Annotated in this window: 224 protein-coding genes, 1 tRNA gene, 1 other RNA gene, 2 pseudogenes and 3 riboswitches (2 of these 231 only partly in view); of the genes and pseudogenes, 177 read left to right on the top strand and 51 right to left on the bottom strand. The window is 43.2% G+C overall.

The window, feature by feature from the left end; translation table 11 throughout:
* The 17 genes from AB685_RS07915 to AB685_RS07830 form a co-directional block, all read left to right on the top strand.
* Nucleotides 1-798 carry the 3' portion of a flagellar hook-associated protein 2 gene (locus tag AB685_RS07915; protein ID WP_047970051.1) on the top strand. It extends 957 nt beyond the left edge of the window, so 798 of the gene's 1,755 nt are visible here — the last part of the coding sequence; its start codon lies beyond the left edge, outside the window; its stop codon occupies nt 796-798.
* A gap of 19 nt (nt 799-817) precedes the next feature.
* Nucleotides 818-1,219 (top strand): flagellar export chaperone FliS, encoded by a 402-nt coding sequence (gene fliS, locus AB685_RS07910; protein ID WP_047970050.1) that lies wholly within the window; start codon nt 818-820, stop codon nt 1,217-1,219.
* Nucleotides 1,219-1,572: a flagellar protein FliT gene (locus tag AB685_RS07905; protein WP_047970049.1), complete on the top strand. Its 354-nt coding sequence runs from the start codon at nt 1,219-1,221 to the stop codon at nt 1,570-1,572. Before fliS ends, AB685_RS07905 begins: the two co-directional genes overlap by 1 nt.
* A gap of 9 nt (nt 1,573-1,581) precedes the next feature.
* Nucleotides 1,582-1,968 (top strand): hypothetical protein, encoded by a 387-nt coding sequence (locus AB685_RS07900; protein WP_047970048.1) that lies wholly within the window; start codon nt 1,582-1,584, stop codon nt 1,966-1,968.
* 469 nt (nt 1,969-2,437) lie between these two features.
* Nucleotides 2,438-2,998: a ribosome-associated translation inhibitor RaiA gene (raiA, locus tag AB685_RS07895; protein ID WP_047970047.1), complete on the top strand. Its 561-nt coding sequence runs from the start codon at nt 2,438-2,440 to the stop codon at nt 2,996-2,998.
* Nucleotides 2,999-3,221: 223 nt separating this feature from the next.
* The gene (gene secA / locus AB685_RS07890) at nt 3,222-5,732 is read left to right on the top strand and encodes a preprotein translocase subunit SecA (protein WP_047970046.1); all 2,511 of its coding nucleotides are present in this window, start codon (nt 3,222-3,224) and stop codon (nt 5,730-5,732) included.
* Between the two features lie 504 nt (nt 5,733-6,236).
* Nucleotides 6,237-7,335 (top strand): peptide chain release factor 2 gene (gene prfB / locus AB685_RS07885; protein WP_241773262.1). Its coding sequence is split into 2 segments (ribosomal slippage): nt 6,237-6,299 and nt 6,301-7,335, totalling 1,098 coding nucleotides; the frame shifts between segments, so codons are not numbered across the junction.
* A 233-nt stretch (nt 7,336-7,568) separates the two neighbouring features.
* Nucleotides 7,569-8,438, top strand: a complete 870-nt coding sequence (locus tag AB685_RS07880) for a YitT family protein (RefSeq protein WP_047970044.1) — start codon at nt 7,569-7,571, stop codon at nt 8,436-8,438.
* Between the two features lie 60 nt (nt 8,439-8,498).
* Nucleotides 8,499-8,834, top strand: a complete 336-nt coding sequence (gene cccB / locus AB685_RS07875; protein ID WP_047970043.1) for a cytochrome c551 — start codon at nt 8,499-8,501, stop codon at nt 8,832-8,834.
* A 207-nt stretch (nt 8,835-9,041) separates the two neighbouring features.
* On the top strand, nt 9,042-11,483 hold the full coding sequence (locus AB685_RS07870; RefSeq protein WP_277814276.1) for a S8 family serine peptidase: 2,442 nt from the start codon (nt 9,042-9,044) through the stop codon (nt 11,481-11,483).
* Nucleotides 11,484-11,773: 290 nt separating this feature from the next.
* Entirely contained in the window at nt 11,774-14,176 is a 2,403-nt protein-coding gene (locus AB685_RS07865; RefSeq protein WP_128755836.1) for a S8 family serine peptidase, read from the top strand.
* Between the two features lie 372 nt (nt 14,177-14,548).
* Nucleotides 14,549-15,235, top strand: a complete 687-nt coding sequence (gene ftsE, locus AB685_RS07855; RefSeq protein ID WP_047970040.1) for a cell division ATP-binding protein FtsE — start codon at nt 14,549-14,551, stop codon at nt 15,233-15,235.
* Complete coding sequence (ftsX, locus tag AB685_RS07850) at nt 15,225-16,118, top strand: permease-like cell division protein FtsX (protein ID WP_047970039.1); 894 nt, start codon at nt 15,225-15,227, stop codon at nt 16,116-16,118. The genes ftsE and ftsX overlap by 11 nt, the downstream gene beginning before the upstream one ends.
* Nucleotides 16,119-16,223: 105 nt before the next feature.
* A complete protein-coding gene (locus AB685_RS07845) occupies nt 16,224-17,567 on the top strand; it encodes a peptidoglycan DD-metalloendopeptidase family protein (protein WP_047970038.1) in 1,344 nt (447 codons plus the stop codon).
* 481 nt (nt 17,568-18,048) lie between these two features.
* Entirely contained in the window at nt 18,049-19,527 is a 1,479-nt protein-coding gene (locus AB685_RS07840) for a S41 family peptidase (RefSeq protein ID WP_047970037.1), read from the top strand.
* Nucleotides 19,528-19,770: 243 nt separating this feature from the next.
* Complete coding sequence (locus AB685_RS07835) at nt 19,771-20,967, top strand: PDZ domain-containing protein (RefSeq protein WP_053073753.1); 1,197 nt, start codon at nt 19,771-19,773, stop codon at nt 20,965-20,967.
* A gap of 136 nt (nt 20,968-21,103) precedes the next feature.
* Nucleotides 21,104-22,114, top strand: coding sequence for a DUF1646 family protein (locus AB685_RS07830; RefSeq protein WP_047970035.1), 1,011 nt, complete (start codon nt 21,104-21,106; stop codon nt 22,112-22,114).
* Nucleotides 22,115-22,660: 546 nt separating this feature from the next.
* Here AB685_RS07830 and AB685_RS07825 read toward each other — a convergent pair.
* Nucleotides 22,661-23,518 carry a MurR/RpiR family transcriptional regulator gene (locus tag AB685_RS07825; RefSeq protein ID WP_047970034.1) on the bottom strand — a complete coding sequence of 286 codons (858 nt, stop codon included), beginning with the start codon at nt 23,516-23,518 and terminating at the stop codon, nt 22,661-22,663.
* 175 nt (nt 23,519-23,693) lie between these two features.
* On the opposite strand from AB685_RS07825, the gene gnd reads away from it, so the two are divergent.
* From gnd to gntK, 3 genes are all read left to right on the top strand, one after another.
* Nucleotides 23,694-24,590: a phosphogluconate dehydrogenase (NAD(+)-dependent, decarboxylating) gene (gene gnd / locus AB685_RS07820; protein WP_047970033.1), complete on the top strand. Its 897-nt coding sequence runs from the start codon at nt 23,694-23,696 to the stop codon at nt 24,588-24,590.
* Between the two features lie 231 nt (nt 24,591-24,821).
* Nucleotides 24,822-26,168, top strand: a complete 1,347-nt coding sequence (locus tag AB685_RS07815) for a gluconate:H+ symporter (protein WP_047970032.1) — start codon at nt 24,822-24,824, stop codon at nt 26,166-26,168.
* A 69-nt stretch (nt 26,169-26,237) separates the two neighbouring features.
* Complete coding sequence (gene gntK / locus AB685_RS07810) at nt 26,238-27,770, top strand: gluconokinase (RefSeq protein WP_047970031.1); 1,533 nt, start codon at nt 26,238-26,240, stop codon at nt 27,768-27,770.
* A gap of 117 nt (nt 27,771-27,887) precedes the next feature.
* Here gntK and AB685_RS07805 read toward each other — a convergent pair whose 3' ends face one another.
* Entirely contained in the window at nt 27,888-28,157 is a 270-nt protein-coding gene (locus tag AB685_RS07805; RefSeq protein ID WP_047970030.1) for a hypothetical protein, read from the bottom strand.
* Nucleotides 28,158-28,306: 149 nt separating this feature from the next.
* Between AB685_RS07805 and AB685_RS07800 the strand changes: the two genes are divergently transcribed.
* The 3 genes from AB685_RS07800 (at nt 28,307) to AB685_RS07790 (ending at nt 30,883) form a co-directional block, all read left to right on the top strand.
* Nucleotides 28,307-29,881: a peptide chain release factor 3 gene (locus AB685_RS07800; protein ID WP_047970029.1), complete on the top strand. Its 1,575-nt coding sequence runs from the start codon at nt 28,307-28,309 to the stop codon at nt 29,879-29,881.
* A 177-nt stretch (nt 29,882-30,058) separates the two neighbouring features.
* The gene (locus tag AB685_RS07795) at nt 30,059-30,481 is read left to right on the top strand and encodes a hypothetical protein (protein ID WP_047970028.1); all 423 of its coding nucleotides are present in this window, start codon (nt 30,059-30,061) and stop codon (nt 30,479-30,481) included.
* A 177-nt stretch (nt 30,482-30,658) separates the two neighbouring features.
* Complete coding sequence (locus tag AB685_RS07790) at nt 30,659-30,883, top strand: DUF2198 family protein (RefSeq protein ID WP_047970027.1); 225 nt, start codon at nt 30,659-30,661, stop codon at nt 30,881-30,883.
* Nucleotides 30,884-30,907: 24 nt separating this feature from the next.
* Here the strand turns inward: AB685_RS07790 and AB685_RS07785 are convergent, their stop codons facing one another.
* Nucleotides 30,908-31,438, bottom strand: a complete 531-nt coding sequence (locus tag AB685_RS07785; RefSeq protein WP_047970026.1) for a hypothetical protein — start codon at nt 31,436-31,438, stop codon at nt 30,908-30,910.
* 303 nt (nt 31,439-31,741) lie between these two features.
* On the opposite strand from AB685_RS07785, the gene uvrB reads away from it, so the two are divergent.
* Nucleotides 31,742-33,721 (top strand): excinuclease ABC subunit UvrB, encoded by a 1,980-nt coding sequence (gene uvrB / locus AB685_RS07775; protein ID WP_047970024.1) that lies wholly within the window; start codon nt 31,742-31,744, stop codon nt 33,719-33,721.
* A 7-nt stretch (nt 33,722-33,728) separates the two neighbouring features.
* A complete protein-coding gene (gene uvrA, locus AB685_RS07770) occupies nt 33,729-36,605 on the top strand; it encodes an excinuclease ABC subunit UvrA (RefSeq protein ID WP_047970023.1) in 2,877 nt (958 codons plus the stop codon).
* Between the two features lie 72 nt (nt 36,606-36,677).
* On the opposite strand, the gene AB685_RS07765 is transcribed toward uvrA, so the two are convergent.
* Nucleotides 36,678-37,085, bottom strand: a complete 408-nt coding sequence (locus AB685_RS07765) for a hypothetical protein (RefSeq protein WP_047970022.1) — start codon at nt 37,083-37,085, stop codon at nt 36,678-36,680.
* Nucleotides 37,086-37,388: 303 nt separating this feature from the next.
* On the opposite strand from AB685_RS07765, the gene AB685_RS07760 reads away from it, so the two are divergent.
* From AB685_RS07760 to AB685_RS07640, 23 genes are all read left to right on the top strand, one after another.
* Nucleotides 37,389-38,591 (top strand): DUF4097 domain-containing protein, encoded by a 1,203-nt coding sequence (locus AB685_RS07760; protein WP_047970021.1) that lies wholly within the window; start codon nt 37,389-37,391, stop codon nt 38,589-38,591.
* A gap of 2 nt (nt 38,592-38,593) precedes the next feature.
* On the top strand, nt 38,594-38,794 hold the full coding sequence (locus AB685_RS07755) for a PspC domain-containing protein (protein WP_047970020.1): 201 nt from the start codon (nt 38,594-38,596) through the stop codon (nt 38,792-38,794).
* Nucleotides 38,791-39,153: a phage holin family protein gene (locus AB685_RS07750; protein WP_047970019.1), complete on the top strand. Its 363-nt coding sequence runs from the start codon at nt 38,791-38,793 to the stop codon at nt 39,151-39,153. The genes AB685_RS07755 and AB685_RS07750 overlap by 4 nt, the downstream gene beginning before the upstream one ends.
* 346 nt (nt 39,154-39,499) lie before the next feature.
* Entirely contained in the window at nt 39,500-40,438 is a 939-nt protein-coding gene (gene hprK, locus AB685_RS07745; RefSeq protein ID WP_047970018.1) for an HPr(Ser) kinase/phosphatase, read from the top strand.
* A 25-nt stretch (nt 40,439-40,463) separates the two neighbouring features.
* On the top strand, nt 40,464-41,324 hold the full coding sequence (lgt, locus tag AB685_RS07740) for a prolipoprotein diacylglyceryl transferase (RefSeq protein WP_241773269.1): 861 nt from the start codon (nt 40,464-40,466) through the stop codon (nt 41,322-41,324).
* Between the two features lie 57 nt (nt 41,325-41,381).
* Nucleotides 41,382-42,326, top strand: coding sequence for a nucleoside recognition domain-containing protein (locus AB685_RS07735; protein ID WP_047970016.1), 945 nt, complete (start codon nt 41,382-41,384; stop codon nt 42,324-42,326).
* On the top strand, nt 42,316-42,966 hold the full coding sequence (gene ppaX, locus AB685_RS07730) for a pyrophosphatase PpaX (protein WP_047970015.1): 651 nt from the start codon (nt 42,316-42,318) through the stop codon (nt 42,964-42,966). Before AB685_RS07735 ends, ppaX begins: the two co-directional genes overlap by 11 nt.
* A complete protein-coding gene (locus tag AB685_RS07725; protein WP_047970014.1) occupies nt 42,959-43,471 on the top strand; it encodes an acyltransferase in 513 nt (170 codons plus the stop codon). The genes ppaX and AB685_RS07725 overlap by 8 nt, the downstream gene beginning before the upstream one ends.
* Before the next feature lie 399 nt (nt 43,472-43,870).
* Entirely contained in the window at nt 43,871-45,055 is a 1,185-nt protein-coding gene (locus AB685_RS07715) for an ATP phosphoribosyltransferase regulatory subunit (RefSeq protein WP_047970012.1), read from the top strand.
* Complete coding sequence (hisG, locus tag AB685_RS07710; RefSeq protein ID WP_128755835.1) at nt 45,049-45,681, top strand: ATP phosphoribosyltransferase; 633 nt, start codon at nt 45,049-45,051, stop codon at nt 45,679-45,681. Before AB685_RS07715 ends, hisG begins: the two co-directional genes overlap by 7 nt.
* 4 nt (nt 45,682-45,685) lie before the next feature.
* Nucleotides 45,686-46,963 carry a histidinol dehydrogenase gene (hisD, locus tag AB685_RS07705; protein ID WP_047970010.1) on the top strand — a complete coding sequence of 426 codons (1,278 nt, stop codon included), beginning with the start codon at nt 45,686-45,688 and terminating at the stop codon, nt 46,961-46,963.
* 192 nt (nt 46,964-47,155) lie between these two features.
* Nucleotides 47,156-47,743, top strand: coding sequence for an imidazoleglycerol-phosphate dehydratase HisB (gene hisB, locus AB685_RS07700; RefSeq protein ID WP_047970009.1), 588 nt, complete (start codon nt 47,156-47,158; stop codon nt 47,741-47,743).
* A gap of 3 nt (nt 47,744-47,746) precedes the next feature.
* Nucleotides 47,747-48,379 carry an imidazole glycerol phosphate synthase subunit HisH gene (gene hisH / locus AB685_RS07695; protein ID WP_047970008.1) on the top strand — a complete coding sequence of 211 codons (633 nt, stop codon included), beginning with the start codon at nt 47,747-47,749 and terminating at the stop codon, nt 48,377-48,379.
* Nucleotide 48,380: 1 nt separating this feature from the next.
* Nucleotides 48,381-49,112, top strand: coding sequence for a 1-(5-phosphoribosyl)-5-[(5-phosphoribosylamino)methylideneamino]imidazole-4-carboxamide isomerase (gene hisA, locus AB685_RS07690; protein ID WP_047970007.1), 732 nt, complete (start codon nt 48,381-48,383; stop codon nt 49,110-49,112).
* The gene (hisF, locus tag AB685_RS07685) at nt 49,113-49,871 is read left to right on the top strand and encodes an imidazole glycerol phosphate synthase subunit HisF (RefSeq protein WP_047970006.1); all 759 of its coding nucleotides are present in this window, start codon (nt 49,113-49,115) and stop codon (nt 49,869-49,871) included.
* Nucleotides 49,871-50,536, top strand: a complete 666-nt coding sequence (gene hisIE / locus AB685_RS07680) for a bifunctional phosphoribosyl-AMP cyclohydrolase/phosphoribosyl-ATP diphosphatase HisIE (protein WP_047970353.1) — start codon at nt 49,871-49,873, stop codon at nt 50,534-50,536. Before hisF ends, hisIE begins: the two co-directional genes overlap by 1 nt.
* A gap of 953 nt (nt 50,537-51,489) precedes the next feature.
* Nucleotides 51,490-52,926, top strand: coding sequence for a tetratricopeptide repeat protein (locus AB685_RS07675; RefSeq protein ID WP_047970005.1), 1,437 nt, complete (start codon nt 51,490-51,492; stop codon nt 52,924-52,926).
* Nucleotides 52,927-53,565: 639 nt separating this feature from the next.
* Nucleotides 53,566-54,522 carry a thioredoxin-disulfide reductase gene (gene trxB / locus AB685_RS07670; RefSeq protein WP_047970004.1) on the top strand — a complete coding sequence of 319 codons (957 nt, stop codon included), beginning with the start codon at nt 53,566-53,568 and terminating at the stop codon, nt 54,520-54,522.
* Between the two features lie 787 nt (nt 54,523-55,309).
* A complete protein-coding gene (locus AB685_RS07660) occupies nt 55,310-55,768 on the top strand; it encodes an 8-oxo-dGTP diphosphatase (RefSeq protein WP_047970002.1) in 459 nt (152 codons plus the stop codon).
* Between the two features lie 39 nt (nt 55,769-55,807).
* Nucleotides 55,808-56,698: an RNase adapter RapZ gene (rapZ, locus tag AB685_RS07655; RefSeq protein WP_047970001.1), complete on the top strand. Its 891-nt coding sequence runs from the start codon at nt 55,808-55,810 to the stop codon at nt 56,696-56,698.
* Nucleotides 56,698-57,663, top strand: coding sequence for a YvcK family protein (locus AB685_RS07650; protein ID WP_047970000.1), 966 nt, complete (start codon nt 56,698-56,700; stop codon nt 57,661-57,663). Before rapZ ends, AB685_RS07650 begins: the two co-directional genes overlap by 1 nt.
* Nucleotides 57,664-57,774: 111 nt before the next feature.
* Nucleotides 57,775-58,719 (top strand): DNA-binding protein WhiA, encoded by a 945-nt coding sequence (gene whiA, locus AB685_RS07645; protein ID WP_047969999.1) that lies wholly within the window; start codon nt 57,775-57,777, stop codon nt 58,717-58,719.
* A 72-nt stretch (nt 58,720-58,791) separates the two neighbouring features.
* Nucleotides 58,792-59,049, top strand: coding sequence for an HPr family phosphocarrier protein (locus tag AB685_RS07640; RefSeq protein WP_047969998.1), 258 nt, complete (start codon nt 58,792-58,794; stop codon nt 59,047-59,049).
* Between the two features lie 40 nt (nt 59,050-59,089).
* On the opposite strand, the gene clpP is transcribed toward AB685_RS07640, so the two are convergent.
* Complete coding sequence (clpP, locus tag AB685_RS07635; RefSeq protein ID WP_047969997.1) at nt 59,090-59,677, bottom strand: ATP-dependent Clp endopeptidase proteolytic subunit ClpP; 588 nt, start codon at nt 59,675-59,677, stop codon at nt 59,090-59,092.
* Nucleotides 59,678-60,024: 347 nt separating this feature from the next.
* Here clpP and AB685_RS07625 point away from each other — a divergent pair.
* From AB685_RS07625 to secG, 10 genes are all read left to right on the top strand, one after another.
* Nucleotides 60,025-60,102 (top strand) — tRNA-Arg (locus tag AB685_RS07625).
* Between the two features lie 803 nt (nt 60,103-60,905).
* Nucleotides 60,906-62,240 carry an RNA polymerase factor sigma-54 gene (gene rpoN, locus AB685_RS07620; RefSeq protein ID WP_047969995.1) on the top strand — a complete coding sequence of 445 codons (1,335 nt, stop codon included), beginning with the start codon at nt 60,906-60,908 and terminating at the stop codon, nt 62,238-62,240.
* A 15-nt stretch (nt 62,241-62,255) separates the two neighbouring features.
* A complete protein-coding gene (locus AB685_RS07615) occupies nt 62,256-62,498 on the top strand; it encodes a glutaredoxin family protein (RefSeq protein ID WP_047969994.1) in 243 nt (80 codons plus the stop codon).
* A gap of 161 nt (nt 62,499-62,659) precedes the next feature.
* Nucleotides 62,660-63,679 (top strand): sugar-binding transcriptional regulator, encoded by a 1,020-nt coding sequence (locus AB685_RS07610; RefSeq protein WP_047969993.1) that lies wholly within the window; start codon nt 62,660-62,662, stop codon nt 63,677-63,679.
* A gap of 231 nt (nt 63,680-63,910) precedes the next feature.
* The gene (gene gap / locus AB685_RS07605; protein WP_047969992.1) at nt 63,911-64,918 is read left to right on the top strand and encodes a type I glyceraldehyde-3-phosphate dehydrogenase; all 1,008 of its coding nucleotides are present in this window, start codon (nt 63,911-63,913) and stop codon (nt 64,916-64,918) included.
* 144 nt (nt 64,919-65,062) lie between these two features.
* A complete protein-coding gene (locus tag AB685_RS07600) occupies nt 65,063-66,247 on the top strand; it encodes a phosphoglycerate kinase (RefSeq protein ID WP_047969991.1) in 1,185 nt (394 codons plus the stop codon).
* A gap of 230 nt (nt 66,248-66,477) precedes the next feature.
* Nucleotides 66,478-67,239, top strand: a complete 762-nt coding sequence (gene tpiA / locus AB685_RS07595; RefSeq protein WP_047969990.1) for a triose-phosphate isomerase — start codon at nt 66,478-66,480, stop codon at nt 67,237-67,239.
* Nucleotides 67,232-68,767, top strand: a complete 1,536-nt coding sequence (gene gpmI, locus AB685_RS07590; RefSeq protein ID WP_047969989.1) for a 2,3-bisphosphoglycerate-independent phosphoglycerate mutase — start codon at nt 67,232-67,234, stop codon at nt 68,765-68,767. The genes tpiA and gpmI overlap by 8 nt, the downstream gene beginning before the upstream one ends.
* A 154-nt stretch (nt 68,768-68,921) precedes the next feature.
* Nucleotides 68,922-70,217: a phosphopyruvate hydratase gene (eno, locus tag AB685_RS07585; protein ID WP_047969988.1), complete on the top strand. Its 1,296-nt coding sequence runs from the start codon at nt 68,922-68,924 to the stop codon at nt 70,215-70,217.
* Between the two features lie 415 nt (nt 70,218-70,632).
* Entirely contained in the window at nt 70,633-70,863 is a 231-nt protein-coding gene (gene secG, locus AB685_RS07580; RefSeq protein ID WP_047969987.1) for a preprotein translocase subunit SecG, read from the top strand.
* 66 nt (nt 70,864-70,929) lie between these two features.
* Here the strand turns inward: secG and sinI are convergent, their stop codons facing one another.
* Both sinI and AB685_RS07575 read right to left on the bottom strand, forming a co-directional pair.
* Entirely contained in the window at nt 70,930-71,064 is a 135-nt protein-coding gene (sinI, locus tag AB685_RS30215) for a DNA-binding anti-repressor SinI (protein ID WP_082153551.1), read from the bottom strand.
* Entirely contained in the window at nt 71,061-71,435 is a 375-nt protein-coding gene (locus tag AB685_RS07575) for an XRE family transcriptional regulator (protein WP_047969986.1), read from the bottom strand. The genes sinI and AB685_RS07575 overlap by 4 nt, the downstream gene beginning before the upstream one ends.
* A gap of 241 nt (nt 71,436-71,676) precedes the next feature.
* On the opposite strand from AB685_RS07575, the gene AB685_RS07570 reads away from it, so the two are divergent.
* The 10 genes from AB685_RS07570 (at nt 71,677) to AB685_RS07525 (ending at nt 78,430) form a co-directional block, all read left to right on the top strand.
* On the top strand, nt 71,677-72,279 hold the full coding sequence (locus AB685_RS07570; RefSeq protein WP_047969985.1) for a TasA family protein: 603 nt from the start codon (nt 71,677-71,679) through the stop codon (nt 72,277-72,279).
* A 114-nt stretch (nt 72,280-72,393) separates the two neighbouring features.
* A complete protein-coding gene (gene tapA, locus AB685_RS07565; protein ID WP_047969984.1) occupies nt 72,394-73,269 on the top strand; it encodes an amyloid fiber anchoring/assembly protein TapA in 876 nt (291 codons plus the stop codon).
* A gap of 11 nt (nt 73,270-73,280) precedes the next feature.
* Nucleotides 73,281-73,859, top strand: coding sequence for a signal peptidase I (locus AB685_RS07560; RefSeq protein ID WP_047969983.1), 579 nt, complete (start codon nt 73,281-73,283; stop codon nt 73,857-73,859).
* Nucleotides 73,860-73,906: 47 nt separating this feature from the next.
* Nucleotides 73,907-74,533: an LPXTG cell wall anchor domain-containing protein gene (locus AB685_RS07555; RefSeq protein WP_047969982.1), complete on the top strand. Its 627-nt coding sequence runs from the start codon at nt 73,907-73,909 to the stop codon at nt 74,531-74,533.
* 248 nt (nt 74,534-74,781) lie between these two features.
* Nucleotides 74,782-75,498 carry an LPXTG cell wall anchor domain-containing protein gene (locus tag AB685_RS07550; protein ID WP_047969981.1) on the top strand — a complete coding sequence of 239 codons (717 nt, stop codon included), beginning with the start codon at nt 74,782-74,784 and terminating at the stop codon, nt 75,496-75,498.
* Nucleotides 75,488-75,934, top strand: a complete 447-nt coding sequence (locus AB685_RS07545; RefSeq protein WP_047969980.1) for a hypothetical protein — start codon at nt 75,488-75,490, stop codon at nt 75,932-75,934. Before AB685_RS07550 ends, AB685_RS07545 begins: the two co-directional genes overlap by 11 nt.
* Before the next feature lie 78 nt (nt 75,935-76,012).
* Nucleotides 76,013-76,558, top strand: coding sequence for a signal peptidase I (locus AB685_RS07540; protein WP_053073752.1), 546 nt, complete (start codon nt 76,013-76,015; stop codon nt 76,556-76,558).
* A gap of 69 nt (nt 76,559-76,627) precedes the next feature.
* Nucleotides 76,628-77,284 carry a hypothetical protein gene (locus tag AB685_RS07535; protein ID WP_047969979.1) on the top strand — a complete coding sequence of 219 codons (657 nt, stop codon included), beginning with the start codon at nt 76,628-76,630 and terminating at the stop codon, nt 77,282-77,284.
* Nucleotides 77,285-77,336: 52 nt separating this feature from the next.
* Nucleotides 77,337-78,155: a hypothetical protein gene (locus AB685_RS07530; protein ID WP_047969978.1), complete on the top strand. Its 819-nt coding sequence runs from the start codon at nt 77,337-77,339 to the stop codon at nt 78,153-78,155.
* Nucleotides 78,156-78,226: 71 nt separating this feature from the next.
* Nucleotides 78,227-78,430, top strand: coding sequence for a hypothetical protein (locus tag AB685_RS07525; protein WP_047969977.1), 204 nt, complete (start codon nt 78,227-78,229; stop codon nt 78,428-78,430).
* Nucleotides 78,431-78,465: 35 nt separating this feature from the next.
* Here the strand turns inward: AB685_RS07525 and AB685_RS07520 are convergent, their stop codons facing one another.
* Together AB685_RS07520 and AB685_RS30210 are read right to left on the bottom strand one after the other, a co-directional pair.
* A complete protein-coding gene (locus AB685_RS07520) occupies nt 78,466-78,801 on the bottom strand; it encodes a helix-turn-helix domain-containing protein (protein WP_047969976.1) in 336 nt (111 codons plus the stop codon).
* An 89-nt stretch (nt 78,802-78,890) separates the two neighbouring features.
* Nucleotides 78,891-79,040 (bottom strand): anti-repressor SinI family protein, encoded by a 150-nt coding sequence (locus AB685_RS30210; protein ID WP_082153550.1) that lies wholly within the window; start codon nt 79,038-79,040, stop codon nt 78,891-78,893.
* A 29-nt stretch (nt 79,041-79,069) separates the two neighbouring features.
* Nucleotides 79,070-79,178, bottom strand: a riboswitch (cyclic di-GMP riboswitch).
* 462 nt (nt 79,179-79,640) lie between these two features.
* Between AB685_RS30210 and AB685_RS07515 the strand changes: the two genes are divergently transcribed.
* From AB685_RS07515 to ssrA, 4 genes are all read left to right on the top strand, one after another.
* Nucleotides 79,641-80,381 (top strand): carboxylesterase, encoded by a 741-nt coding sequence (locus tag AB685_RS07515; RefSeq protein WP_047969975.1) that lies wholly within the window; start codon nt 79,641-79,643, stop codon nt 80,379-80,381.
* A 272-nt stretch (nt 80,382-80,653) separates the two neighbouring features.
* Nucleotides 80,654-83,017, top strand: coding sequence for a ribonuclease R (gene rnr / locus AB685_RS07510; RefSeq protein ID WP_047969974.1), 2,364 nt, complete (start codon nt 80,654-80,656; stop codon nt 83,015-83,017).
* Between the two features lie 511 nt (nt 83,018-83,528).
* Nucleotides 83,529-83,996, top strand: coding sequence for an SsrA-binding protein SmpB (smpB, locus tag AB685_RS07505; RefSeq protein ID WP_047969973.1), 468 nt, complete (start codon nt 83,529-83,531; stop codon nt 83,994-83,996).
* Between the two features lie 193 nt (nt 83,997-84,189).
* Nucleotides 84,190-84,531, top strand: a transfer-messenger RNA (tmRNA) gene (gene ssrA, locus AB685_RS30205).
* Between the two features lie 334 nt (nt 84,532-84,865).
* Here the strand turns inward: ssrA and AB685_RS07500 are convergent.
* The gene (locus tag AB685_RS07500; protein WP_047969972.1) at nt 84,866-85,273 is read right to left on the bottom strand and encodes an LAGLIDADG family homing endonuclease; all 408 of its coding nucleotides are present in this window, start codon (nt 85,271-85,273) and stop codon (nt 84,866-84,868) included.
* 106 nt (nt 85,274-85,379) lie between these two features.
* Between AB685_RS07500 and AB685_RS07495 the strand changes: the two genes are divergently transcribed.
* On the top strand, nt 85,380-86,114 hold the full coding sequence (locus AB685_RS07495) for a glucose 1-dehydrogenase (RefSeq protein WP_047969971.1): 735 nt from the start codon (nt 85,380-85,382) through the stop codon (nt 86,112-86,114).
* Between the two features lie 3 nt (nt 86,115-86,117).
* Complete coding sequence (locus AB685_RS07490) at nt 86,118-86,444, top strand: DUF962 domain-containing protein (RefSeq protein ID WP_047969970.1); 327 nt, start codon at nt 86,118-86,120, stop codon at nt 86,442-86,444.
* A gap of 271 nt (nt 86,445-86,715) precedes the next feature.
* Here AB685_RS07490 and AB685_RS07485 read toward each other — a convergent pair whose 3' ends face one another.
* Nucleotides 86,716-87,129 (bottom strand): VOC family protein, encoded by a 414-nt coding sequence (locus AB685_RS07485; protein ID WP_047969969.1) that lies wholly within the window; start codon nt 87,127-87,129, stop codon nt 86,716-86,718.
* A 374-nt stretch (nt 87,130-87,503) separates the two neighbouring features.
* Between AB685_RS07485 and AB685_RS07480 the strand changes: the two genes are divergently transcribed.
* The 16 genes from AB685_RS07480 (at nt 87,504) to AB685_RS07405 (ending at nt 112,566) form a co-directional block, all read left to right on the top strand.
* A complete protein-coding gene (locus tag AB685_RS07480; protein ID WP_047969968.1) occupies nt 87,504-88,265 on the top strand; it encodes an alpha/beta hydrolase family protein in 762 nt (253 codons plus the stop codon).
* Nucleotides 88,266-88,612: 347 nt separating this feature from the next.
* Nucleotides 88,613-89,983: an extracellular solute-binding protein gene (locus AB685_RS07475; protein ID WP_053073751.1), complete on the top strand. Its 1,371-nt coding sequence runs from the start codon at nt 88,613-88,615 to the stop codon at nt 89,981-89,983.
* A 254-nt stretch (nt 89,984-90,237) separates the two neighbouring features.
* Nucleotides 90,238-93,177: an extracellular solute-binding protein gene (locus AB685_RS07470; protein WP_241773261.1), complete on the top strand. Its 2,940-nt coding sequence runs from the start codon at nt 90,238-90,240 to the stop codon at nt 93,175-93,177.
* Nucleotides 93,167-94,060 (top strand): sugar ABC transporter permease, encoded by an 894-nt coding sequence (locus tag AB685_RS07465; RefSeq protein WP_047969967.1) that lies wholly within the window; start codon nt 93,167-93,169, stop codon nt 94,058-94,060. Before AB685_RS07470 ends, AB685_RS07465 begins: the two co-directional genes overlap by 11 nt.
* 43 nt (nt 94,061-94,103) lie before the next feature.
* Nucleotides 94,104-94,982, top strand: coding sequence for a carbohydrate ABC transporter permease (locus AB685_RS07460; RefSeq protein ID WP_047969966.1), 879 nt, complete (start codon nt 94,104-94,106; stop codon nt 94,980-94,982).
* 16 nt (nt 94,983-94,998) lie between these two features.
* The gene (locus AB685_RS07455; RefSeq protein ID WP_047969965.1) at nt 94,999-97,023 is read left to right on the top strand and encodes a YIP1 family protein; all 2,025 of its coding nucleotides are present in this window, start codon (nt 94,999-95,001) and stop codon (nt 97,021-97,023) included.
* Nucleotides 97,016-99,277: a DUF5696 domain-containing protein gene (locus tag AB685_RS07450; protein WP_047969964.1), complete on the top strand. Its 2,262-nt coding sequence runs from the start codon at nt 97,016-97,018 to the stop codon at nt 99,275-99,277. The genes AB685_RS07455 and AB685_RS07450 overlap by 8 nt, the downstream gene beginning before the upstream one ends.
* Before the next feature lie 2 nt (nt 99,278-99,279).
* The gene (locus AB685_RS07445) at nt 99,280-100,143 is read left to right on the top strand and encodes a sugar ABC transporter permease (protein ID WP_047969963.1); all 864 of its coding nucleotides are present in this window, start codon (nt 99,280-99,282) and stop codon (nt 100,141-100,143) included.
* Between the two features lie 14 nt (nt 100,144-100,157).
* Entirely contained in the window at nt 100,158-101,114 is a 957-nt protein-coding gene (locus AB685_RS07440) for a carbohydrate ABC transporter permease (protein WP_047969962.1), read from the top strand.
* Nucleotides 101,115-101,311: 197 nt separating this feature from the next.
* Complete coding sequence (gene bglX, locus AB685_RS07435; protein WP_047969961.1) at nt 101,312-103,471, top strand: beta-glucosidase BglX; 2,160 nt, start codon at nt 101,312-101,314, stop codon at nt 103,469-103,471.
* A gap of 184 nt (nt 103,472-103,655) precedes the next feature.
* Nucleotides 103,656-107,003 carry a cellobiose phosphorylase gene (locus AB685_RS07430; RefSeq protein WP_047969960.1) on the top strand — a complete coding sequence of 1,116 codons (3,348 nt, stop codon included), beginning with the start codon at nt 103,656-103,658 and terminating at the stop codon, nt 107,001-107,003.
* 294 nt (nt 107,004-107,297) lie between these two features.
* Nucleotides 107,298-108,284, top strand: a complete 987-nt coding sequence (locus AB685_RS07425) for a LacI family DNA-binding transcriptional regulator (protein ID WP_047969959.1) — start codon at nt 107,298-107,300, stop codon at nt 108,282-108,284.
* 505 nt (nt 108,285-108,789) lie between these two features.
* Complete coding sequence (locus tag AB685_RS07420; RefSeq protein ID WP_047969958.1) at nt 108,790-109,512, top strand: ThuA domain-containing protein; 723 nt, start codon at nt 108,790-108,792, stop codon at nt 109,510-109,512.
* 13 nt (nt 109,513-109,525) lie between these two features.
* Nucleotides 109,526-110,563, top strand: coding sequence for a Gfo/Idh/MocA family oxidoreductase (locus tag AB685_RS07415; RefSeq protein WP_047969957.1), 1,038 nt, complete (start codon nt 109,526-109,528; stop codon nt 110,561-110,563).
* 15 nt (nt 110,564-110,578) lie between these two features.
* On the top strand, nt 110,579-111,547 hold the full coding sequence (locus AB685_RS07410; RefSeq protein ID WP_047969956.1) for a sugar phosphate isomerase/epimerase: 969 nt from the start codon (nt 110,579-110,581) through the stop codon (nt 111,545-111,547).
* A gap of 260 nt (nt 111,548-111,807) precedes the next feature.
* Entirely contained in the window at nt 111,808-112,566 is a 759-nt protein-coding gene (locus tag AB685_RS07405; protein WP_047969955.1) for a sugar phosphate isomerase/epimerase, read from the top strand.
* Nucleotides 112,567-112,822: 256 nt separating this feature from the next.
* Here the strand turns inward: AB685_RS07405 and AB685_RS07400 are convergent, their stop codons facing one another.
* A complete protein-coding gene (locus AB685_RS07400; protein ID WP_047969954.1) occupies nt 112,823-115,234 on the bottom strand; it encodes a beta-galactosidase in 2,412 nt (803 codons plus the stop codon).
* A 797-nt stretch (nt 115,235-116,031) separates the two neighbouring features.
* Here AB685_RS07400 and AB685_RS07395 point away from each other — a divergent pair.
* The 11 genes from AB685_RS07395 to AB685_RS07345 all read left to right on the top strand — a co-directional run bounded on the left by AB685_RS07395 (nt 116,032) and on the right by AB685_RS07345 (nt 126,002).
* The gene (locus tag AB685_RS07395; protein WP_047969953.1) at nt 116,032-116,292 is read left to right on the top strand and encodes a metal-sensitive transcriptional regulator; all 261 of its coding nucleotides are present in this window, start codon (nt 116,032-116,034) and stop codon (nt 116,290-116,292) included.
* A 240-nt stretch (nt 116,293-116,532) separates the two neighbouring features.
* Complete coding sequence (locus AB685_RS07390; RefSeq protein ID WP_047969952.1) at nt 116,533-116,760, top strand: sulfurtransferase TusA family protein; 228 nt, start codon at nt 116,533-116,535, stop codon at nt 116,758-116,760.
* Nucleotides 116,761-116,774: 14 nt separating this feature from the next.
* Complete coding sequence (locus tag AB685_RS07385) at nt 116,775-117,257, top strand: DsrE/DsrF/DrsH-like family protein (protein ID WP_047969951.1); 483 nt, start codon at nt 116,775-116,777, stop codon at nt 117,255-117,257.
* Between the two features lie 15 nt (nt 117,258-117,272).
* Nucleotides 117,273-117,629, top strand: coding sequence for a rhodanese-like domain-containing protein (locus AB685_RS07380; protein WP_047969950.1), 357 nt, complete (start codon nt 117,273-117,275; stop codon nt 117,627-117,629).
* Between the two features lie 26 nt (nt 117,630-117,655).
* Nucleotides 117,656-117,952 carry a rhodanese-like domain-containing protein gene (locus AB685_RS07375; protein WP_047970349.1) on the top strand — a complete coding sequence of 99 codons (297 nt, stop codon included), beginning with the start codon at nt 117,656-117,658 and terminating at the stop codon, nt 117,950-117,952.
* 28 nt (nt 117,953-117,980) lie between these two features.
* Nucleotides 117,981-118,535 carry a sulfurtransferase TusA family protein gene (locus tag AB685_RS07370; RefSeq protein WP_047969949.1) on the top strand — a complete coding sequence of 185 codons (555 nt, stop codon included), beginning with the start codon at nt 117,981-117,983 and terminating at the stop codon, nt 118,533-118,535.
* 48 nt (nt 118,536-118,583) lie between these two features.
* Nucleotides 118,584-119,711: an MBL fold metallo-hydrolase gene (locus AB685_RS07365; RefSeq protein ID WP_047969948.1), complete on the top strand. Its 1,128-nt coding sequence runs from the start codon at nt 118,584-118,586 to the stop codon at nt 119,709-119,711.
* Between the two features lie 157 nt (nt 119,712-119,868).
* A complete protein-coding gene (locus AB685_RS07360; protein WP_047969947.1) occupies nt 119,869-120,651 on the top strand; it encodes a sulfite exporter TauE/SafE family protein in 783 nt (260 codons plus the stop codon).
* 156 nt (nt 120,652-120,807) lie between these two features.
* A complete protein-coding gene (locus tag AB685_RS07355; protein WP_047969946.1) occupies nt 120,808-121,275 on the top strand; it encodes a site-2 protease family protein in 468 nt (155 codons plus the stop codon).
* 3 nt (nt 121,276-121,278) lie between these two features.
* Entirely contained in the window at nt 121,279-122,037 is a 759-nt protein-coding gene (locus tag AB685_RS07350) for a (S)-benzoin forming benzil reductase (protein WP_047969945.1), read from the top strand.
* A gap of 368 nt (nt 122,038-122,405) precedes the next feature.
* Nucleotides 122,406-126,002, top strand: coding sequence for a DUF6359 domain-containing protein (locus tag AB685_RS07345; protein WP_047969944.1), 3,597 nt, complete (start codon nt 122,406-122,408; stop codon nt 126,000-126,002).
* Between the two features lie 528 nt (nt 126,003-126,530).
* Here AB685_RS07345 and AB685_RS07340 read toward each other — a convergent pair.
* The gene (locus AB685_RS07340) at nt 126,531-127,517 is read right to left on the bottom strand and encodes an iron-siderophore ABC transporter substrate-binding protein (RefSeq protein ID WP_047969943.1); all 987 of its coding nucleotides are present in this window, start codon (nt 127,515-127,517) and stop codon (nt 126,531-126,533) included.
* A gap of 178 nt (nt 127,518-127,695) precedes the next feature.
* Here AB685_RS07340 and AB685_RS07335 point away from each other — a divergent pair, with 178 nt between their 5' ends.
* The 5 genes from AB685_RS07335 to AB685_RS07315 are packed head-to-tail and all read left to right on the top strand — an operon-like array spanning nt 127,696 to nt 131,634.
* Nucleotides 127,696-128,700, top strand: a complete 1,005-nt coding sequence (locus AB685_RS07335) for an iron ABC transporter permease (RefSeq protein WP_047969942.1) — start codon at nt 127,696-127,698, stop codon at nt 128,698-128,700.
* Nucleotides 128,697-129,752: an iron ABC transporter permease gene (locus tag AB685_RS07330; protein WP_047969941.1), complete on the top strand. Its 1,056-nt coding sequence runs from the start codon at nt 128,697-128,699 to the stop codon at nt 129,750-129,752. The genes AB685_RS07335 and AB685_RS07330 overlap by 4 nt, the downstream gene beginning before the upstream one ends.
* Nucleotides 129,753-129,769: 17 nt before the next feature.
* Nucleotides 129,770-130,588 (top strand): ABC transporter ATP-binding protein, encoded by an 819-nt coding sequence (locus tag AB685_RS07325; protein ID WP_047969940.1) that lies wholly within the window; start codon nt 129,770-129,772, stop codon nt 130,586-130,588.
* Complete coding sequence (locus tag AB685_RS07320; protein ID WP_047969939.1) at nt 130,588-131,340, top strand: IucA/IucC family C-terminal-domain containing protein; 753 nt, start codon at nt 130,588-130,590, stop codon at nt 131,338-131,340. The genes AB685_RS07325 and AB685_RS07320 overlap by 1 nt, the downstream gene beginning before the upstream one ends.
* Before the next feature lie 42 nt (nt 131,341-131,382).
* Nucleotides 131,383-131,634, top strand: coding sequence for a YusU family protein (locus AB685_RS07315; RefSeq protein ID WP_047969938.1), 252 nt, complete (start codon nt 131,383-131,385; stop codon nt 131,632-131,634).
* A 55-nt stretch (nt 131,635-131,689) separates the two neighbouring features.
* On the opposite strand, the gene AB685_RS07310 is transcribed toward AB685_RS07315, so the two are convergent.
* From AB685_RS07310 to AB685_RS07300, 3 genes are all read right to left on the bottom strand, one after another.
* Entirely contained in the window at nt 131,690-132,334 is a 645-nt protein-coding gene (locus AB685_RS07310; protein WP_047969937.1) for a hypothetical protein, read from the bottom strand.
* Nucleotides 132,335-132,529: 195 nt separating this feature from the next.
* A complete protein-coding gene (locus tag AB685_RS07305; RefSeq protein WP_047969936.1) occupies nt 132,530-132,868 on the bottom strand; it encodes a spore coat protein in 339 nt (112 codons plus the stop codon).
* Nucleotides 132,869-132,886: 18 nt separating this feature from the next.
* Nucleotides 132,887-133,168 carry a hypothetical protein gene (locus AB685_RS07300; RefSeq protein ID WP_047969935.1) on the bottom strand — a complete coding sequence of 94 codons (282 nt, stop codon included), beginning with the start codon at nt 133,166-133,168 and terminating at the stop codon, nt 132,887-132,889.
* A 276-nt stretch (nt 133,169-133,444) separates the two neighbouring features.
* Here AB685_RS07300 and AB685_RS07295 point away from each other — a divergent pair, with 276 nt between their 5' ends.
* Nucleotides 133,445-134,362: a proline dehydrogenase gene (locus AB685_RS07295; RefSeq protein ID WP_047969934.1), complete on the top strand. Its 918-nt coding sequence runs from the start codon at nt 133,445-133,447 to the stop codon at nt 134,360-134,362.
* A 124-nt stretch (nt 134,363-134,486) separates the two neighbouring features.
* Here the strand turns inward: AB685_RS07295 and AB685_RS30200 are convergent, their stop codons facing one another.
* On the bottom strand, nt 134,487-134,633 hold the full coding sequence (locus AB685_RS30200) for a YuzL family protein (RefSeq protein WP_082153549.1): 147 nt from the start codon (nt 134,631-134,633) through the stop codon (nt 134,487-134,489).
* A 383-nt stretch (nt 134,634-135,016) separates the two neighbouring features.
* Here AB685_RS30200 and AB685_RS07290 point away from each other — a divergent pair, with 383 nt between their 5' ends.
* From AB685_RS07290 to AB685_RS07280, 3 genes are all read left to right on the top strand, one after another.
* A complete protein-coding gene (locus AB685_RS07290; protein WP_047969933.1) occupies nt 135,017-137,401 on the top strand; it encodes a 3-hydroxyacyl-CoA dehydrogenase/enoyl-CoA hydratase family protein in 2,385 nt (794 codons plus the stop codon).
* Nucleotides 137,402-137,612: 211 nt separating this feature from the next.
* Nucleotides 137,613-138,791, top strand: coding sequence for an acetyl-CoA C-acetyltransferase (locus tag AB685_RS07285; protein ID WP_047969932.1), 1,179 nt, complete (start codon nt 137,613-137,615; stop codon nt 138,789-138,791).
* Between the two features lie 280 nt (nt 138,792-139,071).
* On the top strand, nt 139,072-140,856 hold the full coding sequence (locus AB685_RS07280; RefSeq protein WP_047969931.1) for an acyl-CoA dehydrogenase family protein: 1,785 nt from the start codon (nt 139,072-139,074) through the stop codon (nt 140,854-140,856).
* A 76-nt stretch (nt 140,857-140,932) separates the two neighbouring features.
* Here the strand turns inward: AB685_RS07280 and AB685_RS07275 are convergent, their stop codons facing one another.
* Entirely contained in the window at nt 140,933-141,634 is a 702-nt protein-coding gene (locus tag AB685_RS07275; protein ID WP_047969930.1) for a Crp/Fnr family transcriptional regulator, read from the bottom strand.
* 402 nt (nt 141,635-142,036) lie between these two features.
* Here AB685_RS07275 and AB685_RS07270 point away from each other — a divergent pair, with 402 nt between their 5' ends.
* The 22 genes from AB685_RS07270 to AB685_RS32060 all read left to right on the top strand — a co-directional run bounded on the left by AB685_RS07270 (nt 142,037) and on the right by AB685_RS32060 (nt 160,235).
* On the top strand, nt 142,037-142,393 hold the full coding sequence (locus tag AB685_RS07270) for an arsenate reductase family protein (RefSeq protein ID WP_047969929.1): 357 nt from the start codon (nt 142,037-142,039) through the stop codon (nt 142,391-142,393).
* A gap of 78 nt (nt 142,394-142,471) precedes the next feature.
* Complete coding sequence (gcvH, locus tag AB685_RS07265) at nt 142,472-142,855, top strand: glycine cleavage system protein GcvH (RefSeq protein WP_047969928.1); 384 nt, start codon at nt 142,472-142,474, stop codon at nt 142,853-142,855.
* A 60-nt stretch (nt 142,856-142,915) separates the two neighbouring features.
* Entirely contained in the window at nt 142,916-143,161 is a 246-nt protein-coding gene (locus AB685_RS07260; RefSeq protein WP_047969927.1) for a YusG family protein, read from the top strand.
* A gap of 154 nt (nt 143,162-143,315) precedes the next feature.
* Nucleotides 143,316-143,663 (top strand): toprim domain-containing protein, encoded by a 348-nt coding sequence (locus tag AB685_RS07255; RefSeq protein ID WP_047969926.1) that lies wholly within the window; start codon nt 143,316-143,318, stop codon nt 143,661-143,663.
* Between the two features lie 25 nt (nt 143,664-143,688).
* Nucleotides 143,689-144,003 (top strand): thioredoxin family protein, encoded by a 315-nt coding sequence (locus AB685_RS07250; protein ID WP_047969925.1) that lies wholly within the window; start codon nt 143,689-143,691, stop codon nt 144,001-144,003.
* A gap of 327 nt (nt 144,004-144,330) precedes the next feature.
* On the top strand, nt 144,331-145,602 hold the full coding sequence (locus tag AB685_RS07245; RefSeq protein ID WP_047969924.1) for an MFS transporter: 1,272 nt from the start codon (nt 144,331-144,333) through the stop codon (nt 145,600-145,602).
* 121 nt (nt 145,603-145,723) lie between these two features.
* A complete protein-coding gene (locus AB685_RS07240) occupies nt 145,724-146,059 on the top strand; it encodes a hypothetical protein (protein ID WP_047969923.1) in 336 nt (111 codons plus the stop codon).
* 70 nt (nt 146,060-146,129) lie between these two features.
* A complete protein-coding gene (locus tag AB685_RS07235) occupies nt 146,130-147,014 on the top strand; it encodes a diacylglycerol kinase family protein (protein WP_047969922.1) in 885 nt (294 codons plus the stop codon).
* 107 nt (nt 147,015-147,121) lie between these two features.
* A riboswitch (SAM riboswitch) is annotated at nt 147,122-147,239 on the top strand.
* Between the two features lie 137 nt (nt 147,240-147,376).
* The gene (locus AB685_RS07225) at nt 147,377-148,402 is read left to right on the top strand and encodes a methionine ABC transporter ATP-binding protein (RefSeq protein WP_047969920.1); all 1,026 of its coding nucleotides are present in this window, start codon (nt 147,377-147,379) and stop codon (nt 148,400-148,402) included.
* Nucleotides 148,395-149,051 (top strand): methionine ABC transporter permease, encoded by a 657-nt coding sequence (locus AB685_RS07220; RefSeq protein WP_047969919.1) that lies wholly within the window; start codon nt 148,395-148,397, stop codon nt 149,049-149,051. The genes AB685_RS07225 and AB685_RS07220 overlap by 8 nt, the downstream gene beginning before the upstream one ends.
* A gap of 18 nt (nt 149,052-149,069) precedes the next feature.
* Complete coding sequence (locus AB685_RS07215) at nt 149,070-149,903, top strand: MetQ/NlpA family ABC transporter substrate-binding protein (RefSeq protein ID WP_047969918.1); 834 nt, start codon at nt 149,070-149,072, stop codon at nt 149,901-149,903.
* A 121-nt stretch (nt 149,904-150,024) separates the two neighbouring features.
* Nucleotides 150,025-150,396 (top strand): carboxymuconolactone decarboxylase family protein, encoded by a 372-nt coding sequence (locus tag AB685_RS07210; RefSeq protein WP_047969917.1) that lies wholly within the window; start codon nt 150,025-150,027, stop codon nt 150,394-150,396.
* A 334-nt stretch (nt 150,397-150,730) separates the two neighbouring features.
* On the top strand, nt 150,731-150,883 hold the full coding sequence (locus AB685_RS31215) for a hypothetical protein (RefSeq protein WP_157860703.1): 153 nt from the start codon (nt 150,731-150,733) through the stop codon (nt 150,881-150,883).
* A 500-nt stretch (nt 150,884-151,383) separates the two neighbouring features.
* Nucleotides 151,384-152,166, top strand: a complete 783-nt coding sequence (gene sufC / locus AB685_RS07205) for a Fe-S cluster assembly ATPase SufC (protein ID WP_047969916.1) — start codon at nt 151,384-151,386, stop codon at nt 152,164-152,166.
* A 15-nt stretch (nt 152,167-152,181) separates the two neighbouring features.
* Nucleotides 152,182-153,474, top strand: a complete 1,293-nt coding sequence (gene sufD, locus AB685_RS07200; protein WP_047969915.1) for a Fe-S cluster assembly protein SufD — start codon at nt 152,182-152,184, stop codon at nt 153,472-153,474.
* A complete protein-coding gene (locus AB685_RS07195) occupies nt 153,474-154,694 on the top strand; it encodes a cysteine desulfurase (protein ID WP_047969914.1) in 1,221 nt (406 codons plus the stop codon). Before sufD ends, AB685_RS07195 begins: the two co-directional genes overlap by 1 nt.
* Nucleotides 154,684-155,118, top strand: a complete 435-nt coding sequence (gene sufU / locus AB685_RS07190) for a Fe-S cluster assembly sulfur transfer protein SufU (protein WP_047969913.1) — start codon at nt 154,684-154,686, stop codon at nt 155,116-155,118. The genes AB685_RS07195 and sufU overlap by 11 nt, the downstream gene beginning before the upstream one ends.
* 75 nt (nt 155,119-155,193) lie before the next feature.
* Nucleotides 155,194-156,591, top strand: a complete 1,398-nt coding sequence (gene sufB / locus AB685_RS07185; protein WP_047969912.1) for a Fe-S cluster assembly protein SufB — start codon at nt 155,194-155,196, stop codon at nt 156,589-156,591.
* Between the two features lie 178 nt (nt 156,592-156,769).
* A complete protein-coding gene (locus tag AB685_RS07180) occupies nt 156,770-158,104 on the top strand; it encodes a spore germination protein (RefSeq protein WP_047969911.1) in 1,335 nt (444 codons plus the stop codon).
* Nucleotides 158,088-159,176, top strand: a complete 1,089-nt coding sequence (locus AB685_RS07175; RefSeq protein WP_053073750.1) for a GerAB/ArcD/ProY family transporter — start codon at nt 158,088-158,090, stop codon at nt 159,174-159,176. The genes AB685_RS07180 and AB685_RS07175 overlap by 17 nt, the downstream gene beginning before the upstream one ends.
* Nucleotides 159,166-159,660 (top strand): hypothetical protein, encoded by a 495-nt coding sequence (locus AB685_RS32065; protein ID WP_241773260.1) that lies wholly within the window; start codon nt 159,166-159,168, stop codon nt 159,658-159,660. The genes AB685_RS07175 and AB685_RS32065 overlap by 11 nt, the downstream gene beginning before the upstream one ends.
* 83 nt (nt 159,661-159,743) lie before the next feature.
* Nucleotides 159,744-160,235, top strand: coding sequence for a Ger(x)C family spore germination C-terminal domain-containing protein (locus tag AB685_RS32060; RefSeq protein ID WP_241773259.1), 492 nt, complete (start codon nt 159,744-159,746; stop codon nt 160,233-160,235).
* Between the two features lie 513 nt (nt 160,236-160,748).
* On the opposite strand, the gene AB685_RS07165 is transcribed toward AB685_RS32060, so the two are convergent.
* Entirely contained in the window at nt 160,749-161,447 is a 699-nt protein-coding gene (locus AB685_RS07165; protein ID WP_241773258.1) for a VC0807 family protein, read from the bottom strand.
* 82 nt (nt 161,448-161,529) lie between these two features.
* Between AB685_RS07165 and AB685_RS07160 the strand changes: the two genes are divergently transcribed.
* From AB685_RS07160 to AB685_RS30195, 7 genes are all read left to right on the top strand, one after another.
* Nucleotides 161,530-162,378, top strand: coding sequence for a DUF72 domain-containing protein (locus AB685_RS07160; RefSeq protein ID WP_047969909.1), 849 nt, complete (start codon nt 161,530-161,532; stop codon nt 162,376-162,378).
* Nucleotides 162,379-162,596: 218 nt separating this feature from the next.
* Nucleotides 162,597-163,967, top strand: a complete 1,371-nt coding sequence (locus AB685_RS07155; protein WP_047969908.1) for a bifunctional UDP-sugar hydrolase/5'-nucleotidase — start codon at nt 162,597-162,599, stop codon at nt 163,965-163,967.
* A 68-nt stretch (nt 163,968-164,035) separates the two neighbouring features.
* On the top strand, nt 164,036-164,338 hold the full coding sequence (locus tag AB685_RS07150) for a DUF1805 domain-containing protein (RefSeq protein WP_047969907.1): 303 nt from the start codon (nt 164,036-164,038) through the stop codon (nt 164,336-164,338).
* 259 nt (nt 164,339-164,597) lie between these two features.
* Nucleotides 164,598-165,704 (top strand): HD-GYP domain-containing protein, encoded by a 1,107-nt coding sequence (locus tag AB685_RS07145; protein WP_047969906.1) that lies wholly within the window; start codon nt 164,598-164,600, stop codon nt 165,702-165,704.
* Between the two features lie 98 nt (nt 165,705-165,802).
* Nucleotides 165,803-165,992, top strand: a riboswitch (Lysine riboswitch).
* 138 nt (nt 165,993-166,130) lie between these two features.
* Nucleotides 166,131-167,693, top strand: a complete 1,563-nt coding sequence (locus AB685_RS07140) for a Na+/H+ antiporter NhaC family protein (RefSeq protein WP_047969905.1) — start codon at nt 166,131-166,133, stop codon at nt 167,691-167,693.
* 355 nt (nt 167,694-168,048) lie between these two features.
* Nucleotides 168,049-169,584, top strand: coding sequence for a sodium-dependent transporter (locus AB685_RS07135; RefSeq protein WP_047969904.1), 1,536 nt, complete (start codon nt 168,049-168,051; stop codon nt 169,582-169,584).
* Entirely contained in the window at nt 169,584-169,688 is a 105-nt protein-coding gene (locus AB685_RS30195; RefSeq protein WP_082153548.1) for a methionine/alanine import family NSS transporter small subunit, read from the top strand. The genes AB685_RS07135 and AB685_RS30195 overlap by 1 nt, the downstream gene beginning before the upstream one ends.
* Before the next feature lie 556 nt (nt 169,689-170,244).
* Here the strand turns inward: AB685_RS30195 and AB685_RS07130 are convergent.
* Nucleotides 170,245-171,207 carry a M23 family metallopeptidase gene (locus AB685_RS07130; protein WP_082153576.1) on the bottom strand — a complete coding sequence of 321 codons (963 nt, stop codon included), beginning with the start codon at nt 171,205-171,207 and terminating at the stop codon, nt 170,245-170,247.
* A 269-nt stretch (nt 171,208-171,476) separates the two neighbouring features.
* On the opposite strand from AB685_RS07130, the gene lipA reads away from it, so the two are divergent.
* The gene (lipA, locus tag AB685_RS07125; protein ID WP_047970347.1) at nt 171,477-172,373 is read left to right on the top strand and encodes a lipoyl synthase; all 897 of its coding nucleotides are present in this window, start codon (nt 171,477-171,479) and stop codon (nt 172,371-172,373) included.
* Between the two features lie 60 nt (nt 172,374-172,433).
* On the opposite strand, the gene AB685_RS07120 is transcribed toward lipA, so the two are convergent.
* A complete protein-coding gene (locus tag AB685_RS07120) occupies nt 172,434-173,120 on the bottom strand; it encodes a YhcN/YlaJ family sporulation lipoprotein (RefSeq protein ID WP_053073749.1) in 687 nt (228 codons plus the stop codon).
* Nucleotides 173,121-173,229: 109 nt separating this feature from the next.
* Here AB685_RS07120 and AB685_RS07115 point away from each other — a divergent pair, with 109 nt between their 5' ends.
* A complete protein-coding gene (locus AB685_RS07115) occupies nt 173,230-173,523 on the top strand; it encodes a YutD family protein (RefSeq protein WP_047969902.1) in 294 nt (97 codons plus the stop codon).
* Nucleotides 173,524-173,607: 84 nt separating this feature from the next.
* Here the strand turns inward: AB685_RS07115 and AB685_RS07110 are convergent, their stop codons facing one another.
* Both AB685_RS07110 and AB685_RS07105 read right to left on the bottom strand, forming a co-directional pair.
* Complete coding sequence (locus tag AB685_RS07110; protein WP_047969901.1) at nt 173,608-173,901, bottom strand: hypothetical protein; 294 nt, start codon at nt 173,899-173,901, stop codon at nt 173,608-173,610.
* Between the two features lie 69 nt (nt 173,902-173,970).
* The gene (locus tag AB685_RS07105) at nt 173,971-174,237 is read right to left on the bottom strand and encodes a DUF3055 domain-containing protein (RefSeq protein ID WP_047969900.1); all 267 of its coding nucleotides are present in this window, start codon (nt 174,235-174,237) and stop codon (nt 173,971-173,973) included.
* A gap of 182 nt (nt 174,238-174,419) precedes the next feature.
* Between AB685_RS07105 and AB685_RS07100 the strand changes: the two genes are divergently transcribed.
* The 3 genes from AB685_RS07100 (at nt 174,420) to AB685_RS07090 (ending at nt 177,222) form a co-directional block, all read left to right on the top strand.
* Nucleotides 174,420-175,733 carry an EAL domain-containing protein gene (locus AB685_RS07100; RefSeq protein WP_047969899.1) on the top strand — a complete coding sequence of 438 codons (1,314 nt, stop codon included), beginning with the start codon at nt 174,420-174,422 and terminating at the stop codon, nt 175,731-175,733.
* 34 nt (nt 175,734-175,767) lie between these two features.
* Entirely contained in the window at nt 175,768-176,205 is a 438-nt protein-coding gene (locus AB685_RS07095; RefSeq protein WP_047969898.1) for a DUF86 domain-containing protein, read from the top strand.
* A 246-nt stretch (nt 176,206-176,451) separates the two neighbouring features.
* Nucleotides 176,452-177,222, top strand: coding sequence for a TIGR01457 family HAD-type hydrolase (locus AB685_RS07090; protein ID WP_047969897.1), 771 nt, complete (start codon nt 176,452-176,454; stop codon nt 177,220-177,222).
* A gap of 289 nt (nt 177,223-177,511) precedes the next feature.
* On the opposite strand, the gene AB685_RS07085 is transcribed toward AB685_RS07090, so the two are convergent.
* The gene (locus AB685_RS07085) at nt 177,512-178,012 is read right to left on the bottom strand and encodes a phosphatidylglycerophosphatase A (RefSeq protein ID WP_198530471.1); all 501 of its coding nucleotides are present in this window, start codon (nt 178,010-178,012) and stop codon (nt 177,512-177,514) included.
* A gap of 229 nt (nt 178,013-178,241) precedes the next feature.
* Between AB685_RS07085 and yutH the strand changes: the two genes are divergently transcribed.
* The 5 genes from yutH to thrB all read left to right on the top strand — a co-directional run bounded on the left by yutH (nt 178,242) and on the right by thrB (nt 183,892).
* Nucleotides 178,242-179,249 carry a spore coat putative kinase YutH gene (gene yutH, locus AB685_RS07080; protein ID WP_047969896.1) on the top strand — a complete coding sequence of 336 codons (1,008 nt, stop codon included), beginning with the start codon at nt 178,242-178,244 and terminating at the stop codon, nt 179,247-179,249.
* Between the two features lie 101 nt (nt 179,250-179,350).
* Nucleotides 179,351-180,313 (top strand): D-glycerate dehydrogenase, encoded by a 963-nt coding sequence (locus AB685_RS07075; protein ID WP_047969895.1) that lies wholly within the window; start codon nt 179,351-179,353, stop codon nt 180,311-180,313.
* A 308-nt stretch (nt 180,314-180,621) separates the two neighbouring features.
* Nucleotides 180,622-181,920 carry a homoserine dehydrogenase gene (locus AB685_RS07070; RefSeq protein WP_047969894.1) on the top strand — a complete coding sequence of 433 codons (1,299 nt, stop codon included), beginning with the start codon at nt 180,622-180,624 and terminating at the stop codon, nt 181,918-181,920.
* Complete coding sequence (gene thrC, locus AB685_RS07065) at nt 181,917-182,975, top strand: threonine synthase (RefSeq protein WP_047969893.1); 1,059 nt, start codon at nt 181,917-181,919, stop codon at nt 182,973-182,975. Before AB685_RS07070 ends, thrC begins: the two co-directional genes overlap by 4 nt.
* Complete coding sequence (gene thrB / locus AB685_RS07060; protein WP_047969892.1) at nt 182,972-183,892, top strand: homoserine kinase; 921 nt, start codon at nt 182,972-182,974, stop codon at nt 183,890-183,892. Before thrC ends, thrB begins: the two co-directional genes overlap by 4 nt.
* Nucleotides 183,893-183,978: 86 nt before the next feature.
* On the opposite strand, the gene AB685_RS07055 is transcribed toward thrB, so the two are convergent.
* Nucleotides 183,979-184,215: a NifU family protein gene (locus AB685_RS07055; RefSeq protein ID WP_047969891.1), complete on the bottom strand. Its 237-nt coding sequence runs from the start codon at nt 184,213-184,215 to the stop codon at nt 183,979-183,981.
* 356 nt (nt 184,216-184,571) lie between these two features.
* Here AB685_RS07055 and AB685_RS07050 point away from each other — a divergent pair, with 356 nt between their 5' ends.
* Complete coding sequence (locus tag AB685_RS07050; RefSeq protein WP_047969890.1) at nt 184,572-184,898, top strand: YuzD family protein; 327 nt, start codon at nt 184,572-184,574, stop codon at nt 184,896-184,898.
* 39 nt (nt 184,899-184,937) lie between these two features.
* Here the strand turns inward: AB685_RS07050 and AB685_RS07045 are convergent, their stop codons facing one another.
* Complete coding sequence (locus AB685_RS07045; protein WP_047969889.1) at nt 184,938-186,005, bottom strand: NAD(P)/FAD-dependent oxidoreductase; 1,068 nt, start codon at nt 186,003-186,005, stop codon at nt 184,938-184,940.
* Nucleotides 186,006-186,365: 360 nt separating this feature from the next.
* Here AB685_RS07045 and AB685_RS07040 point away from each other — a divergent pair, with 360 nt between their 5' ends.
* Nucleotides 186,366-186,602 (top strand): YuzB family protein, encoded by a 237-nt coding sequence (locus AB685_RS07040; protein WP_047969888.1) that lies wholly within the window; start codon nt 186,366-186,368, stop codon nt 186,600-186,602.
* A gap of 67 nt (nt 186,603-186,669) precedes the next feature.
* On the opposite strand, the gene AB685_RS07035 is transcribed toward AB685_RS07040, so the two are convergent.
* The gene (locus AB685_RS07035; protein ID WP_047969887.1) at nt 186,670-187,362 is read right to left on the bottom strand and encodes a DUF2225 domain-containing protein; all 693 of its coding nucleotides are present in this window, start codon (nt 187,360-187,362) and stop codon (nt 186,670-186,672) included.
* A 300-nt stretch (nt 187,363-187,662) separates the two neighbouring features.
* Here AB685_RS07035 and AB685_RS07030 point away from each other — a divergent pair, with 300 nt between their 5' ends.
* The 4 genes from AB685_RS07030 (at nt 187,663) to AB685_RS07015 (ending at nt 191,279) form a co-directional block, all read left to right on the top strand.
* Nucleotides 187,663-188,898, top strand: a complete 1,236-nt coding sequence (locus AB685_RS07030) for a NupC/NupG family nucleoside CNT transporter (protein WP_047969886.1) — start codon at nt 187,663-187,665, stop codon at nt 188,896-188,898.
* Between the two features lie 248 nt (nt 188,899-189,146).
* Nucleotides 189,147-190,001 (top strand): diaminopimelate epimerase, encoded by an 855-nt coding sequence (dapF, locus tag AB685_RS07025; protein ID WP_047969885.1) that lies wholly within the window; start codon nt 189,147-189,149, stop codon nt 189,999-190,001.
* Nucleotides 190,002-190,115: 114 nt separating this feature from the next.
* Complete coding sequence (locus tag AB685_RS07020; RefSeq protein ID WP_047969884.1) at nt 190,116-190,478, top strand: iron-sulfur cluster assembly accessory protein; 363 nt, start codon at nt 190,116-190,118, stop codon at nt 190,476-190,478.
* Nucleotides 190,479-190,604: 126 nt separating this feature from the next.
* Nucleotides 190,605-191,279, top strand: coding sequence for a hypothetical protein (locus tag AB685_RS07015; RefSeq protein ID WP_047969883.1), 675 nt, complete (start codon nt 190,605-190,607; stop codon nt 191,277-191,279).
* 61 nt (nt 191,280-191,340) lie between these two features.
* Here AB685_RS07015 and AB685_RS07010 read toward each other — a convergent pair whose 3' ends face one another.
* Both AB685_RS07010 and AB685_RS07005 read right to left on the bottom strand, forming a co-directional pair.
* The gene (locus AB685_RS07010) at nt 191,341-191,874 is read right to left on the bottom strand and encodes a hypothetical protein (RefSeq protein ID WP_053073748.1); all 534 of its coding nucleotides are present in this window, start codon (nt 191,872-191,874) and stop codon (nt 191,341-191,343) included.
* Nucleotides 191,875-192,244: 370 nt separating this feature from the next.
* Nucleotides 192,245-193,237: an NAD(P)/FAD-dependent oxidoreductase gene (locus AB685_RS07005; RefSeq protein WP_047969882.1), complete on the bottom strand. Its 993-nt coding sequence runs from the start codon at nt 193,235-193,237 to the stop codon at nt 192,245-192,247.
* Nucleotides 193,238-193,652: 415 nt separating this feature from the next.
* On the opposite strand from AB685_RS07005, the gene AB685_RS07000 reads away from it, so the two are divergent.
* The 5 genes from AB685_RS07000 to AB685_RS06985 all read left to right on the top strand — a co-directional run bounded on the left by AB685_RS07000 (nt 193,653) and on the right by AB685_RS06985 (nt 197,364).
* The gene (locus tag AB685_RS07000; protein WP_047969881.1) at nt 193,653-194,879 is read left to right on the top strand and encodes an NAD(P)/FAD-dependent oxidoreductase; all 1,227 of its coding nucleotides are present in this window, start codon (nt 193,653-193,655) and stop codon (nt 194,877-194,879) included.
* A gap of 351 nt (nt 194,880-195,230) precedes the next feature.
* Nucleotides 195,231-195,710 carry an NUDIX hydrolase gene (locus AB685_RS06995; RefSeq protein ID WP_047969880.1) on the top strand — a complete coding sequence of 160 codons (480 nt, stop codon included), beginning with the start codon at nt 195,231-195,233 and terminating at the stop codon, nt 195,708-195,710.
* A 174-nt stretch (nt 195,711-195,884) separates the two neighbouring features.
* Nucleotides 195,885-196,007 carry a YuiA family protein gene (locus tag AB685_RS31210; protein WP_157860702.1) on the top strand — a complete coding sequence of 41 codons (123 nt, stop codon included), beginning with the start codon at nt 195,885-195,887 and terminating at the stop codon, nt 196,005-196,007.
* A gap of 150 nt (nt 196,008-196,157) precedes the next feature.
* Nucleotides 196,158-196,487, top strand: coding sequence for a YuiB family protein (locus tag AB685_RS06990; protein WP_047969879.1), 330 nt, complete (start codon nt 196,158-196,160; stop codon nt 196,485-196,487).
* 172 nt (nt 196,488-196,659) lie between these two features.
* The gene (locus tag AB685_RS06985; protein ID WP_047970343.1) at nt 196,660-197,364 is read left to right on the top strand and encodes a 3D domain-containing protein; all 705 of its coding nucleotides are present in this window, start codon (nt 196,660-196,662) and stop codon (nt 197,362-197,364) included.
* Nucleotides 197,365-197,610: 246 nt separating this feature from the next.
* Here AB685_RS06985 and AB685_RS06980 read toward each other — a convergent pair whose 3' ends face one another.
* Nucleotides 197,611-198,420: a cobalamin-binding protein gene (locus tag AB685_RS06980; RefSeq protein WP_047969878.1), complete on the bottom strand. Its 810-nt coding sequence runs from the start codon at nt 198,418-198,420 to the stop codon at nt 197,611-197,613.
* A gap of 15 nt (nt 198,421-198,435) precedes the next feature.
* A complete protein-coding gene (locus tag AB685_RS06975; protein ID WP_047969877.1) occupies nt 198,436-198,918 on the bottom strand; it encodes a divergent PAP2 family protein in 483 nt (160 codons plus the stop codon).
* A 174-nt stretch (nt 198,919-199,092) separates the two neighbouring features.
* Between AB685_RS06975 and AB685_RS06970 the strand changes: the two genes are divergently transcribed.
* The 3 genes from AB685_RS06970 to AB685_RS06960 all read left to right on the top strand — a co-directional run bounded on the left by AB685_RS06970 (nt 199,093) and on the right by AB685_RS06960 (nt 202,740).
* Nucleotides 199,093-199,473, top strand: a complete 381-nt coding sequence (locus AB685_RS06970) for a DUF309 domain-containing protein (protein ID WP_047969876.1) — start codon at nt 199,093-199,095, stop codon at nt 199,471-199,473.
* Nucleotides 199,474-199,536: 63 nt separating this feature from the next.
* Nucleotides 199,537-201,045, top strand: coding sequence for a leucyl aminopeptidase (locus tag AB685_RS06965; protein WP_047969875.1), 1,509 nt, complete (start codon nt 199,537-199,539; stop codon nt 201,043-201,045).
* Nucleotides 201,046-201,408: 363 nt separating this feature from the next.
* On the top strand, nt 201,409-202,740 hold the full coding sequence (locus AB685_RS06960; protein WP_047969874.1) for a Na+/H+ antiporter family protein: 1,332 nt from the start codon (nt 201,409-201,411) through the stop codon (nt 202,738-202,740).
* Nucleotides 202,741-202,793: 53 nt separating this feature from the next.
* On the opposite strand, the gene AB685_RS06955 is transcribed toward AB685_RS06960, so the two are convergent.
* From AB685_RS06955 to AB685_RS06915, 9 genes are all read right to left on the bottom strand, one after another.
* Nucleotides 202,794-203,390, bottom strand: a complete 597-nt coding sequence (locus AB685_RS06955) for a biotin transporter BioY (protein ID WP_047969873.1) — start codon at nt 203,388-203,390, stop codon at nt 202,794-202,796.
* A 153-nt stretch (nt 203,391-203,543) separates the two neighbouring features.
* The gene (locus AB685_RS32485; RefSeq protein ID WP_047969872.1) at nt 203,544-203,801 is read right to left on the bottom strand and encodes a hypothetical protein; all 258 of its coding nucleotides are present in this window, start codon (nt 203,799-203,801) and stop codon (nt 203,544-203,546) included.
* A gap of 188 nt (nt 203,802-203,989) precedes the next feature.
* The gene (rodA, locus tag AB685_RS06945) at nt 203,990-205,156 is read right to left on the bottom strand and encodes a rod shape-determining protein RodA (RefSeq protein WP_047969871.1); all 1,167 of its coding nucleotides are present in this window, start codon (nt 205,154-205,156) and stop codon (nt 203,990-203,992) included.
* Complete coding sequence (gene ftsW, locus AB685_RS06940) at nt 205,132-206,280, bottom strand: putative lipid II flippase FtsW (protein WP_047969870.1); 1,149 nt, start codon at nt 206,278-206,280, stop codon at nt 205,132-205,134. The genes rodA and ftsW overlap by 25 nt, the downstream gene beginning before the upstream one ends.
* A 355-nt stretch (nt 206,281-206,635) precedes the next feature.
* On the bottom strand, nt 206,636-207,508 hold the full coding sequence (locus AB685_RS06935) for an ABC transporter ATP-binding protein (protein WP_047969869.1): 873 nt from the start codon (nt 207,506-207,508) through the stop codon (nt 206,636-206,638).
* 14 nt (nt 207,509-207,522) lie between these two features.
* On the bottom strand, nt 207,523-208,338 hold the full coding sequence (locus AB685_RS06930; RefSeq protein ID WP_047969868.1) for a hypothetical protein: 816 nt from the start codon (nt 208,336-208,338) through the stop codon (nt 207,523-207,525).
* On the bottom strand, nt 208,289-208,897 hold the full coding sequence (locus AB685_RS06925) for an RNA polymerase sigma factor (RefSeq protein WP_047969867.1): 609 nt from the start codon (nt 208,895-208,897) through the stop codon (nt 208,289-208,291). The genes AB685_RS06930 and AB685_RS06925 overlap by 50 nt, the downstream gene beginning before the upstream one ends.
* The gene (locus tag AB685_RS06920) at nt 208,894-211,182 is read right to left on the bottom strand and encodes an ABC transporter permease (RefSeq protein ID WP_047969866.1); all 2,289 of its coding nucleotides are present in this window, start codon (nt 211,180-211,182) and stop codon (nt 208,894-208,896) included. Before AB685_RS06920 ends, AB685_RS06925 begins: the two co-directional genes overlap by 4 nt.
* The gene (locus AB685_RS06915; protein ID WP_047969865.1) at nt 211,179-212,045 is read right to left on the bottom strand and encodes an ABC transporter ATP-binding protein; all 867 of its coding nucleotides are present in this window, start codon (nt 212,043-212,045) and stop codon (nt 211,179-211,181) included. Before AB685_RS06915 ends, AB685_RS06920 begins: the two co-directional genes overlap by 4 nt.
* Before the next feature lie 208 nt (nt 212,046-212,253).
* Between AB685_RS06915 and AB685_RS30190 the strand changes: the two are divergent.
* Nucleotides 212,254-212,334, top strand: a pseudogene (locus AB685_RS30190) (LacI family DNA-binding transcriptional regulator); the annotation flags it as partial.
* Between the two features lie 181 nt (nt 212,335-212,515).
* On the opposite strand, the gene AB685_RS06910 reads toward AB685_RS30190, so the two are convergent.
* Together AB685_RS06910 and AB685_RS06905 are read right to left on the bottom strand one after the other, a co-directional pair.
* Nucleotides 212,516-212,911, bottom strand: coding sequence for a hypothetical protein (locus AB685_RS06910; protein WP_053073747.1), 396 nt, complete (start codon nt 212,909-212,911; stop codon nt 212,516-212,518).
* 75 nt (nt 212,912-212,986) lie between these two features.
* On the bottom strand, nt 212,987-213,835 hold the full coding sequence (locus AB685_RS06905) for an SDR family oxidoreductase (RefSeq protein WP_047969864.1): 849 nt from the start codon (nt 213,833-213,835) through the stop codon (nt 212,987-212,989).
* A gap of 123 nt (nt 213,836-213,958) precedes the next feature.
* On the opposite strand from AB685_RS06905, the gene AB685_RS06900 reads away from it, so the two are divergent.
* Together AB685_RS06900 and AB685_RS32480 are read left to right on the top strand one after the other, a co-directional pair.
* Entirely contained in the window at nt 213,959-214,609 is a 651-nt protein-coding gene (locus AB685_RS06900; RefSeq protein ID WP_082153544.1) for a DedA family protein, read from the top strand.
* 51 nt (nt 214,610-214,660) lie between these two features.
* Nucleotides 214,661-215,292: pseudogene (locus AB685_RS32480) on the top strand (SIMPL domain-containing protein).
* 324 nt (nt 215,293-215,616) lie between these two features.
* Here AB685_RS32480 and AB685_RS06885 read toward each other — a convergent pair.
* Nucleotides 215,617-215,931 (bottom strand): winged helix-turn-helix domain-containing protein, encoded by a 315-nt coding sequence (locus AB685_RS06885; protein ID WP_082153541.1) that lies wholly within the window; start codon nt 215,929-215,931, stop codon nt 215,617-215,619.
* Nucleotides 215,932-216,138: 207 nt separating this feature from the next.
* Between AB685_RS06885 and AB685_RS06880 the strand changes: the two genes are divergently transcribed.
* Nucleotides 216,139-216,528, top strand: coding sequence for a hotdog fold thioesterase (locus AB685_RS06880; RefSeq protein ID WP_047969861.1), 390 nt, complete (start codon nt 216,139-216,141; stop codon nt 216,526-216,528).
* Nucleotides 216,529-216,666: 138 nt separating this feature from the next.
* Here AB685_RS06880 and AB685_RS06875 read toward each other — a convergent pair whose 3' ends face one another.
* Together AB685_RS06875 and AB685_RS06870 are read right to left on the bottom strand one after the other, a co-directional pair.
* Nucleotides 216,667-217,356, bottom strand: coding sequence for a DNA alkylation repair protein (locus tag AB685_RS06875; RefSeq protein ID WP_047969860.1), 690 nt, complete (start codon nt 217,354-217,356; stop codon nt 216,667-216,669).
* Between the two features lie 74 nt (nt 217,357-217,430).
* Nucleotides 217,431-218,618: an MFS transporter gene (locus AB685_RS06870; RefSeq protein ID WP_047969859.1), complete on the bottom strand. Its 1,188-nt coding sequence runs from the start codon at nt 218,616-218,618 to the stop codon at nt 217,431-217,433.
* Between the two features lie 226 nt (nt 218,619-218,844).
* Between AB685_RS06870 and kapD the strand changes: the two genes are divergently transcribed.
* On the top strand, nt 218,845-219,468 hold the full coding sequence (kapD, locus tag AB685_RS06865; RefSeq protein WP_047969858.1) for a 3'-5' exonuclease KapD: 624 nt from the start codon (nt 218,845-218,847) through the stop codon (nt 219,466-219,468).
* A gap of 265 nt (nt 219,469-219,733) precedes the next feature.
* Here kapD and AB685_RS06860 read toward each other — a convergent pair whose 3' ends face one another.
* The gene (locus AB685_RS06860) at nt 219,734-220,120 is read right to left on the bottom strand and encodes a kinase-associated lipoprotein B (protein WP_198530470.1); all 387 of its coding nucleotides are present in this window, start codon (nt 220,118-220,120) and stop codon (nt 219,734-219,736) included.
* 96 nt (nt 220,121-220,216) lie between these two features.
* Here AB685_RS06860 and AB685_RS06855 point away from each other — a divergent pair, with 96 nt between their 5' ends.
* The 4 genes from AB685_RS06855 to AB685_RS06840 all read left to right on the top strand — a co-directional run bounded on the left by AB685_RS06855 (nt 220,217) and on the right by AB685_RS06840 (nt 222,738).
* Nucleotides 220,217-220,963, top strand: a complete 747-nt coding sequence (locus AB685_RS06855; protein ID WP_082153575.1) for a peptidylprolyl isomerase — start codon at nt 220,217-220,219, stop codon at nt 220,961-220,963.
* A gap of 85 nt (nt 220,964-221,048) precedes the next feature.
* Nucleotides 221,049-221,252, top strand: a complete 204-nt coding sequence (locus tag AB685_RS06850; RefSeq protein WP_047969855.1) for a hypothetical protein — start codon at nt 221,049-221,051, stop codon at nt 221,250-221,252.
* A gap of 134 nt (nt 221,253-221,386) precedes the next feature.
* Nucleotides 221,387-221,968, top strand: a complete 582-nt coding sequence (locus tag AB685_RS06845; RefSeq protein WP_047969854.1) for a superoxide dismutase family protein — start codon at nt 221,387-221,389, stop codon at nt 221,966-221,968.
* Nucleotides 221,969-222,132: 164 nt separating this feature from the next.
* Nucleotides 222,133-222,738, top strand: a complete 606-nt coding sequence (locus tag AB685_RS06840) for a histidine phosphatase family protein (protein WP_047969853.1) — start codon at nt 222,133-222,135, stop codon at nt 222,736-222,738.
* A 65-nt stretch (nt 222,739-222,803) separates the two neighbouring features.
* On the opposite strand, the gene AB685_RS06835 is transcribed toward AB685_RS06840, so the two are convergent.
* Nucleotides 222,804-223,973 carry a MalY/PatB family protein gene (locus AB685_RS06835; protein WP_047969852.1) on the bottom strand — a complete coding sequence of 390 codons (1,170 nt, stop codon included), beginning with the start codon at nt 223,971-223,973 and terminating at the stop codon, nt 222,804-222,806.
* 103 nt (nt 223,974-224,076) lie between these two features.
* On the opposite strand from AB685_RS06835, the gene AB685_RS06830 reads away from it, so the two are divergent.
* Nucleotides 224,077-224,340, top strand: a complete 264-nt coding sequence (locus tag AB685_RS06830; RefSeq protein ID WP_047969851.1) for a DUF1871 family protein — start codon at nt 224,077-224,079, stop codon at nt 224,338-224,340.
* A gap of 80 nt (nt 224,341-224,420) precedes the next feature.
* Here AB685_RS06830 and AB685_RS06825 read toward each other — a convergent pair whose 3' ends face one another.
* Complete coding sequence (locus tag AB685_RS06825) at nt 224,421-225,260, bottom strand: alpha/beta hydrolase (protein WP_047969850.1); 840 nt, start codon at nt 225,258-225,260, stop codon at nt 224,421-224,423.
* A 164-nt stretch (nt 225,261-225,424) separates the two neighbouring features.
* On the opposite strand from AB685_RS06825, the gene AB685_RS06820 reads away from it, so the two are divergent.
* Entirely contained in the window at nt 225,425-225,925 is a 501-nt protein-coding gene (locus tag AB685_RS06820; RefSeq protein ID WP_047969849.1) for an Lrp/AsnC family transcriptional regulator, read from the top strand.
* Nucleotides 225,922-227,082 (top strand): aminotransferase, encoded by a 1,161-nt coding sequence (locus AB685_RS06815; protein ID WP_047969848.1) that lies wholly within the window; start codon nt 225,922-225,924, stop codon nt 227,080-227,082. The genes AB685_RS06820 and AB685_RS06815 overlap by 4 nt, the downstream gene beginning before the upstream one ends.
* Before the next feature lie 149 nt (nt 227,083-227,231).
* Here the strand turns inward: AB685_RS06815 and AB685_RS06810 are convergent, their stop codons facing one another.
* Complete coding sequence (locus AB685_RS06810; protein ID WP_047969847.1) at nt 227,232-227,585, bottom strand: helix-turn-helix transcriptional regulator; 354 nt, start codon at nt 227,583-227,585, stop codon at nt 227,232-227,234.
* A 354-nt stretch (nt 227,586-227,939) separates the two neighbouring features.
* Between AB685_RS06810 and yugI the strand changes: the two genes are divergently transcribed.
* The gene (gene yugI / locus AB685_RS06805) at nt 227,940-228,347 is read left to right on the top strand and encodes a S1 domain-containing post-transcriptional regulator GSP13 (protein WP_047969846.1); all 408 of its coding nucleotides are present in this window, start codon (nt 227,940-227,942) and stop codon (nt 228,345-228,347) included.
* A gap of 237 nt (nt 228,348-228,584) precedes the next feature.
* Here yugI and AB685_RS06800 read toward each other — a convergent pair whose 3' ends face one another.
* Complete coding sequence (locus AB685_RS06800) at nt 228,585-228,818, bottom strand: DUF378 domain-containing protein (RefSeq protein WP_010196416.1); 234 nt, start codon at nt 228,816-228,818, stop codon at nt 228,585-228,587.
* Nucleotides 228,819-228,995: 177 nt separating this feature from the next.
* Here AB685_RS06800 and AB685_RS06795 point away from each other — a divergent pair, with 177 nt between their 5' ends.
* Nucleotides 228,996-230,159 carry an iron-containing alcohol dehydrogenase gene (locus tag AB685_RS06795; protein WP_047969845.1) on the top strand — a complete coding sequence of 388 codons (1,164 nt, stop codon included), beginning with the start codon at nt 228,996-228,998 and terminating at the stop codon, nt 230,157-230,159.
* Between the two features lie 413 nt (nt 230,160-230,572).
* Here AB685_RS06795 and mnhG read toward each other — a convergent pair whose 3' ends face one another.
* Nucleotides 230,573-230,686, bottom strand: the 3' end of a protein-coding gene (mnhG, locus tag AB685_RS06790) for a monovalent cation/H(+) antiporter subunit G (RefSeq protein ID WP_047969844.1). It continues 258 nt past the right edge of the window; only the last 114 of its 372 coding nucleotides appear in the window; its start codon lies beyond the right edge, outside the window; it ends in the stop codon at nt 230,573-230,575.

Raw genomic sequence — 230,686 nt, 5'->3', positions numbered from 1 at the left:
GGTGTCACAACACAGCGTAACTCCAATATCTTTAACATCAATGGGGTTACATTCAACCTTAAAGAAAACATGGCTCCTGGTGAATCGGCTGCAATTAACGTTGCCAATGACACGGATCAAACGTTCAATGCGGTGAAGGATTACCTAACAAAATACAACGAATTAATTGAAAAAATTAACGCCAAGGTCGGAGAACCTCTTTACCGTGAGTATAAGCCACTTTCTGATGATGAACGGGAACCCCTATCTGAAAAGCAAATCGAGCAATGGGAAGAAAAGGCGAAAAGTGGATTGTTGAGGAATGATTCTATTCTTACAAATGGCCTAGGGAAAATGCGCTCATCCCTATATGAATCAATTCCGGGTCTATCTGGTGCATTTAGTCAACTCGGGCAGATTGGTATCACGTCAAGCACAAACTATCGGGACAAGGGCAAGCTTGTCATTGATGATGATAAACTACGCGCTGCCATTGCTGAGGACCCGAATTCTGTGATGCAACTTTTCACAGCCAACGGAAATGATGGTTCCGGTCTTGGAATTGCAAGAAAGCTTCGGGATACAGCACGCTCCACAATCAGCAGTATAGAAGCCCGTGCCGGAAACGCAGCTCGAACTGCTCAGCAGTTCACCATCGGCCGTGAACTTCTAAACGTCGACCAACGCATCTCCGCGTTCGAACGCCGGATGCAAACAGTGGAAGACCGCTACTGGCGCCAGTTTACCGCGATGGAAAAAGCTATCGGGCAGGCGAATAACCAATCTACACAACTGATGAGTCAATTTTTTAATGGCTGATAACAAGGAGTGAATATATATGGCAATGAAGAACCCCTACCAAGCCTACCAGCAGAATTCTGTTAACACCGCTACCCCTGGTGAGTTGACGTTAATGCTTTACAACGGAGCTATCAAATTTATGAAGCTTGCCAAAAAGGGAATGGAAGATAAGAATATCGAAATGAAAAACACGAACCTGATCAAGGCGCAGAAAATCATTCAGGAACTGATGGTAACTCTGGATACAAGCCAAGAGATAGGAAAATCCATGATGACTATGTATGATTATATGAATCGCCGCCTTATTGATGCGAACTTGAAGAACGACCCTGCCATCGTGGAGGAAGTGGAAGGACACATGTTAGATTTCCGTGATGCCTGGAAACAGGTCATCCAATCAAGCCGACAGCAGGCGTTTGCCAAGAGTGGACAGGCATAATGAACGTCATCGAGAACCTTGACAAAGTGACCACGCATCTTTTGACATTGCTGGAAGGGCCTTTGCCGACCGAGGAGGAGCGCGATTCCTTTTTGGAGCAAATCGATAAGGCTTTGGAGATAAGGGATTCCTTACTACAACGCCTATCACCACCTTTTTCAGAAGAGGAGATGGCACTCGGCAAAAAAGTGGCAACTACAAGCCAACAAATAACGCCGAAGCTTGAGACATTCCACAAGCAGTTGAAGCAGGAGTGGGCGCAGATCCAACAGTCCAAAAAGACGGCTAAGGCATATGGTCAGGCCTACACTTCCCCGACTGCGGATGGCATGTATTATGACAAAAGAAATTAGGAGTACAGTATGTCAGCATTAACAGAAGGCGAATTTTACTTGTTACGGAAATACAATGCCCTCCTTGAAACGGTGGAGGAGGCCTTTGAGTATTTGAGCGATGAAAATCGTCCCGCATCCTCTACTCTATCGCGCCAGCTCGTGCTAGACAGCTACGAGGCGATCGGGAAGATTGCGGAAGCCCACGTGAATCTAGTCATTCTTTTTGAAAAGAACGAAGAAGCTTTGCAGGTTATTGCCAACTTTGGCGGCCTCGTCGATGAACTCGAGCAAATCGGTCATTTCGAACAAAACTCAGTCCCAGAGAAAGAAGCATTAGAAACATATATCAGACCTGCTTACGAAAACTGGAAAAACAACATCCAAAAGCACGTCCTGCCCCATATCGCCCACTAACTCTCCGTTCATCTTGGAGGGTTTTCTTTTTCTCTTTATTAAAAGCTATAGGTGATTTATCATAGAGATCCCCCCTGTTGACTGAAGTGCAAGACGTGAGACTCCGGAGGGAGATAGCAGTAACTTGAGACCCCGCAACGAAGTGAGGAGGCTCAAGCACCGCCCCTCGGAAAGCGAACGTCTGGAACGAAAGGAAACTGGGACTTGAATGGAGATCTAAATTTCACGAAAGTTTTCCCGTCCCCCCGCATATACTTGTTTCACCCCACCCGAACAGGCATGACGCAGACATTCACAAATTCTTCACAAATCTTTTACGTTTACGCAGGAATTCTGTAGGGTATTGTAGAAATATGTTTACATAAGCTTAACCCAAGCTTAACCTTCCATTTTTTCCGGAAGGACCATGTAGACAGATTGTTTGGATCCTATAAAAATCCAAACAGGAACAAAAGGAGGAGTTCATTTTATGAAGTACAACGTACGCGGTGAAAACATTGAGGTAACTCCAGCAATCCGAGAATATGTAGAAACTAAGATCGGAAAGATTAATCGCTATTTTGATTCCACAGACAATGCAGAAAGCAAAGTGAATCTGAAAGTCTACAACAACCAACAGAAAATTGAAGTGACCATTCCTATGACAGGCCTAGTGTTACGTGCAGAAGAAAGTCACGATGATCTCTATGCAGCGATAGACCTTGTCGTAGATAAACTAGAGCGACAAATAAGAAAACATAAAACGAAGGTCAACCGTAAGCTTCGCGATACTGGTTCACCTAAATACTTATTCAACGAAGTGATTGATAACGGAGTACCAGCACACATTGCGGTAGAGGATGAAGAGGACGACGCGGACTTGGTTCGTACAAAGCGTTACAACCTCAAGCCAATGGACAGCGAGGAAGCGATCCTGCAGATGAACCTGCTTGGCCATAACTTCTTCGTATTCCTGAACGCGGCAACGAATGAAACAAATGTTGTCTATAAACGTAACGACGGGAAATACGGTTTAATTGAATCTTATTAATAATCAAGGGACCCTGGCGACAGGGTCTTTTTCAAATTCGTCGACCTTTTCCGCTAGCATCATTTCTCGGGAAATGTAAAATCATCAGTTATTCTGTCATTTCCTGATTATTTTCAGAAAAGACTGTCTGCAAATCCCCCTTTAAGTTGTACCAACCCCCAATAAGTGTTAAAATTTATATATTATTTAGGCTATAAGACTATAGTTACAGAGGAGCGTTTCTATGCTTGGTTTATTGAATAAAGTGTTTGATATGAATAAGCGTCAATTAAAGCGTTTGGAGAAGATGGCGGATCAGATAGATTCACTTAGTGGAGATGTGGCAAGGCTGACGGATGATCAGCTACGTGAGAAAACGGTTGAATTCCAAGGCCGTTATCAGAAGGGTGAAAAATTGGAGGATATGATGATGGAAGCATTTGCGGTCGTTCGCGAAGCTTCCAAGCGTGTACTCAGACTTTATCCTTATAAAGTGCAGCTAATGGGTGGTGTTTCCTTACACGAAGGGAACATTTCCGAGATGAAAACTGGTGAAGGTAAAACATTGACGGCAACAATGCCTGTTTACCTTAATGCTATCACTGGCAAAGGCGTACACGTTGTAACTGTCAATGAATACTTGGCAAGCCGTGACGCGACGGAAATGGGTCAGCTCTATGAGTTCCTTGGCCTTACTGTCGGTTTAAATCTAAACGGGCTGTCCCGTGATGAAAAAATTGAAGCGTATAAAGCGGACATTACTTATGGTACGAACAATGAATTCGGGTTCGATTATCTGCGTGATAACATGGTGCTCTACAAAGAGCAGATGGTGCAGCGTCCACTTCACTATGCTGTAATCGATGAGGTCGACTCCATTCTGATTGATGAAGCCCGTACACCATTGATTATTTCCGGTAGTGCCCAGAAGTCAGCAGCCTTGTACATCCAGGCGAATGCGTTCGCCCGTACATTGGTGAAAGATGTGGACTACACGTATGATGTGAAAACGAAAGGTGTGCAATTGACTGAGGACGGAATCACGAAGTCCGAGAAGGCTTTCGGAATCGAAAACCTGTTTGATATCGGCAATGTTACCTTGAATCACCACATCAACCAGGCGTTAAAAGCGCATGTGACGATGCATCATGATGTGGATTATGTTGTGCAGGAGGGCGAAGTTGTCATCGTTGACCAATTTACTGGTCGCCTGATGAAGGGCCGCCGCTATTCCGATGGACTTCACCAAGCCATTGAGGCAAAAGAGGGCTTGGATATTCAGAACGAAAGCATGACGCTTGCTACGGTAACATTCCAGAACTACTTCCGTATGTACGAAAAGCTTGCCGGGATGACCGGTACGGCGAAAACAGAGGAAGAGGAGTTCCGTAACATCTATAATATGAACGTTATTGCGATCCCGACAAATCAGGACATCGTGCGTGATGACCGTGCCGATCTTATTTTCAAAACGATCGAAGGCAAGTTCAACGCGGTGGCGGACGATATCGCAGAGCGTAACAAAAATGGACAGCCTGTGCTTGTTGGTACGGTTGCGATTGAAACATCCGAGGTTATCTCCAAACTTCTAACGAAGCGTGGCATTAAGCATGACGTCTTGAATGCGAAAAACCATGCTCGTGAAGCGGATATCATTTTAGGAGCAGGACAAAAGGGCTCCGTTACGATAGCGACAAACATGGCAGGCCGTGGTACAGACATCAAGCTTGGTGAAGGTGTGATAGAGGTCGGCGGTCTTGCTGTCATCGGTACAGAGCGTCATGAATCCCGCCGTATTGATAACCAGCTTCGTGGACGTTCCGGACGTCAGGGAGACCCTGGTGTGACGCAATTCTATCTTTCCATGGAAGATGAATTGATGCGCCGCTTCGGTTCCGATAACATGAAGACAATGATGGAGCGTTTAGGTATGGACGATACCCAACCGATCCAAAGCAAAATGGTTTCCCGTGCTGTAGAATCTGCCCAGAAACGTGTAGAGGGTAACAACTTCGATGCACGTAAGCAACTTTTGCAATATGACGATGTTCTTCGTCAGCAACGTGAGGTCATTTATAAGCAGCGTTTTGAAGTGCTGGATTCCGAGAACCTGCGTGAAGTGGTGGAAAGAATGCTTGTTTCCGCTATCGAGCGTCAAGTCGGTCTTTATACGCCGAAAGAGGAGGTTCCGGAGGATTGGAACCTGCAGGGAATCGTGGACTATGTGGATGCTAACTTGTTGGAAGAGGGAGCTGTAACTCTTAGCGACCTTCGCGGTAAAGAGCCTGAGGAAATGTCCGAGCTTATCGTGGAGAAAGTGAAAGCTCGCTATGATGAGAAGGAGCTTGAGCTTTCCGCCGAGCAGATGCGTGAGTTTGAAAAGGTTGTCGTGCTGCGTGCGGTAGACAGCAAGTGGATGGATCACATCGACGCGATGGACCAGCTTCGCCAAGGTATCCACCTTCGTGCATACGGTCAGATTGACCCGCTTCGTGAATACCAATTCGAAGGCTTTGCAATGTTTGAGACCATGATCGCCGCCATCGAGGAAGATGTAGCGAAATACGTCATGAAGGCCCAGATTCGCAGCAACCTTCAACGTGAAGAGGTTGCAAAAGGACAGGCGGTCGTTCCAAAAGAGAGCGGCGGAGAGCCTCCAAAGAAAAAACCTGTGAAAAAAGTAATGGACGTCGGCCGCAATGATGCTTGCATCTGCGGTAGCGGGAAAAAATATAAAAACTGCTGCGGGAAGTAAGGGCGGTTTGAGAGGTGGAAGTGGGGTCTGATCAGGCTCCACTTTTTACTTGTATGGAAGGGTACTTGACCTTTTGTGGAATAGCAATTTTAAAACAAACGTTTGAATAAGGCGAAGTGGAAAAGTAGGATTCCCAATGGATACAGCCGTTCAGTTTTGGATTAACTTTTGAGAATGCTATCGTAGGTAAGTGGTGGATTTTCAGTGTTTTAGGGGGCTTTTTCTTTGTTGAGATAGCAATTTTTAAACAAACGATTGATTAATCACAAATGGAAAATCAGTTCTCCCATGGGTTGCAGCGTTTCCATTTAGGATTAACTTTTCAAAAAGCTTTTTCAGGAAAGGTTTATTGCTGCCATTAAGGTATTTCTTCTTTACATTCGCTGATAGAGGGCTCAGGTACTTTTTTATTTTGATGAAATACGATATTATAGACTATTAGTTGCCCTGTTAGTTTGACGGGGGTTTAAAATCGGTTAGGGAAAATTTTATGAGGTGAAATAAATGGAATTAGTAGAGATTCGTCACGAGTTGGAAAAAATGGCTAAGCGATTAGTCGAGTTTAGGGGGTCTCTTTGACTTAGAGGCCAAAGAACGCCGTATTGCCGAGCTTGATAATGAAATGTCCAATCCGGAATTCTGGAACAACCAGAATGCTGCACAGGTGGTCATTAATGAAGCGAATGCGTTGAAAGAACCTGTTGGACAGTTTCATGAGTTGAGTGAGAACTATGAAAACCTGCAGTTGACGTATGAATTGGTAAAAGAGGAGCCGGATGCTGAGCTGCAGGCAGAGCTTGGCAGTGAAGTGAAAACGGTAGCCGAAGATTTCAACAAGTTTGAGCTTCAGCTATTGTTGAGCGGTGAGCATGATAAAAACAACGCTATTCTTGAGTTACATCCAGGTGCTGGCGGTACCGAGTCCCAAGACTGGGGTTCTCTGTTGCTACGTATGTACACGCGCTGGGCGGAACGCAAAGGTTTCAAGGTCGAGACGCTTGATTATCTGCCAGGAGACGAAGCGGGAATTAAGAGCGTCACGTTGCTGATCAAAGGTCACAATGCATATGGTTATTTGAAAGCGGAAAAAGGGGTGCACCGTCTTGTCCGTATTTCCCCGTTCGATTCTTCGGGTCGCCGCCACACGAGTTTCGTGTCTTGTGAGGTCATGCCGGAGTTTGATGATAGCATTGAGATCGACATCCGTACGGAAGACTTGAAGGTTGATACGTACCGTGCGAGTGGAGCGGGTGGACAGCATATCAATACGACCGATTCAGCGGTTCGTATTACGCATATCCCGACGAATGTGGTCGTAACATGTCAGACGGAACGTTCACAGATCAAGAACCGTGAGCGCGCAATGAAAATGTTGCAGGCAAAGCTTTATCAGAAGAAGTTGGATGAGCAGCAGGCGGAGCTGGACGAAATCCGCGGCGAGCAGAAGGACATCGGCTGGGGCTCCCAGATCCGTTCCTATGTGTTCCATCCATACTCGATGGTAAAGGATCACCGTACGAATACGGAGGTTGGAAATACGCAAGCGGTGATGGACGGGGATTTGGATCCTTTTATTGATGCTTATTTGAGATCGAAATTGTAAGAGATGATTTTTGGTACCTCTGGCCTTGGATGGCTGGGGGTGTTTTTTACGTGTTTATATCTTAAAGAGATTGGTGGTGGCGGTATAGTGTGATTCCTGAAGGACAATCTAAATATGAATATGTTTCCGTTAACGCTTTACCACGTTATACCAATGCCGTTTACACCCTTATCATCGCGTGCTATACTCTTGCTCGTTGTGTTTAATTTACAAAGATTTTGGAGGGCATAAAGTTGAGTCGTAAAAATAGAAATGGGTATCAAGTGAATCCCGTGTATCAGCGGGTGAAGGAATATACATATGTGGTGTTGGGGTCGGCGATTGTGGCGTTGGCGTTCAACTTGTTCTTGCTTCCGAATCAGGTGGCGTCAGGTGGAGTAAGTGGAATCAGTACCATACTAAATTCACTGCTTGATTGGGAGCCGGGGATTGTGCAGCTTTGTTTTAACATTCCGCTATTTTTGGCGGGAGTTTTCCTCTTAGGAAAGCAGTTCGGTCTGAAGACACTAGTGGGAACCATAACATTGCCGTTAATTGTACTCTGGACGAGCGATGTCGCGCCTGCAACAGATAATGCGTTGCTAGGATCATTGTTCGGAGGTATTGGTGTAGGACTTGGTTTGGGGCTTGTGTTCCGCGGTCGGGCATCCACTGGCGGAACGGATCTGGCTGCTCAGATCATTCATAAATATACTGGGTTGACGCTTGGAGCTTGTGTAGCAATGATTGACGGTCTTATCGTTATTTCTGCAGCGGTGGTTTTTGACCTGGAGCTTGGAATGTACGCTCTTATCGCTCTTTTTGTCACCAGTAAGACTATTGATTTTGTGCAGGTGGGGCTTGGCTACTCCAAGATGGCTATCATCATTACCAAGAAGGAAGACGAGGTTAAGGAGGCCATCCTCACGAAAATCGACCGTGGAGTGACAAAACTTGCTGCTTATGGCGGTTATACGGAAAGTGAGCTGCCGGTGCTGATGTGTGTGGTCGATCAGACCGAATTCACAAAATTGAAACAAGTGGTGCGGACCATTGATCCTTCTGCCTTTGTGGTAGTAACCAACGCATCCGAGGTGTTAGGTGAGGGTTTTAAAAGAGAGTAAATAGGATATAATAAAAGCGATCTTGGTAATTATTACAATACGAAATTGGGGGACCTACCTATGAAAAAGTACTTTATGGCATTTGTTTTAGGTTCATCACTTCTAACGCTTGCAGCTTGTGGTGGCGGCGGTGAAGAAGAGCAGGAAACATCTGGTGGTGGAGAATTCACCATGGTGGAAAATGAAGAGGCGCAACAATCCTACCAGAGCTGTATCGGCTGTCACGGAAAAAACATGGAAGGCGCGAGCGGCCCTAACCTGCAAAAAGTGGGAAGCAAATATAGTCAGGATGAAATTGAAAGTATTATTAACAATGGTAAAGGCAGTATGCCAGCAGGACTTGTTCCTGAAGAGGAAGCTACAGTTTTAGCAGAATGGTTGGCGCAACATAAATAAGTGTTACAGGAACTCTCTGAAAAGGAGAGTTCTTTTTTATGTATTTTTGTTCCTAATAAAGAAATAATTCGTTCTTAATATTGAAATTTAAAGAACTACAATCTATAATAAATAGTGTGTAGTGTGTGAATGGACAAGTTGCAGGGAGGGCGATACATAAAATTAACTGAAATTTCTTAAAATAAAACCAAGGGGAGAGATTTTATTTTGATAAGAAAATGGCGTTCGTTATGTATGGTATTCGCAGCAATAATATTGATACTGAGTACGTTTTCTTTTAGTGCACAAGCGACAGGAAATCAGTCTTCTAATGAAGTACAGCAATTCGCTAAATATTTTGGGGATATTCAAGAAATTAAATCGAGTAAGGTTACAACAGTCATTGTAGAGCTTGAAGAGCCTTCCATGATTGAAGCAAAGGAAAATGGAAAAAAGCAAACGAAAAATAAATTAAAGAAAGCCAGAAATGCCGTGAAAGCAGAGGTAGGGAAAAAAGCAAAATCAAGCAAGGTTAATCAAGAATATGATCATGTTTTCTCTGGCTTCTCCTTAGATGTTAAAGGTTCAGAGATTCCTAATATCTTGACGATCCCTGGAGTGAAAGCAGTATATCCAAATGTGGAATACACCGCAACAACTTTAGAAGAGATCGTCATTGAAAAAGATGCTTATACTCCTGACATGATGCATTCTGCACCGTTCATTGGTTCAGATGTAGCTTGGGATATGGGCTATACTGGTGAGGGTGTGACAGTGGCAGTCATTGATACTGGTGTTGACTACACTCACCCAGATCTTGCTCATGCATTTGGGGACTATAAAGGTTGGGATTTTGTCGATAACGATAATGATCCACAAGAAACTCCTGCTGGTGACCCGCGTGGTGAGTCCACGGCCCATGGTACACACGTAGCCGGTACAGTTGCAGCGAACGGTTTAATTAAGGGTGTTGCACCTGATGCGACATTGCTTGCTTATCGTGTATTAGGCCCTGGTGGAAGTGGTTCTACAGAGAATGTAGTTGCTGCAATAGAGCGTGCAGTTCTTGACGGAGCAGATGTAATGAACCTTTCATTAGGAAACTCTTTAAATAATGCTGACTGGGCAACTTCTATTGCATTGGATCATGCAATGGCAGATGGTGTAGTAGCGGTTACTTCTAACGGAAATGCAGGTCCAAATAACTGGACAGTAGGATCCCCTGGTACTTCTCGAGAAGCCATTTCCGTAGGGGCTAGCATGCTTCCTTACAATGTGTACACAGCGGAAACTACTTCTTCTGACGGTGTTTCCTACAGCTCTTCACAGGTTCAAGGTTTCCCTTCAGATGAAGCTTTATTAGCGTTAAATGGAAATGATTACGAAATAGTTAATGTCGGATTTGGTGCTCCGGCTGATTTTGCAGGAAAAGACTTGACAGGAAAAATTGCATTAATTAGCCGTGGAGCAGGGATTCCTTTCGTTGATAAAGCGACAGAAGCTGCTAAGGCTGGTGCAGAAGGTGCTATTCTCTACAATAACGTTGCAGGAGTGATGCCGCTGATTCCTGGCATGGCTGTTCCGACTATCATGCTTACGCAAGCGGATGGACAAGCGCTTTTGGCAAAAGTTGATAATGTGACTGTGAGCTTTAACATTGAGTTTGAAGGATTAGTAGGGGAAACGATTGCTGACTTCTCCTCACGCGGTCCAGTTGTCGATACTTGGATGATCAAACCTGATGTGTCTGCACCGGGTGTGAATATCACTAGTACCATCCCGACACATAATCCAGAAGACCCGCATGGATATGCAGCTTACCAAGGAACAAGTATGGCATCCCCTCACGTAGCTGGAGCAGCAGCAGTTTTATTGCAAGCTAATCCAGGCTGGGGTGTATATGATGTCAAAGCAGCATTGATGAACACTTCCGAAAAACTTATCGATCCTGCAACAGGTAAAGTGTACCCTCACAATACGCAGGGTGCTGGAAGCATTCGAGTGGTAGATGCATTAGAGGCAAAATCACTAGTTACGCCAGGTACCTATTCTTTCGGTTATTTTGAAAAGAAGGCTGGCCAACAAGTAGAACGCCAACAGTTCTCTATTAAAAATATTACGAAAAAAGCTCAGAAATACTCCGTGAAATTTGAGTTGAATAAAGAGGTATCAAGTGATCTTCGTGTAGTAACCAGTTCTAGTGTGAAAGTAAATCCTGGAGCTACTCAAGCAGTCAATGTTAGTGTAGCCATCAACACTCAAAATATGGCTGCAGGCTACTATGAAGGGAATTTGGTCATCACTTCAGATAGCGGAGAAGTTACAAATGTCCCTACTATCTTGTTTGTAGATGAGCCGGATTATCCTCCTATGACTGATTTGGGAGTTACGGCTTTGGGGAACAATCAATTTGAGGCATATGCTTACCTACCGGGTGGAGCTGACATATTTGCGGTTGAGATTTACGGATCCGATGCTAATGGAACGTTCTATCCTAATCGATATATGGGAGCACCGATCGTTGAGACTAATGTAACGGAAAAAGGTTATATTTACCGAAACTTTGATGGCAACCCCCTTCCAAAGGGATACTATCGTGTAGCAATAATCGCTTTAAAAGGAGATAGAACATCTGCGTATCTAGCCGCAGAGCTAATTGAAATCAAGTAAATAAGCCATTAGAATTAAGCCCACCTAACTCCTAGGAGTTTAGGTGGGTTTTTATATGGAAGAATATTGTAGAAATATAGCGCTAAATAACTGAATTGTCGAAATTGTGTATTTAATAAACTAAAGGATATTGAAAATTAAGATTCTTGAAAATATAATATAGATTGTAAGGATTTTGGACAAACGTAAGTAATTGGTACTTAAGTATATGTCTAGAATTTTTTACATAAGTCGTAAGATACAAAAAAGGGGAGTGGGATGATTTGAAACAGAAGTTAATCGCAGCATTCATGCCTTTGCTGGTTTTGGTACTTGTTTTTAGTACTTTTGCCACAAACGGTGTTTCAGCTAACACAGGAAAAGAAAACCTTGAGTTAGCAACATTACAAGGGGAATTTGATTTATCATCCTCCAAAGCAGTTAAGGTAATTGTCGAATTACAAGAGCAATCTATTGTTGAAGCGAAGCACAATGGGAAGAAGCAGTCCAAGCAGAATCTGAAAAGTGCTCGAGATAAAGTGAAAAAGGAAGTGGCAGAGCGCACTTCCAAAAGTAAAGTGGAGCGTGAATATGACTATGTATTCTCTGGTTTCTCTCTTGAAATTAAAGCAAACGAGATTCCTAGTCTACTAGCAACTCCAGGTATCAAAGCAGTTTATCCAAACGTGGAATATACGACTACTGAGGAGTTGGTACCTGCAGAAGCTTATAGTCCAGCCATGGCTGATTCTGCACCATTCATTGGTTCTAACGATGCTTGGGACCTTGGGTTCACAGGTAAGGGTGTAAAAGTAGCCATCATCGATACTGGTGTGGATTACACGCACCCTGATTTGGCACCAAACTTTGGTGAATACTTAGGTTGGGACTTTGTAGATAATGATGCAGATCCTCAAGAAACTCCAAAAGGTGACCCTCGTGGAGCCGAAACAACACACGGTTCACACGTTGCTGGTACAGTTGCAGCAAATGGACAAATTAAAGGGGTAGCTCCTGATGCTACATTACTTGCATACCGGGTACTTGGCCCAGGTGGCAGTGGATCTACTGAAAACGTAGTAGCAGCCATCGAACGTGCTGTTCAAGACGGCGCAGATGTAATGAACCTTTCATTAGGAAATTCTTTGAATGCACCGGACTGGGCAACTTCCATTGCGCTTGATCAAGCGATGGCTGAAGGCGTAGTAGCGGTAACATCAAACGGAAACTCCGGTCCTAATAACTGGACAGTAGGATCTCCGGGAACTTCCCGTGAAGCAATTTCTGTAGGGGCTACTCAGCTTCCTTACAATGTATATAACGCTTCCATTTTTACTAGTGAAGGAGTGGAATATCCTTCAGCGAAAGTGCAAGGTTTCCCTTCTGATGATGCTTTAACAAATTTAGACGGAAATGAATATGAGTTTGTTTATGTTGGATTGGGTTACCCTCAGGACTTCGAAGGAAAAGATCTAGAAGGTAAAATTGCATTGATTATTCGTGGAGAAATTCCATTTGTGGACAAAGCGACTGCGGCGAAAAATGCTGGTGCAGTAGGTGCTATTATCTACAACAATGTTGCGGGTGAAATGCCGGAAGTTCCAGGGATGGACGTTCCGACAATCATGTTGACCAATGCAGATGGACTGAAATTGCAAGAAGAATTGGCTTCAGGTAATAACACGGTAAGTTTTAATATAGACTTCAATCAAACGGTCGGCGAAACAATGGCAGGCTTCTCTTCCCGAGGTCCCGTAGTGGACACTTGGATGATCAAGCCGGACGTTTCAGCTCCTGGTGTAAACATTGTAAGTACAGTACCAACTTTCAACCCTGATGCGCCACACGGTTACGGTGCAAAACAAGGTACAAGTATGGCAGCTCCACACGTTGCTGGCGCTGCAGCGGTAATCCTCCAAGCTAACCCGGATTGGGACGTGTACGAAGTCAAATCCGCTTTAATGAATACAGCTGAAAAAATTATTGACCCAGCAACAGGTGAAGAATATGCACACAACTCCCAAGGTGCAGGAAGCATCCGAGTGGTTGATGCACTTCAAGCTGAAACACTTGTGAATCCTGGAAGCTACTCTTTCGGAATATTCGATAAGAAGAAAGGCAAGCAAGTGGAACGTCAGCAATTTGAAATCCAAAACTTGTCTAACAAAGCGAAAAAATATAACATGGAATTCTCTTTCAAAAATGAAGTAGGGAAGCATGTGAAGGTAACAACAAGTAAGAACCTCCGCGTAAATCCTGGTAAAACTCAAAAAGTGAATGTGAACGTACAAGTAGACGCATCCAAGCTTGAGCCAGGGTATTATGAAGGTCATTTAGTGGTTACAGAAGGTGACACAGAAATCCAAGTTCCTACTATTCTATTTGTAGGCGAGCCGGATTACCCTAGAGTTACTCACTTTGGTTTCACTCCACTGGGGGCCAACAATTTTGAATTTTACTCCTATCTTCCTGGTGGAGCGGAAGAATTGGAAGTTTGGGTTTATACTGCAACTGCTGCTGGAGGTCTAGGGACTTATGTGGGAGATGCGCTATATGACGCAGATCTTGGCAAAGGCTACAACTACCACGACTGGAACGGTAGTCTGGTAGATGGAAGTCATCTGCCAGCAGGAGACTACCGCATCGCAGTTTATGCGAAGAAAGGTAACCTTGACAGAGCAATCCTAGCTACAGATGTATTAAAAATTAACTAGTGTAACTTTATTAATTTCTATAAAACTTTCAAAACACCTTCGGGGGTCTGACCCCCGAAGGTGTTTTTTTTCTCTCCAAACCGACAATATATTTCGACATGTTTCAATATGCAGGAAATATATCCCTCCATTACCAACCTTCGCATGCAATTGAAAAGAAACTGTAATAATAAAAACTCTTATTTTGTCGAAATAGATGCTATAATAATAAAGTGATTTATGCGGAAATTTTAGATAAATATACATATTGCCTCTTGCAAGCAAGTGATTTATCCGTTACCGCGCATGTTAATATGAATACTCTCCTTCCTGTTTGTCGAAAAACCTAGGATTGCAATGAGATTCAAATCTTTGACCCAAATAGGTGATAAAATGATTGAAATGCAAGACGTCTATAAAAAATACCCAAACGGCGTACAGGCTGTGGACGGTATCAATATAAACATAAAAGCAGGCGAGTTTGTCTATGTAGTAGGACCTAGTGGTGCCGGTAAATCTACGTTCATCAAAATGATGTACCGTGAGGAAAAACCCACAAGCGGGAGTATTGTCATAGACGGAATAAACCTCTCTAAGCTGAAGGAAAACAAAGTACCGATGCTCCGAAGAAACATCGGAGTGGTATTCCAAGATTTCAAACTCCTGTCTCAGTTGACGGTTTATGAAAATGTAGCCTTTGCCCTTGAAGTTATTGAAGAAAGTCCTAAAGTGATAAAAAAACGTGTTATGGAAGTGCTTGATCTTGTAAAACTGAAGCATAAGGCGCGTCATCTCCCAAATGAGCTTTCCGGGGGAGAGCAACAACGTATTTCCATTGCCCGCTCGATTGTTAACAAACCGAAAGTGATGATTGCCGATGAGCCGACGGGTAACCTTGACCCTGATACATCTTGGGAAATCATGAACATTTTTGAAGAGATAAATGAAAAAGGTACAACGATAGTAATGGCCACGCATAACCGCGAGATTGTAAACACCATAAAAAAACGTGTAATTGCAATTGAAAATGGAAAGATCGCGCGTGACCAAGCAGAGGGGGACTACGGTTATGAAGCCTAGAACTCTGCTGCGACACTTTAAGGAAAGTTTCAAAAGCTTGGCACGTAACGGCTGGATGACCTTTGCATCAGTCAGTGCCGTAACGGTCACCCTCCTTTTAGTAGGGGTGTTTCTCGTACTAATGATGAACTTGAACAATGTTGCAACTGAAATTGAAAATGATGTCGAAATTCGAGTTCATGTTGATTTGACAGCAAATGAGGAACAACAGGAAGTATTGAGAGAACAGATACAGAACATATCGGAAGTGGAAACAGTCGACTATTCCTCAAAAGAAGATGAATTAAAAGGTTTAGTGGACAGCTTTGGAGAAGAAGGCGGAGCATTTGAGCTTTTTGAACAAAACAACCCGTTATATGATGTGTTTATCGTAAAGGCAGCGACACCTACTGACACGATTGCAGCAGCCGATAAAATTGACGAGCTGGAATTTACACATAAGGTCATCTATGGTGCAGAAACGGTGGAAAGATTGTTCAAAGTGTTTGAGATTGCTAGAAACGTCGGACTGGCCCTCATTTTGGGATTGGTCTTCACGGCAATGTTCTTAATTTCAAACACCATCAAAATCACCATTTTCGCCAGAAGAAAAGAAATCGAGATCATGAAATTGGTTGGAGCAACAAACGGGTTCATCCGTTGGCCATTTTTCTTAGAAGGATTGTGGTTGGGAATCCTCGGTTCATTTGTACCGATCGGGATTATTCTTACATCCTACTATTATTTGATAGATCTAGTGCAACCTCGAATTCAAGGCACATTTATACAATTACTTCCTTTCTACCCATTTGCCTTCCAGGTCATCGCTATTTTGGTGGCAATCGGAGCGTTTATCGGTATGTGGGGAAGCATGATGTCCGTCCGCAAGTTCCTAAGAGTTTAATAGAGTTCTATGGTAGAAATACCCGCTTTTTAAAAAAGAAAAACCTGGCAGGTTCAACCAAGTTGTTCCTGTCTGGGTACATAAGATTTTAGGGGGAAATAAGGGATGAGAAGAAAGATTGGTACAATCGCTATTGCCGCAGTCATTGGTTTTTCCGGATTTTTCTCTTCAGGGTTAACGGAAAAAGCGTTTGCGAATGAGATGCAGCAAAAGCTTAATGAAGTAAAAGATCAACAATCATCAAATGAATCTACAAGGTCTGAAAAACGAAATGAAGTAAACAAACTTCAAAATGAGCAGGCAACGATTAAAGAAGAAGTGAAGCGTCTGGATATGGCCGTTACGGAAACAAAAAATAAAATCAGTGCCAAAAAAGAAGAAATAGACGGCACACGTAAAGAAATTGAAAAGTTAAAAGAAGAAATTGAAGTATTAAAAGAACGTATTGCAAAAAGAAATGAGCTTCTAGAAGATCGCGCTCGTTCCTTCCAACAGGGTGGAGGATCAGTGAACTACTTAGATGTATTGTTAGGTGCACAAAGCTTTGGAGATTTTCTTGACCGCGTTGGCGCGGTAGCAACAATTGTTCAAGCCGATCGTGATATTCTACAAGCTCATAAAGAGGACATGCAGGCTCTGGAACAAAAAGAGCTGGAGATGCGTGAACAGCTTGCTTCATTGGAGCAGCAATTAATAGACCTAGAAAATATGGAAGTTCAATTGAAAAATCAGATTGCCGAGAAAGATAAGTTATTGGCACAACTGAAGAAAAAAGAACAAGAAACCATGCACGAAATTCATGAACTTGAAAACGAAGCAGAAGTACTTGCTTCACAAGAAAAAGCAATCCGTGCGGAAATCAAGGCTGCACAAGAGCGCGCTAAACGTGAAGCGGAAGAACGTGCAAGACAAGAGGCAGAAAGAAAACGCCTTGAAGAACAGCAACGTAAAGAGCAGGAAGCAGCAGCTGCGGCAGCAAAAGCTGTAGGTAAGCCTGCACCGAAGCCGACGCACGTCTCTTCTCCACCACCACCGGTTTCATCCGGATCTTGGACAAGACCGACAACTGGTAGCGTAACATCTGGCTTCGGTACTCGTTGGGGTTCTCATCATTACGGAATCGATGTTGGTAAAAACGGAAGAAGCGGCAATGTGCCTGTAGTGGCAGCAGGAAGTGGTACAGTATTCCAAGCTTACTACTCAAGCTCTTACGGTAATGTTGTATTCATCACACATTACATCGATGGACAAACTTGGACGACTGTATATGCTCACTTGGAAAGCTTGGGAGTTAGTGCAGGACAATCCGTATCCAAAGGCCAATTCATCGGCAACATGGGGAACACTGGATTCTCAACAGGCCCTCACTTGCACTTTGAGCTACACAAAGGCGGATGGAACGGTTCGAAGTCTAATGCAGTGAACCCAGCGTCTTATATTAATTTCTAATATTTAATCGACACAACCTGGCTGATAGGTTTAAGCGGTGGGGTTGTGTTTTTTTGTATCTTTCAAAAAAATAGAAGGAATGTCTCCATTGAACGTCAATGACGCCCGGAACAGCTGAAAAGTGTCAAAGGTAGTCCTCATAGAGCCTCAATGATTCCCGGACCAGCCAAAAAACACCCAAGTATGTCCTCATACAATAATTTCTATTTCAACCTAAAACATCATAAGCATTTCTACAGCTCCATACATATCTTGCCCACCAATCACATATACTTACACTATAAAAGGCATTACACTCCCTGTGTGATGCCTTTTGCTACAAGAACGGAAGAACTGGCAGGTGGGACAAGCAAACGAGGAACCGTCCCTCACTCCGTGGCCACATACATAAATTTTAATAATTTTCAACCAATGCCCGGCTATGGTACAATTGCGTCATATCTATCGTTCGGTACGGGGTATAGGATGAGGAGGAGCTTACATGAATCGCAAAATTGTCACAGTATTAATGATTGTATCAGTTCTAGTTGGAGCAGCAGGAATGTATGCAGGAATTCAGTGGTTTGGACATGGGCAGGCAGCTGCTGTACCATCCGTGCAGAACCCTCTGACTGACAACACAGAACAGGCGGCACCACAGGAAAAACCGAAAAACACGGAAGAGCAAATGGAGAAGATTCAACAGGCCTATGAGATTATTTTCTCCCGCTATGTCGAGGAAACCGATTCAGAAAAGCTGATTGAAGGCGCTATTCAAGGCATGGTAAATACACTCGAGGATCCATACTCCGTGTATATGGATAAAGATACAGCGGAACAATTTACCCAGTCTCTTGAATCTTCTTTTGAAGGAATTGGGGCTGAAGTAGGTATGCAGAACGGAAAGGTGACCATTGTATCCCCATTCCGTGGGTCACCGGCTGAAAAGGCAGGTCTGCAACCGAATGATCAAATTCTCAAAGTGGATGAAGAGGATATAGAAGGACTTGACTTGTATCAGGCCGTACTTAAGATTCGTGGTGAAAAAGGGACGGTCGTTACGTTGGAAATTCAGCGACCTGGCGTGCAGGAGTCGTTTAATGTAGAAGTGACACGTGACACGATTCCGATTGAAACGGTTTACTCCGAAACAATCGACCAAGATGGTAAAAAGGTTGGTTATATCGAGATTACCTCCTTCTCACAAAATACCGGAAAAGACTTCCAAGAACAATTGGCTGCTCTTGAAGAACAGAATATCGACGGTTTGATTGTCGATGTCCGCGGTAACCCTGGAGGACTTTTGGACCAGGTACAGATCATTGCCGCTGAACTAGTAACAAAAGAAAAACCATATGTGCAAATCGAACAACGTAACGGCGAAAAACAACGCTTCTTCTCCTCCATGACGGAGAAAAAAACGTATGGAATCGTCACACTTATTGATAAAGGAAGTGCCTCTGCATCAGAAATCCTGGCAGGAGCCCTGAAGGAAGCCGGAAACTATGAAGTGGTCGGTGATGCTTCATTCGGTAAAGGAACCGTCCAGCAGGCACTGGAGCTTGGAGATGGAAGCAACTTGAAGCTGACTCTCTACAAATGGTTGACACCTGATGGAAACTGGATCCACAATGACGGCGTTGAACCGACAATCCCAGTCAAACAGCCTGACTACTTCTATGCCAATCCAATCAACATGGAAGAGGACGAAGAGCTGGCACTGGATACGAACAGTGAAAAAGTGAAAAACGTGCAAGTGATGCTGAAAGGCCTTGGCTTCGATCCGGGACGTGAAGATGGTTACTTCAGCAAGGAAACGGAAGATGCCGTGAAATCCTTCCAGGCTGAAAACGATCTATCGACATCCGGAAAAGTTGACAGCCAGACAGCTGAACAGCTTCAGGCACAGCTGCTCGAATCAGTACGTGCGAAAGAGAACGACGTACAGTTGAAAGAAGCGATCAAGACCTTGTTCAAATAAAGGTTGTTCGTAATATTCCTTGCTATCGTGCTCTTTTCTTCGCTATACGGGATAGACTACATGCCTAATTTAGAGTCGATAAGCGGTGAAAAATCCAATGGCCGATTTTTTACTAGTGAATAGCAACAATCTTTGAGAAAAGAGCGTAAATAAATTACTCGAGTCAGCTTCCGTTATGGTGGGAGCTGACTTTTTTGTGGTAAAATAAAAGGAAAGTTTGTATGTTTAGGCGGTGATCGGGTGATGGAATCATGGTTTTGGGAATTGTTGATAGGAGTGGGTCGCCTTTTCATCCACCCTGTCCTTTATGTAACCTTAGCCGTTGCAGTAGTATTGGGATATTTTCGCGTCAAAAGAGAACGTTATGACTTTCATATAAGAGTGGAATACGGCCTCACGGAGTTCCAAAAAGCATGTAAAAGCCTTTTGGTAGGACTTGCTTTATCTGTTCTGACACTAGGGTTGGGATTTATTCTACCGTTCGGAACAATTGTGTTGCTCAGTTTATTTACCATCATTTTTACACTTTTCATAAAGCCGAGATGGCTTTCGACGGCTTACATATTCGGATTTTCACTATTGGGTGTCGTCCTGTTTCCGAAACTGGAAACCAGTGTCACCCTCATTCAGCGATTGTTTGATTCCCTGGAGGAGACACATCTTCCGACACTTGCACTATTGATGGGGATTCTAATGATTGCAGAAGGATTGTTTGTCCTGAAGCAGGCGCCGTTTCAAACCTCGCCTCAGCTTCAGAAAAGTAAACGGGGATTGCCGGTCGGCACACATGTTGTTCAGCGGGTATGGGTCCTTCCGCTATTTCTGTTTGTACCAGTAGGGTCTGGAGGCATTCAGACAAACTTCGAGTGGTGGCCGGTCCTGCAGATGGGGGAACACACCTTGTCCTTATGGCTTGTACCGTTCAGTATGGGCTATTATCAGCGCCTGAAATCTAGCCTGCCGGTTGACGTGATACCTGTCGTCGGTCGTCAGCTTCTTTTACTGGGAGTACTCGTGCTGGCAACAAGTATTGGCAGCTTCTGGTGGGAAAATTCAGCCATCCTTGCAGCGGTAATTGCCGTAGTAGGAAGGGAATGGCTTAACTACAGAGCCAGAATGCAGGACGAAAAGCACCAGCCGATTTTTGTCCAACGGGATAAAGGGCTTGTGATTCTTGGTGTCATCCCGGAAAGTCCTGCCGGAAAAATGAATCTTCAAGTAGGCGAAATAATTACAAAAGTAAACAATATACCGGTGAATTCCGTATCAAATTTCTATGAAGCACTTCAACAGAATCGTGCATTCTGCAAGCTACAGGTCGTGGATGCGAATGGAGAAGCGCGGTTTGCACAATGTGCCCTGTATGAGGGCGATCACCATGAATTGGGCCTGCTATTCGTACAGGTCGGGAAGAAGTGGAAGCAGACGGAAGCGGTTTGATTTGTTTAAAAAGGGAGGGTTCTTGCGTTGTATAAGCGCAAGAACCCTCCCTTCTTTTTTAGGCATGTTTGTCCAAAAACTGCATATACATGAACCGTTATCTTTAGAATTTCTTCAGAAAACGGGAGTGTGAAAAATGGATTTCGGATTGATATCGATTTTTCTTATCGTCTTGCTTGGACCTTTACTTGTGAAAAAAATAGAGGGGAATATGGAAGTATTCCTGTTGTGCATGGGGATTTTCGCTTGCATGGTGAGTGGCGTCTATAATGAGCGGCTATTTTTTATGGCGGCAACAGACCCAATCTACATTTCTATAGCCGTACTGGTTGCAGGTCTCGTTTTCAGGTGGTTACAGGGGCCACTTAGCCGCACACTGCTCCTTATGAAAAATAAGGTTCCATTCAGGCTATTCATATTTTTGATTATCATTTTTCTTGGGCTGATCTCAAGTGTCATAACGGCGATTATTGCTGCGCTTATTTTAGTATTTATAGTGGTTGGCCTCGATTTTGCAAGAAAAGAGCAGATCCGGCTTACCGTTTTAGCCTGCTTTTCGATAGGGCTCGGTGCTGCACTAACGCCGATCGGAGAACCGCTTTCCATTGTGACAATCAGCAAATTGAACGGTGATTTCTTTTATCTGTTCAGGCTGATTGGAGCGGATGTCTTATTGGCATTATTCCTGTTCGGTCTGCTTGCGGCCTTTTTAATAAAACATCCTGGCCTGAAAGATGCTGAGCGTAGTGGTAAGGATAAGGTTGAAAGCTATGAAGATATTTTTATCAGGGGCTTGAAGGTCTATTTCTTCGTCATGGGGCTGACTTTTCTTGGAGCGGGATTTGAGCCGTTCGTCTCCGCTTATTTCATGGGGCTTGATCCATCTGTACTTTATTGGTTAAATATGTCATCAGCGATTTTGGACAACGCAACACTAGCTGCAGCGGAAATCAGCGGTGAATTGGAACCGGCGGTCACGAGGGTCATTTTGCTTGGCCTGATGATCAGTGGAGGGATGCTTGTGCCAGGAAATATCCCGAACATCATTGCTGCGGGTAAACTTGGGATTACGAGTAAAGAGTGGGCAAGACATGGTGTCCCGGTCGGGCTTTGTGCGATGGTGGTTTATTATTTTATTGCGGTTTAAAACAAGTGAAATATGAGACTGGGGTGTTACAAAATAAGAGTATTGGGGGGAAAACGATTATTTGTGGGGGGAATATATTGTTTTCTGGTTTAATCTCTCTTTGGTATGGGGGGAATAATCTTTTCTGTGGGGGGATTATTATGTTAATGGGGGAATTACTGTGAAATGCGGAGGGATCTACCTCTGTTAACGGTTGGAATAAGTGACTATAGTGATGAGAAAAACGATTCGAGTGGGGGGATTGGAAAGGTAATTGATTGTAGGAGGAAATATGCGCTGGAATAGTATAAGTTTATTATCAAAAAGCGTGTCCTTACTCCTGACAGACTCCGTTACCTATCGCAAATACTGAATTTACACAAAAGAATGTATTTCTACTTGCATAGCAAAATGCTGTTCTTTTTGCATATGATAATAGCTCAGTAAAATACTGAACCATTCGTCCTAGGTTACTAAAATCATTAACAGAGCTTTGAGAAAAGACAACAAAAAACACAGAAGTCCAATCAAAACTTCTGTGTTTTTTTGAAATCTCACCAAACCTCTTTAAATTCGCTTCACCGATATCGCCGCACGTACCTTCTGCAACGCCTCTTTTCCTTTATCTTTCTTCGCCATCAATACATTCACATAAATGGCATCAATCATGGCAAGCTGAGCAATCCTAGAGGCCAACGCTTCCGATCTGTAGTCCGTCTCCTCTGACATTGTATACAGTGCAATGTCCACGCCCTGACTGAGCGGAGATTTGGCAAAGTTGGTGATGCCGATCGTCTTGACTCCGTTTTCTTTCACGACCTCAAGAATATGCATCATGTCCTTTGATGCCCCTGTATGTGAAATGATGATGGCCACGTCCTCGTCTGTCAGCTGGCTGGCTGACATGAGCTGCATGTGGGTGTCGGACTGAACGTTAACGGAAACTCCCGTACGGATAAGCTTATGATAGGCGTCCATGGCAATCACGTTGGATCCACCACTGCCGAATAATTCTACTTTTCGTGCTCCCAGAATTGCACTGATCACATTATGAAAAGCGTTATCGTCGAGAATTTTCAACGTATCTTCCAATGTTTTTATATTGGACCGGAAAACTTTTTCCGCAATTGTTTTTTCGCTGTCGTGTTCCATGATGTTCTCATGAATGTCTTGGATAGGTTCGACAATCTCTCTAGCAAGGGCAATTTTCATCGCCTGGTATCCTTTGAAACCGATTCGCTGGCAAAAACGGAACACAGTGGAGTCAGCTACACCGAGATCATCGGCAACCTGATTGATGGTGCTGTGGACAATTTTCTGTGGATTGGTGAGGATATAGTCCGCAATGACTTGCTCCTTCCCCCTGAACTGTGGATAGTGGGAACGTATGCGCATCATGCAGTATTGGGTTTCTTGGCTGTTCATGGTGCGACCCTCCAGAATAGTAATCTACTATCTATCATAAAGAGGTTTCAAAAAAAAAGAAACTATTTTTTGATAACGCTTGCATTTTGAGGAATTTTTTTTCATAATAGGGACATGTTAAAAAATATTTTTTCCTACAAAAGGATGCTTAGATAGAAAGGAGTTTCAAACATATATGAAACTGGCAATGATCGGCTTAGGCAAGATGGGGTACAACCTAACATTGAATTTGATAGATAACAAGCATGAGGTAGTCGCTTTTGATGTAGATAATGAAAACGTTGTCAAGAGCGAGCAAGCTGGAGCGATGGGAGCTTACTCAATTGAGGAGGCACTAGGCAAGCTGGAATCTCCGAAAGTGGTATGGATGATGGTACCGGCCGGTGAGATTACGGAAAGCGTGCTTTCAGAGATTACTAGACTTGTAACAGAGGGAGACATCATTATCGACGGTGGAAACTCCAATTACAAAGACACGTTGAAGCGTGCGGAAGAACTTGCTGCAAAAGGTGTCCACTACCTGGATGTCGGGACAAGCGGCGGAATGGAAGGGGCTCGAAATGGAGCTTGCACGATGGTCGGCGGAAATGAAGAAGCGTTCAAGCATGTAGAAAAGCTGTTCCAGGATATTTGCGTGGAGAACGGCTACTTGTATGCCGGGAAATCCGGAAGCGGACATTTCCTGAAAATGGTCCATAACGGTGTCGAATACGGCATGATGCAGGCAATTGCGGAAGGCTTCGACATTTTGGAAAAAAGTGATTTTGACTTTGACTATGAAAAGGTTGCAAGAGTCTGGAATAACGGCTCCGTTGTCCGTTCATGGCTGATGGAACTCACGGAAAATGCATTCAGTAAGGATGCCAGACTCGAAGGAATCAAAGGGGTTATGCATTCATCCGGTGAGGGTAAATGGACAGTAGAGACAGCACTTGAGCTTCAAGCAGCAGCACCAGTAATCGCCCTGTCCCTTATGATGAGATACCGCTCACTTGAGCCGGACACATTCTCCGGAAAAGTCGTTGCAGCACTACGAAACGAATTCGGCGGACATGCAGTCGAAAAGAATTGATTTAAGTAGATAACGAGAGACGTTAAATTAAATAAACATCCCCCTGATGACTGCAGTGCAAGATGTTCGACTCCGGCGGGAGGCAGCGGTAGCTTGAGACCCCGCAACGTAGTGAGGAGGCTCAAGCACACGCCCCGCGGAAAGCGAACATCTGGAACGGAAGTCATCAGGGAGTACACGTTAAAACATAAATTTTTAAAATAGAGCTATCCAAAAAGGAGGAAACAAAACATGTCAGGATCTATGTTAATCTTAATCGCAGCAGCTGCAATATTCCTGCTATTATTCCTAGTCATCCGTACAAAACTTCACGCATTCGTAGCCCTGCTTCTTGTCAGTTTACTAGTCGGTATTGCAGCAGGCATGCCGCTCAATGAAGTCATCGCGTCCGTCCAGAACGGAATGGGAGGTACCCTAGGCTTCGTCGCAGTCGTAGTCGGACTTGGTGCCATGTTCGGTAAAATGTTAGAGGTATCAGGTGGAGCAGAAAGACTTGCTCAAACTTTGATGAAGAAATTTGGAGAAGATAAATCGCAATGGGCACTTGGTATCACAGGTTTCCTTGTAGCAATTCCGGTTTTCTTCGATGTCGGATTTATCATCTTAGTACCTATCGTTTATGGCTTGGCGAGAAAAACAGGTAAATCCCTTTTACACTACGGTATTCCATTACTGGCTGGTCTTGCCGTTACACACAGTTTCATTCCACCGACTCCAGGACCGATTGCGGTTGCTGATCTAATCGGTGCGGACCTTGGCTGGGTTATCCTGTTTGGTGTAATCGCTGGTATTCCAGCTATGATTTTAGCTGGACCGGTCTTCGGTAAATATATCGGTAAGAAAATTCATGTAGTCGTTCCTAAATATATGGAAATTGATGAAGACAAAGAATACGACAAGGACCTTCCAGGATTCGGTCTGATTGCTTCTATCATTCTAGTACCTTTAGTACTAATTTTAGTGAATACGTTTTCAACGGTCATCTATGAAGAAGGCCATATCGTTCGAGAGATTACGACATTTGTCGGTCATCCATTCGTAGCACTGACAATTGCGACATTATTGACGTTCTACTTCTTGGGAACAAAGCGTGGATACACGAAACAAGAAGTGCAAGACATATCAACAAAGGCTTTAGAACCTGCTGGTATCATCATTCTTGTAACGGGTGCTGGTGGAGTATTCAAGCAAGTACTTATTGATTCTGGTGTTGGTGATGTGCTTGGTGAAATGATGGCAGGATCTGCACTACCACCGATTGTGCTTGCGTTCCTGATCGCGGCGGCAGTACGTGTTGCCCAAGGTTCCGCAACAGTATCCATGGTAACAGCAGCAGGACTTATCACACCTCTTATCGGTATCATGGGACTTGAAGGGCCTGTGCTTGGCCTGATCGTTATCTCGATCGCTTCCGGTGCAACCGTACTATCTCATGTGAACGACTCCGGTTTCTGGTTGGTGAACAGATATTTTGGACTGGATGTAAAAGATACATTGAAATCCTGGACTGTCATGGAAACCATCATCGGGTTGGTTGGTTTTGCGGTAGCTGTGATTCTTGGTATATTTATAGGGTAAAATATAATTGGGTCAAGGAAGCAGTTTTCCTTGGCCCGTTGTGATTTTGGAATCAAGGAGGAAGACACCATGACGAAATATATGCTAGGCGTTGATATAGGAACAACAAGCACAAAGGCGGTACTTTTTACAAAGGACGGAAAAGTACAGAGCCAGTATGCAGTAGAGTATCCCCTTTATACTCCCGAGATGGGAGCGGCTGAGCAGGATCCGGATGAGATTATGGAGGCTGTGGCCATTTCCATCAGGGAAGCGGTGCTACTTGGTGGCATTGCTACTGCCGAACTTTCACACGTCAGTTTTAGTGCGGCGATGCATAGCTTAATAGCTGTAGATGTGAATGGTACACCACTTACCAAAAGCATCACATGGGCAGACCAGCGCAGCGAGAAATGGGCGAAGAAAATCAAAAACGAATGGAATGGACATGAAATATACCGCAGAACGGGAACGCCGATTCACCCGATGTCACCTTTGGCCAAACTGGTCTGGTTGCGGAACGAACACCCTCAAACGTTTGAAAAAGCACATAAGTTCATTTCCATAAAAGAGTACGTATTCCATAAGCTGTTCGGAGAGTATGTTGTGGACCATTCAATTGCTTCGGCAACAGGAATGCTTAATTTGGAAAAGCTTGATTGGGACGCAGGTGCTCTGGGAGTCGCCGGTGTGACACCTGGCAAGCTGTCCAGACTTGTGCCAACAACAGAAATCATTACAGGCATAAAACCGGAGTGGGCAGTGAAGCTCGGTCTTCCTACCAATGTAAAGTTTGTCGTTGGGGCAAACGATGGCGTGCTTTCCAATCTTGGCGTCAATGCTGTGCAGCCAGGCGTGGTGGCTCTGACCATCGGAACAAGCGGCGCCATCCGCACAGTAGCGGACAAGCCGGTAACCGATCCAAAAGGCAGAACATTCTGCTATGCGCTGACAGAAAACCACTGGGTAATCGGCGGTCCGGTCAATAATGGTGGCATGATCATGCGCTGGCTACGCGATGAATTTTGTCAGGCGGAAGTCGAAGAAGCCAAAGCGCTTGGTGTTGATCCATATGATGTGATGACAGACAAAATCGCCCAGGTGAAACCGGGTGCGGAAGGGGTTCTTTTCCACCCTTATCTGACAGGTGAACGTGCACCGTTATGGAACGGAAACGCGCGCGGTTCATTCTACGGACTTGGCATCCATCATAAAAGAGAGCATATGATGCGTGCCGTGCTAGAAGGGATCAACCTGAATCTTTATACTGTGCTTCTTGCATTGGAGGAGATCATCGGCATTCCTGAAAAAATACATGCGACGGGCGGCTTTGCTCGTTCGGAAGTGTGGTGCCAGATGCTATCCAACATTTTCAACCAGGAAGTAAGTATCCCGGAAAGTGTGGAAAGTTCTTGCCTTGGAGCTGCGGTGCTTGGACTGTATGCGCTCGGTGAGATTGACTCGTTTGATGTGATGAATGAGATGATTGGGACGACGAAAGGGTATGTACCTGATCTGGCGGAAGTGGAAGTTTATAAAGAGTTGACTCCTTTATTCATCCGATTGAGCCGTTTGTATGAGCAGGAGTTTGATTCGGTGGTTGCATTTCAGCAGAGGAAATGACGGGCAATTTTAATCTATTGTAAGTACAGATACTATAGCTGTTGATTGGAGCAAAAGGCGCAGACTCCGGCGGGAGGTAGCGGTAGACTTGAGACCCCTGAAGCGTTGTGAGGAGGCTCAAGCACCGCCCCGCGGAAAGCGAAGCCTGTCGCGGAAATCAACAGCGGCGGTTATAAGGTAATAAAAATAAAGAACGACATTCTCTCGGTCACCACCATAGCGAGATTGTCGTTCTTTTTTGTACAGCTGATTTAATTTTTCTTTTTTACTCTTAGTCATCTTTGTGCCGAGGTTCGCCAGTGCATACGTGCCGCGGCCGTTTTCAGGGTTGCGTCTACCTTCGCGGACTTGCTTGTCGCGCAGTTTCTTCGCTTTACTTTTTGCCAAAATGATCACTCCTAACATATATTTACAAAGAGTATAACGGAATATAGGAATATTGGAAATAGGTTTTCAGCGGATTGCTATATTTTTCTCAAGCTGATTTCTGTTATAATATCACTATTGTGTAATTTTTGAGAGGTAGGTACGGAATTGTGAAAAATGAACTTTTAAATAAAGAGATAGAACGTCGCAGAACCTTTGCGATCATTTCCCACCCGGATGCCGGGAAAACGACGTTGACAGAGAAACTTCTATTATTCGGAAACGTCATTCGCTCAGCGGGTACGGTTAAGGGGAAAAAATCAGGAAAGTTTGCGACGTCCGACTGGATGGAAATCGAGAAAAAGCGTGGTATCTCGGTAACGTCAAGTGTCATGAGCTTCGAGTACATGGATAAACATATCAATATCCTTGATACTCCAGGACATGAAGACTTCAGTGAAGATACGTATCGTACATTGACAGCGGTAGATAGCGCCGTGATGATCATCGATTGCACGAAAGGGGTCGAGCCACAGACCATCAAGCTTTTCAAGGTGTGTCGTATGCGTGGTATTCCTATTTTCACTTTCATTAACAAATTGGACCGCGAAGGAAAAGAACCGCTTGCGTTATTGGAAGAGATTGAAGAGGTGCTTGGCATTGAGTCCTATGCAATGAACTGGCCTGTTGGTATGGGTAAACGCTTCTTGGGTGTTTATGACCGTTACAATGAAGTGTTCATACGCTATCAAGGTAAAGAAGAAGAGGACCGCATTCCTTTCAAGGAACTGGATGCAGTGGAGGAGATTGCTACACACCCTACGTTCATTCAGGCAAAAGAGGATTTTGAACTACTAGAAGAGGCAGGAAACGATTTTGACATCAATAAGGTGAAGAACGGACTCCAGACACCTGTATTCTTCGGAAGTGCTATTTCTAATTTTGGAGTGGAAATGTTTTTCCGTACGTTCCTGGATCTTGCAAGCGAGCCACAGCCGCGTCAGACACAGGAGGAGAAAATTGAGCCCCAATCTACCGAGTTCTCCGGCTTTATTTTCAAAATCCAAGCTAACATGAACCCTGCACACCGCGACCGCTTAGCGTTTTTACGTATCTGTTCCGGTGTGTTTGACCGCGGAATGACCGTAACGGTAAGTCGTACAGGTAAATCCATTAAGCTGGCACAATCTCAGCAGTTCTTGGCATCAGACCGTGAAACCGTCGATCTTGCCTACCCTGGTGATATCATCGGGATTTATGATCCTGGTGTATATCAAATTGGTGACTCCTTGTATGGTGGTAGCCATAAAGCCGAGTTCGACGAGATCCCGACGTTCGCACCTGAGCTTTTCGTAAAGGTGGAAGCGAAGAACGTGATGAAAGGAAAGCAGTTCGGAAAAGGAATCACCCAACTAGTACAGGAGGGTGCCATCCAACTGTTCCGTCAATATGGCACAGAGGCATACATTCTTGGAGCGGTTGGTCAGCTCCAATTGGACGTATTTGAGTACCGCATGAAAGGCGAGTATAACGTGGAAGTGGTCTACAACATGATTGGATCGAAAATTCCACGTTGGCTAGAGAGCCAGGATGTGGATACGTCATTGTTTGATTCCCGTAACATCCTAGTGAAAGACCGAAATGATCAGTATGTTGCACTGTTTGATAATGACTTCTCGTTACGATGGTTTAAAGATAAGAATCCGAAAATCGGCCTGATTGATATTATGGCGGAAGAGGATTAAGAATGAGTTGTAAATATAAAAATGCCCAAAATATCCGATGGATGTTTTGGGCATTTTTTTTTGAGTCACTGCAAAACTGGACAATATTAAAGGTTACTATCTGATTTTTCTAAAATAACGCTGAGTTTGGCCGATATAAAAAACAAAAACCATTGAACGGATGTAGGGGGCAGTCTTGTGACAAAGCAACAGAATAAATTGATGTGGTTAGGACTCTATCGAACAAGACATTTTGTAGTGGGCGGGATGTCCATTTTACAAGTGAGCGGTCGTGATGTGACAACAGGGAGTACAAAGGTGTTTGTAGAAGAGCTGAATATGGAAAAATTGCGTTTTATCAGTCGCGTGCAAATTCCGGAGGATAGTAATGTGCTATTAGGGCTGAAATTCATTGTTTCAAATCAGATGCTTGAATTTAGAGCCAACATTCTTGGAGTGCAGGCAAACGTGAAAAAAAGAAGATACACCTATTTGGTCGAGTTTGTGATAGAAAATGATGATGACAGACAATCCATCCTTACATTCGTGAACAAAATCCAGCTGGCAAATAAGCAGAAAAAATTGAGAAGTGTGACGGAGATTGCTGTGGAGGTTGAATAGGGAACAGAGTTGAAGCCAAAGAAGAAAATGGAAAAACGGTGATACGCAGAATCTTTGGAGATGATATTCAGGTTATTCCGGTTATTCCGGTTGATTAATTCTTTTTATATCAACGTTGAAAAACTGCTATACTAACAATAGAAGATTTTCGGATGAGATAGAAAAGAGGTTTTCAGATTGTTGGTAAAGCTGGTATTGGCGTTGATTATTCCTGCACTGCTTGTGGTCCTTTTTACGCGAGTGACATACAACCTATATGTTGGTACAGGTTTGGCGGTAGTCCTGATCCTGGTCTCCATTATGAAGGGGCACGGGAACGAATGGTACGTTATGTTGGTGGACATCGTCTCCATTGCAATCGGATTTTTATATGCGAAGCGAATGGTAGGGAAGTTAAAATAAAAAAGAGGGAGCAGCATTTCCGGGTTACGGAAGGTCTGCTCCCTCTTTTGTTTGTTGTGCCGCCTCTTTGAAGTTTATTAAGGCTTCCTGTTCCTCTTTGGTAGTGGTTTCAAGTTTGGCAGGCCTAACCACCCAGAGTGGGTCTTTTCCGAAAGTTTCTCCGTAGCCTGTCAGCACACCTGTGAAGGTAATAACGTCGCCCACTTGCGGGACAGGGTCCAGCTCGTCTGCGAAAGTGACGAGAATTGCTGGCAGAAGCGGCTCCTGAAGCTCAAAAGTTGAGTTGTTCTCCACACGGGTTACCGTAGCCGTCCATCTTACCGACTTGTCTTTATTAGCTTGGATATAATCATGGACATACTCTCCATCCACTTCACTATAGGTAAATTCCTTTTCAGGATTTTCCAACGCGCGCTCATCCAAATAAGGCAAACTCATTGTTTCTTGAGGTATATCATTGAACGAGCAGCCCACCAAGAGTATGGACAAAATACCAACGCAGACCGCAGAAGAACCTTTTAACTTCATTTTTCTTCTATTAAAAAACTTTTTCATCACAAATCTCCCCAAATACAGTTTCCAATCCTGAATAGATGATAATGATAAGAATATAGAAAACAACTATTAAACGCAACAGAGACGGGTATAAAGAAATATGGCGCTCCGGCAGAGGGGTTTCGACGTGGAGGGAGAAATTCCTGTGGGGGTCTGACCCCCCCACAGGAATTTAACCTCCCCGTAACCAAAATGTAATACTACAAAAAGCGAATATCAGTTCGTATTTTTGTTGTTTTGGGCTTCTGTTGTGGTAGAATATTGGTAGAGGTTAAGACGAACGGAAATGGAGGCTTTTTGTGGATGGAACAGTTTGAGTTAGTATCTGGATATAAGCCGGATGGAGATCAGCCGACCGCAATCGCGGAGATTGTGGAGGGCCTCAAAAGCGGGAAAAAACATCAGACGCTTCTTGGTGCAACAGGGACCGGGAAGACGTTTACCGTCTCCAATGTGATTCAGGCGGTAAACAAACCGACATTAATCATCGCTCACAACAAAACGTTGGCAGGGCAGTTATATAGTGAGTTCAAGGAATTTTTTCCGAACAATGCAGTCGAATATTTTGTTAGTTATTATGACTACTATCAACCGGAGGCATATGTACCTTCCACTGATACTTTCATTGAGAAGGATGCAAGCATCAATGATGAGATTGATAAGCTACGTCACTCAGCTACCGCATCCCTCTTTGAGCGAAACGATGTCATCATCATCGCCAGTGTATCCTGCATCTATGGCTTGGGTTCACCGGAAGAATACCGTGACCTCGTCGTGTCTTTGAGATCAGGCATGGAGAAGGAACGGAATGCACTACTTCGTGACCTGGTCGACATTCAGTACAGCAGGAACGACATCGACTTCAAGCGTGGAACGTTCCGTGTTCGTGGAGATGTAGTGGAGATATTCCCTGCCTCCCGTGATGAACATTGCATTCGTGTGGAGTTTTTCGGAGATGAGATCGACCGGATAAGGGAAGTGGACGCACTCACAGGTGAGATCCTAGGAGATCGTAACCATGTTTCCATTTTCCCGGCATCCCACTTCGTAACCCGCGAAGAGAAAATGAAAAAAGCGATCGTCAACATCCAGGCGGAATTGGAAGAGCGCCTTGAAGAGTTGCGCGAAGGAGGGAAACTCCTGGAAGCACAGCGTCTCGAGCAGCGTACACGCTATGACCTAGAAATGATGGCGGAAATGGGCTTTTGTTCAGGAATCGAGAACTACTCACGTCACCTGACACTTCGCCCGGCAGGTTCTACCCCATATACCCTGATGGACTTCTTCCCGGAGGATTTCCTGTTGGTGATCGACGAATCCCACGTTACCCTCCCGCAGGTCAGGGGAATGTTCAACGGGGACCAGGCGAGAAAGCAGGTCCTCGTGGATCACGGCTTCCGTCTGCCGTCCGCCAAAGATAACCGTCCACTGAGGTTCGAGGAATTCGAAAAGAAAACAGCGCAGCTTGTCTACGTTTCCGCAACACCGGGACCTTATGAAATAGAACATACACCGAAAATGATTGAGCAGATCATCCGTCCAACCGGACTTCTTGATCCGGTTATCGAAGTCCGTCCGATCAAAGGGCAGATTGACGATCTTATCGGTCAAATTCATCAACGTGTTGAAAAGAACGAAAGGGTTCTTGTCACCACATTGACGAAAAAAATGTCCGAGGATCTTACTGCCTACTTGAAGGAACTTGGTATCAAGGTTGCATATCTGCATTCGGAAATCAAGACCCTGGACCGAATCGAAATCATCCGGGAACTTAGGCTCGGTAAACATGACGTTCTAATCGGAATTAACCTCTTAAGGGAGGGGCTCGACATTCCGGAAGTGTCCCTTGTCACGATTCTCGATGCGGACAAGGAAGGCTTCCTTCGTTCCGAGCGTTCCTTGATCCAAACAATCGGTCGTGCAGCACGTAACTCGAACGGAAAAGTAATCATGTACGCCGATAAAATAACAAAATCCATGGACATTGCGATAAATGAAACGAAGCGTCGCCGTGAAGTCCAGGAAGCATATAATCTAGAACATGGAATAACGCCAAAAACGATTCAGAAGAAAGTTCCGGAGCTTATACGTGCCACATTTGTTGCCGAGGAAGATGGTAATTACGAAGGCGCGGCGCCAAGACTCAGACCGAAAAACAAGAAAGAAAGAGAAAAGCTCATAGAAAGCATGGAGCAGGAAATGAAAGATGCGGCAAAAGCGCTCGATTTCGAGCGTGCTGCCGAACTTCGTGACCTCATCTTGGAGCTCAAAGCGGAAGGATGACATAAGGATGGCAATGGATAAAATCGTAGTAAAAGGGGCTAGAGCCCACAACTTGAAAAATATAGATGTGACCATTCCCCGCGACAAGCTTGTAGTGTTGACGGGTCTTTCGGGATCGGGGAAATCCTCACTTGCATTTGACACCATTTATGCGGAAGGGCAACGCCGTTATGTGGAATCCCTATCAGCCTATGCCCGCCAGTTCCTTGGCCAGATGGACAAACCCGACGTGGATGCGATTGAGGGGCTTTCACCCGCCATCTCGATCGATCAGAAGACAACAAGTCGTAACCCGCGTTCCACGGTTGGGACGGTAACGGAAATTTACGACTATCTCCGTCTTCTTTTTGCACGTGTTGGACGCCCGACATGTCCCAAACATGGCATTGAAATATCCTCCCAGACCATTGAACAGATGGTGGACCGAATAATGGAGTACACAGAACGGACGAAACTTCAAATCCTCGCTCCTGTCATTCAAGGCCGTAAAGGGACGCACGTTAAAACGTTGGAAGACATTAAGAAGCAAGGATATGTCCGTGTCCGGGTGAACGGTGAAATGGTGGAAATAACCGACGATATTGAACTGGAGAAAAACAAGAAGCACTCCATCGAAGTGGTCATTGACCGGATTGTCGTGAAAGAGGGGGTGGAAACACGTCTTTCCGACTCCTTGGAAACGGCATTAAGACTTGGGGAAGGTAAAGTGATTGTAGATGTTATAGGGGAAGAGGAGCTACTTTTCAGTGAACATCATGCTTGTCCACAATGTGGATTCTCCATTGGAGAGCTGGAACCGAGAATGTTCTCCTTCAACAGTCCATATGGTGCCTGCCAGAAATGTGATGGTCTGGGGACAAAGCTCGAGGTGGACATCGACCTGGTGATGCCAAACAAGAATCTCAGCCTGAAAAAGCATGCACTGGCGCCATGGGAGCCAACAAGTTCACAATATTATCCACAGATGCTCCAAGCGGTCTGCAACCACTTCGGCATTGATATGGATATGCCGGTAAAAGATATCCCCAAAAATCTACTGGATAAAGTCCTCTATGGAAGCGGAAAAGAGGAAATCTACTTCCGCTACGAGAACGACTTCGGACAGGTGCGAGAAAGCTACATCATTTTTGAGGGAGTTATCCCCAATGTGGAAAGACGTTACAAGGAAACAAGCTCCGATTACATCCGTGAACAGATGGAAAAATACATGGCCCAGCAGCCTTGCCCGGCTTGTAAAGGAAACCGCCTGAAAATTGAGAGTCTCTCGGTTCTTATTAATGAAAAACATATCGGGAATGTCACTAAATTTTCCATCGTGGAGGCATTAGATTTCTTCGGTAAGCTTGATCTTACAGAAAAAGAGAGAAAGATTGCCCATATGATACTTCGGGAAATCGAGGAGCGTCTGGGATTCTTGAATAATGTAGGATTGGATTATCTGACATTAAGCCGTGCTGCCGGTACGCTATCAGGTGGAGAGGCGCAGCGTATCCGTCTTGCCACCCAGATAGGTTCACGATTGACAGGTGTTCTTTATATCTTGGATGAGCCGTCTATCGGGCTTCATCAACGTGACAATGACCGTCTTATCCAGACTCTGAAAAATATGCGTGATATCGGGAATACGTTGATAGTCGTGGAGCATGATGAAGACACGATGATGGCAGCCGATTATTTGCTGGATATTGGACCTGGCGCTGGCGTTCATGGCGGTCAGGTAATTTCAGCTGGAACACCGGAAGAAGTGATGAACGATGAGGGTTCTTTGACAGGGCAGTATCTATCTGGGAAAAAGTTCATCCCGCTTCCAACTGAACGGAAGATTGTAAAAGACCGTTTCCTTGAGGTGCTTGGTGCGAACGAAAACAACCTGAGCAATGTGAATGTGAAATTACCACTCGGATGCTTTGTGGCAGTAACAGGTGTGTCCGGATCAGGGAAAAGCACACTCATCAATGATATATTGCACAAAGCACTGGCTCAACGCTTACACAATGCCAAAACGAAGCCTGGTCAACATAAAGAAATAAAAGGGGTTGAGCACCTCGATAAGGTCATAGATATCGACCAGTCACCGATCGGGAGAACGCCGCGTTCCAACCCTGCTACCTATACAGGTGTATTTGACGACATTCGTGATGTGTTCGCTTCGACCAACGAAGCGAAAGTAAGAGGCTATAAAAAAGGTCGCTTCAGTTTCAATGTTAAAGGTGGACGCTGTGAGGCGTGCCGCGGGGATGGAATCATCAAGATAGAAATGCACTTTCTTCCTGATGTGTATGTCCCATGTGAAGTCTGCCATGGTAAACGGTACAATCGTGAAACACTTGAGGTTCAATACAAAGGGAAGAATATTGATGATATCTTAAAAATGACGGTAGAGGATGCTGTTAGTTTCTTCGAAAACATCCCTAAGATTAAGAGGAAGCTACAAACCATCTTTGATGTTGGACTAGGGTATATCACACTTGGTCAACCGGCTACCACCTTGTCCGGTGGAGAGGCGCAACGTGTCAAACTGGCATCGGAACTGCATCGCAGGTCTACAGGGCGTTCGCTTTACATCCTAGATGAGCCGACGACAGGGCTACATGTACACGATATTGCCAGACTGTTGAAGGTGCTTCAGCGTCTGGTGGAAAACGGTGATACAGTACTTGTGATCGAGCATAACCTTGATGTCATCAAAGCGGTGGATTACATGGTGGACCTTGGCCCTGAAGGCGGGGACAAGGGAGGGAGCGTCATTGCTACCGGTACACCGGAAGAGATCATTGAGGTGGAGGCCTCCTATACTGGGCAATATCTGCGACCTGTTTTATTGCGTGACCGCGATCGTATGGATCAGAAAGTAAGAGAAATGGAGACAGTTAGCAAGGGCTGAACTGGCTTTGAAAAATAGAAAAAGGATGATGGTAACGCCTAGTTGGCGACCATCATCCTTTTTATTTATGCTCTACTGGTTTGTCTCTTGTTCTTTAACTTTCTGTTCAATAATATCCTTTAGGAAACGAACATCCATCTCGTAGGTTTTCTCTCTGAAACGAATTTCCCCGGTATTTTCATTCAGTTTACCTTTCAAGTGAAAGGAAGCACTCTGAATGATATATTCCCTTGACTCTTCATCATAGTTGAAATCCGCTTTATCTATCTCATCCGTCACCACTGGACGAATCGTATTCTCGACATAATTGGAAGATGACTCTGTAAAATCAGGGCCAAGTACTCCGAAGAATATTAATCCTGCCAGCACAAGACCGACAATTATCAGTTTGGACAAAATACTTTTCAAGAATGGTATCACTACAAACAGAACGACCAGCACAATAATGATCGTTAACAAATGATCCATAATAAAATCCATTACAATCTACTCCTTTCACACAATCTATACCCAGAAACTAAGCCCATTATACCATGCCAGCCATTCCGACTCCAAAATATCGCTGCTTTGTGTTATCCTTGTCACTTTTGACTCTAAGACCTGAGGCGTACGACGGAAGTTCAAAAAATCCTGCCGGGGTCTGACCCCTTTTCGCAAGTTTTGTGCAACAATAAGAGTAGAAAGCAAGAAATGAAACTTTTAGGTTGGTTTGGTCGTATAGTTAGTATAGATGTTTGTTGATTGGAAGATTGAGTAGTTTATTTAAAGGGAGGATGTTGATGTATGGAAGAACGTAAGCGTATTTTGAAGTTGGTGGAGGAAGGAAAGTTGACGGCGGAAGAGGCTATCATTTTATTGGAGAGTTTGGAGAAGAATAGTGAAGAGAAGAATTTGAGACAGGATGAAATTGTTTCGGAACTTGCGAAGGATGCCAAGGGCTCCCAGGAAGCTGAAGAAAATATATTCCAAGCCTTGTCCACGAAAGTATTTTCAAACTCAAATTCGAATTCAAAAAACGGTTCAGGTTCCGGCACATATGACAAATCAAAATTTGATTCCTACAGCAAGCAGGCTTCCTCTTTTAAAAATAACATTTTGGATTTTGTCGGAAGTGCACTACAGAAAATCAAGGATTTGGATCTGGACTTCAACTTCGGTCCTTCGATTTCCATCCAACACATCTTCCAGCAATCCGATGTTCATTTGCAGCACATCGATCTGGATGTGGCGAATGGTTCGGTGAAAGTGGTTCCTTGGAAAGAGAACGATGTGAAAATCGAGTGTGAGGCGAAGGTGTACGAGGAAAGTTCCCAAGACGATGCCCGCAAAGCCTTCTTGAGCGAGGTGCTTTTTTCCATCGAAGCAGGGAAGCTGAGATTTTCCGTCCAGAAGAAGCATATTAAAGTGAATGCTACGGTCTATGTACCGGAAGAGAAATACGATAGCCTGAATATCCGCATGTTTAATGGACCGATTTCAGGGGAAGGTTTACATGTAAAGTCAATGAAGCTGAAATCGGCAAACGGCTCGATTGCTTGGGATAACCTGACGAGCGAGTATATTGAAGCAGAAACGGCAAATGGTCATATCAAGCTGATGGATTGCCATGCAAAAGAGATTGAAGCTGAAACCATTAACGGTATGTTAAGGGTACGAGGCGATATTGAAAAACTGGATGTTCAGAGCTTTAACGGAAGTGTTGTCGGAGAACTTACCGGTTCTGCTGCCCGCTCCATTATGGCCAAAACGAAAACAGGCAGTGTCGATCTGTTCATTCCAACTGTCAATGCAGTGGAAGCGGAGCTGAAAACCAATCTTGGAAGCTTCACTTGTGAAGTGCCAGGCATGGATATAGTGGAAGAAAAGAATGAAGTTGTGCAAAAGGCACTTCATTTTAAAGCAAAAAAGGAAGATGCACCACTTACTTACATCCTTGCAGAAACGACAACCGGCTCCATTTTAATCAAACCATTTGAGGTGAAGTAAAGATGAAAAGACTTATTCGTTCCAAAAATGACCGCAAGCTAGCAGGAGTGCTTGGAGGTCTTGCAAAATATCTTGGCGTGGATTCCAATTTATTGCGTGTCATCTTCGTCATCCTGTTGTTCCCGACAGGTATCATGCCGTTGATTCTTACGTATTTTGTCCTGACTTTTCTACTCCCGAACGAAGAGACTGAGATTAGCTGATGAGATGGGCGATTAGTATTCTCGTTAATGCACTAGTATTAATCGTGGTCGCCGGCTATTTTGACTCGTTCCAGCTGAGCGGTGTCGGGGCGGCCATCATCGCCAGTCTTATTCTGGCAGTCCTGAATACAATCGTAAGGCCGATCCTGGTGCTTCTTACCTTGCCGGTCACGTTGCTCAGCCTGGGGTTGTTCCTGTTCGTCATCAACGCCATCACGTTGATGCTGACAGCTTTCATGATGGGCGATGCCTTCAATATTGATGGCTTTGGAACAGCGATTCTCGCGGCGATTGTCATAGCATTGTTGAACCTGTTGATTCAGAAGGCGATTGTTGAGCCTTTGCAAAAAAAGAATTAGAATGAAGCGCGAGCCTGCGAAAAGGGTTCGCGCTTTTTTATAGGCTCTTATTAACGTCCATGTTGATTTCCGTAAAATGGCTTCGCTTTCCGCGGGGCGACAATCTTGAGCCTCCTCGGGCTATGCCCTGCGGGGTCTCAAGATTGTCGCTACTCTCCCGCTGGAGTCTACGCCATTTGCTCCAGTCAACAGCTATATGACCCTAAATCCCAATCAATTTCCCCTCCCCCAATCCTCCCACTTAATAAAAAAGTCAAATAGTGCTAAAATGAGGAAAGATTGATTTTACATATGAAGCAAAACTCATTTAACACACAGGGTTTCAATATTGAAGGAGGTTTTGGCCTTGCCAAAGGTTCGGACAAAGGATCTGATAGAGAAATTTAATTTTGAATTGGTTGGTGGGGAAGAGGGCGTGAACCGTCCGATTGCAACAAGCGATATTTCCCGACCTGGTATAGAGATGGCCGGGTATTTTACGTATTACCCCGCGGAGCGGATTCAGTTGCTCGGGAAAACGGAGCTCTCTTTTTTTGAAAGACTTACGCCAAAAGAAAAAAGGGAGCGGATGAGCCAATTGTGCACGGACATCACTCCGGGAATCATTGTTTCAAGGGATATGGAAGTGCCACCTGAACTCCTAGAAGCGGCGGAGTATGAAAATGTCCCACTTATGCGCTCGCCAATGAAAACGACGAGATTATCTTCTCATCTGACCAATTATCTTGAAGGAAAGCTTGCACCGACAACAGCGGTTCATGGTGTGCTTGTGGACATCTACGGGCTTGGCGTGCTTATCACAGGTAAAAGCGGTGTCGGTAAAAGTGAGACGGCGCTTGAGCTTGTAAAAAGAGGCCATCGTTTGGTGGCTGACGATTGCGTGGAAATCAGGCAGGAAGATACAGATACGCTCATCGGTAACTCACCGGAACTGATTGAACATCTGCTTGAAATCAGAGGTCTTGGAATTATCAACGTGATGACCCTTTTCGGAGCGGGAGCGGTACGGAGCTACAAACGTATCACGCTTGTCATCAATCTCGAGCTTTGGGATAAAAACAAGCAGTACGACCGTGTCGGATTGGATGAAGAGAGGATGAAGATTATCGATACGGAAGTGACAAGGCTGACGGTGCCGGTTCGTCCTGGGCGAAATCTGGCCGTTATCATTGAAGTGGCGGCGATGAATTTCCGCTTGAAGAGAATGGGCATGAACGCTGCCGAGCAGTTCTCCAACCGTTTGTCAGGTGTAATTAATAGTGAAAACGAGCATGAAGACATTTAATAGATAATGGAGTGTGGGGAACATGTTGTTAGGAAACATCGAGCCGTTGAATCCAGTCATGATAAGCTGGCCAATCACGGTGTACTGGTATGGGGCAATCATTGGTACTGGAGCATTGCTTGGTTTATGGATTGCCACAAGGGAATCCGAAAGACGAGGGCTTAATAAGGATGTATTTGTCGATCTTGTCCTGTTCGCCATTCCGATAGCCATTCTTTGTGCACGACTATATTATGTAGCCTTTCAGTGGGATCATTATTCAGAGAATCCGGGCGACATTTTGAAAATCTGGGAAGGTGGACTGGCGATCCATGGCGGTCTTATTGGCGCCATCACTACCGGGGTTATTTTTGCAAGAATCAGAGGCATTTCGTTCTGGAAGCTTGCTGATATAGGGGCACCAAGTATAATACTAGGTCAGGCAATTGGCCGCTGGGGCAACTTCATGAACCAAGAAGCCCATGGTGGTGAGGTAACGAGAGGATTCCTTGAAGGCCTATACTTGCCGGATTTCATCGTCAACCAGATGTATATCAATGGAGCGTACTATCATCCTACTTTCCTTTATGAATCGATTTGGAATTTTGTCGGATTCGGATTGCTTCTATTACTTAGAAAAGTGAACCTTAGACGCGGGGAGCTTTTCCTGAGTTATGTGATCTGGTACTCCATCGGCCGCTACTTTATCGAAGGGCTTCGTACGGACAGCCTTATGCTGACGGAATCCTTGAGAATCGCGCAGGTCATCTCGATCGGACTAGTCGTTCTAGCCATCGCACTCATCATTGTTCGTAGAGCACTTGGTATGGCTAACAAACGTTACTTGGATGCGGATAAAAAAGAACGCTACTTGGATTCAAAAAAATCACCGGACGCGACAAAATAAACGAAAGCCTCCAACACACAGATAAATGGACCGGCTACTTCAAAGGGGAGGGGCATCATGCTTCAAATATTTAAACGGGGGCTGAAGGTGGGGCTCCAGACAACATGGACATTAGGGAAAGTGATTTTTCCTGTCACACTTCTTGTCGGTATCCTGCAGCATACACCAGTTCTACAGTATTTAATAAATGCGATTGCACCGGTCATGGGAATTTTCGGTTTGTCTGGAGAGGCGGCCATTCCGCTTGTTATCGGTAATTTTCTTAATCTCTATGCAGGAATCGGGGCCATTCTCACCCTGGATCTCACGGTAAAAGAAGTCTTTATTTTGGCAGTAATGCTGTCGTTTTCCCATAATCTGTTGGTCGAATCGACGGTTGCTGCAAAAGTCGGCCTGAAAATATGGGTGATTCTCGTAGTCAGATTAGGCCTTGCCTTTTTCTCGGGAATCATCATCAACCTTGCTTGGAAGGGTGGCGGCGAGCTTGCCCAGTATGGAATGGTTGCGAAATCCGAAGAGGTCGTGACAGGCTTTTTCCCCATTATCCTTGATGCGACTCAACGTGGATTGATGGGAATACTGCAGTTGGCGATCATCGTCATACCGCTCATGATTCTTGTGCAGTATATGAAAGAGCTCGGTTGGCTGGCTGTGTTCTCCAAATGGATGGGGCCGTTCACAAGAGTGCTAGGCATGAAGGAAAACACATCCACCACAATGGCTGCCGGACTGTTAATCGGTCTTGCATATGGCGCCGGAGTTATGATTCAGGCGGTTAAAGAGGATAATGTAAGTAAGAAGGACCTTACGCTGGCATTCATCTTCCTTGTCTCCTGCCATGCCGTAGTGGAAGACACGCTGATCTTCATTCCGCTTGGAATTCCAGTTTGGCCGCTACTTCTCATCCGGATTGTTACTGCCGTCCTACTCACGATAGCGGTAGCCTTCATCTGGAAACGAATTGAACTTGAGAAAAGAAAGGAAGCATCTTATGACCATTAACACAGTGCTATTTGATTTAGATGGAACATTAATAGATACGAATAACCTTATTATCGAGTCGTTCCTCCATACGTTGGACCATTACTATCCTGAACAGTATGGCCGTGAAGAAGTACTGACCTTCCTCGGACCGCCTTTATATGACACATTCGTAAAAATGGATGAGACGAAAGTGGACGAAATGATCACCCACTACCGGGATTTCAATATGTCCAAACATGACGAGTTAGTAACTGAGTTTGAAGGGGTATATGAGACAGTAAAGCTTCTTCACGAAAAAGGTTTAAAGCTTGGAATTGTCACGACAAAAATGCGCCAAACGGTGGTAATGGGGCTTAAGTTGACAGGGCTCGACCAGTTCTTTGACGTGGTCGTTTGCCTTGATGATGTTACCAACGCCAAACCGGACCCGGAGCCGATCCACCTTGCCCTGCAGCAGCTTGGTTCCACACCGGACGAAGCCATCATGGTGGGAGACAACTATCATGACATTTTGGCAGGGAAAAATGCCGGTACGAAAACGGCGGCGGTAAGCTGGACGATTAAGGGCGTCGAATACCTACAGTCATTTGACCCGGATTATATGCTGACACATATGGAAGATCTGCTGCCATTGGTAGGAGTGACTAAGGGTGAGTAGACGGACGACACGCTACGCTGTGGAAGGCGCGAACTCACTCTGGCATGTCTATAAAACTGTTCCATTTTCAAAAGTGGTCAAGAATTTCGTTGTCATTCAGCTTGCCAGGTACACCCCATTCCTCGGAATGAAAAATTGGCTGTTCCGCACTTTTCTCCGCATGAAGGTGGGGGATCAGACCTCGTTCGCCTTAATGGTGATGCTCGATGTCATGTTTCCGGAAAAAATAAGTGTCGGACGCAACACAGTAATTGGCTACAACACGACCATTCTCGCCCATGAATACCTTGTGAAGGAATACCGCCTGGGAGATGTAGAAATCGGAAGTGAAGTCATGATCGGTGCCAACACGACCATCCTTCCTGGTGTCATCATCGGCGACGGCGCAATCGTCTCCGCTGGCACACTCGTACATAAAGACGTACCAGAAGGCGCCTTCGTCGGGGGTAATCCGATGCGCGTCATCTACACCAAAGAAGAAATGCAGGAGCGGTTGAAGTTTTAGAAAGGGTTGGCTGTCTTTGTTACTGAAACCCTAGCTACCTAAGTTAATTAGTTTTCCCCTGTTGATTGGAGTGCAAGGTTTAGAGACTCCAGCGGGAGGTAGCGGTAGACTTGAGACCCCACAGGCTTGCCGAGGAGGCTCAAGCACCGCCCCGCGGAAAGCGAGCAACTGGAATGCAAATCAACAGGGAGTTGACCCAACAATATATTTTTTTAATCTATGATAACTTTTCTAACAACAAGCACTTTGTCTCCAAGGATAAAGTGCCTTTTTTTACCCAAAATAAAGAAGTCTACAACTCACTCACAAACACTTGACCATAAAGCTTCATTTTGTTAGTATGTTACCATATTAGCGAACTAAAGGATTTCAGATTATTTTAAAAAGGTGGGTATCCACATGTCAAAACCATTCATGTTCGAAAAACCACTAGGAATGCGGGATACGCTTCCTTCCTTATATGAAGCAAAACAGAAAGTAAAAAGCACAATGACAGCGGAGATTAGCCAATGGGGCTATCAATTCATGGAAACACCGACACTCGAATACTACGAAACAGTGGGCGAGGCGTCCGCGATTCTCGATCAACAGCTGTTCAAACTTCTCGATCAACAGGGGCACACGCTTGTCCTCCGTCCTGACATGACGGCTCCAATTGCTAGGGTGGCGGCATCCAGACTCTTGAATGAAGGCTATCCGCAGCGACTAGCTTATTCCGCAAATGTGTTCCGGGCCCAACAGAATGAAGCGGGCCGTCCGGCGGAATTCGAGCAGATCGGTGTCGAGTGCATCGGCGACCGTTCCATCAGTGCCGATGCCGAAATGATCGCCTTGCTTGTCGCCCTTTTGAAAAAAGCCGGGCTATCGACGTTCACTGTCGCAATTGGGCATATCGGCTTCCTGCAGGAGATTTTCCTGGATGTAGTCGGAAACGAAGAGCGAGCGGCAACGTTAAGAAGATTCTTATATGAAAAAAATTACGTGGGATACCGCGAGCATGTAAAAAGCCTGCCGTTATCCTCCATCGATAAAAAGCGCCTCTTAAACTTGTTGACGTTAAGAGGGGATTCATCCAACATCGAGCTGGCAAAAGAAGTGCTCGATGGCGAGGCAGGCAAAATGGCCATCCAGGAGCTTGAGCAGCTTTGGACGATGCTCAAAGCCTATGGTGTCACCGGTTCGGTGAAGCTTGACCTGAACATTGTCAGTCATATGAGCTATTACACCGGGATAGTTTTTGAAGCCTATGCCGGGAATATCGGATTCCCTATCGGAAACGGTGGGCGTTACGATAAGCTTTTTGAAAAATTCAACCGGGAAAAATCGGCGACAGGGTTTGGCATTCATCTGGACCGACTCCTTGAAGCGAAAAATATCCAAAAGGTCGAAGCTGACATCCATGGCGTCCTGTTCAGTCAGGAGAGAAGAGCGGAAGCAATTGCATTTGCCAACGAGAAGAGACAGAACGGGGAAAAAGTTGTCCTGCAGGATATCTCGGGTGTGGAAAATGTGGATGCATGCACAGCGTCGTTTACCGATGTGACCTTTTTCCTTGGAAAAGCCAGAAGGGAGAGCGAATCATGAGCGTATTGACCATAGCGATGCCAAAAGGAAGAATTTTTGAAGAGGCGGCAGAACTGCTTGTCAAAGCGGGGTACCGGATTCCTCCTGATCTCGATGATTCAAGGAAGCTGATTATTGATGTACCCGATGAAAACATGCGCTTCATTCTAGCAAAGCCGATGGATGTGACCACCTATGTGGAGCATGGGGTGGCAGATGTCGGGATTGCCGGCAAGGACGTGATGCTTGAAGAGGAGCGGGACGTCTATGAAGTGCTCGATTTGAAAATAAGTGATTGCTATCTGGCGGTTGCCGGACTACCGGGAACGGAAATGAAGGACGTGGCCCCAAAGATTGCGACCAAATATCCTGGGATTGCATCAAGCTACTACCGAGAGCAGGGAGAACAGGTGGAAATCGTCAAACTGAACGGATCCATCGAACTTGCCCCATTGATCGGATTATCCGACCGGATTGTGGATATCGTATCCACAGGTAGGACCTTGAAGGAGAACGGATTGGTGGAATTTGAGCGGATTGTGGATATCACATCCCGTCTGATAGTAAACCCTGTGAGTTACCGGTTGAAAGATAAACAGATTGATGAACTTGTGGATAGATTAGCTGAGGTAGTCGGGGAGGTGTAATATCATGAGGATTAAAAAAGTAGAAGAGTCGGTGTCATTGCGGCGTTCAATTGATCAGGGAACGGAAGAACAACGCGAGGCCGTCCTTCAGATTATGCAGGCTGTCAAGGAACAGGGAGATCAAGCGCTATTCACCTATACGGAAAAATGGGATGGTGCGAAACTATCCACACTGAAGGTGACGAAAAAAGAGATAAAAGAAGCTTATCAACAGGTTTCTCCACAGGTTATCAACGTAATCCACAAAGCGGCGGAAAATATCCGTGATTTTCATCAAAAACAGATGAAACAGTCGTGGTTATCCACAAAGTCAGATGGAACCATACTCGGTCAGCAGGTAACGGCGCTTGAGGCGGTTGGTGTCTATGTACCAGGTGGGAAAGCGGCTTATCCATCCTCTGTATTGATGAATGTTATCCCGGCACAGGTCGCGGGAGTGGAGCGAATTGCGATGGTGAGTCCACCATCGCAGGATGGCACATTGCCTGCAGGAGTGCTAGTAGCAGCTGATATTCTAGGAGTCGAGGAAATTTATAAAGTGGGTGGAGCACAGGCGGTCGCTGCGCTTGCGTATGGTACGGAAACCATTCAGGCTGTGGATAAAATAGTCGGTCCGGGTAATATTTTTGTCGCTCTTGCCAAAAAAGAAGTGTATGGACTTGTGGATATCGACAGCATCGCCGGACCGAGTGAAATTGTGGTGCTGGCTGATGATACAGCACGGGCAAACGAGATCGCGGCCGACTTATTATCCCAGGCAGAGCATGATGAACGGGCATCAAGTGTTCTTGTTACCACTTCAGCAAGGCTTGCGGAACAGGTCGCTCAGGAAGTGGAACAGCAGCTATCAACCCTGCCACGCGAGGCAATTGCACGAGCTTCCATTGAGGCGTATGGCACCATATTTGTGACAGAGACGATGGAGGAGGCACTCCGTGTCGTCAATGAGCTGGCACCGGAACATCTGGAAGTGATGACAGCAGAAGCGATGAACCTTCTTCCGTTTATCAAGCATGCGGGTGCGATTTTCCTGGGAAGATATAGCTCGGAGCCTGTTGGGGATTATTTCGCCGGACCGAACCATGTGTTACCGACAAATGGGACAGCGCGCTTTTCCAGTGGATTATCTGTGGATGAATTTGTGAAAAAGTCGAGTGTGATTATGTATAGTGAGCAGGCATTGAGAGAGAATGTGGATAAGATTGCGACGTTCGCACGGCTAGAGGGTCTAGAAGCACATGCCCGGGCTGTGGAATGCCGGTTTACTAACAAATCTGATTAACACCGCTGTTGATTTCCGCACTGGGCTTCGCTTTCCGCGGGGCGCTTGTGGAGCCTCCTCAGGCCTCCTGCGGGGTCTCCACTAAGCACTACCTCCCGCTGGAGTCTTCGCCCTGTGCTCCAATCAACAGCTATAATATCTGGAATGTAACACTCTACTTTATATAACAAGAAAAAGTGAGGAGACTTTGTGATGACACGAACAGCCAGTTTAGAGAGGAATACGAAGGAAACGCAGATACAGCTTTCTTTTTCAATAGATGGGGAAGGGTCAGCGAAGCTTGAGACGCCTGTTCCTTTTATGACACATATGCTGGACCTTTTCACAAAACATGGGCAGTTTAACCTGGATCTGCTGGCAAGTGGGGATGTGGATATCGATGATCACCACACAACAGAGGATATCGGAATCTGTATTGGCCAGGCATTGAAGGACGCACTTGGGGATAAAGTGGGGATAAAAAGATACGGAAATGCTTTTGTGCCTATGGATGAGGCGCTTGCACAGGTGGTGGTCGATCTAAGCAACCGCCCGCATCTTGAAATGAGAGCGGAATTCCCTAGCCAGAAAGTGGGCACATTTGATACGGAGCTTGTGCACGAATTTTTATGGAAGCTTGCTTTAGAGGCGCGCATGAACCTTCATGTGATTGTCCACTATGGTTCGAACACCCACCACATCATCGAAGCGATTTTCAAGGCGCTTGGTCGTGCATTGGATGATGCGACAACGATCGACCCACGCGTTAAAGGAGTACCATCGACGAAGGGAATGTTGTAAAGGATGATTGGCATCATTGATTACGGAATGGGGAATTTATATAGCGTCAGCAAGGCGCTCGAGCGGATGAAAGTGGAGTATGTCATCTCCAATGACCGGGATGTGTTGTTTGAAACGGAGGGGCTCATTCTTCCTGGAGTCGGCTCGTTCCGTGACGCCATGTCCATTTTACAGGAAACAGGTCTTGATTCTTTTATAAAAGAAGAAGTGGCACGCGGAAAAAAGATGCTTGGGATCTGTCTTGGCATGCAGCTGTTGTTTGAGGAAAGTGAGGAGAACGGGGTGACAGAAGGTTTGTCCCTGTTAACGGGCAAGGTCGAACGCTTTCCAGGAGTAACAGCGGAAGGCAAGGCGTACAAGGTGCCTCATATGGGATGGAACAAGCTTGAATTTAAGCAAGCATCTCCGCTTCTTGACGGTGTACCGGAGGACTATGTCTATTTTGTCCATTCCTACTATGTGAAGGATTATGACGAATCGGAATTATTGGCTAGCAGTACTTATAATGTGCAGGTGCCTGCTGTGGTCGGGCGTGCGAACGTGTTCGGCACCCAGTTCCACCCGGAAAAGAGCAGCAATGTAGGCTTAGCAATCTTAGAGAACTTTGTAAACCTTGTGAAGGAAGAGGAGCGATAATATGAGTTTTACCATCTATCCGGCAATAGATATGCGCGGCGGAAAATGTGTGCGCCTCATGCAGGGCGACTATAGCAAGGAAACGGTCTACGGTGATTCCCCGTTTGATATGGCGGCAACGTTCGTGGGGCAGGGAGCGGAGTGGATTCATATGGTGGACCTGGACGGTGCGAAGGCAGGTTCTCCTGTTAATGACCGGTTTGTGCTGCAGGTGGCCAGCGAGTTGCCTGCAAAGGTGCAAATCGGTGGTGGCATCCGGACTGCAGCGGACGTGGAGCACTATTTGGTGAACGGAGTGGACCGGGTTATTTTAGGGAGTGCTGCTATTAATAATCCGGACTTTGTGCGGGAGATGCTTGCGAAGTATGGAGGTTCTAGGATTGCAATCGGACTGGATGCGAAGGACGGCTATGTGGCAACAGAAGGCTGGGTCGAGACGTCCACAGTGAAGGCGACCGTGCTTGGAAAAGAACTCGCGGACGCTGGTGCGGAGACATTCATTTTCACGGATATCGCAACGGATGGCATGCTTTCAGGGCCAAATGTGGAGGCGACGGTCGAGCTTGCCCGTGTGACTGGTGCTTCGGTTATTGCCTCAGGAGGCGTGAGTTCCGTTGAGGATCTGTTGGCATTAAGAAAGTTTGCGGACGCTGGCGTGTCAGGTTCGATTGTCGGGAAAGCGATCTATACGGACAAAATCAACCTCGCTCGTGCGTTGGAAGAGGTGAAATAGATGCTGACGAAACGAATCATTCCTTGTTTGGATGTAAAAGAGGGGCGTGTTGTGAAGGGTGTCCAGTTTGTGGAGCTTCGTGATGCGGGTGACCCGGTCGAGCTTGCGGCTTTTTATGATGAAGAAGGTGCGGATGAACTGGTATTTCTTGATATTTCCGCCTCCCACGAAGGCCGCGAAACGATGGTGGATGTGGTGGAGCAGGTGGCTGCGAAATTGGCCATTCCTTTTACAGTCGGAGGTGGCATCAATTCCATTGAAGACATGAAACGTCTGTTGCGTGCAGGTGCAGACAAGGTTTCCTTGAACACGGCAGCATTGTTGAATCCTTATCTGATCCAGGCAGGAGCGGACTATTTCGGCTCGCAATGCATAGTTGTCGCGATAGATGCAAAGTATGACGAGAGCCTCGGATCATGGAGAGTGTACACCCACGGAGGACGCCGCGAAACTGATCAAGAAGTGGTGCAATGGGCGCGTGAAGTCGTTCGTTTGGGTGCAGGAGAGATTTTACTGACGAGTATGGACAGCGACGGAGAAAAGAAAGGCTTTAATTTGGCGCTGACAAGAGCGGTGAGTGAAGCTGTTTCGGTTCCGGTCATCGCCTCTGGTGGTGCCGGGGAAGCGTCACATTTTCTTTCGGCGTTTGAGGAAGGTGCGGCAGATGCAGCATTGGCCGCCTCCATTTTCCACTATAAAGAAACGAGTGTAAAAGAAGTGAAGAGCTACTTGAAGGAGAAAGGGGTGCCGGTTCGATGATCAATCTGGAAGCAGTTAGGTTTGATGAGAAGGGGCTTGTCCCAGCAATTGTGCAGGACGCCTATAGTAAAGAAGTGTTGACGCTGGCGTATATGAACGGGGAATCGCTGGTGAAAACGGTGGAAACCCGGGAAACCTGGTTCTGGAGCCGTTCTCGTGCAGAGCTTTGGCATAAAGGGGCGACTTCCGGTAATACGCAGCGTGTGGTGGAGATGCGCTACGACTGCGATCAGGATGCGGTGCTGGTGTTAGTGGAGCCGAAAGGGCCAGCGTGTCATAAGGGGGAAGAGACTTGTTTTCATGAGGTGGTGCTGGCTCCGGATTCTGGAACAGGGACTGAAACTGGAGCAATCGGTGCCTCGTCCATCTTGACGCGCTTGGAGTCATTGATTGCATCGCGTGCTGTGGATAAACCGGAGGGCTCTTATACAACCTATCTTTTTGAAGAAGGTGTGGATAAGATTCTGAAAAAAGTTGGCGAGGAAGCTGCGGAAGTGATTATTGCAGCCAAAAACCGAGACCGCGGGGAGCTGACCTGGGAGGTTGCCGATCTGTTTTTCCATGTGATGGTGCTGTTACGCGAGCAGGATGTAAGTTTGGATGAGGTGCTGGCTGTGCTGGAGAAACGTCATGCTGGGAAGAAGCCTGATGGGACGGTTGAATAGATTTTTTGAATGGGAATTTTGACACTTCCTTGGTTGCTTGTTGGCAGCTGGGGAGGTGTTTTTTTGTATTGGGATGTTGGGGAAGGGAAGGGTTATGGGGGGAATAATCTCTTTTGTGGTGGGATTATGATATGAAGTGGTTGGAAAGACGCTTGATGTGGGGGGGATCTGGAGTTTAGTGGTGGGTTTAAAAAAGTAGTGGGGGAATTATTTCTTTATTTGGGGGGATTACACCTGGTTTATGGGGGGAATGGCTGCTATTAGTGGGGGAAAAGGGGATAAGTATGGTGGGATGAGAGAGGGATTGATCATACGTTCGGATTTTTTAACTAAATTGAGGTATCTTTTTAAGAAAAAACAGAGCCATTTTATCGTAAGGTAAGAATTTTTATACCCTTTTAAACTTCTACGCAAAACCTCCTAATAATGGCCTCACCAAAATTCCAAAATCCCTTAATCACAGGTTTATTAGGTAAATAGGGTTCAAAAACTAATGTCCCAAGGGCTTTTTCATTAAAATCACCGAATGATCTCTCATTTCCTACAATAGCATTTTTAAAACAAACGTTTGAATAATTGAAAAAGGGAAGTCAGTTGTACGAAGGGGTACAGCCGTTGGAATAGAGATTAACTTTTTAAAAAGCTAGTTTGAAATAATCTTGTTTTCCTCCATATACGGCCCAAAAATAAACCTTTCACTATTTGAGGATAGGTATTTTTAAACAAACGTTTGTTTTAGGGGGAAATAAGTTGTTTATTTTCAGTTGGTACAGCTGGTGAAGTAGGAATTAAATTTTGATATTGCTATGTTGAGATAGTTTTTTGAGGGGGTTGGTATTGAAGCATTTCTCCTAAGGAAAGAATTACGGCACACATCAAAATTTCCCACCTATTCTTTCAAAGGTTTGTTGTGTTATACTACGAACGGTAAGTAAGTTTGTATGGAGGCTATAATGGGAAAAAATCCGAATGTGAAACAAGTTGCGAAGATCATCCCATTTGCGCAGAATGGCGATTATTTTTTTCAAAAGGGAATCCGCGCTTATCGAAAGCGGGATTTATATAAGGCAAGAAAGTGGCTACAGCGTGCGGAGGCGATGAAGCCGAGTGATGCATCGATAATGTGTCAGCTGGCTATCGTATTGACCGAACTTGGTGACTATCAGCGTTCCAATGAACTTTTAGAAGATATAATAGAAGATTTGGCCCCGGATATGCATGACTGCCATTATTTTTTGGCGAACAATTATGCATATTTAGGTTTGTTCCAGGAAGCTAGAAAGCATGCCGAGGAATACTTGACGATGGAGCCGGACGGGGAGTTCGTAGAGGATACAGAAGACCTGATTGATCTTCTGGAAATCGAAACGGACGAAGCGGAGGATTATGTGGAAGGTCAGGATCATCTCATTGTTATGCAGGAGAATGCGAGAGGCTTGCTTGAAAAGGGTGAGTTGGATGAAGCGTTGGCATTGCTAGAGCAGATTATCGAGGAGTATCCGCAATTCTGGTCCGCCTACAATAACCTAGCGCTCGCTTATTTCTACAAAGGCAACCTGACAGAGGCGCGCGATGTGCTGGATGATGTGCTGGATAAGAACCCTGGCAACCTGCATGCACTCTGCAATCTGCTTGTTTTTTTCCATTACGAAAATAATGTGAAGGAAATGAACGTGCTTGCAACACGGCTTGAAAAAGTGACACCAATTTTGGTAGAGCACCGTTATAAGCTTGGCGCGACTTTCGGGTTGATCGGCAGATATGAATTATCCTTCAAGTGGTTACGCTCCTTGCAAAAAAACGGCTTTCAAGGTGATGGCACGTTTTATTTCTGGTTGGCGAATGCGGCTTACCAGACGGAAAGGTTTTCGGTTGCCGAGCAGGCTTGGACAAAAGTGCTTGAACTGAATCCTGAAAAGGCTGGGACGGAGCCATGGAATTATGTGGATGATAAAACGGTCGAGGAAGAAGAAGCGGAACAGCTCTACCGCATATTCCAATCGAGCATCTCGAGTAAGACAACGGTCAAAAATGTGCTTGAGCAATCCTTTGTCACATCATCTGTACGTGAATTTGCCATGTTTGCCTTATTAAATCGTAAGGATGTACCGGTAAATGTAGTAAATGGGTATGAAATTGCGACACTTTTAAAAAAGAAACAGGTCGATTCCATCGTAAAAGAGTGGTTTGATCTTTATGCACGCGCATCAAAAGAATCTATCACTTTCACGAATGCACCGGCATGGGCGGGAGCTTTTGCCTACGTCTGGAGCAAGGGGAACGGCTTTCCCGTGACACAGAAAGAGCTGGTGGAAACATATGAGGTTTCTGCAAGCACCTTAAGAAAATACATTAAAAGAGTAGAGGAATTAGTTTCTACTTTACCTTAAAACCGGGCTGAGGCTCGGTTTTTTTGTGTGCAGAATGAAGCCGGAGCCAGGGGAAAAGAAGAAACATAGTCCTCATAGGAGAGCAAAGAAGCCACAAGCAACTTCCTATGAGCAAATAGTTGGACGTAAAGCCCGCCTGTTATATAGGATAGTAACTGGGAATACTTTAAAAGTGTATTCCGTAAATATATATCTAAAATTGGATGAAAATAGGGTTATTATAATAGGCTGTTTTCGTAAACTTTGTTGCTATTTCGTATTTTTACAACGACCGTAATAATTGTTGCTGTCGTGCTCTTTTCCTGGTTATTCGGAGAGATTGCATGATATTTTGAAAGTAGATATACGGTAAAAAGTCCAATTCCCGACTTTTTACAAGCGAATAGCAACAATCTTTGAGAAAGGCTGTTTTCGTAAACTTTGTTGCTATTCCGTATTTTTATAACAACCGTAATAATTGTTGCTGTCGTGCTCTTTTCCTGGTTATTCGGAGAGACTGCATGATATTTTGAAAGTAGATACACGGTAAAAAGTCCAAATGCCGACTTTTTACTAGTAAATAGCAACAATCTTTTAGAAAAGAGCCTTGAGAAAAGAGCCTTATAATATGAAGTAAACGAGTTAAAAGGAGTGGGCAACATGACAGAGGAAAAAATTTATGATGTGATCATTATTGGAGCGGGACCTGCGGGAATGACTTCTGCAGTATATACTTCCCGTGCGAATTTGAGCACGTTGATGATCGAGCGCGGAATGCCAGGTGGGCAGATGGCGAACACGGAGGAAGTGGAAAACTATCCTGGGTTTGACCATATCCTCGGACCTGAGCTTTCCACTAAAATGTTCGAGCATGCGAAGAAGTTCGGTGCTGAGTATGCATATGGTGACGTAAAAGAAGTAATCGATGGAAAAGAATATAAAACAGTGAATGCTGGCAGCAAATCCTATAAAGGCCGTACAGTCATCATTTCAAGTGGTGCCGAGTACAAAAAAATCGGTGTTCCTGGTGAGAAAGAGCTTGGCGGACGCGGGGTTTCCTACTGTGCCGTGTGTGATGGCGCGTTCTTCAAAAATAAAGAATTGGTCGTTGTCGGTGGGGGGGACTCTGCTGTGGAAGAGGGCGTTTACCTGACGCGATTCGCATCCAAAGTGACGATTGTTCACCGCCGTGATGAGCTACGTGCGCAAAAGATCCTTCAGCAGCGTGCATTCGACAATGACAAAATTGACTTCATCTGGAGCAATACCGTCAAAGAAATCAACGAGAAAGACGGCAAGGTTGGCAGTGTGACGCTTGTAAGCACCAAGGATGGAGAAGAGCAGGAGTTCCAGGCGGACGGTGTGTTCATCTATGTGGGAATGCTCCCGTTGACAAAACCGTTCTTGAACCTTGGTATCACAAATGACATGGGCTATATCGAAACCAATGAGCGCATGGAAACGAAAGTCCCTGGAATCTTTGCAGCCGGAGACATCCGTGAAAAAACATTGCGCCAGATAGTAACAGCAACAGGCGACGGAAGTATTGCTGCGCAAAGTGCCCAACATTATATAGAAGAGCTTGTCGAGGAGTTAAAAGCTAACGCAACGAAATAATGGGTATAGGGATGTGTATGATAGGTATGTCGAACTATAAAAGAACCTGTCGAAACATCCCCTTAACCAAAACGTAACTGCGCCTTAACGCATCTGTAACAGCTTTGAAACAATAATCGGTTATTATATAAATAGTAATTGACCCCCTTTTATAAATATAGTGGATGACACGGGTTCCCTTTTTCCCGTGTCCTTTTTTTATAGAGGTATCTTTCACCCCGAACAAGCAATTCCTCACCTAATTGTATTCTTTTCTTGAGATTCGCACGCGCCTCCTACTCAGCGAAAATAATAAAACCCACAGATTTGTATGTAAGGTAATTTCAAAAGTTGTTTCATCCATCAAAGAACGCTATGATATACTTGGAAAATAAAGCGTTTTCAAATATAAAATCCGAAACTGGAATCGATACCTGTCAGGAATCCTTACACAGAGTTCGCTAATTTGTAGAACTTTATTGTGTCTTAATAGGTGCATTTGCTGTAAAATAAAAAATGATACACTTGGCTAGTTCTATTTTTCCTTCTTATATGTGCTAAAATCAATAGCTAAAATACATGAAAACGGAAAACTTATCTTGTTACTTCGTAATCCCCTGTAGATTGAAGTGCAAGGTGAGAGACTCCTGCGGGAGGTAGCGGTAGCTTGAGACCCCCGAGCGTTGGGAGGAGGCTCAAGCACACGCCCCGCGGAAAGCGAACAACTGGAACGGAAATCAACAGGAGTTATAAGGAAAGCTTTTACAGAGAGAAATTATAGACAGCTAAGATAAAAGGGGTTGTAACCATGCAAAGAGTAACAAACTGTGTGTTAGTGAAAGATGACCAAGTGCTACTGTTGCAAAAACCGCGTCGTGGTTGGTGGGTTGCACCTGGTGGCAAAATGGAGCACGGAGAATCTGTAAAAGATACGGTCGTGCGTGAATATCGTGAAGAAACAGGCATCTACTTAAAAAATCCTGCCCTTAAGGGTGTTTTTACATTTGTGATAAAAGAGGGAAAGGACATCGTTTCCGAGTGGATGATGTTCACATTCCTTGCAACGGAGTATGACGGACAGAATGTGAAGGAATCGGAAGAAGGGAAAATCGAGTGGCATAAGCAGGAGGAGATTGCAAAACTTCCGATGGCACCTGGCGATTTTCATATTCTCGATTACCTCATTAAAGGAACTGGCATGATATTTGGGACATTCACATATACGCCGGATTTCGAGTTGTTGTCCTACCGTCTGGATCCAAACTGATTGGCGTATTTCGAGCCAGAAAAAAGGAGTGAAACCATTATGAGTGCAGGTACGAACAGTGATGTGGAATTGGTAATTATCACTGGGATGAGCGGAGCTGGTAAAACAGTGGCCATCCAAAGTTTGGAGGATCTCGGATTTTTCTGTGTCGATAATCTACCTCCGACTTTGCTTCCGAAGTTTTTGGAGCTAATGGAAGAGTCAGGTAATAAAATGAATAAAGTGGCGTTGGTAATGGATTTGCGTGGTCGTGAATTTTTTGACAGCCTGTTTGAAGCGCTGGATGATATTTCGGAATTATCTTGGGTGACACCTCAGATTCTATTCCTTGATGCAAAGGACTCTGTTCTTGTGAGCCGTTATAAGGAGACAAGAAGGTCGCATCCGTTGGCGAAATCAGGATTACCGCTTGAAGGGATCGAGCATGAGCGCGAGCTGTTGGAAGAATTGAAGGGCCGTGCGCAACTGATCTTGGATACTTCCAACTTAAAGCCACGTGAACTTAGAGAGAAAATCCTCAAACAATTTGCCACACACTCCAAACAGACATTTAAGTTGAACGTTGTTTCCTTCGGGTTCAAGTACGGACTTCCAATTGATGCAGACCTTGTGTTTGATGTACGCTTCCTGCCAAATCCTCATTACATTGACCATATGAGACCGATGACAGGACTGGATGAAGAAGTGTCGTCCTATGTGTTGAAGTGGTCGGAAACACAAAAGTTCGTGGAAAAGCTTACCGACCTGTTGACCTTCATGCTTCCTTACTACAAGCGGGAAGGCAAGAGCCAGCTTGTGCTTGCGATAGGTTGTACAGGGGGGCAGCATCGTTCTGTGACCCTGGCAGAGTACTTTGCGAAGCATTTTAAGGATGAATATGATACACTCCTTACACATCGAGATATCGAAAAACGAAAGGGTAAACACTGATGAGACGTCAAAAGGCACCTAAGATTGTCATTATCGGAGGTGGAACAGGGCTTCCTGTTCTACTCCGGGGACTAAAACATTATGACGTTGATATAACTGCGGTGGTAACGGTAGCGGACGATGGCGGAAGCTCCGGCAGATTACGTGATGAGCTACACATTCCTCCGCCGGGGGATGTTCGTAATGTTCTTGCTGCGTTATCGGATGTGGAACCATTAATTGAGGATCTGTTTCAGCATCGCTTTGCCACGGGAAACGGGTTATCCGGGCATTCGCTCGGTAATTTGCTCCTTGCCGCAATGACCACGATCACAGGCGACTTTGTCCATGCCATTCGTGAAATGAGCAAAGTATTGAATGTACGGGGTAAAGTACTGCCGGCTGCCAATCAAAGTGTTGTTTTACATGCGGAGATGGGGGACGGTTCCATCGTTACCGGCGAATCGAAAATCCCCGCGCATGGGCAGAAAATTAAACGGGTGTTCCTTACGCCAGAGAACGTCGAGCCTTTACAGGAATCTGTCGATGAGATTGAGAGGGCGGATCTTATCATCGTTGGACCTGGAAGCCTTTACACCAGCATCCTGCCGAACCTTCTTGTTCCAAAGATTGGCGAGGCGGTTTGTAAAGCGAATGCGAAAAAGGTGTATATCTGTAATGTCATGACACAAGCTGGAGAGACATTGGAGTACACGGCAAGCGACCATGTTAAAGCGCTTTATGACCATCTCGGCTGTCGCTTCATGGATACGATTCTAGTAAATGAGGAAGATATTCCTGAGGAGATTGCCATTCGCTATAAAAAAGAATCTGCTACACCAGTTGTGTACGATATCGCGGCCTTGTCAAACCTGGGTCTGGAGATTGTGCATGATAAAATCATACGCTATGAAGACGGGGTTATTCGTCATGACACCCAAAAAGTGGCGGCACTTTTATATTCAATGATAAAAATGGACTCATAAATAGATGCAAACGGATGCATTGCTGGTGGCAGTGTTGAAGTGATGACTGGGCTGTGCAAGCTGTCATTGCCTCCCCGACACCTAGTAAACTCAAATTGGGGGTGATCAACGATGTCCTACGCTTCTGAAACGAAAAAAGAACTGACAACCATAGAAACCAAAGATTGTTGCGTGAAGTCGGAGCTTGCGGCACTAATCCGGATGAACGGGTCCCTGTCTTTTTCCAACAGGAAATTGATTTTGGATATACAAACCGAAAATGCCGCGATTGCTCGCAGAATCTATACTCTAACAAAAAGGATATACGATGTTCGTGTCGAATTGCTAGTACGTAAGAAAATGAGGTTAAAGAAAAACAACGTCTACATCGTCCGTTATGCGGAACAGGCCCATTACATCTTGGATGAATTGAAGATATTAAAAGACGGCTTCACCTTCGTACGTGACATTGCGGAGGAGCTGATCGCAAAAAAATGCTGCAAGCGTTCGTATTTGCGAGGTGCCTTTTTGGCAGGAGGTTCTGTCAATAATCCGGAAACATCATCCTATCATCTCGAGATCTTTTCGCTCTACAACGAACACAATGAATCTTTGTGCGAGCTCATGAATATGTTTCACTTAAACAGTAAAACGCTGGAGCGTAAGAAGGGCTTTATCACTTACCTGAAAGAGGCAGAAAAAATTGCCGAGTTTCTCAGTATCATCGGCGCCCATCAGGCGTTGTTGAAATTCGAAGACATCCGGATTGTACGCGACATGCGGAATTCGGTTAATCGACTGGTGAACTGTGAGACCGCCAATCTCAATAAAACAATTGGTGCCTCAATTAGACAGGTGGAAAATATCCGCTTCATCGACAGCACGGTCGGACTTGGGATTCTACCTAACAAGCTCCGTGAAATTGCAGAGCTGCGTGTCACCTACCAGGATGTGACTCTGAAGGAGCTTGGCGAAATGGTTTCCAGTGGGTCCATCAGCAAATCCGGCATCAACCACAGACTACGAAAAATAGATGAAATTGCCGATAAACTACGTGCAGGGGAATCTGTTAAATAAAACTGTGAGGGTCATCTCATTTTTGAGGCGGCTTCGACCAGCGAAAATATATTAGATAGAGGAGGAATACAAATGGTACAAAAACAAGTGGATGTTCGTTTAAAAACAGGCTTGCAAGCACGCCCGGCTGCCCTATTCGTACAGGAGGCCAACCGCTTCTCAAGTGAGGTTTTCCTAGAGAAGGACGGCAAAAAGGTAAATGCAAAAAGCATCATGGGCCTGATGAGCCTTGCAATCAGCTCCGGAACAACGATTACTCTGATCGCTGACGGTCACGACGAAGAAGATGCAATTACAGCATTGACGGAGTACGTTCAACAAGAGAACTAAAAAAACGGGTCTCCCCTTAATGGGAAGCCCGGTTTTTTTGTTATAGGTTGGTTTTTTTCATAACTTTATCAATCAATCCATATTCCAATGCACGGTCGGCTGTCATGAAGTTGTCGCGGTCTGTGTCGCGGGAGATCACTTCGATTGGTTGACCTGTTTGCTCAGATAAGATCGTGTTCAGTTTTTCGCGTAGGAACAAGATGCGTTTTGCAGCGATCTCGATTTCCGTTGCTTGACCTTGCGCTCCACCAAGTGGTTGGTGAATCATGACTTCACTGTTTGGAAGCGCGAAACGCTTGCCTTTTTCACCAGCTGCAAGTAGGAATGCTCCCATGGAAGCGGCCATACCCACACATATTGTGCTGACATTTGGTTTAATGAAGTTCATTGTATCGTAGATGGCCATACCAGCTGTGATGGATCCACCCGGGCTGTTGATGTAAAGGGAGATATCCTTATCAGGATCTTCCGCTGCCAAGAATAGGAGCTGAGACACAATGGAGTTTGCCACATTGTCATCAATCGCACTTCCTAGCATGATGATACGGTCTTTTAATAAGCGGGAGTAAATGTCATACGCGCGCTCCCCACGGCTTGTTTGTTCAATAACTGTAGGAATTAAGTTCATCTCACTTTTCCTCCTTGAAATTTAAGTTTTCTATCGACATAGGCTCCTATGTAAAAATGGGAAAACACTTTGGTGAACCTATACCAATTAGTAAGTATTACTAAATCTTTATGTACTTTCATCATACATACAAGGTCAAGAATGGTCAAATAAAAACCATCGCAAATACCCCCATTTTTCCCCATGTAATAATCATATCCAGTCTCGGGTGTAATTAAACTTTCAAACGGTGTTTAGTAAAAGCATTATATCGAGAATGGATTAATATAAAGTGGTAAGTTCCTATTGCTCGCCTCTCGACATCTGGTGTATAATTTGGTATATTAATAAAGTTCCTTTTCTAGCATGCGCTCGTAGCTCAGGGGATAGAGCGGTGGTTTCCGGTACCGCGTCATGCGGGGGTTCGATTCCCTCCGAGCGCGCCATTTGATTCTTATATTGGAAAAACTTACTTTTGAAATGCAATTGTGAAACATGCTATAGTATTACTTGTAACGGACAAGCGCCGTTATCTCATATGATCTATTCACCCAGTGTCGGCACACTGGGTTTTTATTTTGTCTAAAGGCTCCCCTTCACCTAATGAGGCCACTGAAAAAGTACTTAATTCTAGGCTTTGGTTAAACACCGCTGTTGCTTTCCGCAAATGACTTCGCTTTTCGCGGGGCGACCTTGAGCCTCCTCGGGCTTGCCCTGCGGGGTTTCAAGATTGTCGCTACTCCCCCGCTGGAGTCTACGCCATTTGCTCCAATCAACAGCTAGAAACCATCAATATCTATAAGTTTTTTAGTGGCCTCCAGCTAATAGGGAGGCCTTTTTTGCGTAGTTAAATTTCCCCTTAAGAAGAAGAGGAAGAGAAAATGATGAAAAAATTGATGGCATTGGTTATGGCATTCACTTTATTGGTACCGGCTTCGTGTAGATATTATGCCGAATTGAAGGTGATAGATAATTAGGCTAAGTTTATTTCCCTCTAATTAAGAAAATAAGTATGACAACGGGAAGACCACAATAAAATAGAGTACCAGCAACCATGGTGAAATGGCCCCCCTTCGACATAAGGAGCAAAATTCCTGCAGGGGTCTGACCCCTAAAGTGATTTAAAAATAATTTAAAAGTGATTTAAAAGCAATTAAAGGAATATTTTTAAAGCTTACAAGATCCCAAAAGTCATGTAGAATAGGGGTAGAGACCGGATCTGAGAGTGACCGGAGGAGGAATGGGCAGTATGAAGCAGTCAGTTGGGTTGTATCAGGAGCAGTCGTTGCGGCTTGCGATGACGCAGGAGTTGAAGCAGGCGATTACGTTATTGCAGTATTCGACGCTAGAGATGGTTGATTTCCTGAAAGAGCAGTCACTGGAGAATCCTTTAATGGATTTGAAAATGCCGACCACGCATAGGGAGCTTGCATCATCACGTGTGCAACGTTTAAAACCGAGAAAGATCGGGACGACCACAACACAAACCTTTTCCATTGAAAATTTCAGCAAACACGGAGAAACACTCCAACAATATATAGAGCAACAACTTGTCGACAGCCCCCTCTCAACCGAAGAGCGGCAGCTTGCAAAACTAGTCATCCAATACATGGATCCGAATGGCTATATACAAGAAGAGCCAACAACAATTGCCGAGCAACTAAAAACATCAACAAAAACAATAGAAGACTTGCTTAACAACATTAAACAGCTAGAACCGGCCGGGATAGGAGCTTGCAATCTCAAAGAATGCCTTTTGCTTCAGCTAAGACGTCAACCGAACCGAAACGAAGTGGCAGAAGCTATCCTGGAAAACGACTTTAACCTTTTTGCGGAAAAGGCATGGAAGACACTTGCCAAAGAGTACGCTATCAGTCTAAAGCAAATACAGGAAATACACGACGATATAGTAAAATTGAACCCTCGTCCAGGAAATAAATATGAAACGGTAGAAAAACCGAAATACATCATCCCGGATCTCATCGTCCAGAAGCATCAAAATCAGTTCATTGTATCTTTAAATGAAGAAATCATTCCACAAATCAATATAAACAAACAATATGAGGCGACTCTAAAAAGTAAAAATGAACTCGAATCATACCTGCAGGAAAAGATCCAGCAATGCCAGTGGATCGTCAAGAGCATGGAGCATCGCAAGTACACACTTGTGAAGGTGATGGAGGAAATCCTCCAAGCGCAGCAGTCCTTCTTTTTCAACGGACCGTCATTTTTGAAACCGCTAACATTGAAGGATATCGCCATCCGCCTGGACATCCATGAGTCCACGGTCAGTCGGGCGACAAAGGAAAAGTATGTACAGACACCATATGGACTGTTTGAACTAAAGTATTTTTTCGGCCAGAGTCTGACAGGCCGCTACGAAGAGGAAACATCAACGAAGCAGGTGCAGCAGCTAGTGGAAGAGCTCGTCAAAAAAGAAGACAAACAAAAGCCACTATCCGATCAGCAGCTGACAAACATCCTGCAAAAGCAGTATCATATAACTATCTCGCGAAGAACGGTGGCTAAGTACAGAGATCTTCTGAACATCCCGAGCTCCTCGATGAGAAAAAGGTATGATTAGAAAGGCAGATGCAAAATGAACCTCCAATTTTACACAAAAGTGGATTGTCCGCTCTGTGACAAAGCGAAAACTAAACTCAAAGAGCTGCAATCCGAACTGAATTTCACCATAGAAGAATTTGATATCTATAAAGACGACGCATTACTGGAAAAATATCAGCTGATGATTCCGGTGGTGGAGCATGAGGGTGAAATGCTTGCATATGGACAAGTGAACAAAGAAGAAGTAAGAAAGCGTTTACTTGAAAAAATCCGCTAAACCTTGGTTGCATAAGGGTTTAACCTTTGTTACAATCAACTTGTAGCAAGGGTGGATTTTTTTTACCGCTACTGGGACATAATATGTCATAGTGGGACGTTTTGGGTCCAGCTAATGTTTTGTCCATTAGGTAAAAGACACACTCTAAAGGGGAAGCTATAATGAAGCAGATTATTGAAGTACAAAAGAAATTGTTACCTGATCTTCTTTCCATTATGCAGAAACGATACGAGATCCTGAGATACATAAGGTTGATGCAGCCAATTGGAAGAAGAAGCTTGTCAGGTAGTCTTGGTTTGAGTGAGCGGGTGCTGAGGAGTGAGGTTGATTTTCTCAAAGCGCAGAACCTGATTCATATCAGTGTTGCCGGCATGACATTGACGAATGAAGGGGAATATCTCATCAAGGACCTAGAAGAGATCATGAAAGAGGTATCCGGTTTAAAGCTGTTGGAAGCGGGAATAGAAGAAAAATTAGGGATTACAAAAGTTGTCGTAGTTCCGGGTGACAGTGACCAATCCCCTTGGGTGAAGAAGGAACTCGGTCGAGCGTGCGTTACAACCATGCGAGAACGATTCCATAACGAAAATGTCATTGCTGTAGCTGGTGGAACGACTGTTTCCTCGGTAGCAGAAATGATGACACCGGACACGAAAAACCGTAATCTTCTATTTGTCCCAGCTAGAGGCGGACTTGGGGAAAAAGTGCAAAATCAGTCGAACACCATCTGTGCCACCATGGCAGAGAAGGCATCGGGCGACTACAGGCTCTTGCATATACCAGATTCACTGAGCCATGAATCCTATCAGTCGATGATTGAAGAACCTTCGATAAAAGAAGTGATTTCTCTCATCAAAAATTCTAGTATGGTTATTCATGGAATTGGGGACGCTAAAACAATGGCAGAGCGCCGTAAAACTGCACCGGAGAACATGCGTAAGATCGAACAGGCCAACGCCGTTGCAGAAGCTTTCGGGTACTATTTTAACGAAGCCGGAGAAGTGGTACACAAAGTTCAGACAGTTGGAATGCAACTCGCAGATTTGGAAAAGATAGAATGTGTGATTGCGGTCGCCGGCGGTGCATCAAAGGCAAAAGCGATACAAGCGTATTTAAAAAAAGCCCCACACACCATCCTCATAACGGATGAAGGAGCGGCAAAAAAGTTAATTAGGGAGTAACATCCCTTATATAAAAGCTGTGTTAAATAAGGAATGCTTTACGCATTCTCAGCATTTGATTGGAACAAAAGGCGTAGACTCCTGCGGGAGGAAGGGACAGGGGAGACCCCACAGGCGAAGCCGAGGAGGCTCCCGGACCGCCCGCGGAAAGCGGAGCCTTTTGTGGAAATCAAATGCGTGTTAACATAGCCAACAAAAAAATATTTTTGAAAAACTAAGGAGGAACTTAACATGGCAGTAAAAATGGGTATTAACGGATTTGGACGTATCGGACGTAACGTATTCCGCGCAGCACTAAACAACTCTGAGGTGGAAATCGTAGCAGTTAACGACTTAACAGACGCTAACATGCTTGCTCACCTTCTAAAATATGACAGCGTACACGGTAAACTAAACGCTGACGTGAAAGTAGACGGAGACAACCTAGTTGTTGACGGCAAAACAATCAAAGTAACAGCTGAGCGCGACCCAGCGAAATTATCTTGGGGTGAGCTTGGAGTAGAAGTAGTAGTAGAATCTACTGGTTTCTTCACAAAGCGTGCAGACGCTGCGAAACACTTAGAAGCTGGCGCTAAGAAAGTAATCATTTCCGCACCTGCATCTGATGAAGATATCACAATCGTAATGGGTGTTAACGAAGACAAGTACGATGCAGCTAACCACAACGTTATCTCTAACGCATCTTGTACTACTAACTGCTTGGCGCCATTCGCAAAAGTATTGAACGACAAGTTCGGTATCAAACGTGGAATGATGACAACTGTTCACTCTTACACAAATGACCAACAGATCTTAGACTTACCACACAAAGACTACCGTCGTGCTCGTGCTGCAGCTGAGAACATCATCCCAACAACTACTGGAGCTGCTAAAGCAGTATCTCTAGTATTACCTGAACTAAAAGGTAAATTGAACGGTGGAGCTATGCGTGTTCCAACTCCAAACGTTTCTCTAGTTGACCTTGTTGCAGAGCTTGACAAAGACGTAACAGCTGAAGAAGTAAACGCAGCGTTCAAAGCAGCATCTGAAGGCGAATTAAAAGGAATTCTTGGTTACTCTGAAGAGCCACTAGTATCTGGTGACTACAACGGAAACCCTGATTCTTCTACAATCGACGCATTATCCACAATGGTAATGGAAGGCAACATGGTTAAAGTAATCTCTTGGTACGATAACGAGAGTGGCTACTCCCACCGTGTAGTAGACCTAGCGAAATACATCGCTGCTAAAGGACTATAATTTTTATAGCAAGTAGATATTGCTTGGATAAACCTTATCAGCATTCTATAATAAGAATTGTGAAGTAGAGGGGGATTGGGGAACACACCCCTCCCTCTTTTCATGTTTTTAACACTAATTTCCTTTCAAGGGAGGCCGTTCAAGATGAACAAGAAAAGTATTCGTGACATCGACGTCAAAGGCAAACGCGTATTTTGCCGCGTGGACTTCAACGTACCGATGAAGGATGGACAAGTATCAGACGAAACCCGTATCCGTGCTGCATTGCCAACAATCAAGCACCTAGTGGATAACGGCGCAAAAGTCTTGCTTGCAAGCCACTTAGGTCGTCCAAAAGGGCAAGTAGTAGAAGAGCTTCGCTTAAACGCAGTAGCCTCTCGTCTACAAGAGCTTCTTGGAAAAGATGTAACAAAAGCGGATGAAGCTTACGGAGATTCCGTAAAAGCAATCGTAAACGAAATGAGCGAGGGAGACGTTCTTTTACTAGAAAACGTACGTTTCTACCCTGGAGAAGAGAAAAATGATCCAGAACTTGCGAAGGAGTTTGCGGAACTTGCAGATGTGTATGTAAATGACGCATTTGGCGCTGCTCACCGTGCACATGCTTCCACAGAAGGTATCGCCCAGCACTTACCGGCAGTAGCAGGCCTCTTAATGGAAAAAGAATTAGAAGTACTAGGAAAAGCCCTTTCCAACCCGGAACGCCCATTCACGGCAATCATCGGTGGAGCAAAGGTTAAAGATAAAATCGGTGTCATCGAAAATCTTCTGAACAAAGTGGACAACCTGATCATCGGTGGTGGACTTGCTTACACGTTCATCAAAGCGCAAGGCTACGATGTTGGAAAATCCTTATTGGAAGAAGATAAAGTCGATCTTGCTAAATCCTTCATGGAGCAGGCAAAAGAAAAAGGCGTTAACTTTTACATTCCTGTGGATGTAGTGGTTGCCGACGATTTCTCAAACGATGCAAACACAAAAATCGTTCCTATTGACCAAATCCCTAGCGACTGGGAAGGACTTGATTGCGGACCTAAATCCCGTGAAATCTACGCGGATGTCATCAAGAACTCCAAGCTTGTTATCTGGAATGGACCAATGGGAGTATTCGAACTAGAAGCATTTGCTGGCGGAACAAAAGCAGTAGGTGAAGCCTTAGCAGAAGCTACCGATACATACTCTGTCATCGGTGGAGGAGACTCTGCGGCTGCTGTTGAAAAATTCAACCTCGCAGACAAAATGAGCCATATCTCAACTGGTGGCGGCGCGTCCCTAGAATTCATGGAAGGCAAAGAACTTCCAGGAGTAGTGGCGCTGAACGATAAGTAATACAAGTATATTTCTTTTGTACTAAAATAGTTTCTAGCTGGTGATTGGAGCAAAAGGCGAAGACTCCAGCGGGAAGAAGGGACAGGGGAGACCCCGCTACGAAGTGAGGAGGCTCCCGGACCGCCCGCAGGAAAGCGAAGCCATTTGCGGAAATCAACAGCGGCGAATAACAGAAACTATATTTATTTTTAATCCCTATAGACAACCCCAACCCCGAAAGGATGGATACCATGCGTAAACCAATTATTGCTGGTAACTGGAAAATGCACAAAACACTCTCCGAAGCAACAAGCTTCGTGGAAGAGGTAAAAGGATTAGTACCTTCGACTGACAAAATCGATGCAGTAGTATGTGCACCAGCACTATTCCTAGAGCGACTTGTTTCAAATGTCGAAGGCCGCGACCTTCAAATCGGTGCCCAAAACATGCATTTTGAAGACAGCGGAGCATTCACAGGCGAAGTGAGCCCTGTTGCATTAAAAGATATCGGCGTATCCTACGTCGTGCTTGGTCACTCCGAGCGTCGTGAAATGTTCGCTGAAACAGACGAAACGGTCAACAAGAAGACTCTTGCTGCATTCAAACATGGTTTAACACCAATCGTATGTTGCGGTGAAACGCTTGAAGAGCGTGAGTCCGGTAAAACGAATGACATCGTTGGTAACCAAGTGAAGAAAGCTCTAACAGGCCTAACTTCTGATCAAGTGAAAACGACTGTTATTGCATATGAGCCAATCTGGGCAATCGGAACTGGCAAATCTTCCACAGCTGAAGATGCAAACGAAGTATGTGCGCACATCCGTAGCGTCATCGCTTCCGAGTTCGACCAGGCTGCAGCAGACGCGGTACGTATCCAGTACGGCGGTTCTGTAAAGCCGACGAACATTGCAGAATACATGGCTCAATCTGATATCGATGGAGCACTAGTTGGAGGCGCAAGCCTAGAGCACCAATCTTTCTTACAGCTTTTGGAGGCAGGTAAGAATGACTAAAAAACCAGTAGCATTAATCATCTTAGACGGTTTTGCGATACGCGGTGAAACAACCGGTAATGCGGTTGCGCAAGCAAACAAACCTAATTTTGATAAGTTATGGAGCACCTATCCGCATGCGCAGTTGATTGCAAGCGGGGAAGCGGTAGGACTGCCGGAAGGACAAATGGGCAACTCCGAAGTTGGCCATTTGAACATCGGCGCCGGTCGCGTTGTGTACCAAAGCTTGACACGTGTGAACGTGGCGATCCGTGAAGGGGACTTTTATGAAAATGAAACTTTCCTGAACGCGATCCACCATGCAAAAGAAAAAGGAACCAACCTGCACATTTTCGGTCTGCTTTCCAACGGAGGCGTGCACAGTCACATCCAGCATCTCTTCGCACTTCTAAAGCTTGCAAAAAGAGAAGGCATGGACCGCGTGTATATACATGGATTCCTTGATGGCCGTGACGTTGCACCAAAATCTGCTCCTGATTTCCTCGAACAGCTGAACGAGGAGCTTCTCGAACTAGGTATCGGAGAGATAGCAACCATTTCTGGTCGCTACTATTCCATGGACCGCGACAAGCGCTGGGATCGTGTAGAGAAATCCTATCGTGCCATGGTGTACGGCGAAGGCCCTAGCTACAACGATGCAATGGAGTGTATCAATGACTCCTATAACAATGGAATCTTCGATGAGTTCGTCATTCCGTCTGTTATGACAAAAGAAGATGGCAGTCCTGTAGCAACCATTCAGGACGAAGACGCCGTGATTTTCTATAACTTCCGTCCTGACCGTGCCATCCAAATCTCTAATACGTTCACGAACAAGGACTTCCGCGCCTTTGACCGTGGACTAAAGCATCCGAACAACCTTCAGTTTGTATGCTTTACACACTTTAGTGAGACAGTGGATGGTTACGTCGCCTTCAAACCGGTAGGAATGGACAACACATTGGGCGAAGTGTTATCCCAAAACGGCTTGAACCAGCTTCGTATCGCTGAGACGGAAAAATATCCGCACGTGACGTTCTTCATGAGTGGTGGACGTGAGGATGCCTATCCTGGAGAAGAAAGAGTCCTTATCGATTCTCCGAAAGTGGCAACCTATGACTTGAAACCAGAAATGAGTGCATACGAATTAACGGACGCACTTTTAGCAGAAATAGCCGCCGATAAACACGACGCAATCATCCTGAACTTCGCAAACCCTGATATGGTAGGGCATTCCGGAATGCTTGAACCAACCATCAAGGCAGTAGAAGTGACAGACGAGTGCCTTGGGAAGGTAGTCAACGCTATCCTTGCAAAAGACGGCGTGGCAATCATCACGGCAGACCACGGAAACGCTGACGAAGTCGTAACGACAGAAGGCAACCCAATGACTGCCCACACCACCAACCCAGTACCAGTGATCGTCACAAAGAACGGCGTACAACTCCGCGACGGCGGAATTCTTGGTGACCTGGCCCCAACTGTGCTAGACTTACTAGGGGTGGACAAACCATCTGAAATGACAGGAAGTTCTTTAATCAAAAAGTAACTTTCTTTAACTAATGTAATAGCGAATCCCTGTTGATTGTAGTGGAAGCCGCTTGACTCCCGGACCGCCCGCCGGAAAGCAAGCGGCTGAAGCGAAAATCAACCGTACAACGTTGTATAAAAATATATTAAAACCCAAAAGGAGAGTTACAAACATGCCAATTATCTCTGATGTTTACGCACGCGAAGTCTTAGACTCCCGTGGTAACCCAACAATCGAAGTAGAAGTTTACACAGAATCCGGAGCTTTCGGACGCGCACTAGTTCCAAGTGGAGCATCCACTGGTGAATACGAAGCAGTAGAACTACGTGACGGCGACAAGTCCCGCTACCTTGGAAAAGGTGTTCAACAAGCAGTAGAAAACGTAAACGAGATCATCGCTCCTGAACTAGTAGGTCTTTTCGACGTACTTGAGCAAGTAGCAATCGATGAAGCGCTAATCGACCTTGACGGTACAGAAAACAAAGGCAAATTAGGAGCTAACGCTATCCTTGGGGTTTCCATGGCAGCAGCTCGTGCAGCAGCTGACTTCCTTCAAATTCCTTTATACCAGCATCTTGGCGGATTCAACTCCAAAACGCTTCCAGTACCAATGATGAACATCATCAACGGTGGAGAGCACGCGGACAACAACGTGGACATCCAAGAATTCATGGTAATGCCTGTTGGAGCTGAAAACTTCAAAGAAGCACTACGTATGGGTGCAGAAATCTTCCACGCACTTAAATCAGTATTAAGCGCTAAAGGCTTAAACACAGCTGTAGGTGACGAAGGCGGATTCGCTCCAAACCTAGGATCTAACGAAGAAGCTCTTCAAACGATTATCGAAGCAATCGAAAAAGCTGGTTACAAACCAGGAGAGCAAGTAATGCTAGCTATGGACGCTGCAGCTTCTGAGTTCTTCAACAAAGAAGACGGCAAATACCACCTTAAGGGTGAAGGCGTTGTTTACACTTCTGCTGAAATGGTGGACTTCTACGAGAAGATGGCGGACAAATACCCAATCATCTCCATTGAAGACGGCTTAGACGAAAACGACTGGGAAGGTTTCAAACTATTAACAGAACGCATCGGAAACAAAGTTCAATTAGTAGGGGACGACCTATTCGTAACAAACACAAAAAAATTGGCTGAAGGTATCGAGCGCAAAATCGGTAACTCCATCCTAATCAAAGTGAACCAAATCGGTACACTTACTGAAACTTTCGAAGCAATCGAAATGGCTAAACGCGCAGGCTACACTGCAGTAATCTCTCACCGTTCTGGTGAAACAGAAGACAGCACAATCGCTGACATCGCAGTAGCAACAAACGCTGGCCAAATCAAAACAGGTGCACCATCCCGTACAGACCGCGTAGCAAAATACAACCAGCTTCTTCGCATCGAAGACCAGCTTGGTAGCACAGCTCGCTACGAAGGACTACGTTCTTTCTATAACTTGAAGAAGTAATTTCTTCTATCGAGGACCCGACTTAGGTTGGGTTCTTTTTAGTTTACGTTAATTCCTAGCTGTTGATTGGAGCACAAGACGAAGACTCCTAGGGGATGTAGCGGTAGGTTGAGTCCCTAAAGAGACATTTCTCCAATTACTTTCTTTAGCGACATTACAAAATATGGATTCTCGATAATTTGAAGAGTTTTTTTGAATAATCGTGAGCGTTTTTCGTATAATTGGAGCATTTTTTGTATACTTTAGCTCGTTTATTGGCTATTTCCTTCTGTGAGCTGAAATTTCATTTCGATCCTCGAGTAAGTAGCTTTGTTAAACGGACAACCATCCCTCTCATTTCCTCTTGTCCCCCTTGTCATAATGTGGTATATTTAATATAATCACAGATGTGCGTTCCGCAGGAGGTGTAGTTTACATGACGTTATTTCTAACTATTTTACTTATTATCGTAGCAATCTCTTTGATCACAGTAGTACTACTTCAATCAGGTAAAAGTGCAGGTCTTTCAGGAGCAATCTCCGGTGGAGCAGAAACACTTTTCGGCAAACAAAAAGCACGCGGCCTAGACCTTGTTCTACACCGTGCGACAGTCGTTCTTTCTGTATTATTCTTCGTCCTGACACTGTCCATTGCATACTTCGCATAATAAATAAAACCACTTTCCAACCTGGAAAGTGGTTTTTTGCTTCCTTACATAAAAGAAAAGCCCTGGTCACTTTACGACCAAGGCTTCTTTGTTCAGTTCACTTGTCTCCTGGAGGAAGGTTTTCACCTCTTCGATAGAAATCCCATAAGCTCTTGCCAGCGTCAATAGCTCCACCCATTCCATATCCATTTCTTCGCTCAAGCCTCTTCTTCCTCCTTTTTGCTAATAGTCTTCTTGGCACCCTGCCACTTCTGAAACTCCATGTACTCCTTGAAGTGAATAAAGTCCTCCTTGCTCATTCCCTCCGCAATTGCCCGCTGCACCAACCGTCTCCATTCCTCATCCAGCACCTGTACACCCGGTTTATCGGTCTCCGATTCCCCGTTCAATAAAAAATCCAAGTCTGTTTCAAGCGTAACGGCGATCTTATTCAAAAACTGGAGAGAAGGATTCGTCTGGATATTCCTCTCCAAATAACTCAAATAAGACTTCGACACACCAGCCAGTTCCGAGAGTTCACTCAATGAATAGCCCTTCCTCTTCCTCAACCTCTTCAAGCGCTCACCAAGCATACTCGTCCCCTTAACATCTTATGACGTATGTTCATTATATAGCACAATTAATTCTTTATAAAAAACGTAAAGTTAAGGAATTTTGAGATAATGGGAGGAAATTACATCAAACCGTTCTTTATTGAGAAAATTTGAACTAATTTGAGGTTTCCCAGTTGTGAACTAGGTGTTTTATACTACGTATTGTAAGGTTCGTTAATAAGAACGGACTAAAACATTAGGGGAACGGGGAGGAATTTAAATGAGTTTGAAAAAGAAACTTGGTCTAGGTGTCGCTTCAGCTGCATTAGGTCTTTCATTAATCGGTGGGGGTACATATGCATACTTTAGTGATACAGAAGTAAATCAAAGTACTTTTGCTGCAGGTACACTTGATATTAATGTTCAAGGTAATGATACAGCTAATGCTATTATCAATGTGTCAAACCTGAAACCTGGTGATTGGATGGAAAGAACGTTCAAATTAAATAACACTGGTACTTTGGACGTGTCAAAAGTACTTTTAACATCACAATATACAGTAGGTGATACCAACGGAAATAACAATGGTGCAGATTTAGGTGAACATATTCAAGTTCAATTCTTAGTTAATAATGATAAAAAAACAATAGTGGTTCATGAAACAACTTTAAAAGCACTCAGTGAATATGATGCAGTGGATAGAAACATCCTTGGGTGGGCCCTAGGTGGAGAGCCTGATGGATTAAAAGCAGGCACATCAGATACTCTAACAGTCATATTCAAATTTATTGATAATGGACAGGACCAAAACGTGTTCCAAGGAGATTCACTAACATTAAATTGGACATTTGATGCGAAACAAACTGCAGGAAGAGCTAGGTAGCTACTTATGGAAGGGTAAGTTATTCTTACCCTTCTGAATTTTATTTTTTATAGGAGCTTTGCTAAATTTAGAGCAAATTTCCTATAAAAAATAAAGATAAAGGGTGAAGATCAAATGAGAATAACCCGGAAGAGGAAATATAAAAAACTGTATAATGGCGTAACATCTGTGCAAATTTTTGTTATTCTATATGTATCATTAATTAATGCTTCAATAATTACTACCACTACTGAAGCGCAATTTAATAAATCAATTACTACACAAAATTTCATTCAAGCAGGCCACTGGTACGACGGCAGCATATTATCCTTTATCGATAAACCCACTCAAAACATAAAAGCCTGTGCCCCTATGGAAATTAATGTTCGTCTTAAAAACACCGGTTTTAGCATGCTCGATTCCACTACATACGAAGTTTATTACTCAAACAATGCAAACGGAAACCCTAAACAAACAGGTAGCAAAATAGCTGAGGGAGTTTTGAATCCGTTGTCCCAAAATGAGATTGGATCTCTAAATTTCACTGCTGAAAAAGATGGAGCGTATATGTTTAAGCTCTTCCAGCGGCCGGAATTTAAAGAATCAGGTAATGTAAATAGTATTGAATGGAGTGAAAAAGTAATAATTAATTGTATTGCCGCAAAAGAAGAAGAGGAGTTAGAAGAAAAATCTACTGAAGAAGTAGAAAGTGAACAATCTGACGATAAAGTAGATTCTAACATAAGCAAAGAAGCTGAAAATGAGAAAGATGATGAAAGTACTAAAGACGTTGAACAAAAAGAAATGAATAAAAGTCCAGATGTAAAAGATGAACAAAAAGATGGTAAAGAAGATGTGAAATCAACTGAAGAAGCGAAGAAAGAAGAAGATTCAGCAGAAGAGATTGAATCGGATACTAATACAGATGAGACAGAAAATAATCCAAAAGACTCCGAAGAGGTTCCTCCTAGTAACGAACCAGATACAGAAAACCAAGACCAATCTAACTAGAGGTGAAAAACATGAAATGGAAAACAGCAAAAAAGTGGATTAGTAACCTAGTAACCACTCTACTATTCATAACACTTATCTTCATGGTCTTCGTCGTCATCTCCACCAAAGCATCCGGAGGAGAACCGCAAATTATGGGTTATCAGCTTAAAACTGTGCTATCCGGTTCGATGGAACCAGGCATAAAAACAGGTTCGATAATTGCTGTTAAGCCAGGTGGAGATATGAAACGCTTCAAAGAGGGGGATGTCATCACCTTCAAACAAGATGAACACGTTCTGGTAACGCATAGAATTACTGAGGTTATCAATAGTGGTGAACATGTACTCTACAAAACGAAAGGAGACAACAACAATGCAGAGGATAGCAGTCCGGTTCTGTCCGAGAACGTTGTTGCGGTCTACACAGACTTTACTATTCCTTATGTAGGATATTTTATCGAATTCGCTAAATCCCAACTGGGTAGTGCGTTGTTAATGATCTTGCCTGGAGTATTGTTGTTCGGTTATTCCATCTTCTCAATCTGGCAGACTATTGCTCGAATTGAAAAGCAGCAAAAGCAGCTGGAGGATACAAAATCGGTTAGTTAATTGGAGTGGGATATTCTCACTCTGAATTTTTTAAATGGGGGAGTACAATGAAATACTTAAGGTGGTTAAGTATCGCTTCCATATATTATTTGTTGATGTTCATGGCGGTGTTAGTTCCTTTTGGGAGTACGGTTGCATCGGAGGATGTAATGGAAATTGATATAATCACGACTCCGGAGAAGGTTTTGTTCGATGTTCAGAATATGAAACCGGGGGATTGGGCGGAAAGAGTGCTCGAAATCAGCAATGGTGGAAAAGAGGACTTCAACTATATTATTTCTTCCAAGCTTAAATCAGGGGATAAGAAGCTTTACAATGAATTGAAACTAACTATAATGTCAGAAGATAACAAAGAGCTTTTTAATGGAACGCTTGGTCAATTCAATAAGCTAGATCCGCGTGAAATTAAAACAACAGATAAGGAGAAGCTTACCTTCCAGGTGAATTTTCCTGCAGAGCTAGGGAATGAATTCCAAGGGCTAACGTGTGAGGTGGAATTCAAGATTTATGCAGAGGGCACGTTTGGTGGACTTATCCCAGCTGAGAACGGGATTAAGTTGCCGAATACTGCTACGGACACTATGAACTTTGTGGTAATAGGTGGGGCGTTGTTAGTAATAGGTTTAATTGTATTACTCATGTACAGATTAAGAAGAGCAAATCTAGAAAAATAATAAAAATGGCGGCGAGTATCATGATCCCGCTGTTTTTTTATGGTTGATAAAACTGCAATATTGTTCTTTATATTGAAAAATAAATTTCTTTATACAAAACAAAAAACTGCGAATTCAAGAGATAAAGCGAGCTTTACGTAGAATAATGTTCTTAATTACGCAAAAAAGCAGTATTTTGAATATTTAAAAAGAACAGGTACTACTCTATACTCAAGGTGTAGTTCATTATAAAGAACCGAAAAGTTGGGATGGAAGTTGGTGAGGTGTCCTTGATCCAGAAGTGTTTGGTTGTTTTAGTATCGGCCTTTGTACTTATTTTTGCTACAACTCCTTTATCAACAAAGGCAGCCGATAAAGAAAAGCTCTACATAGAACAAGGGGAACAGGTTGCATTGTTTCATCCGATGAAATTAGCCCCTTCAAGAAAGATGAAAGAGAAAGTTATCACAATAACGAACAAAAATGAAAACTCGTTGGAAATAGCTTCAAGCTTTGAATTCTACTTGGAGAAGGAAGGTCTGGATCAACAAAGATTACAAGGGATGCTGGGATATTATGAAATGAGTGCGGAGATACGACATCTAGGAATAGTCCATATGATTGATTGGACAAGCCTTTCAGAAGTAGATGACAAAATACGGGCACTACAGTTGAAATCACTTCCATCTAAAGAATCTTTGGAGATTTTCTATTCCATCAGGCTTCTGGAAACAGCCCATAACGACTTTCAAGCTGTTACACTGCATGGGGAATTAATGATTGACTCTCTGACTGATAAAAGCCAGGTGGAAACAGTTGTGAAGGATAAGGAAGAGAAGAGTGAAAACTCGCTTCCCAAAACGGCTACAGAAACCTGGACTTATATGTACATTGGAATATTGTTGTCCATTGGAGGAGCGGCTCTATTGATCTACTATTCTATCAGAGGGGTTCAGAGGAAAAGAGGGAATGTCTATGGGGGATAAGCTCAGTAATACTAAGAAATTATATTTGTCACTGCTTGTTGTTTTCGCGACTATCTATGCTGCTAGCTTTCTCATTGCCGATACCTATTCGCACTTTACTACTGAGGTGAAGGTGGTAGGCGAACTCGTTACCGAAGAGGATTTTAATATTCCACTACCTCCTCAAGAGGAAGCGGTAGAAGAGCAAGTGGAGGAAGAAGTTGTAAAAGAAGAACAGAAAGAAAATAAAGAAAGCAGTGAAGAAGTAGCTGTAGAAGAAACTGAAATTGAAGAATCAACGGAACCTGTTACAGGAGAAAAGGTGGAGGAAGACTCCCAGCAAGAAGCAGGGGATGATTCAGAGGAAAAAGAAATTGAAGAGTCACCTGATGATTCCACAGAGGAAGATTCAACCGATGAAAGCTCTGAAGATGAAAAAAATGAGAATAAGAACTGATGCAAATCAGTTTTTATTTTCACTCTTATGTTCTTAATATAAAACGAATTGATTCTTAATAAAAAAGGAGTGGTAGTAGTGATCAAGCGAATAATGAAAGTCCTCTCCACCCTTATCCTAGTTTTTCTGGCAGTAGCGGCAGGGCTTGTCATCTTCTTTGTCTCCCAATCAAAAGGGGACATTGAAAAAGTACCAAGTGTTTTTGGGTATAAGCCACTCACGATTCTCTCCAACAGTATGCAGCCGGTTTTTGAAGCGGGGGATGTCATTTTGATAAAACCGGACCAGCAACCCGCCGTCAGGGATGTGATTACCTTCAAACACCCTGAGGGGATCTTGGTTACGCATAGAATCATTGATTCAACGATAGAAAATGGTAAGACATTCTACATTACACAAGGTGATAACAATAATATTGCTGATGATGTAAAGGTATCGCCTGAAAGTGTTTTGGGGGTTCAAACGAACATTATTCCAGGGGCTGGCCATGTTGCCAAATTCGTCTCTGGACCCATTGGCTTCATTTTACTGATTGGGATCCCAATCTTCTTGTATTTATTGATTGAGATCTTCCAGAGAACAGGGATTATCAGAACTGACAAAAAAGAAGAAGTTTCTAACTGAGGGATCAACAAATAGAGTTTTACTCTATTTGCCACTATATAACCAAATTAGCAAAGGGGATGTTTTTGAATGGCGAACATGAAGAATGTCAAAAAAGCGTTAATTGGGACAGCACTTGCTGGAACATTAGCAGTTGGGGCAGGGTTTGGTACATATTCTTGGTTTACTAGCCATGCAGCAGTTACAGGAGAGGTGCAGAACTCGCAGTTGAAGATTGAAGGAAGCGGATTCAGCGAATTCACATTTGAAAGAGAAGCATTCACTCGTCTTGCTCCTTCCCGTACAGTAATGACGGATTTCACCATCTCTAACGACCATGGTGGGGATATGACGTTTGAGGATGTGGTTCTTCGTGGACAGCTGAAGTTTGCTGTAAACAATAAGGGAGATCTTCTAACTTCCGATAATATGCACAGAGCTTTCCCACGAAATGGGACATATGAAGGGCTAGCTGCATACACCCTACAGGAAGCTTTAGAACAGTATCAGTTTACTTTCACTTGGGGAGACACAACTAAAACAATGTCCGGTTGGGACTGGTACAACAATGGTGAGGATTTCCTAGAGGAAATGACGCTTGCTAATGGAGAAGATCTGGAAGTAGATGTAGAGGTGAAGCTCCATGAGGATGCTAACAACAACCTTCAAGGTGCTACTCTGAGACCGGTTGTCATGGTAGATGCGAAACAAATTGACTTCGGAGCATTATACGAAGACGAAATGTAATCGGTAATTTTCACGGTGGAAAATATTAAATGGTCGGGGAGGAAATAAGGTAATGGCAAATATTAATAAAGTTAAAAAGGCTGTTATGGGAACAGCTTTAGCAGGAGTATTAGTAGCAGGTGCAGGTTTTGGAACCTATTCATGGTTTACAGACAGCACAGAAGCCCAAGGGCAAGTGAAAAATGCAATCGTGGAGATTGCTGGTGGAGGACAAACAACATTTGACTATTCTTCCGGCTACCTAGCTCCTAGTCGTTCTCTAATCGCAAAAGAGTGGAAAACTATAGAAAATAATAGTACAGATCGTCGAATCAGCTTGAATGCAAGCTTTACAGGGAAGCTGTATGGTGATTCTTCTGATATCGACTTCTCTCAATATAAATCTACTGCATTGTTTGTTTTTAACAAGGAAGCAGGCGGAGTTCAGGATGCAGAATTCATTCACTCTTCTTTAAAAGAATATTTAGAGGAAGATGATATGAGTAGCCTGGAGTTTGAGAAGATGATTCAAGAATTTTACGGAGCAAAAATGGAGATTGTTGTAATTGAAGGAGAACAGGATGTTGAGTTACTGGGAGAAACATTAGAAGGTACTGAAAAACCTGTAGCTGCAATCGTAAGTGCTGACTATATCGAAGCACAACTACAGAAAGCTAGTGTTCAATCCATTAGTGCAATGTCCCATGAACCAGTAAAAGTGATGGAAAAAGGAATTCTATTTGGTGAGATAATCAACCGTCAACATTATGTCCACGTTCTTTTCGGAACTAGCCTGAAAGCTACAGCTGGAAACGATTATCAAAATGCGAAGATGGATTTTTCTATTGACTTAGAGGCGAACCAATTAGACCGCGTGGCTGGGACCAACTAAATAAGTTAATGCTTTAAAAATTCGTTCATTTACCACTACACACACACTGAATGAACAGTAGGAGGGCTCTTATGTACACGAAAGTTTGTCCGACATGCAGTCAAAAGTCTTTTAGCAGCTGCTCGACGTTTAATTGGGAATGTCCTGTATGTGCGACAGATCTAACTCCGCAATATGCAGCAGTTGCTGGCGGCTCCGTGGTAAAAAGGGCCCTACCATTTACTAAGCAATTAACATTTGTTATCAAATCGTGGAAAATAAACCAACAAATCTAATGTAAATAAAAATAATCGCTGACACTGGTCAGCGATTATTTGTTTTCCTGATTTATTTTCCATTTATTAAACTCTAAGAATTCTCTGAATTGATCCTTGGTTACACCGGAGTCCATGGCCTCTTTAACGAGGGTGGCCCATTCTCGGTCAAGGTTTTCTTTTGATTGGGTTTCGTCTTCATCATGTAGAAGCGTGTTCATGGATACTCCTAATACAGAAGAGACTTTTTCCAGGAATTGAACGGAAGGATTGGATTGTAGATTCCGTTCGATGGAACTAAGGTATGATTTAGCCACGCCGGCGCGTTCGGCTAATTCTGACATAGACATTTTTCGTTGTTCTCTATATTTTTTAATTCGTTCACCAATCATGGCTTTCACCTTCCTATCATGCATATTATAGCATATAACGAAGGGATTGTTTGATATTTAGAACAAAAAATACGTAAATATTCACAAAATTAAAGCTTAAATGATGAATGATTGCGATAATTATGTAAGAAATCTCTAATTTCAGCAGAGGAAATACCCATCTCTAGTGCGTTTGTAATTAGATCTACCCACTCCTCGTCTAAATTTTCTGTCAAATTTACCGGTACGTTTTCCATCATCCTTTTCCCTCCTAAAATACTTTGGTATTTCAGGCAGCCCAGCCATCTTAATTCGTAAAAGTATTTATTCTCTTTTACACAATCTTAGATCTGTTGACTTTGCGTCCTTGCTTTTCAGCAAGTTTGCCTTTGACTGTTGTTTCGAACAATTCGATATACAACTTTGGTATTACTACCAATGACCTTCCTATACCCCAAATTTATTATAAAATAACTATTTATGGAATGTTGCAGATTGATGTCGAATGGCTCAAATTATTTTAATAAAATGCTTTCAGGAATAAAAGTTTAATAAATATGAATTTCGAGGTGGTATAGAGGGGATTTCGAATAGTAAAAAGGGCTATTTCAATCCTGGATTTTGTTGAAGGAAAACATTATTTTTGTCGATTGTCTCCTACAAAACATTCATTTTTGATGCATCTTCAAAACATACCCCCTTAAACGTTAACCTACCTACGAATAACCGTTGATCAAACCTCCCCCAAAGCTATTCCACCCCCTTTATGGTAAAATGTTCTTTTCGGACTAATCATATCTGATATTTGACTAAAAGTTGCATACTATAAATACATGAGTAAGAAAGGATGTTCTATCGTGATGAAAGTGAAGTTGCCACAGCCTTTTACGTTTGAAGGTGGGGATCGTGCGGTATTGATGCTGCATGGATTTACAGGAAATTCTGCGGACGTGCGTATGATGGGCCGTTTCTTGGAGAAGAGAGGGTATACTTGCCATGCGCCGCAGTATAAAGGGCATGGTGTGCCGCCGGAGGAATTGGTCCATACTGGTCCTGAGGATTGGTGGGAGGATGTAATGGAGGCCTATCAGTTTTTGAAGGATAAAGGCTTTGAAAGCATTGCGGTTGTCGGGCTTTCGCTTGGTGGTGTATTTTCCTTGAAACTGGGTTACACGGTTCCGGTGAAGGGTATTGTGCCTATGTGTGCGCCGATGTATATCAAGAGTGAGGAAATTATGCACCAGGGCGTGTTGGAATATGCGCGCGAGTTCAAGCGCCGTGAAGGAAAAAGCGTGGAACAAATCGAACAGGAAATGAAAGAATTTGAGCAAACACCGATGGGGACGCTGAAATCGTTGCAGGAATTGATTGCGGACGTACGGAATAATGTAGATATGATCTACACGCCGACGTTTGTGGTACAAGCCCGTCACGATAACATGATTAACACGGACAGTGCCAACATCATTTACAAAGAGGTCGAATCGGACGATAAGAAAATTAAATGGTACGAAGAATCCGGTCATGTCATCACCCTAGATAAAGAGCGCGAGCAATTGCATGAAGATGTATACGAGTTTTTAGAATCGCTGGATTGGTAATACTAATAATATGAAGCTTTTGGGCCTATCTCTTTTAGTGATTTAAAATTACACGATGTTCAATTGCAGTAACCTAGCTGTTGATTGAAGCGATAGGCGTAGACTCCTGTGGGAGGAAGGGACAGGGGAGATCCCGCAACGAAGTGAGGAGGCTCCCGGACCGCCCACTGGAAAGCGAAGCCTAGTGCGTAAATCAACAGCGGTGAATAACGAGCTCTCACGAAAAGTACTTAGTTAATAGGAAGAAACCCGAAAAAGGGGAGGAATATTTTATGGAAGAAATCATTCAACAACACGTAGACAAACTTCTTTCCTACATGAAAGAAGAAGCCTACAAACCACTAACCACAAAAGAATTGGAACAGGCCTTTGGCATAAAAGACTCAGAGGAATTCAAAGATTTCGTAAAAGCTTTAGTGTACATGGAAGACCAGGGGCTCGTAGTACGCACACGCAGCAACACCTATGGCCTACCCGAAAAGATGAATCTGATCAAAGGAAAAGTAATTGGCCACTCCAAAGGCTTTGCATTTGTCATGCCGGAAGAGGCAGATATGGATGATGTGTTCATACCACCGAATGAGCTTAATAACGCGATGCACGGAGATATCGTGCTTGTGCGTGTAAGCAGGAAAGCTGCCGGAGACTCACGACAGGAAGGTACAGTCATCCGTATTGTCGAGCGTGGGGTCAAGGAGATTGTTGGTACATATACCGAAAGTAAGAGCTTTGGCTTTGTCATTGCAGACGACAAGAAAATTGCCAATGATATTTTCATCCCGAAAAGTGCTAGTAATGGCGCGGTGGAAGGACATAAGGTCGTTGTAAAATTGGTCACGTATCCTGAAGGACGCCTCAGTGCGGAGGGAGAAGTTATCCGTATCCTTGGACATAAGAATGACCCTGGTGTGGATATTTTGTCAGTCATCCATAAACACGGCCTGCCACAGGAGTTCCCAAAAGAGGTGCTTGACCAAGCGAATGCAACACCAGATGAGATTGATGAAAAGGATCTGGGGGACCGACGTGACCTTCGCGACCAGGTGATCGTGACGATTGACGGAGCGGATGCAAAAGACCTGGATGATGCGGTAACGGTAACGAAGCTAGATAACGGCAACTACAAGCTTGGCGTCCATATCGCGGATGTAACGCATTACGTGACGGAAGGTTCACCGCTTGATTTGGAAGCACAGGAACGCGGGACAAGTATTTACCTGGTGGACCGAGTAATCCCGATGATTCCTCATCGCCTGTCCAACGGTATCTGCTCGTTGAATCCGAAAGTGAACCGCCTCACCATTTCTTGTGAGATGGAGATAAATGATGCCGGTGAAGTCGTGAAACACGAGATTTTTCACAGTGTAATCAAGACAACGGAACGTATGACTTATACAGATGTCAAAAAAATTCTAGTTGATAAGGACGAGGAAGTAACGGCTCGTTATGAAACCTTGGTGCCAATGTTCCACCTAATGGAAGAATTGGCTGCTGTCCTTCGCAAAAAACGGATGAACCGTGGCGCAATCGACTTTGACTTCAAAGAGTCCAAAGTAATAGTGGATGAAGAGGGTGCACCAACGGATGTGGTCCTTCGTGAACGTTCTGTTGCCGAGCGCCTGATCGAAGAATTCATGCTTGTAGCGAACGAAACGGTTGCCGAACATTTCCACTGGATGAATGTACCGTTCATTTATCGTGTCCATGAGGATCCGAAAGAGGAGAAGCTGCAACGGTTCTTCGAATTTATCACCAACTTCGGTTATGTGGTAAAAGGGAAAGGCAATGAGATTCACCCGCGTGCGCTTCAGGAAGTGATTGAGGCAGTTCAAGGAAAACCGGAGGAAATGGTCGTTTCCACCGTCATGCTTCGTTCCATGAAACAAGCGAAATATGATGAGGAAAGCCTGGGACACTTTGGTCTATCCACGGAGTTCTATACCCATTTCACATCACCGATCCGCCGTTACCCTGACTTGATCGTGCATCGTCTGATTCGCACCTATCTGATTCAAAAGAAACTGGATGCGAAGACCCAGGAAAAGTGGAGCGACAAGTTACCGGAAATCGCCGAGCATTCCTCCAACATGGAGCGCCGTGCGGTAGATGCTGAGCGTGAAACCGATGAACTGAAGAAGTCCGAGTACATGCTTGATAAAATTGGCGAAGAGTACGATGGCATCATCAGCTCTGTTACCAATTTCGGAATGTTCGTCGAACTGCCAAATACCATTGAAGGTCTTGTCCATGTAAGCTATCTGACGGATGACTATTACCGCTACGATGAGCGTCATTATGCGATGATTGGGGAACGTACGGGTAAAGTGTACCGCATTGGGGATGAAATCACCGTTCGTGTCATCAACGTCAATAAGGATGAGCGTTCCATTGATTTTGAAGTGGTTGGTATGAAGGGGACTCGTCGCCCTGACAATAAGAGTGCACCAAGAGTTATTCAAAGCGAACGCAAAAAACCTGCCAAAGGTCGCAGCCAGAAGCGTAAAGACGAAAGCAATATCGATGATTACACGTTTGAAATTGGCTGGACGACACAAGGGCCGAATAATAAAAAGAAAAAGAAGAATAAAAAATTCTTTGAAAATGCGCCGAAACAGAAGCGTAAAAAGAAGAAGTGATAGGATTTCAGAATGTGGAGAGCCTTTTTCCAAGAGAAGGCTCTTCTTTCTTGTAGTGGGGTGATGGATTTGGTAGAATATCACTACCGCTAGTAAAGAAATCTACATTGCCGTTGGCAGCGAATGAAGCCCCAAAAAGGTACAAGTAAAGAAATCCGGGAGTCATAGAGCGTGTATGAAACCCGAAAAGAGGTATAGAGAAGAGTTCCGGGAGTCATAGAGCGTGTATGAAACCCGAAAAGAGGTACAGAGAAGAGTTTCGGGAGTCATAGAGCTTGTATGAAACCCGAAAAAAGGTGCAGAGAAGAGTTTCGGGAGTCATAGAGCGTGTATGAAGACCGAAAAAAGGCACAGAGAAGAGTTCCGGGAGTCATACAGCGTGTATGAAACCCGAAAAGAGGTACAGAGAAGAAATCCGGGAGTCATAGAGCGTGTATGAAGACCGAAAAAAGGCACAAAGCAGAAATTCGGGAGTCATACAGTAACATTAGATTGAAAGGGGGAATCATCCATGCCAAAAGGTGCAGGCAAGGTCATAAGTACCAACAAGAAAGCCAATCACGACTTTTTCATCGAACAGACTTATGAAACAGGAATGGTGCTGCAAGGAACGGAAATCAAATCGATGCGCGCCGGTCGTGTAAACTTGAAGGATTCCTTTGCACGCGTGCAGAACGGCGAAGTATTTTTGCACAACCTTCACATCAGTCCGTACGAACAAGGAAACCGTTACAACCATGATCCGCTTCGTACACGCAAGCTGCTTCTTCACCGCAAACAGATTAATCAGCTGATTGGTCTTACAAAAGAAGAAGGGTATGCCTTGGTACCTTTGAAAATTTATCTGAAAAATGGCTATGCCAAGCTGTTGATCGGACTGGGTAAAGGGAAAAAGAAATACGACAAGCGTGATGATCTGAAAAAGAAAGAAGCGAAACGCGATATTGAGAGAGCGTTCCGTGAACGTCAAAAGGAATAGTGCAGTGGATTTTACAGTAACTTACAATTGCAAAGTTATGTGAATGTGCTATAATAAGGATGTCGCTAAGATAATAGCGGCGCTTTGATAATTGAATAGCCAACTGATTGGCTTGATTATCTTCCCGTAGAACCTCGTTGTTTGCTCTTTGTTGATTTAAACTTCAACAGGGACATTTTAATCGAGGGGACGTTACGGATTCGACAGGGATAGTTCGAGCTTGGGTTGCGAGTCGGGGGGATCGTCCTCGTCATCAACGTCAACGCCAATATAACTGGCAAAGAAAACAACAACTTCGCTTTAGCTGCTTAATAACAGACTATAGCGGTTCCTCCCTCCATCGCCCATGTGGTAGGATCAGGGACTCACTCTAAGTGGGCTACGCCGGAGATCGCCGTCTGAGGTCAAAGGAAGAGAACAACCAGACTAGCTGCCAGGATGCCAGTCAATAGGCGGAACGGTCAGCGAAATACTAATATATTGACTACACTCGTAGATGCTTAAGTGGCGATGTTTCTGGACGTGGGTTCGATTAATTATTAGTCGCCTTGTATGGCAACATACAAGTGAAAATCTGGCTTTATCGGTGAAACCTAAGTCGTTTTTAGAGCGATAAGGCAATGCCGAGCGGTATGTGGAGTAATCCAACAGCCGTGTATCGACTCATAGGTTGCCACATACGTGGTAATACTAGGATGCGAAATCTCTGGTTGCAGTAGCAACTAAAAAACACGATTCGCATAATACGCCAGAGGACCTCAGTACCGAGGTTCAAGATATAGTCAGTGCCATGACGAAAGCATGGAACAGCATGTCCCACCGTCTCCATTTTAATGATAAAAGACCGCACAGAGTGTGGTCTTTTTTATTTAGAGTTTGAAAAAATTATCTTCAAAAGAAAGTTTCAGCTTTAAGTCTTTAGCATTATATTTTCCATTCCTTTTTGTAACCTTATTATAGTTATTTAAAATAAATTCAGCCCTTTCTCTTTTTACATTAACCCTTAAAAACGGGTAAATATTTTCTAACAATAAGAATACTTCACTCTTAATTTTCACATTTAGAGTAAAAGATTCTTTATGTTTTTCTGGATTATAATTCTTTTTATTTATTATTGTGCCGCCTGCTAAAGATCTTATATATTCTAGTAGTTCGTAATCAGTGGAAGATATGGTAATACAAGGCCTTCTGTGTTCTCTTATATGCATCCTTGATAAAGTAATGCTTCCTTCCCCATCAATAATTCCGGCAATATATGTAGCTTCCCAATCTTGCATTACATCTCCTCCTAAATTTAATTAGGCGCAATATAATTTCTTTGTCATTTCCATCCATAACCGCTATACTACTTCCAAACAGAGTACATAAAGGAGGCCCACCCAAATGAACTTCCAAAACAAAACTGTTATCGTTACCGGTGCAGCGAACGGCATCGGAAAAGGTATAGCCAAAGCATATATCGAAAACGGCGCAAATGTTATCCTTGCAGACCTGGAAGAAGCAGCTGGACAAGCTCTTCAACAAGAACTGGGAGACAAATCGCTGTTTGTTAAGACTGATGTGCGAAAAGAGCACGATATCATCAACCTGATGAATACGACATTGGAGCATTTCAACCAGATTGATATCCTAATCAATAACGCTGGTGTATCCAGGTTCACTCTGCTTTATGAACTCACAGTTGAGGCTTGGGACGATGTTATCAACACGAACCTGCGCAGTGTGTTCCTAGGTTCAAGGGAAGCATCCAAGCATATGAAGCAGCGAGGTGGTTCCATCGTCAACATCGCCTCCACACGCGCAGAAATGTCTGAGCCGAATTCGGAGGCATATGCAGCAACCAAAGGTGGGATAGTCGCGCTTACGCATGCATTGGCGGCATCTTTAAGTGAATTCAATATTACAGTGAACGCCATATCCCCTGGTTGGATTCAGACGGAAAACTATGATGAACTAAGAGAGAAAGACCACTCCCAGCACCTCTCCAACAGAGTGGGAAGACCATCAGATATTGCAAAGGCTTGTCTCTATCTTACTGACAGTGAAAACAACTTTGTGAATGGAGAGAACATAACCATCGATGGCGGCATGACCAGAAAAATGATATACGAGGGTTAATTTATGTACGGGAAAACAGGTGCGGGAGTGGTTGAGCGGGTACGAAAAGATTTGATTCTATATCAAAAGGCTCATCAAAATAAATGGAACCAGTGGCTTCATTATTTTGCTTTCTTATTTGCCTTTCTGGCTTGGGTTTTCTTATTTATAAATGTTTGGGTGACAGTCTGTTTGGCGCTCATGCATTATGTGTTTTCGTGGATTGGTCATTTTTATTTTGAAAAGAATAAGCCAGCATCGTTCAAATATCCGTTGCTTGGGTTTTATGCAGGATTCACGTGGTTTTTTGTACGTAGCTTTGAGCTGATTACGAGAAAAAAAGTACTTTAAAGCGCCCCGAGAGCTAAATTCGAGGCCACTGAAAAAGTACTGAATTTTAGTTCTTGGGTAAACACCGCTGTTGATTTCCGCAAATAGCTTCGCTTATCCAGAGGGCGACCTTGAGCCTCCTCGGGCTGGGCCATGCGGGGTCTCAAGATTGTCGCTACTTCCCTGCAGGAGTCTACGCTATTTGCTCCAATCCACAGCTAGAAACAATTAAAAACAATTCGTTTTCAGTTTTTCAGTGCCATCCTAAATTCTTGAAGCGCTTTTTCACTTGTTATTGAGGTTTCGTATAATTCAGATCCCACTTCACTCCAAAAGGATCTTGTACGCTTCCAAATTTTGCACCCCAGAAGGTGTCTTGAAGCTCCATGAGTACCTTGCCGTTTTCACTAAGGCGTGCGTAGAGCGTGTCGACTTGTTCTTCGCTTTCCATTTCTAGCATTAGAGATACGTTGCTACCTACTTCGACTGTTTGTCCTGGGAAGCAATCGGATGCCATCAGAGTCAGGTTTTCCTTTTCAAAACGTGCATGCATGACAAGGTTGTCGTCTTCAGGTGGAGTCGGGAAGTCCGCTTCGCCAAAGGTCATGATTCCGGTTACTTCCCCTTCAAACACCTCTTTGTAAAATGCAAGAGCTTCTCTTGCATTTCCGTTAAACGATAAATAAGGTACGGCTTGATTCTTCAAGTTCAACACTCCTTTTTTTAGAATATGTACTTACTCTTTCATTATATTTTGGCACTGCTGAAATGTAAAGAACATACGTTCGACAAAAGACGATTTTGTTTTAGTTATTGAAAGCGCATTCTTAAAGTCTTATAATTTAATAAGTCGAAACGTTTCAATAATTAAAGGTTGCTCTCGTAAACTTTGTTGCTTTTTCGTATTTTTAAACCAACCGTTATATTCCTTGCTATCGTGCTCTTTACCTGGCTATCCGGTTAAGTTTTATGCCTATCTTAGAGTTTATAAGCAATGAAAAATCCAAAGGCCGACTTTTTACAAGGTAATAGCAACAATCTTTGAGAAAAGAGCTTAATTAAAAAAGGGGAGTGTGAAAGATGGCTCGTATTCAATGTGATTTTTTTTCGGAAGCATTACAGTGTTCGGCATCCATGACCGTGCTGCTGCCGCAGCCTAACTCACAGATTGGTGTTACCTCTACAACAAAAGGGAAGCAGAAAAAGCATCCCACTCTTTATCTTCTTCATGGCCTGTCGGATGATCATTCCATCTGGACGAGGTTTACATCCATTGAAAGGTATGTGTCTGCCCTTGGCTGGGCGGTTGTGATGCCTACTGCAGGTAGGAGCTTTTATACGGATATGGAATATGGCTATGATTATTACACCTTTGTAAGTGAAGAGGTTCCGAGATTGGCGCAAAGCTTCTTTCCACTATCGGACAAGCGGGAAGAGAACTTTATTGCAGGCCTATCAATGGGAGGGTACGGGGCATTGAAGGTTGCGCTTCGTAATCCTGCCAGATTCGGAGCGGCTGCAAGTATGTCTGGTTCGCTCGATATTGTAGAAAGACTTCCTGCCTTCCCGAGAGATTTTCAGCATATCTTTGGTAACCGTCCTATTGAAGGAAGCGAGGATGATCTGTTTCATTTGGCCACAAAGGTAAATGGACAGAGTCCACGTTTATACCAATGCTGTGGAACGGAGGATCATAATCTTGCTGCAAATAGACGGTTTAGAGACCATTGTTCAGAGCTGGGACTGGATCTTACATATGAAGAGGGACCTGGAGGCCATGATTGGGGCTACTGGGATGAAAATATCCAGAAGGTACTGAATTTCTTTGAGCAGCAAGGATAGGAAGGAAGAGAGTTATAATCCCTTGTCGAATCGATTCTATATATAGGATCGATTTTTTCTTATTCAAATCATAATAATTTCATAAACATGGAAATACAGGAAATCAACTGTAAACCTTGATATAACTAACAAAAACCATACTATTATGCAATTCTATAAACATATTAAATTATTTCGAAAATTACATTGTAATCGTTTACAATACAAAGTATAATAATTTTAGTGAAACGTATCAATTGCAGATTTACAGACAACAGAGGGGTGCTATTATCTACCTTTTTATTTTTACGAACAAATTGAAACGTTTCGATACGTAATTAATACAAACTATAAGGGGTGTATGTGTGATGAAATTGATTAAACCTTGGATCGCCATTTTAGCTTCATTCATGCTTGTTGTCGGTTGCAGCAATTCCAACGATACGGCAAGTGACAGTGAGAAAAGTAGCGGAGATGAAGTGACTGTAACATTTGCCAGCTGGGCACTTGGAACAGAAGAAGATCAAAATATCGAGCGTTTATTGATTGCGGAGTTTGAAGAAAAGTATCCGAACATCAATGTGGAAATTGATGAGTCCATCGCAACAGATGATTGGAACAACTCATTATCTTCTGCGGCAAGTGCAAATGCAATGCCGGATGTGTTCATGCTTTCTCAAGTACCAACAGGTCTAGCGAATGACTGGTTACTTGATATTTCTGAAATGGCGGAAGCAGATGAGGATTTCGCGAAGATCCCTGAAGTAGTAAGAGAATCTGCCACATACAATGAAACAGTTTATGCAATACCTAGCGCACAGCATTTCTTAGGTTATTTTGTAAATAAAGACCTGTATAACCAGGCAAACCAGGATGTACCTGAATATGGGCTCTCCATTGACGAATTCACAGAATCTGTACGTTCCATTTCCAATGTGAACAGTGGCGTTGTTGGATTGAACAATCCGTTTGCGATTGTGGACTGGTATCCGTCTTCTGTGAATGAAGAAATTGGCTGGTACACATTCAGTGATGAAGAATACCATCTTGACAGCAATGAATTTATCTCTGGTGTAAACCTTACAAGTAATTTTGTAACAAACGGATATTCTTATGAAAATCTATCTGATGATCAAAAGGCCAACTTCAGTGGTGAACATGCTGGTGAGGTTTGGGCACAAGGCGGCATCGGACTTAACTGGGATGGTACTTGGGCTGTAACGGATTTCTCCACAAATCTTGATTTTGACTGGGATTTTGTTGGGACACCTGGTGGCAGAACGGTTATCGTAAATGATTACATGGGAATCTCCAAATCTACAAAACATGCTGAAGAGGCATTCTTGTTTGCCAAGTGGATGAGCTTTGGTAAAGAAGGTTACTTGAAACGCTTAGATGTAGCGGTAGAAACAGATAAAGCCGTAAACAACCTGCCTGTTATCCAGGATGATGAAGTGTTAGATGCATTCTTCGAGATCCAGGACATCCCTGGGTTGCGTACGGCATATGACAACCTTGAAAACGGTATCATCGAGCCGGTTAAAACGGTTCCTGGCTTCGTACAGTCCAGATGGGAAGCTCCAACAGGAATTGCTATTGGAGAAGAGCCGAATGCAAACATCGCAGCACTGATCGATGCAAGCGTAAGAGGTGAAATCAAAATCGAAGACTATGCCGCACAAATCAATGAACTGGCAAACCAAAAATACCAAGAAGGCAAAGAAGCCATCGGCCAATAACTCTTTGTACTGGTTTTAATGAAAATGAAGTATATCTTGTTTAACCAGTTCCCCCTGCCGATTGCAGTGCAGGGTGGTCGACTCCTGCGGGAGATAGCGGTAGCTTGAGACCCCGCAACGAAGTGAGGAGGCTCAAGCACACGCCCCGCGGAAAGCGACCACCCGGAACGGAAATCGGCAGGGAGTTAAACAGAAACATCTATCTATTTTAAAATAGCTAAACAAGCAAGAAACTGTTGAAGGGGATGTATGATATGAAACGTAAAATGTTGTTCTGGCCACTAATACTGCTTTTACTAATACCAAGCCAAATCGCGTTTGCCGATAAAAAAGATTCTCCTGAGCAAGTGGCCGAACAAGTCATTGAACCTAGCTATCTATCGATCCTGAAACAGTGGAATGAAGTGGGACAGGACAGCACGCAAAATTTCGAGCGTGCTGTCTCGCCCACTGATTTTTTATCCATTTCCGAAAGTGATCTTTTGGCTGAATCAGAAAGCAGGGAGTATGGAAGTCAGGTATATGCTTGGAAGGACCAGCAGGCAGTGACAATCGAGGTTGAAGTGGAAGAGGACGGATTATATGAGCTTGGCTTCGACTATTTTCCGTTAGGAGAAGGAATTGTACCGATTGAAGGTTCCATTCAGGTGAACGGAGAGTTTCCGTACTTTGAAAGTCGACGGATCCTGTTTCCAAAGAATTGGAAAAGTGCTTCAAACGAGTTTGATCAGGACAGATTCGGAGATGAAATCATTCCCGAACAGTTGCCGATTGAAGAGTGGCATTATGTGAAAGCGGAAGATTCCAGCTATCTGCATTCAAGACCGCTGAAGTACCAATTGAAAAAAGGAAAGAACACGATTACCCTTACGAACATACGTGGGGAAATGCTACTTGGCAATATCTATGTAAACAATGTGGGAACGATACCTAATTACCAGGAATACTTAGAACAGAACGATGGAAACCAGGTCAAAGATGCGATGGTCACGATTGAAGCAGAGCATCCGACCGAAAAGAACAGCTCGTATATCAGACCTGTCAACAGACAGGATGCATCCGTTGTCCCTTATAAACGTGATCAGCGTCTATTGAATGCAGTCGGCGGGGAGTCATGGGAAACAAGCGGACAAAGTGCAACATGGGAGATGGGAGTGGAGGAAGATGGCTACTACCAGATTTCGTTAAAAGTTTTACAGGAAAAACAAACAAGCTTCCCAGTCTTCAGAACAGTAATGGTGAATGGGGAAGTGCCATTTGAAGAAGTGGAGAACTATTCTTTTCAGCAGGAAAAAAGCTGGGTGAACGAAACGTTAAGCGATGAGGATGGGAACCCATACTCGTTTTATCTAAAAAAAGGGAAAAATACCCTGACGTTGAAGGTGGATGCATCGCCTGTCAACCGAACCTTGTTTGAAATCAATGAGGTGATGAAGGGCATTGAAGAGCTCTCATTATCTATCAAACAACTAACAGGAAACAGCCAAGATCGCTCGCGCGGTTGGAGAATTACAGAATACCTGCCTGATATTGAGGACAAGCTGACCACTTGGGCGGATAAGCTCGAGAAGGAAAGTGAGTATCTGCTGGAGTTAAGTAAAGGGAAAGAAGCGGTGGAAGTGGTGTCCCTGCAGATTGCGGTGGAACGTCTTCGCGCACTTGCAGAAAAGCCTGATGAAATACCGGCCCGTTTAACTCAGTTGTCAGAGGGTTCAAGCTCTGTCGCACAAGTACTTGGAAATGCAACATTGGATTTGAAAAAACAGCCATTAATAATGGATCGTATATATATTCACGGTGACGAGGAGTTGCCGAGGGCGGAACTGGGATTTTTCGCAAAAGCAAAAGAGTCTGTCCTGAAATTCTTCCATTCCTTCCAGTCGAATACGCTTGCAACAGAAGCGGTCGATGATGATGTGGTGGACATTTGGGTTAACAGGCCGCGTCAATATGTCGAACTGATGCAGAACATGGTCGATCAGAATTTCACACCGCAAACTGGAATTAAAGTTAGATTTTCTATCATGCCATCTGAGCAAAAGCTGATACTTGCAAATGCGGCAAATAGCCAGCCGGATCTAGCGCTTGGAATCAGTAGCTGGCTGCCGTATGAATTGGCAATCCGTGGTGCTGCGTATGATCTAAGGCAGTTTGATGATTTTGATCAGACCTTGGGGCAATTTTCACCGGGAGCATTCCTGCCGATGATCATTGATGATGCGGTATATGGGCTGCCGGAGACACAGGATTTCTTCGTACAGTATTACAGAAAAGATATCATGAATGCACTTGATATTCCGGTTCCTGATACATGGAATGATGTAGTGGATATCCTGCCGGAGCTTCAACGTTTTGGCTTGAACTACTATACACCTATTGCAGGAGCGGTGGCATTTAAACCGTTCCAATCGACATCACCATTCATTTATCAACACCAAGGTGACCTCTATCAGGAGAATGGCCTCGGGACATCAATTGATAGTGATGAAACGGTACGGGGCATCCAGTTTATGACGGACTTGAATACGATCTACAGCACGCCATTGCAGGTGCCGAATTTCTATAATCACTTCCGTTATTCTACGCTACCGATTGGGGTATCAAGCTTCCAGACTTATGTGGAACTGACAGCTGCGGCACCGGAGATTTCCGGTTGGTGGGATATATCCCTTCACCCAGGTGTGGAGCAGGAGGATGGATCGGTTTCGAGATGGGCGACTGGATCGGGACAATCCGGCATGATCTTTGATGGAAGTAAAAATAAGAATGAGGCATGGGAAGTGCTGAAGTGGTGGATGTCGACAGAGACGCAAACAGACTTTGCCACAACCCTGCAAATCACATATGGACCTTCCTACATGTGGAACACGGCCAATCTGAATGCGTTCAAACAGCTTCCTTGGCCGGAGGAGCATAAGGAAATTATTTTGGAACAATGGGAGCACTTAAAAGAGGTTCCAAAAACACCTTACACCTATATGGTCGAACGTGAAATCAGTAATGTGTGGAACCGGGTGGTATTCGATGGCGAAAATACCCGTTCTGCAGTGGACGATGCAGTAGTCACAATCGACCGGGAGATGAGACGTAAGATGGAGGAGTTCGGATATATGAAAGACGGCAAGATTGTTAAGGAATATCCGATTCCGACGATTGAACAAGTAGAAAGCTGGGTGGAAGAAAATGAGGAGTAGCCTTCAAAAGCATGCAAGTACATCTATATTTCTTGCACCATATTTAATCTTCTTCTTTACCTTTATCATCATACCTGTAGTGGTGGCAATGCTTTTGTCATTCACGTATTTCAATGCAATCGAGATGCCGACATTCATTGGTCTTGCCAACTATGTCAGTGTATTGACACAGGATGAAGTCTTTATGCAAAAAGTATTGCCGAATACTTTGATGTTTGCAGTCATCGTCGGGCCGGGGGGATATATTTTATCCTTTATCCTTGCCTGGATGCTTGCACAGATCTCCAGAGTGCCAAGAACGATTCTTGCTTTGATTATCTATTCTCCATCCATGACAGCAGGAATTGCGATGGCTGTTGTATGGACGATTATTTTCAGTGGAGATCAGACTGGTTATCTTAACAGTATTCTCATAACAATCGGAATCATTTTTGAACCGATTCAATGGCTTCAATCACCCGAACACTTGATGACCATCATGATTGTGGTCACCCTTTGGGGGAGCATGGGAGTAGGATTCCTCGCGATGCTCTCAGGTGTATTGAACATCAACAAGGAGATATATGAAGCAGGATACATTGATGGAATAAGAAACAGATTCCAGGAAATCCTCTATATCACCATTCCGTCTATGAAACCGCAGATGCTTTTCGGAGCAGTAATGGCGGTTGTGGGAACATTCCAAGCTGGCGCAATCGGGGTGGCCCTCTCTGGTGCCAACCCGACGCCGCAATATGCAGGTCAACTGATGGTCAACCACTTGGAGGACTATGGGTTTATCCGCTATGAAATGGGATATGCAGCAGCCATTTCTGTACTTTTACTATTATTTGTTTATATATTCTCAAAGATCGCCTGGCGCTTATTCGGAGAGAAGGACTAACGAGCTGAATCTATTAATCTTCTATACGTAAGGAGTGAACGATGTGTCGGCATTTCATGGAACGAAAATAAATCCAGATCGCTTTCACCGAAGCCAGTTGAAGTTTTACGCATTTCTAATACCGTTGGCTGTATTCATGGCCATGCCTATCGTCTTTGTCTTTTCGCATGCTTTTAAGCCGATTGATGAGCTATTCGCTTACCCGCCGCGCTTTTTTGTGCAAAAGCCGACGTTTCAGAACTTCATTGATCTAATGAATAATACAAGTGCATCGGGAGTGCCGATGTCGCGGTATTTGTTCAACAGTATTGCCATCACCCTGATCGTTGTGTTTTTAACCGTTCTGATCAGTACGATGGCGGGATATGCGCTATCCAAAAAGCGTTTCAAATTGAAAAAGACGATTTTTGAAATCAATACGCTTGCCCTGATGTTTGTATCAGCGGCGGTTGTCATTCCAAGATATCTATTAATTGAAAAGATGGGAATGCTCGACACATTCATTGTTCACATCTTCCCGTTGATTGCCATGCCAATCGGCCTCTTCCTTGTCAAACAGTTCATTGATCAGATACCGAATGAACTGATTGAAGCGGCACAGATGGACGGGGCGACAGACTTTCAGATTTTCAGAAAAATCATTATTCCACTTGTGAAGCCAGCAATTGCAACCATTGCCATTCTATCGTTTCAGCTTGTATGGAATAACACCGAAACATCCACATTGTTTGTGGATAATGAGAACTTAAAGACATTTGCCTTCTATATGTCGACCCTGACAGCCACTTCTACAGGTAACACGGTAGCAGGTCAAGGGATGGCAGCGGCGGCGTCACTGATCATGTTTATCCCGAACTTAATCATCTTTATCATATTACAGAGTCAAGTAATGAATACGATGGCACATTCAGGTATCAAGTAGAAGGGGGAGAAAGGAAATGAAGCGCATTTTCATAGGCTTGCTAAGTGTTTGGTTGTTCATACTTTCTCCAGCGCAATCTTCTGCTTCTCTGTCTGTTCCATACAAAACAGAAACTGTATCAACAGAAGGGGATATCATTGAAACACAAACCGCCTATATCCCTGTTGGACTTTTTGGCAGTAATAGTGAGATTGTAAATCCGGAAGATGTATATATCGACAAGGAAAATCATGTCTATGTTGCCGATTCCGGAACAAAAAAGATAACGAAATTTGATGAAAATGGCAGAAAGCTTCTGGAAGTGGGGGAAGGGATCCTTCAGATGCCAACAGGAGTTTATGTCGATGAAGAGCAGCAAATATATGCAGCGGATTATACGAATGAAAAAGTGTATCGCTTCTCACCTGAAGGAGAAATGCTTCAGGAGTATGCAAGACCTGAATCTCCTTTGTTTGGAACGAGAACACCGTATAAGCCGCAAAAAGTGACGGTCGATAAACGTGGAAACCTCTATATCATCGGTGAAGGCTCGACAAACGGGATCATCCAGATCGGACAGGATGGAACCTTCCTTGGATTCTTCGGGGTGAACCGTACCCGTCCTTCCCTGATGTCCATTGTGCAGGATGCCCTGACAACAGACAGTCAGCGTTCGAGCATGTTCATGCGTGTTCCTCCTGCACCGACCAATATTTCCATTGATGAAAAAGGACTAATTTATACAGTTACAGCTGGAACCAGCTTTGAAGTAATCCGCAAACTGAATATTTCAGGAAGCAATATCTTTTGGCCTGATATTTCGGATTCGACCAATTTACGAGATATCACCATAGGACCTCTAGGAAACTTCTTTGTCCTTGAGAACAATGGTCGAATCTATGAGTATGATAGTTTCGGGAATCTGCTTTTCGTCTTCGGTGGAAAAGATGATGGCACAAATCGACTTGGTCTGTTCATGGATCCAACCGGGGTAGCGACAGATAACCTTGGCCGGATTTTTGTCACGGACAGGGAAAGAGGGACCATCCAGCTACTTGAGCCGACGGCATTTGCAGAGATGCTACACGGAGGGATTTCCCTTTACGCGGAAGGGCTTTATATCGAAAGTGAAAAGTATTGGAGTGAAGTGCTCCGCCTGAACTCATCCATCGGACTTGCCCATGCTGCAATGGGGGAAGCCTATTACAAGCAGCAGGAATACGAAAAGGCTCTGGAGTCATTTGAACTTGTCGGACATGTTTATGGCTACTCCGACTCCTTTTGGGAGATTCGTAACCAATGGATGCAGGAAAATTTAAGTTATGTTTTCGCTATATTAATAGGACTGTTTGCGCTACGAGCGTCCCTGCTATATGCAGATAAGAAAAAAGGAATCTTGCAGCCGGTACGAAAAAAGTGGCAAGCATTCAAAAGCAGAAAGCTGTTGAGTGAACTGCTGTTCTTAGGAAAGTTCCTAAGACACCCGATTGACAGCTTCTATTATGTGAAGAGGGTAAGAAAGGTTTCTGTCCTTTCGGCAACGATCCTGTATATCATTTTATATATTGAATATCTGATCATGAATAATTTCACCGGATTCATTTTCAGAGGTGGAACCACCAACGAGCAAATCAATTTCGGATTGGAATTCTTGACGCTCTTCGTGCCTATCATTCTATTCATTGTTGCCAACTATCTAGTATCTACGATCAATGATGGGGAAGGGAAGTTTTCGGACATTTACATAGGAACCATCTACTCTTTGGCTCCTGTTATTCTGTTCATCATTCCCATCACACTCATGTCCAATGTACTGACATTGAATGAGTTGTTCCTATACGTATTTTCCATGCAGGTCATGGTAGGCTGGTCCCTTGTCATCCTGTTTATCATGGTAAAGGAAATCCATGCCTTCGAATTCTTGGAAACCATCCGAAACATTCTGATGACTATTTTCTGTATGATCATCATCGTGCTGGTATGCTTTATCATCTATGTATTAATGGATCAGGTAATCGACTTTGTTACGGCAATCATTCAGGAGGTGATTCTCCGTGTATAAGAAAATTTTTATCCTTTTTCTCATCGCTCTGTTACCGATTCACGCACTTGCTGAATCGCTGACAAACAAAGAAGCAGTAGAAGAGATTGAATTGGAGACAGAGATCGGAGAAGAGACCCTCCGCTTTGATTCCAATCAGTTCACTCAAAAAGAGGAAAAAAACAAGCCGCTTCCAGATGGGACGCTTGAAGGTTTTATAAAAGTGACTGAAAACGAAGAGCTTGCTCTATATGTTCAGGAAGACTCTCTTGCATTGAAAGTTCAAAACAAAGAGACGGGTTACATTTGGAACTCAGGTGTCGATGATTCCGAAAACTACCGCTTGAACAATACCTGGACGGAAATGGTCCAGTCGGCTGTCACCATCGACTACCTCGACAGACGTGGAAATCTGAAAACAGAAAGCATCCTGACAGGTGAATCGAAGCCGGAAATCAAGATCGGGGAGAATGGCTTTACGGCAAACATCGAGTTCCGGAACGCCAGCATTGATGTCCAGTTGACTGTCTCACTTGACGAGGACAATTTGGTAATCGATGTTCCGAGCGAAGGGGTTGAAGACGGAACCTACAACAAGATCGTTTCTATGAAAGTCTACCCGTTCCTTGGTGCTGCTCATATGGACGATATAACAGGATACCTGTTCATTCCAGATGGCAGCGGGGCATTGATGAGATTTGAAAAGAACGCTTTCCGATCTGACACACCTTTTGTCGGGTCCATCTATGGGGAGGACGAAGGTTTTACAAGACCGAAAAGTTCTGAAAATGACTATACGTATCCGACACAAGCCATTTCGGTACCTGTCTATGGAGCGGTTCATGGGGTCAAACAGAACGCTTTTATCACTTCCATCGAAGAAGGACAGAGCTATGGGCGAGTGTTGGCATATCCATCCGGTGCATCGACCGATTTCTATTGGGTCACATCGGAATATCAATACCGTTTCAACTATTTCCAGCCAACAAGCAAAAGCATGGGGGGCTTCAACGTCTACCAGGAGGAAAAAAACGAGTTTGATATCAAACAGAAGGTCATGTTCCTTACAGGAGACGACGCTGATTATGTGGGAATGGCAAAGCGCTATCAAGCACACCTAGAAGATCAGGGAACATTAACACAAAAGGATGACGATACAGTAGATGTTCGTCTTGAATTCCTTGGCGGAGAAACAAAAAAAGGGCTCATTTGGGATTCCGTAGAGCCGATGACAACCCTTGAGGAAATACCAGGCTTCGTGAACGAGCTTCAACGCAATGATGTGGACAAAATGCATGTTGTCTATCGCGGTTGGACCAAAGGTGGACTGACAGGATCACTCCCTCAGAAATTCCCGATTGAAGGTAAGCTTGGAAGTAAAGGGGACCTCGAAGACACGATGAATCAGCTCGGTGAGAGCGATGTCCCGTTCTATCTGCATTCTGATTTTACAAAGGCCTATGACGGAGCAAAAGGATTTTCCGGAAGCAAGGATGTAGCCAAGAAAATCAATGCGCAGCCGATGACCAAAAGGGAATATGGATATGGCAGCTACTACCTGAGTCCATTGAAATCATTGGAGATTGCCAAAAAGGATCTAGCGGATTTCCGGGACCATGGGGTGGAAAACATCGCCCTTGATACAACCGGAAATACACTGTTTTCCGATTTCAATAAGGGGATGACATCTACCAGAAGTGAAATGGTCGAGATCTACCAAGAAATATTTGAACTCTACAAGGACCAAGAGGGGGGATTAACCTTCTACCGTCCGAACAGTTATGCCTGGTCCTATATGGATCGCTATCTGGACATGCCGATGTACTCTTCCAACTATATGTTTGTGACGGATACCGTTCCGTTCCTGCAAATTGTCTTGAAAGGCTACACGCCATATTATGCGAATTTCTCCAATTTCTCGCATAATCCGAAAGAGGAAGTGCTCCGAATGATTGAATTCGGTGCCTACCCATCATTTTATCTGACAAGTGAACCTGCTCAGTTATTGATGAAGACACCATCCAGAGGGTTGTACACGTCAGAGTTTGATACATGGAAGGAAGAAATCATTCATCAGTATGGAATGGTGAAAGAAAGCTTGGGAACAGTGGAGAATAGCAACATCGTTGACCGCGTCGTCCATCAGCAGGGAGTGGCGGAAGTGGTGTATTCCAATGGAGTTTCCATTATCGTCAACTATACCGATGCCGATGCAACGGTTAATGGTACAACAATAGAAGCAACATCATTTGAAGTCACAGAAGGGAGGGATTAAGCATGAAACAGCTATCCATGCGATCAAAGAACAGACTGACAGGATTACTCTTCATCTCACCATGGATTATCGGGTTTCTGATTTTCACCGCTTATCCCCTTTTCTATTCGCTGTACCTGAGCTTTCAGCAGGTGCGGATCACAACAGAAGGCATTCAAACCAAGTTTGTAAAGTTTGATAACTTCCAATATGCCTTTACGGTGGATGCGCTTTTTACCCAGCATCTGCTCACATTTTTGCAGGAGCTCGTATTATCGGTGCCGATCATTATCGTTTTCTCGTTAATCATCGCCCTTCTGCTGAATCAACCAATCCGCTTCCGAAATTTCTTCCGGATGATCTTTTTCCTTCCGGTCATCATTGCGAGTGGACCGGTAATAAACGAGCTGATTGCACAAGGAGTAACGTCCATTCCTTCGATCAAGGATTACGCAGTATTTCAAACGATGCTGTCAGCCGATAATTTTTTCAGTAAAATACTGCTGTATCTGATGGATAATCTCATCATAATCCTATGGTTCTCCGGCGTACAGTTCCTGATTTTCCTAGCAACCCTGCAAAAGATCGACCAGCAAGTGTATGAGGCTGCAAAAATTGATGGCGCATCCAACTGGGAATGCTTCTGGAAAGTGACACTTCCAAGCATCTTCCCTATGATCGTGGTTAATACCGTATACACAATCGTGATGTTCTCCATCTTTTCCTTAAATCCTGTCATTGGACATATTCAAAGCAATATGTTCCAGATCAACACTGGCTTTGGTTATGCCTCTGCCTTATCTTGGATCTACTTCTTACTAATAGCAGCGGCGCTTGCAATATCTGTCGGCCTGCTGACGGTAAGAGGAAAGAAAAAATATGCGTAGAGGGGGTTGGAACCATGGCAAGCGAGTTGCTCACAAATCGCAAGGGTAAAGGGACAGCAATCGGAACAAGGCTAAGAAAGTTCGCATTCGGAATGAAAGGGAATGACGGATTCCTCTTTAAATTTTTCATCTATGGTCTCTTGATCGGAATCGGATTTGTCTACTTATTTCCATTACTTTATATGCTTTCCTACAGTTTGAAAAGCCTGGACGACATCTTGAATCCTTTAGTGAACTGGATTCCGACACAGCTGTATTTGGATAATTATGAAGCGGCATATATCGTATTGAAATTTGTGCCGACCCTGCTTGAAACATTGTATGTAACAGCAATACCAGCGATTGTCCAAACGGCAGTATGTGCGGTAATCGGATATGGGTTTGCGCGGTTCGATTTTCCGTTTAAAAAGACGATGTTCGTACTTGTACTTGCAACATTCGTCATCCCGCCGCAGGTAACAGTCATCCCTCGTTATGTCTTTTTCAACGAGCTTGGTATTCTCGGAAGCATTCAGTCATTCCTGTTGCCAGCATTGCTTGGACAGGGAATCAACAGTGCAATATTCATCCTGATCTTTTATCAGTTCTTTAAAATGATGCCAAAAGCCTTGGAAGAAGCAGCACAGCTTGATGGTGCCGGATATTTGCGAATCTTCCTGACACTTGCGCTTCCAATGGCAGCACCGGCCATAATCATTTCATTCCTTTTCTCCTTTGTGTGGTACTGGAATGAAACGTATTTAGCGGCCATCTACTTCGGTAACTCATTGTCGACACTACCACTTGAACTCCAGAAGTTTGTGGCGACATATCAGCAGATCTACCCACAAAGTGGCGATGCCTCTGAAATCAATGAAGGTATCAACATGGCAGGCACCGTCATGACAATACTACCGTTACTAGTGGTCTATGCTGTCACGCAGCGCTGGTTCGTAGAGGGTGTGGATCGCTCGGGGATTGCTGGGGAATAGGTTAGTAGGGATATCGCCGGAGCCTATCAAAAGTAAACAACAGCCCCAATAGAAACGCCATAGCGGCTTTCTATCGAAATAAATAGAAACGTTTCGAAAAAAACAAGATGTATTCATGCAAAATCACTTATATAATTTGACTATTATGAATAAAAACGTTTCACGAATCAAGAAGGAAACCGAGGAGGTTACCAGAGATGGAAAAAAACATAGAGAATCTTTTGGAACAAATGACAATAGAAGAAAAAATTGCTCAGTTGATGCAATTGGCCACCTTCTTTTATAAAGGTGCAGCAGGTGATGGCCAGATTACAGGGCCCCTTGAAGATATGGGAATCACCAATGAAACCGTACAAAACAGCGGCTCTGTACTTGGAGCCTCGGGAGCATGGGAAGTCCGAAATATCCAAAAGGAGCACCTGGCGGACAACCGCTTGGGCATCCCACTGTTGATGATGGCTGATATTGTTCATGGATTCAAAACCATCTTTCCGGTACCTCTGGCAATCGGTTGTTCTTGGGATGCAGAACTTGCGGAAAAAAGCGCAGAAATTGCTGCTAAGGAAGCCTCCGTGTCCGGTGTCCATGTCACATTTGCACCAATGGTAGACCTTGTGCGCGATCCTCGCTGGGGACGTGTGATGGAGTCAACAGGAGAAGATCCTTACTTGAACAGTGTGTTTACGAAAGCATTTGTGCGAGGCTTCCAAGGAGACGACCTGACAAATGACCAACATCGTGTGGCAGCTTGTGTGAAGCATTTTGCCGCATATGGCGCTCCGGAAGGCGGACGAGATTACAACACGGTGAATATGTCGGAAAGACAGCTTCGTGAATCCTATCTGCCGGCATACAAAGCGGCGCTTGATGAAGGCTGTGAAATGGTCATGACCGCCTTTAATACAGTCGACGGCATACCGGCATCCGGAAACAAGAAACTGATGAGAGACCTCCTTCGCGAGGAATGGGGCTTTGATGGTGTCATGATTTCCGACTGGGGAGCGGTAAAGGAATTAATTCCGCATGGTGTCGCTGAAGACGAAAGAGAAGCGGCGCTCAAAGCGTTGGAGGCAGGAGTCGACATCGAGATGATGACAGCCTGCTATTCCAAAAATTTAAAGGAGTTATTGGAAAGCGGAGAGCTTTCAGAATCTCTGCTTGATGAATCGGTTCAACGTATCCTTGCTTTAAAAAAGAAGCTTGGACTATTTGAAAATCCTTATCGCGGAACGAGCGAAGAGCTGGAAAAAGAGGTCATCATGTCCGAAGAGCACCGCAAAGCTGCCAGGGATCTTGCGGTAAAATCTTGTGTTCTTTTGAAAAATGACGGAGTCCTCCCATTAGAAAGAGAACAGAAGATAGCCCTGATTGGCCCGTTCGCACAAAACGGTGATGTCCTTGGACCATGGTCGTGGCAGGGTTCCAAAGAAGCGGCGGTAAAAGTGCATGACGGACTTCTGATGAAAACGGAAGCTGTGAACATCAAGGTCGCCCAAGGCTCCGACATTGAAAACGTAACGGACGAGCAGCTAACAGAAGCGGTTGCAGCAGCGCAAACAGCAGATGTTATCGTCCTCGCACTTGGTGAGGAATCGGACATGAGCGGGGAAGGCGGCTGCAGAGCGGATATCCGCCTGCCCAAAGCGCAACTGAAGCTTATTGCGGAAATGAAAAAGTTGGACAAACCGATCGTGACGGTCCTTTTTAATGGTCGTCCACTAGATCTTCACGGTGTCATCGATCAGACGGATGCTCTACTTGAAGCCTGGTATCCCGGAACAGAGGCAGGAACGGCCATTGCTGACCTATTATACGGAGATGAGAATCCTTCCGGTAAATTGACGATGTCCTTCCCTTATTCCGTAGGGCAGGTGCCGGTCTACTATAACTGCTTCAACACGGGGCGCCCTCAAGGTGCGGATCCGAAAGAAAGGTACGTAACGCACTACCTGGATATTCCTAATGAGCCGCTTCTACCGTTCGGATTCGGACTGAGCTACTCGAATTATGAATACAGTGAGCTGTCTTTATCTGAGGATGCGATGACATTGGAAAGCACCATAACTGCTTCTGTAAAAGTAACTAACACTGGTGAGCGCGCAGGAGAAGAAACAGTACAATTCTACATTCGCGATTTGGCAGGCGAAATTGTACGTCCCTTAAAAGAATTGAAGGGTTATGAGAAGGTTTGGTTGGAGCCGGGGGAGACGAAGGAAGTATCCTTCATAGTCAATGAGGAAATGCTCCGTTACTATCATTCTGATCTTTCTTTTACAAGCGATAAGGGGACGTTCCAGGCGATGGTCGGGCCGAACAGCAAGGATCTTGAGATAGTTCCTTTTAAACTAGAAAAATAGATTTATGAATTCTAGTCAACACCGCTGTTGATTTCCGCTCAAGTCATTCGCTTTCCGCGGGGCGGTGCTTGAGCCTCATGCCTTGTGCTTCAATCAACAGCTAGAAATTGAAAAAACTATTAAGATATCCACACGCATTTAAATAGATGTTAGTAATATAGCTACTTAAGGAGGACTACTTACCATGCAAACACAAACAGCGAAAAATGCAAAAGTAAACATAGATGCAGGCAACTTCCGCTTCACTTTTTTAAACAGCGGAGATATTTTTGAAGCAACACATAAGGAAATCATGCTCAACCAATGGATGTCCAATCCGGTGGACGGGGCGTTGAACAATCTTTATCTTCGTGTACACGGTGAAGAGGGCATCACAGCCTACCCATTACTTGGCGTAAAATCCGGAAGTACAGTCAGCCACTCCGCAAATGAAATGAAATGGGCGGGGTTCGTTGAAGACATTCGCTACCAAGTAACTTTCCGTTTATCTCAAAAAGGAATCTGGTTCTGGGATGTAACGGTGGACGGTCAAGGCAAGAAGATTGACCTTATTTATGGACAGGATGTCGGTATCGGAAGCAAAGGGTTGATCCGTTCCAATGAATCCTATCTATCTCAATATATCGACCATACGGTTTTCGAAGATTCCGAGAAAGGGTATGTGGTCTGCTCCCGCCAGAACCAGCCGCAGCCAGGTGGTTTCCCATATCTCCAGCAAGGCTCTTTGACAAAAGCTATCGGCTACTCTACAGACGGCTTCCAATTCTTCGGACTGTCCTATAAAGAAACAAACGTGCCGGAAGTGTTGGCAAAAGAAACACTGGCAAACGAAATCTATCAATATGAGTTCGCCTATACGGGATTGCAATCCGAAACAGTAGAATTAGCTGGTGAACAGAACTTCGTATTCTACGGATTGTTTAAAGAAAATCATGCAGAAGCTGTGACTACATTGGAATTTTCAGATGAAGTGGTACTGGCATGGGAAGAAGTAAAAGCTGTTGAGACAGTAAGTGCGGTCGAGCTTGAAAAGGTAAGCATGCACAACAAGGTATCCGGTACAATTTCCGGAGATTCCATGACAAAGGAAGAACTGGATGAATTATTCCCTGTTCGTCACCAGGAAGAAAGGGATGGCGAGACACTCCTTTCCTTTTTCACAGAGACGCATGAACACATCGTTTTAAAAGAAAAAGAGCTGATTGTTGAGCGTCCACACGGCCATATCATCATGTCAGGTAACAACGACAAGATGACAGAAAACGTGTTGACATCGACGTCCTATATGTACGGTATATTCAACTCCCAGCTCGTGGTAGGAAATACTTCCTTCCATAAAATGATGACAAATGCCCGTAATGCGTTAAACGTGATGAAAACTTCAGGGCAGCGTATTTATGTAGAAGTGGAAGGCACATATCAGTTACTGACCATGCCTTCCCTGTTCGAAATCGGCTTCAACTATGCACGCTGGTACTACAAAACAGCCGATGATATGATTGTCATCACGAATTATACAATGGTGGATTCTCCTGAATTGCACTTACACGTGCGATCTGAAAAAGGAATGAGCTACCGCTTCCTGGTAACCAACCAAATCTCCATGAACAACAACGAACTGGATGTTGCATTTGATATGAAGCAGGAAGGCAAAGTGTTATCGTTCTCTGCAGTGGAAGGGTCTGACAGCAAGCATGTGTATCCTGACCTTGCTTACAAGCTGACAGTGGAGGGAGTGGAGTACACGGTTGCAGACGAAACGAAGCTTACGGAAGGAATTGTCCCAGGTACCGCTTCACTAGTAGTGTTGGAGACAGAAGCTGCTTCAGAGTGGAACATGACTGTACACGGTCTGCTGCACGGTGAAGAGCGAGAATTTGTTGCCCGTGACTTTGATCTGGAAACAGACCGTTACCGTGCATTTTTTGAAAAAGTCATGAACGGATTCAAGCTGACATTGGGCGGCGAAAGCAAGGAAGAGCTCGAGAAAATGAACGCCCTTGCTTGGTGGTACACACATAATATGCTTGTCCACTACTCCGTTCCTCATGGATTGGAGCAGTACGGCGGAGCGGCTTGGGGAACGCGTGACGTTTGCCAGGGCCCTACGGAATACTTTATGGCAACACAGAACTACGATAGTGTAAAAGAGATCATCAAGAAGGTCTACTCCCACCAGTACGAGGATACCGGGAACTGGCCGCAATGGTTCATGTTCGACAAGTATTACCACATTCAGCATGACGAAAGCCACGGTGATATCATCGTCTGGCCGTTGAAAGTGTTGAGTGACTATCTGACGATTACGAAAGACTTCTCTATTTTACAAGAGAAAGTTCCTTATACAGTACGTGGTGCGTATCATTTTACGGAATCGACAGCAACTGTGTTCGAGCATGCGAAAAAAGAAATCCAATTCATTAAAGACCACTTCCTGCATGATACATTCCTTTCCTCTTATGGGGACGGAGACTGGGATGATACGCTACAGCCTGCCAATGCGCAACTGAAACAATACATGGTATCAAGCTGGACGGTTTCCTTGACCTACCAAGTGTTGAATACATTGTCTAAAGCTCTCGAGGAGGTTTCTGCTGAGGAAGCGGACGAGCTGCGCGTTCTTGCAAAAGGAATTGAAATAGACTTCAATAAATACATGCTTGGAAATGAAGTCATCCCTGGATTCGTCTACATGGAAGAGCAGGGTAAGCCAGAATTGATGGTTCATCCACAAGATACGAAAACAGGCATCCACTATCGACTGCTTCCGATGACACGCAGTATGATCAGTGAGCTGTTAACACCTGAACAGGCAGAAGATCATTACAATGTCATCAAAGAAAAACTGTTCTGCCCGGATGGTGTCCGTCTGATGAACCGCCCGGCAAACTATGCAGGTGGTGTGAGCACACACTTCAAGCGTGCAGAGCAGGCGGCAAATTTCGGCCGTGAAATCGGACTTCAATATGTTCACGCACATATCCGTTATGTGGAAGCGATGGCCAAGCTCGGTAAAACGGACGAAGTATGGAACGGCCTGAACGTCATCAACCCGATCGGCATTCAGAACGCAGTGCCAAATGCGGAACGCCGTCAAAGCAATGCATACTTCAGTTCTTCCGACGGACAATTCAACAACCGTTATGAAGCGCAGGAGCAGTTCAATAAACTCCGTGACGGTTCTGTAAAAGTGAAAGGCGGCTGGAGAATCTACTCAAGCGGCCCTGGAATCTACATGAACCAGCTGATCTCCAATTGCCTGGGTATCCGCTTCCTTGCTGGTGACCTTGTAGTGGATCCTGTTCTGCCAGCTGAACTCGATGGCCTGAATTTCACGTACAAAGTGAACGGCCATGATGTGAAGTTTGTGTATCATTTAAGTCAGGAAAGCCAAAAAGTACTTGTGAACGACCAACAGGTGGAAGGCGATGCAGTCTCCAACCGCTACCGTGAAGGTGGAATGGTCATCAGCAAGTCAGCTTTGGAAAAACACTTGATTGATGGTGAGAATGTGATTGAGGTTTTTATCTAAGGTACTACGAGAATGCACTGTAGATTGCAGGAGTAAAACAGATCACCTATTTATTTTCATGATAGACTAGAAAAAAATACGGAATACGGCGTCGATGTATAGACGTCGTATTTTTTTGTGACTTAGGAGCCGAAATCGATACTTGAAACTTGAAAACTATAAACTATTGATTAATAAAAACGTTTACATTATGCTATAGATAGGAGATTGAAACGTTTCGAAGCGGGTGGCGCATCTTGATTCGCATATGCGGAAAAACAGGAAGGCGTCTATCCATGAGGGGGTAAAAACAAGGTGGCAACAATCAAAGATGTGGCAAAGCTTGCCGGAGTGGCAGTTTCAACTGCTTCCTATGCACTAAACAATGTGAACAAGGTAAGCCCGGCCACAATGAAAAAGGTTCAGGACGCAGCAAAGGAATTGAACTACTTCAAAAATGGCTTTGCATCCGACTTAAAAAGAACGAAAACAAACACGATTGCCCTTATCTTACGTGATCTTTCCGGTCCGTTCTATTCTGAGCTTATCAAAGGGGTACAGGAAGTTTCCATGACAAATGGCTATGATTTGATAGCATGCAGTTCAGTAGGTGGCGCACAATCAACGGCAGCAAAATTTCTGAAAGAAAAACGGGTGGATGGAGCGATCATCCTAGCCCATAATATAACAAACGATGTGGTTTTGGAGTCTGCACGTGAAGGCTTTCCAATTGTAGTTCTAGACCGAAAGATTAACCATGAGTTTGTGTATCAAGTGGAAGTGGACAATATCCATGGTGGATACTTGGCTACAGAATATTTAATCAACAAAGGCCATCGTGAAATCGGCTTTGTCAGCGGTCCTAGAGATTCCCATGATAACCAGATGCGCTTTAATGGGTATATGGATGCCTTAAACCAGCACGGCATCAGGTTTCAAAACAAATGGAAGGTGTTTGGGGACTTTACCCGTGAGAGCGGCTACCGTGCAACAAAAATGCTTATCGCACAGCGCCAGCTTCCTGAAGCCATTTTCTATGCCAATGACGAGATGGCCATCGGCGGCCTGCAGGCTTTTAAAGAGAACAAGATCAGCGTGCCTAGTGATGTTTCCATTATCGGCTATGATGACATCCAACTGGCGGAATATGTGGATCCTCCATTGACGACAATTAGACAGCCAAAGTATGAGGTAGGTGCATTGGCGGTACATGTCGTATTCCAGGCTTTGGCCAAAGAGGATACCGTAGAGAATTACTACAAACTTTCTACTGAGATTGTCGAGCGCAAGTCGGTGAAGTGAGTGAGTTGTGTGAATGAGAAATTAAGATGAAGGTGTTGATAGAGCCTTTCCTGTTGTTTTGACGGGAGGGGCTTTATTTTTTATTTTACTGATTCTCCCGTTCACTAAACCCGACCATCTCTCATTAAGTCGGAATTTTACAATCTAGTTCGGACTTTAACATTGAAAACGCTTTATTATCCATTTATAATGTAGGAGAGTTGTCTTGAAACGTTTCATGCAACGCAATATGGAAACGTTCCCACACAACTGACTACAACAAATTACTAGAGTTAGAGATTTTACAAAAAACTTTATTAATCCTCGAAGATTTTTTTAGTAACCTAGCTGGTGATTGTAGCGAAAGGCTGAGACCTCCGGCGAGGTAGCGCTTGGTGGAGACCCCGCTGGCATGCCGAGGAGGCTCTCGTCAGCCCCGCGGAAAGCGAAGCCTGGCGCGGAATTCAACAGCGGTGTTTAAGAAAGCCAACAAAAATAGATTGCAATCAAGGAAGGAGCAACAACAATGATCAAAGTTACAGTATGGAATGAAAACCGTCATGAACAAACAAACGAAAAAGTGAGAGAGGTTTATCCGGAGGGTATCCACGGAGCAATCGCATCTTTCCTGAAAGAAGATAATTTCGAAGTGAGAACGGCAACGTTGGACGAGCCGGAGCATGGACTTACAGAAGAAGTATTGAACAGCACGGATGTTCTTTTATGGTGGGGACATATGGCGCATGACGATGTGAGCGATGAGATTGTCACTCGTGTGAAAAATAAAGTGCTCGACGGAATGGGATTAATTGTCCTTCACTCCGGTCACTTCTCCAAGATCTTCAAGACATTGATGGGTACAACATGTGACCTTAAATGGAGGGAAGCAGATGAGAAGGAGCGCATCTGGGTAGTATCACCAGGGCATCCAATCGCAGAAGGCATCGGCGAGCACATTGATATCGAGCGTGAAGAAATGTATGGAGAGCACTTCGATATTCCAGATCCGGACGAGCTTGTATTTGTCAGCTGGTTCGAAGGCGGAGAAGTATTCCGTAGTGGTTGCACATATAAACGTGGAAAAGGAAAAGTATTCTATTTCCGTCCTGGGCATGAGACATATCCGACTTACTACCATGAAAAAGTGCAAAAAGTCATCAGTAACGCTGTTAACTGGGCAAAACCGACAACAATCGGGGAAGTTTATTACGGAAATGCAAAACCATTAGAAGAAATTAAAAGCAAATAAGGGGGATAAAAAGATGAAGAAGTTACGAGTAGGAGTAGTAGGCTGCGGAAGCATCGCAAAGCACCGCCATTTACCGGAGTACCATGCAAACCAGAATGTGGAGCTTGTGGCATTATGCGATGTCGTATTAGAACGCGCGGAGCAAGCTGTTGAAACATATGGCGGGAAAGCATATGAGAGCTATCAAGAAATGATCGACCGTGAAGAATTGGATGTTGTAAGTGTGTGCACACCAAACTATCTGCATGCGCCTGTATCCATCTATGCATCTAAAGCTGGAGCGCATGTTTTATGTGAAAAGCCGATGGCAACATCAAAAGAAGAAGCGGACGAAATGATTGAAGCTGCTAAAGCATCTGGCAAAAAACTGATGATCGCGCACAACCAACGTTTTGTTCCATCCCATCAAAAAGCGAAACAACTGATTGATAGCGGCGAAGTAGGGAAAATTTACAGCTTCCGTACGGCATTCGGACATCCAGGACCAGAAGGTTGGAGTGTGGATGGAAAAGACAGCTGGTTCTTCCGTAAAGAAGAAGCATTCATTGGCGCGATGGGAGACCTTGGCGTACACAAGTCCGACTTGATGCGTTACCTTTTAGGAGAAGAAATCGTGGAAGTAGGAGCATTTATCGAAACTTCTTCAAAAGAAAACACAGATGTTGATGACACGGCAGTTTGCGCGTTAAGAACAGAAAGCGGTATCGTCGGAACACTTGCAGCGAGCTGGTCCTATAAGCGTGAAGACAACTCCACTATCATCTATGCAGAAAAAGCGGTTCTTCGTCTAGAGGACGATCCGACTCATTCCCTAGTGGTGCAATACGCAACTGGAGAAACAGTTCGTTACGAATTAGGAAAAATCCAAAGCAACGATTCAGGCGGACAAACAGGTTCCCATGTCATCGATCACTTTGTGGCAAGCATTTTGGAAGATAAAGAAGTGTTAGTGGACGGAAATGAAGGAAAGAATTCCTTAATGGTTATTTTAGGTGCGCTTGAATCCAATGAAACAAAGAAGATCGTCAACATCCAAAACGAATTGAACTAAGGAGCGTGACCATACATGAAACTAGGCGTATTTACTGTTCTTTTTGCCAATAAATCTTTTACAGAGATGCTTGATTATGTGAAGGGTGCAGGGCTTGAGGCAGTTGAAATCGGTACAGGATGCTACCCTGGGAAAAATCATTGTCCGTTGGATACTCTTCTGGAAGACGAAGGTGCACGCAATGCTTATATGGACGAAATCCATTCCCGCGACTTGCAGATCAGTGCATTCAGCTGCCACGGAAATCCTATTTCACCGGATGAGGCTTTTGCAAAAGAATCCCATGAAACGCTATTGAAAACAATTGACCTAGCAGCTTTAACAGGAGTGGAGGTTGTTAACTGCTTCTCCGGAGTGCCTGGTGACAGCGAAACGGCGAAAGCACCAAACTGGCCTGTTGCCCCTTGGCCGAACGAGTACGGCGACGTACTTAAGTGGCAGTGGGAAACGAAGCTGATTCCTTACTGGAAAGAGGTAGGGAAATATGCGGAAGAACGCAATATCAAGATCGGTCTTGAGCTTCACGGCGGATTTTTGGTACATACGCCACACACAATGCTTAAATTGCGTGAGTTGACGTCACCTGCAATCGGCGCGAACTTAGATCCAAGTCATCTATGGTGGCAGGGAATCGATCCGGTTGCAGCAATTAAAATACTAGGAAAAGCTGGAGCAATCCACCATTTCCATGCAAAAGATACGTATATAGATCAAGACAATGTAAACATGTACGGCCTGACGGACATGCAGCCTTATGGTGAAGTACAGACTCGTGCATGGAGCTTCCGTTCTGTCGGCTGCGGACATAGTGTTCAGGAGTGGTCCGATATGATGAGTGCGCTACGAACGTATGGCTACGATTATGTTGTCAGCATCGAGCACGAAGATCCGATCATGTCCATTGAAGAAGGCTTTGCCCGCGCGGTAACGAACCTTCAATCGGTGTTAATAAAAGAACAGCCTGCTGATATGTGGTGGGTGTAAGCATAAGCTATTTCTAACAAGCAACCAACGAACTTGGTTGCTTGTTTTATAAAGTTCTTTTCTCAAAGATTGTAGCTATTCACCGGTAAAAAGTCGGCAATTGGACTTTTTACTGATTAAACACTCTAGAAATCCTCAAGTAGTATGCTTTGTAAAACAGAGAGCACGACGGTAAGTAAAATAACGGCTAATTTGAGTAAACGACGAAACAGCAACAAAGTTTACGAAAACAGCTTTTATAACATTGGAGGCGGATGAGGATGGAACATAAAATTGCGGCACAGCTTTACACGGTGCGTGATCTACTGGAAAGAGATTTTATTGGCGTACTTAAAGAACTAAAGGAAATGGGCTATGCAGGTGTGGAAATGGCAGGACTTTACGGTCATGATCCAAAGGTAGTTGCCGCTGCACTGAAAGAATTGGGATTATCCGTTGCCGGCATGCATGTAGGGGTGGATCGATTACGCAATGAGCTTCCTGCCGTGTTGGCTGAAGCAGAGCTATTCGGTACAAAGCACCTTGTTATGCCGTATGTGGTAGAAGAGGACCGTACGGAGGAATATTATGTTTCTCTGAAGGCTGAGTTGAACGAACTTGCTGCGGTCTTGAAAAAAGACGGCTACACCATCAGCTATCATAACCACGACTTTGAATTTGAGGCAGAAATAGGTGGGCAGGTTGCATTGGAATACCTATTGGAGCCAAGTGCTGATAACTTGATACATGCAGAATTGGATGTATATTGGGTGACAAAAGCTGGTCATGATGTACTGGAATTTTTGGCGCCAATGGCTGGTCGCGTTCCAACGTTGCATATGAAAGATATGGCTCCTGGTGAAGAAGGAAACTTTTCGGAAGTAGGTACAGGTGTCATCGACTTTGAACCGATATTGCGTTGGGGAGAAGAGCATGGCGTTGAATGGTACATCATCGAGCAGGACGTGTGTCCGGGCAATCCTTTGGACAGTCTGCGTGTGAGTATTGGTAATCTGCAAGGGATTATGGAGAAGATTTAATACAAGGTGTTTTTTAGGGAGTTTTCTGGTAGAGATAGTGTGTGGAGATGTCGGAAAGTGTCGAATGGCATTTATCTGCACGGACTTGGCTTATAAATCTAAAAGTTGGCTTATAAAATCAAAACTTGGCTTATAAAAAGAAAAGTTGGATTATAAATTATGAAAACGGATGAAATCCTTACGCCAATATCCCAAAAATACTAAAATATCATACCCAAAAAAGGACCTGGCCTATTAGAAAGGCCGGTCCTCTTCTCTATGCAAAATAAACAACAAGCTTGTCATCGATTTTAGCATGTTTTTTTGAAATTAGGATTCTTTTTTTGCCGCTTGATTCAACGAGGTAGTCATCACTTTCAATAATTTCGCGTTCTGTCACAAAACAAATCGTATCCTCACTTTGAGTAAGCCTAAATTCAAAGCTATTCTTCTCCACCTTCAAGATCTCAGCAGTAGAATACTCAATATTCACATCATAGTAGCTTACATTCACAGGAAGCATCACGCCGTCTTTACTTTGAAGGGTGAACGTGCGACCTTCCATAAAATTCTCACCCTCTAAACGAACCTGAATTTCCTTTTCGAATCCATCCAAATTCATCAGATGAATAAAGCGCTCATCGTCATTAGAAACCGATGTAGAGAAAATCCCATAGTACTCACAGTCATGAGTCAAGCCAGCCACAGCACCAAGTCGCTTCAAGGAAGTTTTAAATAGGTCGATATCACAACGATAAGCAGTAGCAAGCACGATGGCACGACCATCTCCAACCTTAGCGTCAAAGCCACACACATCATCGGATTCCGTTACACGCATGATGGCTTCTGCATTTGAACCAAGCTCGAATTTCTGTGTAAAATAAGTGCGGATTTCCGGGCGCTGTGCTGCCCAGCCGTCTGCAGTCAAGGACATGAAGTGCCCGTGCTTGTTGAATGTCACTTCCAATGGTTTTACATCAAGCGCATCTGCAAGTGCGGTAAAAGGCTTCCCTTCCATATCAAAAGTCGGAACCTCACCATAAAGAAGAATACCCCCACCAGAATGCAAATACTGAACCAGTTTCTGTTGGACCCCTCTATCCATATACCGTGCGGATGGAAGAACAAGAGCCTTGGTCACTTCAGGATCTAATTCTTTATTTTGCACATCGACTGAACTGAAACGGTAGCTCGCAAGCAACATGGCACGAGCTACGATTTCCCATGCACCTGCACCGCGATGCATTGTAATATTATCGACAATCTCCCGCATTTTCGTACTTTCAGGGTAGCGATATTCCGTCATGTAATAATCCGGAATAAACGCAAATGCTACGGAATCCCGGTCTTCATCCATCGCTGCCAGCTTGTCCCCGACTGCCATCATTGTTTTGATGGAGCGGGCCATTCGAGGGAAGGTGTAGTTGAGCTTGCCCTCGGGATTGATGGGTGCTGCAAAACCGTGGCGCTCTCCAGTGGAAGCGATTCGCCCGTTTCCATCACCGGCTGCCTCATCCATTTTGTAGTTATACCCACCTGTAAAGAGGTAATAGTTGATCAGACGATTTCCCTGTGCAACACACATTCTCGTTTTGAAATCGGCAGCAGATACGTCATAGCGCCCGCCGTAAGTTTCACCGAAGTTGCCGTCGCCGCAGTTGAACTCGACGGAAGTCAAAGGCTGATTGGGATTATGCACCGCATCCATGAAGCCGTTGATTAGGTAGAGATCCTGGAACGTCGCCATATCAAGATCGCCAAAATAAATATCTGAACCGGATAGATATCCGTCCTCCTGTGTAAAGGACTCATAAAGCTGCGAGATGCCAATCGGATATGTTAATCCGCGGCCACCGCCTGTTCCGTGGATATTGACGATAAACGGAACATCTTTTACACCAAATCCCTCGGCATATTCACGTAAAATGGCTACATAGCGGGCAAAGCGGTCTCTCATATAGTGGCCGAGGTCGCGCATCAATTCGGCTGCATACGCTTCTTTTGGAGAACGGATGCCGGTGACTCTTTCCGTTGCATCCTGCAAATTAAACGGGTATCGCGCACTAAGCTCAGAAGCTTCGTATTGCGTCTGCAACCATTTAACGAAGTCCACCAAAAGCTGCTCAGTCAAGTCCGGGCAGTTGCTGACCCAAGAAAGCATGCCGATTTCATTATCAAGCTGAACACCGATGATGTTTCCGCCGTTCGTATGCAAACGGGGAGCAATGACCGCCATCACCTCTTCATACCATTTCTTCGTTTCTCTTAGAAAATTAGGAGCCAAGTAATCAAGGGTTGGCGTTGTCGCAGCAATTCCATCCCAGCCAACTGGAATGATCTCTGGATGCTTTTCTGATACCCAATGAGGTATTCCTTCATTTTTCATTTCGGCCATGATGAATGGACCTGGTCTCGCAAAGAAGTAGAGATTATTTTCTGCACAAAGATCGATGAATGCTCCCAAGTCCAGTTCCGGTCGAGTATGTCCATGCAGATCCATTTGTCCTTCAACAGGCTCATGGCACAACCATGGAATGTACGTAGCAACCGCATTACAACCGGCATCTTTTAGTTTATCGATGCGATCTTGCCAATCCTTTCGCTCCAAACGGTAGTAATGTATCTCTCCGCACATAAGGAGTACAGGTTTACCATCTATGACAATCTGTTTATTCTTAATTTCAATCATGTCTATTCATCCCCTTGAAGTTAAGTAGAAAAGCGCTTACATTTATCTGTAATCGAAACGTTTCGTTAGCATCAATCATGAGTTATCGTACCATAAATGGCAGTTGGTTGAAACGATTTTATTGAAAAGGCGTGGTGGGAAGTTATCCTGGGCGAATGATGTTAGAAATGCTGAATGGTACCTTATTGAATGGTGAATGTGAGCTGACTGAGCATTAATAGTAATGGGAGGAAAACTATCGTTTGTGGGGGGAATATCTTGTTTTCTGGTTTGAATATCCGTTGCTATGGGGGGAATAATCAGTTCATTGGGGGGATTATAATAGTGTTGGGGGGATTGTAGAGGTTTATGGGGGGATTCACCTATATTAGTGGTTGGAATAAGTACCTATAGTGATGAGAAAAACGATTTGAGTGGGGCGATGAGAAAGAAAGAATGTTGAAAGTGTAAAAAGTAGTTGAAATTAGTGTTTAGGATGCTTGGAATCCAGAAGAATTTGATTACCACAACCCGTGAGAAAAAAACTTTCTAAAAAGGCGCAAAGGTTTATTCCATTAGAAAGTGGTATTTATAATTTCAATCAACAGGGTTGACAATATACCCTCTGGGGTATAATATATGAGCATAGACATTGTTATTAAAGGCTGTATTCATAAACTTTGTTGCTTTTTCGTATTTATAGACGCTGAGTAGATAATCGGTAAAAAGTTCAAATACCGACTTTTTACTTGGATTAGCAACAATCTATTAGAAAAGAGCCTTACTACATCATTTTTAACAGGAGGTGCATGTCTGTTATGGAATATTCAAATCAAGTGAAGAACCGCCTGAAGCGCGCTGAGGGCCAGATTCGCGGAGTGCTTCATATGATGGAGCAAGGGGAAGATTGCCGTGACGTGATATCGCAGTTGAATGCAGCAACTACAGCAATCGAACGTGCCATTGGCGTCATCGTTAGTACAAACCTGGAGCAATGCGTTCGGGAAAATGTACTAAAAGGTGAAGATACAAGCGAGATGGTTCAACAAGCAGTTGATCTTCTTATTAAAAGTAGGTAGTAAAAAAAGTACTTGATAATATACCCTAAGTGGTATATTATAGACTTATTGATACCCACTAGGGTATTTGGATAGTGGGTTGCATTATATTTTTTTGTGTGTTAAGATACCCCTATGGGTATTCTGAATAACCCAATTTTTTTTGAAGTTAAATATACCCTACCAGGTATAAAGATATTAACTATATTTTTTTAACTAAATAAATACCCCTAGGGGTAAAAATATTAGGAGGAATTATAAATGACTGTAAACAAAGTATTAGATGCAAAAGGATTAGCTTGCCCAATGCCATTGGTGAAAACGAAGAAAGCTTTAAACGAAGTGAATGCCGGTGAGATCTTGGAAGTTATCACAACCGACAAAGGTGCAAAGACTGACTTGGCTGCATGGTGCAAAGCAACTGGAAACGAACTATTGGACATGAAAGAAGAAAATGACGTATTTACTTTCTATATTAAAAAAGCGTAAGGAGAGGATTGATTATGACAATGGAAAAGAAGAAAACAACGATTGTACTTTTCAGCGGAGATTATGACAAAACAATGGCAGCCTATATTATTGCGAACGGTGCTGCAGCATATGATCACGAAGTAACGATTTTCCACACATTCTGGGGCTTGAATGCACTTCGTAAAGAGGAGCTTGTTCCAGTAAAGAAAAACTTTATTGAAAAAATGTTCGGCAAAATGATGCCGCGTGGAGCGAACAAGCTGCCATTATCTACAATGAATATGGCTGGTATGGGACCGAAAATGATCAAAGGCATCATGAAAAAGCATAACGTACAGTCTTTACCAAGCTTGATTGAAATGGCAAAAGAGCAGGACGTAAAACTTGTAGGCTGCCAAATGACAGTGGACTTACTTGGCTTAAAGCATGAAGAGATGATCGACGGAATTGAGTACGCAGGGGTTGGCGCATATTTAGGCGATGCTTCTGAAGGTAATGTGAACTTATTTATCTAAGAGGAGTGTGTCTGAATGGAGTTTCTTCCTTACATCTTAATGGGGCTGGCAGTGGTGTTTCTGATCAGTAGAATGAAGCCTACTGCCGGGGTCCGTCAGATAACTACGGCTGAATTGAAGAAGGAATTAAACGATAAAAACAAACAGTTCATTGATGTTCGCACACCGATGGAATACAAAGGGAATCACATTCGACAGTTTCAGAATATCCCATTGAACACCATTGGCAACAGCTCAAATAAGCTCTCTAAAGACAAAGAGACGATTGTCATCTGCCAAAGTGGTATGCGCAGTAATGCCGCAGTAAAGCAATTGAAGAAGGCAGGGTTTACGAAGCTTGCGAATGTAAAAGGCGGTATGAATGCTTGGTAATTCAATTAGAAAAGGAGCTGTCAAACATGAAAGAGATTACACCACAGGAATTGGAAGCAAAGCTTGCAAACGGGGAACAACTGTCCATCATTGATGTACGTGAAGCAGAGGAAGTGGCTGCAGGGAAAATTCCACAAGCTGTCAATATTCCATTAAGCCTATTGGAGTTCCGTACGCAGGATATTGATAAGTCCAAAGAGCATATTATGGTTTGCCGATCTGGCGGAAGAAGTGGGAAGGCCTCCATGTTCTTGGCAGCCCAAGGCTTTGACGTCACCAATATGGTTGGCGGAATGCTGGAGTGGGAAGGTAACGCGGAATAATTTTTTTTAACAAAAAGGAGATGACCTACTGATGAATGTAAACATGACTGTAGATGCAAAAGGGTTGGCATGTCCAATGCCGATTGTTCGTACCAAAAAGGCGATAGACCAGATTGAATCAGGTGAAGTATTGGAAGTGTTGGCAACGGATAAAGGTTCCAAGGCGGATATTAAAGCTTGGGCGGATAAGATTGGTCACCAGTATTTAGGTACGCTTGAAGAAGGAGACGTGCTGAAGCATTATATCCGTAAAGCAAGATCCGAAGAGGAAAAAGAGGAGCAGAACTATCCTCATGTTGCAACGAACGAAGAGTTGGTTGCAAAATTGGAAGCGGGTATAACAGTACTTGACGTGCGTGAACCTGCAGAGTATGCATTCGGACACATTCCAGGTGCAGTTTCTATTCCATTGGGTGACTTTGAAGGTGCCGTGGCAGAATTAGACAAAGAAAAAGAAACGTATGTTGTATGCCGCACAGGAAGCCGTAGTGATATGGCTGCGCAAAAACTGACTGACCTTGGTTTTACAAATGTTAAGAATGTTATTCCAGGAATGAGCAAGTGGGAAGGTCCTACAGCTTAACGATCTAAATTTTTTTAAAATAAATTATACCATAGGGGGTATTTATTCATGTTAAACGCAATGACTGCAAAAGATGTAACGAAGAAGATTTTAGCTAATGAATCATTATTTATTTTAGATGTGCGAAACGAAGATGCATTCGCTGATTGGAAAATTGAAGGCGCATCTGTTGAGCATAAGAATATTCCTTACTTTGATTTAATGGATGGTGTGGAGGAGATCCTAGACCAGATTCCAACTGAAAATGTGTTAGTTGTATGTGCGAAAGAGGGTTCTTCTATCTTTGTTGGTGAGATGCTAGTAGAAGCTGGTGTAAAAAATGTTTCTTACTTGCAAGGTGGAATGAAGGCTTGGAGTGAGTACTTGGAGCCGGTTAAGGTAGCGGATTTAACGGATGGCGGTACATTGTGGCAGTTCGTTCGTATAGGAAAAGGCTGCTTGAGTTACCTTGTTGAATCTGATGGTTCCGCTATGATCATTGATTCCACACGTATGGTGGATCAATATATCTCATTCGCGGAAGCAAAAGGATTGAAAGTGGTGCATGTGGCTGATACGCACTTGCATGCCGATCACATTTCTGGTGGTCGCATGCTTCGTGAAGCAACGAATGCGACTTACTGGTTACCTCCTAAAGATGCTGAAGAAGTAACGTTCGATTATGCTGCACTTGAAGATGGAGTGGAAATTACGGTAGGTACGACGAAGGTTGCTGTGCAGGCGATCTACTCACCAGGTCACACAATCGGTAGTACGTCATTTGTCGTGGATAACCGTTTCTTATTAAGTGGTGACATCTTGTTCGTTGAATCCATTGGCCGTCCGGACCTTGCCGGAAAAGCGGAGGACTGGGTAGCAGATCTACGCGAAACACTTTACTCTCGCTACAAAGAGTTGTCTGATGATCTTGTCGTACTACCGGCTCACTTCGGTACGATGTCCGAAGTAGGCGAAGGCGGTTTAGTGGCAGCGCGTCTAGGCGATTTATTTAAAAACAACGCAGGCCTAAACATCGAAGACGAAGCGGAATTCCGCAAACTCGTCTCCGAAAACCTGCCACCACAACCAAACGCATACCAAGAAATCCGCCAACTAAACATGGGCAAAATCAACCCAACAGAAGACGACCAACGTGACATGGAGATTGGCCCTAACCGTTGTGCGGTGCACGGATAAAAAATAATGGTGAAGAGGGGTCAGACCCTCAAAGGAATTCCGCCCTTTATGTCGAAGGGCGGAAATATATATAAAAAAGTTCAAAGAGGGGTCAGACCCCTCTAGGAGTTTTGGCATCCGTGTCGAAACCCCCTCAACCTAGAAGGAGGGATGCTTTATGGAATTTGATATTATGTGGCTTGTAGCTTTGTTTGCGATAGGTTTCATCGGTTCGTTTGTATCGGGGATGGTCGGTATTGGTGGTTCAATCATCAAGTATCCGATGCTTTTATATATCCCACCGATGCTCGGTCTTACTGCGCTTACAGCGCATGAGGTGTCCGGTGTCAGTGCCGTACAGGTATTTTTCGCCACGATTTCTGGTGTATGGGCTTATCGCAAGGGTGGCTATTTAAATAAAGACCTTATCATTTATATGGGTGTAAGCATCCTGATCGGTAGCTTCATCGGAGGATATGGGTCCCGCATGATGAGCGCTGATGGCATCAATATGGTTTATGGTATTCTTGCACTTATCGCTGTTATTATGATGTTCATCCCGAAAAAAGGAATCGATGATATACCATTCGACCAGGTGACGTTCAATAAGGTGCTGGCTACCATACTTGCTTTCATCGTAGGTATCGGTTCTGGTATTGTCGGAGCGGCAGGTGCCTTCCTGCTTGTACCAATCATGCTTGTGGTACTGAAAATCCCTACAAGAATGACAATTGCGACTTCACTGGCCATTACGTTTATTTCCTCTATTGGTAGCACCGTCGGGAAAATTTCGACCGGCCAAGTGCTGTTGGTACCGGCCATTGTCATGGTCATTGCGAGTATTATCGCAGCCCCAATTGGTGCAAAGCTTGGCCAGAAGATGAACACAAAAATGTTGCAATGGATATTGGCGGTATTGATTTTAGCGACAACCATCAAAATCTGGCTTGATATAATCTAATTGGTGGCCAACTAATATATATTCTACGCAAAAGCAAAACCTCCTGTTGGGGTCTGACCCCAAACAGGAGGTTTTTTATATATTCACATTCCCCCATTTCCACAGGCAGCTCATGTATAATGGAATCAACGAATTGAAAAGAAGGTTGTTTTAAAAATGCTCGATACACTCATGTTTTTCTATTTGGTGGTGCCGCTTGTTCACTTAATCCATGAGGCGGGTCACGTTTCTTTAGCAAAACTTCATAAAGTGAATAACACACAGATTGAAATTGGGATAGGTCCGAAGCTTATTCAATTCTCATTCCGCGGAACAAGTGTCCGCATAAACATCATTCCGTTTCTGGGAGGGCACTCCACCAATGATACACAGGGAGAGTTGCCTCACCGGAAGGTTGCCTGGATATCCCTTGGCGGACCTCTTTTTAACCTGGTATCGGTATTGTTAGTGATTCCATTTTGGACGCCATACCAGTTTTCCTTTTCCACGTTGTTTATTCTTTTCAGCCTCTGGATTGGTATCGTCAACCTGATTCCTTTTAAACTTGGTGAGAAGCGATCAGATGGCTGGCAAATAGTTGCTGCTATTATTAAACTAGTAAAAAAAGATAGATTGGGAGTGTAATGAATGAAGTATTTCATTGTGACGGGATCATCAAAAGGTCTTGGCGAAGCTACTGTAAAACATCTATTAAAAGAAAACCATCATCTGATTTGTATTGCGAGAAGTGAAAATAAAGACCTAGAAGTGGCAGCAAAAGAAGCTGGAGCGGAAATCACTTTCCTGCAAGAGGACTTGAGCAAGAATGAACGGGTGACAGGGATTGTTCAATACCTCTTATCTAAAATAGAGAAGGATAATCAAGTGGAGGGAATTTACTTGATCAACAATGCAGGGATGGTGGATCCGATTAAACCTGCGGGAAAAGCGGACGAGTCGTCCATGGCCAAAGCGGTTCATCTCAATCTGCTCACCCCGATGCTGATGATAAACGAATTCATCCGTTTGACGGAAGAATGGAGCTGCAAAAAGGTGATTGTCAATATAAGTTCCGGAGCAGCCAACCGTCCGATTCATGGCTGGAACACCTACTGCACGACAAAAGCTGGTCTTGACATGTACACGAAATCAGTAGGATTAGAACAGAGCCAAGTGAAAAACCCGACAACCATCCTCTCCTTTTCACCAGGTGTCATGGACACAGACATGCAAGGAGTCATCCGCAGCTCTGAGAAAGAGGACTTCAGTAATGTGGACACCTTCAAAAGCTACCATGAAGAAGGGCAGTTAAGAAGTCCATCGTTCGTAGCCGAGAAAATGTTAGATCTGATATTATCAGATACTGTTGAAAACGGAAGAGTCTATGATATAAAGGAATTTCTTTGATGAGCACACTTCGCGGTGTGTTTTTTTAAATTATCTGGAGTCATTGATAGAACCGTTTTCTGCATGTCTGCTGAGGGAACGGTTTTTTATTTCCTATATTACAACGAATTTTGGTAATACATCCCATAACATGACAAAAATCCTATTATTCTGATTATTTTTGAAACTTTTGAACTATTCAGTGTAGCAAATTAGGTTAATATGTCGTATGTCCACTTTTATGTTCCTACGGCATAATAAAGTTGAAGTTGTTTGATTTTAAAGAATTTTTACAATTTATTTACGGTCAAACTACAGTAGTTTTACACAATTCGAGTATATTGGGTTAGTGTACGACGTACGAACAACTATTTAAAGGAGGAAAATAAATGAGACATCATTCTAAAAGAGTTGTCATGATTCTATTAGCTTTCATATTAACATTCTCTAATCTAATGCCTGCTATGAACATTACAACTTATGCGGCAGAAAACCAGTCAACGGCTATTACAGTGGAGCAAGCAATTGCCAATAATAGCGGCACGGCGAATGTGGAGGGGTATATAGTGGGGACGGTAGTGTCCACGAATAATTTTGATTTGGAAGCCCCTTGGTCACAAGCTACTAATCTAGCAATTGCTGACTCTCCAAATGAAACAGACATTAGAAAAATGCTACCAGTTCAACTACCTAATAATTCGATTAGAACAGCATTAAACCTAGTAGATAACGAGAGTAACTACCACGCAAAACTTCAAATCACCGGTTCACTTGAAGCTTATTTTTTAGTGCCAGGTCTAAAAAGCCCAACCGATTTCACCATCATCGATGGCGGCCAAGATCCTGAACCTCCAGCAGAACCAGAACTTATCACACTTGCAGAAGCACGATCTAAAAACGTCGGACAAGAAGTCATCGTCCAAGGTGTTGTCACAGCAGATAACGATGCAATCGGCGGCGGAAAACTGTCCACTTACATACAAGATGAAACAGCAGGAATCAATTTGTTTTCCAATAGCCTATCAGGTTTTCCTAATTTAGTAGAAGGCCAGAAGGTGGAAGTCAGAGGGAAAATCGCCCTTTACAACGGCCTGCTTGAAATTATGCCGAACACGAATGGCATAGAGATTTTAGCGGAAAATGAGACTCTTCCAGAACCTACACCTATTACTATTGAAGATTTACAATCAGCAACTGTTGCTGAACCGCTGGAAGGCCAGCTTGTAACAGTAACAGGTTATGTTTCTAACAAGCCATCCACTCCGGCTGGTGGCGGATATAATGTAACTTTGACAGACAGCGATTTTAACTCTACAACGTTACGTGTTATGGAAGGTACTAACGCGATTGATGCATTGGAAGCTGGTAAGTGGTATGAGATTACCGCAATCCTGAGCCAATACAACACGTATCAAATTTTACCTAGAAAAGCATCGGATATCGTATTGGCTGCAGAGCAACCAGAACCACCAAGTTCAGCAGGTGAATACCCGGCTGTAGTAGAGCGTGTAACGGATGGCGATACGATACGTATCACTTCTCCATTATTCGGTTCCCAAAGCGTTCGTTACGTGAACATCGACACGCCGGAAACCTATCATTCTGTAAGAAATGACCTTGATCAGAATCAGAAGGATAAAGGTAACGAAGCGACTGCTTATATGCAGACTCTCCTTCAACCTGGAGATGAAGTAATTCTAAAAGTGGGCGAAGAGCCGACTGACAACTACGGTAGATTACTAGCTCAAGTATTACGCAAGGAAGATAGATTGAACACTAACCTTGAAATGGTAAGAGAAGGCTATGCGGTAACGTACTTCATCTGGCCGGTAGGTCCGGAAAATGAGTACAACGAATTCCAAGCTGCCGTGAAGGAAGCGAAGGAGGCAGGAAAAGGAATCTGGAACGAAAATGATCCATTATTGGAGCTTCCTACATTTTTCCGTGCCCGTTATGAAGGAAATCCTTTAACGAAGCCGGTTGGGAATTCTGATACGAAAGAATATGTAGAACCGTATTCTTGGGAAGAGGTTCCTGTTGAGAAGCGTGTATTCTTTTGGGATGAAGCGGATGCAGTGGCAGCAGGCTATACACCTGTTGGAGATGAGGAAGAGCCAACTCCAGGTGAGCTGGTTTCCGTTCAGCTTATTGGAATGAACGACCTTCACGGAAAAATCGATCAGACTTACGATTTATCAAGAGATTATGGTGTTGTAGCAGGCCGTATGGACTATGTTTCCGCTTATCTGAAAGACCGCAGAGAGCAAAATCCTAACACACTGATTGTGCATGCAGGTGACATGATCGGTGGAAGCTCACCAGTTGCAGCCTTGCTTCAGGATGAGCCTGTTGTCGAAATTATGAATGAGATCGGCTTTGACATTGGTACGGTCGGAAACCATGAGTTTGATGAGGGGACGACAGAATTTTTGCGTATGGTGAATGGTGGCGACCATCCGGAAGGAAAAGGTACAGAAGGATATGAAGGGATGAATTTCCCGAATGTCTGTGCGAACTGCGTTTGGAAGGACTCAGGAGAAACATTCTTGCCTCCATACGAGATTTTGGAAGTGGATGGCGAAAAAATTGGATTTATCGGTGTGAACACCACAGCTACATTAAACATGGTTATCCCTGATGGAATACAGGACATCACTTTTACAAACGAAGTGGATGCAGTTAATGAAGCAACAGAAGAATTGAAAGAGCAAGGAGTCAGAGCGATTGTGGTTCTATCTCATATGCCTGCATCTCAAGATGGAGATTCTGCTACTGGTGATGCGGCAAATCTTGCAAGCAATGTGGATGATGAAGTGGACGTCATTTTTGCAGCTCACAACCATGAAATTGTGAATGCCTTAGTGGATAACAAATTGATTGTTCAGGCATTGGATTACGGGAAAGCATTTTCTGCTGTGGACCTTGAAATCGACCCTGAAACAGGCGACATTGTGAACAAGGAAGCGGAAATTGTGTTTGTGGACCAAAGCAAAATGGATCCAGATCCTGTTGTAACGGAAATCCTAGCAAACTATGAAAATAGAATCGCACCAATTTTGAATGAAGTAGTCGGTGTAGCAGAAGTTGCGATGGAAGGCGGCTACGGAGTCCGTGGGGAAGTCGGCGACAATGCTCTTGGTAACCTGATAGCTGATGGTATGGCAACAGCAATGGAAGCGGACTTTGCATTGATGAACGGTGGAGGTATCCGCGACAACTTAAATCAAGGTGACATTACTTGGGGTGAGTTGTTCAATATCCAACCATTCAATAACGTTCTAATGAAGCTTGATATCTCAGGTGCAGACCTTTACACAATCATGAATGCACAGCTACAAGCACCATATGGACCTGACTACAGCATCAGTGGATTCCATTATACGTGGGATGGCGACACTTACAAAGTGGTGGACATCACGTTCCCGGATGGAACGCCTATCGATAAGGAAGCAACATATAGTATTGTAGTAAATAATTTCATGGCAACATCTACAGGAAGCAAGTACCGTCCTATCGGCGAGCTTGGCAAAAATCCTGTTACTGGACCGGAAGATTTAGAGGCAACCGTTAACTTTGTAAAAAGTTTTGATGGACCGATCAATTACGTGGCAGAAGGCCGTATCTCCGAAGTGAGCGAGCCTGGATATGAAGAGCCGGAAGTGAAATACACGGTTGAGAACAAGTTCCTTGATGCAAAAGGAAAAGAATTGAAGAAGCTTGTAAGAAAATCAGAAGTAACGGTAAACACTAAGATTGCTAATCACGTTCGCGATGCACGTGAGTTCACAGTTTCTGTGGAATTGGTGGACAAGCACGGCAGAGTGAAACACTCCTCCGAAGAAAGCTATGAAGTAGCAGGTGAGAGTGAAGGGGTATTTAATGTGGGAGTTACCATTCCTGCCAACCATACTGGTCAGCGCTATACGTTGACGGTTGTGGTGAAAGATGCGGAAGGTAAGGAAGTAAAGAGAAGCGAAATTCAATAAGCTTGTTGTAGTTGTTAGGAGGGGGCTTTCGGGCCTTCTCTTTTTTTATGGGTCTGTTAAACACCGCTGTTGATTTCCGCACCGGGCTTCGCTTTCCACGGGGCGCTTGCGGAGCCTTCTCGGCAAGCCTGGAGGCCACTGAAAAAGTACTGAATTTTAGTTCTTGGGTAAACACCGCTGTTGATTTCCGCAAATAGCTTCGCTTATCCAGAGGGCGACCTTGACCCTCCTCGGGCTGCGCTCTGCGGGGTCTCAAGATTGTCGCTACTCCCCTGCAGGAGTCTACGCTATTTGCTCCAATCCACAGCTAGAAACCATTTAAAACAATTCGTTTTCAGTTTTTCAGTGACCTCGGCAAGCCTGTGGGGTCTACGCTAAGCGCTATCTCCCGTAGAAGTCTACACCCTGTGCTCCAATCACCAGCTATAAATCACATCTTGAATCAACAATCCTTTAACAAAGCTTTTTTTATTCCCCCAAAAAAAGAGCCGGCACACAACTTGTGCCAGCTCTCTCATTAAAAATCTATTACTCTTCTCCTAAAAATACTTCCTTAATATCATCAAGCATGATGTTTGCAGCAAGTACTCCACCAGCAGTGTTCCATACAGCATCACTTACTTCATGGACATTTCCTGTTTTCGCAACTTCAAGGTTGTTGAATAGAGGATCCTCTAACCATTCGTCCTTGATCTTTGTTGCTTCACCATCACCAGTTTCATAGGAGAAGTGGAAAAGAACGTCTCCGTCCATTGCAGGGATTCTTTCTTTTGTTGCATTCATTTCAGCAAAATCATCTACATTTTGAGATTCAGGACGTGCAAATCCTAATTGATCCAAAATAATTCCAGAGAAGGAATCTTTATGATAGATACGAACATCTCCAGCTGTGAAACGTACGATGGATACTTCTTGCTCCGTCTTGTCACCAAGCTGCTCGCTCATATCAGCAACACGCGCATCAAAGTCGTCCATCACTTTTTGGCCTTCTTCTTCCTTATTCAACGCTTTCGCGTAAAGCTTGAAGTTTTCTTTCCAGTCACCTTTTAAAGTTTCTGCAAAAACAGTTGGTGCAATAGCATTTAATTGCTCATAAACATCTTCTTGACGTAGCTTGTTTCCGATAATTAAATCAGGCTTCAATGCTGCGATTGCTTCAAGGTTGACCGCACTTTCCGTACCAACAACCTCGACGCCTTCCATATCTGATTTGATGTGATCGTACCAAGTGTCACCTAACCAGGATTGAACAGCTCCGACAGGTTTTACACCCATTGAAAGAAGTGCTTCCGTACCTTCATTTGTTAAAATGACGACACGTTCAGGAGTTTTATCAATAGGTGTTGTTCCCATTGCATGTTCCACTTCATAAGAAGTGTCTTCTGCTGGAGTATCACCAGAAGCATCTTCCTCTTGACCGGCGTTGTTGCCATTGTTGCCGGAGCAAGCAGCTAAAACAAGGGAAGTAATGATAGTAAGTAGAAATAACGTAAACATCTTTTTGTTTTTTAACATGTATGTAGCCCCCGTATATATTGATAATGATTTTCAATCACAAGATAAATAGTACCCCTGATGAGAATCGTTGTCAATAACTTTCTGAGAATGATTTTCAAAGTCATTGACACTTGCTCCTAATTCTCCTAAACTTATAAGAGGATAAAAGATATATATAGATAGAAGGTACACAATTATGCTACTTCGCAAAAACAGCCATAAAATAATGGGATTGATAGTGGGAATGATTCTATTATCCTTCAGCTTTGTGGCAAGCATCATATATGGATATACAGATACTAGCCTGACTCTCGCAATAGATGCATTCCGTAATTTCGATGGATCGAATGAACATATTATTGTTCAATCTGTGCGTCTACCGCGTGCCATCATTGCGGCTTTGGTTGGGGGAAGTTTGGCAATCGCCGGCCTATGGATGCAGGCTTTGACTAAAAACCCGTTGGCATCACCAGGAATTTTCGGTATCAACGCAGGGGCCAGTTTCTTTGTGGTAGTGGCGGTATCATTCTTCTCTGTCACTTCTTTGCAAACCTATACATGGCTTGCGTTTGCAGGAGCAGCTCTTGCAGCATTTGCCGTTTATTTTATAGGATCAATTGGGCGAGAGGGTCTGACCCCTATGAAACTAACACTTGCCGGAGCGGCCTTTGCTGCCATGTTCTCATCTCTTACACAGGGCTTGCTTGTTGTAAACGAGACAGCGTTGGACCAAGTGCTGTTTTGGCTGGCAGGATCTGTTCAAGGCAGAAGCCTTAACTTGGTTTTTGCCGTTCTTCCTTATATAGCAGTTGCCTGGATTGCCTCCTTTTTTATCGGAAAAAAGATTAACCTGCTGGCAATGGGGGATGATGTGGCGACAAGTCTTGGAGTGAAAACAGGTCTTGTAAAATTAGCTGCAGCTATCATTATCATTCTACTTGCAGGTGGTTCCGTTGCGATTGCCGGACCAATCGTATTTATCGGTATCGTCATTCCGCATGTTGCTCGCTACTTTGTCGGGAACGACCACCGCTGGCTTGCACCATACTGCGGGATACTAGGAGGGATTCTCCTGTTGACGGCTGATATTGGTGCACGGTATATCATCATGCCACAAGAGATACCTGTTGGTGTCATGACCGCCATCATTGGAACTCCATTCTTCATCTACATCGCACGAAGGGGGTTCCACGGAAAATGAAAAATTATAGAACTTTTCGAATTGGAAAAGACCGCTTATCCTTTTTTATGGATAAAAAAGCGATACTCACCATTTTTGGCCTAGCATTGGCAGTAGTGGCCCTTTTCATTCTAAGTACTGGGATGGGAGATATGAAAATATCTCCGTGGAATGTTATAAAAGTCTTCTTTGGCCAAGGTGATTCCATGGAGACGTTGGTTGTACAATCCTTCCGCCTTCCAAGAATTATCATTGCGTTGCTTGTTGGAATTTCACTTGCAGTGGCCGGGGCCATTTTACAAGGCATAATTCGGAATCCGCTTGCATCTCCTGATATTATAGGTTTGACTGGCGGAGCTTCGACAGCAGTTGTCCTGTTTCTTGCTCTATTCAGTGACAGCAACAACTCATTGACTGTCAGCATTCAATGGTTGCCGTTAAGTGCATTTGTGGGAGCTACTGCGATTGCAATTATCGTGTACTCTCTCTCCTGGAAAAACGGACTATCCCCTATTAGACTTGTTCTGATAGGAATAGGTATTTCCACGTTAATGCAGGCATTGACCACCCTGTTCATGTTGCTTGGTCCCATCTATCGAGCGAGCCAGGCGAACATCTGGATTACAGGAACGGTGTATGGCTCGAACTGGAGCCATGTGAAAATATTATTACCTTGGACCATCTTACTTGTCATCGTCAGCTTTATGGTGGTAAGGCAATTAAATATACAGGAACTCGGGGATGAGGTTGCAACAGGTGTTGGCGGCGCTGTCAACAAGCATAGAATGGGCTTGCTTTTCCTGAGTACGGCACTGACAGGAGGCGCGGTTGCTTTTGCAGGAGGAATTGGATTTGTTGGTCTGATGGCTCCACACATTGCCCGTAGACTTGTCGGATCTTCCTTTGGGGTATTGATTCCGACATCAGCATTTATCGGCGCATTTTTGGTCATGCTGGCTGACTTAATCGGTAGAACCTTGTTCTCGCCACTGGAAATCCCTGCAGGCGTATTCACCGCTTCAATTGGAGCACCATACTTTATCTATCTGCTTTACAAAACGAGGAATACTTAACGAGAGGTGGAAGTAACATGAATGCATTAGAAACCCAGTCACTTACATTATCCTATGGTGAATCGATTATTATCGAGGAATTAGATCTGAAGATCCCTAAAGGGGAGATTACGGTCTTTATCGGTGGGAATGGCTGTGGAAAATCCACCTTGCTTCGTTCGTTAGCTCGTTTGTTGAAGCCGAAACAAGGAAATGTCCTACTTGAAGGAAAAGTTATTTCCGGTCAATCCACTAAAGAGATCGCCAAGCAGCTTGCCATTCTTCCACAAGGTCCGACAGCACCGGAAGGTCTATCCGTCCTTCAACTTGTGAAACAAGGGCGTTACCCTTATCAGTCCTGGTTAAAGCAATGGTCAGAGCATGATGAAAAGGTTGTCTGGGATTCCCTTCGTGCAACAGGTATGGAGGAGTTAGCAGAAAGAACGGTGGATTCCCTATCTGGTGGACAGCGCCAGCGTGCGTGGATTGCCATGACGCTTGCGCAGGAGACGGATGTAATCCTGTTGGATGAGCCGACAACTTACCTGGATCTTACTCACCAGATTGAAATTCTGGATTTGCTCTTTGAATTGAACGAAAAAGAAAACCGCACCATTATCATGGTCCTGCATGATCTCAACCTTGCCTGTCGTTATGCACATCATCTCGTGGCAATTCGTGATAAGCAGATTTACGCTCAAGGTAAGCCAGAGGAAGTAATCAACTGTGACCTTGTGAAAAATGTTTTTGATATGAACTGCCAGGTAACAACAGATCCATTATTCGGGACTCCGTTATGTATTCCTCACGGCCGTGGGAGATGTCTGGTACCAAATCTCGAAGGACTAAGAGCATAATGAGCACCCTGACCAAACAGGAATTTCGCTTTCTGGAAGAGAGTTGCCGTTTTGTTGCAGGGGAGGCGCAAGTGGAAGACACCGTGTCACTTCATTCGCTTATACATGATGGGACGGAAGCTTATTTGATGAAGGTTCAACATGCTCTGGGTACAGATGAGATGGATGTTGCGGCATCACTACTCATGAAAAGGCTCGGTTTTCTTGCGGTGAACTGCCTTCTTTCCATGACGGCATTCAATAAAACTCTGAAGGTGGACCCTTCCACGATCTGGATTGATTCCTATGTGGAAAATGATATATGGCTCCCTAAACTTCGTTATACGGAGGTACAGGCGGTTGAGGTAACTTCATTTGAAAATCGTGAGGCTTGGAGACAACGTCATTTCGAAGAACTATTCGGAGGTATTTTCGCCCCTCTTATCAACCGCATGGCAAAAGAGGCCAAAGTATCCCGCCAGACGTTATGGGAAAATGTCATGCTCTACATTTATTGGATGTACGAATCCATCTTGCCAAATCTTGAGATGGATACCCCGGACCAAGAGGAGGACTTTGCAAGCCTGCTAAAGGCGGACCCTGTTGTTTTTGGGTTGAAAAGAAATCCGTCGGCCGCTTTCTATAAGCCGAAAACCTTTGTAGAACAGCACCAGGCAGAGATTAGAGTGCGGACAACCTGCTGCTACTATTATAAAACCAATAGTGAGGGCTCTCGCTGCTCCACCTGTCCATTGAATTGTAAAGTGAAATAGACTTCACTATAATGGAACAAAGCATGAGGGGAGGATCTGCCGATGAACGAAAAACTCGAACAGCAATTGGACGGTTTACTGGAAAAATACACAGAGCTTCTTTTAGGAGAAGCGACTGAAGAGCACAAGGAAAACGTGAAAGCATGGGTGCTCTATACATATATTGCCAAATCAATGCCGCCGCTTGTGAAGCATTGGAATGAGCAATACCCCGATGCCAAACAGGATATGATGACGTTGATTAAGGAAATAAAAGAATTGAACGATGCTCACCGTGCGAAGAGTGGGAAGTGAGGAAGAGCCTTGAATTGTAAAAAATTCAAGGCTCTTTATTTACCTGCATAAAGAATTATAAACAAAGGTCCTCATCCTCGCTAACACCCCTCGAACACCTTGAGCGTGTTTCCACCTTTTCAATGTACCAAAAGTCATTTTCTTTCACCATCGTCATTTTAATATCGTTTCCAGCAATAGAATCGTCTCTCATTCCATAACTCATGATATACCCTTCTGCCTTATTTTCATCCACATTATTAATTCTTGTGTTAATTTCCCACACATCCATTCCTAATCCATAGCTAGTTTCTACATCCAACATCCATGCATTCATTAGCAATCCTGGATCTACCCAAATTTGATTGGCCGTCCCCAGAGAAAGGTCATACTCTCCATCCCAATCCCGCCAATTCGTAACTCCTTTCTGCCAGCCATTCTCTTCAGCCAAGGTATAATCTATTAGGTCATCCCAAAGCTGTGCATCAACATCTTTCCATAAGCGAGGAATTTGATCCTTAGGAGTCGTGAAGAACTCCCCAGTTTCCTCTTCTTCAGGCTTTTGGGAAAGTGTTTCTAATTCCATTTCTTTATCCTCAAGTTGCGCATAGACTTCCGTTACTTCCTTTTCCAATTCTGTAACTTTTTCTTGATGAACTTGTGAATTAGAGCAACCACTGAGTAAAAACGCTACTAAACAAACAACAAATAAACGCTTCACTGAAATTCCCCCTAAAAAAACAATTTGTTTAATTTTACCATAAACATTCGAGTGATTTACTTTAATTGGGAAAACAGTGTTTTAGAGAACATACAGAAGGGTAGAGGGGAAGATACGATTTTAAATAGAGTCTAAATAGCACAAAAAAACAACGGAAGAGGCCGCATTTACCGGCTTCATCCGCTGCATTGACATCTATTGCGTCATTCCATTACTCCCATAAGGAAACTGATTTGTGTAGCCTTGGAACTGCTGATATTCCTGTTGCAGTTTCATCTGGTCTGCAGGCTCGAGGCCATACCATCCCTTTTGAAACATGACATTGTAAAGCTCACGCTGACAATTTTGCGTTTCGTTAAAAATCGCAAGGAGGTCTGTGTAAATCTGCTGGTTGCTTGCTTCATTAAGTGCAGTACTGTAAGAAGCGGTCATGTATTTTTCCGTCGCAAGCATGTCATTGATGAAATCGCGCTCATTCATTTGTGGCGTCTTGGCAACCTGCGTCTCAGGATTCTGGATTTTTTGTTGATTCATTAGCGTTTTCCCCCTTTCTTATTGAAGTGGCTGCTGTTGCTGCATTTGGTTTTGACCTTGGATATGGCTCAATATCTTTTGGTAATGCCTTTGATGCATCTGGCCAGCTTTTTCAATGGCATTCACGACTTCCTGATCTTGACATTGACCAGCAAAGAAATGGGCTTTTTTCATCGCAAGTAAATTCCAGGAAAGCATATCTGCAAAGTATAATGAATCTTTTGTCGTTACAACCGCTGGAGGCTGTGGATAGTAGCCCGGCTGTTGATTAGTATTTTGCTGTGGTTGTTGCTGTTGCATACAACGACCTCCTATCATAATCTATCAAATGTAGAATAACCTTCTGACGAAAAATTATGTATTGATCGTGGAAATCATCGCACTCAAAATGTATCGAAATACGACAGCAAATAACACTATTTCCCGACAAATAATTTGTATTCAAATATTTGAAAAGATGATAAAATGAGGGTGTAATTTTATTTTTACACTCAATGAAAGCGTTTACTATAAAGGATCAAAATAGCACAAAGCAATCGGAGAGGGACATCGAGAAGAAGCGGGAGGAATAACAAGATGGAACAAGTAATGCGCAATACATTTTTATATTTATCCAAAAATAAAACACTAACAAAAATGGCAAGGAAATATGGTTTGCGATTCGGTGCGGGAAGGTTTGTTGCGGGTGAAAGGATTGATCAGGCAGTAAAGTGTATCCAAGAGCTGAACCAAAAAGACCTTTGTGTAACCATTGACTATTTGGGTGAGTTCATTGATACGGAAGAAGAAGCGAATGTAATGGCGGACAATTCCATCGAAGCCATTCGTGCAATCGGTACGGAAAATCTTGATTCCCAATTGTCTTTGAAAATGACTTCCATGGGCCTAGATATCTCTGAAGAAGTTGTTATGCGAAACATGCGCCGGATTCTTGATGCAGCAAAAGAATATGGCGTGTTCGTTACGATTGACATGGAAGATTACTCCCGCTGTGGAAAAACAATTGAAGTGTTCAAAAAGCTGAGAGAAGACTACGACAATGTCGGAACAGTAATCCAGTCCTACTTATATCGTACAGTGAAAGACATGGAGGACCTCAATCAATATAGTCCGAACCTTCGTCTTGTTAAAGGAGCGTACAAGGAATCCCCAGATGTTGCATTTCCAGATAAGAAAGATGTGGATAACAATTTAAAGAAAATCATCGAAATGCACCTGCTGAACGGGAATTACACGGCAGTTGCATCACATGACGATGCAATGATTGAATACACGAAAGATTTAGTGGAAAAGCATGGCATTTCCAAGAATCAATTCGAATTCCAAATGCTTTATGGAATTCGCCCGGATCGCCAGTTGGAGCTTGTGAAAGAAGGCTACAAAATGCGTGTTTATGTTCCATACGGCACGGACTGGTACGGATATTTCATGCGCCGCCTTGCGGAACGACCTGCGAATGTTGCGTTTGTTTTGAAGGGAATCATTAAAAAATAACGAAAGAGCGTGCAATTTGCACGCTCTTAATTTTTAGATGAAATGTAGAACCCATGTTGATTGTAGTTGGCCGCCTACGGAAAGCGAAGCGCCTGGAACGGAAATCAACAATTAGGTGCGTATTTCAGTCTTCCATGTTCTGTTTCCCGTACTGTTGGTTGTTGCTTGTTTTTTTACCTCGATAGTCCATTTCCACTGTAGGACCAGCGTTTCCTTTTACACTAGCGGCACTTTTAGCTGCGTGAGAAGGTTGCTTTTTCATTTTTGCCATGATGTCTCACCTCCACCTTTTCATTTTTCCCGCTCGCAAAAGCAGCATGCAGCAGACATCAGAAAATAATATGGAAATTTCTTATTTATTTATTGCGAAAATTTTCAAAATACTTTATAGTTAAACCAAAGGAACTCTTGCAAAGGTGATATTTTTTTGAGGTAAAAATGAATGAGCATTCATTCAAAAATTGTTTACAGTTTCTAGCTGGTGATTGGAGCATAGGGCGAAGACTCCTACGGGAGGAAGCGCTTAGCGGAGACCCCACAGGCCAAGCCGAGGAGGCTCCGCATGCGCCCCGTGGAAAGCGAAGCCCGGTGCGCAAATCACCAGCGGTGGTTAACGCACCAACTTTTAAAACCAACTATCAAGGGGGAGGAAGAATGAAACAAAGTATTAAAAAGGTTGCTGTAATCGGTTCGGGAGTTATGGGATCCGGTATTGCGGCACATTTAGCAAACGTTGGCATTCCTACAATCTTGTTAGATATCGTTCCTAACAAACTAACGAGTGAAGAAGAACAAAAGGGCTTAACACTCTCTGATAAAGCAGTACGAAATAAATTTACGAACTCGGCATTGCAAAAGCTGTTAAAACAAAAGCCGGCTCCACTGACAACTAAATCCAATCTTGCGCTGATTGAAGCTGGCAACCTGGAAGACGATATTGAAAAGATTGCGGATTGTGACTGGGTAATCGAAGTAATCGTGGAAAACTTAGAAATCAAAAAGCAACTATTTGAAAAGGTGGATACACACCGCAAGCAGGGAAGCATCATTAGTTCCAACACATCCGGTATTTCTATTGAAGCGATGGCGGAAGGACGCTCAGAGGATTTCCAGAAGAACTTTCTGGGAACGCACTTCTTCAACCCACCACGTTATTTAAAACTACTGGAAGTGATTCCGACAAAAGATACAAATCCTGAAGTCGTAAGCTTCATCAAATCATTCGGTGAGGATGTACTAGGGAAAGGTATTGTACTTGCAAAGGATACACCTAACTTCATCGCAAACCGCATTGGAACGTATGGCTTACTTGTTACGGTAAATGAAATGCTTGAAGGTGGATACAGTGTCGGTGAAGTGGACTCTGTTACAGGTCCTGCAATCGGGAGACCTAAGAGTGCGACATTCCGTACCCTTGATGTGGTGGGACTGGATACATTCATCCATGTTGCCAACAACGTCTATGAAAAAGTGGAAGGCAAGGAGCAGGAAGTATTCCGCATTCCTGACTTTATGAACAAGATGAAGGAAAAGGGCTGGTTGGGCTCCAAATCCGGTCAAGGCTTCTTCCTCAAACAAGGAAAAGAGATCTTAGAACTAAATCCAGAAACATTAGAATATGAAGCACGCAAGAAGCTGAAAACACCGGCACTTGAAATGAGTAAACAGGCTAAGGGCTACAGCAACAAAATGAAAGCGCTTGTATATGCGGATGACCGCGCAGGAAATCTTTTATGGAGCATTCTTGCACCGGTATTAAGCTATTCGGCTGAACTTCTTGGTGAAATTGCCGATGATATTGTGGCAATCGACCAGGCAATGAAATGGGGCTTCGGCTGGGATCAAGGACCGTTTGAAACATGGGATGCCATCGGTCTGGAAGAGTCCGTTATGAAGATGAAGGAAGACGGTATCCTTGTTCCGAAATGGGTCGATGAAATGTTGGCAAACGGCCATCGTTCCTTCTACAAAAAGGATAGTGGAACAACTACCTTCTATGATAACGGGACTTACAAAGCGTTAGAGGTAAATCCGAAAGTAGTTCACTTGAAAACACTGAAAGAAACAAAAGGCATTATCAAAAAAAACTCAGGTGCAAGCTTAATCGACCTTGGTGATGATGTAGCACTTCTTGAATTCCAATCTCCAAATAACGCGATTGGCTTGGACATCATCCAGATGGTAAATTACGCACTGGAGGAAGTGGATAAAAACTACAAAGGGCTTGTCATCGGTAACCAGGGCAAGAACTTTTGCGTAGGTGCAAACCTTGCAATGATCCTGATGGAAGCGCAAGACGACAATTATTTTGAAATCGACATGGTTGTGAAGCATTTCCAGCAAGCCATGATGAAAATAAAATACAACTCCAAGCCTGTTGTGGCAGCACCATTTGGCATGACACTCGGTGGAGGAACAGAAATCTGCCTACCGACAAGCCAATTGCAGGCGTCCAGTGAAACCTATATGGGTCTTGTCGAAGTTGGAGTAGGACTTATTCCTGGTGGAGGCGGAAACAAGGAGCTTTACATCAAGCACTTGAACAGCATGCCACAAGGACTCGAGTACGACCTGCAAAAGGTTGCGAACAAAGTATTCGAACAGATCGCGACTGCCAAAGTCTCCACATCAGCTGCTGAAGCAAGAGACCTGCACATGTTAAACAATAAAGACCAGATCAGCTTCAACGGCGACCACTTGATCCATGATGCGAAGCAAGCGGTAACTAACCTTTATGATGCAGGCTACACCGCACCTGTTCGTAAAAAGGTTCCAGTGGTTGGTGAAACAGGCTATGCAACATTAATGCTCGGTGCCCACAATATGCACTATTCCGGATTCATTTCCGAGCACGACTTGAAAATCGCAAAGAAGCTTGCACACGTTATCGCAGGTGGAAATGTACCGTTCGGAATGGAAGTGGATGAACAGTACCTGTTGGATCTCGAACGTGAAGCATTCCTGAGTCTCGTTGGAGAAGCGAAATCCCAACAACGTATGCAGCACATGCTTGTAAAAGGAAAGCCATTACGTAACTAACTATTTAAAGGCTCTGTTAAAGGAAATTGATTTAGGAGGATTTCTAGCTGTTGATTGGAACAAATGGCGTAGACTCCAGCGGGGGGATAGCGACAATCTTGGACCCCACAGCGAAGTGAGGAGGCTCAAGGTCGCCCCGCGGAAAGCAACAGCGGTTTAAAGAGCAATAGCCAATAATCTACTATACTACTAGAAAAGCGAGGGGAGCAATTTGAAAGAAGCTGTTATAGTTGCTGGTGCTAGAACACCAGTCGGAAGATCAAGAAAAGGTTCACTAGCTACAGTTCGACCAGATGATCTAGGTGCATTAGTAGTAAAAGAAACATTAAGAAGAGCGGGCAATTACGATGGTCCAATCGATGATCTGATATTTGGATGTGCAATGCCGGAAGCCGAGCAAGGCCTGAATATGGCCAGAAATATCGGTGGTTTGGCAGGACTTCCTTCCAGCGTTCCGGCCATCACAATCAATAGATACTGTTCATCGGGCCTGCAAACTATCGCCTACGCGGCAGAACGAATCATGCTTGGGCATTCTGAATCCATCATCGCGGGTGGAGCAGAGTCGATGAGTATGGTACCAATGGTGGGTCACACAGTCCGTCCGAATGCAAGACTAGTGGATTCTGCACCGGAGTACTACATGGGAATGGGTCACACAGCAGAACAGGTTGCAACAAAATATGGTGTAAGCCGTGAAGACCAGGATGCTTTTGCCGTTCGCAGTCATGAACGTGCAGCAAGAGCGATTCAAGAGGGGAAATTCGCAGATGAAATCGTACCTGTTGATGTAACGCTTCGCAAAGTTGGATCTAACAACAAGTTGCAAGAGTCCACATTCACTTTCAGTCAAGACGAGGGTGTAAGAGCCGGTACGACAATGGAAATATTGAGTAAACTTCGTCCTGCATTCAATGTCAAAGGTTCCGTAACAGCCGGCAACTCCTCCCAAACAAGTGACGGAGCTGCATCTGTGCTGGTAATGGAAAGAGAAAGAGCAGAAGCATTAGGATTAAAACCGATTGCAAAATTTCGTTCCTTTGCAGTAGGTGGAGTTCCACCAGAAGTGATGGGAATCGGCCCGGTTGTGGCAATCCCTAAAGCACTTAAACTTGCTGGCTTGGAACTTTCCGATATCGGCTTGCTCGAATTAAACGAAGCATTTGCATCCCAAGCAATCCAAGTTATGCGCGAATTAGGACTAGATGAAGATAAAGTGAACGTAAACGGCGGTGCAATCGCCCTTGGACACCCACTTGGATGCACAGGATCCAAACTGACCCTGACCCTTCTAAACGAAATGCAACGCCGAAACGAACAGTTCGGAATCGTCAGCATGTGTATCGGCGGCGGAATGGGCGCAGCAGGAGTATTTGAACTACTGGCTTAAATAAATTTCGATGCATTTAAATGCAATTAAAAATAGAATGCATTCATGTTAATAAAAACTTTTGATTAACCAGTTCTCCCCTGTTGATTGAAGAGCAGGGTGTGAGACTCCTACGGGAGATAGCGGTAGACTTGAGACCCCGCAACGAAGTGAGGAGGCTCAAGCACCGCCCCGTGGAAAGCGAGCACCCGGAGCGGAAATCAACAGGGAGTTAACCCGGTACACAATTATTTTGAGAGTGAATTTTAAAGAATTCCATAAACAAACGGGAGGAATAAACATGTCAAACACATTAGAAAATGTAATCAAAGGCGGAAGTTTTCTACTTGACGATATCGCAGCAGAAAAAGTCTTCACACCAGAGGACTTCTCAGACGAACACAAACTGATTGCCAAAACAACAGAAGAATTCGTACTAAACGAAGTCGTACCGAACCTTGAAGAGATCGAGCACCACAACTTCGATATCTCCGTAAAACTTCTCAAAGAAGCGGGAGAACTAGGCCTATTAGGAGCAGATGTACAAGAAGAATACGGCGGATTCGGACTTGATAAAATCAGTTCATCCCTGATCACGGAAAAATTCTCAAGAGCCGGTGGATTCTCTTTATCCTACGGTGCACACGTCGGAATCGGATCTCTTCCTATCGTTCTTTTCGGTAATGAAGACCAAAAGCAAAAGTACCTACCGAAGCTATCTTCCGGAGAATTACTCGCAGCATACGCATTAACAGAGCCAGGATCCGGGTCTGATGCACTTGGTGCAAAAACGACTGCCAAGCTGAACGACGAAGGAACACATTATGTATTAAATGGTGAAAAACAGTGGATTACAAACGCTGGCTTTGCTGATGTATTCGTTGTCTATGCAAAAGTGGATGGCGAGCATTTCTCCGCATTTATTGTAGAACGCGAATTTGGTGGAGTTTCCACTGGACCGGAAGAAAAGAAGATGGGAATCAAAGGATCTTCCACACGTACACTGATTCTAGAAGATGCACTGGTACCAAAAGAAAACCTACTGGGTGAAATCGGTCGCGGACACGTTATCGCATTTAACATCCTGAACATCGGACGATATAAATTGGCTGTTGGAACAGTTGGTGGATCTAAACGTGGAATTGAGCTTGCAGCAACGTATGCAAACCAACGTCAACAGTTCAAAACTCCAATTGCAAAATTCTCTCTTATTCAGGAGAAGCTTGCTAACATGGCGACAAAAACATATGCAACGGAAAGCTCCGTGTATCGTACAGTCGGTCTTTTTGAAGACAGCATGGGCCGCCTGACAAAAGAAGAAGAGAAGGATCCTAATGCAGTGGCAAAAGCTGTTGCTGAATATGCAATCGAATGTTCATTGAATAAAGTATTCGGTTCTGAAACACTTGATTATGTAGTGGATGAAGCAGTTCAAATCCATGGTGGTTATGGCTTTATGGCAGAATATGAAGTGGAAAGAATGTATCGTGACTCCCGTATCAACCGTATCTTCGAAGGTACAAACGAAATCAACCGTCTGTTGGTTCCGGGAACATTCCTGCGTAAAGCATTAAAAGGTGAGCTTCCGTTGATTCAAAAGGCGCAAAGCCTGCAAGAAGAACTAATGATGCTAATGCCGGAAGAAGTGGGCGATGGAGTATTGGAGCAGGAGAAATATCTTGTGAAAAATGCGAAGAAAATTGCCATACTTATGACTGGTTTAGTAGCTCAAAAATACGGTAAGGCATTGGAAAGAGAACAGGAATTGCTTGTTAACATCGCTGACATCATCAGCAACGTTTACGCAATGGAGTCCGCTGTACTTCGTACGGAAAAAGCGATCGCCAAATCTGGTGAAGACAAAAACAAATTGAAAGTCCTTTACACTCAAGTATTCTGCCAAGAGGCGTTTAACCAAATCGAAGCGGATGCAAAAGAGACATTGGTAGCCGCTGAAACTGGCGATACACTTCGCATGATGATCTCTGCACTGCGTAAGTTCACTCGTCACACACCAATTAATGTGGTTGCAAAGAAACGTGAGATTGCAGCTGTAGTGTTGGATGTACAAAAGTACACTGTCTAAACAATGAAAAACCAGGCTCCCATTCATTTGGGGACCTGGTTTTATTTTTAAAGTGTGCGATGAAAAATCTAAAACACTAATCAATCCGACACAACTCATCCGGGCAATTTTCACAATGTATCTCCAACTTCAAATAATTCAGGTCATGAATAGTAATCTTACCTCTATCAACCGATATAGTCCGATTCCGTTTTAATTCCGAAAGCATCCGGTTGACTACTTCACGAGAAGTTCCACAGTAGTTTGCAAGTTCCTGATTTGTTAAAGGTAAATTAATGAGTATCCCATCTTCCTTTAGGACACCATAACTGTTTGACATACGAATGAGCGTGGAATACAATGCTCCCTTTCGACCATTCAGAACAAGATCCCTGAATTTCGTCTGTGTTTTTCGCAAATGAAGGCTCATCCATTTCATAAACTCCATGGCGAGTTGGCCGTTTGCTGCAAGCTTTTTTTCCAATTCATGCTTGTAGATAACCAGCACTTCAGCTCTATCATCCATCGCTTTAGCACTAAGCATATAGATTGCCCCTGCGCAAAATAATGTCAGTTCTCCGATAAGGTCATCTTTGCTGCATAGCCTTAAAGTAAGCTCCTGACCATCAGGTGTCACCTTGCTTATTTTGAAGCTTCCACTCAATACCAGATATATCTCAGAAGCCACCATACCCTCCTGAAATAAAAAAGCTCCCTTTTTGACAGCCAATTTCTTTTCAAAAGAAGTAAACAAAAACTCTTTTAATTCTTTTGATAATTTTTCCGTCATAGGGCTCATCCTTTCACCGTTCCCAATTCAGCGCTATTACTTTTTATAATAACGCTAAAATCGGCCAAAATCTATGTCATGCAGAAATTGTTGCAAGTAAGAAAGGAAAAAAAAGAAATACGTCGAATAATAGAAAAGGTAGTCTTACACTTTGTTGTCTTATCGTATTTTAAGGTCAATCGATATATTGGTTACTATCGGGCTCTTTTCTTGGCTGCACATGGAAAGTTGCACGCTTTTTTTCATGCAGGATAACAGTAAAAAGTCCAAATTCCGACTTTTTACTTGCTAATTGCACCAAACTTGCTGAAAAGAGCTTAGAAAGATAGCGTGTTGAAAATTAGGCGCAAGCTTCCTGATATGCTACAATATATGAGTAAAATCATGTATTGTAAGGTGGTGCAAAAGGTTATGGCAGTAACATTTTATTGGTATCCTAAATGTGGCACATGCCGAAATGCTAAAAAGTGGCTGGAAGCGAATGGTGTAACAGTAGAAGAAGTACATATTGTCGAAAATCCACCATCACGTGAGAAATTGGAGGAGCTTTATAAGAAAAGCGGCCTCGAACTGAAAAAATTCTTTAACACAAGTGGAATGAAATATCGTGAACTTGGATTGAAGGATAAAGTAAAAACAGCCACCGAAGAAGAGTTGCTTGATATTCTCGCAACAGATGGCATGCTGATCAAGCGCCCCATTACAACGGACGGCAACAAAGTAACAGTAGGATTTAACGAAAAGCAGTTTGAAGAAACCTGGAGATAGGACAGCCTCTCATATTCAAAGGACTTGAGTCTAATGGAAAGAGCTGAAAATAAACTAGTTTGATGGAGGGAATTATTGATGAGCACACCTAAAGATTTACGTTATTCCGAAGAGCATGAATGGGTAAAAGTTGAAGGAGAAAAAGTACGAGTTGGGATTACACACTTTGCGCAATCCGAGCTTGGAGATATCGTGTTTGTTGAGCTTCCTGAAGTTGGGGATGACATCTCTGCAGATGAGCCTTTCGGAAGTGTAGAATCCGTTAAAACGGTATCTGAACTTTACGCTCCGATCAGCGGTAAAGTTGTGGAAGTTAATGAAGACTTAAATGACAGCCCTGAGTATGTTAACGAATCTCCATACGAGAAAGCTTGGATGATTGTGGTGGAACCTGCAGATGCTGGTGAAGTAGACAAATTAATGACTGCTGAGCAATATGAGGAAATGACAAAAGAAGACTAATTATCATCTCGGGGGGCAACCTAATCTTAGTTGACATTTAACTAAAGAAGGTGACCTTAGATGACTTTGGATAACAAAAGGTTGGATATTACCGACCGGGTAAACGGTAAATTGACGGATCAAGGCTTTGAGCTTTATGTAGAGCATGAATCCATCGGTCAGGTGACGTTTACAGAACAAGGCAACCAGTACAGGTTGAGAAATGGTTATGAACAGGAAGGAAGCAAGATCTTCCAACAGGTTCAAGTGCCTTCTGAAAAAGATGCGAAATATGTAGATTGCGACTACGAAAATGGATGGTGTTAGCCATCGGTGGGGTTGGGACTTTTATTAGTTCCGGCCCTTTTTCTTATCTTACAAAGCCCTATTTTCTAATTATATGTGTACATTACCGTTATTCCGAATAGTTATAGTATAAAGCATTATATCTTTATACATTTTTTTAGAACAGGTGATGGCTATGGATTTTATAAATGAGGAAAAAATTATCATTGTTGAGGGGAAATCCGATAAAAAGCGCATTCTGGAAGTAATCAACGAACCGGTTCATATTATATGTACAAATGGTACCATCAGTGCTACCAAACTGGATGAACTGATGGAAGATATTTTGGATAAAGAGGTATACATTTTAGTGGATGCGGATAGTTCCGGCGAAAAGCTCAGAAAGCTTTTCAAACGGGAATTCCCTGAAGCAGATCATCTTTATATTGATAAAATGTATCGCGAAGTGGCCTCTGCGCCACATCACCATATAGCAACTGTGCTTTTAAGTGCAAATATAGATATTCATGCACAGTTTTTGTAATAAAGATTGTATTGAGGATGAGGAAATGAAGGATTGGACGAAAAATGAACTAATACAAGAAATTAATGAAAATCAACTGACTGTGGTCTATTTTTATACTCCTATGTGCGGGACATGCCAGGTTGCAAAGCGGATGATGGATGTGACAAAGGAGCTTTTCCCACAGTTTACGTTTGGAATGTTGGATGTAAACTATATACAGGATCTAGCTATGAAATGGGAAATCGAGAGTGTCCCTTGTTTGATGATTTTCAAAAATGGCGAAATCTTGAAAAAAATATATGCCTTCCGTTCTGTGGACTATCTTTATGGACTTGTAAAGCAATATGACGGGAAGTAAATAAGTAGAAAACACCATTTTGTGGTGTTTTTTATTTTTGGATTGGATAAGCTGTTGATTTCCGTTACAGGCGCTTCGCTTTCCACGGGCGGTCCGGGAGCCTCCTCACTTCGTTGCGGGGTCTCCCTTGTCCCTTCCTCCCGTAGGAGTCTGCGCGCCTTCCACTCCAATCAACAAAGTTATTGCATTCAGACGTTTATACAAACTGCGCCACAATTTATAGTGAGCTTTTTATTAATTCGACATTTTCACCTATTGCCATTTTTCAGAAAAAGGAGTAAATTTGTTTAGGGATGCGAAATATATAAACGGACAAGGGGCACTTACATATTGAAAAATGCAAACTGGCTTCAATCATTCAGACGTTATAACCACAACATTCAGCAATTGTTTATCGTAAATATCCTAACCCAGATCGGGCTGGGAATATTTATGATTGTCTATAATTTTTATATAAGAGAACTTGGTTTTGCGGAAACGGTGAATGGAAATGTAATTGCCATGTCATCTCTGGCTGCAGCTATCATTTTGATACCTGCAGGAATATTGAGCGATAAAATTGGCCGCAGGAAAATGATGATTTTTGGTGTGTTTTTCAGTGGGATATTTATGTTCTTGAGAAGTATTTTTGAACTTGAATCGCTACTTTTAGTTAGCGCATTTATTGCAGGGATTGCGATGGCTTTCATTCAGGTGACAGTAGTACCTTGGCTTGCGGAAAGCTCTACAAAAGAGCAGCGGGTAAAGTTGTTCAGCTACCATTTTGCTGTCATGATGTGTGCGAATGTGGTGGGAAATCTTCTTGGCGGAACGTTGACTGATCTGTTTTTACATATAGCTGGTCTTAGCCCAGTATGGAGCATTAGGTTGACCCTTCTAATCGGAAGCGTCATATTCATGTTCGGGGTCTTTCCTTTGCTTAAAACAACTGAAGTTCAACGTAAGCAAGAGAACATGGCATTTTCTATAAAAAGCTTCAAATCATCCATTCCTAAAGGACAATGGAAGTTGATCTTCGCCTTTTCCTTTGCGTCCATATTGATAGGGTTTGGTTCAGGATTGGTTATTCCATATTTGAATATGTACTTTGCAGACCGGTTTGGGACCTCCAATTCAACGATTGGAATAGTCCTCTCATTAGGTCAGGCCGTGACTGCTGTAGCCATGATCATCGGGCCGGCGGTTGTCCGGAGAGTAGGGGAAATGAGGGCGGTAGTAATTCTGCAACTTCTCTCCTTACCCTTCATGCTTTTAACGGCCTTCACCCAAATTTTCTGGTTAGCTGCACTTGGCTTTCTATTCAGGCAGGCTTTAATGAATGCCGCAAACCCGATTATTTCATCAATGATGATGGAAAAAGTGGATAATTCGTTAAAGGGTTTTGCCAATTCGATAAATCAGATGGTATTCTCGCTCGGTTGGGCAAGCATGGGTCCGGTGTCCATGACCATTGTGCTTTTGTATGGGGAATATTGGGGATATTCGATTGTTTTCTCCATTACCGCAGTGCTTTATCTGACAAGCTCCTTTTTCTTTTATTTGATGTTTAGAGAAAAATCGACGGCAACCTATCAAAAGACTTTGGTAAAGACATCATAGTCTGACATATTTCTTGGGAAATGAAGAACAGTTATCGCAAATGCGCGGTAATTGTTCTTTTCGTTTTGCAGGGATTTAATTAGCTGAAACGGAATTATTTAGGCAAAGGGGGCGGGTATGTATGGTAAAAGAAAGCTTGGAATTGTTTATCGCAAAAGCAAAGAAGAAATTGCATGTGATGGAGATCTTACCTTACTACAGTCTGCGCTGTTGCTTGGTCGCTTATGGAGAAAAGACGATCTTTTCGCTTTGTAAAAGTGATCTGCAGGTCGAGGAAGAAGCAAAGATGGTGGATATAGTGATTGAGGGGTCTACAGAAGAAATAATGGAACTATTGAAAGGAACGAAGATGAGGGACCTTAAAGGGCTGTCATTCAAAGGATCTTTCAGGCATTACCTACTGCTGGATTCGCTGTTTACCTTAGTGAACCGGTCGGAAAGAAAAGAAGTATCATAAAGGAATTGTGCACGCCTGTAACGAATAAAGTAAAGATAGAAATAGAGAAGATTTATAGGCGGTGTAGGAAGTGTATTATTTTATTGTCAATAAGATGGCCGGTAACGGAAAAGGAATGCGTGTTTGGGAAACTACGGAAAAACTGTTGAAGAACAGGAAGGTGTCCTACAATGTTTCTTTCACTGAACATGCAGGTCACGCCGGTGAATTGATTGGAGATATAGATGAGCATAACGTAAATGCTGTGGTAGTAGTAGGCGGAGATGGAACCATTCATGAAGTTGTGAATAGACTGATCGCTAAAGAGGTGACTCTCGGAGTTATTCCTGCCGGTTCTGGTAATGACCTGGCAAGAAGTCTGAGAGTCCCTTTTGACGCTGAAGGTGCTTTGGAGCGTATCCTCAAAGGAGAAGTACAACTCATCGATGTTCCTAAGGTAGGGGAGGAGTATTACATTTCCATTGCGGGACTCGGATTTGATGGGAGGGTTGCCCAAGTTACCAACCAGTCAAAGTCTAAGCGCTTTATGAATATAATGGGACTTGGCGGATTGTCCTATGTGTTGAATATCTTTAAAGTACTATTTACTTATCAACCGTCAAAGGTTACTGTTTTGGTGGATGGAAAGACACATGAATTTATCGATGTCTGGCTGATAGCAGTGGCCAACCTGCCGTACTATGGCGGGGGGATCATGATATGTCCGGATGCAAAAGCTGATGACGGCCAACTGGATGTTTGTGTGGTTTCGGGAATCGGAAGATGGGAACTATTATTTGTTTTTCCATTAGCCTTTAAAGGAAGGCATATTAAGCATCGAAATGTGAAGATGCTTAGAGGAAGCTCCATACAGGTCAAGCCGAATTCTCCTTTAATTATGCAATGCGATGGAGAAATCGTTGAAAATGGAAAAGCCGAGTTCAGTGTACAGGAGAAAATCCTGAAGATTTTGTAAATAGATTCATAAAAAGTTTTTGATTGACAGGCTATTTATCACCGTGATACGATAACACTCGTTAATTCGAATTGCCCAAATACTTAATTATAACTATATATGTTTATCTCTTATCGAGAGAGGTGGAGGGACGTGCCCTATGATACCCGGCAACCGTCAACAAGCAATTGTTGAAATTGGTGCCAATTCACACAAAGCAAAGGTATTTGCTTTGATAGATGAGAGAAAGGACTCTTTACATTTAATCCTTTCTGCTCATTGTTGCGGAAGGGATTTTTTATTTTCCGGGTGTTTAAACAAACGTTTGATTAAACCCAATTGGGTAAGCTAAGACAAGGAATTGTAAGAAGGTAGGTGCAAGCATGATTTCACTTCAAGGTGTAAAAAAGGTATTTAAAACGAAAAATGGTCCGGTTACAGCTGTTGATAACATAGATCTATCCATCAACAAAGGGGAAATATTCGGTGTTATCGGATACAGTGGGGCAGGCAAAAGTACCCTGATCCGCATGCTAAACGGATTGGAAACTCCAACAGACGGGGTAGTGGATGTAGCAGGGAAAAACCTAGCGAAGGTTAAAGGCAGGGAGCTTAGAGAAGCACGCCAGGAAATCAGTATGATCTTTCAGCACTTCAATCTGCTGTGGTCCAGAACGGTTAAAGAAAATATAGCATTTCCACTTGAAATTGCCGGTATAGGGAGAGCAGAACGCAACAAGCGGGTAGAAGAACTTATCAAGTTGGTTGGTCTTGATGGAAGAGGAGATTCCTATCCATCCCAGTTGAGTGGAGGACAAAAGCAAAGGGTGGGAATTGCAAGAGCGCTCGCCAACAACCCTAAAGTTCTTTTATGTGATGAAGCGACCTCAGCTTTGGATCCACAGACAACAGATTCGATTCTCGACCTGTTGGTGGATATCAATAAGCGATTATCCCTGACCATTGTACTGATTACGCATGAAATGCATGTCATCCGTAAAATCTGTCACCGTGTAGCGGTGATGGAGAATGGCAAGGTTGTAGAACAGGGAGATGTACTTAATGTTTTCCGGAAACCTGAACAGCCGATAACGAAACGCTTCGTTAAGCAGGTGACAGAACCGGAAGATACGCAGGAGACGGTAGAACATCTATTAACAGAGTACCCGAAAGGAAAAGTGGTTCAGTTGACCTTTGTAGGGACATCTGCTGAACAACCATTGATCACGAACTTGATACGAAAGTTTCCTATCGATGTCAACATCCTTCAAGGAAAGATCTCACAAACGCAGAATGGCGCATATGGTTCACTCTTTGTCCATCTTGATGGAGATGACGCCGAGGTTCAGCAGGCATTGGCGTTTATCCGTGAGCAGCAAGTGGATTTGGAGGTGATGACACATGCTTGAGAGAGTTAATTGGGACAAAATGTGGGATGCTACTTTAGAAACCCTTTATATGAGCAGCATATCCGTTGTCGCCACTTTCATTTTAGGAATCATTTTAGGACTGCTATTGTTCCTGACAGCGAAGGGAAACATCTGGGAGAGCCGTCTTATTAATGGAATTGTGGCCGCATTCGTAAATATTTTCCGATCCATCCCTTTTGTCATATTAATATTTTTACTTATTCCATTTACAAGATTCATCATGGATACCATAATCGGTGCTAATGCTGCACTACCAGCATTAATTATTGGAGCTGCACCATTTTACGCTCGTATGGTGGAAATAGCACTGCGTGAAATTGACAAAGGTGTTATAGAAGCAGCCCGTTCCATGGGGGCAAAAACTTCAGAAATCATCTGGAAGGTGCTCATTCCGGAATCGATCCCAGCATTGGTTTCCGGTATTACCGTAACTGCAATTGCCATTGTAAGTTACACCGCAATGGCGGGAATCATTGGTGCCGGTGGATTAGGTAATCTGGCATTTCTTGATGGTTTCCAACGTAACAACTGGGAAGTAACGCTTGTATGTACAGTCATTATTTTAATCATTGTATTTATCATCCAATTTATTGGAGATTTAGTAACCAACAAACTAGACAAACGATAAGAAAGCGGGGGTTTATTGATGAAAAGAGTATTAAGTCTTGTAGTAATTTCGTTATTGACAGTATTGCTTGCCGCATGTGGCGGAGGAGAAAAGGGAATCGAGGAAGGGAAACTGGTAATTGGAGCTTCCAACGTCCCTCATGCTGAAATTCTAGAAGAAGCAAAATCAATTTTAGAGGAAAAAGGTATTGAATTGGATATTCAGACTTATACAGATTACATTATTCCGAATCAGGCATTGCGTGATAAAGATATTGACGCAAACTTTTTCCAGCATGAGCCGTACCTGAAAACTCAAATTGAAGAAAATGATTACGAATTTGTAAGTGCAGGTGGCGTTCACATTGAGCCGATTGGAGTATATTCCCAGGAATATGACAGCCTGGAAGAACTTCCTGAAGGTGGGGAAATCCTGATGAGCAATTCAGTTGCCGATCATGGACGTATTCTTGCGATGCTTGAAGAAAAAGGACTTATCACATTAAAAGAAGGCATGGAAGCTACATCCGCATCTATTGATGATATTGAAGACAATCCGAAAAACTTGGAATTCAACACGCAATTTGACGCGGCTTTCTTACCACAAGCTTACTTGAATGGCGACGGTGATGCAGTACTCATTAATGGTAACTATGCATTAGGGGCGGAAATCAATCCAGAAGAAGAAGCGATTGCTCTTGAATCCAAAGAGGACAACCCATATGTTAACCTGATTGTTGTCCGCGAGGAAGACAAAGATAACGAACAGATTAAAGCATTGGTTGAAGTGCTTCAATCTGACGAGATCAAAGCATTCATTGAAGAGAAATACAAAGGATCCGTACTTCCGGCAAAATCTGCTGATGAGGAGTAAGGATTTAAGGTACCCCGTACTATTTATGGTGCGGGGTTGTTTTTTTTGTAATAGTTGAATACTTACCTCCCCCCTAAACAAATACTAACCTTGTGAAAAATAAGGATGGGAGTTGTCTTCAATGGAACAACATTACGAGCCGAAAAATTATGCAGAAGCAGCAATACATGATTATAAAGCAGGGCTTGGTGTATTCACTGAAAAGATGCCAGAGCTTGCACATCACTATAACGAGTTCACAGAAGCATGCTTTAAAGAAGGAGTTCTCGATAAAAAGCAGAAGCAATTGATCGCACTTGGTGTAAGTGTGTATTCACAGGATGAGTATTGCATCGTGTACCACACAAAAGGTTGTTTGGATCAGGGAGCTACAGAACAGGAAATCCTGGAAGTGTGCGGGGTGACGGCAGCATTTGGTGGCGGAGCGGCAATGAGCCAATCCGTGACATTGGTGCAATCGTGTATTAGTGATTTTAACGAATTGAAGCATTGATTTTTGGGAGTCTGACCTGAGGGTTGGACTTTTTTATATTTAGTAGAGAAAAAATTTGATGATTTAAAACAGGACAACCAGAACGCCTTAGTAATACCGAGAAATACTAAGCCTCCTATCAGCCAACTCCCCTAATGCCTCCACAACCACCAACATCCCGACTAATCACACTTTACGTCGTTTGGATAATATAACCACTCCTGTTATGATTACATATGTGTTTATTACAAATACTTTAAGGGTATCAGAAAAACTGGTACGAAAAAATAAACACTTATAAATAGGAAGGGAATGGTTTATTATCCATCAGGTACATGTAAAGTACACAGGAGAAATGGAGAAGGCAATGTATCAAGCATACGGTTTTGGTTATGAGGAGTATTCCAATAAACTTTCAAAACTGTTGGAAGTGGAGAAGAAACGGGAAAAAGATTACCAGAAAAGCTTGGAGATTGTTGAAGAAATAGACCGTAATTACCGACCATAAGATCTTACAGCATTATGTTGTAGGGTTGTCCATATATTAATAAGAAGAAAAAGGGTTAGTGTCATTCTCTGTAAACTGAGAATGACGCAGACCCTTTTTGTTATTTTTGGTTTAGTTATCACCTGTCTTTACGGGTTGTAAGTGGCAGCCCGTGTCGATTGAAGTGCAGGTTATGAGACTCCAGCCGGAGGTAGCGGTAGACTTGAGACCCCACAGCGAAGCGAGGAGGCTCAAGCACCGCCCCGCGGAAAGCGAATAACCGGAACGGAAATCAACAGGGAGTTAAATGGGACCTCAAACCAATGAATACTATTTAAAAATATCTCCCGAAAATTCGACTTTCCCCCCTAATATTCGTTATAATTTGAGGGTATCTTACACAAGGCGGAAAAGGTTGCTATCACTTTCTATTTGTTATAAGATTGTAATGAGAATAAAATGAGAATTAAAACAACAATGTGTTTTCATATAGGAACACAAGAACATTGGAGGTAACAGTTATGGGTTCAACGTTAACGATTAAAGATTTACATGTATCCATTAATGATAAAGAGATTCTAAAGGGTGTAAATCTTGAAGTAAAGGGCGGAGAGATTCACGCAATCATGGGTCCTAACGGAACAGGAAAGTCAACGCTTTCTTCTGCAATCATGGGTCACCCGAAATATGAAGTAACAAGCGGAAGCATCACGTTTGACGGTGAAGATGTTCTTGAAATGGAAGTGGATGAGCGTGCGCAAGTAGGCTTGTTCCTTGCTATGCAATATCCGAGTGAGATCAGTGGTGTAACAAACGCAGACTTCTTGCGTTCTGCTATCAACGCTCGTCGTGAAGAGGGAGACGAAATCTCTCTAATGAAGTTCATCCGTAAAATGGATAAGAACATGGACTTTTTGGAAATGGATCAAGCAATGGCACAGCGTTACCTGAACGAAGGTTTCTCTGGTGGAGAAAAGAAACGTAATGAGATTCTTCAATTGATGATGATCGAGCCTAAGATTGCAATTCTAGATGAGATTGACTCCGGTCTTGATATTGATGCATTGAAAGTTGTTTCTAACGGAATCAATCAAATGCGCAACGACGATTTCGGTTGCCTAATCATCACTCACTACCAACGTTTATTAAACTACATCACACCTGACCACGTTCACGTAATGATGCAAGGTCGCATTGTGAAGTCCGGTGGTAAGGAATTAGCGCAACGTCTAGAGGCAGAAGGTTATGATTGGATTAAGCAAGAACTAGGTATTGAAGACGAAACAGTCGGTCAAGAAGCGTAAGCAAGGAGGATTATCATGACGTTAGAGACGAAATTACCGTTTGATCAAGACTACCTCACTAACTACTCTAAAGAATTAGGGGAGCCTCAGTGGCTGTTGGACCTTCGCTTACAAGCTCTTGCGCTGGCAGAAGAACTGCCATTACCAAAGCCGGATAAGACGAAGATTACAAACTGGAACTTTACAAACTTCCAGAAGCACACTGTAGAAACTTCCATAACTTCTGTGGACCAATTACCTGAAGAGGTAAAGGCGTTAGTCGACGGAGAAAATATATATGTACAAGTGGATAACACAGCTGTTGTATCCACTGTGAAAGAAGAATTAAAAACACAAGGCGTTATCTTCACAGATATCATCACTGCTGCAAAAGAGCACAGTGACCTTGTGAAAAAATATTTCATGCAAGACGGTGTAAAAGTAGATGAGCACAAACTATCCGCTTTACACGCAGCATTACTTAACGGCGGAGCATTCCTTTATGTTCCTAAAAACGTTGTGATTGAAGAGCCGATCCAGGCGATCTACTTTCATGACCAAGCGGAAGCTGTATTCAATCACGTATTAATCGTGGCAGAAGAAAACAGTGCGGTAACATACGTGGAAACCTATCTGTCCAACACGGATGGAGAAGGTTCCATTTTCAACATCGTATCAGAGGTTATCGCTAACAGTAACTCTAAAGTACAATATGGTGCTGTAGACAACCTTGGTAAAGGTGTTACAACCTACGTTAACCGTCGCGGAGTAGTTGGCCGTGACGCGACACTAGAGTGGGCACTTGGCCTGATGAACGATGGCGATACGATTTCCGAGAACGTAACAAACCTGATTGGCGATGGTTCTGTCGGTGACACGAAAACGGTTGTAGTTGGTCGTGGAGAACAGAAGCAGAACTTCACAACGAAGGTTGTTCATTTTGGCAAGAACTCTGACGGTCAGATATTGAAGCATGGTGTAATGAAGGACAGCGCAAGCTCCGTATTTAACGGTATCGGTAAAATCGAGCACGGTGCGTCCAAGTCAAATGCAGAGCAAGAGTCACGCGTATTGATGCTTAGTGAAAAAGCTCGTGGAGATGCAAACCCTATTCTTCTTATTGATGAAGATGATGTTACTGCAGGTCACGCAGCATCAGCGGGCCGCATTGATCCGCTTCAACTTTACTACCTGATGAGCCGCGGAATTTCCAAGAAGGAAGCAGAGCGCTTAGTAATCCACGGATTCCTGGCACCTGTAGTAAATCAATTGCCAATCGAGTCAGTTAAAAACCAACTGATTGATGTAATTGAAAGGAAAGTAAAGTAATGAATATCCAAGAGATACGTCAGCAGTTTCCTATTTTGCATCAAGAGGTCAATGGTAATCCGCTTGTGTATCTTGATAGTGCTGCTACTTCTCAAAAGCCGTTAGCGGTCATTGAGGCGTTGGAGAAGTACTATAAAGGGTATAACTCCAATGTACATCGTGGTGTTCATACTCTTGGTACTAGAGCGACAGACGGATATGAGGGTGCACGTGACAAAGTGAAGAACTTTATCAATGCTGCCCACAGAGAAGAGATTGTCTTCACACGTGGTACAACAACTGCTCTGAACCTTGTAGCTGGAAGCTATGCCCGTGCCAACCTGAAGGAAGGCGACGAAATAGTTATCACCTATATGGAGCACCATAGTAATATCATTCCATGGCAACAGGCGGCAAGAGCCACTGGCGCCACTTTAAAATATATTCCGCTCACAGAAGACGGAAGCCTGTCCCTGACAGATGTGGAAGCGACGATCACAGAAAATACGAAAATCGTTTCCATCATGCAAGTTTCCAACGTATTAGGTACCATTAACCCGATTAAGGAGATCGCCGAAATTGCCCATAAAAATGGCGCGATTATGGTGGTCGACGGTGCCCAGAGTACGCCACACATGAAAGTGGATGTACAGGATATGGATTGCGACTTCTTCGCCCTATCCGGCCATAAAATGGGTGGCCCAACCGGAATTGGTGCCCTTTACGGGAAAAAACATTTGCTTGAGAACATGGAACCAATCGAATTCGGCGGGGAAATGATCGACTTTGTCGGACTGCAGGAATCCACTTGGAAGGAGCTTCCTTGGAAGTTTGAAGGAGGTACTCCGATCATAGCGGGTGCAATCGGACTTGGAGCAGCAATCGACTTCCTTGAGCAGGTGGGAATGGACAACGTACTTGCCCATGAGCACAAACTTGCAGAATATGCGATGAACCGCATGTCCGAAATCGAAGGAATCACGATCTTCGGCCCTAAGAAAAGAGCGGGCCTTGTAACATTCAATATAGAGGACGTACATCCACATGATGTAGCTACGGTGTTGGATGCAGAAGGAATCGCTGTTCGTGCAGGACACCACTGTGCACAGCCATTAATGAAGTATCTGAAAGTTTCTTCCACTGCACGTGCTAGTTTTTACCTGTATAACACAGAGGAAGAAATTGATAAGCTAGTAGCATCATTAGTGAAAACAAAGGAGTACTTTAGTAATGTCTTTTAATAATTTAGATACTCTATATCGTCAGGTAATTATGGATCACTACAAAAATCCGCGTAACAAAGGGGCGATCGAGTCTGACAGTATCACCGTCGACATGAACAATCCTACGTGCGGTGACCGCATCCATTTGACACTTCAAGTGGAAGACGGCAAAGTGGCCGATGCGAAGTTTGATGGGGAAGGGTGTTCCATTTCGATGGCATCTGCATCCATGATGACCCAAGCGGTAAAAGGACTAGAAGTGGAAAAAGCGCTAGAGCTATCCCATATCTTTTATGATATGATGTTAGGCAAAGAGTACGATGAAGAAGCGATGGACTTGGGAGATATCGAAGCACTTCAAGGTGTGGCGAAATTCCCGGCACGTATCAAATGTGCCACTCTTGCATGGAAAGCCATGGAAAAGGGAGTCAAATCGGAATAAGCAAGGCAAGATAGGGAGTGGTAGTGATGAGAAATTGTCCTCACTATTGCTCACCTCTTGAATGGAGGGAATAAAATGGCTAAAAAAATGCCTGAAATCGGCGATTACAAGTATGGTTTTAAGGACAAAGACGTTTCCATTTTCCGTTCCGGCCGTGGTCTTACGAAAGAGATCGTAGAAGAAATCTCTCGTATGAAGGATGAGCCTAAATGGATGCTGGATTTCCGTCTGAAATCTTTGGAGCATTTCTATAACATGCCAATGCCACAATGGGGTGGCGACCTGAAGAGCTTGAACTTTGATGAAATTACGTACTACGTAAAACCTTCTGAAAAGTCCGAGCGTTCTTGGGATGAAGTACCTGAAGAAATCAAGCAGACGTTTGACAAATTGGGTATCCCAGAAGCGGAACAAAAATATCTTGCTGGTGTATCTGCTCAGTATGAATCTGAGGTTGTTTACCACAACATGCAAGAAGACCTGGAAGATCTAGGTGTTGTTTTTAAAGATACAGGTACGGCACTAATGGAAAATGAAGACCTTTTCCGCGAGCATTTTGCGAAAACAATCCCGCCTACTGATAACAAATTTGCTGCTTTGAACTCTGCAGTATGGTCTGGTGGATCTTTCATCTACGTTCCTAAAGGTATAAAAGTGGAAACGCCACTTCAAGCGTACTTCCGAATCAACTCCGAAAATATGGGTCAATTCGAGCGTACACTTATCATTGTAGACGAAGGCGCACACGTACATTATGTAGAGGGCTGTACAGCACCTGTTTATACGACAAACTCATTACACAGTGCGGTAGTTGAAATCGTTATTAAAAAAGACGCGTACTGCCGTTACACGACGATTCAAAACTGGGCGAACAATGTTTACAATCTTGTAACAAAACGAGCAGTATGTGAAGAGAATGCGACAATGGAATGGATTGATGGCAACATCGGTTCCAAATTGACGATGAAATACCCAGCTGTAATCCTTAAAGGAGAAGGCGCTCGTGGTATGACATTATCCATTGCAATTGCCGGTAAAGGCCAACATCAGGATGCAGGGGCGAAAATGATTCACCTTGCACCAAACACATCTTCCACAATCGTTTCCAAATCCATCTCCAAGCAAGGTGGTAAAGTAACATACCGTGGAATCGTTCATTTTGGTAAAAAAGCAACGGGAGCGCGCTCCAACATCGAATGCGACACGCTGATCATGGATAACCAGTCTACTTCCGATACAATTCCTTACAACGAAGTGTTCAACGACAACGTTTCTCTTGAGCATGAAGCGAAGGTATCCAAAGTATCTGAAGAGCAACTGTTCTATCTGATGAGCCGTGGGCTTTCTGAAGAAGAAGCAACAGAAATGATCGTAATGGGCTTCATCGAGCCATTCACAAAAGAATTACCAATGGAATACGCAGTAGAAATGAACCGTCTAATTAAGTTCGAGATGGAAGGTTCTATTGGGTAATAAAATACCAAAAAAGACCTTGGCATATAAATGTGCCAAGGTCTTTTTGTTTTGTTTCTAATAAACATCGGATTCTTCGCCCTGCGCTACAATCAACAGCTAGAATATCTTAAATATGAACATATAAAAATGCCTGTAGGGGACACTATGCACATTAAAGATGAAAGGAAATAGTGACATGAGCTCCTTAATAACCTCCATAAAAGAAAGACTAGGTAAAAGTGATGATTTCTTTTTAGTAGAAGAGGAACTACAAGAGATAAAACTGGGGATCATTGGATTAAGAAGCCTTGTGGATGTCGCTAAATCAATAGAGCTAATAGAAAAACAGGTGATGGCAGCAGCAATAATGAAAAGTGGATTGATACCGCACTTGGCAAGTGTTGGACAAAAGATGACTCAAGTCCATGAAATAATAACTGCCATTTTAGAGGGGAAAATAGTTCTCTATTTCCAGGACCATGAGGAATTTATGGTGAGTGTGGAGCCTATTATGCTTCCAATTAGTCGTTCAGTAGAGCAACCTACTAATGGGAGTGTCTTACAAGGGCCGTTAAATTCATTTAATGAAGAGAGAATAGTGAATATCGGTATCCTCAGAAAGAGAATAGTATCCGATAAGTTGCATGTGAAAGAATACACTTTGGGTAAAAGGCAAAAAAAGAGTATTTCTGTTCTCTACGATGAAGAAGTTGTTTCAAAGGATTTAATATATAGAATTACAAAGCTCTTAGATGAGGGCTCAGAGAAGGATTTGCATACTATTCAAGACTTCACCAAGATTTTAAATTTATCTTCTTGGAGTACTGTATCAAGGGTACATGCAACAGAAATACCCCAAGAAGCAGCAAGTTGTGTGCTAAAAGGGAAAGTAGCGGTATTTATAGATGGATTTCCGTTTGCCTACATTCTGCCAAGTTCTTTTTGGGACATATTTATACTGGAAAATGATAAGAATTTTCCTATGCCAATTACGATCTCCCTTCGCTCCTTACGGTTTATTGGTTTAATGATGGCGTTAATTGCGCCGGGTTTATATGTTGCGCTGGTTGCGGTCAATCCGGAGGTTTTAAGAATTGAATTGGCGTTATCCATTGCTCAAAGCCGTGATGGCGTCCCTTATCCGGCTTTGGTAGAGATAATTTTGATGCTTGTTATTTTGGAATTGATCGTGGAAGCAAGTGTGCGTCTTCCTAGAAGTATTGGCCCTACCATCACAATGGTGGGGGGAATCATCCTGGGACAAGCCGCTGTAGAGGCGCAGTTAGTCAGTAATCTTCTAATCATAGTCTTGGCGGCAACAACCATTGCGAATGCAACAGTAATCGGTTATCAAAATTTGATTTCTATTCGGATTTTAAAATATATAATCTTAGTCTTTGCCGCATTATTCGGTGTTCTCGGCATTTTGGCAGGTGTATTCTTAATTTGTGCATATTTTTCTAGTATTAATACTCTGGGAGTACCGTATTTAAATATGAAGTTTTCAAAGGGTGATGCGAAAAGTGGATAAAAGCTGGCAGGTAGTTATCATATATGTGTTGACTCATCTAGGTCTAATCTTTTTTCTTTACCCTGCAGATATCATTGGAAGTACCGAAGAGGCTCATTGGATTCCCGTGACGATAGGAGTTATACTCCATATTGCGGTAGTGAGCCTATACATGAGAGGACTGGCATTCTTTCCGGGCAAGAACATTATAGAGATTTATACTAGATCAGGCAATGTGTTAAAAGTAGTATTTCTACTTCCGATCTTCGCCTATTTTATTATGGCAATCATCATAACATTGCGTGCCTATTCTGAAATCATTACGATTGTGTTTCTAACTAATACACCACTTTGGGCGATTATGCTCTTATTTCTTGTCATCACCTGCTTTCTGGCAATGAAAGGGGTGGAAACTATCCTAAGGACCGGTGTTCTGATTGCATTTTTATTCTTACCACTTATCTTCTTTGTAATGATTTACTCCTTTCAAAATGTGGATTGGAACTACATATTTCCTATCTGGAACGATGATTTTTCTTTTATTAAGAATCAAATTTACCTGAATAGCTTTTTCGCAATTGGTGGGGGATTTCTGTTCTTGGGATTCGTCCAACCATACTTTACTTTTCAAAGAAAGAAAGTGTTACTAGGTATCGCATTCGTGATTCCCTGTTTTTTCCTTTCTGTTTATGTACCATTGCTGACTTATGGACAGGCTACTGCATCTACCTTTTTCTTTCCCTTTGTCATGACATTAGACGCTATCAATATTACCTGGTTGATGTTTGATCGGGTCACTATCTTTTTCTTACTTAGTCTCATTACGTTCATCATGCTCTTTCTTTCATTGGTAATGTGGAAGGCTGTCAAAATTGCAAACGCATTTCTGCCTTTTGCAAAGCATTCCTACCTAGTCTTGTTTTTTTCCACTATCATCTATCTAATCTGTTTATGGATTCCTAATTGGAGCGATGTTGAAAAGCTTTTCAGTTGGAACACTTTGTTGAGGTTCTATGTATTAATAACTGTACCACTTTCACTATATTGTTTAGGAATGTGGTCTAAGAGAAGAGGTAGACATCATGAGGTGTAGAAGGCTGGGACTGGCATTATTAATATTATCCATTCTTACTACAAGTGGTTGTTGGGATAATAAGGACATTAACCACAGATTAATGCCGTTGGTGCTTGGAATCACAAAGAATGAAGAAGAATACAAGCTGTTTTTACAAATTCCAAAAGCTACAAATGGTCAAATACAAACAACTATCATCAGTGATACAGGAACTACAATCAACCAGATTATTGATAAGATGAGCGCAAATATGGAAAGTAGTGTAGATCTGCTACATGCTAAGGTCATTGTTGTGGATAGAAGTTTGGCAGAGGAAGGTATGAAGGACCTGATCTCCGGCTTTATGAGGTCTAGAGACGTTCCCTCAAAGGCATTGATGGTGATAAGCCAAGATGATATTGAAGATTTTTTTGAGAGCAAGATAAACAGGAAGGGTCTGAAGGAACGATTCTGCTGGATTTTTTTGAGAAAAATGCGGGATGGAATCCGCAAGTACCTCTAACAAGAGTGTGGCATGTATATCAAAGTATTCACTCCTACACAAAAGATATCGCTATATCCATGATACGTAAAGGGGACAATTCGTTGTGTGAATTTGTTGGGGGGGCAGTTATCAAGAACGGAAAAATGGTGGGGATGATAGATTCTGATGAAACATTACTTTACAATGCATTTAACAACGAAAGTAACCAAGGGAAAATTGAAGTCCTGAATCAAGGGAGTGTTATGATCCTAGGAAACAAGATGAAACATGAAAGCAAAATGATTAATGGGAAACCTCACTTCCATTCGGAAATAAGTCTTAGAGTTATAGTGTTAGAAACAAATGGAACGCCTTCAAGAGAGGAAATAAAAGAGGAGTTGACCACTCTACTTTTGGAGAGATATAATAAAATGTTTACGAAGATACAGTCCAGTGAAGCTGATATCTTGGGACTTGGTCAATTCTTCCGAATCAAATTATCCAGAGAAGAATTAAAGAAATGGCGCACGAATTATTATCCGGAATTAATCTATAAGCAGGATATAAAAATAAACATTCAAAATGAAGGCAATTTGAAAATGAATGCTGGATAAGATTTAAGTCATAATTATATAAAGAACACACCTCAAGCATAAGCCCTTAGGTGTGTTTTTTTCAAAAAGTAAGAAAGTATAAAATCCAGTTGATTTCCGTTCCAGGCGCTCCGCTTTCCAGTGGGCGGTCCGGGAGCCTCCTCGGCAAGCCTGTGGGGTCTCCCCTGTCCCTTCCTCCCACAGGAGTCTGCGCGCCTTCCACTGCAATCAACAAGGTGGTTTCATTCATCGAAAGGATAACTAAAAACTATCTTAAAGAGATGAATGGTTTCTAGCTGTGGATTGGAGCAAATAGCATAGACTCCTACGGGGGAGTAGCGACAATCTTGAGACCCCGTAACAAGTGAGGAGGCTCAAGGTCGCCCCGTGGAAAGCGGAGCTATTTGCGGAAAGGAACAGCGGCGGTTAACCAAACAACTAATGATTTTTAGCTTAAAGAAGAACCAGGTGGTTTTTGCCTGGTTTTTGCCTGGTTTTTCTTATCTACTTCCATCTGCGGTCCATTAACAACATCTATCCAACTAAATCTTTTGGATCATCTTCAGTAGGAATTTCATCTTTGAGTTTTTCCAAATGATCATTTATCTTCAGACTGGAATAAATGAACCCCGCAGCAATCAATGCACCAAACACCCAGCCATTCACTTTCATGAAAAATAAGATCCTGTCATATCCCTGCACACCATATACACCAATCAGATAGAATTTCAAACCGGCAGCTACAAGTCCTCGCAAGGCAAAAATGCCTGTAATGATATAAAATGCAGGAAGAATCGATTTTTGACGATAAAGCTTGAGGCTGTCCTCTCGCTTATGCCCCTGCAGATAGGCGATGTCAACTCCAAAATAGAGTGCCAACGGTCTTTTCACTAGCATTGTTCCCAATATGAACAATCCGAAGCCTGCAGACACATAAACCGAGTTCTGAAGCATAGTAAAGGCGTCACCTGAGAGAATATCAACTAGGGTACTAATGAAAAGGGAAACCATAATAAACATGCCTGTGACATTGAACTGTCTTTCAACCGCAAACCGGATAATGGTATAGACAAATCCAGGGGCTGTGGAGAGGAGGATCGCATAATAATCCCCTAAAGGCTCTTGTCCGAATTTCCAGATCAGATAAGGTAATGCCAGATAAAATATTAGATCGAATACAACGATTTTGTTTTTCATAGCGCCTCCGAAAAAGATTAATAGTATATTTATCATACCAATTACTCCCATAATCCGCACTACAAACATGAGATATTCCCAGCAGTTATGATAAAATGTAAAAAATGAGGTGAAACGAATGATTTATATTGGTGTGACAGGCTGGGGAGATCATGATTCGTTATATACTGCGGGAGTGGCACCAAGAAATAAGCTGAAGGAATACGGAGCACATTTTCCTGTTGTGGAGGTGGATGCTTCCTTTTACGCTGTACAGCCGAAACAGAACGTCGAGAAATGGGTGGGGGATACCCCTGACAGCTTTGCCTTTATTGTGAAAGCCTATCAGGGAATGACCGGACATCAGCGTGGGGAGATTCCATTTGACTCCAAAGAAGTGATGTTTGCGGCTTTTCGGGAATCCATCGTGCCATATGAAAAGGCCGGAAAATTGGCAATGGTCCTGTTTCAGTTTCCACCATGGTTTGAATGTAAAAAGGAGAATGTCGACTATTTAAGATGGTGCAAGGAACAGATGGGCGACACGAAGGTAGCGCTCGAGTTCCGTAATCAGACCTGGTTTTTGCCTGCGTATCATGACAGGACGATCACCTTTATGGAAAAGGAAGGCTGGATACATAGCATCTGTGATGAACCGCAAGCTGGCACAGGCTCTATTCCGACCGTCTTGCACCCGACAGATCCCGACAACACCCTAGTGCGCCTGCACGGTCGTAACGTACATGGCTGGACTAAGCCTGCATCAGGGAAGGACTGGCGGGAGGTCCGATATCTGTATGATTACAACCAGACGGAACTACTGGAATGGAAAGGGAATCTGGAGAAACTGACCTCCTTATCCAAGAATGTTTATATGCTATTTAACAATAATTCTGGTGGTCATGCTTCCGGAAATGCAAAGCAGATGATCGATATGCTGGGAATAGAATATACAGGCTTGGCCCCAAGGCAACTGGATTTATTTTAAGTGTAGGCTCCTGTTAAACACCGCTGTTGATTTCCGCGCAAGGCTTCGCTTTCCGCGGGGCTGACGAGAGCCTCCTCGGCAAGCCTGCGGGGTCTCCACCAAGCGCTACCTCCCGCCGGAGTCTACGCCTTTCGCTCCAATCACCAGCTAGAATAATTAAAACTCAACAGCATCCTATAAAAGAAGTCTAAGTGTTAAATATAGAGGAGAGAGTATGCTTGGAACAGATTAGAATCTTACATACAAACGATATTCATAGTCATTTTGATGCCTATCCGAAACTTGCCACCTTTTTAAAGGAACAACAGGCTTCCGACGTACCTGCTGCTCTTGTCGACATTGGTGATAATATGGACCGTTTCCATCCTATAACCGAAGCTACAGGTGGAAAGGCCAATACGAGACTGCTGAACAAGCTCCAATATGACTTTGTCACTTTTGGCAATAATGAAGGGATAACCCTTGACTATCAAGGTTTATCGGAACTCTATGATAAGGCGGAATTTTCTGTTTTGGCAGCTAACCTATTTGAAGAGAATGGTGACTATCCACAATGGGCAAAGCCATATGAAGTGAAAGAAATGGATGGTATCAAGGTCGCTTTTATCGGGGTGACCGTCTTCTATCAACATTTCTATTCGCTGCTAGGTTGGAAAATAGAAGACCCTTATACTATTTTGGGAAAATATCTTCCTGAATTGAAAAAAGAGGCAGACATTATCGTGGCACTATCTCATCTTGGGATTTCGGATGATGAAGAGCTGGCCAGGAGGTTTCCGGAAATAGACGTTATACTTGGCGGACATACCCATCACGTATTGCCGGATGGAAGACGAATAGGTGATACGCTCATCTGCGGAGCTGGAAAGTACGGACAATACATTGGTCAGGTCGATCTGACGTATGACAAGGTAGCAAAGTCACTTGTGAAATCAACCGCAAAGCTCCATAAGCTGGAACTCTATGAGCCGGATAAGGAGTATGTAGAGTTGATTAAAGGAATGCAGTTATCAGCAGAACAGACTCTGAATAAAAGAATCGGAAAGATAGAGCGACCTCTACCGGTAGAATGGTTTGCTCCTTCCATTTTTCCTGACATTCTCGCTGGAAAGTTGAGAGAATGGTGTCACGCTGACATAGGAATGGTCAATGCTGGGGTACTGCTGGACGGTCTGGAAGCAGGGGATGTGACACTTGAGATGTTGCATCGTATCTGTCCGCATCCAATTAATCCATGCAGAGTTACGCTGACAGGTGAGGAGCTTAGAGAGGTCGTTCAACAGGCTCTTCACCCTGAAATGGAGCAGTTGCGGATTAAAGGCCTTGGCTTTCGAGGAGAGGTAATGGGCCGAATGGCATTCAACGGTGTCCGGTTTGACCAGGAGCCTATTTCAGATGGCTCGGTGCAAATCACCGCGATATATGTAGGCGGCAGACATCTAAAATCTTCGGATACAGTAACAGTCGGAACGATTGATATGTTCACATTTGGAAGAATGTATCCAAGCATCATCCGTGCAAAAGAAAAGAAATTCTTTTTACCAGAACTGCTTCGGGATGTGCTGGCACATTCATTTTCGGGGGATTAACCTATTTTTCACACCCTTTCCATTACCACACCATAAATTGATATGGGAAGGGAGCGTGACAATTATCTATGATTGAAATGACACCAATTACAATCGAAGGCCATACGTTTACTGCGATTACGGTAAGGTTACCAAAAACCAATTTTCTGGCTGTTACAAGTGACAAGGGCTATATCATGTGTGGTGCGCTGGATGTCGGCTTGTTGAATGCCAAGCTGAAGGACCGGAAAATCATTGCAGGGCGTGCAGTTGGAGTGCGCACCATCGAGCAATTAATAGAGGCCCCTTTGGAATCCATTACGTATGAGGCGGAAAATATAGGTATTACTGTAGGAATGGCAGGAAAGGATGCATTATTAAAAATGCTGTAATGAAAAAAAGGATGGGATGTGCTTGTTTGCAGGACTTGTCCTATTATATATTCCGGTGATTTGACTTTCGTTAGTTGCGCCGGTACCGCACGGGAAATACCATCGTTAGGTTGTGTAGACGGTGGTATTTTTGTGGTTCTCTAATCACCCCCGAAAAAATTCTTCAAAACTTTTTTTAAAATTACCAAGCTTTATTAATAAATTTTTACTATAATAGGAAATATATAGATTTTGTCGAAATGTGAAGATAGGAGAAATTATGAGACTATTACCTACAAGATCAATGAAACCGGGAATGGTATTAGCCAGATCGATTTACAATGATTCCGGCAGGGTACTGTTGAGCGCAGGTATTTCTGTCACTTCACGAATGATTTCACGCCTGCAACAATTGAATATAACTTATGTATATATAGAAGACCCCCGCACAAGCGGCATGCAAGTGCCAACAATCATCTCTGATAAAGCCCGCAAAGAGGCGGTAAAAACCATCACAGACACTTTCAAATCGGTGGAGCATGAAAAGTCTCTAAGTAAATGGTTTGTAATGGACAAGTCATCCAAGAGCTTAAAGTCACTAATTCAGCATCTTCTTACAGATATGAAATCCAATGATGAAGTGTCAGCATTATTGACGGATGTATATGTGCACGATAATTATGTATTTACCCATTCGTTAAATGTAACGCTGTATGCACTCTCCATTGGATTGAAGCTCGGATTGTCGCAGAAAGATCTAGAAATATTGGGGCTAGGCGGTATCCTTCATGATATAGGGAAGATGCTGATTCCGAATGAGATACTTTTCAAGCCTGGAAAACTTTCAAGCGATGAATTTGCTGAAATGAAGAGACATGCAACCTATGGCTATGATATTCTTCGCAACATGCAGTCTATTCCGTTGCTGGTCGCACACTGCGCTTTCCAGCATCATGAGCGCCTGAATGGGAGCGGCTATCCTCGTGGGATAAAGTCAGATGACATCCACCTGTTCGGAAAAATACTCGCCGTAGCGGATGTTTTCGATGCCGTGACGTCGCACAGAATCTACCGGAGTGCCATGCTCCCTCACGAAGGCCTCGAAATATTATACGCGGGGTCGGGTACATTGTATGAGCCGGAAATTATCGAAGCATTCCGCAAATCAGTAGCCATCTATCCATACGGATTAATGGTCACATTTAATGACGGAAGAAAAGGACTTGTCGTCGGACAGAACAAGGATCTGACGGAGCGACCTATAATCAGGGTGGTAGAAGAAGAAGGCGAAGAATTGGAAACGCCATACGATATTAATTTGAAAGACCATTTGAATTTAGCGATTGTAGACTGCGACTCGCTTGAAAAAATAGCGGCAGTCAGCTAGTAGGAAATACTCTCAAAGAAAAGAAATATATTTCCTTTGTCCTATATGAGGATATATGTTATAGTAATTTCATAAAATAATATACTTCCCTTATCATACGATGAGGTAGAGGCTGCATAGCATAAGAGTAGTACTACTGGAGGGTGACACCTAAGATGGTAGAAGAAAGGATGCTGTGCCGAAGCAATATAAGCTGTCAAACTTATATTGCTGGGGTTATCTTGAATAAGGATAACACTGCCATTATGACCGGTACGGACGGTTCAATAATGGAGGGCTACTGATCGGGTGGAGGATAACACATTACATAGGTAATGATAGTTATTTTCTATCATTACCTTTATTTTGTTCTCTTTCAGCGCCTTCCATTGTTGTAAACCGTTTGAACTGGTCAAACATATTACAGCTTAATGGGGGTTTTTTGTTATGGAAGGAACTATTTATTCATTAATTCCTCCAGTGCTTGCGATCTTGATGGTCATTTTGACCAGGAGAGTATTGCTGTCACTTGGAGTAGGTATTTTGGCTGCAGCACTTATGTTGGCAGATTTCAATCCGCTGACAATGGTAATGTTGATCTGGGATACGGTAGTAGGGCTTTTTTATTCAGTAGAAGATAAAGAGCTTAATCTTTGGAACATTTTCATCCTGCTATTTTTACTATTATTAGGGATTATTACTGCATTCATCTCTATCACAGGAGGAAGTCGTGCATTCGGTGAATGGGCGCTTCAACGTGTCAAAACAAGAAGAGGCTCCAAACTGTTAACAACTGTATTAGGATTGATCATATTCATTGATGATTATTTCAACAGTTTGGCGGTTGGTCAGATCAGCAGACCACTTACAGATCGTCACAAAGTATCTCGTGCTAAACTCGCTTATCTGATTGATTCCACGTCAGCACCGATTTGTGTAGTTTCTCCAATCTCAAGCTGGGGTGCTTATATCATCGGAATCATCGGTGGAATTCTAACGACGCACAGTGTAACAAATGTATCTGCTTTTAGCGCATTCATTCAAATGATACCTATGAATCTATACGTATTCTCTGCCATTATCATGGTGTTCCTGGTTAGTTATTTCAATGTGAACTTCGGTGCGATGAAACAACATGAAATGCGTGCCATGACTACCGGAGAAGTAGTGGATACTTCAAAAGAAGTACCTGGAGAATTGGATGATGATCTGCCGACAAGTACGAAAGGAAAAGTCGGAAATCTTGTATGGCCGATTGTTTCCCTTGTAGTCGGTGTTGTAAGTGCAATGATTTGGACTGGTTACACTGCAACAGAAGGTGAAGTATCCCTTCTTGCCATCTTTGAAAATACAGATCCATCTGCTGCATTATTCTATGGTGGTATCTTCGCACTTATCGTAACGTTCATCCTGTTCTTCCTGCAGGTTTCAAAAGGTGGAGTGGAAGGAAATGTTGCGGGTAGAGGGATTAAGGCGGGAGTAAAAGCAATGATGCCTGCCATCTATATTCTACTTTTTGCTTGGACGATTACCGGATTGATTGATTCCTTGGATACAGGAGGATATTTGGCAGGAGTAGTGGAAAATTCCAATATGAACATTGCGTTTTTACCTGTTATCATCTTTATTATTGCGGGGATAACCGCTTTTGCAACTGGTACTTCATGGGGAACGTTCGCCCTGCTATTACCTATTGCCGGACAAATTTCCGCAGCAACGGATATCGATATGCTGTTGCCTGCCTTGGCAGCTGTTCTAGCTGGAGCGGTATTTGGAGATCACTGTTCTCCGATCTCAGACACAACCATTCTATCTTCAACTGGTGCAGGGTGTAATCATATTGATCACGTTCTTACACAGTTGCCATATGCATTAATCAGCGCAGTTGTAGCAATCGTAGGTTATATTGTTTTAGGTCTTACTGGAAGTACCTTACTCGGACTTTTAGTAGTTTTTGTCGCTTTCATTTTTATCGGGTTTGGGTTTAAAGCACTGAAAATGGCAGAATAAGCTAATATTACTTTTTAAATAAAACAAAAAACACCTCCTTTTTATCTACTTGTATTAAAGTGATAAAGAGTGAGGTGTTTTTTTTCAGAAATAAAAAATGAATAAAAATTCATAAAGAAACGCTTATATAGAAGGTGGTTCGGCAAAATAGCCAAAAAGTTCAGAATAAATATACAATGTAGAGTATTGTCACATGTTGTCGATTAATATAATCGAAAAGTTTGTTTTGACATAGTCATAAAGTCTAGTTATACTATGTATAAATTATATTAAATAATCAGAAAAAATTAAACATTTGGACTCTTTCATCTATTTTCTGGTAATTATTAAGAGTCTAAGTAGGGGGAGAAAGAGAATGGAAAATCGACCGCAATGGGGGACAAGAGCAGGATTTATATTGGCAGCGGTTGGATCGGCCATCGGGTTAGGGAACATTTGGCGATTTCCGGCAACTGCTTATGAAAATGGAGGAGGGGCATTCTTCGTACCATATTTATTCGCCCTTCTGACAGCAGGTATTCCATTATTGATCCTTGAATTTACTATGGGTCATAAGTACCGCGGGTCTGCACCACTGTCTTATGCAAGAATGAACAAAAAGTATGAATGGCTTGGCTGGTGGCAAGTTGGTATCGCATTCGTAATTTCTACTTATTATGCCGTCATCATCGCTTGGGCCATGTCCTACTCCGTGTTCTCATTGAATCTCAAATGGGGAGACGACACAGGTGGATTCCTGATTGGAGAATACCTTCAGGTTGCTGCACCTGGTGAATTCGGAAGCATGGTTCCTTCTGTATTGCTTCCATTAATAATTGTATGGGTAGTAACGCTAGGCGTGTTATTCAAGGGAGTTAAGAAAGGTGTAGAGGTTGCGAACAAAATCTTTATTCCTACACTAGTTGTTCTATTCCTGATCATTGTTGTCCGTGCGCTGACTTTGGAAGGAGCAGGTACTGGTCTGAATGCTTTCTTCAAACCGGATTGGAGCACCATTGCAGACGGTAAGGTCTGGGTAGCTGCATATGGACAGATTTTCTTCAGTTTATCCATCGCATTCGCGATTATGATTACTTATTCGAGTTATCTACCGAAAAAATCTGATATCACTAATAACGCTTTTATTACCGGATTCAGTAACTCAGGATTTGAGTTATTAGCTGGTATCGGAGTATTCAGTATTCTAGGTTTCATGGCAGTACAACAAGGTGTAGGTGTAGATGAGGTGGTTGCCGGTGGTGTCGGTTTGGCATTCGTCGTGTTCCCACAAATCATCAATGAATTCCCTGCCTTTAAAGAACTATTCGGCTTCTTGTTCTTCGGGTCATTAGTACTGGCGGGATTATCTTCCTTGATCTCTATCGTAGAAACATTTGTGGCCGGGGTACAGGATAAATTCAAAGTTTCCCGTACAAAAGCGGTAGCAATCGGTGGAGGACTTTCCGCAGTTATTTCCTTGCTGTTCGCAACTCAAGGCGGTTTGAATGTCCTTGATGTAGCAGACTATTTCATCAACCAATTCGGTGTAGCTCTTGCCGGTCTGGTTCAAGTCATTGTAGTAGTATGGTTCGCAAAACAGCTTAAACCATTACAAAGTCATGCGAATGAGATCTCTGATATCAAATTGACTGGGTTCCTTGGATCTTGGTGGAAACTATCCTTATCAGTTATCACGCCAATCGTTCTTGGTTACATGATGTTCGACCTGATTCGTACAAACATCGCGGAAGTTTATGGAGCTGCTGACGGATATTCTCGTGCATTCACGGTTCAATACGGAGTGGTTGTTGCACTGATGGCATTGGTTGTAGGTATCCTCTTCTCCGTCATCAAATGGAAAAAAGACACGTTGGAGCTGCCATCTTCCTCGTCTAAGGAGGTCAATAAATAATGGAAGCAAGTGCGATTGTCATGATGGTTGTCGGAATTGTCATCATTTGGGGAGGCCTAGCAGGAAGTATCTTGTGGGCTGTGAAGAAGAGTAGAGAAGCATAAAATAGAAAAGCTGTTGATCGCCTAATGAGCGGTCAGCAGCTTTTTTTAAAAGGTAAGATCTTTATATGGTTGTTGTAAAGCGGTTGATTTCCGTTCCAGGCGCTTCGCTTTCCAGTGGGCGGTCCGGGATCCTTCTCACAACGCTTCGAGGGCACTGCAAAACTGAAAACGAATTGTTTTTAATGGTTTCTAGCTGTAGATTGGAGCAAATAGCGTAGACTCCTGCAGGGGAGTAGCGACAATCTTGAGACCTCGCAGGGCCCGAGGAGGCTCAAGGTCGCCCCGCGGAAAGCGAAGCTATTTGCGGAAATCAACAGCGGTGTTTACCCAAGAACTAAAATTCAGTACTTTTTCAGTGGCCTCCAACGCTTCAGGGGTCTCCCCTGTCCCTTCCTCCCACAGGATTCTACGCGCCTTCCACTTCAATCAACTGGTGTGTTGCAATTGAGATATCTGTTTTTGTTAAAACAATAAGGACCGGGCGTGGAACGGTCAAACTCTACAGCTAAAACAACAACCTTTTAGAAAAACTTTTTAAATAGAGGAATTCTCCTGTCTATCGTTTCCTTCTATCCACACGCTCCCACGATTTCAAATGAGGAAACGGATCAAAAGACCATTCGGAATAGCCGTTGTCTTTATACATGCCATAGTGTAAATGCGGTGGGAATTTCCCTGCGGTACCAGGTGGTCCATATCCTGAGCTGCCTACAGACCCGATAATCTGGCCAGGCTCTACTACTTGACCCACTTCAAGGTCCTTTGCAAACCCGTTGAGGTGCGCAAAATAATGATACGTATTATTGATATCTCGGATGCCAAGTCTCCATCCACCGAATTTATTCCATCCTTTTATTTCAATGACTCCATAACAAGTGGAGCGGACAGGAACACCATAGCTGGCAAAAATATCAGTACCTTCATGCATTCTTCGACCTCCCCACCCACGTGCATCCCCCCAAGTGTTACGGTAACTGAAATTGGAACGGATCGGGAGCGGAAAGGCATGTGTGTCTAGCTTCAACGTATCGTAAGCACTGTAAAGCTTCAGGTGACCCATGATCAGGCCAACTGTTTTATCTCGCTGGTAATACTCCCAAAGTGCAATTTTTAAATTTTCTTTGTCTGTACCATACGTACGAAGATAGGTCGCGAATGTGTACAATACATCCTCATCATTGGTGGAATCAGCCACTCCATCGCCGTTGCCGTCCAGCCCAACTCCGCTGAAAAATTGAATACTTGAAGGGTTGGTGTCCTTCGGATTCGGATTTAATGGTCCAGCCCAAATCTCAGGCTTGTAGTATATTCCGATAACCCCCGTAGCTTTGGGAATATCTCTTCGGACCCTTCGGACATTCCTTTCATACTGATCGACTGCAGCGAAGTACTGCCAAGGAATTTGGGTGACAGATTGCATTCTATTATACATTTCCTGCCTTTTCGCATATATTTGTTCGTCCGTTAAATTTTTCTCTGCAGCAAAGGCATCAGCAGGAATCGAAGTAAATAAGATTATTACGCATAAAAGTAGTCGTACCAAGACCTCACTCCTTCCTTTTATTTCATTTCCTACTGTTAGTTTGGTGAGTTTTCTCTATTTCATAAATACTAATTCATGGAAGATCACTGAAGTCATGCTCGTGGAAGGTTTTGGGCTTGTTTCTTCACGGGATGTTTGGTAAAGTGACAGATGAAACATGTCATTTACCCAATGAGATTAGTGAGAATAGTGAAAATTTACAGATAAAATATTCCTTGAAAATAAGACTAGTTGGAGTTGATCATATGGCTAAAAAAGAAGAGTACATACGTAAACCAGATTGGCTGAAAATCAAGCTGAATACGAATGAAAACTATACAGGCCTTAAAAAATTGATGAGAGAGCATAATCTAAACACAGTTTGCGAGGAAGCAAAATGTCCAAATATTCACGAATGCTGGGCTGTAAGACGTACAGCGACATTCATGATCCTTGGTGCCATTTGTACACGTGCCTGTCGTTTCTGTGCAGTCAAAACAGGACTGCCAACCGAACTTGATACGCAAGAGCCGGAACGAGTAGCAGAGTCCGTTAAATTGATGAACCTAAAGCACGCGGTAATCACTGCAGTAGCCCGAGATGATTTAAAAGATGGCGGTGCTGCAATTTTTGCTGAGACCATCAGAGCTGTTCGCCGTGAAAATCCTTTCACAACCATTGAAGTGCTTCCGTCTGATATGGGTGGCGTATATGAAAACATCGAAATGTTAATGGCTGCAAGACCGGATATTTTGAACCATAACATTGAAACGGTCCGTTCTCTTACACCAAGAGTCCGTGCAAGAGCAACCTACGACCGTTCCCTCGAACTTTTACGACGTGCAAAAGAACTGCAACCTGACATCCCTACAAAATCAAGCATCATGATTGGACTTGGGGAAACAAAAGAGGAAATCATTGAAACGATGGATGACCTTCGTGCCAACAATGTGGACATCATGGCTATCGGACAATATCTGCAGCCATCTAAGAAACATATCAAGGTGCAAAAATACTATCACCCTGATGAGTTTGCTGAGTTGAAAGAAATTGCAATGACAAAAGGTTTTAACCATTGTGAGGCAGGACCGCTTGTGCGTTCTTCCTACCATGCAGATGAGCAGGTAAACGAAGCATCGAAAGCAAGACAAGCCCAAGCATAATATGAAAAAGGTACAGATCCGATTGGAATCTGTACCTTTTTCAGTGGCTAGAGAGGGTAACTAGTCTCTCATTTGTTTCCCATATTCACTTTTCTCTGTCTCCTCGTTCATTTCACCATCAGCCTCACCGTTGCCGTTTTCCCCGTTATTCAAATTTTTACCTTGAGGGGATTTTAACATTTCTTTAATGGTGGTTTCCAATATTTCATCCACTCTGGGACTTGTGACGCCAAGCGAACGGAAACGCTCTATTTCATGGATCATCTCCGGGTTATCGGAAATGTACACGTGGTAATAACGAGGTACGATCGACAATCCCGTTTTACTTACCTGGTCCGCTGTCAGTTCACGGTCTTCACTATTTGTCTCATAAGCGATGAGTACCTCTTCATCTGTAACGAGTGTGGCGGAGTCTTCAATTGCCGGTAACTGGACCACCATTTTATTTATGATATTCGCTATTTCCCCATAATCCACTGCTGCAATGTTTTCGTTATAGCGCTGTGAATTTCTCACAGGTTCGGCCTGGTCTCTGACATAGCCGAAGTGGGTTTGATCATGCTTGTTGCCATCCTTTGCATCATACATATCGTAACGGTGACCTGTATTTGTATTCATTGGCTGACCATCACGCCCGTAAATGACACTTCTGGCTTGTCGCTCCTCAGGTGTGGGATCAAACGAACATGCTGTCATTAAAGATGTAACCAAACTGCATGCTGCAATAATTTTAATTGTTTTCCTCAACGGAAACACCTCCTTACCAATAGGATTTCCCGTTGTAAAAAATTTTGACTTAGAAATTGATGGAGAATGGTCTATAATGTAAGTAAGAGCAGAAATGGAGGATCGGATCATGATTTGTATTGGAAACCATTGCTACGAACTATTAGAAGAAAACCGAGATGGCTTTAACGAAGAAACTTTTCGAGCAAGATATATTGATGTGTTGAACAAATACGATTACATAGTCGGTGATTGGGGTTACAACCAATTGCGCCTGCGCGGATTTTTTGAAGATCAGAACCACAAATCCACACATGACACAAAAATCAGCACTTTGCCCGATTATATTTTAGAATATTGTAACTTTGGATGTGCTTACTTTGTTTTGAAAAAAGTGAAGAAAGTGGCTGCTGAAGCGAAATAAAATAAATCCCATTGACCGTGTTGTGGCGGTTGATGGGGTTTATTATTGGAGAAGGTATTTGGAAAGTTGAGCATAGCATCTTATCTATCCATAAGGCGGTTCCTCATTTTCACTCTTATCATCGTGGGTCGGATGAGCACCCGGGTGCTGCCTAGGTATATCCTGATGAAGGTTTTTATTTTCATAATTAAAGGCACTATAGTACCGCTGGCCTTCCCGCCATGGAGTGCTTTTGTTTTCAACAGGCGTGTCTTTTCCGCGGGGGGAACCATAGGGCCCTTCCGGCAGCGTTTCGGGAATCAGAAAATTTTGTTGTGTTTCTACATTGGAGAAATCGGTGTATTGTTCTTCTTCTTTGTCCTTATCTCTTTCATACATAAAAAAACATCCCCTCTATCTAAGAATACTGTTATGCTTTCCTAGACACGAGAGGATTATTAAGGATTACTACACTACCTGATACAAAAACGAACGCAGCTCGGCCGCATCCTCTTCCGATAATTGGTATGCGTGCTCAAGATAGCCTGGCTCGTCCAGGTCATCGCTGCCGATAATGGCAAATCTGTTGCCTTGGATATCTAGAACAAGACTCTTTCCGTAATAACGGTCGGATTTCACAATAGCCAGGTCAAAGCGGTGATTTTCCCCCATAAAACTAACAAAGCGTGTTTTAGTTTCTACAGTATCATCGTATAAAAAGAAATTTTCTCCCATCATGGACTACCTCCTCAATGCATCTTTTCCTAGTATAACAAATACAGCAGAGTTCTTGTTAGCAGATGTTTTCTAATACAAAACTCCACAGTGCAATAAATGGGACAATTTTCTTATTTTTTGTGATAAAATAAAGGAAATACATCTTGTTGTTTTTTGTCTAGAGAGAAGGGAGCCATTTCATGGGGCGCAGGCGAAGCTGGAATCACATAAAGAAATACTATAAAGAGAATGGCTCACATCTAGTGAAATTACTGCTTCCATCTTATTATTTACGCTATTATCCGCCCATATATATTTTAAGAAACCCGATTGAACAGCGTGTGACTCACACGTTAAAAAAAGGATTCCAAGTGACGGTTATCTCCTTTTATTTTCCTGATTTGGAAAATATCATTACGAAAATAGGCAGACGTAGATATTTATCATGTCGAGAAGTGATAAAATTACAGCTTAGAAAAGTCATAGGGAAAACATTTACAGATGAGGAAGTTGTCTGTTTGCATGAGCAATATAGCGATGGGATCTCTTTGTTGTTGAAAGTGGATGAAAGGTCTCATAGTACGACGGAACTCGAAGATAAACTTTCAAAAGTAAAGCAGGCAATTGAAAGTCGCAAGTACAAACAATTAGATCATCAAAACCTGAATATTCAATATGGCTATGTCTTTCTGGAGTCCGCCCAATATACTTTGTCCGAATGTATGCTTAAAGCACATGTACAGGCAATGGCGATGGCGGAGAAACAGGATAAGCTGCAATATCAACAATTGAAATATCAAATGAACCAAATCATTGCTTTTAAAGATATTACGCTTCTCGCACAGCCTATCATGGATGTCTCCAAAGGGGGAATAAAGGCGTGGGAGTTGCTTACACGCGGGCCGAAAAGCTCTTTGATGGAAAATCCCCTACAGTTGTTTTCCATTGCCAAGCAGACCAACCGATTGTTTTCGTTGGAGATGCTTATACTAGAAAAAGCTTTTCAGCTGATTTATCAATGCAAAATGAAGGAAGCAATTTTTATCAATTTTACCCCAACAACTTTGAATGAGGTGGAGTTGATAGAGAAAGTTTTGACCTTGCTGAAGAAGTATCCGGAAATCATTCCGAGAAATATTGCCATCGAAGTGACAGAACAGGACTCAACGGATGGGCTGAAGAACTTTGAACGGAATATTCAAGCACTAAGGGAGCTTGGCTTTCAAATTGCCGTAGACGATACGGGAGCCGGTTATGCGAGCTTCCATACCATCAACAGAATCATGCCCGACATTATAAAAATAGATCGATCTGTTATTCAAGACATCGATAAAAATCAGGTGAAAGAAAGAATGCTCCAAGGTTTATTATTGATAGCACATGAAACAGGATCACTAGTAGTGGCGGAGGGCATAGAACGCCAAGAGGAAGTACAAGTCCTATCAAAGCACAAAGTGGACATGGCCCAGGGTTATTTTTACGCCAGGCCCAAACAGCTACAACCAATCACTTAATAACACCAAGAATGTAAACAAAGGAGATAGTAATATGTACTTTGTGGATCGAGAAAAAATAGAGCAGACTTTACTTTATATTGAAGAAAATATCTCAGTTTATCAACAGCATGAAACATGGACTTCCTCCATTGAAAAGAAAGCCCTTGAGCGGATAACGGTATCGGTAATAGAGGGAATTCTGGATGTGGGGAATGCGATGATTGATGGCTTTATCATGCGCGATCCAGGCAGCTACGAGGACATTATTGATATTCTTGAGGATGAAAAAGTAGTGACCACTGACTTGGCACAACATCTTAAACTGCTTGTTCGTCTTCGAAAAACACTTGTGCAGGAGTATCTATTGATTGACCACTCCGAGGTGGAAGGATGTCTGGATGAAGTGAAGGGGACAGTAGTGGATTTCTGTGGGGCAGTCCGCAGATATTTGGAAAATGAGTTGGGGCCGGTTTCTGCATTCAGGAACTGATTTGGGAACGCTTTCTTTAGGGGGAGCGTTCTTTTGCTTGGGAACTGTTATGAACGCAATTGTTTTCTGGTAATTCTAGCTGGTGATTGTAGTGGAAAGCGAAGCCTGTCGCGGAAATCACCAGCGGTGTTTAACGGGGTTCTTTTGCTTTTAAAGAGCTAGTAAATTGTGCTAACATGAACTGGTTGGAAAAGACTTAAACTAATGAAATGATAAATTGGATACAGTAGTGGAGTGTGAAAATAGATGAAAAAGTACCAAGGATATTTGATTGATTTGGATGGAACGATGTACCGTGGAAAAGAGAAGATTGAAGAGGCAAGTCATTTTGTTAAGGCATTATTTGATAGAAAGATACCTTACCTATTCGTAACGAATAATTCCTCCCGCACACCACAGCAAGTTGCGCAAAAATTAAGGGATTTCGGTATCCCTACATTGGATGAGCAGGTGTTTACGACAAGTAATGCTACTGCAAATTATATTTATGATTATAAACCTGAGGCAAAGATTTACGTGATTGGTGAAGAAGGAATCAGAACGGCCCTGATGGAGAAGGGGTTTGAACTGGTGGAAGAAGGAGCGGACGTAGTGGTAAGCGGAATTGATCGCTCGATTAGTTATGAAAAGCTTGCACTTGGCGCAATTAATATTCGTAATGGTGCGCGATTTATTTCTACCAACGGAGATATTGCCATTCCGACTGAACGTGGACTGTTACCGGGGAACGGTTCTTTAACTTCGGTTCTGACGGTTTCAACAGAAACGCAGCCAACCTTTATCGGGAAGCCGGAAAAGGTAATCATGGAGCAGGCATTGAAGGTGTTGGGTGTACCCCGTGAAGACACGTTGATGGTGGGGGATAATTATCATACAGACATCAAGGCGGGAATGAATGCTGGAATGGATACGCTCCTTGTGCATACAGGTGTGACAACAAGAGCCCATCTGGAAACGTATGAAGAGCAGCCGACCTACACAGCGGAGTCGCTGTCTGAATGGATTGGGAAAGTATAAAGTTATCTTGATGGATTATCGTTCAATAAAAAACAGGCAGGTTGCTATTGAAGTAATAGCTCCTGCCTGTTTTTTGTATTTGGCTGTTTTCGTAAACTTTGTTGCTATTTCGTATTTTTATAACAATCGTAATAATTGTTACTGTCGTGCTCTTTTCTTGGTTATTCGGAGAGACTGCATGATTTTTTGAAAGTAGATACACGGTAAAAAGTCCAAATGCCGACTTTTTACAATCGAATAGCAACAATCTTTGAGAAAAGAGCCTTTAGAAAAGAGCCTTGTATTTTTATCATTCTGTATTGGCTGCTCTATGTGCCAATCGGCTAGATGCTGCAGCGGCTATTGCGCCAACAATATCATCGAGGAATGTATGGACCTTCCCGGAGCTTTTGTCATTCAGAGTCTCAAGTATCCCTGGCTTCAATTTGTCGATATACCCGTAATTGGTGAATCCGATGGAGCCATAAACGTTAACAATAGATAATGCCAAAACCTCATCCACTCCATACAATCCTTCATCATCACGCAATATCCGCAGAAGTGGCTCCTGGATTTTTCCTTGCTCGGCTAAAACGTCCAATTCAATTGCTGTAAGAACAGTATTCTGAACCTCGCGTTTGGAAAGGACGCGATCCACATTTTCCAGACATTCTGAACGCTCAAGCGCAGTATGATACTTGGACTGTAGAAAATAAACCAACTCCGCAATATCATCCATCGTCACCCCGCGTTCCTCCAACAAAGCTCTCGCTTTTCTCTCTACTTCATCCATACTCTCGAAATTCTTCATACGGCTCACCCATCTTTTATAATATAGTTGAGGAGGGTTAGCCTCCTCTTTAACGCATTAGAGCAGTGAGGGTCAGACCCCTCATCAAAAAAAATTGTTGTTTCTCTCTTTACCCTTATTCCCTTTTTTGGTAGAAAAAATAGCCGTTCTTTGGAAAAACCTGTTTTCGGAAACAAGTTTTCTCTGTTTTCTTCATATAGTTGGTACTAGGGAGAAGGAGGGAGCAGTGTTGAAGCAGATTATCTATGAACAATATGAGTTAAGGGTGGAAAGAAAACAAAGGGTACGACAGTTTGATGCCTTTTGGGCTAATCGCGTGTTGTACATCGTGGTACCTGTTGGTCACTTGGAGGAGGAGGAAATTGATGAGCTTCAAAAGATAAGTGACTATATGATACGCACACACCAAGATATATATGTTAGTTCTTTTGTGAAAAACAAAAATGATACCTATACGACCGAAATAGAAGGGAGGAAGGTGGCCCTTTTCAGAATGCCCTATGATTACAGTTCTCGAAAATTGGTCGTCGGAAAAGAATTGGCCACTTTTCATTACCAGGCAAGAAGTTTTCCTGCAAAAGTGGAAGCCATCAATCGCATTGGACAGTGGAAAAGCTTATGGGTGAAAAGGGTCGATCAGATGGAAAGCTTTTTCAGGGAAAAGGTCAGAAGCAACCCTGTAGATGTGTTTGACACCCAATTTGTTGAATCTTTTCCATACTATTTAGGTTTAACAGAGAATGCCATTCAATATCTTGTGGATTCAGAGCTCGATGACAGTCCGATGATGAATGATGCGGCAACACTTTGTCATCATCGCTTCACAGATCTCACCTGGCAACAAGCACAGTGGATGAAGCTACCGACAGACTGGTTATTTGATCATGCGAGCAGAGACATATCCGAATGGATTCGCTCTGAATGCCGCAAAGGAAAAGATATAAACCAAATGAAAATACAGACCTTCCTGCAGGATTATGAAAAGGTCACACCACTCTCCAGTTTCTCCTGGAGACTTCTATATGCACGCCTCGTATTTCCTATCCACTATTTAGAATGTGTAGAGGATTATTATACGAGCGGTCCTGTGGCAGATAAGAAATGGCACGAAGACAGGATGAAAAGTGTCCTGCAATCATCAACCTATTATGAACAGTTCTTGGGGAACTTCTATGACCTGGCAGGTGTACCTGCAAAAACCTATGGCATTCCAGTACTGGACTGGGTGAAGAAGTGAAAGTTTTCCCTATATAGATATGTATCGGAAAAGCCTTAAGTGATAAAATTAGAGTATTCGAAGCAATAGACCAAGACAACATGAAGCAGGGAGAGTAGAAAATGACGAGGCCTTATGTGTTTATTACAAGAAAACTACCAGAAGAGGTTTTATCTCCATTAAAGGAAATGGCCGATGTGCAAATGTGGAACAGTGAAAGCGAAGCGGTACCCCGTGAAGTGCTTTTAAGGGAAGCACAAAAGGCAGATGCACTGCTGACAATGCTTTCTGATAAAGTGGATAAAGAGTTATTAGCGCAATCGCAAAACCTAAAGGTGGTGGCAAATCTTGCTGTCGGCTATGACAATATTGATGTAGAAGCAGCATCTAATAAGGGGATTTTGATATGCAACACGCCAGATGTGCTAACGGAAACAACTGCTGATCTTACCTTTGCTTTATTGCTTGCTACGGCAAGGCGGATAACAGAAGCCCAGGAGTATGTAAAAGAAGGGCAGTGGCAGAGCTGGAGTCCTTTCTTACTTGCAGGTGCAGATGTGCACCACAAGACTATTGGGATTGTGGGAATGGGCAAGATTGGGCAGGCAGTAGCTAAGCGTGCAATTGGCTTTGGAATGGAAGTGCTTTATCACAATAGAAACCGTCATCTGGAAGCGGAACAAGAAGTAGGTGCTTCTTATCGAACCTTTGACCAATTACTCGAGCAGTCCGATTATGTGGTGTGTTTGACACCATTAACAGAATCAACACAACACCTGTTTGATAAGGATGCATTTAAACACATGAAAAATACCGCTTTCTTTATTAATGTCGGCAGAGGACAGGTGGTTGATGAGGAAGCATTGATTGAGGCATTGCAACAGAATGAGATAGCAGGAGCTGGGCTGGATGTGTTTTATCAGGAACCAATAGGTGAAGATCACCCTCTGCTGCAATTGCCGCAAGTGGTAGCCATTCCTCACATCGGCAGTGCAAGTGTGGAAACAAGAACAACGATGATGAATCTATGCCGAGATAATATTATGGCGGTGCTAGAAGGCGAAAAGCCAAAAACAAAAGTCTAAATCAATGGGGACCCGGTTCTGTTACACCAAGGAAGGTGTGATAAGAACCGGGTCCTTATTTTATACATGAGAACTCGGATTCTCAGCTTTCACATAGAATTTTTTCCTCTTACTCCCCCAACAAGTAAAACGCTTACACGCATAAAAAGCAAAAATAACCCCTTGTCAAGCATTCAAAATCACCCTATAATGTCCATTATATAAAAACAAATGTACACACAGAAAAGACAAAAAGAGAAGAGGGGTCAGACCCCCTTTAAGGCTTTAGAGCAATGAGGGTCAGACCCCTTTTAGGGGAGTGAAGCGTAGTGAAGGCAATTTCAGTTGGTTTGTTGGGTTTAGGTACGGTTGGTTGTGGGGTTGTGAAGATTGTGGAGAATCATCAGGATAAGTTGATGCATCAGGTGGGGTGTCCAGTTAGGGTGAAGAAGGCGCTAGTGAAGGATTTGCATAAGGAGCGTCCGGTGGATTTGAATCCTGAGCTATTGACGTTACATGCAGAGGAAATATTGGATGATCCGGAGATTGATGTGGTCATTGAAGTGATGGGCGGGGTGGAAGAGACTCGTCATCATATTCTAAGGGCTCTCCATAACAAGAAGCATGTTGTCACTGCCAATAAAGACCTTATGGCCGTGTATGGATCAGAACTGCTTGCTGCTGCCACGGAGAACAACTGCGACCTATTTTACGAAGCAAGTGTTGCAGGTGGAATTCCGATCTTAAGAAGCTTGGTTGATGGGTTGGCATCTGATAGAATCACCAAAATGATGGGGATTGTGAACGGCACGACAAACTTCATCCTTACTAAGATGAACAACGAAGGTTCCTCCTATGAAGAAGTATTAAAAGAGGCACAGGAGCTTGGATTTGCCGAATCGGATCCGACAGCGGACGTGGAAGGAATCGATGCAGCTAGAAAAATGGCCATCCTCTCCACACTAGGATTCTCGATGAATATTGAACTAAAGGATGTCCAGGTGAAAGGAATCAGTGCAGTTACGGAAGAGGATTTGAACTACAGCAAAAAGCTTGGCTATACAATGAAGCTGATTGGCATTGCCCACCGTGAAAAAGAAAAAGTCGAGGTCAGCGTACAACCGACACTTCTCCCGCACGACCACCCATTGGCAAGTGTCCAGAATGAATACAATGCCGTGTATGTGTACGGGGAAGCGGTCGGGGAAACGATGTTCTATGGCCCTGGTGCAGGAAGCCTACCAACAGCAACAGCCGTTGTATCCGACCTTGTGGGAGTGATGAAGAATATGCGACTTGGTGTAAATGGAAAAAGCATGGTATCCCCTCAATTCCAGAAGACCTTAAAGGAAAAAGACGAAGTACAGGCGAAGCATTTCCTCCGCGTACACGTCCAAGATGAAGTAGGGGTTCTCTCCCATATTACAAATCTATTTTCACAAAAAGGAGTTAGCTTCGAAAAGATCTTGCAGCTACCATTAAAGGAAGAAGCTTTAGCGGAAGTAGTCTTCGTCACACATTATGCGTCCCTTCAGCGATACGAGAACCTTTTAGAAGAACTAGCGGATATGAAATATGTGAAAGAAATCAAAAGCAGCTACCGGGTGGAAGGAGAAGTGGCGGTATGATGTGGAGAGGATTAGTAGAAGAATACAGCAACTATCTACCGGTAAGCGCTCATACTCCGAATGTCTCACTCCAGGAAGGGAACACCCCCCTTCTTTTTCTGGAAAAACTTTCAGAAAAATTGGATATTGAGCTGCATGTGAAAGTGGAAGGAGCCAATCCGACCGGCTCCTTTAAGGACAGAGGGATGGCACTTGCTGTCGCAAAGGCGAAAGAAGAAGGAAGTACGACGGTTGTTTGTGCTTCGACAGGTAACACTTCTGCCTCGGCAGCGGCTTATGCGGCAAAAGCGGGAATGAAATGTATCGTGGTCATTCCGGACGGGAAAATCGCCTCAGGTAAGCTCGCACAGGCAGTCATGTACGGAGCGGAAATTTATTCTTTGGACGGAAATTTTGATGAGGCGCTACAGATGGTTCGTAGATTATCGGATGAGCTTCCTATTACACTAGTGAATTCGCTGAATCCATATCGTATTGAGGGGCAAAAAACAGCCGCATTTGAAGTGTGCGATCAGCTTGGAAAAGCACCGGATGTCCTTGCACTCCCTGTCGGCAACGCAGGGAATATCACAGCGTACTGGAGAGGGTTTCAGGAATATCACCGTGTCCGTGCATCAGGCTTGCCGGAAATGCGAGGGTTTGAGGCGGAAGGAGCAGCGGCCATCGTGGAGAACCGAGTTATTTCAAATCCAGAGACTATCGCAACGGCCATCCGTATCGGAAATCCAGCGAGCTGGAATTATGCCGTTCAGGCAGCAAACGATTCCAATGGGAAGATTGATTTTGTAACTGACGAAGAAATTCTGTACGCCTATAAACTCTTGGCCCAAACCGAAGGCGTGTTTGCTGAACCTGCATCAAGTGCGTCTGTGGCGGGTGTCATCAAACAGCTTAAGACTGGCGAGCTTTCAAAAGGGAAACAGGTGGTTTGTGTCCTGACAGGAAACGGACTTAAGGACCCTGTCACAGCCACTAATCACGCCAATGTAAAAGTGCAGCAGATCCCAAACGACTATTCACAACTGGTAAAATCGTTTGAAGGTGTCTCCGTATGAAAGAGTACAGAGACGGATTTGTCATAAAAGTCCCTGGAAGCTCTGCCAACTTAGGACCTGGTTTTGATTCAATTGGCATGGCAGTTAATAAATATGTCACACTTTTTGTAAACCATGCAGAGGAATGGAAGTTTACAAGTGTCCCACCACTTTCCATCAAAAAAGAGGAAAATATTCTTTTGACCGTCTGTAAGGAGTTGCAAAAGCTGTGGGGGATGGAAGCTCCTCCGGTACACGTCCTGACCATGAGTGACATTCCGTTGGCAAGAGGTCTGGGCAGCAGCGCGGCAGCAATTGTTGGTGCCATTGAAATCATGAACATTCTCTGCAACAAAAATCTATGTCCGGATGAAAAACTGCAACTTGCAGCAAAGTTTGAAGGACATGCAGATAATGTTGCGGCTTCCCTTTATGGAGGCCTTGTTGTATCTACTTATCAGAATGAAAAATGGGAATACGTAAAGCTACCTGTAGAAGAGCTGGAGATGGTAGCGGTCATTCCTGAATTTGAAGCAAAAACAAAGGAATCAAGAGGCTTATTGCCGGACAGACTTGCTTTTGGTGAAGCGGTGGCAGGCAGCAGTCATGCCAATGTCATGCTAGGGGCACTTATGTTGAAGAAGTGGGATCTCGTCGGTAAGATGATGGAGAGCGATATTTTCCACGAACCATATCGCCAGAAGTTGTTTCCTGGGTTTAATAAATTGAAAGAAAGCGCTAGTGGAGCTGGTGCGTTTGGTATTACAATCAGCGGTGCAGGACCTACTGTCATCTGTTTTTGCGAAAAAGGAAAAGGGAGAAAGGTTGTTAGCACACTGGCTTCCGAATTTCCACAGCATAAAGTGGAACTGCTGCAAGTAAGTAAAGTGGGTAGCGAGGTGCATTCGAATCATTTATGCAGGGTGTCATCAATCTAGCGTACGAAAATTACTTTCCAAGAGAAAATAAAAAACCGGGAAGCTCACCTTGAGTGGCAGCTTGCCGGTTTATTTTCGTAACAGTATTAGAATACTTGCTCTACTTCGATGATGCCTGGTACTTCTTCAAGTAATGCACGCTCAATACCAGCTTTTAAAGTGATGGTGGAACTTGGGCAAGAACCGCATGCTCCTAAAAGACGCAGCTTTACGATGCCATCTTCCACATCTACTAATTCACAGTCCCCTCCGTCACGAAGAAGAAATGGACGTAATTTATCTAGTACTTCCTGAACTTGCGCATTGATTTCCGGGTTAGCCATAGTTATCGCTCCTTTCCTTACATAATTCTATTATAAAGAAAACACCAGAAAAAATCTATTGCCTAGCACTGGGTCTTTTTAGGAAAAGGCTGTTTTCGTAAAATCTGTTGCTTTTTCGTATGTGTAAACCAACCGTTTTCTTCCTTGCTGTCGTGCTTTTTTCCTAGCTATGCATCGGAACTGCTTGCATAATTAAGATTACCTAATCGGTAAAAAATCCAATTGCCGACTCTTTACTAGAAGATAGCAACAATCCTTGAGAAAAGAGCCTAGGAAATCGAAATTAATTTCATGAAAAAGTAAGCGATTTACGGTAGAATAAAAGAAAATGCTGTAAATGTTGAGGATGACGGCTTATGAAGAAAACGGTAGAAATTTGTGTATATGGTGCAGAAGTGCTTTGTCCTAGCTGTGTAAATCTGCCATCATCAAAGGAAACATACGAATGGCTGGAGGCTGCAGTGGCAAGAAAATTTCCTGATCAAGCTTTTTCTATCTCTTATATAGATATTTTTAAAACCGAAGAATGTGACGAGGATAAGAAAGAATTCGCGACAAGAGTCGTAGAAGAGGATATGTTCTATCCTGTAGTGGTCATTGAAGGTGAGATAGTGGGGGAAGGAAATCCTAAGTTAAAAACAATTTACTCCGAGATGGAGAAGCATGGGTATGTCGCGTCATAAAATAATCCCCAGAAGTCGATGGACTTTTGGGGATATCTATTAACCGTTATGATATTTGTACATCCATAGGATACCGGATTTCAACAGTCTTGCAACGCGGCCAGTCAGTGGACGTTCGTTGACAAGTCCGAAACCGTGTTTTTTTCCAAGGGAGCCCAGTACACCTTTTAGCTTGATCGCCGGGAATTCCTCTGGTGGAGTTTCTCCATTCCAGCGTTTCAATAGTACTTGGACAATCTGTTCTGCTTGGCCTTCCGCCAATTGTGCACTTGGCGCATGTGGAAGGCTTGCACAGTCCCCGACAACATAGACGTTCTCATGTCCAGGAATGTTATGTTGCTTGGTCAGCACCACCCGTCCTTGTCCATCCTTCTCTACATTAAGATCTCTAACTACTTTATTTGGCTGAATACCGGCAGTCCAGACGATTACATCACAATGTAGCGGTTCGTCATGGTTATAAAGGGTGTTCTCCTCCACACGGGTAATGTTAGAGCCATTCACTACTTCCACACCATGCGTTTCGAACCAGTTTTGAACATACTTACTAAGTCTTTCAGGGAAGCTTGATAGAATGATTTTTCCACGATCGAATAATTTGATAGTCAAATCGGGTCTGCTTTCACGAAGTTCACTTGCAATCTCCACGCCGCTTAACCCGCCGCCTACAATAGCCACCACTTTGTTAGCCGGCAAATCTCCTAGCGCCTGATAAGCTTTTCTGGATTTATTAATGGTTTGAATACTATAGGTATAATCCTCTGCGCCAGGAATATCATGATACTTGTCCTCACAGCCAAGACCAATGATCAGATCATCAAAAGAAAGCGTGCTTTGATCTTCGAAGTGTACAATCTTTTCTTCCATGTCCACTTTTGTAACCTCTCCGTATTTAACGGAAAGTCTTTCATGTTCCGGAAAAGTGACACGAACATGATGGTCTGAAATCGTTCCCGCAGCAAGCGCATAGAATTCCGTTTTCAAACTATGATAGGGAGCCCTATCCACTAACACAATTTCAGTATCTGATGGTAATTGATTAGGTAGCAGACGGTGTAGGATGCGCATCCCGCCATAGCCTGCGCCAAGCACAACAAGTTTTTTCATAGCAGCTAAAACCCCTTTTTAAGCTAGTAAAGTCTCAAGAATATAGTAAACGACCACCTTGTTAGAAGGTGATTTGGATTATAATAGAAGAAATCTAGTAATCTCATTAATTTTTATGTGAAGTAAAGTACATATTATGATAAAATTGCGCTTTCATTCGTCAAAGAGTATATCACGATTAAATAAAATAACATTAAAAGTATATCGAAATTATGACAAAATAACAACATTCTTTCATAAATTAGTTAAGCATTCGCGAGGAAACCACATCGTTTTTTCGAGCTTCTTTAGGAGAATCTTCACAATTGACGTTTTAAGGAAAAAAAGGTAGCATGAAAGGGCAATAGAGGGGTGAAAACATTGAAGCCAATCATCGAATTCTGTATCAGTAATTTAGCCAGTGGTTCACAAAAGGCGAGAGAAGTGTTGGAAAAAGATCCTAACCTAGATATAGTTGAATATGGCTGTCTTGGTTATTGTGGTAAATGCTTCGACACGCTTTTTGCTCTCGTAAACGGTGATGTAGTCTCAGGTGAAACTCCAGAACAACTGGTAGACAACATATATATATATTTAGAAGAAAATCCGATGTTCTAAATAAGAGGAAAACAAAGAGCATGGAACCGAAAATTTGGTTCCATGCTCTTCTTATATTGAAAATGTACTAACTCGTTGCCTGCAGCTTGGAGGCAGCCCGAATTTCATACCAGCGGTCCCTTGCTTTTTCAACAAGCCGCTTTTCTTTTTCTTTATCTTGATGTTGGATGACCAACTGGAAATATTGGATTGTCTGTCTGTTATGGTTAAGTCTGCTGTGAAGGTCTCCAATTAAATAGAGGAGCTTAATTTCGGACATATCTTTTTCTTCAAAATCTCCTGTGGAATAGGAGAGTTCAAATTGTTCTACTGCCAGTTTGAGAAAACGCTGTTCCTGTGTGGTGTTCTTTTCGATTGTACGATAGATCCAGGCAAGTCGTAGGTAAAGGCCTGCCATGACGATAGCGGCTTCTTTTTTAATTATTCCTGAATAGATCCCAAGCTTATAAGCATTGATGGCGGTTTTGACAGACCTGATCTGCCCGTAATCCTTGTATTGCCAGTGTTTCTGTATTTTTGTTCGGATTGCCTGAAGTGATTCGGCTGTGAATTCTGGACTGAATTCATCCGTGACAGCATATCCACATTGTGGACAAACGGAAACATAATAGAGGAGAGGGTTTGACTCCTCGGAATGGTAAGTGGAACAGAAATCCGTATCATGTGTTAAAGGGCGGATAAAACGGGATTTTATTTTTAATGTACTATATGCATGCTTGCAATTTTCACAAGAAATATCGCGTCGATAATATTGTTCCATCAAAACACCCTTTCTCGACAATTTAATACAAAAGTACCATAAAATCGCTCGGATAACAACTTTTATGAAACTATATACCTATCTGAAGTGGTGGATTTTTTTCTGGTCTATACATTATTTTGTAAAAGTTGGGTAATTTATTTTAGAGGACCTTGATATGAGAACGGTTTCGCAACTACTGTAACATATTTACAAAAAAAAGTTCTTTCAAACGCTTTCATTTCGTAGTAAAGTGTTATTGTAATAGTTAGATGTCTGACGACAAACAACTTGCAGAAATTTCTAATAGAGGTGAATATTATGAATAATATCCTTTGGGGTTTAATGGGAATTGCAGTGATTTTCGTAATCGCATTCCTACTTTCAGAAAACAAAAGAAAGATTAAAATCCGTACAATTGTTGGCGGATTGGCTATTCAGTTACTTTTCGCATTTATCGTATTGAAATGGGAATTCGGGAGAAGCGTGTTTCTTAAGCTGACTGAACTGGTTCAAAATATTATTAATTATGCCAATGAAGGAATCGGTTTCCTTTTTGGACCTGTTCTGGGTAACCCCGGTTCAGAAGCAACTGGATTTGTGTTCGCGTTCCACGTATTGACGATCATTATTTTCTTCTCTGCATTAATTTCTGTACTTTATTATCTTGGAATAATGCAAATCGTTATCCGCTTCCTTGGTGGGGGACTTGCAAAACTTTTAGGGACAAGCAGAACAGAATCCCTATCAGCTTCAGCTAACATTTTCGTTGGACAAACAGAAGCACCTTTAGTCATTCGTCCTTATATTGCAGGTATGACCAAGTCTGAATTGTTCGCAGTGATGACTGGTGGACTTGCATCTGTAGCAGGTTCCGTATTGTTCGGCTATGCTGCACTTGGTATTCCACTTGAGTACCTATTGGCAGCAAGCTTCATGGCGGCTCCTGGTGGTCTGATTATGGCAAAAATGCTTATTCCTGAAACGGAAGAGCCAATAACGGATTCCAATGCACAAATTGGAGAGTCTGAAGATGAAAGAGCGACAAATGTAATCGATGCTGCAGCACGCGGGGCATCTGATGGCTTGAAACTGGCACTTAATGTTGGTGCGATGCTACTGGCATTTATCGCATTGATTGCGCTAATTAACGGTATTTTAGGTGGAGTCGGTGGCTGGTTCGGTGCCGATAACTTCTCATTGGACTTTGTTCTTGGTTATTTATTCGCGCCATTGGCGTTTGTAATCGGTATCCCTTGGAGTGAAGCAGTAGCGGCTGGTAACCTGATCGGTCAAAAACTTGTATTGAACGAGTTCGTTGCTTACTCCACTTTCTCTGCACAGATTGATATGTTCAGTGATAAATCCATTGCGGTCATTTCTTTCGCACTTTGTGGATTCGCAAACCTTTCTTCTTTAGCAATCCTATTGGGTGGTCTGGGGAACTTAGCTCCTAACCGTCGTCCTGATATTGCAAGATTAGGTTTTCGTGCGATTATTGCAGGTACACTTTCCAACTTGTTGAGTGCTGCAATTGCTGGTATGTTCTTGTTCTAAAAAATATAGGAAATCCACCCGTCATTAATGGCTGGTGGATTTTTTAATTAAAATATTGTTGTACACTCTTTTAACTCCCTGTTTCAGGAGAATATTTATAGAACTAAGAAAAGCCCATGTTATCTTGTTTCAAGGAAACAATTGATACATGGGTTTTTCATATAAAACGGGGGATATTTCTATTGTGTTCATTCTTTTATGTATTTATACTTGAAGAAACTAATTATTTTCTGGAGGAATAATCAGACATGCGCTCCTTTCAATTCACCAAGATGCACGGACTTGGGAACAACTATATTTATGTGAATATGTTCGAGGAAGATTTAAAAGAATCGGAGTTATCAGAGCTCGCCATAAAGGTCTCTAATGTTTATACGGGAATAGGCTCTGATGGGATGATTTTAATCTGTCCTTCGGAAGTGGCCCCTGTTAAGATGAGGATCTTCAATAATGATGGATCGGAAGGAAAGAACTGCGGAAATGGCCTTCGTTGTGTAGCAAAGTATGCCTATGAGCACGGACTTGTCCAAGCAGAAACATTTAAAATAGAAACCCTGTCCGGACAGGTCGAGGCACAACTGGATGTGGTCGAAGGGGCTGTCAAGACGGTTACGGTGGATATGGGTGAACCTAGGCTTTCCACGGAAGAGATTCCGATTCTTGTGGAGGGAAAAGAAGCGTTGGTTGCCGCACCGTTTACTGTAAATGGTGAAACACACGAAATTACTACCGTGTCCATGGGCAATCCGCACGTCATCTTTTATGTGGACGATATTAAAGAGGCCCCCTTAACTACGCTTGGGCCCATAGTCGAAAAGGACGCTCGTTTCCCTGAGGGTGTAAATGTGGAATTCGTCGAAGTAGTATCCGAAGAGGAGCTTCATTTCCGTGTGTGGGAAAGAGGTTCAGGCATTACGCAAGCGTGTGGGACAGGAGCTTGTGCTGCCGTGGTCGCATCCGTTCTTAATGAAAAAACGACGCGGGCGAAGGAGACGGTGGTACACCTGGCAGGCGGCGACCTGTTTATCACATGGGAAAAGAACGGTTCTGTGAAAATGCGTGGGCCAGCTGAAGTTATTTGTACAGGAACTTTCTACTATTAATCACACCAGCTTGTTCCTCTTGCATATACTATAGAAGCAGTAAGATTGAGTAGGCAGCCGATTCACGATATAATGAAGTTAAGTGAACTGGAAATACATTGGGAGGTGTAATAGATGAGTGATGTAATTACAATTACCGAAGCAGCAGCTTTTCAGATAAAAGATATGATGAAGGAACATGGAGATGAATCCGTCTTTTTGCGTGTAGGTGTAAAAGGCGGAGGATGCAGCGGTCTTTCTTATGGTATGGGCTTTGAAGAAGAGAAGGGTGAAAAGGACATAGAATTGGAACAGCATGGAATCAAGATTCTAATTGATGCAGAAAGCAAGCCAATTCTCCAAGATGTAAAAATTGATTTCAAGCAGTCCATGATGGGCGGCGGATTCACCATCGATAATCCGAATGCCATCGCAAATTGCGGTTGTGGTTCTTCGTTCCGTACAGCAACGCAAACAGGAACACCGGAAGAATGCTAAATTAGAAAAACTTGGATAGCTGAACAGCTATCCAAGTTTTTTATTTAACATAATTTCCAAAAATATGAAACCATTACCCTCTCTCTTGCGTCTATATAGTTAGGTGAAAAAGAAGGAGTGGTCAAAGTGAAAGGGAAAAGGAGCATGGCGATTGTTCTATTGTCTGCACTAGGATTTGCAAGTATTGGATCTTTCTGTCAAGGAGTCGAAACTCAGGCAAGTGAGTCATACCGATTTCATTCACAAAAACCTTCCTATCAATATGTTCGCATGGCAATCCCAACAAACACATTTCACATAGATAGCAATGAAGTAGTAGAAGTGACGGAAGTTAATGTTAAAACAGAAACAGTAGTAAACCCAACTGAAGTGCCCGAAACGCCCCTTGAACCTGAAACAGTTGATCGTAAAGAGGATGAGGTTGAACAACAGCCAGAAAAGGTCACTATAGGAGACTATACCTACCATAAAATAGATGACGATAGATTTACAAGCGATATAGCTATTGCAGAAAAGTATGGTGCCAATCTCTATGGAATTCCTAATTCTGACGGGTTTATGATATACCATGAGACAGAAGGCATTCTACTTTCTATGAGTACAGGGGCCGCAGTGGCAGAGCTAATTTATGCTGATGTATTGATTGATTATTTTTCCACAGAGTATTGGGAAGAGTATCCTGGAATAGTGGACGGTATTAATAAGGTAGTGGAAACTGGCCAAGAAGTGCGAGTAGATCTTGGTGACTATATAGGTTATGTAATCTCACTTGATAACGGAAGAGTCATCGTCTGGTGGTAAGTAGTATAGAAACTAAAAAAAAGCACCTTTTTAATTGGAAGGGTGCTTTTCTCATGCTCTTTTATTTTGTACCTTTCCATCGGTAGAAGAAACATGCGCATAGGACCAGTGCTACTCCAAGAGTACCGATGAAAGTGTTCTGCGTGGAAAAAGAAGCGGAATCTTTGGGTTCTTCTGTAGGTACAGTCCCTTCGCCCAGTTCCTGCAAATCGGATTGCGCCTGTGAAAGTTCTGCTGTTCTAGAACAAAGGTAGGTCGTGTATTCCCCATCCTCTAAATGGGCATAGACCAAGTATTCTTTGTCTTTTTCAAAATAGACACCACATGCGGCAGAGTCCATGGCGGTATAAATGACTACTTCCTTGGTGCTCACACCTTTCCATGATTCCTTGACAGTCAATTTTACTTCTGTTGTACTGTTGAATTTTTCTTTTACATTTACCACTTTTCCTGAAAAAACGGCATCCATTTTCTTCAGCTCTTCCTGTGGTGTTCCGGGTGGAAGGCAGGAGCAAGCGGAGCCTGTAGGTGAGAAGAATGTAAACGATAGAATGGTGAGGAGAAAAGAAATTACAACAACCTTGCAAAGTTTCATATAGCTGATCACCTCTTTTACGTTTGTTAATAGGTTAGACGTTGAGTGGTGGTAAGAGGTTACAGTGGTAATTGAATTTGTGTTTACTGATGGCTCTTTTCTCAAAGATTGTTGCTATTCACTAGTGAAAAGTCGGCCGTTGGACTTATTACCAAGAAAAATCGGCCTTTGGATTTTTCACAGCTTATCTATTCTAAAATAGGCATATGTAGTTTACTCTGTACATCCAGGAAAGGAGCACGACAGTAAGGAATATAACGTTAGTTGATAAATAAGAAAAAGCAACAAAGTTTACGAAAACAGCCTTACTAATAAAGCAAAAAAGCCAACCCCTGTTTCCACAAGGGTTGGCTGCACCATCAAAGACGGCTTAGAATAAACTAGTACTATGAAGCGGCTGTACTTTCGCTTTTGGATCAATGTATGATTTTGCATTGTTTACGGCAGTAGGTGCTTCACCGAATCCGCAGGCAATAAGCTTCACTTTTCCTTCATACGTGCAGATATCGCCAGCCGCATAGATTCCGGTGATGTTTGTTTCCATTTTGGAGTTGACTACAATGGAATTCTTCTCGATCTCAAGTCCCCAATCCTTGATTGGGCCTAGAGAGGAGACGAAACCGTAGTTGACGATAACATCATCAACATCCAACACTTCACGTTCTTCGGATTTCACTTTTTCGAGGACAACCTGGTTGATTGCATGCTCATCACCGATCAGTTCAGCTGGAACATAAGGTGTTTTTACTTCGACTTTGGAGTTCATCAGATTTTCCACACTGTGTTCATGGGCACGGAATTTATCACGGCGGTGAACAAGTGTCACTTTTTCCGCAATAGGCTCCAGCATAAGGGCCCAGTCAACAGCAGAATCTCCGCCACCAAGTACGACGACTTTTTTACCGGCGAACTTGTTCATGTCGTCCACAAAGTAGTGGATGTTCTTGTTCTCATAGTCCGTAGCGTTTTCAAGCTCAAGACGGCGCGGTTGGAATGCTCCGTTACCAGCAGTGATGATGACAGCCTTGGAGTAATGGGTTTCTTTGTCCGTCACAATCTTGAATGTGCCATCGCCCATTTTTTCAAGAGTTTGTACGGATTGCTCCAATGCAACCGTTGGCTCAAATTTGGCCATTTGTTCTTTCAGATTGTTAATCAATTCCTGTGCACGGATCTTCGGGAACCCAGCAATATCGTATATGTACTTTTCAGGGTATAACGCGGATAACTGTCCACCCAATTGTGGTAGACTTTCAATGATTTTGACGCTAGCCTGCCTCATACCTCCGTAAAAAGCAGTGAATAATCCTGTAGGCCCTCCACCAATGATGGTGATGTCAAATACTTTTTGTTCTTCGCTCATCTGTACCTATCCCCCTAAACGATTGTTTACTTTCTATCTTTATCATAGCATAATTTTCTCGCAATTTCTGTTTTCAACCTTGGAAAAAGGGGAACATATACTGAAAATAGATTGGAATTTTGTAAATGGAAGTGTTTCCATTATGTATGCATCCTTATTTTTCCGAATATTTTAAAGGTTTTTAAACTATGATTTGGTCTTGAAAAAATGACGGAAAAAGAATATGATGTTAGATAGGTTAAGTTTCTTTGTGACAAATTTCGCACTTTTTTGCCGTCCATATTCGTGAAGTATTTCACAATCATTTATTTCTAATAAATTTAATCTTAATAGTGGATAGTAAGAAAAGGTATAGTGAGATTTGTTCCATGTCTTCATATTTTTTTTATAAAAAATTTCAATATAAAAGGTGGATGTGATTCATTTGAAAAAGCCAAGTATAGTTATTTTAGGTGCAGGTTACGGTGGATTGGTAACAGCTGTTCGTCTTCAAAAAATGATCGGTGTTAATGAGGCCGAAATCACGTTAGTAAATAAAAACGACTATCATTATGAGTCTACATGGTTACATGAAGCTTCAGCAGGTACATTGCCGGCTGATCGCACTCGTTACAAAATTTCCGATGTTATTGACCGCAACAAGGTTCATTTCCTACATGATACGGTTACAGGTATCAACCGTGAAGCGAAAACTGTGGCATTGACCAAGGGTGGAGAAATCTCTTATGACTACCTAGTAGTTGGTCTTGGTTATGAGGCGGAAACATTCGGAATCAAAGGCTTGAAAGAGCATGCGTTCACAATCGCAAACTTAAATGTGGCACGTAAAATCCGTGAGCATATCGAGTACCAATTTGCTACTTACAACACAGAAGCACACCGTCGTGACGACCGTTTGACTATCGTTGTTGGAGGAGCTGGATTCACTGGTATTGAATTCCTAGGAGAACTTGTTAACCGTGTTCCTGAGCTTTGTCAAGAGTTCGATATCCCTAAAGAGAAAGTTCGTATCGTCTGTGTGGAGGCAGCACCAACTGTTCTTCCTGGATTCGACCCAGAACTAGTAGAATACGCTGTAAACACGCTAGAGCGTAAAGGCGTAGAATTCAAAATCGGTACTGCGATCAAAGAAGCAACAGAAGAGGGAATCATTGTTGCAAAAGACGAAGAAGTGGAAGAAATCAAAGCTGGTACAGTCGTTTGGGCTGCTGGTGTTCGTGGAAACCACTTGGTGGAAGATTCCGGATTTGAAAACATGCGTGGACGTGTAAAAGTAGATCCTTACTTACGTGCTCCTGGACATGAAGATGTATTCATTGTTGGAGATTGCTCTCTAATTATCAACGAAGAAATCAACCGTCCATACCCACCAACTGCACAAATCGCGATGCAGCAAGGAGAAGTATGTGCGAAAAACCTTACAGTATTGGTTCGTGGCCAAGGTGAACTGCAAACATTCACTCCAGATCTAAAAGGAACGGTTTGTTCTTTAGGTGAAGATGATGCAATCGGAGTAGTATTCGGTCGCAAAATCTGGGGATCCAAAGCTTCCTTCATGAAGAAAATGGTTGATAACCGCGCTCTTTACATGATCGGTGGAGCTGGACTAGTCATGAAAAAAGGTAAATTCAACGTACTATAAGATAAGTTTGTAAAAGCTGCACTTTCATCCAAGTGCAGCTTTTCTCTGTGTGTAGACAAAGTAATCTTATATTAAAAAATGCAGACCTTGTTGATCGGAGTGGAAGGCGCGAAGACTCCTACGGGGGGAAGGGACAGGGGAGACCCCGCAGACGAAAGCCGAGGAGGCTCCCGGACCGCCCGTGGAAAGCGAAGCGCCTGAAACGGAGATCAACAGTTAAATGCAAATTGAAAAATATATGAGGTTGTCAACAATAGACTGGTAAAAGCTGCAGCTTAACCAAAGTGCAGCTTTTCTTTTTGCCTTTTTTCCTGATAACATAATAAATAGATAGAAACGGGGGATGGTTATATGGGAAAAAGAGATAATGTCTGGCTAGCCGTTGCCGGTATCGTCATAACGGATGATGGCAAATGGCTTGTTGTAAAAAAAAGCTACGGAGGTTTGAAGGGGAAGTGGTCCTTTCCGGCAGGGTTTGTGGAAGCGGATGAGACGGTGGATGAAGCCGTAAAGCGAGAAGTGTTGGAGGAAACAGGAATCAATGTACAGGTGGAAGGGCTGATTGGAGTACGTTCTGGTGTTATCAAGGAGAAGATTAGCGACAATATGCTCCTGTTCTTATGTACACCACTCAATGCAGATGTCGTCTATCAGGAAAGTGAACTATCTGACGCCGCCTTTAAATCAATGGAAGAACTGGAGAATGATCCCGATTCCTCCTTGCTGATCCACTATTGCGCCAAGCTTACGAACCTATCTGTTTTAAAAGAAGCAAACACGATGAATCCGGGTCAGATATTCAACTATAGCTCATACAAGTTATTTTTCTAATAATTCTGTAAATTTAAGAAAAAGATAGATATAAATAGATTGGATGAGATGTATTCGCTTACATCAGCCTTTTCAGTCGATTTCGTCCCTTTCCTTTTCCCTTGGAAGGATGTTATATTATCAGAAAATTAAATTAAATTCTGTTTTGAGAAAAATCATCTGGAGGGATAAGGAATGAAAAATCAACTGCAAACAGAGAAAAAGGATTGCCCGTATTGTTCTGGTAAAGGATACTTTCAGTTACTGCTAGGCGGATCGGAAACTTGCTCCTGCTGTGGAGGAAGCGGAAGAAAATAATCTGGATTAATCACAATCGCGACAGTTCTACGATAGGTCAATTATGACGTATTTAGGACAATTGCGATTGTGTTTTTGTTTGTCCGCCAAAAATAATTGACTCATATCAGCCCTTTCAGTACACTAAGTAAAGATGTGTAATGGAGGTGCTTGGTATTGAATATACCAATTTTACTTATATCTGTTGTCTTGTTCTTCGTACTTTTCTTCGGAATCGGATTCCTTTTAAATATGTTATTACGCATGTCCTGGATCATGGCCATCATCTACCCGTTGGTATGTGTGTGGATCATTGCACAGGATGATGTAAGGCTGATCGATTATTTCAGACAGCCTGGTACTGCTTTTTCAACTCTGGGTTCAGAGGTCGCTTCTTTGCAGGTTGCCGATGTCACCATTCTGGTAAGTGGCTTTCTTGGTGCGATCTGTTCTGGTATTGTTATTAGAATGCTTCGTAAAAATGGATATCAAATGTTTTAATGTTGCAAGGAGAATCGGTTATGTAACCGGTTCTTTTTTAGTGAAAGGAGCCGTTAAAAAAGCGACGTTTACTGGAAAATAAGGGTGTAAAACACACTAATCTCACAAATTAGGAATACTTTTTCTGAAAAGAGGGAAGGAATATCTTGTGAGAGGAGTGTGAATGTATTACATGAAAACGGCGAAAATGATATGCAGAAGATCAGTAATAGTGGTACTTTTTGTACTTGCATTGTCTGTAACCTTCCAGTCCATATCAGGGGTAGAAGCATCTACCATTCACAATTGGCTAAAAGAGAATAATATATATGCCACTGATGGACAAGAAGACGAGGAAGATGGCCTTTTCAAAAAAATTGGTCTAGACTTTAAACAACTGAATTTCTTATCTGCTACACCTACACTGGTTTCTGCAGAAGAAACGGTAGAAAAGCCAGTGACACTCGAGGAACTGGATTGGGAGCAATACCCCACACATAAGGTACATGCAACAGGTTATACAGCAGGGTATGAATCAACAGGAAAGAATCCTGGTGACCCAAGCTATGGAATTACATATTCAGGACTTAAAGTCAAAAGGGATCTCTATTCCACCATTGCAGCTGATATCAATGTCTTTCCGATAGGGACAATCCTATTCATCCCCGGTTATGGTTATGGGGTGGTTGCGGACATTGGTGGTGCAATTAAAGGGAATAAAATAGACTTATATTACGATACAGTGGATGAAGTTTTCAATGATTGGGGTAAGCGTACCATCGATGTTTATATTGTTAAAAAAGGCGATGGCACATTGACTGAGGAAGAATTGATGCAATTGAACGAAGAAGAAAGCATGCAGGTGTTCCGTCAGCAGTATAAAGGGGACAAGGAGTAGCATGAAAAAAAGCCGTACCTTCAGGGTGACACCTGATGGGACGGCTTTTTATTTAGGCGCTGTTAAACGTCGCTGTTGATTTCCGCCCTGGGCTTCGCTTTCCGCGGGGCACTTGTGGAGCCTCCTCAGCAAGCCTGCGGGGTCTCCGCTAAGCAGCTACCTCCCGCCGGAGTCTTCGCCCGTGCTCCAATCAACAGCTAAAATATCGGAAAATATCAATAGCCTACTTTAACAAAGAAGTGTTCCCTATTTCAATAAAGAATCTTCTCCCGTGTAGGGCGGATAGCTGGTGGGGTGCAGGAGGGCAGCAAGCTTCTGAAGTCCCATGATCAGCCTTGGGGAAGGCCTGCAATAGAGACTTTCCTCCAGCACATGTATTTGGGAGTCCTGAACAGCGTTGACCTTGTCGGCATTTTCCCGTTTCATCACATGCTTTGGGTTCATCTTTGCTTCCTTTACACCAACCCAGATCATACAGATTGCATCTGGATTTTTCTCCACCACTTCAGCCCATTCTGTCTGGTAACTGGCAACTTCTTTATCAGAAAAGATATTGAGCCCACCTGCCAGCAAACTTATCTCTGTCAACCAATTGACATTACCGGGAGTGAATATTGGCTTTGGCCACCATTCCCAATACAAGGTAGGTTTATCGATACTTGCTGCAGCACACTGTTTGTATGTATCGATGATTGCCCCCATGGAGGAAGCAACCTCGTTCGCTTTGGCAGTGGTGTGTGTCAGCTCTCCTACCGTCACTAAGTCACGCATGATATCTTCAAGCGATTGTGGATCAAGGACGACATGAGGGATCTTGCGTATTTCAAGCTCCTGAACGTTCCGCTCCATTCCCGGCACACTTAAACTTGCCAATACCAAATCAGGCTCCAATGCTTCGAGCTTTTCCATATTTATGTTCAAATCGGGCCCAAGCTTCGGTAGACTGGATACCTCTTCAGGCCAATCTGAGAAATCGTCCACTCCGACAAGGCTGTCCGTCAGTCCAAGATAATGGATCAGCTCCGTGTTGCTTGGGCAAATTGATATAAGACGCATCTTCTTTCACCTCACCTAAAAGACTTGAACAAAGTAATGCAATACCAGAGTCAGTAAAATACCTGTAATCGCACCAAAAAATACTTCAATCGGTTTATGGCCAAGCAATTCCTTCAAATCTTTCACTTTCTCCTGCTCATCCATATTTGGCCACTTCTTGGTCTCTTCCACAAAACGGTTGAAATCTCCAACCAATTTGTTCAATACGGTCGCTTGCTCACCGGCATGTCTTCTGACGCCGGTTGCATCGAACATGACAATGATGGCAAATACGGCAGCAACTGCAAAAATCGGAGAATCCAGTCCTGTTTCGAAAGCAACGCCTGTAGCCAATGCGGTTACGGCAGCAGAGTGGGAGCTTGGCATCCCCCCGGTACTTGTGACAAGTGACCAGTCAATCCTCCTTGTTGCAATATATTGAATTGGTACTTTTACAAATTGTGCAAATCCGATTGCTGCCAATGCAGCCCATAAAGGAAAATTAGAAAATAACTCCATCTGATAGAATCGTCCTTTCTCTGCGGTTGTTTCTATTACTATACCCTTTCTTCTGAGATGTAGCACTTGGAATGGAAAGAGTATTATATATAAACAATTTTCTTATTATTATGAATCATAATACCGGATTTGTTAAGATGAATATAGGACAAATTGATTAAAGGGGAAGAAAAAATGGTGATATACCCGGAAGAATATTATGAATTCTTTATTTCCTTCAATGAAGGGGATTATTATACCTGTCACGATTTACTTGAAGAAATATGGATGACAGACAAAGAGAATTACTTTCTGAAAGGTTTATTGCAAATGACCGTAGCCATCTATCATTATGAATATGGAAATGTCAAAGGCGCCCGGTTAATGATGGAGGCAGGAAGAGTGTATATTCAGAAATACCGGCCAAGACATTGGGGAGTAGATCTGGAAAAGGTTCATCACTTTATCCTCCGTTGCATTGAAATTATGCCAAAGAATATAGATCGTGTCGCATATGAAGAGGTATCTACCTTACCATTGTTGCCATCACTTGTCCTTTTCCTAGAAGATGATTAGAAACTCGAAATATTTTCATAAGTTCGATATAATAAAACTAGAATAAGCTGGAGGTGCACAAATATGTTTGTAGTACATAATGAAGAGAAGTTTACAGAACAACAGGAGGCAATTGTAGTCGGCCTATCCGAGAAACATAGTACATTGAATGGTTTGGTAGGAGAGTTGGATGGACTATTGGAAGGATATCTGACACAACTGTTGAAAGATGGCGACATATCTGCAAAAAAAGGAAAGCTTGCAAGAATACATACGTTTGGGAAAACCTCCTATAAACGAATTTTTGTAGTGGGTACCGGCCGTGAAGAGAAACTCACTTTCGTAGATCTGCGTAAAGTTTTCGGTAAAGTCGGAAAAACGATTCAAGAATCCAAGCTTGGTAGTGTTGTAGTAGCATTGGATACATTTGTAACGGAGGATGTGGATGTATTCGACGCTGCTCATGCATTAGGGGAATCCATCCCTTTGGCAACGTATAAATATGATGGCTACAAACAGAAATCCAACGAACCGGAAGTGAAGCTGAAGCAGGTTGTATTACTGACAGATAGCAATAAAGAAGAAGTGGAAGCCAGTGCCCATGTGGGGTACGTGTATGCAAAAGGGACAAACAGTGCCCGTACACTTGTAAACCTTCCAGGTAATATGCTGACTGCAACCGACTTGGCAAATCACGCTGCCGGCTTGGCGGAGAAATACGGTTTCGAACTGGAGATCCTTGAAAAAGAAGAGATGGAAAAGCTCGGAATGGGTGCGTTGCTTGCGGTGAACAAAGGGTCTGTGGAACCTCCTAAGATGATCGTCCTGAAGTACCAAGGAAAAGACGACTGGACAGATGTAATCGGATTGGTTGGAAAGGGAATCACCTTTGATACAGGCGGATATTCCATCAAGCCTAAAGACGGCATAGTCGGCATGAAAACAGACATGGGAGGAGCGGCAACTGTACTCGGTGCGATGGAAGCAATTGGCGAGTTGAAGCCGGATCAAAACGTGTTGGCAGTCATCGCCTCTACTGACAATATGATCAGCGGTAACGCCTTTAAACCGGATGATGTCATCACTTCCATGAGTGGTAAAACAATTGAGATCCTGAATACCGATGCTGAGGGACGTCTTGTCCTTGCGGATGCCGTAACATATGCCAAGCAACATGGTGCCAACTATCTGGTTGATGTTGCCACGCTGACAGGAGGAGTCATCATTGCACTTGGACACCATACAACAGGGGCGATGACAAACGATGAAACATGGTTTGAGGAAGTATTGCAAGCATCCCATGAAGCTGGGGAGGAAATGTGGCGCTTGCCAATTTTCGACCATGCAAAAGAGCGTGTCCGCAGCAGTAAGGTAGCGGACTTGAACAACTCACCTGGACGTGATGGCCATGCTATCTTTGCCGGAGCATTTATCGGAGAGTTTGCCGAGGGTACTCCATGGGTACACCTGGATATTGCGGGTACTGCAACTGCGAAATCTGCTTATGACCTTGGACCGAGCGGGGGTACCGGGGCGATGGTAAGAACGCTTGTTACCTTGGTGGAGCGTTTTGGCCAGGTGGAAGAGGTATAAGGATTTAAATATTGAGCTAGGTTAATGCGCATCCTAAGGATAGGGTGCGCATTATTTTTTGCGCCTATTGATTTTCTCCTCCTCGGGCTTTGCCCTGTGGGGTCTCAAGATTGTCGCTACTTCCCCGCAGGAGTCTACGCCTTTTGCTCCAATCAACAGCTAGAAACCAACTCATTATCAACAGTCAACTTTAACAGGGCCATTTTTAAAAAAGTTCCATCTCCGCTTCCTGACTTTTCCGTTGACACCAATTCCCAACCTATGTTATTTTATCTTTATGCTTTTTCGCTCTAATTCTCTAATGATTTAATTAACTAAAGTAAATAAAACAGCATGATATATAAAAGAAAGGACGTCTTTATTATGAATGCAGTTATCATAGCCGTTTTGGTTATGCTCACACTCAGCCTACTTAGAATAAATGTTGTACTTGCACTTGTTACTGGTGCTTTTATCGGTGGAATGGTTGGAGGGTTGGGCCTTGAAACCACGATTAACACATTTACAGAAGGGTTGGGAGGAAATGCTGCCGTTGCACTTAGCTATGCACTATTGGGAGCATTTGCAGTGGCCCTTTCTAAAACAGGACTTCCTGATGCACTGGTGGAAGGTGCAATTAGGCTTGTTGGAACAAAAGAAGATACACGAAAAAAAGCATTATCCAAAGTACTTATCCTACTTATTCTATTAGCGGTATCCATTATGTCACAGAACGTTATTCCTGTTCACATCGCGTTCATCCCGATTTTGATTCCGCCATTACTTAAAATATTGAACGAACTGAACATAGACAGAAGGCTGACAGCGACCATCATCACATTCGGTTTAACAGCGCCGTACATCCTACTACCAGTTGGATTCGGAGGAATCTTCCACGATATCCTAAGAACGAACATGGGGGAGAGTGGATTGGATATCAGTTTGTCCTCCATCCCGACTGCCATGATTATCCCGGTTGCGGGTATGGTAGTGGGACTTTTGATTGCAGTATTCTTTAGCTATAGAAAGCCTAGAACCTATGAACAGAAAGCTATCGCAGATCAGGAAACGGCTGCCTATACGAAGAAATCACTCGCATTTGCTTTATTGGCGGTGGTGATATCGCTCGCTACGCAAGTTTACTTGACAGAGGTGGTAGGGGTACAGGGAATGATTTATGGCTCACTAGCTGGCATCATCATCCTTTATGCAGGCGGAGCGATGAAATTTAATGAAACGGATATTATTCTAACATCCGGCATGCGCATGATGGCTTTCATTGGATTTGTCATGATTGCCGCTTCCGGTTTTGCGAGCGTATTAAGGAAGACAGGACATATTGAAACATTGGTGTCATCTTCTGCTGAATGGATTGGATCCAATCAACTTATGGCCGCGCTTGCCATGTTGACAGTAGGCCTTCTAATTACGATGGGGATTGGATCTTCCTTCTCCACCATTCCAATCATTGCTGCAATCTTTGTACCATTGTGTGCAGAGCTTGGTTTCAGTGCAATGGCGACGATTGCGATTGTCGGAACAGCGGCAGCACTTGGTGATGCCGGCTCTCCTGCATCAGACAGTACCCTTGGCCCGACTTCCGGTTTGAATGCAGATGGACAGCACAATCACATTTGGGATACATGTGTCCCGACTTTCTTACACTACAATATCCCATTGATTATCTTTGGCTGTATTGCAGCAGTCATTCTATGATTACCTATACAAAAAAAGCCAGGCTGCATATCGTTGCAGCCTGGCTTCGTTAATTATGCAGCCTTTCGAGTGTATGGGGCCTTGTTTGTTTTATTTACGACGTAATACAGTTTTGTAGCAATTATTCCACAAAAAATGGTGAAGACAAAGTCTTTGATGGCAAACCATACCATTGTCAGCCATGCTGTTGAATAAGCCATGTCAGCTTCTAACACATAATTGACGATCATGTACATATAATTTGTTCCAATTAGATACATAAGGATGATACCTACAAAAGATGCAAACAAAAATGTTCCAGTTTTAGGTTGTGCCTTCTTTTCCACAATCAAACCGGCAACGAAAGCGGCAATGACATAAGATAAAAGAAATCCGCCAGTTGGTCCAATGATTGAAGCAAATCCAGAGCCGAATGAGGCAAAGACCGGCGCGCCTGCAATCCCTACCAATAAATAAACAATCATGGAAATGGCACCTAGACGTGAGCCAAGTAAAATACCTGCAAGCACACAAAAGAATGGCTGCATAGAAAGTGGAACATTTCCGATTTGCAGAAATGGAATCCAAGAAACAATGTTCGCCCCAATTGCCATTAATGCTACAAACATTGCTGCATACGTGATATCTAATGTTGAAAGTGAACGTTTCATAATGTAAACCCCTTTGCTGTATGTAGTTAACAATAAAATAATAATCTAAAAGTCTAATAGTTGTCAACATCATTTTAATAGCGGTTAACATTTCCTGCGATATGTGATTGGACAAAGAAAAACACTTTTCCTGCAGTAGGAAAAGTGTTTTTTTTATCTTTCCGATTTTCTGTAACCTGCTTCAATGGCTGCCTGCTCGCTATCAAACCATTCTACTGCTTTGGTAACATTATAGAAACGGCCTTCTGGTATATGATAAATCAGTTCGCCTTTGGAATTCCGATTACCTTTTATTTTACATGCTTGTACACTTGTGGCTTCCGCTTTTTTCTTGGCACCGAATTTAGAAACCAGCGCTCCTCCCATTACTCCACTAAGTATAATTCCATTTACTAAAAGGAACTTGTTCATTTATCTTCTTCCTCCTCATTTAAAAAATAAGTATAAGTACAGATTTACCTTTTTATACCCTAAACGGAAATGCCTATAAACATATGCCTTTTTCAAGTGGAAAAAAGCACCTTCTCAGCGTTGGTGTAATCCATCACACTGAAAAGGTGCTTTTGTATGGGTGTGCTCTATAACAACAACCCAAAAGCTTAGTTAAACATAAACTTCTTCGTCCGGAATTTGACACTCATTACAATTCCCATGGCAATCATATTGGTTAAGAGGGCGCTTCCTCCATAGCTCATAAATGGAAGTGCAAGCCCGGTAATAGGCATGAGTCCGATAGTCATGGCAATATTCTGGAATATCTGGAAAGCCAATAGTCCGATAACCCCTGTTACAAGGTAAGTCCCATAAGGATTATCACAGCTGATGGCAATAATGATTAAACGGTAAATCATAATGAAGTAAATGGAGATTACTAGGGTAGCTCCGATAAAGCCGAATTCCTCCCCGATGAGGGCGAAAATGAAATCCGTCTGTACCTCTGGTATCCGTCCGCTCTGGGATTGGACCCCTTCGAGTAATCCCCGTCCTGAGACTTGGCCTGAGCCTATTCCCTTCAAAGCTTCCGTAAGCTGAAAGCCGAATGACGAGGCATATTCTTCGCGACTCAACCATCCATAAATCCGTTCCAACTGGTGAGGTTTGATGAATTTGGAAAAAAGCTCAAAATGATTATTGTGCAAATAAACAAGCATTGCCAAGCCTGCAGTTGCAGTTCCGCCGAGTAAAGTAAGTATCCGCCATGAGGCTCCGCTGATGAAGATCATTGTCACCATAATGGCTCCTACAACCAATGCCGTACCCAAATCAGGTTGAAGTAATATCAACCCAAAAGGCGGCAAGGAATATATCAGGATTTTTACAACAACACTAATTGGCGTTGTAATCTCTAATTCGTGTTTTTCTTTTGCCCATTTGTAGATGACTCCAGCAAGCACAATGATCAGAAATATCTTCATGAATTCCGAAGGCTGTAAGAGAAAGCCTCCAAGGTTGATCCAACGCTGCGAGCCGTTTCGTACCGTACCGACAAAGTGGACCGCGACCAGTAGAATAAGTCCAAGAAAGTAGAAGGGTAGGGCAAGGTTTTCCAAAAGTTCATAATCAAAAAACGTAATGGCAAACATGATTCCTATCCCGATGATGTACCAAACGATCTGCCGTTTCACAAAATAATACGGGTCATTGACAAAGTATTGACCCGACGCACTATAAACAGCTATTAAACTGATAATAAATAGTAAAAACAGCAGAAATAACAGCGTATAATCAATCCGACTATACTCTAGCTTGTTATTTTCTGTCCCCATGTTGATTCTGTCTCCTCTCTAGCTTCTCTCGCAATGGTGGCATGTTTCGATAAGTGGACTAGAATACCTGCTGCATAGATGGTGATGAGCAGGGAAGACCCCCCGTAACTGATGAATGGCAGCGTAATACCTGTTATCGGCAATAAGCCGCTTACTGCTCCTGCGTTAAAAAATACTTGGCTGCTGATCTGAAAGGTAATACCGAATGCAAGCAATTTTCCGAAAGGATCTTTCAGGGCAATCCCGATTCTTACTCCGCGTACGAGAACAATCAAGTACAGCAGAAATAGAAAGAGAACTCCCAATATCCCTAACTCTTCGGAAATGACTGCAAGAATAAAGTCCGTATGAGCCTCAGGGAGATAACCTAGCTTATGGATACCCTGTCCAAGGCCTCTTCCCATCAACCCGGCATCTCCAATTGCGATAAAGGAATTAACCAATTGAAAACCGGTGTCAGACTCATTACCAAATGGATCAATAAACGAGGTGATCCTTTTCAATCGATAGCTGGCAGTCGTAGCCAAAATCATGACAGCACCAGCTGCAACTGTACCAAGCATCAGAATATGTTTCAGCTTTGCGCCGGAGCAGATCAAAATTGCTCCGCAAGCAATCAATATGGATGTTCCGGTTCCTAGGTCAGGCTGTAGTAGGATAAGGAAGAAAACAAGTGCCAAGACTGCCAAAGGAGGTGCTACACCTTGTTTAAATTGGTGGATATATGGTTGTTTTCTGGCATACACTCGTGCAAAATAGATGACCATCACCAATTTGGCTATTTCGGAAGGCTGGATGCGAAATCCTAGATCAATCCATCTTCTTGAACCATTAACATCGACGCCGATAAACGGAATCAAAACGGCCAATAACATAAGTATGATTACTCCGATGAATAAAGGAGTAAATGTATCATAGAATTTATACTTGAGCATTATTGCCCCGATGAACACGGGTATTCCAATAATAAGCCAGTCTTTCTGTTTGTTGAAGAAATAAGCATAGTCTTCGTGGTTTTCATATCCAAGCAGCATGCCGGCACTGTAGACCATAATCAACCCATATGTACATAACAGGACAATGGCTGTTATCAGTATCCAATCGAGTTTTTTGAAATTTATCATTCACTAGTACTCCTTTTAAAAAAGGCTGTTTTCGTATCTTTTTAGATTCAGCAGAATTTTAGATTTACCGGCAGATGAAAAGAATCTCCCAATGTAATTATACAATACAATAGCATTACAAAGATATTGGGAATATGTGAAACTTATGTAACATGGAGAATGTTATCTTTGTTTTTCTTTCTTACTTCCTGCAGCCTTTCGTTCCAGGTGTTCGCTTTCCGCGGGGCGGTGCTTGAGCCTCCTCGGCAAAATCCTGTGGGGTCTCAAGTCTACCGCTACCTCCCGCTGGAGTCTCACCCCTTGCACTGCAGGCAACAGGGGAGACTGTTTTGTGAAATGTGCAAACAAAAAGAAGCTAGTTGTCGTTAGCTTCTTTTAAGTATTTTCTGATGAAGAAAGCATCTTCCATTGTGGGAGCTGTTGCTGCAAATTCCAATGCAGGTTTTGTCCTGCTTACACATCTGATGAGAAGCTTATCTTTCATACGACCCGCATATACAATCAAATGACGCTGTGAGAAGTCTTCATAGTGTTTATCATGGACTTCCCCAGTCCAAACCGTTAAGGGAAGCCCGTGTTTCCACAGTGTTTTACTACCGAAAAAGCATACATTTCCTTTATGCATCCATAATACGTCATGGCACACTTGGCCCCATTCATTTAATTCATGGGTGGCCACAAGAATGACACAGTGTGGGGCAAGCTTTGCTATATAGTTTAACAAACTTTTCCGTTCGTGGATATCCAAGAAGTTGAGAGGTTCATCCAGAAATACATAGTTGGGCTTCCCAAGAAATGCTTGTGCCAATGCCAAGCGCTGCTGCATCCCCTGGGACAGTTTTTTTATTTTTGTTTTTTGTACATCCTCCAAGTGGAAAACGTTCAGCAATTCCTGGGTCTGTCTGGTGGAGAAGTCTTTTCTTAATCCTTTTAGCTGAGACATGTACATAAGAAGCTTCACTGGTGTGAAATCTGGATATAGCTCAATACCGGTCGGGACAAAGCCTATCTTGCTTCTTACTGCTGCCAGATTTGAATCCATCGTGTTCTGGTGGTAGGAAATGGTGCCTCTTGGGGCCTTGTTGGCGGTAGCCAAGAGGTGCAGGAGGGTCGACTTTCCTGATCCATTATTCCCGACAAGAATGGTAATTCCGTTTTGAAGTGTTAAATCATCAATTTTCAATGAAAAGTTTTTATATTTCCAGAGTATATCTTGGATCTGTATCATTTAATCGCCTCAATCTAACGGAACATGGTTTGTAATTCCAAGCTTTTTTTGTACGAGAGGTATAGAAGTAATGCACCTAGAATAACAAATGCTCCCTGGATACCGGCTACTTGGCTATACGAAAATTGGATAAGATTATATGAGTAAACCTGGTAAATAGATCCCGCAATCATCATTCCTATCCACGACACCATGCCCAATGCAAGACCGTATCTTACACCTTTTCGCATCATTACATAAGCGATGATTCCGTAAATCAGTATGGCAGGTGCTAACCAATGTAGCAAAAATGGAAGCAGTATAAAATGTTCCATATTAAAGCTTAGATAAATGGAACTGACAAGCCCCATAATTATGTTCATGGCAAAAATGATTACCATGCGACTAAGCATGAGTAAAGCAGGTGGGAAAGGAGTAATTCCCTCTATTGTCCTCATTTGCTTGTTCCATGTTTGATACGTGTAGAAAACCCCTACGAGCATGGATAATGGAACGGTAAATTGATAGAATTGGGTTGCTTCTGTTATATATGAGTTGGATGAAAAAAGTGTCAGCATGACAAAGATCAATGTACTGGCCACCCAAAAGTGCCACTGGTAGAAAGAGATTTGTGCTTTAAGTTGGGAAAGCATGCTTGGTGGTTGGATCATTCCTTCTGCATATTCCTCGGCAGATTCTTTTCCAATTTCATCAAATGCCGGCTGCAAAGCAGCAAGTAGCGCTTTGGTGTCTTGACTGGATGGCGTTTTGACAACGTATGAAGAAAACATGTCTTTCATTTCATCTTCTAGTTGATAAAGCTCTTGATCCTGATTGTGTTGTTCCTTCATTTTTCTCCGCCTCCTTTTCCGCTTCTTTCGATAATACCCCTTTAAGCTTCTTTAATGCATGGAACAAATTTGACTTGACCGTTCCTAGTGGTAAATCAAGGATTTCAGCAATTTCTTTGAGCTTCATATCCTGATAAAATCGTAATGTAACAATCTGTTGCTGCGTTTCCGACAAACTTTTCAAGGAAGCCAAAATCTCTTTTCTCGTTTCTTGCCGTTCGTATATTTCGATGACGGAAGCCTGTTGGTCCACCGTAACAGGCATATCCTCTTTTGCTGTATCCTCCGAGCGATATTGGGCGCTTCGCCAGTAGTCCTTACAAATGTTGGAAGCGACCCTGTAGAGCCAGGCTTTCGGATAGGTTGGTATCTGTTTGTTCTGCAGCTGTTTTAATAAACGGATAAACGTTTCCTGAACAACATCTTCCGCTTTTTTTGAATCCCTCAACAGCCTTTCAATATATTGATATATTGCTACATGGTATCGGTGGACAAAAGCTTCAAAAGCCGCTTGATCTCCATCTGCCATCTGTTCAAGGAGCTTTTCATCACTTATCACTGCATTCCCCCACTTTCAAACGTGCGATTCCAATAAATCATCCACTCTTTATGGGTAAACGATTCCTTGTTATTGGATTGAACATCTTGATAAACATCTTTCAATAATTTTTTTACTTCTTCCATATTCCCTTTTTCTATCTCTTTTGCAACCATCAGCACCACCAGTTCATTTTGTTGTAGATGATGCGAATGGATAAGGTCATCAAATTTCTCTAACGTTGTCATTCCACCTGATGAGGACATCCAATTAATATGGGAGACAGTGGAAAGATAATAGAATTGTGTTCCATTGAATTGATCGAACTCTTCCCATTCAAAATCATAGAAGTCCTTATACAGAACAAGAAGATACGATTCGGCAACGGACTTCATCACAGAGTCCTCCGAATAATAGGTCGAATGGGAAGATCGGTGACCGAACAGCATGAAGGAAAGCAGTTGAGCTTTCAAGTCTGTCATTGTATTGTTAAATACTTCTCCGTCGGTGGTCTGTACATAGGTCTGAACGCTGTCATCAAAGAACACCGCTTCATCGAAATGGTTGAAATAATAAGTATCCGCCCCGATAAAGGAAAGGGAAGGGATGTAGGCAAGCTTCATGTCGTATTGGAAAAATTCTCCCAACCAACTTTTGAAGTATTTTTTTACTTTTGTCATATCCGAAAGCTCTTGTTGAAGACTCTGGATGTTTTCGGTATGTGCGATGATGGAAAAAGGTAAATCATCCTCTTTTTCCACAAGGCCTTTGTTCGAAAGAAGTGTGATCCCTTTTGCATTCTCACTGGTGTAAATTTGAGAACCGTTTGCTGTAGTTTTGTATTGATGACTGGTACCAAAAACTTTATGATCAAAGTTCTTCAACTCCACGTTAAAATCTGATACGGGAAGTTCTTTGTTTAGCTCTATATGCCGGTTGAATTGGATGGTATTAATATAGTCCTCCACTTCAGCTTGAATAACAGTATATACCGGATAATCTCCCGGAAGCGGGTACCACCCGATATAGGATGGAAAATACATATCGTCATTATTCAGAAACGCAAAGTACCTTTCCCTGCCATAGACATGTCCCCATTCATTGAGGTTTCCCGAATAGATGACTTCTAACCTGTTTGTTTCCTGTTGCTTAATATCAGGAAGGGTAATAAGGTGATTTTCTTTCAGGAAGTCTGTTTCCACTCCATTCCACCAAACCGACTCCACTTCAAAAGTGGGATAGAGGCTAAAATGGAATGGGTGTTGTTCTCCGTTTTTAGGTATAATCATCTCTGTGTGAACAGCAACCTCAGAGTTGCCCAATCGTTCCATTTCAATCGAATAGCTATCCACATTATAAAATTCCCCTACTGTATCCAAAAGTTCTTCACTTTCTGAATCAATATGATCGACGGCACCCACTCTCAACCTGTCATAATGTCCTAACCGGTCAGCCCAAAAGGAACCGTAAGGAAAAAAAGAGGACACGGTCAGTACTGTTACGAGACCGAAAAACGCCCATTTTCTATTTTTATATGATGATATCCTGTCTGTAGAAGACTTGATTATCGTTATTGCCAACAAGAAAAGACTGAAAGATAGTACAAACAATTGGGAGTAGGTGGTTTCTCTCCTCGATAATCGGTATCCCCAGTCATCAGAATGGGAGACATCCAGAAAAAATTGATTTAGATGGAACGTTTTCAAAAAGTATAGATGATATCTCTGAATGATATAGCCTTCCATGAAAAAGGTCCCGAACATCCAAGCACAAAATACGATGATATAGACTATTCTGTTGGAGATGAGCACGGCTAATACCATCCCTAAGGCGACGGAAACGCCATAGGATAACTGGCTTTGAAGTGAAAGGTTCAATCCCTGTTCCACCAAATAGGGAAAGTCTCTCCCGAAGGAAGATCCTTGCCACAAAAAAGTGATAAAAAAGATCAATGTAAAAATACTGCTATATAAAACAAGTGCTAAATATTTTGCTAGAATAATGGACAAATTGGAATTCGGTAATGAGTTCGTCCAGTCCAATAGAACCGTTTGTTTCTCCCTGCGGATAGCCAAAACACTTGCCAAAAATATTACCCCTAGTGAAAGTGTATGGCCAATTGCGAGAAATTCATTATTAGCTTTGAAAAAACTGGAGGCGTACTGTCCAATATAATTTGTGCTTGTTTGATTATGATTTGTCATCCAAATGGTCATTCCAATACCATAGATGAGAGGTGCTATAAGGAAAAACCAATTCTTAAAAATGAATCTGCCTTCCAATTGCAGTTGTTTCAAAAATTTCATGAGCAAGTACCTCCTAAAAGGGCGAGGTAGCCGTCTTCCAAACTAGGTTCAAGCATTTTTGCTCCATTAAACGGCTTTTCTTCTGCTAAAACACGTGCATGTACGGAACTTCCACGATGTTCTGTACAAAGAATGGTATCTTCTGCCAGGTTTTCTAAGTATCCTGATGGAACGATACCTTCCCAAACCTTGCAGCACGCTCTTTCTTTTAATTGATCAACGTTTGCGTCCATGATCAGCTGCCCTTTTTTTAAAACTGCTATTTCATAACAACTGCTTTCTATATCTGTCACCACATGGGTGGATAGAAGAATACTTTTGTTCTGGCCTTCCTTGGATAATAGGTTACGAAAACGTAGCCTTTCCTCCGGGTCCAGTCCTACGGTCGGTTCATCCAATATGACAAGTCTCGGATCACCCATAAATGCCTGCGCTATTCCGACACGCTGCTTCATCCCATGGGAAAAAGTTTTAAGTTTATCATTGGCTTTGGAAGTGAGATTTACTTCGTTTATCCAATGAACAGTTTGTTCCCGGCGTTCCTTCCTATTGGACACACCCTTCATCACTCCAACAAAATCGAGTATTTCCATAGGTGTCAATTGGGGATAGACATGGAAATGCTGAGGCAGGTAACCGATCACTTTTCGCACTTTTTCAGGATGAGAATTCATGGAAAGAGAGTCAATTAGAACATCGCCATCTGAAGGTTTCATCAAGGTAGCCATGATCCGCATCAGAGTGGATTTTCCCGCACCGTTGGGTCCCAATAGTCCAAATATCCCAGTGGAAATTCGCAGGTTTATAGAAGAGAGCGCTAGATGCTGTTTATATGTTTTGGATAGATTGCGAATTTCGATCATGGTGAAACCTTCTTTCCTGTTTAATCCTTCACTAATTATAACGAAATAGAAGGGAAAAGGTTTAAGGTGTGAGAGGAAATTTTAAGAAGGAGAGATTTACCAGTGAAATTCGGATAAGAATTCTGAATTTTTTTCAGTAAAGTGACTGATGGCATATTTATTATATAATTACTTTCGAAAGCGTTTTCGTTTCGAGAGAGGGAATTATATGACAACTATTTATGATATTGCAAAGAAAACAGGTTTTTCTATAACCACTGTTTCAAAAGTACTTAATAATTATATCGATAGGACTTAAATTCCTATTAGGAAGCATGGATGGTGTTTCTAAGAAAAAACATCACATCGACTTCCGTGAGGTGAAGCTAGAGGCAAAGGGTGCAAGAGCTTTCCTAGAACAACTCGAAGGTACAGATGAATAGAAGATAACAAAGAGAAGGATTACAGACAATAGCCTGTAATCCTTTTACTCATCCCCACCTCAAGGTTATAGTAAGATGGCAGCAATCTTTCCCCTCCACTTCAGATGTCATGTTCAAATTGATTCCATCTGGGTTGAAATCAACTTCCACGCCGGAATGAACACCTGTCGATATCAATAACTGGGAAACTTTCTCCTTATTGCCTTGTTGGGCAGCACCCATAACTTCCGATGCGAACTGCTTGGAATCTGACAGCTTTTTCAAGATGATGCTGGCCTCTTGCATCAATTGCTGCATCGACTCTGCTGACTCTGCAAATAGAGTTGCATCAACTTCGGGATAAACACGAACAAGTGGCCTTGGCAGGATGGGGGTGTACACTGGAAAATAAACATTTTGGGGATAATAGACAGGTCGGTGATAGGAACTTCGATAATAATACATGACGATCCCTCCATTTTTCATCGGTAATGTACTATATGTACATTAAAAGTGGATGGAGAGTTGTCATTTGTTTATTTACTTTTGGTCACGCAATTGACTTAGTACTATTTTCTCCCACATTTTCCAAGGCAGTAACCGTTTTGCAATAAGGGAGAGCTTCACTCCTTTCCCAACCGTATAGCGGAGAGTAGGGGTATTCTTCATGGTCGCTATCCTTAACACGCATTCACCGACTTCAATTGGATTTCCATAGGACTGGCGATCCTTTTGAAGTCTCTTATTCATATTTGTGAACAGTTTCAGATAAGGAGAATCGTGCTTGCCAGCTTTCACGGACATATGAGTGCCAGTGGACCAGATATTTGTTTGAAAGGATCCTGGTTCAATAAGGACTACATCTATCCCGAAATCCCTTAGCTCCAGCCTCAGGCTCTCACTGTACCCCTCCAGGGCATATTTCGAGGAGGCGTAGGGGGATAGACCCGGGAAGCCGATCAATCCACTGATTGAGCTTATATTGATGATTCTGCCCTTTCCTTGGTGCCTCATTTTAGGAAGGACCAGATTAGTAACCCTCATCACTCCGAAAAGATTTGTTTCAAACTGGAATTGATATTCCTCGGTAGTCAACTCTTCAGCAAATCCTGCTACAGCAAAACCCGCATTATTGATGAGCACATCCACTCGGTCTAGGGCGTGGATGTATTGGCCGAATCTAGTCACGGACTCTTTGTCTGCAACATCCAATAGAGCAATGGATAGGAGCTCAACTTCCTTTGGCGATAATCCTTCTAACAAACCAGGCTTCTTTGCTTCATCTCTGATGGTTGCGACAACATGATATCCTGCTTCTAGGAATCTTTTGGTGAATACTTTACCGAAACCTCCGGATGCACCGGTAATGATAACAGTCTTTTTCTTCATTGGAATCAGTCTCCGTTTCTTTTGCATTAATTGGCAACAAGTTTGTTAGTTTACCTTTTTGAAATAAAAGGAATAAAACCTATACAGCGAGAATGTATTAGTAAAGTTCTTTTCGGTTGGCGTATGAAAGTAAAATGGCTTCATACAGAAAGAAGGGATCACATGGACCTGACCATCATATTTGATATTATAAAAGACTATGGGTATATAGGGTTGTTTTTATGGCTTTGGTTAGGCATGTTCGGAATTCCAGTGCCGAATGAAGTGTTCGTAAGTTCCATAGGCATTGTCGCGCAAAAAGGGATACTCCAAACGACACCTGCATTATTGACTATCTATCTTGGGGTGATAGCAAGTCTGACCACCTGTTATCTCTTGGGGCGTTGCCTGGGGGAAGGTGTGTACTCGAAGCTTGAGAAAAACGATAAAATTGAAGCCTCCTTTGCAAAAGGGGAGGAATTATTAAATAAATATCATGTATTTGCATTATGTATTTCTTATTTCCTGCCTGGGGTTAGGAATGTTGTCCCTTTTTTGGCCGGATTTATGAAACTGCCATACTATCAGTTTGCCATAGCCGCATATACCTCTGCAATTGTATGGGTCACGACTTTTTTCTTTATGGGGAGGCTCGTGTGGAATCATGCACAGCTACTTGTCCTATACAGGGTCGAACTACTGATAGCCGCTTCTGTCTTCCTTGTACTGTATTTTGCTTATGATTGGTACAAGAAACAAAACGACCCCAGTTTCATTTTACAAAAATATCGTTAACGTATATGTTAGACCGTCTCCTCATAGACTATGAATAAAAATGTATAGGAGATGGTGGTCATCTTGCAACGGAAGATGCTTGTTCAGGGAACCGCGAAAAAGGAAGTGCAGCCGGATATCGCGTATCTTCAATTGGGAGTGGTAACCACCAATCCCGATGTACAACGTGCACAAGAAGAAAATAGATTGATAGCGAACAGAATGATTCAGGCCCTTATGGCAACAGGTATTCCTCAAGCAGACATTGAAACATCCTCTTATACTTCTTTCCCGCGTTATGAAACAGATCCGTCAGGAAAGTCAATCCTCACCGGATATGAAATCCGCCATATTTTTCGGATAACCGTCAGAGATATTACCAAAGCGGGAGCTATAGTTGATGTCGCTTTTAAAATGGTGCAAATGTTTCTGAAAGTGTCTCATTTGAAGTTTCCAACTATAACGAGATCTACCGGCATGTCCTTCAACTAGCTGTTGTGGACGGGGCAAAAAAGGCACAGGCAATGGCTGTAACTCTACAAGTATGCCTTGCTCCCGTGCCAATCAAGGTGGAGGAGGTTACCCAGCAGGTCTTTGCAGGGCCACGCTATGCATCCTTTGCCGTGCAGGAAAAAGCAAGCACACCCATCGAGCCCCAAGAAATTACCATTACCGCGTCCGTTAATCTTGAGTATATTTACTAAAGGCTGTTTTCGTAAACTTTGTTGCTATTTCGTATTTTTATAACAACCGTAATAATTGTTACTGTCGTGCTCTTTTCTTGGTTATTCGGAAAAACTGCATGATATTTTGAAAGTGGATAAACGGTAAAAGTCCAAATGCCGACTATTTACTAGTAAAAAGTCCAAATGCCGACTATTTACTAGTAAAAAGTCCAAATGCCGACTTTTTACTAGTAAATAGCAACAATCTTTTAGAAAAGAGCTTTACTAAAAAACAGACCGTTTCGTCTTCCATATTGGAAGCAGGCGGTCTGTTTTTTACACACTAAAGTACAATTATGAAAATTATCGAAAAATGCAGCATAATTCTTCGGAAAGCAAGTTGTCAACTTCCTTCTGGTTCAACGAATAGTAGCTCCACGTTCCCCGTGTTTCTTTGACGATGATTTCTGCATCTAACAAAATCTTCAGGTGGTAGGACAGTTTGGATTGGGGCATCCCGACCAGCGGAACCATATCACACACACACATCGCTCCTTGCTGACATAGGATGTTCATAATGTGTAGGCGCTTCTTATCTGCAACCGCTTTGTATTTTGCTTCATATTTCTCAAACATCTTTTCCAAGGACACATCTTGTAGAGGGATTTCTTTTTTCAACTAGTTTCACCTCTAGTACTCTCTGAATTTAAGTTTATTATATGCGATAGGTCAGAAGGACTCAACCAAACTGAGTTCGCATTCTGCAAAAAGGGGGGGAATTCCATGATTGATTGGTCAGCTTTGATTCCTATTTTTATATTATTCTCTGTGTATTTTCTCTTTGCAGTAGTATTATTAAGAAATAAGCAATAACCAAAGGAGGAAATGGGAGTGGAACTAAAAGACACACTAATAGACTTGCTAGGAATCGAGATTGTGGAGCTTTCTGAGGAAAGGGCGGTAGCCACGATGCCTGTGGATAAGCGGACACATCAACCATTCGGTTTACTTCATGGGGGAGCGTCAGTTGCGTTGGCAGAGACGATTGCAAGCATCGGCACCTTCAATCTGATTGATAAGGAAACAGAAATCTGTGTAGGATTAGAGATAAATGCCAATCATCTTAAAGGAAAGAAGGACGGGGTAGTGACGGCAATAGGAATTCCGTTGCACCGCGGAAAATCGACGATGGTCTGGGATATAAAGATTGAGGATGAGGATCAAGCGTTGATTTGTATTTCTCGTTGTACGATGGCCATTTTGAAGAAAAGGTAATGGGGTTAGAAGAATGGGACGGGGGGAATAGGAAGTAAGCGTAAAAAGGGCACATCCAGCTGTTGATACTGAGCGTGCCTTAGCTATTTAGCTTTCCTGCTTCCTTCGTATTACGAAGGAAGCGTCAGAACCGTCCCCTTATTTGCTCAAGTGCTTTAACCCCTCACGTCGACTAAGTGGTGCCAAATCTTCGGTAGACTTAATGAACCCCAACACATCATCTGGAGCGCTTTTTGAATATTCCCTTAACGCCCAGCCAATCGCCTTCTGAATAAAAAACTCCTTAAATCCTTTTGTCGCCTCTATATAGGAAAACAACTTCTCGGCATCTGTCTTTTCTTTGTACTTCAATTGAAAAAGAATAGCCGATCTCTGCAGCCAGAAATTCTCCGATTCTATCCATCTGTCGGGAAAATCCCTAATTGCCTCCTTCTCACTCAGCAAGACCGCCCCAACATGATGAGGTGCTATATGATCCACCGTATCCCACCATGAATTTGTGACAATCAGTTTTTCGAAAAATGGGAGCCACTCAGCGTCCAGCTTTTTGATATGAACGTCGATCATCGCAAGGGCGGCATAGTGGAATTCACGTTCAGGTTGTGCATATAAAAATGTTACCAATGGCTGGATCCATTCAGGTTCCGGTTTACCAAAATCCAGGAAAAACCCTTTTAACAATGCTTTTCGTTCTGGAGACTTTATCCCCAAAAACGGAAAGTGATTGCGCATATAATTTTCCATCGGCTCTCTGTTGGATGCAACGCCATTCGAGCGGAACAAATCAACTAACTCTTTTTGGTACAACTCCAAAGTGATGGATGACATAAAAAACCTCCCATATTTCCTGTCCTTTTAATAGTAGAATACAGGAAAATGGGAGGCGATGGTAGATTGCCCTTTTAAGATTCTGCCGTTTTCTTCGCACTTTCAGAATGAAGAATACTGTAGAGGAGCATGACTCCTGAGCAGAGAAAGATAAAGCTGGTGAAATAAAACACGGTAGAGATTCCGTAGAATCCAGCAATGAATCCCCCCATGACCGGGCCGATGACATTCCCTAAGAATCTGAAACTGACGTTATATCCGAGTACTTCCCCTTGCATGGACAGCGGAGCAACATTACGAATGTATGCGGTCATACATGGAATCAATCCGCCCACAACCATTCCGAATAGGAACCGAAACAAAACAAGCTGCCAGAGCGAGGTGGCAAGGGCCTGTGGAATGAAGAGTATGGAGCTTGCCAGCATCAGAATGACAATAACCTTATCGTGGCCGATGTTATCCCCAAGTTTTCCCCAGTTTCGTGACGCCAAAAGATTTCCAAAGCCTGTGGCAGAAAAGGCAAACCCTGCAAGCAAGGCGATATTTGTTGCGGTGCCACCAGTTAACTCATTGACATATAAAGCAAGTAGCGGCTGGATGCTGAAATTGGCGGCTTGGATGAACATGGATAAGAACATAATTTTCAGCAATAGCGGCTTTTGAATGATATATTGCAGTACTTCTTTTCGGGAGTACTTTTTTTCTTTCTTATCAGATGAACTTTTTTTCTTTTCCTTAATGCCGAATGCCACTAAGATTACTGCCAAATAGATAAGTGCAGATGTAAGGAAAAATGTGTAGGCAAAGCCGAATGAGTCCGCAAGCATCCCGCCAATTAATGGACCAAGGAGCCCTCCTGAAACCGTACCAGTCTGTAGGGTTCCGAGTGTCTTACCTGCAATCTCCTTCTGTGCCTGAGAGGAAATTAAAGCCATGGAGGTCGGAATGAAACCAGTTGCCAATCCCATAACCATTCGCAGAATAAAAAGTCCATGAACAGAATCCACTACACTCATTAAGAGGATGCTTGTTGCAATACCTGAACCTGTTAATAACAGAATCGGCTTATAGCCGTATTTATCCCCAATTCGTCCCCAGATCGGTGAAACGAAGAACGCCGTAAGAAAGGTAATTCCGAAAATGAATCCAGACCAGCGCTGTACATAGGAATCTGAGTAATTCCCGAACGTTTCGATGAATAAAGATAAGAAAGGGAGAATCATGGTAGCACTAGCAGCAACGAAAAAGTTCGCAATCCACATGATGAACAAATTTCGTCCTGATGTTGAAATGATAGTCACCTTCTTTAAAAGTTTCGGATTATAAATATTTCGTATAACTAAATAATAACGTATCATATGAAAAAATCAACAGATCAGGCTGTATTTTTCAAGAATCGAGAAAATTGCGTGCTAAAAGTAATATTTACCATGATATAATATAGTAATAAAATTCTGAAAATTGTAGCATAATGGAGGGAGGGGAACTATGAAGCATACTCCTATACATTTATTTATCGACTTTGAATTTACCATGCCTGAGAACAGGAATTACCCGAAAAGCTTTTTTCCTGAAATCATCGAAGCGGGGATTGTGGTGGTGGAAAAGGATAAAATAATCGAACAATATTCGAACTATATTCGTCCCATGGCATTTCCGATACTCACAAATAGATGCAAATCCTTCTTGCACATCAGTCAAAGGGATGTTCAGGAAGGGGCCAGTTTTATGGAACTGATTGAGGTATTGAACTCCTTCAGGGCAAATGAAAGGGGAACGGTGGTCACGTGGGGGAATATGGACATGAAGGTTCTTATGAATAATTGCAAGTATCATGGCGTGGCATTTCCATTGTCTTGTAAGCATGTAGACCTGTCCATGGAGTATAAAAAATTCTTCGGCGACCAAAATCAGACTGGGTTGTGGAAGGCGGTACAGGAATATGGTAAGGAAGGGACCGGAAAGCATCATCGCGCATTGGATGATGCTCTTACGACCTACAACATTTTCCGTCTGGTGGAAAAGGACAAAAGTTATCTGGCGAAACCAGAACCCACTACCATTGGAGATCGTATCGACCTCTCCAAAATATTGAACAAATTTGCATTATAAAAAGCCAAATCCCTTCTTATGGAGATTTGGCTTTTTAATTAGGCTCTTTTCTCAAAGATTGTTGCTATTCACTAGTAAAAAGTCGGCCATTGGACTTTTTACCAAGAAAAATCGGCCTTTGGATTTTTTACCAAGAAAAAGTCGGCCTTTGGATTTTGTAGTTCACACTGTGTACCCAGGAAAAGAGCACGACAGTAAAGAATATAACGGTTAGTTGATAAATACGAAAAAAAGCAACAAAGTTTACGAAAACAGCCTTTAATTATCATGATAGCTTATAATCTTTTTCCAATACCGAAAAGTTTTCCAAGCTTTTTTTCGCCCAAAGGGAGTTGTCATCCTTCAAAGCCTCGGTGGCTGTATCAAGGGCCATTCTCAAAGAGTCTTTATAGTCCAGAACTTCTCCCACATAGGGTTTTACCATGTTTTTCGGAATATTTGTCTGTTCATGGAATGCCAAGGAACGGCGCTCATGAAAGAGTGGAACATCTACTTCTTTCGGTGCATGAAGGTCCCCTTGCTGTGGGTGCTTCAATACTGCCTTGACTTTGACCAAGTAATGCATCGGGCGGACATCTGTCACTTCCCCAATATATTTCCCCGTCTTATAAATCCCGGTTACGATGGCTCCTACCTTAATTTCCTCCATCATAAGACCCCTTTCTTAATCAATTGATGATTTTTTTTGTTATATTTAGTAATATCTTGTTAAAGTTAAAAAAAGTGGAGTGTGAAACTATTGAAAAAAATGATGGTATTGATGATTGCGTTACTCCTTATTGTAGCAGGTTGTGGGTCAAGTACAAATGATAAAAATGCGAGCGGTGGCAATAATTCCGGCAATGAACAACAATCAAATGAAAACAATGCTGATCAGGGTAATGAAGATGCAGAAGAAGTGGAGGTTGGGGAGTTCCAACAGTTCACGAACACAAGCGAAACAATCCGGACAGTGGAAATCGAGACGAGTAAAGGGAAAATCGTTGTGAACCTTTACCCGGATGCTGCACCAAAGGCGGTAGAGAATTTTGTTACGCATGCAGAGGACGGCTATTATGATGGACTGATCTTTCACCGTGTCATCGAAGACTTCATGATTCAGGGAGGTGACCCGGAAGGTACAGGTAGAGGGGGAGAAAGCATCTGGGGAGAAGCGTTTGAAGACGAATTCAGTCGTGAAATGCTTCATTTCAGAGGTGCCCTTTCCATGGCGAACTCTGGAGCTAATACGAATGGAAGCCAATTCTTTATTGTTCATGCAAATGAAGTTGCAGAGGCGACAATGGAATCGATGATAAAAGCGGGATACCCTGAGGAAGTCGTGAATTTGTATGAAGAGAATGGCGGAACACCTTCTCTGGACTTCAGACATACTGTATTCGGACAAGTGGTGGAAGGTATGGATGTAGTGGATGCAATTGCTTCAGTAGAGACAGGAGAAGCGGACAAACCGACGGAAGATGTCGTTATTGAAAAAATGACCGTAGTAAAATAAGGAAACGCACGCAAGGATTGGTCTGTCACATGAACTTTTGTTATACTGGATAGGTTCATAACATGCGAAAGGTCGTGTGGAAACGATGCTTACATCTTTTATGCTACAACTATTCTTGTATTTTCCAGAAGATAAATCAGAATATATTCCAGCTGGTATTACATTTGCGATTTTCTTCATAGCAGCCATATTCGTTTTTCGATATATATTAAAAGTATCTAAAAGAGAAAGCCAGAAGGCAAAGGCTCTCGAAGAACAGCTAAGAAGAGACAAGGTAATTGAAGACTGAATTTAAATTTAAGGCTTGTTTGCCAATATTGGCAAACAAGCCTTTTTGTTTTGGTTACGAAGCGAAAAATAACATATTCCCTCCCAATTTCGGAAAAACTTAAGAAAAATGATTATATGGAGGAATACAAGTACATGCGATTTTCCAAAACAATATCTTTTATGAGCATCTTTACCTGTCTTTTGCTGTCTGGGTGCCTTGAGAAGGAAATAACCGGTCTTGATGTGGAAATATTTAATGCAACAGGCGATAGCCTCGGGGTAGCGAAAGTCTCCGAAGAACCTGAAGGTGTCATGGTTAAATTGAATCTAGAAGGGCTCCCGCCTGGCGAACATGGGGTACATATCCACGAAAAAGGAGTTTGTGATGCACCGGACTTCAAGAGCGCCGGTAATCATTTTAATCCTGATGACAAGCAGCATGGGCTGATGCACCCTGAAGGACCCCATGTCGGGGATTTGCCAAATATAATTGTAGAGGATGATGGGACTGTAATAGCGGAATTGCTAGCTCCTCAAGCAACCCTGGAAGATGGGAAGACGTCCCTGTTCGGGAAAGACGGGACGGCAATAATTATTACAGATAGCGTGGATGACGGAATGACACAGCCTGCCGGAGACTCAGGTGAGAGAATTGCTTGCGGAGCCATAACGAAAGAAGTAGCAGAAAAAGGGAAAGTGGTGGAGGAGCCAGTTGATGAGGAAGAAAAGGAATAGGTTACGCTAAGGAGGGGCTGTCCAACTGGATGTTGGACAGCCTATTTTTTTGTAACTTTCAAAAAAATATTTTGTATTATTATAGAAATATTCGTAATCGTATTGACATAGTTCGTACTTTTAAGATAATTTTAAATTTATAGATAAATAAGGGGGTTGCATCTTTGGAGATACTATTAATACGACATGGCCAGTCTGAAGCGGATATCCTCCATGTTCATGAGGGGAGAGCGGACTATCCCTTAACAGACCTTGGAAGGGAACAGGCGAAAAGGTTGGCATGTCGATTAAACGAACATTGTCCTCCGGATATTATCTGGACGAGTACATTAAGAAGAGCGTCCGAAACGGCAACAATATTAGCGGATGAGGTTGGGTGCATGCTAATAAAGGAGCCAAATTTGATGGAATTCAATAATGGTGTATTGGCCGGTCTTCCAAGGGAAGTGGCAGCGACAAAGTATCCTTTGCCACCAGGCGGAAGAAAACCGCATGAAAGAATTCAAAACGGAGAATCAGAAATTGAATTCCGGATGCGGGTGGAGATGGCTTTGTCCAAGATCTTAGCGGAAAGTTCAGCAGTTGTCCGCATCGCCATTGTATCGCACGGAGGGACTATTTCCAATCTGTTACGGGCCATTTTGCAGTTGCCTGTTTCTACGAATGTGAGGTTTTCTACTGGAGATACAGGCATGCATATACTTAGGAAAAATGACGATGTGCTACAGATTATCTCTTTAAATGATACTGAGCACTTAAATAATCAATAAACGGGCTATGCAAGAGGTGTGTGCATAACCCTTTTTTTTTTAGTAAGTCTTCGCAATCTATTCTTTTATAGAAGGGCTCTCTTCAAACGCTCTAGTCCCTCCTGTAAGGTTGTTCTTGTACAAGCTACATTCATCCGGATAAAACCATCTGATTCTGTCCCGAACTTCTTCCCGGAGTCGAGGGCAAGCTTCCCTTTATGAAGGAGCAGACGTGTCAATTCCTCATCCTCCAATTCCAGTTTCCTGCAATCAATCCAAAGTAGGTAGGTTCCTTCGGGTTTTACGGCTTTGACTTCTGGAATTTCTTTTTGGATGAAAGAAACGGCGATATTCATGTTTTCCTCTATATAGTCCATCACTTCTTCCAACCATTGTGCTCCATGGCGATAAGCAGCTTCCATGGCTATAATGCCAAAAATATTCAAAGTGAAGTGGCCCTGCTTTTTCATGAAAAACTCCATTTTTTCGCGCATTGTTTGATTGGGGGTTACCATGATGGCTGCCTGTAACCCTGCGATATTAAAGGTTTTGGTTGGAGCAATACATGTGACAGTCTGTAAGGCGATGTCCTCAGAAATCGAGGCTAAAGGAGTGTAGGTGTGCCCTTTGAAAACCAAGTCGGCATGTATTTCATCGGCAACTACAATCAGATTGTGTTTTACACAGATTTCGCCAAGCTGCTTTAGCTCTTCATGGGTCCAAACCGTTCCACCAGGGTTATGCGGGTTGCACAAAAGCAGCATCTTCACCGTCCCATCAAGTTGGGCCTCAAAGTTTTCTAGATCCATGTGGTAGCGGCCATCTTTATAATTCATTGGGCTTGTGAGCACTTGGCGTTCATTATGACTGATCATGTCATAAAAGGGATAATAAACAGGGGAAAAGAGGATGATCTTGTCCCCTGGGTCGGAAAAGGCTTGAATGGTAGCGCTAAGTGCCGGTACCACCCCTGAAATATAGGTGAACCATTCGTTGTTCAAGTGCCATCCATAACGTCTCAAAAACCAGCTTTTTATTGCTTCATCGACGGAGGTTGAAATGGAGGTATAGCCGAAGATTCCGTGTTTGGCCTTTTCTATTATAGCTTGAGTAACTTCAAGTGGCGCCTGAAAGTCCATATCCGCTACCCACATCGGTAAAACATCCCCTCTACCGAACACGCGAATTGTTTCATCCCATTTGACACTCGATGTATTTTTCCTGTTTATGTATTCATCGAAATTATATGGTTTCATACGTAAACTCTCCTTCGACAGTATTAATATCCATTGCTAAACAATTTTGCGTAAACAAGGTATAATATGCAGTAATAGTTCTCGAAAGCAAGGTGAATCTACAATGATAAAAGCAAGTGTGAATGTCAGGTTGATGGAGAACCTATTGCAGTGGGACCCACTAGGTTATGGTGTTGATGCCTATGATACGGAATGTGTCGATGTCGTGCAAGCGGTACATGAACTTGATGATATAAATAAGTTGGCGAAAAAGATCCAGGAGATATATGAGTTTTCCTTTGAGGAATTCATCCCTCTTTCCAAATGTAAAGAAAAATCCCTGGAGCTTATGGTAATAAAAAACGAAGAGGATTCTTGCTCTATATAATAAGCCTCTTTGACAGAAATGTCATGAAAGAAAGCTCCAAAACAAAAAGGAGAAAAGCTGACGCGAGCTTTTCTCTTTTTTTATGGAGAGGTCTGGAGAAAGTCGAGAATGTTTTCATGCACATGTTGTGGCTTTTCCTCTGGTAAAAGGTGTCCTGTCTGCTTATAGGTAATCAACTTTGAGTTTGGCAAATCCTTATGTAGGCGCCTCCCGATTTCGACTGGTACGACTTTATCCTCTTCTCCCCAAATCAAAAGACTCGGTGTATCAATCTTTCTTAATATCTCCGCTGCCAAGTCGCCTTCTCGATCTCTGATCATTCTTGTTAACGCAACAAATATCTGATCATCATAAAAGGGTTCTGTATAACCAGCTATCATTTCATCATCAATCAAGGAATGGTCATAAACTACATTTAATAAATTCTGGATAGCGCCCTGTCTGGCAAGCCAATATTTTAACCATAGGTAGAAGTAGGGAATCCGAGATGAATAAATAATCGATCGTTGCATTCTTTTCAAATAGCCTGAACTGCACAGCAGTACTACTTTTTCTACAAGCTCTGGTTTTTGGTGGCTGATATTCAAGGAAATCTGTCCTCCCATCGAATGGCCTATCAGGACAGTGCGATTAATACCAAGTTTTTCTAACAGGGCAATCACCACTTTTGCCATATTTTCATAAGAGTAGACGAAGTTCTTGGACTTTTCGCTTTTTCCAAAAGGGGGAAGGTCAATGGCCAAAACAGTATATTCCTTCGTAAGCAAAGGAATTAGCCGGCGAAAGCTGAAAGAGGATGAAAGAAATCCGTGAATCAGCACAAGGGTCGGTTTATGGGTTAAAGGAGAATTAGAGTCATGATGAAATTCATAAAAGACGTTGATTCCAGCAATGTTGGCAGTGAACTGATTTGTTTTCATCCCGGATCCTCCTCGGTTGAATTGTTATAGGTATTTTATCCTCTCTCTGCCATTTCAAACCTGTGTATTTTTTATAGTGTGTTCTGTAAAATAATCGTAATACAACTTGGTGGAATTTTTGCTATAATGAGTCAATGTTTAAATTGAAGGAGTTGGCATAGCATATGCAATTAACAGAAAAGGAATTGGACTTGCTACAAATTATTGAAGAGAACGGAAGAATGGAGATAGATGTTATATCAAAAATGGTGGAATTGTCAGGGCCGGAAACGGAAGAGATTTTACAGCGACTTGAGGAGCAGCGAATCATTGTGGAATACGGTGCAGTCATCGATTGGCGCAAGGTCGACAATTTTGAGGGTGTGACGGCCATGATTGATGTTAAAGTGACTCCAAAGCGTGAAGTGGGCTTTGATGAAATAGCAAAGAACATCTATCGATTTCCTGAGGTGAAATCCGTCTACTTAATGTCAGGAGCCTATGACCTTTCCGTAGTAGTGGAAGGTAGATCGCTCTCACAAGTTGCAAACTTTGTTTCGGAAAAACTGTCTACCTTGGACTCTGTCATTTCTACAACTACTCATTTCATTATGAAAAAATACAAGCATGACGGGACCATCTTTGATCAGGGAGAAGATGATCGCCGCATTGTGGTGTCTCCATGAGAAACAGAGTCGCGTATAATGTAGAAAAGCTTCAGCCTTCCGGAATCCGCCGGTTCTTCGACTTGGCAGCGAACATGGAAGGGGTTATTTCCCTAGGTGTGGGAGAACCAGATTTTGTTACATCTTGGGGAGTCAGGGAAGCGTGCATAGCCTCCTTGCATAACGGTCATACCTCCTATACGGCTAACGCGGGCTTGATGGAACTCAGAAAGGAAATCAGCCGATATTTGACACAGCAGTTTGAAGTCGAATACAGTCCTGCAAGTGACATCATTGTGACAGTAGGAGCTAGCCAGGCGCTTGATCTCTCTATCCGGGCTATAGTTGATCCTGGGGATGAAGTGATTGTGATTGAACCGAGCTTCGTATCCTATGCACCTTTAATTGAATTGGTTGGTGGAACGGCAGTAAGAGTTGGGGCAGACGCAGAAAGGGGATTTAGCATCAATTTTGATGAACTGGAAGCGGCGATTACTGCGAGAACAAAAGCGATTCTACTTTGTTTCCCTAATAACCCGACAGGTACCATGCTTACTAGGGATGAACTTGTCCAAGTAAGTCAATTGGTGGAGAAGCATGACCTACTGGTATTGTCGGATGAAATTTACGCAGAACTTTCTTTTGACGAAAAGTTTACCAGTTTCCCTACCCTTCCTAATATGAAGGATAGGACGATTCTGATATCCGGTTTTTCCAAAAGCTTTGCCATGACTGGTTGGCGATTGGGGTTTGTTGCCGGACCGACGGATATTGTCGAGGCGATGCTGAAGGTGCATCAATATGCGATGATGTGTGCCTCAACCATGGCACAGTATGGTGCAATAGAAGCATTGAAAAACGGTAGGCAGGACATCGAAGACATGAAAAAGAGCTATCGCAGACGCAGAAATTATTTTGTTGCTTCATTGAACGAAATAGGACTGCCATGCCATAATCCTGGAGGAGCATTCTATGCTTTCCCATCCGTAAAACTCACTGGTCTCAGCTCACAGGAGTTTGCGGAGAAACTATTGTTGGAGGAGAAGGTGGCAGTGGTACCTGGGGATGTATTTGGAGAAAGTGGTGAGGGGTATATAAGGTGCTCCTATGCTTCATCTCTTGAGCAGTTGCAGGAGGCCATTAAAAGAATGGAGCGGTTTGTGAAGCAATACAGGTGATTTAAAGGTAGATTTTGACACGAAAAAAGAGGACCAAATCCATTATGGATTTGGTCCTAACAAAAGGGGGAATACTAGAAAAAGCCTTGATAGTATAAGTATTCCCAGCTTTATCATTTTTGAAACCTGGTTATTGTAAATTTTTTGCGTTATATTTTTTTTTCGTATAAAACCTGCATTACATTCAGGAAGTCTTCATCGGTATATTCTTTTGCTTTGCGAAGGATCAATTTTGCTCTTTTCACTCCGACTTCTTCAATTAATTGCTCAAGTTCAGGATCTAGTCCGCTGGAATTGGTGGAAGCAGCTGATTCCAGTAACTCGGAAGCAGGTACGTCCAGCACAGTAGAAATTTTCAGGATGGTCTGCATGTCAGGCATTTGAAGACCTGCCTCATATTTTTCAATTGTACCTGTACCAACTCGAATTTTTAAAGCAAGCTCAGAAGCGGTAAATTTTGCACGTTCTCGGTAAAAGCGGATGTTTTCCCCGATTTTTCTCATCCTAATAACCTCCAATGTAAGCATTTTCTTACTTTTATCATACCATGATTAAACACGATAAAGTTTGAACATATTTTTACTTTTTCCGTACAGTCCATCAAACATTTTTTAAAAGTCTGTTTTCGTAAACTTTGTTGCTTTTTCTTATTTATAAACCAACCGTTATATTACCTTTTTAAAAGTCAAGTATCGAAGGTTTAATTTTTGGGTTTTGGGATATTACCTGTAAAAAGCACAAATAATACTTGAGACTTGAGTGTAGAAAAAAGTATTTTTGATTAAGTGGCGGATTTGTGGTATAATTTTTTATTGCGTTCAATGTGTATAAAAATTAAATTATTTAGGAGTGTTTTCATGTCTAATAAATTCGAAATCGGTAGTGTCTTAACAGGAAAAGTTACAGGAATTCAACCATACGGAGCGTTCGTTGCGCTTGACGAAGAAACGCAAGGTCTAGTTCATATTTCCGAAATTACTCACGGTTATGTGAAAGATGTTAACGAACATTTGAAAATGGGCGATGAGGTTCAAGTGAAAGTTCTTTCTGTTGACACAAAGTCCAATAAAATAAGCTTGTCCATCAAAGCAACTCAAGAAGCTCCTGCTGAAGCTCCAGCAGCTGCACAAAGAAAGCCTAAAAAGCGCCAAGCAACTGTTGTGAAAAACCACACAGAAGCGGCTCCAGGCGGTTTCAACACGTTAAAAGACAAGTTAGAAGAGTGGATCGAGCAATCCAACCGTGAAGACTTAATCAAGAAGTAAATTTGATTGAGTGAGAGAGACATCCTGCATAGGGATGTCTTTTTTTTATGTATAATTATTTCGAGTTCCGAATTATCACAATAACCTTTAAAAAAGTCACAATCAAAGACAAAGTAGTTACAATCCCCACGAAATTAGTTACAATCACCTTCCGAAAAGTTACAATCCTCTCACCTGTGCCACAATTTTACTGAAAATATGAAAACCGCCCCTGTAACAGAGGCGGTTTTTTGTCGTTTATCGAGTTGTTCTTGGCTCGATTTCTCTTTCGTGCTGTTCAGATGGCACGAAAAGTAGTCCAAGGTTGATTAGTCCTGCAATTCCTACGAGACCGTAAATGATACGGGAAAGTGCTGCGCTTTGGCCGCCGAATATAGCTGCTACAAGATCAAATTGGAAGAAACCAATCAATCCCCAGTTAATAGCCCCAACAATAGTCAATACTAGTGCAATACGTTGAATTGTGCTCATTACATACCCTCCTTGAGAATATAAGTGCTTCCTCTATATATTTTGTAACATTACAGAAATTATACATTCATAAAAAAATAATCAAGAAGCATTATAGTAGATGGGACTGTCTAGAGCTAATTCTTTGCAAGCATGTAAAAAATAATTCATAATCGATGCAAAAGGGAGGTAATAGGAATGGACAACTTTACATTTTATAATCCAACAAAACTGATTTTTGGAAAAGGACAATTAGAGACATTACCACATGAGATGGAGCAATACGGCAAAAACGTTCTTCTCGTTTATGGTGGAGGAAGTATCAAGGGAAGCGGACTTTATGATGATGTTTTGAATACCTTACATAAAGCGGGCGCGAAAGTAACTGAGCTTGCAGGGGTAGAGCCAAATCCAAGATTATCTACAGTGAGAAAAGGAGTTGAGCTCTGCAGGGAGCATAAGATTGATTTTCTTCTTGCGGTAGGTGGAGGAAGTGTGATCGATTGCACCAAAGCAATCGCTGCAGGTGCCAAATATGATGGCGACGTATGGGATATTGTACTTAGAAAACATATTGCAACGGAAGCATTGCCATTTGGCACAGTATTGACATTGGCTGCAACAGGTTCGGAGATGAACGCAGGTTCTGTTATCACAAACTGGGAAACCCAGGAGAAGTATGGATGGGGCAGTCCGGTGACATTCCCTAAATTCTCGATCCTGGATCCTGTCAACACCTTCACTGTGCCAAAAGATCACACGGTTTATGGGATTGTCGATATGATGTCGCACGTGTTGGAGCAGTACTTCCATCAAACAAGCAACACAGCCCTTCAAGATCGCATGTGTGAGGCTGTATTGACCACTGTGATGGAAACGGCACCTCAGTTGTTGGAAGATCTTGAAAGTTATGAGCACCGCGAAACTATCCTTTACAATGGTACTATCGCACTTAACGGGATGCTACAGATGGGCTATCGTGGCGATTGGGCAACACATGGAATAGAGCATGCTGTTTCAGCGATTTATGACATTCCTCATGCTGGTGGGTTGGCTATTCTATTCCCGAATTGGATGGAGCATGTCTTGGAGGCTAATGTAGGAAGGTTCAAGCAGCTTGCTGTCCGTGTATTCGGTGTGCAGGATAACGGTTCTTCAGACAAGGAGATTGCTCTTGAGGGTATTCGCAGACTTCGCGAGTTCTGGTCCAGCCTTGGAGCACCAACTCGCTTGGCTGATTATGATATTGATGGTAAGAACATTGATAAGATGGCGGAGCATGTCATGTCACGTGGTGCAGTTGGTAATTTCAAGTCGCTTTCTTATGATGATGTTGTGTCAATCTTAAAGGCATCGTTATAATTTTTTAAATAAAGAAAGGCTGTTCCGCACGTGCTTATCGTAAAAGTTTGATAATTGAGTGGATTGGAGCGGAAGGCACTCGACTCCGGCGGGAGGTAGAGGGAAACGGGAGACCCCGCAGGCTTGCCGAGGAGGCTCCCGGCCCTCCCCGCGGAAAGCGAGTGCCTGCAGCGGAAAGGAACGGTCAACCTCTCAAGATAAAAGGCTCTTTTTGTGTACTTTGCTTTTTCTTATTTTTGAACCAACCGTTATATTCCTTACTATCGTGCTCTTTTCCCGGTTATCCGAATAGGTTTTATGCCTACATTAGAGATATGCGGTAAAAAGTCCAATTGCCGACTTTTTACAAGTGAATAGCAACAATCTTTGAGAAAAGAGCTTAATAAAAAAACAGCTGGCGGAATCTTACTCCGTCAGCTGTTTTTCATTTCGCGAACCGTTTCCGGTTTTTCTTTTGTTTTTAAATCATCCTGGACAGATTTCTCCCATAATGGAACATCTGTATAATACGCAGCACGTGTAATAAG

Source organism: Bacillus sp. LL01 (genome assembly GCF_001037965.1).
This window is presented reverse-complemented; position numbering and strand designations above follow the sequence as displayed.

Bases quoted from the DNA above. Each gene is read 5' to 3' on its own strand.
- fliS (WP_047970050.1), top strand. From the start codon at position 818: ATGGCAATGAAGAACCCCTACCAAGCCTACCAGCAGAATTCTGTTAAC.
- AB685_RS07905 (WP_047970049.1), top strand. From the start codon at position 1,219: ATGAACGTCATCGAGAACCTTGACAAAGTGACCACGCATCTTTTGACA.
- AB685_RS07900 (WP_047970048.1), top strand. From the start codon at position 1,582: ATGTCAGCATTAACAGAAGGCGAATTTTACTTGTTACGGAAATACAAT.
- raiA (WP_047970047.1), top strand. From the start codon at position 2,438: ATGAAGTACAACGTACGCGGTGAAAACATTGAGGTAACTCCAGCAATC.
- secA (WP_047970046.1), top strand. From the start codon at position 3,222: ATGCTTGGTTTATTGAATAAAGTGTTTGATATGAATAAGCGTCAATTA.
- cccB (WP_047970043.1), top strand. From the start codon at position 8,499: ATGAAAAAGTACTTTATGGCATTTGTTTTAGGTTCATCACTTCTAACG.
- AB685_RS07865 (WP_128755836.1), top strand. From the start codon at position 11,774: ATGCCTTTGCTGGTTTTGGTACTTGTTTTTAGTACTTTTGCCACAAAC.
- ftsE (WP_047970040.1), top strand. From the start codon at position 14,549: ATGATTGAAATGCAAGACGTCTATAAAAAATACCCAAACGGCGTACAG.
- ftsX (WP_047970039.1), top strand. From the start codon at position 15,225: ATGAAGCCTAGAACTCTGCTGCGACACTTTAAGGAAAGTTTCAAAAGC.
- AB685_RS07845 (WP_047970038.1), top strand. From the start codon at position 16,224: ATGAGAAGAAAGATTGGTACAATCGCTATTGCCGCAGTCATTGGTTTT.
- AB685_RS07840 (WP_047970037.1), top strand. From the start codon at position 18,049: ATGAATCGCAAAATTGTCACAGTATTAATGATTGTATCAGTTCTAGTT.
- AB685_RS07835 (WP_053073753.1), top strand. From the start codon at position 19,771: ATGGAATCATGGTTTTGGGAATTGTTGATAGGAGTGGGTCGCCTTTTC.
- AB685_RS07830 (WP_047970035.1), top strand. From the start codon at position 21,104: ATGGATTTCGGATTGATATCGATTTTTCTTATCGTCTTGCTTGGACCT.
- AB685_RS07825 (WP_047970034.1), bottom strand. From the start codon at position 23,518: ATGAACAGCCAAGAAACCCAATACTGCATGATGCGCATACGTTCCCAC.
- gnd (WP_047970033.1), top strand. From the start codon at position 23,694: ATGAAACTGGCAATGATCGGCTTAGGCAAGATGGGGTACAACCTAACA.
- AB685_RS07815 (WP_047970032.1), top strand. From the start codon at position 24,822: ATGTCAGGATCTATGTTAATCTTAATCGCAGCAGCTGCAATATTCCTG.
- gntK (WP_047970031.1), top strand. From the start codon at position 26,238: ATGACGAAATATATGCTAGGCGTTGATATAGGAACAACAAGCACAAAG.
- AB685_RS07785 (WP_047970026.1), bottom strand. From the start codon at position 31,438: ATGAAAAAGTTTTTTAATAGAAGAAAAATGAAGTTAAAAGGTTCTTCT.
- uvrB (WP_047970024.1), top strand. From the start codon at position 31,742: ATGGAACAGTTTGAGTTAGTATCTGGATATAAGCCGGATGGAGATCAG.
- uvrA (WP_047970023.1), top strand. From the start codon at position 33,729: ATGGCAATGGATAAAATCGTAGTAAAAGGGGCTAGAGCCCACAACTTG.
- AB685_RS07765 (WP_047970022.1), bottom strand. From the start codon at position 37,085: ATGGATTTTATTATGGATCATTTGTTAACGATCATTATTGTGCTGGTC.
- AB685_RS07760 (WP_047970021.1), top strand. From the start codon at position 37,389: ATGGAAGAACGTAAGCGTATTTTGAAGTTGGTGGAGGAAGGAAAGTTG.
- AB685_RS07755 (WP_047970020.1), top strand. From the start codon at position 38,594: ATGAAAAGACTTATTCGTTCCAAAAATGACCGCAAGCTAGCAGGAGTG.
- AB685_RS07735 (WP_047970016.1), top strand. From the start codon at position 41,382: ATGCTTCAAATATTTAAACGGGGGCTGAAGGTGGGGCTCCAGACAACA.
- ppaX (WP_047970015.1), top strand. From the start codon at position 42,316: ATGACCATTAACACAGTGCTATTTGATTTAGATGGAACATTAATAGAT.
- AB685_RS07715 (WP_047970012.1), top strand. From the start codon at position 43,871: ATGTCAAAACCATTCATGTTCGAAAAACCACTAGGAATGCGGGATACG.
- hisD (WP_047970010.1), top strand. From the start codon at position 45,686: ATGAGGATTAAAAAAGTAGAAGAGTCGGTGTCATTGCGGCGTTCAATT.
- hisB (WP_047970009.1), top strand. From the start codon at position 47,156: ATGACACGAACAGCCAGTTTAGAGAGGAATACGAAGGAAACGCAGATA.
- hisH (WP_047970008.1), top strand. From the start codon at position 47,747: ATGATTGGCATCATTGATTACGGAATGGGGAATTTATATAGCGTCAGC.
- hisA (WP_047970007.1), top strand. From the start codon at position 48,381: ATGAGTTTTACCATCTATCCGGCAATAGATATGCGCGGCGGAAAATGT.
- hisF (WP_047970006.1), top strand. From the start codon at position 49,113: ATGCTGACGAAACGAATCATTCCTTGTTTGGATGTAAAAGAGGGGCGT.
- AB685_RS07675 (WP_047970005.1), top strand. From the start codon at position 51,490: ATGGGAAAAAATCCGAATGTGAAACAAGTTGCGAAGATCATCCCATTT.
- trxB (WP_047970004.1), top strand. From the start codon at position 53,566: ATGACAGAGGAAAAAATTTATGATGTGATCATTATTGGAGCGGGACCT.
- AB685_RS07660 (WP_047970002.1), top strand. From the start codon at position 55,310: ATGCAAAGAGTAACAAACTGTGTGTTAGTGAAAGATGACCAAGTGCTA.
- rapZ (WP_047970001.1), top strand. From the start codon at position 55,808: ATGAGTGCAGGTACGAACAGTGATGTGGAATTGGTAATTATCACTGGG.
- AB685_RS07650 (WP_047970000.1), top strand. From the start codon at position 56,698: ATGAGACGTCAAAAGGCACCTAAGATTGTCATTATCGGAGGTGGAACA.
- whiA (WP_047969999.1), top strand. From the start codon at position 57,775: ATGTCCTACGCTTCTGAAACGAAAAAAGAACTGACAACCATAGAAACC.
- AB685_RS07640 (WP_047969998.1), top strand. From the start codon at position 58,792: ATGGTACAAAAACAAGTGGATGTTCGTTTAAAAACAGGCTTGCAAGCA.
- clpP (WP_047969997.1), bottom strand. From the start codon at position 59,677: ATGAACTTAATTCCTACAGTTATTGAACAAACAAGCCGTGGGGAGCGC.
- rpoN (WP_047969995.1), top strand. From the start codon at position 60,906: ATGAAGCAGTCAGTTGGGTTGTATCAGGAGCAGTCGTTGCGGCTTGCG.
- AB685_RS07615 (WP_047969994.1), top strand. From the start codon at position 62,256: ATGAACCTCCAATTTTACACAAAAGTGGATTGTCCGCTCTGTGACAAA.
- AB685_RS07610 (WP_047969993.1), top strand. From the start codon at position 62,660: ATGAAGCAGATTATTGAAGTACAAAAGAAATTGTTACCTGATCTTCTT.
- gap (WP_047969992.1), top strand. From the start codon at position 63,911: ATGGCAGTAAAAATGGGTATTAACGGATTTGGACGTATCGGACGTAAC.
- AB685_RS07600 (WP_047969991.1), top strand. From the start codon at position 65,063: ATGAACAAGAAAAGTATTCGTGACATCGACGTCAAAGGCAAACGCGTA.
- tpiA (WP_047969990.1), top strand. From the start codon at position 66,478: ATGCGTAAACCAATTATTGCTGGTAACTGGAAAATGCACAAAACACTC.
- gpmI (WP_047969989.1), top strand. From the start codon at position 67,232: ATGACTAAAAAACCAGTAGCATTAATCATCTTAGACGGTTTTGCGATA.
- eno (WP_047969988.1), top strand. From the start codon at position 68,922: ATGCCAATTATCTCTGATGTTTACGCACGCGAAGTCTTAGACTCCCGT.
- secG (WP_047969987.1), top strand. From the start codon at position 70,633: ATGACGTTATTTCTAACTATTTTACTTATTATCGTAGCAATCTCTTTG.
- AB685_RS07575 (WP_047969986.1), bottom strand. From the start codon at position 71,435: ATGCTTGGTGAGCGCTTGAAGAGGTTGAGGAAGAGGAAGGGCTATTCA.
- AB685_RS07570 (WP_047969985.1), top strand. From the start codon at position 71,677: ATGAGTTTGAAAAAGAAACTTGGTCTAGGTGTCGCTTCAGCTGCATTA.
- tapA (WP_047969984.1), top strand. From the start codon at position 72,394: ATGAGAATAACCCGGAAGAGGAAATATAAAAAACTGTATAATGGCGTA.
- AB685_RS07560 (WP_047969983.1), top strand. From the start codon at position 73,281: ATGAAATGGAAAACAGCAAAAAAGTGGATTAGTAACCTAGTAACCACT.
- AB685_RS07555 (WP_047969982.1), top strand. From the start codon at position 73,907: ATGAAATACTTAAGGTGGTTAAGTATCGCTTCCATATATTATTTGTTG.
- AB685_RS07550 (WP_047969981.1), top strand. From the start codon at position 74,782: ATGGAAGTTGGTGAGGTGTCCTTGATCCAGAAGTGTTTGGTTGTTTTA.
- AB685_RS07545 (WP_047969980.1), top strand. From the start codon at position 75,488: ATGGGGGATAAGCTCAGTAATACTAAGAAATTATATTTGTCACTGCTT.
- AB685_RS07535 (WP_047969979.1), top strand. From the start codon at position 76,628: ATGGCGAACATGAAGAATGTCAAAAAAGCGTTAATTGGGACAGCACTT.
- AB685_RS07530 (WP_047969978.1), top strand. From the start codon at position 77,337: ATGGCAAATATTAATAAAGTTAAAAAGGCTGTTATGGGAACAGCTTTA.
- AB685_RS07525 (WP_047969977.1), top strand. From the start codon at position 78,227: ATGTACACGAAAGTTTGTCCGACATGCAGTCAAAAGTCTTTTAGCAGC.
- AB685_RS07520 (WP_047969976.1), bottom strand. From the start codon at position 78,801: ATGATTGGTGAACGAATTAAAAAATATAGAGAACAACGAAAAATGTCT.
- AB685_RS30210 (WP_082153550.1), bottom strand. From the start codon at position 79,040: ATGATGGAAAACGTACCGGTAAATTTGACAGAAAATTTAGACGAGGAG.
- AB685_RS07515 (WP_047969975.1), top strand. From the start codon at position 79,641: ATGAAAGTGAAGTTGCCACAGCCTTTTACGTTTGAAGGTGGGGATCGT.
- rnr (WP_047969974.1), top strand. From the start codon at position 80,654: ATGGAAGAAATCATTCAACAACACGTAGACAAACTTCTTTCCTACATG.
- smpB (WP_047969973.1), top strand. From the start codon at position 83,529: ATGCCAAAAGGTGCAGGCAAGGTCATAAGTACCAACAAGAAAGCCAAT.
- AB685_RS07500 (WP_047969972.1), bottom strand. From the start codon at position 85,273: ATGCAAGATTGGGAAGCTACATATATTGCCGGAATTATTGATGGGGAA.
- AB685_RS07495 (WP_047969971.1), top strand. From the start codon at position 85,380: ATGAACTTCCAAAACAAAACTGTTATCGTTACCGGTGCAGCGAACGGC.
- AB685_RS07490 (WP_047969970.1), top strand. From the start codon at position 86,118: ATGTACGGGAAAACAGGTGCGGGAGTGGTTGAGCGGGTACGAAAAGAT.
- AB685_RS07480 (WP_047969968.1), top strand. From the start codon at position 87,504: ATGGCTCGTATTCAATGTGATTTTTTTTCGGAAGCATTACAGTGTTCG.
- AB685_RS07475 (WP_053073751.1), top strand. From the start codon at position 88,613: ATGAAATTGATTAAACCTTGGATCGCCATTTTAGCTTCATTCATGCTT.
- AB685_RS07470 (WP_241773261.1), top strand. From the start codon at position 90,238: ATGAAACGTAAAATGTTGTTCTGGCCACTAATACTGCTTTTACTAATA.
- AB685_RS07465 (WP_047969967.1), top strand. From the start codon at position 93,167: ATGAGGAGTAGCCTTCAAAAGCATGCAAGTACATCTATATTTCTTGCA.
- AB685_RS07455 (WP_047969965.1), top strand. From the start codon at position 94,999: ATGAAGCGCATTTTCATAGGCTTGCTAAGTGTTTGGTTGTTCATACTT.
- AB685_RS07445 (WP_047969963.1), top strand. From the start codon at position 99,280: ATGAAACAGCTATCCATGCGATCAAAGAACAGACTGACAGGATTACTC.
- AB685_RS07440 (WP_047969962.1), top strand. From the start codon at position 100,158: ATGGCAAGCGAGTTGCTCACAAATCGCAAGGGTAAAGGGACAGCAATC.
- bglX (WP_047969961.1), top strand. From the start codon at position 101,312: ATGGAAAAAAACATAGAGAATCTTTTGGAACAAATGACAATAGAAGAA.
- AB685_RS07430 (WP_047969960.1), top strand. From the start codon at position 103,656: ATGCAAACACAAACAGCGAAAAATGCAAAAGTAAACATAGATGCAGGC.
- AB685_RS07420 (WP_047969958.1), top strand. From the start codon at position 108,790: ATGATCAAAGTTACAGTATGGAATGAAAACCGTCATGAACAAACAAAC.
- AB685_RS07415 (WP_047969957.1), top strand. From the start codon at position 109,526: ATGAAGAAGTTACGAGTAGGAGTAGTAGGCTGCGGAAGCATCGCAAAG.
- AB685_RS07410 (WP_047969956.1), top strand. From the start codon at position 110,579: ATGAAACTAGGCGTATTTACTGTTCTTTTTGCCAATAAATCTTTTACA.
- AB685_RS07405 (WP_047969955.1), top strand. From the start codon at position 111,808: ATGGAACATAAAATTGCGGCACAGCTTTACACGGTGCGTGATCTACTG.
- AB685_RS07400 (WP_047969954.1), bottom strand. From the start codon at position 115,234: ATGATTGAAATTAAGAATAAACAGATTGTCATAGATGGTAAACCTGTA.
- AB685_RS07395 (WP_047969953.1), top strand. From the start codon at position 116,032: ATGGAATATTCAAATCAAGTGAAGAACCGCCTGAAGCGCGCTGAGGGC.
- AB685_RS07390 (WP_047969952.1), top strand. From the start codon at position 116,533: ATGACTGTAAACAAAGTATTAGATGCAAAAGGATTAGCTTGCCCAATG.
- AB685_RS07385 (WP_047969951.1), top strand. From the start codon at position 116,775: ATGACAATGGAAAAGAAGAAAACAACGATTGTACTTTTCAGCGGAGAT.
- AB685_RS07380 (WP_047969950.1), top strand. From the start codon at position 117,273: ATGGAGTTTCTTCCTTACATCTTAATGGGGCTGGCAGTGGTGTTTCTG.
- AB685_RS07375 (WP_047970349.1), top strand. From the start codon at position 117,656: ATGAAAGAGATTACACCACAGGAATTGGAAGCAAAGCTTGCAAACGGG.
- AB685_RS07365 (WP_047969948.1), top strand. From the start codon at position 118,584: ATGTTAAACGCAATGACTGCAAAAGATGTAACGAAGAAGATTTTAGCT.
- AB685_RS07360 (WP_047969947.1), top strand. From the start codon at position 119,869: ATGGAATTTGATATTATGTGGCTTGTAGCTTTGTTTGCGATAGGTTTC.
- AB685_RS07355 (WP_047969946.1), top strand. From the start codon at position 120,808: ATGCTCGATACACTCATGTTTTTCTATTTGGTGGTGCCGCTTGTTCAC.
- AB685_RS07350 (WP_047969945.1), top strand. From the start codon at position 121,279: ATGAAGTATTTCATTGTGACGGGATCATCAAAAGGTCTTGGCGAAGCT.
- AB685_RS07345 (WP_047969944.1), top strand. From the start codon at position 122,406: ATGAGACATCATTCTAAAAGAGTTGTCATGATTCTATTAGCTTTCATA.
- AB685_RS07340 (WP_047969943.1), bottom strand. From the start codon at position 127,517: ATGTTAAAAAACAAAAAGATGTTTACGTTATTTCTACTTACTATCATT.
- AB685_RS07335 (WP_047969942.1), top strand. From the start codon at position 127,696: ATGCTACTTCGCAAAAACAGCCATAAAATAATGGGATTGATAGTGGGA.
- AB685_RS07330 (WP_047969941.1), top strand. From the start codon at position 128,697: ATGAAAAATTATAGAACTTTTCGAATTGGAAAAGACCGCTTATCCTTT.
- AB685_RS07325 (WP_047969940.1), top strand. From the start codon at position 129,770: ATGAATGCATTAGAAACCCAGTCACTTACATTATCCTATGGTGAATCG.
- AB685_RS07320 (WP_047969939.1), top strand. From the start codon at position 130,588: ATGAGCACCCTGACCAAACAGGAATTTCGCTTTCTGGAAGAGAGTTGC.
- AB685_RS07315 (WP_047969938.1), top strand. From the start codon at position 131,383: ATGAACGAAAAACTCGAACAGCAATTGGACGGTTTACTGGAAAAATAC.
- AB685_RS07305 (WP_047969936.1), bottom strand. From the start codon at position 132,868: ATGAATCAACAAAAAATCCAGAATCCTGAGACGCAGGTTGCCAAGACG.
- AB685_RS07300 (WP_047969935.1), bottom strand. From the start codon at position 133,168: ATGCAACAGCAACAACCACAGCAAAATACTAATCAACAGCCGGGCTAC.
- AB685_RS07295 (WP_047969934.1), top strand. From the start codon at position 133,445: ATGGAACAAGTAATGCGCAATACATTTTTATATTTATCCAAAAATAAA.
- AB685_RS30200 (WP_082153549.1), bottom strand. From the start codon at position 134,633: ATGGCAAAAATGAAAAAGCAACCTTCTCACGCAGCTAAAAGTGCCGCT.
- AB685_RS07290 (WP_047969933.1), top strand. From the start codon at position 135,017: ATGAAACAAAGTATTAAAAAGGTTGCTGTAATCGGTTCGGGAGTTATG.
- AB685_RS07280 (WP_047969931.1), top strand. From the start codon at position 139,072: ATGTCAAACACATTAGAAAATGTAATCAAAGGCGGAAGTTTTCTACTT.
- AB685_RS07275 (WP_047969930.1), bottom strand. From the start codon at position 141,634: ATGAGCCCTATGACGGAAAAATTATCAAAAGAATTAAAAGAGTTTTTG.
- AB685_RS07270 (WP_047969929.1), top strand. From the start codon at position 142,037: ATGGCAGTAACATTTTATTGGTATCCTAAATGTGGCACATGCCGAAAT.
- gcvH (WP_047969928.1), top strand. From the start codon at position 142,472: ATGAGCACACCTAAAGATTTACGTTATTCCGAAGAGCATGAATGGGTA.
- AB685_RS07260 (WP_047969927.1), top strand. From the start codon at position 142,916: ATGACTTTGGATAACAAAAGGTTGGATATTACCGACCGGGTAAACGGT.
- AB685_RS07255 (WP_047969926.1), top strand. From the start codon at position 143,316: ATGGATTTTATAAATGAGGAAAAAATTATCATTGTTGAGGGGAAATCC.
- AB685_RS07250 (WP_047969925.1), top strand. From the start codon at position 143,689: ATGAAGGATTGGACGAAAAATGAACTAATACAAGAAATTAATGAAAAT.
- AB685_RS07240 (WP_047969923.1), top strand. From the start codon at position 145,724: ATGGTAAAAGAAAGCTTGGAATTGTTTATCGCAAAAGCAAAGAAGAAA.
- AB685_RS07225 (WP_047969920.1), top strand. From the start codon at position 147,377: ATGATTTCACTTCAAGGTGTAAAAAAGGTATTTAAAACGAAAAATGGT.
- AB685_RS07220 (WP_047969919.1), top strand. From the start codon at position 148,395: ATGCTTGAGAGAGTTAATTGGGACAAAATGTGGGATGCTACTTTAGAA.
- AB685_RS07215 (WP_047969918.1), top strand. From the start codon at position 149,070: ATGAAAAGAGTATTAAGTCTTGTAGTAATTTCGTTATTGACAGTATTG.
- AB685_RS07210 (WP_047969917.1), top strand. From the start codon at position 150,025: ATGGAACAACATTACGAGCCGAAAAATTATGCAGAAGCAGCAATACAT.
- AB685_RS31215 (WP_157860703.1), top strand. From the start codon at position 150,731: ATGGAGAAGGCAATGTATCAAGCATACGGTTTTGGTTATGAGGAGTAT.
- sufC (WP_047969916.1), top strand. From the start codon at position 151,384: ATGGGTTCAACGTTAACGATTAAAGATTTACATGTATCCATTAATGAT.
- sufD (WP_047969915.1), top strand. From the start codon at position 152,182: ATGACGTTAGAGACGAAATTACCGTTTGATCAAGACTACCTCACTAAC.
- AB685_RS07195 (WP_047969914.1), top strand. From the start codon at position 153,474: ATGAATATCCAAGAGATACGTCAGCAGTTTCCTATTTTGCATCAAGAG.
- sufU (WP_047969913.1), top strand. From the start codon at position 154,684: ATGTCTTTTAATAATTTAGATACTCTATATCGTCAGGTAATTATGGAT.
- sufB (WP_047969912.1), top strand. From the start codon at position 155,194: ATGGCTAAAAAAATGCCTGAAATCGGCGATTACAAGTATGGTTTTAAG.
- AB685_RS07180 (WP_047969911.1), top strand. From the start codon at position 156,770: ATGAGCTCCTTAATAACCTCCATAAAAGAAAGACTAGGTAAAAGTGAT.
- AB685_RS07175 (WP_053073750.1), top strand. From the start codon at position 158,088: ATGCGAAAAGTGGATAAAAGCTGGCAGGTAGTTATCATATATGTGTTG.
- AB685_RS32065 (WP_241773260.1), top strand. From the start codon at position 159,166: ATGAGGTGTAGAAGGCTGGGACTGGCATTATTAATATTATCCATTCTT.
- AB685_RS07165 (WP_241773258.1), bottom strand. From the start codon at position 161,447: ATGATAAATATACTATTAATCTTTTTCGGAGGCGCTATGAAAAACAAA.
- AB685_RS07160 (WP_047969909.1), top strand. From the start codon at position 161,530: ATGATTTATATTGGTGTGACAGGCTGGGGAGATCATGATTCGTTATAT.
- AB685_RS07150 (WP_047969907.1), top strand. From the start codon at position 164,036: ATGATTGAAATGACACCAATTACAATCGAAGGCCATACGTTTACTGCG.
- AB685_RS07145 (WP_047969906.1), top strand. From the start codon at position 164,598: ATGAGACTATTACCTACAAGATCAATGAAACCGGGAATGGTATTAGCC.
- AB685_RS07140 (WP_047969905.1), top strand. From the start codon at position 166,131: ATGGAAGGAACTATTTATTCATTAATTCCTCCAGTGCTTGCGATCTTG.
- AB685_RS07135 (WP_047969904.1), top strand. From the start codon at position 168,049: ATGGAAAATCGACCGCAATGGGGGACAAGAGCAGGATTTATATTGGCA.
- AB685_RS30195 (WP_082153548.1), top strand. From the start codon at position 169,584: ATGGAAGCAAGTGCGATTGTCATGATGGTTGTCGGAATTGTCATCATT.
- lipA (WP_047970347.1), top strand. From the start codon at position 171,477: ATGGCTAAAAAAGAAGAGTACATACGTAAACCAGATTGGCTGAAAATC.
- AB685_RS07115 (WP_047969902.1), top strand. From the start codon at position 173,230: ATGATTTGTATTGGAAACCATTGCTACGAACTATTAGAAGAAAACCGA.
- AB685_RS07110 (WP_047969901.1), bottom strand. From the start codon at position 173,901: ATGTATGAAAGAGATAAGGACAAAGAAGAAGAACAATACACCGATTTC.
- AB685_RS07105 (WP_047969900.1), bottom strand. From the start codon at position 174,237: ATGGGAGAAAATTTCTTTTTATACGATGATACTGTAGAAACTAAAACA.
- AB685_RS07100 (WP_047969899.1), top strand. From the start codon at position 174,420: ATGGGGCGCAGGCGAAGCTGGAATCACATAAAGAAATACTATAAAGAG.
- AB685_RS07095 (WP_047969898.1), top strand. From the start codon at position 175,768: ATGTACTTTGTGGATCGAGAAAAAATAGAGCAGACTTTACTTTATATT.
- AB685_RS07090 (WP_047969897.1), top strand. From the start codon at position 176,452: ATGAAAAAGTACCAAGGATATTTGATTGATTTGGATGGAACGATGTAC.
- AB685_RS07085 (WP_198530471.1), bottom strand. From the start codon at position 178,012: ATGAAGAATTTCGAGAGTATGGATGAAGTAGAGAGAAAAGCGAGAGCT.
- AB685_RS07075 (WP_047969895.1), top strand. From the start codon at position 179,351: ATGACGAGGCCTTATGTGTTTATTACAAGAAAACTACCAGAAGAGGTT.
- thrC (WP_047969893.1), top strand. From the start codon at position 181,917: ATGATGTGGAGAGGATTAGTAGAAGAATACAGCAACTATCTACCGGTA.
- thrB (WP_047969892.1), top strand. From the start codon at position 182,972: ATGAAAGAGTACAGAGACGGATTTGTCATAAAAGTCCCTGGAAGCTCT.
- AB685_RS07055 (WP_047969891.1), bottom strand. From the start codon at position 184,215: ATGGCTAACCCGGAAATCAATGCGCAAGTTCAGGAAGTACTAGATAAA.
- AB685_RS07050 (WP_047969890.1), top strand. From the start codon at position 184,572: ATGAAGAAAACGGTAGAAATTTGTGTATATGGTGCAGAAGTGCTTTGT.
- AB685_RS07045 (WP_047969889.1), bottom strand. From the start codon at position 186,005: ATGAAAAAACTTGTTGTGCTTGGCGCAGGCTATGGCGGGATGCGCATC.
- AB685_RS07035 (WP_047969887.1), bottom strand. From the start codon at position 187,362: ATGGAACAATATTATCGACGCGATATTTCTTGTGAAAATTGCAAGCAT.
- AB685_RS07030 (WP_047969886.1), top strand. From the start codon at position 187,663: ATGAATAATATCCTTTGGGGTTTAATGGGAATTGCAGTGATTTTCGTA.
- dapF (WP_047969885.1), top strand. From the start codon at position 189,147: ATGCGCTCCTTTCAATTCACCAAGATGCACGGACTTGGGAACAACTAT.
- AB685_RS07020 (WP_047969884.1), top strand. From the start codon at position 190,116: ATGAGTGATGTAATTACAATTACCGAAGCAGCAGCTTTTCAGATAAAA.
- AB685_RS07010 (WP_053073748.1), bottom strand. From the start codon at position 191,874: ATGAAACTTTGCAAGGTTGTTGTAATTTCTTTTCTCCTCACCATTCTA.
- AB685_RS07005 (WP_047969882.1), bottom strand. From the start codon at position 193,237: ATGAGCGAAGAACAAAAAGTATTTGACATCACCATCATTGGTGGAGGG.
- AB685_RS06995 (WP_047969880.1), top strand. From the start codon at position 195,231: ATGGGAAAAAGAGATAATGTCTGGCTAGCCGTTGCCGGTATCGTCATA.
- AB685_RS31210 (WP_157860702.1), top strand. From the start codon at position 195,885: ATGAAAAATCAACTGCAAACAGAGAAAAAGGATTGCCCGTATTGTTCT.
- AB685_RS06985 (WP_047970343.1), top strand. From the start codon at position 196,660: ATGAAAACGGCGAAAATGATATGCAGAAGATCAGTAATAGTGGTACTT.
- AB685_RS06980 (WP_047969878.1), bottom strand. From the start codon at position 198,420: ATGCGTCTTATATCAATTTGCCCAAGCAACACGGAGCTGATCCATTAT.
- AB685_RS06975 (WP_047969877.1), bottom strand. From the start codon at position 198,918: ATGGAGTTATTTTCTAATTTTCCTTTATGGGCTGCATTGGCAGCAATC.
- AB685_RS06970 (WP_047969876.1), top strand. From the start codon at position 199,093: ATGGTGATATACCCGGAAGAATATTATGAATTCTTTATTTCCTTCAAT.
- AB685_RS06965 (WP_047969875.1), top strand. From the start codon at position 199,537: ATGTTTGTAGTACATAATGAAGAGAAGTTTACAGAACAACAGGAGGCA.
- AB685_RS06960 (WP_047969874.1), top strand. From the start codon at position 201,409: ATGAATGCAGTTATCATAGCCGTTTTGGTTATGCTCACACTCAGCCTA.
- AB685_RS06955 (WP_047969873.1), bottom strand. From the start codon at position 203,390: ATGAAACGTTCACTTTCAACATTAGATATCACGTATGCAGCAATGTTT.
- AB685_RS32485 (WP_047969872.1), bottom strand. From the start codon at position 203,801: ATGAACAAGTTCCTTTTAGTAAATGGAATTATACTTAGTGGAGTAATG.
- rodA (WP_047969871.1), bottom strand. From the start codon at position 205,156: ATGGGGACAGAAAATAACAAGCTAGAGTATAGTCGGATTGATTATACG.
- ftsW (WP_047969870.1), bottom strand. From the start codon at position 206,280: ATGATAAATTTCAAAAAACTCGATTGGATACTGATAACAGCCATTGTC.
- AB685_RS06935 (WP_047969869.1), bottom strand. From the start codon at position 207,508: ATGATACAGATCCAAGATATACTCTGGAAATATAAAAACTTTTCATTG.
- AB685_RS06930 (WP_047969868.1), bottom strand. From the start codon at position 208,338: ATGAAGGAACAACACAATCAGGATCAAGAGCTTTATCAACTAGAAGAT.
- AB685_RS06920 (WP_047969866.1), bottom strand. From the start codon at position 211,182: ATGAAATTTTTGAAACAACTGCAATTGGAAGGCAGATTCATTTTTAAG.
- AB685_RS06915 (WP_047969865.1), bottom strand. From the start codon at position 212,045: ATGATCGAAATTCGCAATCTATCCAAAACATATAAACAGCATCTAGCG.
- AB685_RS06910 (WP_053073747.1), bottom strand. From the start codon at position 212,911: ATGTATTATTATCGAAGTTCCTATCACCGACCTGTCTATTATCCCCAA.
- AB685_RS06905 (WP_047969864.1), bottom strand. From the start codon at position 213,835: ATGAAGAAAAAGACTGTTATCATTACCGGTGCATCCGGAGGTTTCGGT.
- AB685_RS06900 (WP_082153544.1), top strand. From the start codon at position 213,959: ATGAAAGTAAAATGGCTTCATACAGAAAGAAGGGATCACATGGACCTG.
- AB685_RS06880 (WP_047969861.1), top strand. From the start codon at position 216,139: ATGGGAGTGGAACTAAAAGACACACTAATAGACTTGCTAGGAATCGAG.
- AB685_RS06875 (WP_047969860.1), bottom strand. From the start codon at position 217,356: ATGTCATCCATCACTTTGGAGTTGTACCAAAAAGAGTTAGTTGATTTG.
- AB685_RS06870 (WP_047969859.1), bottom strand. From the start codon at position 218,618: ATGTGGATTGCGAACTTTTTCGTTGCTGCTAGTGCTACCATGATTCTC.
- kapD (WP_047969858.1), top strand. From the start codon at position 218,845: ATGAAGCATACTCCTATACATTTATTTATCGACTTTGAATTTACCATG.
- AB685_RS06860 (WP_198530470.1), bottom strand. From the start codon at position 220,120: ATGATGGAGGAAATTAAGGTAGGAGCCATCGTAACCGGGATTTATAAG.
- AB685_RS06855 (WP_082153575.1), top strand. From the start codon at position 220,217: ATGATGGTATTGATGATTGCGTTACTCCTTATTGTAGCAGGTTGTGGG.
- AB685_RS06850 (WP_047969855.1), top strand. From the start codon at position 221,049: ATGCTTACATCTTTTATGCTACAACTATTCTTGTATTTTCCAGAAGAT.
- AB685_RS06845 (WP_047969854.1), top strand. From the start codon at position 221,387: ATGCGATTTTCCAAAACAATATCTTTTATGAGCATCTTTACCTGTCTT.
- AB685_RS06835 (WP_047969852.1), bottom strand. From the start codon at position 223,973: ATGAAACCATATAATTTCGATGAATACATAAACAGGAAAAATACATCG.
- AB685_RS06830 (WP_047969851.1), top strand. From the start codon at position 224,077: ATGATAAAAGCAAGTGTGAATGTCAGGTTGATGGAGAACCTATTGCAG.
- AB685_RS06825 (WP_047969850.1), bottom strand. From the start codon at position 225,260: ATGAAAACAAATCAGTTCACTGCCAACATTGCTGGAATCAACGTCTTT.
- AB685_RS06820 (WP_047969849.1), top strand. From the start codon at position 225,425: ATGCAATTAACAGAAAAGGAATTGGACTTGCTACAAATTATTGAAGAG.
- AB685_RS06815 (WP_047969848.1), top strand. From the start codon at position 225,922: ATGAGAAACAGAGTCGCGTATAATGTAGAAAAGCTTCAGCCTTCCGGA.
- AB685_RS06810 (WP_047969847.1), bottom strand. From the start codon at position 227,585: ATGAGAAAAATCGGGGAAAACATCCGCTTTTACCGAGAACGTGCAAAA.
- yugI (WP_047969846.1), top strand. From the start codon at position 227,940: ATGTCTAATAAATTCGAAATCGGTAGTGTCTTAACAGGAAAAGTTACA.
- AB685_RS06800 (WP_010196416.1), bottom strand. From the start codon at position 228,818: ATGAGCACAATTCAACGTATTGCACTAGTATTGACTATTGTTGGGGCT.
- AB685_RS06795 (WP_047969845.1), top strand. From the start codon at position 228,996: ATGGACAACTTTACATTTTATAATCCAACAAAACTGATTTTTGGAAAA.